The organism is Micavibrio aeruginosavorus EPB (assembly GCF_000348745.1).
GTDB classification, from domain to species: domain Bacteria; phylum Pseudomonadota; class Alphaproteobacteria; order Micavibrionales; family Micavibrionaceae; genus Micavibrio; species Micavibrio aeruginosavorus_A.
In genome coordinates, this window is the sequence record NC_020812.1 from 1,782,943 (window position 1) to 2,013,628 (window position 230,686).

The following is a 230,686-nucleotide window of genomic DNA, read 5'->3' on the forward strand; positions in this document are numbered from 1 at the left end:
CCACCCGGCATTCACCGCGTCATAATTTCCACCGGATAAATCATAAATCGCCGCCCCATCACTCTGCGCCGATAGATTGATAATGGCGGTTTCTTCCGATCCTGCGTCAATCTGCACGTTTGGCACGCCATTATTCGATTCCGTGAACAGGTTGACCAGCAGGGTCTTGTTGCTGCCCGACCCCATGCGCACACACGCCGCCGCAGTGCCCTTCACATTGGCTTCGCAATCGACAAAGCTGTTATTAAACGACCCGTGCTCAACATAAATCCCGCCCCCGGTAATATCCGCCCCCAGCGAATAGACGCGACAGGATTGGAATCGGTTGGCATTCGGCGTATCCCCCGCGCCTGATAAGGTCAGGTGTATGCCATGTGTGGCCATTTGCGCCACCAGAACACGAGTAAAATTGTTCCAGTAACAGGGTTTATTGGTGTCACTGCCCCCATCCAGTTGCAGACCAATGTCGGACAGCCAGATGGTCACATCCGCCACGGCATTTTGAACGCACGGCCCATCCACACCGATTAAACGTAACCCGATGCTTCCCCCTTCAATCCGCAAATGCTGGATATTGGCATACCCAGCGGGACATTCCACGGCGACAAAGCTATTATTGATGGCCTGCATGACCGATTTTTGTCCCGCGCCGATCAGGCTTTTGCGATTTTTCACCTGAACGGTATTGCTGATCAAATATGTCCCCGACGGCACAAACACATAATCATGTGCCGCCAGCGCGTTTTGAAAGGCCAATGTGTCATCATTCAAACCATCGCCCACCGCACCAAAATCCTTCACCGACACCAGATCGCCCAGCTTGTCTGTGCTGGTCCGTGTTTCTGCCCCCGTGCCCGTTGCGGTAAAATCGGGCGCGGCCATTGATCCGTCCAGCGACACCGCAATCGGGTCACCATCCGCGTTAAACCCCAAAGCCCGATTGGCCCGCTGCGCGCGGGATGGCAACGTGATATCCCCCGGTGTTTCGTGGTCGCCATAGCGCAACATTTGCCCCTGCATCCGGTCCACCTGTTGCAAACCGGCCATCAACATGTCCAGCTCTGTATTGATGGCCCGGGCGGAAAAATCGCCGCCTTCGATAAAATCGGTCAGGCGTTCCAACGGCAGGCGGCGTTCCAGTGTCACAACAACACCACTGGCCGGGGCCGTATCAAACACCACCGTTCCACCATCCGTATTGCCCGCGCCATTGACGGTGAAGCCATAGGCCTGTTCCGCCCCGTTCAGCGACACCACCATGTCTTCGGATGCAAACAGGGGGAAGTCATAGGTGAACGTATCCTGTACGCCGTCACCAAGACTGCGAACAATTGGAGCAATCGCGGGAATTCTAATGTGATCGGAGGGCATAGTTCGTCCTTTCTCAAAAATTTGGCACAAAAAAACCCGCCACAACCGGCGGGTTTTTTAAAATCGTTTTTAATGGCTTAGGCGTTGGTCGCCGGCTTCTGCCCCGGAACAACGGGTTGCGTATTTTCGCACATCACGGTAATGGCAACGTTGCCAAGACCATCATGATCCATATCCAGCGCCTTTGCGGCGGCCAGGGACAGATCAATCACGCGTTTGCCCACATACGGGCCACGGTCATTGATGCGAACAATAACGGTTTCACCATTATTTTTGTTGGTCACTTTGACCATTGTATCCATCGGTAACGTGCGATGGGCGGCGGTCAACTCATTCATGTTGTAAATTTCGCCACTGGACGTTTTACGGCCATGGAACCCAGGACCATACCAGGATGCAACGCCGTTCTGTGCGGTACCAACCTGAATTTCAGGACGGCAGAAGCCAGGGGCGTTTTCGGATTTCTGGGCCAGAACATCACCGGCAGCCAGCATACCCAGCATCAGAAAACAAATCGGCAAAACGATTGCAAAACGTTTTTGTACGCAGATTGTTTTCACAGTTTCTAACAGTCGATAAATCATTACTCCGTGCTCGCTGTTGTTAACGATGGCGGTGTTATAGATGATTTATCTCAAATGCCGCAAGTTAACCCGTCAAAAGCATGGTATTCCAAAGCGTTAGCATGCTTCGAAAAGTGTTAATTTCCGGGCTTTTTTGAATATTAAACCCCTATCCACACCCAAAAGGTTACAACAACATCGTGTCCAGTTTTTGCCGTTCCTGCAGCTGCGTGCGCTGTAAAACGTTGATGCGGTTGCGGTCGGCAATATCCAGATCAATCGCCTGATTGCGCAAGCCATCAAGCTTCTCACGCGTTTGCCGCTCCTGATCACTCTCTTCAAACATACCGAGAAGAACGGCTTCGCCCGATCCATCCACCGCGGACAATCCCGATGAACCGTATTGCACTTTCTGCCGTGCCATGGCGCGTTTCAATGCGGCGCGCCGTGTCGTTTCTGCGCTTTGCGCATCGGCAGAAATTTTTTGCCGCTCCAGCCCGGCCTGCTCTTCGGCTTTTTGCAGGCCTGCATTCTGGGCCTCGATCAACTGGCGCATGGCCAGTTCCTGTTCCCGGCGCAGCGCGTCTTTCTGATCGGAATCGCCCAGCAATGTTTTGGCGGCGTTATAGCCGGAGTAAATTGAACTGATGCTGCCGGCCATGTTGCCGAACTGGCCCAGAACCTTAACGGCGGAGGAAAGCGTTCCCATTAGTCATTCACCTTCATTTCAGTTGTTACAGACAAAAGCGTAAACGGCAAAGCCGCTGATTGCTCAATCCGCCACAGCGGATTGGCCCCGGTTGTATTCCACCCGATGGCCCGAACCGATACATCCCGGCTGACCAGTGGCGGCGGACCATCCGGTGGATCAATATCCCCCACATGACGCAGTGGAATATCGCGCAGGCCCCGCCCCACATCCAATCGCAGGGCAGACGTGTCCTGCACCCGGAAAAGGGCCTCGATCAACCGCACCGCCCGCCCCGCCCCGGCCTCCGCCACGGCGGATGGGGGCAAGGGTTCGACAATATGTGTATAGGGCAAACCGATGACGACGGAACTGGCCGGTTCATCCAATGTGATTTCCCCGTCAATCACCGTGCGCGGGTCATGCAAAATACCATCCGCAACGATGGACACTTCACGCCCATCCAGATGATCCAGCCCCGCCCATGTATCGGTCGGGGTTTCGGATTCGCCGTTCAACGCGGCATCCAGAAACAATTCATCATCAAATTCCTCGATATGGATCGCCTCGCCGCGGTTGACCAACGCGTAAACATTTTCGCCCACCACCGCAACGGACAGGACATGCCCATCGGTTTCGAGCAAAGTCCACGCCGCCACGGCTTCGGCCCGATACACGGTCAGGGTCGCGATTTTCCCATCCGCCCGCACCATGAACAGCAAACGGCGATTGGCATCGAAATCCTGGTCAATCGGGTCGTTAATCAAATGCCGGGACAACAGGGCAAGATCGGTCGCCTGATAGGCCTGTTCGATATCGGTGTAGATAAATTCCCGCACCTCTTTCTTGTTCCGGGCAATGAACAACGTCGCCCCATCTACACTGACCGGCGGCACATGACGATCCGTCAATGATCCAATGCGGGTCTGGCGTTTCAACTGCACATTGGTCGGGGTCAGCGGGTCCCCCGTGACCATCCATTCCGCACCCGATGTAAAAACCTGCAAATGCCGTCCGGAAAACAGGCCGCGAATGGCGTTCACCTGATCCGACAAAATGGCAAATTCAATGGATTCGTCATCCAGACCCGTACCGGTATCAAAATTGAACAAATCCCCGGATTTTGAAAACCACAACCGGTTGGGCAAATCGCGGCTGCCGCCCAGGACCAGACGATCCTGGTGGAATGCCACATTGGCCGGGTAACCGCGCACGGCACTGAACGCCTGTTCCATCCAATCAATGGTCGCGTTGGTGTTTGGTAATGTTTCAATCACGGTTACCGTCACCACGGTGGGGGAGTTAAAGGCGGTAATCTCCACCTCTTTCCCGGCCACGCGCAGGCGTGTGTTTTCATGATCTTCGGTAAACACGCTGGCCGACGCGGTCAGGGTGATGGTTCCGGTGGTGGCCGATGGTGTCAACGTGACCGTGACATCGGCATATTTATAATAAGGCTGGAATTTCACCCCGTCATCGTCAACGAAAAACGCCCAGTCATTCAGGCCAAAGACCCCACCCGCCCCGCGCACCAGCTTCATCGGCGTCAGATCGGGATGGACGATCAGCAACGTATCCGCACTCTGCGTCCAGGCAATATTGGCGATCTGGTCTGCATCCCACGGCGCGGCCAGACTTTGTAAAAATCCGCCATCGGCATAAATGTCCAATTGCCCGTCGCTGAGGCAGAGAAGATAGGTTTGTTCCGTGTTGAATTCAAACGCGATCAAACGCCCGGCCCCTGCCGCAACATCAATATGGCGCAAGCCCGCCCGGCGGGTCACACCCCCCGTGGGTTGGATAAAGACGTTGGTCAAGGACAGCGCTCCGTTATCATAGGCGCGCAAATCCCCGCGCCCCAGCAAGCTGCGTGACACTTCACCGGCGGTGAACGTGGTTTTTACGTTGCGAATACGGCTCATGAATTCCTCACATCGATCAGGCTGAAATCTTCAATGCGGTTGGGGGAGTCCTGTTGTGCGTCAATCTGGCGCGCGCGCTGGAATTCTCCGTCGGCCAGACGGAACATCGCCTCGGCCCGGGACGTATTTTCGGTGACCGGGATGCAAAATTCAGCGCTCAGCCGTGCGATCAGCGCCGCGTCAAAGTACGGTGGAAATTCTTCTTCCTCTGGCCGGAAGATATAGGTCAGCAGGACCGAATCCGAATTGGCCTGTAACCGTCCGCGGGCAATGCGGTAATTCAAACCCCGCCCGCGCCCCGCCGTGCCGGCGGATAAAGCGCGCAGATAATCGGACGGCAAATGGAACGCATGGGCGTAATCCGCCGCCGGCGCGGTCGCATTGGGATTCAACGCCACCTGCCCCGTGGCAAAGCTCCAGCCATAGGCGGAGAGCAGCGCATCGCGCACAGGCCCAAACAAGGCCCCGGCAATATCGGATTCAGCGGTGCCGTCCAGAAACGATGTAATGGGTGCCGCGCCCAGGCGGATCAGCGCCCGGCTGCACAGGGCAATATCGGAAAGAGCCATTTGAAAGCCTGCCTTCAATCATAAAATGTGGAATGGTTAAAAAATCGGGGCCGTACCCCGCCGGATTGAATGACACACAAACAATCCGGCGGGGGGCCCGATACCGATGGGCATGGACGTCGCCCGTCACACGCATGAACCGACCAGAGGAACCAAAATGGTCGATTACCATGCGGATCCGCGCAAGCCCGCCATCACGGCAACCGGCAATACAGCCTTAGCTGTACAGCGCGATCGTCACGGCGCCGCCGCTGTTCCCGGTCACGATATAAAATTTCGTCGCCGGGGTGCCATCGGTATCAAGATTGGCAATGATCAGATCATTCACGCGCATCATGTCCGATGCCGTGTTGAAATAACCACCGCCGGTCACAACGCCAGATGCATCCACGGTGGTGTAGTGCCACAACGTGAAATTATTGGCATAGGCCAGAACGCTTAAGTCGCTTGCTTTGAAAGCCATTGTTTTTGTCCTTCTTCTTTAAGGTTGCACAGACGATTACGGAGTTTCGTCACATTCGATGACAACAACGCCGTTGCCATCGATCAGGGATGCACCCTGGCTCATCATGTTGTTGACGAAATGCGCTGCACGGTCGCCGTGCCACGTAATATCCGTCTGAACATCCGAACCCGACGCATGGCCGATGGCCGTTTTGTGGAACCAGAAGCAGGACCGCACACCCGTGCCATCAATCGGCAGGCCGGAATGCGGAATAAACAACGTACCCAGGAAGCGTTTTGCCTGAATCCCACGGAACGGCAATTCATCCGGGCCGACATAATCGGCGCTGGTGAATTCGTCGGTGGCCAGCAATTCGCTCCATTGCTTGTAACCAACAATGGCATAACGCTCGCCATCATCCGGAACGTCGGCTTCGCCCAGCTGTTCAAAAGCCTCCAGAATTTTGGCAATCGACATGCCTGCACCCGCATCAGCCACCACGTTGGTGCTGGCCGTGGCCAGGGCGTTGATGATCAGCTCGTCCGTTTTGCGGCCCAGGGCATAGGCACCGGCATTGGCGATCACCTGACGTTCGTCGATGTTGGTTTTCAGTTCGTCCAGACGGTCGACCCAGTCACCGGCGTAATAATCCTGCAACGCGGTTTCCACCGTGGAATGGGACAGGTTCATCACCGGAACCATGCCGTGGGTGGATTTGGTCGACGCCACGCCCTTGCCGACTTTTTGGAAGACGGTGCTGGAGCCCTGGACGTTGGAGATGGTGCGCACAGTGTTCCGCAGTTTGGAGCCCATACGCTGGTAGGATTCATGCACTTCGCGTTCGAATTGCTTGATAAAGGCTTGGTCAATGGATGTGGCCATGACATTTCCTCGTTCTGTATGTTGTTGATGAAAAACACGTTGTGAAAACCGGGGGCGGTTGTCGTTCGTCACGGCCACGAAAAGAAAACCCGGCAAAAACACCCTGAAAAGCATGGCAACGGGCGGCGCGAAAACCGCGACCGTTGTCCGTCACCACGAAGTTTCAAAGGGAGATCAAAACCGTCATACCCCGCAACCCCGGCCCCACTCTAAGAGCGAAACCAAACCGCGGACGCAATGAGGGCGTCGACAGGAGTTAATTTAGGATTAAATTCCTAAGTTGTCAATTCTTATTTTTAAAACTGGCAATTTATTTTTTGAAAATTATATAAGGGTGTGAAAGACTGAGGTTGGGCATAAAAAACAAATAATCCTTCCCGCCCGTCTTTTTCTTGCATGCGGCAATAGAGGTCTGATATTAACCGCGTTACGGAAATAACTTCCGTACAAAAGGGCTGCGTTCCTGTGTGTTTTCACGCGCCCGATGGAGAGTTAGAGCATGCTGAATATCCTTCTCGCTGGCCTGCGCGCCAATGGCAGCAATGATGCCGCCGAAACACGCCGCCGCTACCCCCGCCGTCACGTCGACCGTTGTGTCGCCAGCGTGAACGGGAGCATTTTCCCTATCGAAAACTGGAGCTTTGGCGGATTGCAGATCATGGCCGATGAACGCCTGTTCGGAATTGGGCAGAGCGTCGACATGGTGTTGAAATTCAAACTGCGCAATACAATCGTTGATATTGATGTGCGCGGCACCGTCATCCGCAAGACCGCCGATCATGTTGGCGTTGAATTCGAACCGCTGAGCCACACGATCCGCCGCGCGTTCCAACAGGTGATTGACGATCACGTTGCGGCCGAATTCGCCAATTCACAGATTTAATTGGATCACAGAACAATAAAAACCCCTCCGCCGAAACGGAGGGGTTTTTGTTTTACTCAGCGCCACCATAAATGCGCTGGAACCCTTGGGTGACCTGCGCAATCGTGGATGGATCGCGGTCGCGCCAGTATTTCGGGTCACGCATCATGGACCGCAGGGCGTTTTCATCCGGAGCCAGACCGGATGCATCCTTGCCCGCCGGGTGATCCAACGCGGATTCCCCACCCTGCATCATGCGATACAGCGCCATGACGCCTTCAAAGCTGGAGGACAGGTTGGTCAGAACATCCGCTGGCAGGTTCTTGCGGCCATAGGCCAACAACTGGCGCGAAATCTCGGCCCAGCGTTCCGGCCCGCCAAAGGCGGAGATCAAACGGTCAACCTCGCGGTCGGCCTTGAACTCCTCGGCAATCTCCAGAATCATCGGCACCATTTTTTCGGCGGCCAGATCGTAAACCATCTGCACCTGATCCGGGGTGAAACCACGTTCGTGCATACGCTTGTTCAAATCCGCATCCGCCGTAAACAGGCCGTGATCGCAACGGACATTATAGGCATCCGGCGTATCCGGCACGCCCAGCGCACGATGGATACGGCTGCGGTCTTCCCCCTCGCCCGGCAGAGCGACCATGGTGGAGAGTTTTTTCTCCAGCGCCAGATAGGATTGCACCAGCGCCTCCACCCGCACAGAACGCTTTTCGGCATCCCAGAATTTATCGGGCAGGCCCGCCGGACGCGCCGGATCAGTAGCCGAAGCATTCATGGCGCCCGCATTATCCGCGGTCATTTTGGATTCATCTTCCGGGGTCAGTAAATTATCAACACTCATCGTCTTTCTCCTTCTTTCATTAAAAATTTCAGTTATCGACTGGAACGGCCACGATCGACCATCCGCATGACCGAGGCGACCAGCGCCCTCTGCCCCTCGGCATAGCGCAGATGCGTGTCGCTGATATCCGGGCCATGGGCGCGGGCGAAGGTCATCACCTGCAAATGGGCCAGAACCTTTTTCCCGTCATCGCTGGAAAAACAGCGGGCGAACAGGCGGTCAATATCCTGCTGCGTCATCGCCGGGGTGTCATCACCCTTAGAAAACAGATGCGGCGGCACGGGCAGATGCTTCGTCATTGGCAAGAAGTTCATCGTTCAAAATCTCCATATCAAGAGTGGGTTGGGCTTGCGACGCGGGTTGGACATCGTTCAGGATCAAATCAGACGGCACGCCCAGCGCATCGCCCAGGAACCGCGCGGCCTGTGGCAGGTTGACGGCGGCCAGGGCCTCCGGCCCCATGGCCTGAACCGCCTGCAGCCAGCTGAGCGTATTCTGGACGTTGCGTTGTCCCTGCGCCCGGGCCAGCGGTGAGCGGTAATCCAGCGTGACCAGACGGCCATCAATGGCGATATCCGGCACCTCGCCCCGGCGGCGCAGGATGGCGAAGGCCCGCATGATCAGCGGCGTCATCAATTCTGTCTGCAACCGGCCATAGGTCGCACCGAGCAACAGCGCCATTTCCCCCGATCGTTCCAAAACTTCCGTCGCGGTCATGCGGCGATCGGAAATCTGTCCCAACCGATCGGTCAGCAGGGCGTGGCGAATGCGCGCGCGCAAATCATCCAGAACCAGCTGCGAAATATCGAACCGCCCCGGCATTTCCAGCGGCTTCAGCCCCTGCGACCCGACCGCCTTTGGAATAATCACACCGGGTTTCAGTTCGATGTTGGCGGGGTTGAGAACGCCGTCATCATCCGCCTGCCAGATCCCGGTTACGGCGATGGAGGCGTTTTTCAAAATCAGCTCCACCACCTTGTTCGCAGTCTTAATATCGGGCAGCGATTTCATCACCGGTGACCGGCCATAAATTTCCCCCGGTGATTTCAGCCAGCGGAAGGCAATCATCGGCGTATCGGCCATGCGTGATTGTTTCAACACTGTGGCATTACTGCCCGCGCTTTGTAATGTGGCCTGCAACACATATCCGCCACGCCCATCGGGCAGGATGGATTCCAGAACCGGGAACCGGGCCTGGGCATCGCGCTCACCGCTGCGGATCACATCGGCGGGCAAATCCGCCAGCGGATAGCGTTCGCGCAATTGCGCCAACGTCATGTTCACTTCGCGGTACAGGCCGTTCAGGTACCCATCGGCCCCCTCCTCCAGCACCAGTTGATGCAAAGGCACCGCCGTAAAACGGAAGGCGGAGAACGATCCCGGCGGCGCTTCCTCAACGAACAAACACGCCGTTCCACCGACGATCAAATCGAGGAAGCATTGATGGATTTCAACGATGAAGTTGGACCGATCCAGATGCGCCTGAATCGTGCGCGCCGCCTTTTCCAGCGCCGGGGCCAGACGTTCGGCATCACTCGCGCTGAGATCCGGCCCGGGTTTCAAACCGAACCATTGCGTCCAGGGCGGGGTCAGGTTACCCAGCAGGCTGGCCGCCAGTTGTTCGACACAATCCAGCGCCGTGGCGTCATACAGACGATCCATGCGCGTATCGCCGGGGCGAATGCCGCCACCAAACCCCTGACGTTGCGGCAAAGCGTAATCATACGCATCCTGCCACAACGATTCCCACTGGGACCGGCGCGATTTTGCCGCGTTAAACCGTTGCATCAACGCATCCCGCGCCGTTGCATCCATCACCGTAGTCGGTTTCGCGGTATCCAGAACAAAATTTGATACCATGATCATTCCCCCAGCAAGGTTTTGCGTTGCGGGGTGTCCCCTTGGGACAATAGCCCACGGAACCCCGTGGTAATCGTGCTGAGCCGTCCGCGCCCGCGCTCCAGCAGGCTGGCCGCACGTTGGGCGGACCGTGTTTCATCATCGGTCGGCGTGGTCGTTCCGGTATCCGTCCCCGTTCCCGTAGATGGTGTGGTGGTCGGGGTCGGCGTATAGACCGGGACATATTGGACAGACGGCGTCTTCGGACGCGAAGCAAAGCTTCCCATCGTGTTCTCCTTCGATAACAATGTTGGTTTAAAAAATCAGGCGGCCGCGATATGGCGATACAATTGCCACGGCGTCATGATCCATCGATCATGCAGGCCGAGAATACGCTTCACCGCCTCGACACAGGTGAACGGCATCGGCGGCGCACAACGGCGCGGCGCTTGCCGTACCGTGGTCGGCACCACGCGTTGCCCCCGCCCCGCCAGCCATGCCGGCAAATCGAAATCGGCCGGAACGTGATGCACGGTGATTTCCGTTTTATTGGCCAGCGGATCACACGACAGCCAATGCCGCCCGTCATTCAGCAGAACGAAACAATGACGGAACCCCGGACGCAGGAAGCGCAGCCACGGCAAATCCGTTTCCCCGGTGAACACCACCCACGCGTTTTGGCGGTTGGACGACGAATTGGAAAATTTGGACATCATGCTCATTCTGCGGCCTCCTGTAATACATGCATGGGAACGACAACGGACCCGCCCCAAAACCGCACCATGTCGGCGCGCGGGCTTAAAATTCCCTTGTCGATAAACGGTTGTTCCATCACCGCCATGGCTTCGGTCCACAGGCGGTGGGCGCGCTGTTCCTGGGCGCGGCGCGGATCGGGCGGCAACATGCGCAGCCCGTAATGACGCAGGACCAGCATGTGATCCATGCTCAAATCCCGATTGCGGTGCAGGCGGTCCAGAACGCGCAGGACGTCAATCGGCTCGCACGGGCGGGCCACCAGCCCGGCCCCCTGCAGGGATTTGGCGCCATCAATGCGCGCCTGTTGCGCCTGTATGAACCAGAACCAGAGCGCGTCCATCGAATCGAAGGCCTGCGCCGCTGCAATCGTGACGGGGGTCGGGATATATCGGTCTCTCGCCATGCCTTTACTCCACACAAAGGTTCGTATAATGTTCTCAAAGAACACACGGCCCCACACCGCTTTGTTCTCATTTTGTTCTTTATGACGGAGAAGTTTCGCCCTGTCAAGCCCAAAATAGGAAAATGTTCCTTTCTTTTTTGGTTTACGGGCGAAAAATATGATGGGATTATTCTCCTATGTTTACCCATGATCAAATCTGGACCGCAATCGACCGCCTGGCCAAAGACCGGGGCTATTCCGCATCAGGATTAGCCCGTCAGGCCGGGCTGGACCCGACATCCTTTAACCGCAGCAAGCGCGTGAGCCCCAGTGGCAAGCCGCGCTGGCCGTCGACCGAATCCATCGCCAAAATCCTGTCCGTTACGGCCTGCGCCGTCGGGGACTTCCTGTCGATGGGGGGGATCGAAACCACGGGCAAGGCCGCAACCGCCGTCCCCTTGCTGGACCTGGCCACGCTGGCGGGCGGGCGTAATCCGGCCGCCGCGCGCGAAAAAAGCAATAAAGACAAGGACAAAACCGCCCCGGCCACCATTGCGGCGGCGGCGGCGCACTATGGCCCGGCCTGCTTTGCAACCCATATTGATGACAAACGGTTTGAACCGCTGTTCCGCAAGGGGGCCGATTTGCTGATTGATACCGATGGTGACATTGGCCCCGGTGACCGTATTTTGGCATTTTCCCGCCGGGATGGGCTGGTCTGTGGCGTTGTGAAAGCCGCGCAGAAAGCTGGATGGGACTTAACCCTGCCCGATGGCACGCACAAAACGATGGCCGCCACCGACACGGCATGGATGGGCCGCATCGTGCTGGCCACCCAATAAGCGTAACCCCCTCTCTATATATAAGAGTGCGCGCGGGCTTGCCCGCCGGAATAAAACCCTTTAAACCATGCGAAACCCGAGAGTGGAGAGCATCGCCATGACCGAAGTCCGGAACAACACACGCCCGGTAAACCAGGAAAGCCGCAGCGATTTGTACGTCCGCACCCTGTTGCGCGATGGTGAAACCCTGACCCTGATGGGCCAGATCCATTACGGCATTTACTGGAAGGCCGCCGCGCTGGGGGGCCTGAGCCTTCTTCTGCTGCTGAGCGTGTTTAATCTGGGCGTTTTCATGCTGATCATCACAGCGCTGGCCTTTGCCTATGCCGCGCTGACCAAACATTACCTTCTGCTGGCCCTGACCAACAAAAACGTCATTATCCGCTTCGGCATCATCAATCTGGACACGGTGCAGGTGCAGATGAACCGGATCGAAAGCGTGCAACTGGCCCGCACCATCATGGGCCGCCTGCTGGGCTATGCCAGCGTTGTCGTTACCGGTACGGGTAACCGCGTGATGATGATCCCCTTTATCGCCAACGCGGACCAATTCCGTGCGGCGCTGGAACACCAATTGAATGCGCGCGATGACGCGCAAATAAAAAATCAGGACGCGTAACACTATGTCGAATACCCCTGCTGCCCTTTGTATCGGCGTTTGCAATGTTGATGTCATCGCGCATGTCGATGATTCATTTCTGGAACGCCACAATCTGGACAAGGGCACGACGACGGTTTTGAGCAGCGACGCCCTCCTCAATCTGATGGGCTATCTGAACCGCCCGTTCTATCTGCCCGGCGGATGCGCGGCGAATACGGCCTGTGGCCTGGGGCTGGAAGATGTCGACACCACCTTCTGTGGCATGATCGGCACCGATTTTTACGGCGATATTTTCCGCAACGGTTTTAAATCGTACAACGTTGCCTATCACCCGGTGACGGATGTGAAAAAACATACGTCGTTGTGCATCACATTGATCACACCGGACAAGGAACGCAGTTTCGTGCTGGCCACCGATATGGCCAGCTGGTTCCTGCCTGAAAACACGCTGCCGGACCGCGACACATCGCGCCCGTTGATCGTCTATATCGAAACCAACATGTTCCGCATGACCGCCGGAACGGATAAGCCGTCGATGGTTCATGCCGTGCTGGATAAATATGCGGCGGATGATACGCGCATCATCCTCAATCTGGTGGATACCGAAGTCACCGGCCACCACCGCGACCTGATCACCGCGCTGATGGGCGATCGCCTGGCCTTTATCGTCGGCAACCATGAAGAGATGAAGGTGCTGTTCAACACCGACAGCATCGAGGCGATGGAAAACGCCGCATTGGCCTCCGGCCAGTCCTGCGTCATCACCATGGGTGATCGCGGCGTGACCCTGATCCATCAGGGAAAAATTTCGCGCATCCCATCCGTCGTCCACCTGAAACCCGCCGACATCGTCGATACGGTCGGCGCGGGCGACCAATTCTCCGCCGGATTTATCGCCGGACTGGTCGAGGGGCTGGATCTGGAAGCCTGCTGTGCCCAGGGCATGCAACACGCCACCGAAATCCTGCGCCAGCCGGGCGCCCGGCCGCTGGCTGCCTGAAACAACGATTCCACTGACGCTTTAGATGCCCGCCTTGACTTTTAGGCGTAGGAATTATATCCTAATTTCATGTTATCACCTGTATCCGACGCCCGCTATGACGGCCCCGTCCCACGGCACCTTCAAACCCGCGCGGCCCCGCCCGCGCTCTATGGCCCTCCCCCATCCCTGTCCGTCGATTTATGGGATTTGTTTTGTGCCCAACGGCGTTTGCGCCGCATGGGGACGATGGATGAATCCCTCGGCCACCGGATCGCCGCCTTGCACGCACGGCTGGTTCGGTTAAAGTCATGGGACGTTTTTTAAAAACACGGATCAGGACATGAACACAGACCGTAAAGAGATCGCCCGCATCGCCGCGCAAATCTTGCTGGATACCAAAAGCGTTTTGTTCAACGTCGAACAGCCCTTCATCTTTACATCCGGCCGCGCCAGCCCGGTCTATACCGATTGCCGCCGTCTGATCGCCTTCCCGGCGGAGCGCACGCAATTGATGGATTTCGGTGCCGACATCATCCGCACGCAATGCCCGAATGTGGACTATATCGCCGGGGGCGAAACGGCGGGCATTCCCTACGCCGCGTTTATCGCCGAACGGTTGAACAAGCCGATGCTGTATGTCCGTAAAAAGCCGAAAGGCTTTGGCCGCATGGCCCAGATCGAGGGATGTATGGACCAAGAAGGCGCGGAAGCCCTTCTGGTCGAAGACATGCAAAGCGATGGTGCCAGCAAGAAAGTCTTTATCGACGCGCTGCGCGCCGCCGGGGCCACGATCAACCATTCCTTCGTCATTTTCCATTACGGCATCTTCCCGTCCAGCGAGGCCAACATGAAGGCCATGGGCGTGACATTGCACGCATTGACCACGTTCTGGGACGTTCTGGCCGTGGCGCGGGATCGCAATTATTTTGACACCGCCACGTTGGATGAAGTTGAAAAATTCCTGCACGCGCCGGAAGACTGGTCCAACGCCCATGGCGGCCATGTGAAAGAAGGAATTTCCCATTGATGCGGATTCATTTTACAGCCAACGACACCGATGAAGCGCAGGATGCCATCCGCACCCTGACCGCCGCCCATGGCCAGACCGGCGTGGCGGATGCCGATGTCATTGTCGTTCTGGGCGGTGATGGCACGTTGCTGGAAACCGTGCATAAAACGCTGAAACACAACAAGCCGGTTTACGGCATGAACCGCGGATCGGTCGGGTTCCTGCTGAACCCTTACCGCCCGGACAATCTGCTGGACCGGTTACAGGGCGCGCGCGCCATCACACTGTATCCGTTGAAAATGATCGCCAAGGACAAAAACGGCCGCACGATTGAAGCGCTGGCGTTTAACGAAGTCTCCCTGCTGCGTCAAAGCCGTCAGGCGGCAAAGATCGGCATTGCGCTGGATGGTGTGGAACGCCTGCCGGAATTGATCTGTGATGGCGTTTTGGTCGCCACCCCGGCGGGATCAACGGCCTATAATTTCTCTGCCCACGGGCCGATTATTCCGATGTCGGCCAACGTGCTGGCCTTAACACCGATCAGCGCGTTCCGCCCACGCCGCTGGCGCGGGGCATTGTTGCCCAGCCATACCACAGTCCGCTTTGAAATTCTGGAAGCCGAAAAACGCCCGGTCAGCGCCACCGCCGATTACACGGAGATGCGCGACGTGGTGCAGGTGGACATTGCCCAGGACAACACCACCCCGTTCACAATCCTGTATGATTCCGACCATATGCTGGACGAACGGATTTTGCGGGAACAATTTGAGCCGTAAGGCCTATAGCGTGGGTTTCGCCTTGGCCGCGCGCGCCGCATGCAACAGGAACAATCCCGTTTCCGACGGGTGGTTCAGGATAATATCCGCTCCACCATCCGTCGCGGTCCGCCGGATATCCGGGGCCCGGCCATTGCGCACCTGAACCACCACGCCTTGCGGGAATTTTTCCGCGTTGCTGACCAGCAACGCCGCCGCACGATCATTGCCACCGGGTGACAGGCTGTCCCCCATAAAAATGGTCAGGGCGTTGCGATCCACATAATCGGCATTATCAATCGCATAGCCCTTGTTGAACACTTCGGACAACACCGTCACGTCATGTTCCGTATCGCTGTGGATCACGAATATTTTTTCACCATTCACCACCGGATGGTGCGGCGATTGCAGGATGACCTCAAACGCGCCACGCGCCTCGGCCAGAATGGCGGCACGCACTTGCGGATTTGTATCAACCATATTGCGCGCATCAATATTCACGCACCCGTGTTTGTAATGCGCGATCAGCCCCGGCGTCAGCGCGCCCAGCGCCCCCGCCACCTTGTTAAACTGTTCAATGATGTAATCGGCCCCGGATGGCAAAGGCAGTTTTTCAATGACAGTCCCTCCGGCTCGCATCAACTCCGTTCCGTGGCTGCCCATAATGTGAAAGGGCGGCTTTGTTTTTGAAACCGGCAACCGGGCCAGCATATTCGTTGCCGACCGCCCGGTAATCATCGTAAAGGACACATTCGTATGATTGATCAGCGACCGGATCCCCACCAGCGCATTGCGATCAATCTTGGCGCGCAACGGGTCATTGCCGGAATGGCACAGCGTATCGTCAAAATCGCTAAAAATCTGGACGCGTTCCCCGGCACGGATGGCGGTGGAAACGCGATCAATCAATGTTTTAATATCCATTTTTATACCCTGTTCAATTCAGTTGGCCAATTAAGCCTTGCGCGGTTTTCCCGGCGTCGGACCTTTGGGGATGGATCGCAATTGGCGTTCCTGCCCCAAATCATTTTCAATCGTGGCCAAGGATGCCGCCAATTGTTCGTTGATGTTGCCGCCATCAATAATGCCCGTCTGTGGCACAAGGCCCAGACGCTTTGCAACATCCTGATACGCTTCGATCACGCCCCCCAGATCATGGCGGAAACGATCCTTGTCCAGCTTCTCGCCCGTTTGCGCATCCCACAGACGGCAATTGTCCGGCGAAATTTCATCGGCCAGGAACAAATATAATTCCCCGAACTCACCGTGCATCCGGCCAAATTCCAATTTGAAATCGACCAGGCGCAAACCAACGCCCGTGAACAGGCCGTTCAAATAATCATTGATCCGCCATGCCATAGCCAGCAATTCATCCAGCTCATACGGGTCGAGCCAGTTGAACGCGATGATGTGGTCTTCGTTCACCAGCGCGTCGCCGCTTTCGGCTTTCTTATAATAAAACTCCACCACCGGACGGGGCAGGATGGTGCCCTCTTTCACACCCAAACGCTGGCACACGGGGCCGGCGGCAATATTGCGCACAACCACCGACAACGGGATCATGTCCAGTTGCCGCACCAATTGTTCGCGCATGTTGATGGATTTCAGGAAATGGGTCGGAATGCCGATCGTTTCCAGACGCGTCATCAGGTGCGCGGAAATGCGGTTGTTCAACACGCCCTTGCCCGCGATCACGGCCTTTTTGGAATTGTTGAATGCGCTGGCGTCATCCTTGAAATACTGGATCACCGTTCCCGGTTCCGGTCCTTCATAGATAATCTTGGCCGCACCTTCATAAATCACGCGACGTCTTGACGTCCGCGGGTCTTTGTTCCACATCATGGGCACAAACTTTACAGAATGAGGTCGATAAGGCCCCTATATAACCATGGATTCAGCGGCTTTCAAATGCTAGATTTGCCCCGAAATTCGCATTTTTAACCCCGATCAAGAGGACCGGACAGTATGTCGAGCTTTAATGACCGCAAGGACGCTTTTGAAAACAAATTCGCCCATGACGAAGGCCTGCGCTTCCGGGTCGAGGCCCGCACCTGCAAGCTGTTCGGCCTGTGGGTCGCGGAACAGCTGGGCCTGACCGGCGCGGACGCAACCACCTATGCCGGCGAAGTCGTGGCCGCCAACCTGGAAGAAGCCGGATTTGACGATGTGAAGCGCAAGGTCCGCCCGGACATTGATGCCAAGGGCCTGGATATTTCCGACCACATGCTGGACACCATGCTGGACCAGTGCGGCCAAACCGCCAAAGAGCAGATCATGGCGGAATAAACCCGGAACCGCAGAACAATTAAAAAAGCCCCGTAAAACGGGGCTTTTTTGTATTCGGTTTTTTACTTTGTGTTCCCTAGTCCAACTCGCGGCTGGGTCTCTTCAGCGGACCCATAACCTTCGAACGTGCGCCTGTGGGAAGTCTCTCTTGCGGACTTTTGCACAGGGCGTGACCACCTCTTCAAATTTGGTATGGGAGAATTGTTAGCCAAGCGGGGCTGGGGATGCAAGCAATAATCCATCCTTTCGTCGCAAAATCACGTAATAAAGTTGCGAATATAAGCATTTTTTCCGAAAATTCGGTCTTTTGCGGCGCATCATGCCATTTTTTCGCCCTTTTTCACCGCCCAAACCACCCCCGCCCCGCCCCCGTTTTTCGCGTTTTGCGAACCGGGATGGTAGGATGAAAGAATAAGCCAGCCAGACAGAGACCTTCGCAAGCCGCTTCCGTCGGACCGATTCCCTTGCTATGGCTTAAATACCCTTTAAAAACAGGCACAAGGCTAGGCGCACAGACATGGCGACATTCTCCCTCCCCACGCTGAAAGGCGGCATCAAGCTGGATATTCCGCTCTCCGTCGCGGCCCTCATGCTGGTCGGAGGTGCCGTGTCCGATTACCCGTTGAACAATGTGTGCCTGATCGGGGCGATGATCGGCATCGTTTTCTTTATGGCGCGGGAGGCCGACCGCCTGTTTACCGGGCGCGGCCGGACCGCCATTCTGGTGTGGTGGATGGCCTGTTTATGCGTGCTGTTCGTGGTCAACATCCCTCTGGCGCTGATTATGACCCTGTTACCGGGCGTGGCCTACGCCCGCCGCCACCGGGCCCAGGCCGCCCTCTCCGACGATTTTCTGGACGCGATGAAGGACCGGGGTTATCGGCTGATCATTCTGGCCCTGCTGTTCATGGTCGCCACGGCGGCCCTGTATGGGTTCAAAGTGGTTCCGAAAATCATGGATAAACAGGCGATAGAGCTGGAAAGCTATTCCAAAGTTTCTATTTAACATCCGGAAAAGGCACGAAAACTTGCGCATTTTCGAGCGCATGAGTATGCTAAACCGATCAGAAGGATGAAAGTAACGCCATGGGCATGACCGCCGCCGCCATTGAAGACTTGATCCGCCAAGGCATCCCCGATGCACAGGTTCAAATTTCCGATTTGCGCGGCGATGGGGACCATTATGCGGCCTATATCGTGTCGGAATCCTTCCGTGGGAAAAGCCGCGTGCAACAGCACCAGATGGTCTATGCCGCGCTTCAGGGGAAAATGGGGGCCGAGCTGCATGCGCTGGCAATCCAGACCGCAGTCCCGCCAGAAGAATAATAGAATCAGAAACACTGCGTAGAGAAAGAGAGTGACGAGGAATGGATAATATTGTTTTTGACCGCATCCGCAGCGAAATTACCGCCAATGATGTTGTTTTGTTTATGAAGGGCACCGCCGTGTTCCCGCAATGTGGTTTCTCCGCGGCGGCCGCACAAATTTTGACCCAACTGAACATCGCCTTCAAGGACATCAATGTTCTGGAAGACAGCGGCATCCGTCAGGGGATCAAAGATTTCGCCCAGTGGCCGACCATTCCGCAATTATACGTCAAGGGTGAGTTCATCGGCGGGTGCGACATCATGCGCGAAATGTTCGCCAGCGGTGAATTGCAGGATTTGTTGCGCGACAAGGGCGTGGCCTTCAGCGACGCGGCATAATCGCACTGTTTCAGATTTTGAATATCAAAAAGGCCGGATTGATCCGGCCTTTTTTGTTTCCATCGCAACCACGTCAGTTTCGTGGCAGTTTGCTGTCACGGTGAATATTGGCCGACATGACCAAACCAAACCCGATCATGGCCGCCAGCATGGATGTTCCACCATAGGACACCAGCGGCAACGGAATCCCCACAACCGGGATCAACCCCATCACCATTGCAATATTGATAAACACATACAGGGAAAAGTTCACCATCAAACCAAAGGCCAGCAAACGCCCATAAACATGACGGCAGCGGAACGAAATCCATCCGCAATAAATGAAGATCAACAACAACAGCCCGAGCAACACCAACCCACCCGTCAGCCCCCATTCCTCGGCCCACAGGGTAAAGATAAAATCCGTTTGCTTTTCCGGCAGGAAGTTCAGGTGGCTCTGGCTGCCATTCAGGAAGCCCTTGCCCTCAATCCCGCCAGACCCCAGCGCGATTTTCGATTGCATGATGTGATAGCCAGACCCCAGCGGATCGGCCTCTGGATCAAGGAAGGTCAGCACCCGCTGTTTCTGGTAATCATGCATGTAGAAATGCCAGACCAGCGGAATCGCCGCCAACCCCGCCGCAATGCCAACGATAAACAGCCAGATCGGCGCCCCACCCAGGAAGAACAACGCCGCCCCGTCCACCACCAGCATCACCGCCGTGCCCAGGTTCGGTTGCAACAACACCAGCCCGACAGGCGCAAGGATGAGTAACGCAGGCGGGATCAGGAAGGTCAGACGCCGCAAATCTTCGGATCGCGCGCCGTTAAAATACCGGGCCAGCGCCATCACCAGAGCCAGCTTCATCAATTCCGATGGCTGGATCTGTATAAAGCCCAGATTGATCCAGCGCTGCGCGCCCATGCCGATCTGTCCCATAAATTCGACGAAGATCAGCATGACAAAACCGGCGGCATAGATCAGGTACGACATGTTGTACCAAAAACGCTGATCAATCAGCGCCACGATTATCATGGCCACCATACAGAAAACGAAGCGAACCGTCTGGCGCGACGCCCACGGATCCATACCATTCCCCGCGGAATAAAGCGCCGCAATCCCAATCAAGGCCACCAGCGAAATCAGGACAATAAGCCCCCAATTCATATTGGTCAGCTTTTGCGACAGGGTCGGGCCGGATTGAAGATCAAAACTGCCGAGCATTATCCCGCCCCCTGCTCTGGTGATGGTTCGGTTTCAGGTGTAACCGGTTCGGATTCTGGTGCGACCTCGTCCTCAAAATCGACATCGGCATCCGCCGGGTCCGCGTTCAATGTCGTGGTGGCGTTCACCTTCATCGGTGCGGGCACCGCCCCATGGCCATCCGGCGAAACAACCCGCGCCGCCGGATTACGCTGTTGCGCCATTAAAATCAGATCCTTGGCAATCGGCGCGGCCACAGCCGATCCCCCGCCGCCATGCTCCACCACCACAGACACGACATAGCGTGGGTCATTATAGGGCGCATATCCGACAAACAGCGCGTGGTGACGATGATTCCATGGCAGGTCTTCGTTCTTGATCCCCAGCGCGCGCTGCTCCTTGGTAATGCGGCGAACCTGTGATGTTCCGGTTTTACCGGCCATCTCCATTCCCTCAACCGTGATACGGGAGCCGTAGGCTGTGCCGCGCGGATACATCACGACATGTTCCATGCCATCACGCACAATCGCCAGGTGCGCCGGGTTGAAACCCATGGACGGCCATTCTTTCTTCTCTACCGGGACATCGCCGATCATGGCCGTCAGTTGCGGCATAACCGCGTGACCGCCATTCACCAGACGCGCCGTCATCACGGCCAGTTGCAACGGTGTGGCCTGCACATAGCCCTGCCCGATCGAGGCCACAACCGTTTCACCCCGGTGCCATGGCTGACCCAAATGGGACCGTTTCCAAGCCTGTGTCGGGATCAAACCTTTGCGTTCCTCGGCCAAACCGGTATCCAGCATCACGCCCAACCCAAAACGGTTGGCCATTTCGCCAATCTTGTCGATGCCGATATCCAGCGCCACCTGATAAAAATACGTGTCGCAGGATTGCGCCAGCGCCGTCACCAGATCAACACTGCCGTGCCCGCCTTGTTTCCAGCAATGGAATCGCGTATCGCCCATATTGAAATGGCCGGGACAAAATACACGGCGACCCGGCGTAATCGCACCGCTTTCCAGACCCGCCATGGCTGTGATCATCTTATAGGTTGATCCCGGTGGGTATTGCCCACCGATCGCCTTGTTGTTCAGCGGCACGCCCGGATCGGCCAGCAACCGGTTCCATGTTTCCGGAGTCAGGCCCCGGCTGAATTCATTCGGATCAAAAGACGGGACGGAGGCCATGGCATACACCGCCCCCGTTTTCGCATCCATAATGACCGCTGATGCCGAACGCTGAGCCGACAGGCGTTCACGCACGTAATCCTGTAATTCCGAATCAATGGTCAAGGTCACATTGCGGCCCGGCTCTCCCGGTTTGCGGCTGAGCTCACGCACTTCGCGTCCGACCACGTTGACTTCAACCTCGGCGGCACCGGCGCGGCCACGCAATTCACCGTCCAGAACTTTCTCCAGCCCGGTCTTGCCGATTTTAAATCCCGGCATTTTCAACAACGGATCATCGGTATTCTGGTCCGCCTTGTCCACCGCACCGACATAACCGATCATATGCGCAACCGCTTCACCCAACGGGTAATAGCGTACTTCGCCCACATCAATCGACACACCGGGCAAATCAGGCAAATTGACTTCAATCGTTGCCACTTCATCCCACGACAAATTGTCGCGAATTTCCAGCGATGCAAAACGTGGGGATTTTTTGGCTGTTTTCAAAACGGTCTGTACCGTCCCCTCTTTCAAAGGGATGAGCCGGGCGACATTGTTCAGAACCTGTTCCAGATTGGTGGTTTGTTCCGGCACGACCAACGCACGGAAATTCTGGCTGTTCTCCGCCAGCGCCACGCCATAGCGATCCAGGATCAAACCGCGCGACGGCGCCAGCAATTTAACGTTAATCCGGTTGTTTTCGGCCAGAGTCTTATAACGATGCCCTTCGACCACCTGCAGCCAGGCCAGACGGCCGGCCAGCACTGTCATCAACCCGCCCTGCATCGCGCCGATCAGCAGCGCGCGGCGGGTAAACGACATAGACCGGTCCTTGTCACGTCTGCGTTTCATGAGGGCAACAGGCGGTGGGTCAAAATCAGGAACAACGTAATCACCGGGAACAGGAAAACCGTCATGGCCGCGGCCACCATGACCGGCATCAACGGTCCCCAGACCATATCAACCAGACCATACAGCCCCCATTGCAACAACGCCACCCCGCCAACGACAAATGAGAAAACAGCCCACGTTGTGATATATGGCTGCGCCATCAGGAAGCGGCGTTGATCGCGCACAACCATCTGGACCAGAACAAACGAGATGGCATTCACGCCCAGCGCCGTACCGGAAATCATGTCCAGCAAAATGCCCACGATGAAACACAACGCCGGCGGCATCAATGTCGGGCGATACACAGCCCAATAATAAACCGGCATCAACACCAAAAACGGTTTCACCACGCCCATGTAAGGCACGGGCAAAGCCGTCACGTTCAACAGGAACAATACAGCCAGAAGGATGTACGGAACCGTCAACCGCAGGGCAGCATCAATGCTGGTGATTGAAATTTGTCGCGAACGGCGTCTTCGCATGATGGATCAAGGCGCAGGCGCGGCAGCAGGAGAGAGAACTGCAGGCGTTTCCGCAAGATTGCCCAGAACGGTGCGTTCCAGTACACGGTCAATGATACGAACGAAGGACAGATTATCGGCCTGCGCCAGCAATTGAACACTCACTTGGCCATTATCACCCAGAACAACATATCCAACCGGAACACCCGGCGGAAACAAGCCACCATGGCCCGATGTCACGATGCGGGCACCAGCCTGTAATTCATGATCGCGCGGCAAATGAATGAGCGCGGGCGTTGAACTGTTCTGCCCGGCAACGATCGCCTTGATGTCAGATCCTTCAATAACCACCGGCACGCGGGAGTTCATGTCCGTCAGCAACAAAATGCGTGCCGCACGGCCACCGGATTCAATCACACGGCCCACCAGCCCCTCGCCCGACAACACGGCCTGCCCCTTGATCACGCCATCATTCTGTCCGGCAAGGATCAACAGGCTGCGGGCAAACGTGTTCCCCGCATCAGCAATCACGCGGGCCGTAATATAAGTATACGGCGGCGGCAATTTCAGGTTCAGCAATTGCTGGAGCGATTCATTTTCGGATTTCAGGCTCAGCGCCGTCTGGTACCATTCGCGCAGACGGGCGTTTTCGGATTTCAGGCGTTCATTCTCCGCCTGCAATTCGGCCAGGCCGGTCACGGCCGTCACATAATCAGCCGCCACACGGAACGGTGTGTTCACCGCGGCCATCAACGGCGCGGCCACATCGGTCGCGGCCAGACGAACCCCCTGCAACGTTGCCGGGTTCATTGCCGATGCCATAAACAGGATCACGCCAGTGGCGAGAAAGACGAGCGACGGAGTCCGCGTTCCCCACAAACGAAGGGACAGTAAACGGGTCATTCCTCTGCTGCGTGTGCGTATTCTCAAAACCCTGACCTTTTAAGCGCCCCTTTCGGACGGACGAAATGATATTCCTGAAGAGAAAATTACACCGAAAGAGGTAAAACAAATATGAAAGCCGTTTCAAGACCTTCCAATGTTTAATCTACCGGAAATTTTAACAATCGTCCACGACCATCGATTCAAATACGGTGCGTATTGATTTCAAATGTATGTAAAATGCCAGCCAATAAAAAACCCGGCCGCCCCTGGGACAGCCGGATTTTCTAAATTCCTTGGCCAACGCGATCAGTAACTGCCGATCAGGACGTTTTTCAGGGCCTTTTCCTCTTCCAGCGCATGGCCGGTGCCCAGCGCCACACAGGACAGCGGGTCGTCGGCAATGGTCACGGCCAACCCGGTGGCATGGCGCAGGACGTGGTCGAGGTTGCCCAGAAGCGCCCCACCCCCGGTCAGGACAATCCCCTTGTCCACGATATCGGCGGCCAGTTCCGGCGGCGTGTGTTCCAGCGCAACCTTCACCGCCTCGACAATCGCACCGACCGGTTCGGCCAGAGCCTCGGCGATCTGGCGTTCGCTGATCATGATTTCTTTCGGCACGCCGTTCATCAAATCGCGGCCCTTGATTTCCATCTGACGGCCTTCGCCATCGGCGGGCGGACATGCCGACCCGATTTCTTTTTTAATCCGCTCGGCCGTGCTTTCACCGATCAGCAAATTATGCACGCGGCGTGTGTAGGCGATGATGGCTTCGTCCATCTTGTCGCCGCCGACGCGCGCGGATTTTGCGTACACGATTCCGCCCAATGAAATAACAGCCACTTCGGTCGTGCCGCCACCAATATCAACAACCATCGAACCCGATGGCTCCGTCACCGGCAGGCCTGCACCAATGGCTGCGGCCATTGGCTCTTCGATCAATCCAACGCGGTTTGCACCAGCGGATTCAGCGGACTCAATAATCGCGCGCTGTTCAACGGCGGTGGAACCCGACGGAACACAGATCACCATTTTCGGTGATACGAATGAACGGCGATTGTGAACCTTGCGAATAAAATGTTTGATCATCGCTTCGGTCACTTCGAAGTCGGCGATCACGCCATCGCGCAACGGGCGAATGGCGACGATGTTACCCGGCGTCCGGCCCAGCATTTGCTTGGCCTCGTTCCCGACGGCCAGAATATCTTTTTTCCCGCCATTGATGGAAATGGCCACAACGGAGGGTTCGTTCAGAACAATGCCCCGCCCACGCACATAAACCAGCGTGTTGGCCGTGCCAAGGTCGATGGCCATATCATTCGACATAAAACCGAAAAGCTTAGAGAACATGGATGATGGTCCGAAAAATCGAGAAAGGAGGGATGGTCTTCTTTATCCTGTATAGCAGAGAAAAAATGGCTTTTCACCTGCTTTTCTTCATTATTGCGGACATGAAAAAAGGCTGGCGGCACCAACAGTGTCCCAGCCTCTGATCCTGTGTCACAAGAGCAATTAGCCCTGACGCACTTTCATGCGCGGGTTTTTCTTGTTGATGATGTATACGCGGCCACGGCGACGCACCATTTTGCAGTTGCGGTCACGGGATTTCAGCGTTTTCAGCGAGTTCACGACTTTCATGGCACAATTCCATATATGTCCAAAATTCTTACAGAGGCCGCACAATAGCCATCGCCCGCCCCCCTGTCAAGCGTTCCTGCCCGACTTTTTTAAGAAAGAAAACGTATGTTTATCAAAGCATTAGGAAGGATCAGGCCGCCACGCTCAGTAAAACAAGCATGATATAAGCGAAATGAGTCAGGTTATGGGCCTCCTGATCCAGCCCAAACGACCACCAGAACCATCGGTCATTCGGGCCCCAGCCATACCGGCGGGTCACCATCCCCTTGGTCCGGTCAATCGTTCCATGCACCACGCAATCCACCAATCCCAGCCACCACAGGCCCGGCGCGAAGACCAACATTATCAAAAATGTCATCGCCCCATGAATAACCGCATGGATCGCCAGAGCCGTATAGCCCGCAAGCCCGGGCGCGCCCTTGTTCATCGCCATCCAGTCGGTTTGCAGCAGGAAATCCCCCGCAAACTGCTTGGCACGGAAGGTGATATAGAGCAGCGGTAAAAGAATAACCCACGATGTCATACATATGTCCCCGTCATCGGCCCCTGCATATAATTATGGAAGCAATCTGCGATGCCGTCCAGCAAAGGATTGATTTCGTACGATTGCACCCGTTTTGTTAACCATCCATTCACCGACCTGCCCCATTATGGTGTGGGGGAAATGCCCGAATACTCTGTTGCGACCATCACTTCAAAACCTGCGGACTTCGACTTTGACAAAATCCGATTCAAACGGCGCCAGCCATTCCAAACGCAGCTTTGACACCGGCGAAATCATCATGCGCCAGGGTGATGCGGGCGATTGCGCCTATATCATCGAAGAAGGCACCGTCGAAATTCTGATCGAAAAACCCGATGGCCGTGTTCAGCACGTGGGCACGCGTGGTCCCGGCGCATTGATCGGCGAAATGGCCATTGTTGACAGCGCACCCCGCACCGCAACCGTGCGCGCATTGAAACCATGCAAGATGCTGGAAATCACGATGGAGGATTTCACCAGCCGCCTGACCGGCACCGATCCGGTCATGCAAATGATTATGCAGGTGATCCTGACCCGGTATCGCGATACGCTGACACGCGCCGATATTTTACACGACAGCGATTCATTCCCGCCCCCAGAAATGCTGGAACAGGATCTGGCGGAAAAAGCCGATGTTGTTGAATCCATCAAAATCGCCAACGAATTTCAAACCGCGCTGGAAAAGGGCGAACTGTCCCTGCACTATCAACCGATCATTGATTTGACGCGCGGCAATGTTGTCGGGTTCGAAGCGTTGATGCGCTGGATCCACCCGGAGAAGGGATTTATTTCCCCCGGCGTCTTTATTCCCATCGCCGAAAAGAATGGATTGATTGTTCAGGCCAGCCGTTGGGCGCTGGGTGAATCATGTCGCGCCCTGCGCCGGATCGAGGCCCGCGTTGGCGCCGATCGCGAAATGTATATGAGCGTCAACTTCTCCTCGACCGATTTCGCGTCGGAGAATTTTATCGACCACCTCTATAACATCATCAGCGAAAGCGATGTCCTGCCGACACAGGTCCGTTTGGAAATCACCGAACGCCTGCTGATTCAGCAACCGGATAACGCCAAAGCGATGTTGCAGATGTGCAAAGATGCCGGCATGGGCATTGCGATTGACGATTTCGGGACGGGATACTCCTCGCTCAGCTATCTCTACTACTTCCCGATTGATACGTTGAAAGTGGACCAAAGCTTCGTTCGCGCGATGCAGCGGGATGAAAAAAGCCTGGAACTGGTTAAATCCATCGTCGGGCTGGGCAAAAACATGAAAATGTCGATTATCGCCGAAGGTGTTGAAACTGTTGAAGAAGCCCGCCTGTTGCAGGATATGGGCTGTGACAAGGTGCAGGGTTACTATTTTGCGAAACCGATGCCGGAAAAAGACGTCATCGAGTTCCTGCGCAATTATCAGCCGGTCAAATTGCGGGCGTAACACGCGCCCTACGCTTTTGAATTCTCATTAAAATCCGCAGGTTTTCTGCGGATTTTTTAATGGATAAAATTTTATCTATATCCGCCTCAAGTCCTTCAAAGATTTCAATAAAATGCAGGACAATAATTACACGAAATTAAACAATGTCCGGGATAATGGGAGAATGCGGCACAGGTGTATGCACCCGTCCGCATCGTGTGCATCGCGGATCAAATGGGGATTTCGCGGGTGAATTTGGGGAATATCAAAGGGGTTTAAAAGATGGCACGGAATATTGATGGCAGTGTCGAAGGCGTTTCCAGTTCCGATCAGGGAACAGTGAAAACAATCGATGCCAGCGGACAGACGAAAATCGATCTGCCGGATTCCAGCTTCATCACGGATGTAACGATGACGCGCGACGGGCAAGACCTGACCCTGCGCAATGATGATGGCCAAACCATCACCATCGAAAATTATTTCAGCGCCGACACCGCCCCCGTGTTGAGCAGCCCGAATGGCGCCATCCTCAGCCCCGCGATGGTCAAATCTTTTGTTCACAGTGAAACCGCAGGACAATACGCGCAAATGGGCTCCGTCGATGACGTCAGCCCTGTTGGCGAAATCACCGAATTGAATGGCAACGCAACCGTTACCCGCGCCGATGGCACAACCGAAACCATCACGCTGGGAACGAAAGTTTTCCAGGGTGACGTGATTGAAACGCAGGGTGATGGTGCGGTCAATATCACCTTCATCGATGAAACCAGCTTCGCCGTATCCGAAAACGCCAAACTGGCGATTGACGAATATATTTTCGACCCGGCCAGTGGATCGGGGAAAACGGATTTCTCGGTTTTGAAAGGCGTGTTCGTGTTTACGTCCGGACTGATCGGACGTGAAGATCCGGATGACGTGACAATCGACACCCCTGTCGGGTCCATCGGTATTCGCGGCACAACCATCATGGGCGATATCGACCCCAGCGGTCAGAGCCAGATCACCGTGGTCGAAGGGGCCATCGTCGTGCGCACCGAAGCGGGTGAACGCACATTGGCCGAACAATTCGAAACCGTCACACTGACCGGACAGGACAGCGAACCCGCCTATCAAGGCACGCTGGATGCCAACCGCGTGACCGATGATTACGGTGCCGTAAAATCCGTATCCGGTACGTTGTTCAGCGCCTTTGGGACGGGTGATGCCCCATCCGCGGACACCGCAGGCGAGGCCCCGGCCGATGCCGCCGCACCGGACGCGTCCGAAACGACCGTTCCCGAGGGTGAAGATGACGGTGCCGCACAGGAAAGCACCCCGGCAGAGACAGCCCCGCAACAAGATGGCGCGTTGAACGTTGCCCCCAAGACAGACACAGCTCTGGTCGGTGATGATAGCATGACCGGCGGACTGGATAGCGGGTTTGACCGCGCCGCCGATACGGGCACCACACTGACCAACGCAACAGGAACAGTCGGCAACACCGTTGGGACGATTGTAAACACAACGGGCGGGATCTTGGGATCCACAACAACCAACACCGCGCCCGCCATCACAACACGACCAACGGACACAACCAGCCCGACCGATCCGTCTGTCCTGCCCAACACGGGCACGGATACGGGAACGGGTTCGGGCGGCGGGAGTGTGACAACACCGCCACCACCGACCTTGGCCCTGAACCTGAACATGCTTGGAAACCTGAGCGATATCAGTCTGTCCGGCGTTGTTGTCGGGACGGTGTCGACAACCGTGGCCTATACTGAAACATTGAACTTTGTTTTGAATTCCCCCTTAAGCGGCGGTGGGGATCCACTGTTCCAGCTGGTATCCACGGGTCCGGATTCAGCCAATATCGTTCTGACCCCCGCGGGGGCCCTGCATCTACTGGCCAACCAGACTTATAATCTGAGCGTGACCGTGACCGAGCCATCCTCTGGACGCACGGCATCCACGGCCAACACCGCCCCGGTTATGGATGAGGCCGATATTTCCCTGAACGATATTCTGGGGGCCGGGTCCACAGCCGATGGACGGTATATCCCGTCCATATCCGCGGGATCACACCACGCCCAAGCGGTGGCCGCCGTCGGCGATACGGATGGAAATGGCACCGCAAATTACATTTTTGCCAGCAACAATACGTTGTTCCTGGACGATAATGGCGGCAACATTTCACAATACAGCCTGTCAACACTGGGATTTGACAACACCGAGGGCCTGTCGATCAACGGGGTCGGTGACGTGGATGGCGACGGACTTTTGGATTATATCGTCGGTGGCCGAAACACATCCAGTGGCGAAGGCCGCGCCGTATTGATCAGCGGAAATGGCACCACATCCGGGGTCGATGGATCGTCAGGCGTAAGCCATTTTGGCCATGAAGCAATTGGTATTGGCGACATTAACGGCGATGGATATGCCGATGTGATGATCACCTCCCCCAGTGCATCCGTCTATGGTAAGGCCGGAATTTATCTGGGTGGCAGTGATTTCAGCAATATTTTGACAACCACGCCGGATTACGTGATCAACGGTCCGTCGACAAACAGCAATCTGGGCCGTGAAGCCGCCAGCCTGGGCGATTTGAATCAGGATGGATTTGACGATTTCGCTGTTACAGTACCGAAAACAGCCGGCGCCATGAACGGTGAAGTCTGGATTTATAACGGCGGCAACACATTAAACACGGCCACCCCGTTCAAAATCACCGGGTTGCAGACCGGATCCGACGGCGGATTGGGCCTGATCAATCTGGGCGACATGAACGGCGGGTATAAAAACGATTTCGCCATTTATGAAAGCGGAACCGACACAATTCACGTGGTCTTTGGTGAAGGAAAAACGTTCACCGCCGGTGGAACAACAACGATCAGTACCGTGTCTGATTTACGCATTACGGCCAGCGACGCCAATTCAAAAATTGAAGGCGGCGGCAGTGTTGGTGATTATAACGGTGATGGGCGCGATGACATGGCGGTTGCCGTTCGCACCGATTCCACGATGGATATTTACGTGGTTTACGGTCGCGCCGGTGTCGCAGGTTCGATTGATCTGGATAATTTGACATTGGAAAAACACCAATACGAACATATTCGCATCAATCTGGCCGACCCGGCTCTGGGACTGGGCAACCCCACGACCGACCCATTTGATGTTGAGATCACCGCGCTCGGCGACTTGAACGGCGACGGATATGATGATTTCGCCATTGGCACACCGGACAGCAATGGTGGTGATGGTGGATTATACCTGATGTACGGACAATCCGATGGCGGTTTGACGTCCACCGGGCAAGCCCTGGTCACCGGAACAAACGCAACGGCCACGGCCGCGGGTCAGGCCGTTGTTGGAACGAACGCCAATGACACGTTGTCGGATGGCGGGACATTTTCGAACGTTGCCATTAATGGCGGTGCCGGGAATGACGTGATCACCCTCTTCTCGGCCAACACGCGTCACGTTGATGGTGGGTCGGGATACGATCAGGTTAAACTGAACAGTTCCGGCTTGATCGACCTGAGCGGTGCCGATGGAGGGGCGAGCAGCAACAGCCTGATGAACGTCGAGGAAATCACCTTGATGCAGGCGTCCAGCACATTAAAGATGGACATGGCCGACATTTTCAAACTGTTGCAACAATCGGCCGATAACCAGCTTTATATCAACACCGAAGGAACATTGAGCGGATCCCTGCAATTATATGAAGGCGGCACGGTTGAATCCCTGACCAATGCCGGGTTCACGCAAACCGGAACATCCAGCGTTGGCGGAACCGATTACAATGTGTTTGAAATGGGTGGGTACCAATTATATGTCGACACAAACGTCGCTGTGACCGTCTAACGCCTATTTCGACGTCGCTTCAAAAACACCGTCCCAGCCATCGCCGGGGCGGTTGTTTTTTAAGGTCCGAATACGGGACAGGAATACATCATAATACCCGTTCATCTGCGCATTCGATGCCGACCGCGCCTGAACCAAGGCCTGTTCCGCACCGTCAAAATCCGCCGCCCGGTACAGATCAAGCATGGATTGATGCGCGACCATCCAAGCCATAAAATCTGGCGTCATGGCATAGGATTCATCACCGACCAACGTAAAGATGCGCACGGGTTCTGTTTTCCCCTTCACGCGCAGCAAGTCCAGTTCGACAAAAGCCAAAGGCCCCGCCGCATTCTTCGTACGCTCCGACACCAGAATTTGCACACCATAAGCCTTGGTCTGCCCTTCCAGCCGCGAGGCCAGGTTCACGGAATCGCCCAAAGCAGAATACGCAAAACGTTGTTTCGATCCCATATTGCCGACGGATGTCATGCCCGTATTGACGCCGATTCCCGCGCTCAAGACCAAGGGCTTTTGTCCATTTTGTGCGGCCCGTTCCGCCAATGCGGCATTGATCGGGGCCAGCGCGTCATTCATCTGCAACGCCGTCAGGCAGGCGCGGCGCGCATGGTCCGGGTCATCCAGCGGCGCGTTCCAGAACGCCATCATGGCGTCCCCCATATATTTGTCGATGGTGCCCCGATTTTCCATGACCAATGACGACATCGGCGTCAGGAAATCATTCATCAGCTGGATCAGCTCTTCCGGGCTCAACCGTTCGGAAATACTGGTGAAGCCGCGAATATCCGTAAACATGATGGACAGTTCACGCACTTCCCCGCCCAAACGCAGCTTGTCCGGGTCGTTGGTCAGCTCCTTCATATAGTCGGGCGAAATATACAGGCCAAACGCCTGACGAATCTGGCGGCGATCGGCCTCCATCCGGATATAGGCCAACAAGGCGGACGCCATAAAAATCACGCCCAGCGCCAGGGACGGATAAAACACATCAATCAACTGGCCATGATTCAGGAAGGCATACCACCCGCCATACACCCCACCCCCGACCAGCAGGGTCACCATCGCCGCCTGACCAAAGGCCCCGATAAACGGTGCCAAGCCGACGATCAATAACCCCGCGACCAGGATGGCCACAGCCTCCAGCCCCTCAACCTCGATTGAGCGGTGCAGGAATTTTTCCTGCAAAATCTGGTCAATAATATTCAGGTGAACCTCAACCCCCGGACGGAATACGTCCAATGGCGTGGCCCGGATATCTTTTAGTCCGATGGCGCTGGTTCCGATCAAAACGATTTTACTGCGGATCAGGGACGGATCGACCGTGCCATCCAGAACGCTGGCCGCCGACACATACCAATCGTCGCGCGACTTGGCGAAATAGGCGAGGAAATTGCCCTGTGCATCCGTGGGAATCAGAACCTTGTTTTTCAGGAAGCGTAGCCCCTCTACCCCGAAGCGGCTGGAATCCAGTTCCGCAAACCGCTCATCCGCCAATTCAATGGACAGGGCCTTTTCACCCAACAGATAACGCACAACCTCCAACGACAAGGACGGATAGAAGAAGGATATATCACCCCCATCCTTGCCCTGATCCTGCATCGCCACGACCATCGGCACGCGACGAATAACGCCATCGGTATCCGCCGTAACGAAGAAGCTGCCTTCGCCATAGGCCCCTTTGCTAATCACGGGTAAATTGACCGTGGCATTGTTCATGATACGGACGTAACGCTCAGCATTTTTCTGGCTGAAAAAGGCTTTTTGCATGGGCCGATTGCCGGTTTCTTCGGTGACGAAGGAAAATCCGGTAATGACATTGCCCGCCTTGGCGATGGCGTCCCCGAAAACCGTGTCGTTATCGGGCAATTTCTCAATCGCTGCGCGCAAATCACCGGCCCCGTCTTCCGTCGGTATATAAGAGAGCAGACGTTGCGGGCTGACCCGATCATGTTCAGGAAAAACGGTATCGAACGCGATGACCAACGCGCCCTGCTCATTCAATTTCTCAACCAACTGCGCCAGCACATCGCGCGGCCAGGGCCATTGCCCCAATTCAGGCCGCGCCATTGATGCTTCGTCAATATCGACAATCACCACATTATTGCCGGGATCGCGTGGCTTCAGAATATTGTAGTAATCAAAGGTAAAATGACGAATTTCCTGCCGCCAGCGGGCGTTGGAAAAACTCAACCCCACAGCCACCGCCACCAAAACCAGCAGCAGGCACAAATGGAACCAGCGATTGATGGCAAGGCGCATCATCAGCGATCAAATCTCTGTAAAGGCTTTATCTTTAGCCATGAGAACAGGCTTGGCCAGATACTCAAGAATGGTACGACGGCCCGTGATGACCTCAATCATCGCCACCATACCCGGCGTGATAGGCAACGGGTTTTCCGCCGTCCCCAGATAGTTTTTATCGGTCTGCACTTCGACTTCGAAAAATGTATTGCCTTCCTCATCGGCAATGCTGTTCGCACCGATCCGGACCAGTTTCCCATGAAGACTGCCATAACGCTGCGCGTTATAGGCGCTGATCTTCACTTTTACATCCTGCCCAACATCCAGAAACGCAATATCATTCGGCGATACGCGGGCGGTGATTTTCAATTCCGGTTCCGCCGGAACAATTTCCACCAATTGCTGGGCGGGCTGGATCACGCCGCCGATGGTTTTAATCGCAATGTTGTTGACCACACCATCAACGGGCGATTTGATTTCTGCGCGCGACACCCGATCGCCAATGGATTTCAAGCTTTCTTGTAAACGGGAAATTTCGGTTTCAACGGCGTTCATCTCGCTCAAGGCCTGGGACCGGAAACGATCCTGCTGGTCTTCGGCTTCTTTCTTTGCCGCGCTTAATTGCGCCTCCAACCCGGTCATTTTTTGACGGTTGGCGTTTAATTGCCCCTGAATATCATTCAATTCACGTTCCAGCCGAATTTGCTCCAACTTCGGCACGGCCTTTTGCTCGACCATTTTGCGGGTAATGGCCAATTCCTGATTCAACAACCCTGCGCTGGAGCTCAGACGATTGATTTGCGCCTTGGTTTCGGCGATCTCGGCATTGGCCTTTTCAATCTTGTCTTTGGTAATAGAAGTCGCATTGGCTAGTTCGCGCTGACGCGATTCATACAGCGCCTTTTCATTGGCCGCGATTTGCGGTGCATCCTTCACAATGTCGGCGGGCAGAGCCAACGCGGCCCCGGTTGATTCCGCTTCCAGCCGTGCGCGTTTGGCACGCAGAGTCAGGCTCTGCGCCTGTGCGCCGCCTTGTTCCGATGAATAAAACACGTCGGACAGACGCATCAGAACCTGATCCTTGGCCACGCGGTCGCCTTCACGGACCAAAAGGTCCTGTAAAATGCCGCCCTCCAGACTTTGCACAATCTGGATTTCGCTGGTCGGAACCACCTGCCCCTGACCGCGCACCAGCATGTCGACCTTGGAAAATCCGGCCCAGAGAAAGAACAGAACAATCAAACCGACAACGCTATACAACATAATGGCCGATGCACGGGCCGGACGCATGCGCGTTGCCGCTTCCAATTCGGACATATAATCAGTTTCGCGGATGGTCATGCCGATGCTCCAGTCTTCGGTGCGGAAACACCCTGCGCCAAGGCCTGGATCACCTTGTCACGCGGCCCGTCGATCAACACACGCCCTTGATCCATAACGATCAAACGATCCACCAGCGTCAGCAAATGTTGGCGGTGCGTGATCAGGATCAGCGTTTTTCCTTCGGATTGTCCGCGGATATGGCGAACGAAAGCTTCTTCGGCCTGCATGTCCATGGCGTTGGTCGGTTCATCACACACCATGATGGCGGGGCTGAGCAACATGGCGCGCGCCAGCGCAATCGCCTGACGCTGGCCACCGGACAGGCCCGCACCCTGTTCACCCACCGGCGCGTCATACCCCATGGGGTGACGTGACACAAATTCATGCACGCCTGATGCCATGGATGCAGCCAGAATTTCTTCCTCGGTCGCCTGCGGGCGGGCGATGGAGATATTTTCACGCACCGACCCGCGGAACAGAACGATGTCCTGCGCGATATAGGCAATGTTCCGGCGCAAATCCGCCGGATCAATCTGGCGGTAATCGGTATCATCGGCAAATAATGTGCCGGCCTTCGGTTCATACAATCCCGTAATCAACCGGGCAACCGTGCTTTTTCCCGACCCCACACGCCCGACAATACCAACCTTTTCGCCGTGTTCGATGGTGAAGGTCACATCGCGCAGAATATCGCGATCGGTATGCGGGTATGCAAAGGTTACGTTTTCAAATTTGATTTTTCCGTTCAACACCGGGCGATGCAGGAAATTTTTATGCGGCGGGCGTTCCACCGGATTGGCCATAAATTCATTCAGCGATTTCAGCGCACGCATCGTCTGGTGATACCGCGACATCAGCCCGGCAATCTGCCCGATCGGGGCGATGGCCCGCCCGCTCAGCAACACACAGGCAATCAGCGCACCCATGGTGATGGACTGGTCACGCACCAGATACATCCCCAGCAACACCGCCGCAATGCTGGCCGATTGTTGCAGGAAGGTGGCAATGTTGACGCCCATGGCGGAATAAAAACGCGATGTTTGTGCGTGTGCCGCGGCATCGGCCGCCATTTCGCCATAGCGGGCACGCAGACGACCATCGGCCCCAATCGCCTTGATGGTTTCCAGACCATGGATGGTTTCAACCAAAAGACCATGTTTGGATTCCGCCGTGTACATGGTTTTGCGCACCGCGGCCTGTAACGGAATTTGCACCATCCAGCCCACCGCCGCCGCCACCGCAATCAACGACCCCAACAACAATGCAATCGGACCACCCAGAACCCAGATGACCGCCAGAAACAGCAACGTAAACGGCAGATCAACCAATGTAGTCAGCGTCGCCGACGTCATAAATTCGCGAACGGAATCAAATTCGCGCAACATGTTGGCAAACGCCCCGCCCGACGGCGGACGGGCGGACAGTTTCATATCCAGCAATTGACCGTAAATGCGGCGCGCCGCCACGACGTCAATTTTACGTCCGGCGAAATCGATAAAATACCCGCGCAAGGTCCGCATCAGGAAATCGAAACCAAAAATGGTCAGTGCCCCAATCCCCAACACCCATCCAGTTTCAACCGCGGCATTCGGAATGACGCGGTCATACACCGTCATGATAAAAATCGGGCTGGTCAGCGCGAACATATTGATCATCACGGCGGCCAAGCCAACCTGCCCGTAAATGGCGCTGTTATTCAGGAACGGGCCCCAGAACCAGTGACGATCCGTATCTTGTAAATGCGGGGCCTGCGGATCATGAAATTCGGCGTTCGGGTGAATATAAATGGCATATCCACCGTAATTTTTGTCCAGCGCATCAATCGCCACATCTTTTTCCGCGCCGGTTTCGGGCAGGAATACGCGCGCCGTGTTTTTATCATTGTCAAGCGCCAGCAAGACACAGGCCCCGCCCCCCTGCATCACCAGAACGACAGGCAAGGCATAGGATGAAATATGCGTCACGGTCTTGCGTTTCACGATACTGGTTTTCAAACCAATACGGCCCGCAGCCTCGCAAAACAAATTCGGCCCCATGCCGCGTTCATCATACGGCATGCCGGCATGAAGAGCCTCGGCAGAACGTGCATGGCCGAAATGTCCGGTCAGAAAGACCAGACAATTCAAAAGCGGATCGACCGATTGCGCCGCGGAAATAACGGAAGATGGGGTTGACGGATCCACGGGTGCGTCATTCATGCGCCGCGCCCGCCGCCATTTTCGCGTCTTCTTTTGCTTCGTTCTGCGCATTTTCATAGGCAGACACGATGCTCATCACATCCTGCAAATGCCCCATATGGGCCAGAACCGCATATTGCGCGGCCAGATGACGGTAATCGGCATTCACAACACCCAGACGGGCATTAAAATTGTTGTTTTCCGCCTGCAACAGATTCAGCAACGTCACCTTTGCCGCTTCAAACTGCTTTTCATAGGTGGTCAACAAATCCTTGGTCACACCAACGCGGTCGCGCCCATTGTCCAGACGGTCTTTGGCGGCCTGCATTTCGGCATAGGATGTACGAATCTGGCGTTCAATGTTGCGGCTGATTTCATCGCGGCGGGCCTGGCTTTCGGCATAGCGGCTGGTCGCCTTGCGAATGCGGGCCAACTCTGCCCCACCGGTTGAAAATGTCCAATCCATCCGCACGACGGCCTTGGCGTCCACCACTTCACCGCCGATGATGTCGGCCTGATCTTTTTTCAGGTAAGACAGCTCACCACTGAAATCGGGGTACAGCGCCCCTTTTTCCGCATCGGCATCACGGGCGAAGGCTTCCTTCGTTTCATCCGCCACGCGCAGCGCCGGATGTTCCTGCAACGCCAGAATGACCGCCTCGTCCACATCCGCCAAAACGGTATCGGACGGCAAATCGGGGCGGATCAGCGGGTCGGTCGGCACCTGTCCCACCACTTCGCGATATTCGGCAACGGCCTTGGCAAATTCGCCTTCGATTTCGGATTGCGTACTGTCCAACTGGATTTGAATATCGTGCGCCTGCACGGCCATGGATTCATCGGCGGCACCCTGCTCCACCATGGAGTCAATGCGGGTGCGGTAATCGGCGATCAATTTATTGTGATCGGTGATCATGGCCACAGCTTCACGAGTTCGCAGCACATCGAGATAGGCGAGCACAACACGCAAGCCCAGATTTTCCCGCACATCGGCCACATTGCTTCCGGCGGACCGCACACGCGCATCGGCGGCACCGACACGATTGACTGTTTCCAATCCATCCCAGAGCGTCTGGCGCACGGCCACGCTGCCTTCATACAGCCATGAATACCCAGCCCCTCGCTCCACGGTCAGGCCGCGGCTGGTGCTGTTGTCGCCATAAATACGCCCCATGGACCCGCTGGCGTTCAATTCAGGGAAGTAACCGGAACGCTGTTCCTGTTTCTCCTCGGCATAATAATCCCGACTTTTCATCGCCGCCTGCACCGTGGGGTGCGCGTTCAGGGCCGATACCATGGCCTCCTGCAACGTCTCGGACTGTGCGGATGTGGCAAACCCAAAGGCCGAAGCCCCTGCAAGCACAGCAAACACCGCCGTGCGCGCCAACAAGGAGGCCCGCAGGGGGAAAGCCGGAAAAAATTTCAATGACATGGACATACAGGGGCGCGTTCGTTTTATAAGAACAAAGAATAGCCCCTTGAATCTAAACAAAAACGACGCAACAGGCAAGGCCGCAGAGCAACAGCAGACCAATTGCACCGCACGCGTGCAGCGCGTCATGAATACCAGCACGCAAACACCGCAATAACAGTGCATTCCATAGGGGCGCAGGCTTCACAAAAAGCACCATATCTGCCATGGTTTTACCGCGTGATGACGCGCAGAGAATCAGAAGAAAAATAAAATACCATAATGATTTTTCAGAACATCGATTCTTTTCAAGCCGATTTCTGGTCCCATGGCCAGATCTAATCACTGAATTTATCAGGGGATCTTACGACCGTGAGTCTGACCATCTTTATTCCCAAAGAAACCGCCCAGGCCGAGCGCCGCGTTGCCGCCACGCCGGACACCATCAAAAAACTGATCGCGCAAGGATGTGCCGTCCGCGTTGAAAAAGGGGCGGGTCTTGAATCCTCCATCCCTGATACGCTGTACACCGATGCGGGCGCGGCAATCATCGACACCGCCGCCGATGGCTTTGCCCAAGCCGATATCGTCCTGAAGGTTCAGGCCCCGACCATCGACGAAGCCGCCAAAATGAAAAAGGGCGCGTTGCTGGCCTGTATTATGGCCCCGTACCAGAACGCCGATCTGATCGCCGCGCTGGCCAAACAGGGCGTTGATGTTTTTTCGATGGAGCTGGTGCCGCGCATCACGCGGGCTCAGGCGATGGACGTTTTGTCGTCCCAATCCAACCTAGCGGGATACAAGGCCGTTTTGGACGCCACCGAACATTTCAACCGCGCCTTCCCCATGATGATGACCGCCGCGGGCACCGTGCCCCCGGCCCGCGTCTTTATTATGGGCGTTGGCGTTGCCGGGTTGCAGGCGATTGCGACCGCCAAACGTCTGGGTGCCATCGTATCCGCCACCGACGTGCGCGCAGCGACGAAGGAACAGGTCCAGTCCTTGGGCGCAACATTCGTGATGGTTGAGGATGAGGAATCCAAAGCCGCCGAAACCGCCGGCGGTTACGCCAAGGAAATGTCCGATGCATACAAGGCAAAACAAGCAGCCCTGATCGCCGAAACAATCGCGAAACAAGATATTGTGATTACCACCGCGCTGATCCCCGGACGCAAGGCCCCGACACTGGTCACCGCCGCCATGGTGAAAACCATGAAACCCGGATCGGTGATTGTTGATCTGGCCGTGGAGCAAGGCGGAAACTGCGAACTGTCGAAGGTCGGCGAAGTGGTTGATGTTGATGGCGTGAAAATTGTTGGTCACCGCAACGTGCCCAGCCGCCTGTCCGCCAACGCATCCGCCCTGTATTCCAAAAACCTGCTGAACCTTCTGGGTCTTGTTTTGAACAAAGACGGCGCGAAGGACATTCCGTGGGATGACGATATTATCAAGGGCGTGGCCCTGACCCGTGACGGTGCCTTGATCCACCCCCAATTTGGTGGCCCGCAAGCCGCACCGAAAGAACAACCGACAGAGAAGGCAGCCGCACAATGACCAGCGAATCCCAAACCGACATCAGCACCAGCGCCGTCGATCTGGCCAACGCCGCCCGTTCGCTGGCCGATCAGGCCGCCACACTGGCCATGCAGGCCGGGCAAACCATATCGGATAGCGGCGCGGCCCATGGCGGCGATGCGTTTCTGGTCACCGGGCTGACCGTGTTCGTTCTGGCCTGCTTCGTCGGGTATTACGTGGTGTGGAAGGTAACACCCGCCCTGCACTCCCCATTGATGGGTATTACGAATGCGATTTCATCGGTCATTATCGTTGGCGCATTGATCGCCGCGGGCCCGGCCGGTTTTTCATTTTCAAAAGTTCTTGGTTTTCTGGCCGTGATGCTGGCCTCCGTCAATATCTTTGGCGGCTTCATCATCACGCGGCGCATGCTGCATATGTTCAAGAAAAAGGGAGCATAAAAAAAATGAACATGAAACCGCACCCATCCAAACCGATGGATATCACAATTAAATATACCGGCCCCATCAATGGCTACGCCCTGTGGGAGAAGAAAAGCTCCCTCAGCAACGCCTTCAACTCCATCTCCGGCATTCTCGCCCGTCATGGCGCGACGATATACAAGGACAGCTGGTCCCTCCACGATCCGACTGCGGATGGATCTGTGCCGACCGCAAATGCTCGCGCCCTGTTGTTCGAACTGCGCCCGCTGGGCTTTATCGTCAAACGCGGCTGATACACAAAAAACATCCAGTTTTAGGAATAGATAAAAATGGCATCGCTTGCCCCCCTCTTCTACCTGATTGCGTCCGTCTGCTTCATCATGGCGCTGCGCGGATTGTCCAGCCCGGAAAGCGCACGCCGCGGCGTCGTTTACGGCATGGTGGGCATGGCGTTGGCCGTGGCCACCACATTGATGATGCCGGGCGTTGTATCCTATTTCTGGATTATCCCAGCCATCGTGATTGGCGGGTCGATCGGGACGGGCATTGCCCTGAAAATCCAGATGACGGCTTTGCCGCAATTGATGGCGGCGTTTCACTCGCTGGTCGGTCTGGCGGCTGTGTTCGTGGCCTCCGCCGCCTTCACAAATCCGGAAGCCTATAATATTGGCCAATCCGGCGCGATCCGCCTGAACAGCCTGATTGAAATGGCGCTGGGCACCGCGATTGGTGCGGTCACATTTACTGGGTCGATCATCGCCTGGGGCAAATTGCAGGGCACGATTTCCGGCAAGCCCCTGACCTTCCCCGGCCAGCATAAACTGAACGCCCTTCTGGGCTGCCTGCTGCTGTTCTTCCTGATCATGCTGTGCGTGACGCAAAGCAGTATCTGGTTCATTGCCATTGTTGCCCTTGCTCTGGCCCTGGGCGTTCTGATGATCGTTCCGATCGGCGGCGCGGATATGCCGGTGATTGTGTCGATGCTCAACTCCTACTCCGGCTGGGCCGCGGCGGGTATTGGCTTTACCCTGCACAATAACTTGCTGATCATCGTCGGCGCGCTGGTCGGGGCATCGGGTGCCATCCTGTCCTATATCATGTGCAAGGGGATGAACCGGTCCTTCCTGAACGTCCTGCTGGGCGGATTTGGCAATGATGCGTCGGCATCCGGCGGGCCGGCGGCTGATGCGGGTGATCGTCCGGTGAAAATCGGGTCCGCTGATGATGCCGCCTACATCATGAAAAACGCATCCAGCGTGATCGTGGTTCCGGGATACGGCATGGCCGTGGCCCAGGCCCAGCACGCTTTGCGCGAAATGGCCGACATTTTGAAGAAAGAAGGCGTCAGCGTTAAATACGCCATTCACCCCGTCGCGGGCCGCATGCCCGGCCACATGAACGTCCTGCTGGCCGAAGCCAACGTGCCGTATGACGAAGTGTTCGAGCTGGAAGACATCAACCGCGACTTCGCACAAACCGATGTCGTCTATGTCATCGGCGCCAACGACATCACCAACCCGGCGGCGAAAACCGACCCGACATCACCAATTTACGGCATGCCCATTCTGGACGTGGCGAAAGCAAAAACGGTTTTGTTCGTCAAACGCTCGTTGGGCTCGGGTTACGCCGGCGTGGACAACCCGATGTTCTATCAGGACAACACCATGATGTTGTTGGGCGATGCCAAAGCCATGACGGAAAGCATTGTCAAAGGCTTAGAACACTAACGCATTATAAAAAATCACAAAAATACACCAAATGGGGCGCAAAAATCACATTTTGCGCCCCATTTTTGCCCCTTTCGACCCCGAGAATGGGAACATAAGGTTTTCAACCGTCGGATCATCAATCGGAGTGGGATCAATGAAAAATATGAAATTATACGTTCTGGGTACTGTTCTGGTCAGCGCGCTGAGCGTGCCTGTTGCTGTGCGCGCCGAAGACGTTGCCGGTAAAGCCGCCAACGACGCGATGAAGCGCCCGCCCGCTGGCGAACGCATGATCGAAGCCCTGGATACGGACAAATCCGGCGATGTGTCGCTGGAAGAGTTTCAGGCCAAACACGCCGAACAATTCAAAACCATGGATGCCAACGCTGATGGCAAATTGACCAAGGATGAAATTGGCCAGGCCCACGAAGCCCACAAAGCCAAGATGAAAGAGCGCATGCAGGAAAAACACGAAAGAATGAAAGACAAGGCTGAAAAAGAAGCCGCCCCTGCGGAAGAGGCCCCGAAAGCCGAATAACGCATACACCGTTCCCCGCACGGACTTGTTTTGGGCCTTGTTCCTCCTCCCCCGTTGGTGGCCCTCTCACAAACAATCCGTGAACCCGAACCCCGGATCAGTGTCCCCCCTGATCCGGGGGTTTTTTATGTGCGCGTTGCAAGACAACGCTTTTTTATCGGCGCGTTGCGGAGCAACGCTGGGGGGCCTGATCCGGGGGGGGTATGCAGACTTCGCACCGCAAAACCCCGAAAACTTGACAATTCTATTGGTTTTCATAACAATGAAACCAAGTTTTAAGGCCTGCCCTGCTACAACAAGGGCATCACAAGAAAAACAGGCCATAAACAGGGATTAACCCGGACATACGCACCGGGTTCTGCGTGGGGAAAGCATATGCCGGCAATCCGGAGCCTAACCGACAGTTTTAATCGCGTCAGCATGCCGCCCACGGGTTGGCACGAGGCCATGTTCGTCAATGCGGACAACCAGCGCATACGGTATGCACAAATCCCGGCCCACACAGCCCCCGGTGAGTCACCACGCGGCACCATTGTTCTGACCCATGGCTATGGTGAATTTGCCGATCTGTATTACGAAGCCATCAAGGAATATCAGGCTCAGGGTTTCAATGTCTGGGCCATGGATTGGCAGGGCTTTGGCGGATCCGACCGTGACAATCCCAAGAAGCCCCATTTGGTCGACGCCCAGGGCATGAACCAACACGTCCGTGATCTGGATCAGTTTGTACGCACCGTCGTTCAGCACGATAAAAATACCCCCCTGATCATGTCGACCCACTCCATGGGTGGGCACCCCGGAATGTTGTATTTGCAACGCCATCCCGGCGTTTTCGATGCCGCGGTGATGAGCGCGCCAATGTTTGACATTCACCGTTTGGGGGCCGGCCCATGGGCGCGACCTTTGGTACACGCCATTTTTAATGCGGCATCCCATATCGGTTTACAAAATCGCCCCGTCCCAGCATTGGAAGGTGTTCTGGCCAAAGTCGGACAATGGCGTGAAGAAGATGGACGCCGCACCGTCGGCATGCACAATGTGCGCGAGGTCTGGAGCAACGCGGTTCGCGCCAGCGCCCCCGAACACAATATCGCCCGCCCCAGTTTTGGATGGATCAATTCCGTTTACGACACCGTGAATGAATTGAACGACCCCACCAATTTGCGCAAGGTCACCATTCCCGTTCTGATTGGCAGCGCCGGGCACGAAACATTGGTCGATAATGGTGCCCATGCCCGCGCGGTGGCGGCCCTGCCCAACGCAAAACACATTACACTGCCCACGGCGGGCCACAGCCTGTGGCTTCAGGATGAACCAAATTATACGCGCTGGGCGTCGGGCGTGAATGGCTTTCTGGAGGCGACGGTGAATGATTTTTACAGCCGCCGCAATGCACCAACGCCCGCCCCGCCACCCGACCCGGCCCAGATCGTGACGCGGAGCCCGCAACACGCCCCGTTTGCCGCATAAAAAGCCATAAAAAGCGGGAGGACACGGCCTTCCTCCTTGCATAAGGTACAGGGCCGATTTACCCTTCTGAGTTGCCACATTTTGGGCCTTAGCATCAGACCATGGACCGTAAAACAGATCATCCCGATCTTAACCCCCGCTTTCTGCAACCCGATGGGTGGCGGTGGCACAATTTTACCAATCCGCAGGGCCGTATCCTGCGTTTTGGTACAATCAGCCCGCGCGATAAGATTCCCGATGCTGTTGTGGTTTGCCTGCCGGGTCTGTCTGAATTTGGTGAAAAATATTTTGAATTGGCCCATGACATGCTGGACCGCAATCTGGCTTTCTGGATTTTGGACTGGCAGGGCCAGGGGAAATCCCACCGCCACCTGAACGACACCCATCGCCGTTATTCCACCGGATTTGATGATGATGTCGCCGATTTGCATTTCTTCCTGAACGAATACGTGAAACACGCCGCGGTTCAACCCGATGTCGGGCGGATTCCACTGGTCATGCTCGCCCATTCCATGGGGGGAAATATTGGCCTGCGTTATTTGTCGCATCATCAGGATATGTTTGCCTGCGCCGCGTTTTCGGCCCCCATGCTGGGTATTCAGGCTTTAAATATTCTGCCACACCGTGTGCGCCTGCTGTTGACCGGGATTTTTAATGAAATCGCCGGAACCCAGTATGTTTTCGGAGGAAAGGGGTGGTCGCCGGCCGAACGTGATGACCCAAAACGCAATATCTTTTCATCCCATCCCGGACGCGCCGCCATTCACAATGCGTGGAGCCGCTTTGACCCCGCTTTACAGGTCGGGAACGTCACGTTCCGCTGGTTGTACGAAGCCGTAAAATCCTGCGCACTTCTCGAACAGAAGCATATCCTGGAAGATATTCACACGCCCTGCTTCATGGCCTGTGCCGGAAATGAAAAATTGGTCGATAACCGCGCCACGCATAATGCAGCCACACGCATGCCCCATGCAAAGGTCATTGACCTGCAGGAATCCCTGCATGAAATCTTGATGGAGCGCGACCCGATCCGGAACGCGTTCTTGAACGGTTTTGATGAATTGTTACAACACAACAAAATACGCACGCAACGCACACCCTTTTAAAAACAAGAAGAACAATAAATGGAGTCAACCATGACCACCCCGATCGATCGAAAAGCCATGCGCGAAGTCCGACTGAGCGATCGCATTCTGTATGCACTGGAACTGGCGCTGGAACAGGAAGATGTGCAGGTGGCCGATATGCTGACCCGTGCATTGGAAATGTCGATGACACGCAACACCGGTGGTGGTGAATTCGTTGAACGCCGCGATTACCCGGCAGAGATCGAAGAAGCCATGCGCAAATTGCACGCATTGAAAGCCCGCAAGGGCGTTGCCGGGCACTAAGACTTACAGCCCCGCGATCAGCGCCGCCCACTCCGCTTCGGTCAAAACATTCACGCCCAATTCCCGGGCCTTGGCCAGTTTTGACCCGGCATCGTCACCCGCTACGACATAATCCGTCTTTTTTGAAACGGACCCGGCCACCTTGGCCCCCAGCGATTCCGCGCGGGCCTTGGCCTCGCCCCGCGTCATGGTGACCAGCGTGCCGGTAAACACAACGGTTTTCCCGGCCACGGGGCTATCCCCCACCTGCGGTGCGACATAGGGTTCGATGGTGAGTTGGGCCAGCAAATCATCAACGATAACGTGATTTTTCTGATCGTTGAAAAAGCGTATGAGATCTTCGGCTACGCTGGGTCCAACATCTTCCACGCGCAACAAATCCGCCACAGCATCAGACTCCGGATCATACGCCGCACGCATTGCGTCATACACCGCATCAAACGTGCCGTAATGTGCCGCCAGACGCTTGGCCGTCGCCTGCCCTATCTGACGAATGCCAAGGGCATAGATAAAACGATCCAGCGGAATGGTTCGACGCGCTTCAATCGCATCGAATAATTTCTTGGCCGATTGATCCCCCCACCCCATGCGGGCGCGGATGGGCGTCAGGCTACCGCGATCGCGGTCCTGCAAGGTGAAAATATCGGCTGGCGCTCGAACCAAACCATCATCCCAGAATTCACGAATGATTTTATCGCCCAGCCCTTCGATATCGAACGCATCGCGGGACACGAAATGTTTCAACCGCTCCACCGCCTGCGCCGGACAGATCATACCGCCCGTACAACGGCGGGCCACTTCCCCCTCAGGCCGCACGGCAGGTGAACCACAGGCCGGACAGATGTGCGGAAATTCATAAGGCGCGGCGTCTTTCGCGCGCTTGTCCATCACCACGCTGACCACTTGCGGAATCACATCGCCCGCGCGCTGGATCACCACATGGTCGCCAATACGCACATCCTTGCGCGCGATTTCGTCTTCGTTGTGCAATGTCGCGTTGGATACGACCACACCGCCAACGGTGACGGGCTCCAGTCGCGCCACGGGTGTTAATGTTCCCGTCCGGCCCACCTGAATATCAATGCCATGCACGATGGTGACGGCCTGTTCCGCCGGGAATTTATGCGCAATGGCCCAGCGCGGCGCGCGCGATACAAACCCAAGGCGGGATTGCAGATCAAGGCGGTCTACCTTGTACACCACCCCGTCAATATCGTAATCCAGGTCCGGGCGTAGGTTCATAACCTTGGTATAATATTCAAGGATCTGTTCGGTTGTTTCACACAATTGCGCGGGTTCGGCCTCGGCAAAGCCCATCTTCACCAGCGCCTTGCGAATGCCCCATTGCGTATCGGCAATTGGCGCAGAGATATCGCCCAGCGCATAGCCAAAGAACCGCAACGGTCGCGACGCGGTAATGGACGAATCCAGTTGCCGCACACTGCCCGCCGCCGCATTGCGCGGGTTGGCGAAGACGGGTTTTCCTTGTTCCTCCTGCCGCGTATTCAGCGCCATGAATTCATCACGGCGCATGTAAATTTCACCGCGCACTTCCAAAATATCGGGAACGGTGCCCTTTAAGTCCTGCGGCACATCGCGAATGGTGCGGACGTTTGCGGTAATGTCCTCGCCCTCGGTCCCATCGCCGCGCGTCGCCGCCTGGACCAAAACACCGTTTTCATAGCGCAGGGAACAGGACAACCCGTCAATTTTCGGCTCGGCCACGACGGCGATTGCATCATTGAAATTCAGGAATCGGCGCACGCGATCAATGAAATCGCTAACGTCCTGGTCTTCGAATGCGTTGCCCAGTGATAACATCGGGACCGTGTGGCGGATTTTTTTAAATCCGGCGGCCACCGGGGCACCGACCTTGTCCAGATCTTTCTTGGATGCAATTTCCGGGTATTGTACGGCAATGTCAAAAAACCGCTTCTTCATCCGGTCATATTCGGCATCGGATATTTCCGGCGTGTCCTTCTGGTGATAGGCAATGTCGTGCCGTTCCAGTTCCTTCACCAGTTTTTTATATTCCGCGACAATTTCGGGCGGGGTGTTGAATAAAGAATCGCCCAAACCCTACCCCGCCTTCGCTTCCAGCAATTTATCCGCCGCCGCGCGGGCTTCGGTGGTGATGGTGGCACCGGACAACATCCGCGCAATTTCCTCGCGGCGTTCGGCCAGTTCATCCAGCGGGATGATTTTCGTGGTCAAATCCGCCCCGCCCGATTTCATCACAATCAAATGATGGTTGGCGCGGGCCGCCACTTGCGGCGAATGGGTGACGACCAGAATTTGTTTTTGCCCCGACAAACGGGCCAGGCGTTCACCCACGGCATCCGCGGTTGAACCACCGATACCGGTATCCACCTCGTCAAAGATCAAGGTGTGGGCCGCACCCGTATCGGCCATCACAACCTTCAGCGCCAGCATAAAGCGTGCCATTTCACCGCCCGAGGCGATTTTGTTCAATGGCCCCGGATCAGCCCCCGGATTGGTGGCGACCAGGAACTGCACCCGGTCCATACCCGTCGGGCCCCACAATTGTTCATCATCCACCGCATCGACACGGGTGAAGAACCGCGCCTTGTCCAATTTCAGCGGCGGCAATTCGGCGGCGACCAGCGTATCCATTTTCTTCGCGGCTTTGGCACGGGCATCGGAAATTTTCTGCGCTGCTGTTTTATATTTGGCGCGCGCGGCATCCACCGCCTTCATCAGGTCGGCCAGAATATCATCGGTGCGATCCGCCAGACGTAATTTTTCGGCCATCTCCGCATGCAGGCGCGGCAGATCATCCGGGCGGCACCCGAACTTACGCGCCGCACCGCGCAGGGCGTAAAGGCGATCTTCCGCCGCTTCCAACGACATGTCGCCGTCGCTTAAAGACGATGTCATGGATTCAATATCGCGCACCGCATCCTGCAACGCGCTGGCGGCGTTATCCAAAGCGGCCAGAACAGGGTCGATCGATGCCGGAGCCTTGTCCCCAATCCGCGTCACAACACGGGCGGCGGCGGCGATGCGCATTTCGGCCCCGTCATCGGAGCTGATTGCCTGCCACGCTTCATCCAGGGCGCTTAAGACATGCGCCTTGTGCTTCATCGTTTCACGAATGGTCAGAAGGGCATCTTCCTCACCCTCTTCCGGGTTGAGTTTGTCCAGTTCGGCCACGGAATGGCGCAGATATTCTTCTTCGGCACGCGCTTTTTCCGCTTCGATCTGCGCGGTTTTCAACGCTGCACGGGCGTCCGACCATATATCCCAGAGTGATTTCAGAACCCGCACATCGTGATGCAACCCGGCATAATCATCCAGCAAATCACGGTGCGTGGTCGGGTCCAACAGGCCGTGCGTATCAAACTGACCATGGATTTCCACCAATTGGTCGCCCACCTGTTTCAACAGGCCGACGCCCACGGGCTGATCATTGATAAAGGCCCGGCTGCGCCCATCGGCGCCCAGCACACGGCGCAGGATCAACGTGTCATCCGCGGCAATGCCCTGTTCGTTCAACAGAGTCAGAACGGCATGCTTGGAATCAATGTGGAATTCGGCGGTGACGCTGGCTTGATCCTGCCCCTTGCGGACCAGACCGGAATCGCTGCGCGCACCCAGAGCCAGACCGAGCGAGTCGAGCAAAATGGATTTCCCCGCGCCCGTTTCACCGGTCAGCGCGCAAAAGCCATGGTCAAACCCGACCGTTAACTGGTCGATCAAAACAATATTGCGGATGGTCAGCGTGACGAGCATTCACCAACCCCAAACCCATCAATTCGGTTTAAACAGGGAATCGACCGTACGATCGACAAATCCGCGCTCGTCCATAATCTTCTGGCGCATCGCGGGGTCGAGCAATTCATACGTATCTTCGTACCATTGGCTGCCCGGATAGTTGTAACCGAGAACAGCGGCCACACGCGTGGCTTCATCCGTCAGGCCCAGCGTGATATAGGCTTCGACCAAGCGGTGCAGCGCCTCGGGCACATGGGTGGTGGTTTGGTAATCCCGCACAACAACACGGAACCGATTGATGGCGGCGTTGATTTCGCCGCGGGTCAGATAATAACGCCCGATTTCCATTTCCTTACCGGCCAAGTGATCCAGCGTCAGATCGCGTTTCAGGATGGCATCACGTGTGTAACGGCTGTCCGGGAAACGGCGGATCAACGTGTCAAAGGCCTTCAATGCCTCATCCGTCATATACTGGTCGCGGGCCACGTCACTGATTTGTTCATAGAAGCACAGGGATTTGAGATACAAGGCGTAATCAATGTCCTTGTGCCCCGGGTGCAGTTCAACGAACCGGTCCAGCGACAGGATGGCTTCGTCATACCGCATGCTTTCATACTGGGCATAAGCCGCCATCAATTCCGCGCGCACGGCCCATTCGGAATACGGGTGCTGGCGCTCAACTTCCTGGAACAGGCGGGTGGCTTCGCGGTAATTCTTGGCATCCATCGCGGCGGCGGCATTGGTGTACAATGTTTCCACCGGCGTATCGACTTCGGTCTTTGTGTCTTCCTTGTTGCCCGTGCTGGAGCACGCAGCCGTAGCCAGCAAAACCGGCACGCACAGAATGGGGAGAATTTTGTTCAAACGCTTCATGACACACCCGGTCAAAATCAACGGAAATCCATTGAAATTCATAGCCCGAAGCCCCCCGGATTGAAAGGGGGAACGGGGCAGAAAAGCCCCCTTGTCAACAGGTCGATTTTCAATAAAACCGGGTCCGGGTCCGGTGCGGCGGTGTGGCCATATAACGCGGGTCTTCAACCGAGCGGTGCCACAGCACATGGTCAATATCCATGACCCGCACACCCTTGATGGCGCAAATGCGCTCCACCGCCTCAACCGCGCAGGCGCGCAGCTCGATTTCCTCATCGCTGCCCGCGGGGATAAACACCCCGGCAGCTATCCGGGCGGCCAGATCGTCGGACAGGGTCAGCACCCCGTCGGTCACCAGCACATGGGGCACGGCATTGTCGGCAAACAGGGTCAGACGGTCCATATCCCCGAACAAGGGGCGGCCATGGCGGACAAAGGCCAGATGCAAATCCGCCGCCGCGATCTGGGCCCGTTTATACAACGGGATGGCTCGGCCATGGTAATTGTGAACATCCTGAAACCCCGGCAATTCGACCATACGGCACACCAGCCGCGCCGCGTGCCCATCGGCATCCTGCACCAGTTTCAGGAACGATCCATCAAAATGATCGCGGACAAAGGTCCCCAATTCGTTCAGGGCGGCGGCAAACAACACCGCCACCTCCGTCCCTACCGTGCGATGGGGGAGGCCGAACATGCGATGACAATCCAAAACACTTAAATTCGCCATGGTGGCCGCATCCATCGGCCCCTGGCTTTCGAAATGATATTTCAGCGCCGTGGACACGGTGTAGTAAATGGAATGGTCGCGCAGACGCCACCCCTCCTCCACCAACGCGGCTTCATACCCCGATCCGAAATTGATCGCCTCCAGCGCCATGATATAGGCGGCCAGAGATTCCAGATCGTTGCTGTCGTAATGGTGATCGAGATCGAGAACATTATTCGGCGCGCGCGGGGATAATGTTTGCGCGTAATCACGCAGGACCCAGTCATTGATTGTGACATGCTGGGCATGATCGGCAACGAAACGGCACCCCTCACGCACGCGGCCAAAAACATCGCAAGGCACACCCGGATTATTCAATACGCTCTGGTTCGTTTTTTTGCGAAAGGGCCACATACAGGTTCTACTTCGTATCGTATTGACGAAAACGCGATAAAAAACACGCCCCAAGCCCACCGTCAAGAGAGTCTTGAAGCATGTCGCATAACATCTTGTTTTTCATGGAAATCAAAGCCCGGCGCGATTGCGAAACGATCCGCACCGGAACATGTTTTTAAGATCAGGCAATCGCCACGGAACCAACACGCGCATCATCCGGAACGGCGGACAACACACCATCATTCATCGCATCATATTCGACGAACAAATCGACCGGAACCCAAGCCCCCGGCGTGGAAAACAGAACGTGCAGGATCTGATTGTTCAGGGCATGACCAGCCTTGAACCCGTCATATTCCCCGATGATCGGGCCACCGGCCAGATACAAATCGCCGATCGCGTCCAACAATTTGTGGCGGATGAATTCATCCACGAACCGCAGGCCACCATCATTCATAACGCCCGCGTCATTCAACACGATTGCGTTATCCAGCGAACCGCCGCGTGCCAAACCTGCTGCGCGCAGGGCCTCGACTTCCTGTACGAAGCCAAAGGTGCGGGCATCGGCAATGTCGTGACGGAAATTGCCGTTGACCAGACGCGTTTGGTACGTCTGGTGCCCGATGGACGGGTGGTTAAAATCAATGGCGCCGCCGAACACGGCCCCGTTGGACGGGCGCAGACGCACGACCTTGTCGCCGTCACGCACTTCGACTTCTTTCAATACGCGGATGGCGCGGCGCGGTGCTTCCTGCGCCTTAGTTCCGACGGAATCAATCAGGGCCACGAACGGTGCGGACGAACCATCCATCACCGGAATTTCCGGGCCGTTCAGTTCGATCAACGCGTTGTCCACGCCGCAACCGCGCAAAGCGGCCATCAAATGTTCGATTGTTCCAACGCTGGCGCCATTTTTATTGGCGACCACAGTGCACATGCGCGTATCGACCACATGATCCCAGCGGGCGGGAATGCGGTTATCACCGTTCGTCACATCGGTCCGAACAAACACAATGCCATGATCGGTCCCAGCCGGGTTGATCACCATGGTGACGTCGACCCCGGAATGAAGGCCCACACCAACGCATTGTACGGATGATTTTAAAGTCTGTTGCATACGCGCATTACACCACCGGAAGGCCCGGCCCATTGGAAAAGAGAGATCTCGTAGAGTGACTATATAAGACTCTGATTTTCCAAAACAAATCACGCTTTATTGCGGTTTGTTACAAACGCTAACGTCTTGATTTTAATGGATTAAACCCCAACCACCCTCCCAGCAAAAAAAGAGGGGGCTGGATAAACCAACCCCCTTGGAAGGAGAGGCCAACGCCCCTGATGAAATCAGGGATTAATTGGCCTGGCGACGCAAGAAAGCCGGAATATCCAGGTCTTCATCATTTTGCAGACCCGGCTTGGTGGCCACAGGCGCATCAATCGCCAGGGCTTGCTGAACCGGAGCATGGTGCCCGGCGCGCAGACCACCCGCATTATTGTGGCTTTCGCCAGCCTGCGGAGCGGCTTGTTCACGAACATCCAGCACGTCCTCTTCTTCGTGGCGGCGTGTAAACCGCTCGAAAATGGACGGCGTGCGTTTTTTCGGCTGGGCCGCCTGTTGCGTGGCCACAGATGGCGGACGCAGGGTCAGACCAGACGGTTGTACCGGGGCCTCGACCGTGCGGTGCATCGGTGCGGGGGCGCCATAGGACACAACATCCGGCTGGCGTTCCGGTTCAACGGCGCGCGGCGGGATAAAGGATTCACCGTAACGGCTACCACGCATCGAGTCTTGGGTCGGACGGGTTACCGGTTGCGGTGCGGCTTGTTGCTCATACTGATGATAGTACGATTGCTGGGCCTGAACTGTTTCTTGGACCTGAACCTGGGTTTGTTCCTGCACATAGGCTTGAACCGGGGCCACTTCGACGGCCTGCTGTTCAAACATATCCATTTCAACGGCCTGATCCATCTTGCGTACAGCGGAACCAACCATCGAACCGGATACCGCGGACGTTGCCGTCGTGCGCGCCGGAGCGGACACAGCCGCATGCGTCGTCGTCGGACGAACCGGCGCAGACGTTTGTGCCGGAGCCGTCAGCTTTGCAGCCGGAGCCACAACAGCATCCGCCGGACGGGCGGTGCGGTCAACGCGACGTTCAGCCTGTTGCGCACTGGTCAGCGCGTTCAGAACCGTGTTGGTTACGTTTTTTGGGCCACGTGATTTGGCAACAGCCTCAACATCGATACCCGTTGCGAAAACGGATACGCGCATCACGCCGTCCAATGTGCCATCGAACGTGGAACCGAAGATGATATTGGCATTCGGGTCAACTTCGTCACGGATGCGGTTACAGGCCTCGTCCACTTCGAACAGGGTCATGTCGTAACCGCCGGTCACGTTGATGATCACGCCATGGGCGCCCTTCATCGATACGTCGTCCAGCAACGGGTTGTTGATGGCGGCTTCGGCAGCTTCGACAGCACGGCGTTCGCCAGTGGCTTCGCCCGTGCCCATCATCGCCTTGCCCATTTCCATCATCGCGGTGCGGATGTCGGCAAAGTCCAGGTTGATCATACCCGGCATAACCATCAAATCGGTTACGCCACGTACACCGGATTGCAAAACACCGTCCGCCATTTTGAAGGCATCGGCAAAGGTGGTTTTTTCGTTCGCAACACGGAACAGATTCTGGTTCGGAATAACGATCAGCGTGTCGACATAATCCTGCATCTCGGCGATACCAGCCTCGGCCATCTTCATGCGCAGGGCGCCTTCGAAATGGAACGGCTTGGTCACAACACCGATGGTCAGAATACCCTTGTCGCGGCAGGCTTTGGCGATAACGGGTGCAGCGCCCGTCCCCGTGCCACCGCCCATACCGGCAGTGATAAAGGCCATGTTCGCACCATCAAGAAAGCGCAGAACATCATCCAGAGATTCTTCAGCAGCCGCGCCGCCGACTTCCGGTCGCGCACCCGCGCCCAGACCGCCGGTCACCGCCATACCCAACTGAACCTTGTTTTCACACAGGGACCCGTCGAGCGCTTGCGCATCTGTATTGCAGACCACGAACTCCACACCTTCCAGACCGGAGGTGATCATATTATTGACGGCATTGCCGCCCGCGCCGCCGACACCGACGACTGTAATTTTCGGAGACAATTTCTTAACCTCTTTATGCTGCATTCTTACATTGATCATTTTGAAAGGACCTCCGTGGACGCGGTGGAGTTGACTACTCGTGATTCTATGGGGGATGATTCGCCATTAAAAGAGCCTTCGCGCCGCAGAAGCGCAGGAAAGCCCTGAAATACGTGCCATTTTACCCGTTTAATTCATTGTTTTTCAGGTGAGGACGAACCGCTAAGTGATTCATCCGACTCAAGACTTCGCCAGTGTGGCAAACCCACATTGATTCGGAAAGAGTCGCGCGGCGTTTTCCTGTGGATAAATATTGATTCTGTGCATGGATTCAATACGATTCGTCCACAGGCATCAGGGGATGAAGCGCGGGATAAAGCTGCGGATGATTCAGAAACACCGCCAAGACAGGCGTTTTAAGCCCCAACCCCATACAGCGCCAGCCACAGATCGGCGCGCGGGCCGTGCTGATGCCGTTCAAATTCACGCCGCCGCTGGGCCGCATCCGCATCGGTGAAAATTTCCGGATCAAACGTCACAACCTGCCCGTTCGGCAAAATGCCGACATTCTGTGGTTCGGCATCATAATCAAACCAGTCACGCGGATAGGCTTTGTTCGTCCCCCACGACAGATCCACAATGGCATTGGTGTAGGCGCGACCACCCTCCGACACCAGACGTTCGGGCAGGCGCGTCAGCGGAACCACTTCGGGCAACATTTCAATGCGCACCTGATCAAAATCATCCAACATATTCTGGTTGCTGGAAAAAGCCTGCAACACGGTCGAATGAAGGGGGCGCGGTTGGCGGCAATGATGATCGCCCTCAACCCGCACCACGCGCATTTCGCCGCTGGCGCTATGCCGGGCCCGCAACGCCACGGCCCGCCCGCCATTGCCCAGATAGGATAAATCGGTATAGCCATGATCAGCGACGAAATCCGTCATGCGCGCCCGCACGACATCGGGCATCGGAGCCCACGCCCGCACCGCCAGATTTCCACCTAGATTAGAGAAGGTCGGCGCCAATTGATTCAAAGCGTTAAACGCATCGCTTAACGTGGCATAGCGGGTTGCGGGCACATCGTTTTTGGGTTGCCAGATCGCATCGTGATTGACCATGCCATCCGCATGAAAACTGGCCCACGCCTGTGCGCGCATCCATTCAATCCGCCCGTTCCATGTCCGTAAATTGGGTTTTGCCATGGGGTTGGTTATAGCGGAGGTTTCAAACCCGAACAAGCAATCCAGCCCCCTATGCGTCATCCCGGCGAAAGCCGGGATCTTCCAGCCATAAGGGACGAAGACCCCGGCTTTCGCCGGGGTGACGACTCAATCGGTAATCACGATTTTACCAGTTTTCCCGCAACCACAAACGCACGCGGTCGAACAGGTTGCCCGGCTCGGCCTGGGCCATGATGGCGGCGGGCATTTCGTCGGCATGTTCGGAGATGAAGGTCAAAAGACCGGCGGTCGTGGCAAAAGCCGGGCCGCTCACCGCTTCGGGTAAGGCCCCGACGCGCAGAGGACGCCCCAAGCGCACCTGTTTATCCAAAACATGCTGCCCCAGATCGCGCAGGCCCGGCAGCTGGCTGGCTCCGCCCGTCAAAACCACACGGCGGCCAATGGCCGAGCCCAAACCGGAATCATCCAGACGGGCCCGCACCAATTCAAAAATTTCTTCCAAACGCGGCTGGATAATCCCGACCAGCAAGGACCGCGGTACATGGTTGGGCGCGACATCCGGGTCTTCACCGATTTGCGGCACGTCGATCAATTCGCTTTCATCCGTCGAGGACGCCATGGCCGAGCCATACAGCGTTTTCAACCGCTCGGCCGCCGCCATGGTGGTGGTCAATCCGCGCGCCACGTCACTGGTGACATGTTGGCCGCCGACGGGAATGGAATCGGCGTAAATCATTGATCCGCCTTGGAATACAGCCAGCGACGTCACGCCCCCGCCCATATCAATGACGGTACAGCCCAGCTCCATCTCATCCTCCACCAGACTGGCCAGACCAGCGGCATAGGAGGACAGGCACATCGCCGTAATATCCAGATGCGAACGTTCAATGCATGTCGCAATATTGCGCAACGCCCCGGTATCCCCCGTCACCAGATGGATATGAGCCTGCATTTTTTGTGTGAACAATCCGCGCGGATCGCGCACGCCACCATGGCCATCAACGGTGAATCCCGTGGCTATGGTGTGGACCAGTTCGTGATCAGTGCTGAGCGCTTGCGTCTGCGCCCGGGCCAGCGCGCGGCGGATATCGTGATCCGTCACCTCGTGTCCCAGAACGTCAATATCAACGCCAAAGGAATGCGATTGCGCATGAATGCCGGGAACGTTGATCACAACTTCGCGCAAGGGATAGCCCTTGATCGTCTGCGCCGCCATGTGTTCGGCCGCATTCACCGCCTGACGGATAGAAGCTTCGGCCGCCTCCAGATCAATAACGGTGCCGCCCTTGATTCCGTTGGAGGCCTGATGACCAATGCCCAAAACTTCAAACCCGCCCTCGTCATCAATAATGCGCGCGATAAAGCATGCAATCTTGCTGCTGCCAATATCCAGTGCGGCAAGGACAGAGCCTTTTGGTTTTGGTTTGTGTTTCATAAGCTTATACGCCGTTCATACCCTTAAATATCATTCTCGCCAGACGTGCTGAAGCTGGCTTTATATTCCTGAACCCGCCCCGGCGCGGTGCGCACGGTGATGCGATTGCTTTCACGCAAATCAACAATCGTAATGTCTTTTTTCAACAAACCATCTTCGGCATCGGCCTTGGCCAGACGGGACAGCGCCAAGGCTACATCCCCCTCCGGCAAACGAACAACCACGCCGTTTTTCATTTTCAAATCCCAACGGCGTTCACCCACCCAGGTGATGGCCTCGACCTGATCACGAATGGTTGGCTCGCCGCCCAGCAGGCCGATCAACGGCGCGGCGTGGAATGGCGCATCTTCGCCCACGATCAAGGGCAGATCACGGAATTTTGCCAGATTGGTTTCGGCCAGAACCGCACCCTTGCCATCCACCAGACGGACTTTCCCCTGATGCTGCCACAGAGCCAACGGCACACGTTCGGTCAAGCGCACGTAAATCGTATCGGGCAACCGGCGTTCCACATGGGCGCTTTCCACCCATGATACGCGTTCAAGTTGGTTTTTCACCTGAACCGGGTCGAACGCCATAATCGGGTCGCCCCGGCGGACATTGATCAACCCCAACAGCACATCCGGATCGGCGTTCACGCGCCCTTCGACCAACACGTTTTGAACGGCATAGCCCGCTTCGGCGGCGGAGGATTGGAACGCCTGTTCGGCATTATCCATCGTGCGCGTCACCGTGCCGGACATCCACAGCCATGCACCACCCCACGCGCTGGTCACGACCAGCGCGGTGATAAAACCAAAACGGCGTAACGCGTTAATTATGCGCGTTTTTTTTGCGTTGCGGCTGCGCCGTCCGAGGACGGAGCTGCGCCGTGCGCCGTTTGATTTGCCTGATCGAGAGCGTGGCATCGGGCATTCTCCACAAGGTGGGCACAAAGTTCGGCAAAGGTTTTGCCGTTGCGAATAACCTGGGACGGACCGATGGATTCAGCCGTGCATCCAGGTTGGGTGTTAATTTCGAGGAAGCACAACCCCGTCGCGCCCGCCTTTGAATCATCATAGCGGAAATCACAACGGGCCAGCCCTTCGCACCCGAGAACATCGTAGACACGCTTCGCATAGTCAAGCGCCGTGTTGTAAACATCATCCGAAACCGGGGCCGGCATGACGTAGGATGTGCGGGTGTCGTGGTATTTGGCTTCGTAATCAAAGAAACGGGTTTGCGATACAATCTCGGTCACGGCCTGGGCCACGCCGTCCAGAACGGCCACGGTCAGTTCGCGCCCCGGGATATAGCGTTCAACCAGAACGGTTTCACCGTAAACCCAGCTTTCAGCATCCAGCGGCGGGTGATTGTCGTTTTCCAGCACGATGCGCACGCCCACGCTGGAGCCTTCGTTCGTCGGTTTCACAACATAGGGCGCATCCATAACCTTGCCGGACAGCACTTCATCCTTCGTCGCGACGCGGCCCTCGGCCACGGGCACGCCAACCGACGCGGCCAGACGGCGGGCAATCGGCTTGTCCATGCCAATCGCGGAGGCCAGAACACCGGAATGGGTGTAGGGAATTTCGAGCATTTCCAAAACGCCCTGGATCACGCCATCTTCACCGCCGCGGCCATGCAGGTTATTGAAAACCGCATCCGGTTTCGGCGTCAGCGCGGCGATCAGGGCCGGAATATCTTTTTTCACATCAATAACGGTCACGTCATAGCCCGCTTCGATCAGGGCTTTCTCGACGGATTTTCCTTTATCCAGAGACACTTGACGTTCGGCAGACCAACCGCCAACCAGCAATGCAACCTTCTTCGCCATGATGAGCCCCTTTCGTTTCCGTGACCTGTTACCATCATTGCAGATGTTGGGGGTCGGGGACAAGCGCCGGATCGGGCAAAACATCACCAATACGGCGAATTTCCCACCGCAACGTCACCCCGGTTTGATCCAGCACGCGGCGGCGGATTTCTTCGCCCAGATTTTCCAGATCAGCGGCCGTGGCCGTTCCGGTATTGATCATGAAATTACAGTGCAAATCCGACATCATCGCCCCACCGATGGTCAGACCCCGCCCCCCGACGCGGTCGATCAATTGCCAAGTCTTCGTGCCGTCGGGCAATCCGGCGGCGGCCAGTTCATCGGCGGATGGGTTGGCAAAGGTCGACCCGCCCGTTTTTTCCCGGATCGGTTGCGTCGTCGCCCGTTTGGTTTTGATATCGGCGATATGTGCGCGAATGGTGTCCGCATCACCCGGCGTGCCGCGGACCACCGCATGGGTAAAAATCCAGTCTTCTGGAACATCGGTATGGCGGTATGTCATGTGCATATCGGCGGGCGTTAATTGACGCACGCATCCAACACGATCCACCGCCGTGGCGTGGACCAGAACATCTTTCGTTTCCGTACCATAGGCCCCGGCATTCATGCGCAATGCGCCACCAATCGTGCCGGGCACGCCGCTTAAAAATTCCAACCCCGCCAGCCCCGCATCGGCGGCGACAGTGGCCACATTGCCATCCAACGCCGCGGCCCCGGCGAATACGTCGTGCCCATCAAAGCGGATATCGGCAAATTCACGCCCCAGACGAATGACCACGCCGCGCAAACCCCCATCACGCACGATGGTGTTGGACAACACGCCCAACGTCGTTACCGGAATATCCGCCGGACATGCCGACAGGAACGCCACCAGATCATCCAGATCCGCCGGCTTGAACAACACATCCGCCGTGCCGCCACACCGGAACCACCCCACGCTACCCAGCGGGGCATTGTCGGTATAACGCCCGCGCACGGACGGCAATTGTGTGGATGCGATTTTAACGGCGGATTTTGTCATGGCGGGTTTTACGCAACGCTTCCCGATTTTTTCGTTTGGCCGCGTAAATTTTCAATCTGCCCCGGCAGGGCGTACGCCCATTTGGTAATGTCCCCGGCGCCCAGGCAGACCACGTAGTCCCCCGGCTTCGCCACAGCATTGATCGCCACCGGCAACCCTTCCGGCCCCGCCAGAACGGCCACGCGATGGTGACCGGATTGTTCAACCCCTTCCGCCAAAATCTGGTGATCAACGCCATTGATCGGCGTTTCACCGGCGGCATAGACGGGCGCGATAAACACGTAATCCGCATCGGCAAAGCAGGCACAGAATTCGTCAAACAACGACGACAGGCGCGAATAACGGTGCGGCTGCATCACGGCCAGAACACGCCCACCCGTTTCGGACACAGCCATCCGGGCCGCCTTTAACACGGCGGTGATTTCAATCGGGTGATGGCCGTAATCATCAATCACGGTAATGCCATCAACCACACCTGTGCGGGTAAAGCGGCGTTTCACCCCGGCGAAATTCGACAAGGCTTCGCGCATGGCGCTTTCGGAAAAGTTCAATTGATGGCCAATGGCCAGCGCCGCCAGGGAATTTTGCACGTTGTGCAAGCCCAGCATTGGCAGGCGCATATCACGCAAAATCAAACCATCATCAAAAATCACATCGAAAACGGACACGCCATTTTCAACGCGCACATTTTCGGCCCGCACATCGGCATCATCCGCGAAGCCATAGGTGATGATTTTGCGGTCGGTGACGGATTCGGCCAGGTCGCGCACTTCCGGATGGTCAAGACACAAAACCGCGAAGCCATAGAACGGAATATTTTGCACATATTGGCGATAGGATTCACGCACGGCATCAAAATCGCCGTAATGGTCCATATGTTCCGGGTCAATGTTGGTGACAACGACATGCGTTGCGGGCAGACGCGTGAATGTTCCATCACTTTCATCCGCCTCGGCCACCATCCAATCCCCAACGCCCATACGGGTGTTGGTGCCATAGGCATTGACGATACCGCCATTGATCACCGTGGGGTCCAGCCCGCCGGATTCCAGCATTGCCCCCACCATGGATGTCGTGGTGGTTTTACCGTGTGTGCCGCCAATGGCAATGGCCCGACGCAGACGCATCAATTCGGCCAGCATATCCGCCCGGCGCACCACCGGCAGGCGCGCATCCCGTGCGGCGACCAATTCCGGGTTTGTGGATTTCACCGCGGATGACACAACGACAACCGCCGCCATATCACCCTTGGGCGTTTGCAAATTTTCCTCTGCATGACCAATCGACACATGAATGCCTTTGTCCCGCAGGCGTTGCACATTGGCGTTTTCGGATTGGTCCGATCCCTGCACGCTGTAGCCCATGCCGTGCAGAATTTCGGCGATCCCGCTCATGCCAATGCCGCCGATACCGACGAAATGCAATGTTCCGGTGTCGCAGGGAATAATACGCATTTTATTTATCCTCGTTACTGGGCGTCGGGCCCTGCGGGCGCATGGCTTCGCCATCCCAACCGGAGGCCACGGCCATCACCAGATTGCCCAAACGCCGCGCCGCATCGGGGCGGCCCACACTGCGCGCCGCTTCCGCCGCGCGGAACAATGTTTGCGGGTTTTGCAGGAAGGTTTCAATGCGGGCCAGCAGTGCTTCCTCGGTAAATCCGTTCTGGGTCATCACCCATGCGCCACCGGCATCGGCCACCATATCGGCGTTGGCTTTTTGTTGTTGGTCGGCGTGGTGCGGGTACGGCACAAAAATCGCCGGGCGGCCCGCCGCGGTAACCTCGGCCACCGTGCTGGCACCGGAACGGCCAATCACCAAATGCGTGTGTGCCAGACGGTCCGGCACATCACGGAAAAATGTTTCCAATTCCGCCTTGATCCCCGCCGCATCATAAATGCGACGCACGTTTTCAATGTCGCTTTCGCGGCATTGCTGTACCACTTCGATCCGCGCGCGGTAATCCGGGGACAGGCGCGACAACGCCGCCGGAACCACATCGGAAAACACATGCGCCCCCAGCGATCCGCCCATCACGAAGATGCGCAGGATGCCATCCGGCTGGATGATGGGATAGGGTTTGTAGCTTAACGACGAAATTTCTTCGCGCACCGGGTTGCCCGTGACAACGGCCCGGGCATTATCCGCCGGCTCCAACCCATGCACATGCGGCATGGACAGGGCAATGCGGCTGGCGCGCCCGGCCAGCATGACATTGGCACGCCCAACAATCGCGTTTTGTTCGTGGATGATTGTATCAATCTTCATTCCCTGCGCCGCGAACACGGCGGGGAACGACGGATACCCACCAAACCCGGCGACAACAGCGGGTTTCAATTTTTTTACCAGCTTGCGCGCCTGTAAAATACCGAAGGCCAATCCGGCCGCGCCACGCACCTTGCCTACCAGCCCACGGCCCAGCGTTCCCGCGCTGATTACATGAACGGGGATGTCTTCGAAAATATTGGCGAACTTGCTGCCGCGTGCATCGGTGACCAGTTCGACGCGATAGCCGCGCGAAATCAGGTCGCGTCCCAACGCCGCCGCTGGAAACACATGGCCGCCGGTCCCACCGGCACTCAAAAGAATCAGTTTGGATGTATCTGTCATAATGACGTTTTACTGCCTGAAAACGGGTCTGTACAGACCTGCATCATGCCACAAACCCGCCTTATCCCAAAGGTTTAGGAGGCATTCATCTGGGTTTTGGGGGCCATGCCGCCTTTGGCAATGGTGGATCGCCCCTGACGCCGGGTTAAAGCCAGCAAAAACCCCATGCCGATTCCCACCGCCACCAGCGACGATCCGCCATAGCTCAAGAAAGGCAGGGTCATGCCCTTGGTCGGGATCAGGGCCAGATTCGACCCCATATGAACCAAACTTTGGCATCCGAACATGGTCAACAGGCCCCCAGTGCCCAGAATAACAAACATGTTATCCGAATCCATCACACGGTTCAGACCACGCAAAATAACCCAGGCAAACAGGCCGATGATGATCAGCAACAGGACCAACCCCATTTCTTCACCCGCGACTGAAAACACGAAATCGGTATGCGCATCGGGAATGGCCAGCTTGACCGTCCCCTGCCCCGGACCGGCGCCAAATGCGCCGCCTTCCTGAAACGCTTGCCGCGCCAAATCGATCTGATACGTATCGCCCGTTTCGGGATTGAGGAAACGGTCAATACGGCTGCGCACGTGGTGCAGGCCGAAATACGCGCCAACGCCGCCCAAGGCCGCGACACCACCCAGCCCAACAACCAGGCGCAACGGCAGCCCCGCCAGAAACACCTGCCCCACGATAATGGCGGTGACCAGCATCGACATCCCGAAATCGGGTTGCAGGATCAGCAGTGAAATCAGCAACGCATACAGCCCCGCCGCCAGACGATCGCCGGGGAACCCCGGCTGGTCTTTCTGCCGTGCCATAAACCAGGCGATGACAACGGCAAAAGCAGGCTTGGCAAATTCACTGGGCTGAATGGACCCGAAGGGTAAGTGAATCCAACGCTGCGCGCCCTTCACTTCCGCCCCGGCGACCAGAACGAACGCCATGCACAAAATGCTGCCCGCCAGAATAACACTGGCAATGCGCCAGATGGTCCGGTGCGAACACATCGACAACCCCACCATGGCCAGAAGCGATGGCACCAAAAACACCATATGGCGTTTAAAGAAATAATATTGATCCAGCCCCAGCCGTTCCGCCACCGGCGGCGACCCGGTCACCACCATCACAATCCCGATTCCGGCCAACGCCAGCATGATGGACAGCAACACGCGATCCACCGTCCACCACCATTGCCCGACAATGGATTGGTCGGTCCGGGAAAACATGCGCCCGGTGCGGTTATGGTTGGCAGATAAACCGATCATGCCTTGTCCCCCTCGGGCAGAGCCATGACCATTTTCGTAAATTCGTCGCCCCGGTGTTCAAAGGACCGGAACTGATCAAACGACGCGCAGGCCGGGGACAGCAGCACAACGCCCGCCCCGCCCGGTTCGCCCCGTGCGGATTGCGCCGTGATGTGAGCATCACTGACCGCGCGATCCAACGTTTCACTGCGCACATAATCAACGCCGTGATTGTCCAGCCACTTGCAAAAATCATCCATCGCCGCGCCGATCACGAAGGCTTTGCGCACGCGGTCCATAAACGGTTCCAGACCGTTCAGGCCGCCATCCTTGGGCTTGCCCCCGACGATCCAGCAGATATTGCGATAGCAGACCAGAGCCTTCGCCGTGGCATCGGCATTGGTGGCCTTGCTGTCATTGACATAGGCGACACCATTGATCACGCGCGTCATAAACTGACGGTGCGGCAGGCCCGGATAGGTTTTCACCGCGTTCATAATCGTATCCGCATCCAGCCCGGACAATCGTGCGGCAATATAGGCCGCGCAAATGTTCTGGTGGTTATGCACGCCGGGCAATGTCGAAAACGCGGAGACAGACCCGATTTCACGCGCATCCCCATCCATGCAGTCAAACAACACGCCGTTTGACACATACGCGCCGCGTTCCACCGGATTGACGACAGAAATCGCGTACACATCGCGCTCGCCCGCCTCCTGCACCTGTTTGAACATGGCGCGGGATGGTTCGTCATCCACACCGATAATGGCGGCCCCGGCCCCGCGGAAAATCCGCATCTTCGCCGCCGCATATCCGGCCATGTCGCCATGGCGGTCCAGATGGTCGGGCGTTAAATTCATATGCACGCCAATCTCGGGGGCAAAGGTCGGGCACAGATCCAGCTGATAGGACGACAATTCCAGAACGATCACGCCGTCCTTCGGTGGCAATTCGATATCCAGTGCCGCGCGGCCAATATTCCCGCCGACGGACGCCGTTATGCCGTTGGCATTCAGAACATGCCCGATCAATGCCGTGGTTGTCGATTTACCATTTGTGCCGGTAATGCCGATGGTTTTGCGGCCATGATGAACCCGGTGCAACAATTCAACATCGCCCAGAATTTCCACGCCAGATTCCTGCGCCCGTGCCACAACCACATGCGGTTCCGGGTGCGTCAGCGGAATACCCGGCGCCACGACCAGCATGGCAAAACCGGACAGGTCCGCAATACTCAGGTTGGTGATGGTTGCACCTTCGGACGCCGCTTGCGTCCGTTTGGTTTCATCATCGTCCCAGGCCGTGACGGACACACCCGCCCGCACAAAAGCCGAAACGGTGGCCAGGCCGGACAACCCCAACCCGAACACCGCAACAGGACGACCACCCAAACCGGCGGCTATAGACGATAAATCAATCATCGCAATTTCAATGTTGAAAGCCCGATCAAAGCCAGAATAACCGCAATGATCCAGAAACGGATCACAACGGTCGGTTCCGACCACCCTTTTTTCTCGTAATGATGGTGCAGCGGTGCCATACGGAACACGCGTTTGCCCGTCAATTTAAACGACGCCACCTGAACGATCACCGATACGGTTTCCAACACAAACAGGCCGCCGATAATGGCCAGCACCAGTTCGTGTTTCGTAATCACCGCCATCGCGCCCAGAACGCCGCCCATGGACAACGATCCCGTGTCACCCATAAACACCATCGCCGGGGGCGCGTTGTACCACAAAAATCCCATCGCCGCGCCAACCAATGCACCGCACAGGATGGCCAGTTCACCCGTACCCGGCACAAACGGAATTTGCAGATAGTTGGAGTAAATGGCGTTACCGACCAGATACGCAATCAACCCGAAACAGGCCGCCGCAATCGCCACCGGAACAATCGCCAGACCATCCAGGCCATCGGTCAGGTTGACCGCATTCGACGCCCCCACCATCACCACAACCGCCCAGGGGATAAAGAACCAGCCCAAATTCAGGAACAGCGATTTAAAAAACGGAATCGCCACATGATGGTTCAGCGTTTCCGGCGCCACGTGCATGATCCACAGCGTGGCGATCAGGCCAATGCTCACCTGCGCCACCAGTTTCAACTTACCGGACAGACCTTTGGAATTTTTCTTGGTCAGTTTCAGATAATCATCACCAAAACCAATCAAGCCAAACCCGACCATAACCATCAGCGCAATCCACACATAATGATTGGACAAATCCGCCCATAACAATGTGGAAATGGTGACGGAAATCAACACCATCAAACCACCCATGGTCGGGGTACCGGCCTTTTTCGCGTGGGCTTCTTCCAGATATTCACGGATATTGCTGGCGCTGCCCTGTTTGGATTTCAACCAGCGGATCATACCGGGACCGATCAGGAAACAGATCACCAGCGCCGTCATAATGGCGCACCCGGTCCGGAAGGTCAGGTACCGAAACAGGTTGAAAAAGATAAAATCATCGCCCAGCGGGGCCAGCAAATTATAAAGCATCTTCAACCTCGCGGCGTGATGTGTTTGCGTTTTTCTTTTGTTTTCGGGTTTGTGGTAGATGGCGCAGTGTTTCCACCACAACATCCATCCGGCTGCCGTGTGATCCCTTGACCATCACGACGTCGCCGGGCACCAGAACTTCGGGCACAATCTCGGCCAGCTCGGTGCTGGTCGCGCGGTGCGCGCCACGTTGTTCCGGCGGCAAAGCATCATGCAGGTTTTTCATCAACGCCCCGCATGTATAAACCAAATTCACATCCGCCGCCTGTAATGGCAAAGCCAGTTCAGCATGCAAACGCGCGCCATCATCACCCAGTTCCAGCATATCGCCCAGCACCGCAATACGGCGACCACCCCGGCCCGGATCAATCAGGGCCAGAACCTTGAACGCCGCCTGCATCGCCACGGGGGATGCGTTATAGCTTTCGTCGATCAATGTGACAGGATTACGGCGATCACCGATATTGATACGCTCGCGCCGGCCACGCCCCACGGGCGGTTCGACTTTTTCCAATGCTTTCGCGGCCTTACGCACATTTCCACCGGCGGCGGATACGGCCAGCAAAACGGCAATCGCATTCATGGCGATATGGCGTCCGGCGATCAACAGGGTGAAGGACACTTCCTCCCCGCAAATAATCGCCTTCACACGCGACCCATTGGATGCCAGCAGGCATTCCACCAACCGCCCATCAACCTGATCCCCGCCGCCAAAAGACAGAATTTTGCCAACACCGCATTGGCGGGCAACCTGAGCCAATTGATCGAAATGCGGGTTATCCGCATTCAAAATGGCCACGCCGCTGGCATCCATACCTTCAAAAATTTCGGCCTTCGCCGCCGCGATGGCTTCGGTCGTGCCAAAATGTTCCAGATGGACCGGCTCAATCGTGGTGATAATCGCAATATCCGGGCGCACCTGTCGCGTCAGGTTCGACAATTCACCGGCATGGTTCATGCCCATTTCAAAAATGCCGTAATCACATCCCGCATGCATGGTCGACAACGATAATGGCACGCCCCAATGGTTGTTATGGCTGGCTTTGCTGTAATGGGTTTGGCCCAATGCGCCGAACGCCACGGCCATCATTTCCTTGGTCCCGGTTTTACCGACCGATCCGGTGACCCCAATAATTTTTGCAGCCGTGCGATTGCGCGCCCCCTGGCCCAACGCCTGCATGCCGGTGAACGTATCATCCACCATCAAAACCGGCGCATGTTCGGGCAATCCGTCAACCGGATGCGAAATCATCACCGCCGCGGCACCCTTGTCCAATGCCATTTTGGCATAGGCATGGCCATCGCTGGCATCGCCCTTGATCGCGATGAACAGGTCACCCGGCTGTAATGTACGGGTGTCAATCGACACACCCGTTGCCGCCCAATCCCGTGCGCCCAGCAACCGTCCGTTCGTGGCGTTCGCCGCGTCGGATGCGCTCCAGATCACGTGCGATGCTGGCTTCTGCCTGTGCTTACAAAATAACATTTTATGCTTCCCCAAGCCCGATATTCAAAATTGCTGTGGTGGCCTCTTCGACGTCGTCGAACGGGTCCACCCGATTCCCAATAATTTGCCCCTGCTCATGCCCCTTGCCGGCAATGACCAGAACATCCCCATCCTTCAACATGCCAACGGCATGCTGGATCGCCACGTGGCGATCACCGATATTTTCGGCGTCATTCTTTGTCACACCCGCCATAATTTCATCGCGGATCACATCGGCCTGCTCAAATCGCGGATTATCATCGGTGACAATCACATGATCGGCCAGATCGGCGGCAATCCCCCCCATCACAGGGCGTTTGCCCTTGTCACGGTTTCCGCCACATCCAAACAGGCACACCAGTCGCCCCGTTGTATGCGGGCGCAGCGATTGCAACACATTCACCAACGCATCCGGCGTGTGCGCATAATCGACATACACGGCCGCATTGTTCGGATGACCGGGAATATTTTGCAACCGCCCCGGTGCGCCCTGCAGACGGGACAAGCCATCCACCAGATCATCAATACGCGACACATCCTCCGCCAGCGCCAACCCGAGCGCACACAGCGCATTCATAGCCTGAAACTGACCAACCAATGGCAAGGCCACCGTATAATCACGCCCCAGAACACTGATCTGTAGATCTTGGCCATCGGGGCGCAGGTTGCGGGATTTTAAAATAATGTCTTGCGCCTTTTGACCGTAGGACCATGTGCGCAGGCCGCGCGACTTACAAATATCGGCCAACGCCACAAAGGCTTCATCATCCGCATTCAACACCGCCGTTCCACCATCGCGCAGGACCGATGAAAACAGGCGTGCTTTTGCCGCCAAATAAGTCTTCATGTCGCCATGATAATCCAGATGATCGCGCGTCAGGTTGGTAAAACCGGCCGCCGACACGCGCACTCCGTCCAAACGGTTTTGGTCCAACCCGTGGCTGGAGGCTTCCATCGCCAGATGGGTGACGCCCGCATCTGCCATTTCGGCCATCAACGCCATCAGAGACACCGGATCCGGCGTCGTCATGGACCCGTCACGATTAAAATGCGTTCCACGCACGCCAATGGTGCCCAAACTGGCCGATGGCAGGTTTAACCCCGCCCATAATTGTTGCGTGAAATGCGCGGTGGATGTTTTACCGTTGGTGCCCGTTACGGCGGTAACGATCTCCGGCTGGCGACCGTAGAAGCGCGCGGCCATCACCGCGGCGACATGACGCGGATTATCATGCGCAATAAGTACAGCCTCGCCCTCAACCGTTGTCCCCACAGGCACAACAATTGCTACCGCACCCGACGCAATCGCATCGGCAATAAAATCGCGCCCATCGACCTTCACGCCCGGAACGGCAATAAAAACATACCCCGGCTTGACCGCACGACTATCCAGCGCGATTCCGGATATTTCAATATCCGGGCCCGTGTAATGATCCAGCAGGGTCGAAAGCATCTTCGCCATCATTCCCCCGCTTTCTTCGGATCGTGGATATAGCGAACCAGCTCGGCGGAAATATCCTTCTCTGCCGGCACATCTTTTGGCGGCAGCGCCAGGACCGACGCCATCGCCGTCACCACCCGCCCAACAGCCGGAGCCCCGACCCACCCGCCTGTGGCATAGCCATAGGTTGATTTGTTCCCCTGCGGCTCATCCACAATCACCAAAACGACATAGTCCGGATCATCCGATGGGAAGACACCCAAAAATGATGACAGCAAGCGTTTGCGATCATAACCACCATGCGCACCCGGTTTTTCCGCCGACCCGGTTTTCCCACCAACCATATAACCGGGAACATCGGCTTTGCCCCCCGTACCATGGCTGACGGTCAACCGCAGCAATTGACGGATGCGGTGTGCGGTTTCCGCCGATACAACGCGGACCGATGCGTTTTCCTTGTCATCGGCAATAGTGTCCAAAACAACATGCGGATTCACGCGCAAACCGCCATTCACGATGGAGGATGCCGCCGCAGCCACATGCAATGGGGATACCGCAATGCCGTGACCATACGATGCCGTCAACGTGCTGGTTTCACGCCACGGCGATGGGATGATGGGCTGACCCACTTCATCAATTTCGATTTTCACCGGGGCCATAAAACCCAGATCAGCATAGAAATTTTTCAACGCATCCGTTCCGACGGCCTGCGCCATCAGGGCCGAACCAATGTTGGACGAATACATGAAAATTTCCGGAATGGTCAGAACACGTTTTTGCGCGTGATAATCTCGAATCGAAAAACGCCCAATGGTCAGGGGTTTTGTCGCATCAAACGTCTGGCCAATCGGCGCATTTTTTAATTCGAGATAGGCCGCGGTCGAAAACAGTTTGAACGTCGACCCCATTTCATACACGCCCAGCGACAGGCGGTTGAACAAATTATCCGGCTTGGCGGCCCCTGCGCTGTGCGGATCGAAATCGGGCAGTGACACCGCCGCCAGAATTTCACCGTCATGCACGTTCATAATCACGCCCATGCCGCCCTTGGCGTTGAACTCTTTCATCGTGCGGGAAATTTCACGGCGCAAGACATGTTGAAGGCGCACATCAATCGTCAATTGCACGGGTTCCTTACCCGCTTTCAGAACGTTGTCGAAACTGCGCTCAACCCCCGCCAGGCCGTTGCCATCCACATTGGTGTACCCCACCAGATGCGCGCCCAAGGCCCCTTGCGGATAGAGGCGGTTGGCTTCAGTTTCAAAGGACAGGCCCGGATGCCCCAGACCCAGAACCGCATATTGATCCTGTGGCGCGAGGTTACGTTTGATCCAGACAAAACGCCCGTCACGTTGCAGCTTCTTTAAAACATCGCCATAGGACAGATCCGGCAAAACCTTGACCAGATCGCGCGCAACCCCTTCCGGGTCCGGAATCAATTTCGGATCGGCGTACAACGATGCCGTCTGTACGGACCGCGCCAGAATAACACCGTTGCGGTCCACAATATCGGCCCGCAAATTTGTTGGAGCCGTCTTTGCCCCTTGCGCATAATCACGCGCGGGCGCTTCTTGTGAAAATCCGCTGGACAATCCCTGACTCAAACGCGGCAATTCACCCTGTAGAATTGTCAGGTCAAACCCGCGCACAGCCACCAGCACGAATGCCGATGCAAAGCACAGCCGCATAAACATGATCCGCCCACGCGCCAGATCCAAGGCGGAGCGCCGCGTTCCGATCAGCTTCATTACTTTTTGCCGGAAAAACGGGGATGGGCTCATGGCGTCCCTCCACTGGGTTCCGTATCAGTCAGGCGATTGATCAGCGTATCGAAATTTTCAGACGAGGGAGAAGATGTTGCCGGAGATGTCACAGAATCGTGAGCAGCAACAGGAGGCGGAGAACCCGCACCAGAGGAAGAGGAATTTAAAACAGCGCGACGCAGCGCCACATCAGGCTTGCGTGCGGGAATAACCGGTTCAACATGATCAGGCAGAGCCCCGCCATCACGCACCAGCAACTTCGGATCAATCGGCCCCATTTTCAAATGCTGGCGCGCCAATTCTTCCAGACGATCGGGGCGATTGAGATAATCCCATTCCGCCTCCAAAACACGCAGGGCTTCGCCCTCTTTGGTCAGTTGCGCATTCAGACCGCGCAATTGATGCTCGGCCTGCTGCACATTCTGGCTGGTCTGGAACAGCATGAATCCCGCCATCCCGGCCAGGCCGAGCGAAACAATCGACGAAAGGCGAATGCGCATTATCCACGCCCCCCTTTCGCAAATTTTTTCGATGATTCTTCATTCCATGCGGGGGCATTGGTACGGATAGCACTCCGCAATTTTGCGGATCTTGAACGGGGATTACGCCGGGTTTCGGCATCGGTGGGATCAATCGCCTTGCGTTGCGTAAGGCGGAAGGTGGGGGCCGGATGATCGCTGTGCGCGGTCATCGGTGCGTGACGGGACGGTGCAGGCACATCGCCCGACCGCGTTTTGAAGAAGTTTTTAACGATACGATCTTCCAGAGAATGGAACGTGACAACAACCAGACGCCCCCCCTCCTCCAGAATATGCTCGGACGCGGCCAGTGCCCGCTCCAGTTCGCCCAGTTCGTCATTCACGGCGATGCGCAGGGCTTGGAATGTCCGCGTGGCGGGGTGAATATCGTTGGGCTTGCGCCGCCCCGGCATCGCTTTTTCAACGATGGACGCCAATGCGGCGGTTGTCTCAATCGGCGCCACAACACGCGCATCAACAATGGCACGCGCGATGCGACGGGAATGGCGTTCTTCGCCGTAATTGTAAATCAGGTTGGCCAGATCGGTTTCATCCATATCGCGCACGATATCGGCGGCGCTTTCACCCGCACTCTGATCCATCCGCATATCCAGCGGGCCATCAAAGCGGAACGAAAAACCGCGATCGGCGTTATCGATCTGCATCGACGATACGCCAATATCCAGCATAAAGCCCTGAACGCGATCAATTCCCGCCTGATCCAACAGGGTTTGCACATTGCCAAACGTACCGTGCAACAAAATCAGTTTATCGCCGTATGTATCTTTCCACGCCGCGGCCCGGTCATGCGCGGTTTGGTCACGATCGATACCGACAATGCGGCATCCCGGTGCGCGGTCCAGCGTTGCGCGGGAATACCCACCCGCACCAAATGTGCCATCGACATAGGTCTCACCCGCAACGGGCGCCAAGGCCGTTAAAACTTCATCCAGCATCACCGGAATATGTGGCGCCGTATCCTGCATCATGATGCCGCCCCCCCGATGATGGAGGGCAACGTCAAACCTTTATCCCGCGCATTGGCGCGCGCATGCACCTGGCGCGCCTTCAACGCGGAGGGTTCCCACAATTGGAATTTTCGACCCAGACCGACAAACGCCACCTGTTCCGTGATCGCGGCATGGGTCAGCAAATCCGGCGTCAACGTAACGCGGCCATCACCATCAAACGCCAACGGCACAGCATCACCAAAAATGGCGGTGGCCAGATCATCCTGTTCGGCGGAAAACAAATCGAATTGATCCAGGCGCGTCGCCAGATCATCCATCTTCGCGCCATCAAATCCTTCGAGACAGGCATGAACGGGCGAACGAAATACAACAATCCCCTGAAACGCCTGTGCGTTCAGGGCGGTGCGAAACGCCGCCGGAACGGATACCCGTCCCTTGCGGTCGACTCGATTGATGTATGTCGAAAGAAACAACGCCATAGGGGACGAATGCGTTCCGTTTACTGCAAAGGGTTCATGTCAAAGAAGGTCAAAGGCCGGCCCCAGCTTCGAAGCCCCGACAAGCGCGAATCACATACGCCCGCCACGGTGAAACATGGTTCTATATGGGATATCATGGGATGGCATGGATTTCAACGGAGCCACCATCCAAAAACCCCGGTTTTCCAAGGGTTTCCGGCCCACCCTTTATCCACAGCCCCCACCCCTAAACGGGCCCGGAATAAATGCAGGGAACGCTTGTAAAACCGCATCAAAATCGCTGTTCGTGGGCTTTGGAGCCGAGGAGAAAGAGGTGCTTATCCCCCCCCAACACACAGAGTTATCCACAGATTCACCCCCATGTTTTTGAAACCCTTGGCTGGCCCCGCAAAAAAACAGGCCCGCACCCCCAAACACCCCCGGCATAACCCGCAGAAATCCACAGTTTTCACCCCCACGCCCTCAAAACGAAATTTTATTATGAAAAAATTGATTGCCCCGCAAGATTCGTTATGGTAAACCATCGATCGTCCTGGCGACAGTGTGTGGAACCAGGGCATGTGTGTGAAAACGAAAAACGGGCGCAATACCGCGCCCACAATTTGTGTGTGGGGAGATTTTCCATGATTGCTATTCTGTTACTTCTGACCTTGGCCATTAATGGCGGCCTGTATGTGGGCACCATTTTGCACACCGCTGTCGAAACCGCGCGGTTCGATCAAGTTCTGGACGTTTACCAAAAACTTTGGGGCTAGGACCCGTTTCAACAACGGGGAAGCATCCAGGAAAAAAGCCGCCCCTTTGACCGGGCGGCTTTTTACAAATCAAATAAAAAAACCAGAGCGTCTGTAAGCCGGGTTCTGTCACCATCCGCCCCCGAAAGGACAGATGATGGATGGCCATTCATCTGGGATGCGTGTTACCACGCACCTCAAGCAACCAACCCGGGCCGCGATGCGGAAACGCACCATATGCGGCCCCTATTCGGTCTTGCGTCCGGTGGGGTTTGCCATGCCGTCCCTGTTACCAGGTCCGCGGTGCGCTCTTACCGCACCGTTTCGCCCTTACCTGTGATCCCGAAGGATCCATCGGCGGTTTGTTTTCTGTTGCACTGTCCGTCGGGTCGCCCCGCCCGGGTGTTACCCGGCACCGTGTTTCCGTGAAGCCCGGACTTTCCTCACCCATCTTGCGACAGGCGCGGCCATCCGACCCTCTGGCGGGCACACCATCGAGGAAATTGAGGGGTTTTGCAAGAAATTATGGCGCGGGGGCCGCGGTGACGGTGTTTTTCATCCGCAACAGCCAATGCAATCGCGCCGCCAGTTCCCGGTCACTGCGCCCACGGCGAGCCGGGTCGATAAAGGCATCGGGTTGAAAATGGCGCTGAAACGCCGGGATCAGCTCATCCAGTTTCAGACGCGGGTCATACCCATATTCCGTCAAGGCCCGGTGCAAATCCGCCGCATTGCCAAGGAAGATATCACCCAGATCGTAATCGCGCTGATCCGGTTGCGGCCACAGGCCAATGCCGCGTGCGGCCAACCATGCCCAATCCAGTTTTTCACCCGGATCGGGTTTACGCGTGGGTGCAATGTCGGAATGCCCCAGAACGTAATGCGCCGGAATCGGATTGCGCGACAGAATACCCCGCACCAGAATGGCCAACGCATCCATCTGCGCCTGGGTGAAATCAACATATCCGTAATTGATGCCGGGGTTGACGATTTCAATCCCGATGGAATGGCTGTTGATATCATCACGCCCATCCCACCATGACGCCCCGGCATGCCAGGCCCGTTTATCTTCGGCCACGAATTGTGTGACGGTTCCATCGTAATCAATCATGTAATGCGGACTGACCGGACCCGGCGATTTTAGTTTCGGCGGGTTCGCGTCCATATACACGTCTTCGGCATCCTGCGCCGTTTTTGTTCCGGTGTAATGCAGGATCAGAACGGTTGGCGCAACACCGCCCGCCCGTTCATTGAAGTTTGGTGAATTTTTTGTCCGCATGGTCATGGTTTATTATGCCGCTTTCTTCAAACCCTTTTGCACACCCCAGTCCGAGATAAAACGCAAAACCAGTTTGGTCAGTTTTTGTCCGGCAATCGCCGCCCATTCAATGGTCTGGTCGTGGCTCAGGGCTTCTTCGCTCATACCCGCGGCCATGTTTGTGATGGCGGAACACCCGACAACCTTCAAACCGCAATGGCGGGCAATGATGCATTCGGATACGGTCGACATACCAACCGAATCCGCGCCCATCGCCTTGACCATGCGGATTTCCGCCGGGGTTTCGAATGTGGGGCCGAGGAAACCGGCATAGGTCCCTTCGATCAGCGGCGTGCCAATCGCGGCCGCCGCATTGAACAAGGTTGCGCGCAATTCGGCATCATACGCATTGTCCATCGGCGGGAAGCGCGGCCCCCACGCATCGTCATTCGGCCCCGCCAGAACGTTCAGGCCCGTGAAATTGATTTGATCGGCAATGGCAATCAATTCGCCCGCCGGTGCTTCGTGACGCAGTGACCCTGCCGCGTTGGTCAGGAACAAAACCTCAACCCCCAGCGTTTTCATCGTGCGGATCATCACCTTCAACGGGGCCGGGCCCACACCTTCGTACAAATGCGCGCGGCCCTTCAGAAAGATGGCCGGAACCCCTTCAATGGTGCCCGCAATCAACGTGCCGGCATGCCCTTCAACACTGGGGCGCGGGAAACCGGGAAGATCGGTGTAGGGAATCGTGGCCACGACATCCGCCGCATCCGCCACCCCGCCCAGACCAGAGCCCAGGATCACGGCGATTTTCGGCTGCATCCCATTCAGATGCTTCAAAATGATATTGGTGGATTCAGCAATCGCGATATCCAGATTCTCATTGTCTTTCTTACGGCCAAAAATGCTCATTCTTCGGGTTCCTCTTCTTCGTCGTGAATTGTAAACAAAAACGCCATTCCGACAATCCAGAACAGCAGAATACTGACCATACCAGCGCGTTGCGTTTCAAAGGTCGCAACGGCCAGCCCATAAACAAACGGCCCCACCATCGCCACGGCCCGCCCGGTAAAGGAATACAGACCATAAGATTGCGCGACCAGTTCCGGCGGCGACAGGCGCGCGACATAGGTCCGGCTGGCCGATTGCACCGGGCCGATAAACAGGCCAAGCGCCAGCGCCAGGAACGTAAACAGCATTTTATCCTGTGCCAGCAAGACAGCAGCCCCGGCCAAGATCAATCCGGTCAGCGACAGGATCAACGTCTGGCGCGATCCGCGATCATCATCCATGCCCGCGAACAACGCCGCCCCGATGCCCGATGATACGTTCAACAAAATGGCAAAGATCAGCAAGTCGGTGAACGACATGGCGAACGTCGCCGCCGCGTACAATCCACCCATGGCAAACAAGGTATTCAAACCATCACGGTAAATGGCGCTGCCGATCAGGAAACGCACCATGTTTTTCTGCCGTCCAACAGTGTGGACGGATTCTTTCAACTGGCGCAAACCGCGGCGCACAGATTCCATGACGGAGATTTGTGACCGTGCCACGTCCCCCGTCCAGATCAGCATCGGGATGGTAAACAACCCAAACCACACGGCCACCAGCGGCGCGACAAGACGCAGATTCTGCCCGCCGTCTTCCGATACGGGAAGGAAGGGCGGAACATCACCAAGCCCCACCAACCCAAACAGGGACAGCGCCAGACAAATCAGCCCGCCCATATATCCCATACCCCACGCCCACCCGGACACACGGCCGATCAAACGGTGCGGCGCGATATGGGGCAACATGGCATTGTTGAACACCAGCGCAATTTCATAGGCCACGTTCGCCATGACAAGCAACGTCAACACAAAGGCGATATTACCCGGCGAGCCATTCGGTTCGCCGAAATACATCAGGGCCGTGCAAATAATGCAAATCGCACTGAAAATTCCGACCCAGGGTTTACGGGCGCCAAAATGGTCGGCAATCGCCCCCAAAACCGGGCTGAGCACCGCGATGATCAAACCGGAAATACCGATCGCCATTCCCCATTGCGCCGTTCCGGACACTTCGTTACCAACAATATTGCGGGCAAAAAAGACGGAGAAAATAAACGTGATAATCACCGTGGCGAAAGCCGAGTTGGCCCAGTCATACAGGCACCACGCCGCAATTGATCGCCGTGTTGTGCGATCAAGCGGTAAAGACGGCGATGGGACCGCTGGCGCGGCCATACCGGAAGACCCAATCATAAGGGGGCCTTTTCTCCTGTTTCCAATGAATTAGATAGTTATAATAGCTAAACGATTGGACCTGAAATGAAAAGCCGGATTTCCCGATTATCCCGTCCCTTTCCGCTGATTTTATTAGCGATTTTGCTCGCTTTTTATGCGTTTGCAGCAAAAGCGACCGATGGGACCATCACGGCCAAACCCAATAACCCTGATTTGGTGAGTACCATGCCCGACAATCTTCCAAAAGCGACCTTTGCCGGTGGATGTTTCTGGTGTCTGGAAAGTGAATTCAGAAAACAGCCCGGCGTTGTCTACACCGTCTCCGGCTATGCCGGGGGCCATGTTGAAAACCCCAGTTATGAACAGGTGAGCCAGGGCCGCACCGGCCATGCCGAAGCGCTGGAAATTTATTACGACCCTGAAAAAACGGATTACCAGACTTTGCTCGACCACTTCCTGCGCCGTGCGCATGACCCGACAACCAAGGATGCGCAATGGGTCGATCATGGATCGCAATATCGCTCAGCGATTTTTTACCATGACGATGCCCAGAAACAGATGGCCGAGGACACCATCGCCCGGATCAATGCCGAGAAAATTTACAAAAACCCCATCGTAACCGAAGTGGTTGCAGCGCCGACATTCTGGCCGGCGGAGGATTACCACCAGCAATATTACGAGAAGTATGAAGATCGCACCGGCCAGGCCCATGTCCGCGTGATCGCGAAAGAGAAAATAAAGTCGGAAAAATATGGCACAAAATAACGCATTGGATGGTGCCATATTGCACATCCGCCTGTCCCCCGGCGCATCATCGGACGGATTTCGCGGGTGGATGGTGGATGAACAAGGGCGCAATATCCTGAAAATCAGCGTGACCGCCATTGCCGAAAACGGCAAAGCCAATGACGCGCTGATCAAGCTCCTGTCCAAAACACTCAAGCACCCCAAAACCGCGATTGAAATTCGTAGCGGCCACACCGACCGGAACAAGGTTTTGTATTTTGATGGATTGGATGAAAGTTTGATTGAGGCCGCATTCCCAAAAACCTAGCCTCTACACTCGTCATCCCGGCACAGGTCAAATAAAAAAGGCACCCGATTGGGTGCCTTCTTATTGAAGAATGTAAGCCCCTATGTCGCGGCTTTCAGCAAGTCGGCCATAACGATATGCGTCACCGCGAACAGGTAATACCCGCCCAATTGATACGCGCTGTCGATGGCCACGGCATTCAACGGATAACCGGTATAAAACGCGCCCATAATTGTCGGCGGCATGGCAAAAGCCACCCACAGCAAACATGCCAGCGAAATCAAACCTGGTGCCGAATGAATATCCATCGCCACAACGAAGAAGGAGAAGAAGAACGCCGCCATCATCCACAGCATAAAGGACACAACAATCGGCAACGGCGTCGGGTGCATTTCACCCAGCCCCTTGCCGCGGGCTTCCACCCATTTCTTGCCCAAAACTTTCGGATGATACCAGAGCAAACCAAGAAGGAAGGCCGCCATACCCGATACAACGGTTTCAACGATCGGAAACGCAAAGCCTGAAAATTCCATTCTGATCCTCCTGATAAATTATTTTTAAAGATGACGCCCCAATTATGCCTGGCGCGCCACCATCAATTTTTTCAATTCGGCAATCGCCTTCGCCGGGTTCAACCCCTTCGGACAGGCGTTGGTGCAGTTCATGATCGTGTGGCAACGATACAGGCGGAACGGATCTTCCAGTTGATCCAGACGCTCGCCTGTGGCTTCGTCGCGGGAATCAATCACCCAGCGATAGGATTGCATCAAAATCGCCGGCCCCATGAAACGGTCACCATTCCACCAATAACTGGGGCACGATGTCGAGCAGCAGAAGCACAGAATGCACGCCGCCGGACCGCGGCCATCACTGCCGTTCAGCAGATCAGCATCTTCGGCGCTTTGCAGACGCTCGCGCGTCGGGGCCGGGGATTCCGTTTTCATCCACGGTTCAATCGATTGGTATTGCGCAACGATGTGCGTCTGGTCCGGGACCAGATCTTTCACCACCGGCATATGCGGCAACGGAGAAATTTTAGCATCGCCGCTGATCTCGCTGATCGGCTTCAAACAGGCGAGCGTGTTTTTGCCGTCAATGTTCATGGCGCAGGACCCGCAAATCCCCTCGCGGCAGGAACGGCGGAAGGTCAGCGTGGAATCGACGTCGTTCTTAATATGGATCAGCGCGTCCAAAACCATCGGGCCGCATTTTTCCAGATCGATTTCATAGCGATCTTCGCGCGGGTTTTCATCCGTCTCCGGATCCCAGCGGTAAATCTTGAAAGTCTTTTTCTTTTTCGCGCCCTCGCCCGCGGCTTTCACCGTGCGGCCGGGTTTGACTTTGGAATGCTGAGGCAGAGACAATTGAACCATGATGGCAGACGTCACATTGAAGTTTGTTGGAAAAACCCGCCCGTCGAATATTCCATAAAACAGTATAAATCGGGAGCGGTTACGCTTCCTTTAAAGTACGCTTTTGCAGGCGCAAAGAAAAGGCGAAAAAACGCCCTTTTCCTGTGAAAAATGTGCGGGTTAGACCGATTTGTCAGGAGGGATTGAACGACCCGGGCTTCAAAGACCGTAATGTGCCCACGGCGACACAGGCCCCCTTGATCCCCCCGTTCACAACGGTGGTGAAACGGCGGCTTAAATCGTTGATCTGCGCTTCATGGTGGGCACGCTGTACGGTGTCCAGCGTCGGCTGAAACTCCGCCTGCAGGCGCTGAATCTCATCGCCAATCGCCTTGCGGGCCTTTAACCGCAGGTCACGGGTCATGTCATTGACTTTATCATTGAAGGCGTCCCACAGGCTCCGGCGCGGGTCCGGCGGCCCACCAGCCCCTCCGCCACGGCGTCGTTCCTCCGCCTCGACATCATGCCAGGTGGCGGCGCGCACTTTGGGAATTTCATTATAATACGCCAAAATCGCATCCTTTCGCGGGACGAATACGACAAGTATCGCAATAAAATACCACGAAAAGTGTTAATGCAGCAATAAAATGCCCCTGCCCTTATGGCGAGGACCGCGTTATTTGGGCTTGTGAATCTGCTGGATTTGCCAGGTCACAAAATCCCGAACCGACACGGCCACGCGCCCATCCGGTCCGGCGGGGGGGAAATAATCGGGCGCGGCCCCTTCCGCCACCTGATTGAATTTCTTCAACGGGGTCAGGATGACATCGGGATTGGGATGCACGAAAAACACAATGGTCTGACGCGGGGAATGGGCTTCGACCCGGTGCCATGATGGTTTCAAATCATTGTTGGTCATCAACCCCAGCATCATGCCGCCATTCAGGATCAGCTCGTCATCGCCCTCCGCAACGACGGCATGCTCGTGACCATCGCGTGCCGTCACGAACAAGCCCGGTTCATCCGCGCGCAACCATGTCAGGAAGTTCAGGTCGAGGTGATTGGCAGCACTGCCCGCTTTCGGGTAATGCAGCAGACGCATCATGCTCAAACTATCCTGCAATTTATCATCAAAGAAATTTTCATCTTCGCCCATATACACAGCCAACGGCTTCACCACGCGGGCGGTCAGATCCTCAAACGCCGCATACAACGTTGTCATTGATGGCTTGAACGACGATTGACGCGGTACGGTCAGGATTTTCTGTTCCTGTCCGGCCAGTGGATGGCCCGATGGCAATCGGGTGCGAATATTCCATTGTTCTTTCATGTCCGGAATATTTTGCCCGCGCGCCGTTTCATGGTTGCGCGAATATCCGATCAATCCTTCGTTGCCATGATGCTGGTGACGATCTTTCGTCGCCGGGCGTTTGCGGAAAAACTGACGCGCATTGTCCTCGGCCTGGGTGATGATGTCTTTTGAAATGCCGTGGCCGCGCACGCGGACAAACCCGAAATCATGGAATGCCTTGCCAAAAGCGGCGGCGAACCCAACCGGGTCGGCATCATAGTCACGCAAATCAAAAACGGGGATCATGCCCGGTTACTCCCTGATAAGTGGTACTTTATTATTTTTCATACTGATTCCACAGGGGCGGCGGGCTGTAAAGCCCTCCCCGCGCGATTCGGGGGTCAATCCCGTACTTTTCAACGCCCACAGAGTCTGGCATCCTCGAACCCAGCCGATAACCCCGTCTTAAACAAAGGATATCCCCATGCCCATCGTCCAGATCCATTTGATCGAAGGCCGCACCGTGGACCAAAAACGCGCGCTGGTCGAAAAAGTCACCGCCGCCGTCTGCGAATCCGTCAACGTCACCCCGGAACACGTCAAAATCATCCTGTCCGACATGGCCAAACATGATTACGCGATTGGCGGGGTATTGAAATTGGATGAGAAGAAGTAATCCGCACGCAAACGAACACAATAAAAAAGCCCCCGTTTACCGGGGGCTTTTGAATTTTTAGTACACACGCGCTTTCGGCGGGACTGGTTCGACTTCGTTGGTCAAGGTGTGCAGGTTGACCGGGCGGTAGCCGATGGAGTGGCTGCCATCCGCACCCACCCATGTCACACTGTGCTTCAACCAGTTTTGGTCATCGCGTTCGGAGAAATCTTCACGCGCGTGGGCGCCACGGCTTTCCTGACGGTTCAGGGCCGATTGGATCGTGGCGACGGATTGATACAACAGGTTATCCAGCTCCAGCGTTTCAACCAGATCGGTGTTGAACACCAGGGATCGATCGCTGACACCAATATCACCGCGTGCGGCAAAGCACTTCGCGATTTTCTCGCACCCTTCGGCCAGAACATCGCCGGTGCGGAAAACGGCGGCGTGGTCCTGCATCGCCTTTTGCATTTCTAGGCGCAGTTTCGCCGTCGGGGTTGAACCCGATGCGTTGCGGTAGCCATCGAAACGCGCCAGCGCGCCATCCAGATGATCGGACGGCAAGGCACGGTGCGGGGCACCGGGGCGAACAATATCCGCCGCACGGATCGCCGCGGCCCGGCCAAACACGACCAGATCGAGCAGAGAGTTCGAGCCCAAACGGTTCGCGCCGTGAACGGATACGCATGCCGCTTCACCAATCGCCATCAGGCCCGGCACAACGCGGTGCGGATCATTGGCGGTCGGGTTCAGCACTTCGGTATTCACGTTGGTCGGAATGCCACCCATGTTGTAGTGAACGGTCGGCAGAACCGGAATCGGTTCCTTCGTCACATCAACACCGGCAAACACGCGGGCGGATTCGGCAATACCCGGCAGACGGGAATGGATGATATCCGGGTCCAAATGTTCAAGGTGCAGGTGAATATGATCCTTGTCCTTGCCAACGCCGCGCCCTTCGCGAATTTCGATGGTCATGGAGCGGGATACAACGTCACGCGACGCCAGGTCCTTCGCGCTCGGCGCGTAACGTTCCATGAAACGCTCGCCCTCGCTGTTGGTCAGGTAACCGCCCTCGCCACGCACACCTTCGGTGATCAGGCAACCGGCACCGTAAATGCCCGTCGGGTGGAATTGAACGAATTCCATGTCCTGCATCGGCAGGCCGGCGCGCAGAACCATACCGCCGCCATCACCCGTGCAGGTGTGTGCCGACGTGCAGGAGAAATACGCACGGCCATATCCGCCCGTGGCCAGAACGGTCTGGTGACCGCGGAAACGGTGCAATGTGCCCGTGTTCAAATCCCACGCCAAAACGCCCGCGCATTCGCCGTCCGGCGTCATGATCAGGTCGAGGGCGAAATATTCAACGAAGAATTCAGCCTTATGCTTCAACGCCTGTTGATACAGCGTGTGCAAAATGGCGTGGCCCGTCCGGTCCGCCGCCGCACACGTCCGCTGGGCCGTGCCCTTGCCGTAGTGCGTGGTCATGCCGCCGAAGGCGCGTTGATAAATTTTTCCTTCCGGTGTGCGGGAAAACGGCACGCCGTAATGCTCCAGTTCGATAATCGCCGGAATGGCTTCGCGGCACATATATTCGATGGCATCCTGGTCGCCCAGCCAGTCCGACCCCTTGATGGTGTCATAGAAGTGGAAGCGCCAGTCATCTTCACCCATGTTACCCAGCGCGGCGGAAATACCGCCCTGTGCCGCAACGGTGTGGGAGCGTGTCGGGAACACTTTGGTGATACAGGCGGTTTTCAAACCCTTTTCCGCCATGCCGAACGTGGCGCGCAGACCCGCCCCGCCGCCACCGACAACGATGACATCATAGAAATGATCGACGATTTGATACGCGTTGGTCATGGTTATGCGCCCTTACGCAAATGCGATTTTGAGGATGGAGAAAATACCGGCAACGCCAGCAGCAATAAACGCCAGACGGATCGCCGCCAGCTTCACGATTTTGAATCCTTCGTTATGCACGTAGTCCTCAACCACCACCTGTGTGCCCAGAACGGCATGGTAGAAGGTCGACAGGATCGTCAGAATCATCAATACCGCATTGACCGGATGCGCCAGCCATACCGTGAACGTGTCATACGTCCACACCGGCATTTGCGTGACCGTCCAGATCAACCAGCCCATCAGGCCCAGGTTGGACACAGCCGTAATGCGCTGGTGCCACCAATGCGTCACACCGGAATGGGCCGCGCCCAGACCACGCGCACGCGCCAACGGGTTTTTATGCGGTGTATCGTTCCATTTCATCGACATGTTCAAAACCCCGATTAAAATTGTTTCAGCGCGATCAGCATGGAGTCCACATCGGACCACGGGCACATATGCCACCACAACGCCGCCGTCGCCGCGAGCGCACCCAGCACAACCAGCCAGCCGCTACTCTTCGCCGTTTTAATTTCAAAACCGCGCCCGATGTCCCAGAACAGGTGACGAATACCGTTCAACCCGTGGAAAATCAGCGCAAAGGTCCAACCGACCAGAAACAGCGTACCCACCGGGTGCGATGCCGCCCGCTGGAAAAAGGCATAAGCCTCTGGCCCGATGGCGGCCGCAACCAGCATCCAGACCAGCACAAAGGCACCAATCGCCAGAGCGATTCCGCTCATCCGATGCAGGATGGACAGCGCCATGGTGATTTCCCAGCGATAAATCTGAATATGGGGGGATAGCGGACGGGGCCGTTTAGACGTGGTGGTCGGTTGCATGGACGCTCCGGCAAAAGACAAAAACAGATTGAATTCAGGCGGTTATAATAATACCGCGCCGCATGAATGCAACCCTCTTTCGGCGGAGAATCCCCAAAATAAAAAGATGATTTTTGTTTTAAATCAAATAGATAGAATTATTCACTGGGCTTAAACGCCAACGCCACGCCGTTCATGCAATAGCGCAAGCCCGTCGGGGCCGGGCCATCTTCGAACACGTGACCCAGATGACCGCCGCAATTGGAACAATGAACCTCGGTCCGCCCCACGCCGATTTTATAATCGGTGGACGTCCCGACCGCATCCGGGGCGATCGGCTGGGTAAAGGATGGCCAACCCGTACCGGAATTGTATTTATCCGACGATTTAAACAGGGCCTGATCACACCCGGCACAATGAAACACACCCGCCCGCTTTTCATCATTCAGTGGCGAGGTAAAAGCCCGTTCCGTTCCGTGATCGCGCAGGACGTGATAGGCCTCGGGGCTCAAGCGTTTTTTCCATTCCGCATCCGACAGAGTGAAGGGAAAGGCTTTCGTATCTTGTGTCGTTTTCTTTTCGCCGAAGAGACCCATGGCCCATGCTCCTTGTGTCAGAATGGTGGCGGCACCCACAGCCCCAATGCCAGATAAAAATGCGCGTCTGCTGATCATGACTGATACCCTTTTCTCCCAATAAGAATAGACCTCTGCCCACAAATAACCAGAGGTCTAAAAATACGCGAAAAATAAGGCGATCTTATGGTTGGGCATCAAACCAGCTGCGCGGCAGGGCGTTGGGGGCCGCATATTTCTTTTCGCTGCTGACACTGCGCTCCAGATTGGCCCAAACGTTGAACACTTCCTGCAGGCTGGTCGGCCCGGCATAGGGTTCACCCCGGTTTTTCAACACGGTAAACCAGGGCAGATATTGCGTCTTTTCGATGGCATGAAAAACATCCACGACAATATCCTGTCCACACGCCGCAACATTATAAAACGCGCGCGCCGTTTTCACCGGCATCAACAACATGTTGTTTTTATACAATCGCACATCATGCGGATCGGGGGACATGGCAATGGCCAAACGCAACGCGTTTGTTTTTTCGCGCATAGATTCAACATCGGGCATCACAAAGCCGTTTTGAATCGCTTCCGCCACAATGGCCTGATGCAATGTGCTGTCCAGCACGGCATCCATGCGATTTAACATCGCACAGCTTTCAAGATACAGGACCAAATAGGCCCGGTAGATCATTGGGTGGACTAAAACGTCCCTGTTTCTTACTGGGGCACTCATTGGCTGGCCTCCTATTTTTTTATATATCCGGGCTCCCTGCACCCGGCCTTCATCAGACGGTTACATATACTCCCGCGCCAGAATTTCTGCAATCTGGACGGCGTTCAGGGCGGCCCCTTTCCGTAAGTTGTCCGCAACACACCAGAAATTCAGGCCATTTTCGACCGTTGCATCCTCGCGCACGCGGCTGACGAACACGTTATCCTCACCCGCGATTTCAGCCGGGGTGACATATTCCATTTCGCTTTCCAGATCGATCAGGGTGATGCCCGGCGCGCCCTGTAACGCCCGTTTGGCCATGGTGGCATCAATATCATTTTCAAATTCTACATTCACCATGGCGGCATGGCCGATAAACACCGGAACACGCACGCAGTTGGCGCAGACCTTGATTTTCGGATCGAGGATTTTCTTCGTCTCCACCACCATCTTCCATTCTTCTTTCGTCATGTGATCATCCATGAACATGTCGATTTGCGGAATGACGTTGAAAGCAATGGTTTTCGTGAAGACTTCCGGGGCGGGCGCATTGTTCATGAACACGCCGCGCGTCTGGTTGAACAATTCATCCATCGCGTCCTTGCCCGCGCCGGATACGGATTGGTATGTCGACACGACAACGCGCTTCGCAATGGCCAGATCATGCAACGGCTTCAACGCGACAACCATTTGAATGGTGGAACAGTTCGGGTTGGCGATGATGCCTTTCTTTTTGTAATCGGCAATCGCATGGGCGTTCACCTCGGGCACCACCAGCGGGACATCCGGGTCCATGCGGAAATGGCTGGTGTTATCAATCACCACCGCGCCGGCCGCCGCCGCGCGGGGGGCGAATTCCGCCGACACCTTTGCGCCGGGGGATGACAGGACAATATCCGTGCCCTTGAAATCATATTTCGCCAGATCCTGGATTTTCAGCGTATCGTCGCCAAAGGATACTTCACGCCCCGCCGACCGCGATGACGCCAAAGCCACAATATCGTCCACCGGGAAATTCCGTTCGGTCAGCGTCGCCAGCATTTCCCGCCCGACATTGCCCGAAGCCCCGACGACCGCCACTTTGTAACCCATAAGAACCCTCATTTTCCGGTAGATGAAATTAACCTTCCTTGTGATAGGATGAACGGGTTTGGAAGACAAGCCCCCCTTAAGACAGGCCCGTACAACCCACCATGTCCCGCCTTACGCAAAATCGGGAATTTTTTGAAAATGTGCCGCTGGGCCTGTGCCTGCTGCGCCGTGGTCCGGCACCGGAAAATGCGGGACCGTTGGATATCCTGTTTGCAAACCATGCCCTGATTTACATGCTCCGCCCGCCCAAGGGGATAGAGGGCCCCGCGATCGCCGGCCCCTTCGACGTCGTTGGCTGGTCGCTGGACGACATCTGGCCCAGCCCGTCCATCTGCGATCTGGTCAAAAAGCTGAAAAGCGGGCAACCGCCACGCGACATCACCCTGCCCATCTATGATGATGATGATGGCCGCCAACGGTGGGCCAAAATCACGGTCAGCGAAACGGAATTCGAAGGGACCCCCTGCTACGCGCTGTGGGTGACGGATATTTCCGCCACCAAAGAAGCCGAAGCAAAATTACAGCAGGCCGTGCAGGAAGCCGACCAGGCCGCCGAAATGAAATCGAATTTCCTGGCCACGATGAGCCATGAAATCCGCACCCCCATGCAATCTGTTTATGGTTTCCTCGAACTCATCTCCGAGGAAAAGCCGCCCGCCGCCATTCAAAATATGGTGGATACCGCCCGCGGGTCCGCCGCCGGATTGCTGGAAATTCTGGATGACATTCTCGATCTGGCCAAGATCGACGCCAATAAAATGGAATTGGATGTATTCGAAGTTCCCGTGCGCACATTGGTGCGCGGGATATTGGAGGCCTTGTCCGTCCGCGTCATTGGCAAGAACGTATCCCTGCTCGACAACATTGAATCCGATGTGCCGTTCGTGATCATTGGCGATCCGAAACGCTTGCGCCAGATCATCATGAACCTGGCGGGCAACGCGCTGAAATTCACGGAAAGCGGGTCCGTCACCGTGCGGGTCAGTACCAAGGCCAAAGTGTTACAGCCCAAGGATAACGGCATCGTTCTGCGCATCGAAGTTGCCGACACCGGCATGGGCATGACACCGGACGTGATGGCCCGTTTGTTCCAGCCGTTTAATCAGGCCGACAATACAACATCGCGCAAATTCGGCGGGACCGGGTTGGGCCTGTCCATTTGCCGCCGTTTGGTTGAATTGATGGGTGGGCAGATCGGCGTTGACAGCACGCCGGGCGAAGGCTCCGTTTTCTGGTTCGAAATTCCGACGGAACAGGTCTCCACCGATTCCCCGACCGTCAACCTGCCCGCGTTGGACGGGCTGAGCATTTTGTCGGTTGAGGATCACCCGCAGGGCGCGCGCGAAATTGTCAAATCCCTGCAATCCATGGGGGCGACGGTTGAAAGTTGCGGCACGGTGGCCGAGGCCATGGATCTGGTGCAACGCCGTCCGTTCGACGTGGCCGTGATTGACCAGGGCTTGCCCGACGGGCTGGGGATCGATTTGATCCGCAATATCATGCAAATCCGCCCCTTTATGGGGTTGATCATGTACACGGTGCGGGATGACATCGGACTGCAACATACGTTGCAGTCTTTGGGCGTCACCTATCTCGCCAAACCGGCCAGCCGTTTGGGCCTGGGCACCGCCGTGATGGATGTGGCCAGCAAGGTCAGCCGCGTCAAAATCGACGGCCCGCGCCGTTTGTTGATTGCCGAAGATACGGCCAGCGTCCGCGCCGTTTTGGAACGCCAATTGCAAAAATTGGGCGTGGATGCCGATTTCGTTGTGAATGGACAGGATGCGCTCAATGCTCTTGAGACCGGGCTCTACGGCATCCTGCTCACCGACCTGCATATGCCGGGTGTGGATGGATATACGGTGGTGGCCACCATTCGCGATTCTGAACGGGACCGCGATGATGAATCGCACATGCCTGTCATCGCCCTGACCGCCGATGTACAGATGGCGCAACGCCAAACCTATCTGGCTTATGGGTTCGATGAATGTTTGTTGAAACCCGTATCGTTGGGGCAGTTTAAACGCCTGCTCATCCGCTGGGGCCTGTTGAACGAAGAGGGCGACGCCCCTGCATCATCCGACACTGCGCAAAACACCGCGGCACCATCCGGCGGCTCCATCGACATCCCCGCCTTGTGCGAACAGATGGGCACGGACCCCGCCGAAGCAATCGACATGATGCGGATGTTTGTCGACATGACCGCCGCGCAAATCGACGCCCTGCAACGTGAAGCCGCCTCCGGATCCTATGCCGACATCCGCGAAACAGCCCACAGTTTGAAAGGCGCCGCACGATCCGCCTGTTGCAACCGATTGGGCGACATCGCCGCGCAGATTCAAAGTGATGCGGAAAATAATGTCATCAACGCCAATTTGATCATCGCCGCCGCCAAGGAATTTGAATCAGTGCGGACGGCTGTTGCAGCGTTGTGATCTGATATTTTGATTTAAAATAAAGCAATATGGCGGGCATTTATCCGATCCCCATCGTTTCTCATTCCCGCGACTTCGTCGCCAGTAGCTTTATGCGAAGGGTGAAAGCGGGAATGACAAAAAGGAGGGAATTGAGAAAGCCCCTAAATCAGTTCGGGCAACCCGCTTCTTGGAACACCGCAGGAGAACCCTTGATCGTCATCCAGACGCGGAAGCAGGTTGAATTGGCTGGGCACTCAACACCGCCATCGGTATCCAGATCCACCGCACTGCCACCCGCGACAACCGTATCCGCCTCGCACTTGCCAAACTTTTCTTCCAGCTTAGCCAGCGCCGTTTGCAGATAGGAATCGCTCTTCGTCGTATGGGTCCAGAAGAAAATTCCGTCATCACCGTTATAATATTCCCATTTTTCAAACAAGGGCGGCGGCGGCGGCAGGAATTTTCCTGTCTCGGCCGTGAAGATGCGCTTGTGGTTATTATCATCACCGGGATTACCGGGGCAGCGCAGATATTCAACAAAATCATCTGTATCTGCGGGCGGTGTCGCACCGGTGAAATGTGTTGATGTTGGCTTGATCGGGAATTTTTTATTTGCGCCCGGGTCACTGCCCGTCGGGCTGTTATCAATCGTGTTATCCCCTTTTTCATGCAGGATCACACATTCCTGAATCGCGGTGCGGATATATTCCGCCTGCGATTCAATTTCCGAGATGGTTTTGAACGTATTCTGGCTCTGCGTCTGTTGTCCCGACGGCTCCATAAAGCTGAGCGTCAGCGCCGCCAGCAACGCAATGGCAATAAGGATGTAGACCAACGCACTGCCCCGCTCGTTCACGCGCGTATCCCGTCTCTGTACCATCATCAAACCGACACCCATTCCAATCACCTTTAAAAAATACCGTTGTTACTATTATACAAAAGAAAAGCTGGCCATCCAACCCTGGACGACCAGCCTTTCAAACTCAAGCGAAACAGGTCAATGCAAGGGGACGAAAACCCGCCCCCCAGCACGCATCTTACCGTTCAACCAGAACGTGGTAGTAGACGTATACGTTGCCACCCGCATCGTAGCAACCAAAAGGCTGACCTTTCAATGTATCACTGGCACCATCGCCAATAACTTCACCGGGCGTAGCTGCCAAAGCAGGGTAGCTATCGTTCATAAAGTCAGATGTTGCCCCTTCTTGTGCACCAGACGGAACATAAGCAGCTTCGCCGGTTGGAATGCTTGAACCGATCCCCAACTCTTCATTCATTTTCCGGCACACTGTTTGTGTAACACCCGGCAAATAGGCAATAAGATCGTTACCAGAGTTGCTTGCGGCATCAGTCAAACCGATATCCTGAATTTGGTTCTTCATGTTAAAATACCAGTTTCCTGCGGTATTTCCTCCACTTGACGCCATCATATCAGCAGGAGCATTCGTGAAAACTGCGCCTCCCCCTTGCGGATGGAATACAGCCGAACGCTCTTCATCTTCTGTTGTAATTTCATCGAAATCCGACGGCGGGTTGAACTTCAATTCATTCACGTCCGTCCCGGCAATAACCATCCGTACAATCGCCGTCCGCACACCGGCCGGGTACTGCGTCAACTGTGCCGAGCTGATCAAGGCAGTTTCACCGGATGCGTCACCAGACCCAGACCGGGTGGATTGCGTCACGGCGTAGGACAAAGCGGCAAACAACGCCACCGCGATCAGGATCAGGAACAACACGTTCCCGCGCTCCCCCGAACGTTTATTTTCAATCATTGTTGTGGTCATTTTCCACTCCTCTTTCGCTCGAAAAAATGTTTCAGTCCGTAGTATGCAATGACATCCGACGACAATCCACCATAATATTGCATTCCAATATTACTTCGGCTTATCGACAGAAACCTTATTCACCTTCAACAGGGCAATCAATTTATCCTTGTCGCATTCGCGGCCGACGCACATGCGATCCACCGTCACGCGCCACCCCGTACCACCATTTTGCATATGGCCGATAGCTTCACGAAATTCGGCAAAGCGCGACGTATCCGTCGACGACACCTGAATGCTGGAGCCCGAGGCTTGAATTTTCAATCCCCGGTAAATTTGCGCCAGATTTTCAGCAAAGCTTTTTACATCGGCCGCAGGGACGGGAACGTCCGTGACCTTTGGCACCATGGGCTTCAGCGCCTCAACCTGTTTCAGTTCGGCGCGCAGCGTAATCATTTTCTGGGTCTGGATGGTGGCATACAGGCCAAGTGCCCCGGCGGCGGCCCACGCGATGCCCGCGGCAATCAATGCATTTTGGCCCGCCGTCTGTGGCAGGTTTTCCAAAAAGCGGTTTAAATCTTCACTGGCCTGCGGCTTCATATATTTTTGAAGCGACCGCCAGTCGAACGACTTGAAGTCCAAAATTATAACCCTTTGACCCGATCAGTCCTGTCGGTTGATCCGACTTTATGAACCTTAATATATTATCTTAAAGACAAAGATTTAAAAGCTCTTTAAAGGCCTTAGGGGCGTTTTTGCATGTTGCAACAGCACCAATCTGAAGCCTTTATTAACAAGAGCGCGCTATCTGGAAAACGCCCCCATTCACAGCATTACGACGTTCCCACCAAACGCACCCGGCCATCGCCCTCGATCCCCGGTTTGATGGTTCCACGAATCGGCCCCACACCCTGGCTGAACGATTTCGGCACCAGCGCTTCCCATTCAACCTTGCCACCCTTCACTTCGTAGCGGACCAGTGTCCCCTCGATCGTGCGCAACGTATCCAACAATTCCTGAATCCGCACCATGTGACGAATGGTATCCGACTGCAATGCGCCATAGGCATTGATCATCAGATCGTTCGATAATTTTTCGCTGTCCGCCTTCACCTTGGCCAGGTCGCGTTTGACAAAGCCCGTCATCAGGAACTGCAGAACAATTACGCCAACGGCCAGAAACGAAACCGCCAATCCGGAATAGAGCAGCACCATGGCCGTTGCGCGCGATAGTTTTTCAGTACGCAGGGCACGATTGCGCCACGGAATAATTGTGGCCACATCCGGGTTGATGGTCACGAAATTGGCATCCATGCTCTGGATACGCGGCAACAATGTCCGGGCCGCGCCAATGTAAACCTGCATCCGCGCCGTTTCCGGATCCCATCGCAGAGCGCTGGCCATACCTTCTTGTTCATACAGGTAAACGGTTTCACGATCCCAATATTCGCTATTGCCCGGCAATGCCGCGGCCAGCGGACACCACGTATCCGGCGCACTGGCCAAGGCCACAGACGGCACAGCCAGATACCAGCAACGCCCATCATCCACCGTGTAACAATAATGCACACGCTCCGTGCCGCACGCCTGTGACGCGGCGTTCCACACCGCCTCCTCTTCCGTTCCGGGAATGTGCGGCAACGATCCGCCAAAAATTTCGGACGGCAGAAACGGCGACAGATCAGTGCGAAAATCTTTCGCTTCGCCGGCGATAATATCAGCCATACCGGGACGCATGCGCGCCGGCCCTTGATCCGCGCCAACGGAGGCACCCGGCGTTGCACCCGCCCGGGTCATTTTTTTCAATGTGTCTTTCGTCGGGAAAGCCATAATCTTACATTGCTCCGCTCATCAGGCCGCCCATCATGCTGTCCATGCTCATGTTCATCACGGTCAGGGCGTAAATGGCGCTACCAAAGGCGATGGTGAGGTAAACACCGGTGAGACCAAACGCGATCCAGACGATCAGGCTATGCTTCGTCTTCGCCGCGGCCGCACGCATTTCTGCGATTGACTCCAATACTGTAGCAACTTGTCCCAGATCGGACAAGCTGGCCAGTTCCATACGTTCACTCCTGCTGAGGGGGGCCCGGTCCAACGCAGACCCCAGCCCGACCCCACGTTCCAGCTCCGTATTCGCCTCGGTCCAATACCGGGCCACTTCCGGCACCGTTGTAGCCTCGGACGATTGTTTCAGCGTATCGGAAATCGGCACCAGCCCGCGCAACATACGCGCCGCCGCCATCATCGAGTCCACAAAGCCCAGATCCCGCAGATATGCGCCAATCAGGGGGATTTTTCGCACCACACGCGCCGTCGGCCAGTCGGTTTTCCCTTTGTTGATCCAGAAGGAAATAACCGCCCAGGCCATAAAGGCCCCGGCCGCAAACGCCGTAAATATCAAAATATCCCAGGTCAGCGCCAATTGCCCAACCACGCGCGTGAATTTTTCCTGCTCCGCCGGGTCGGTCGGTGCGTTGTTTTTAAACCAATCCAGAACCATCCCCCGGCCCCAAAACAGGGATTGCACAATCGACACAACGTCAATCGCCAGCCACGACATCGTGGCCACGATGGCGCGGGTGTTGCGGCGTTTCTGTGTAATCGAGTGAATGGCGTGCGGAATACCATCCTGCAACTTGTTTGCGCGTTCGCTGGCCGCCAGAATGGCGATGGTGCCGTGGTCGAAAATACGCAAGGCTTTCAGCGCATCAATCACACCCAAACCGCGTGCCAGCGCTTCCCGCGCGGGGGCCAGAATGTTCTGGCGCATCGGGTTGGTTTCGGCCTGAATAATCCGCCAGAATGCCACACCCGGCGATGTCGCCGTGGAGCGGAATTGAATCCCGCGCAACAACTGCACCTGCCACCATGTGGATCGCGCCAGCATCCGCTCCATCGGGGAGCGTTCATGCGGACGAATGGACAGGACATATCCGCCCTTCTTCGACACAGCACGGCGCACATCATCCGCCGTCGGCAGATAAAAGGATTCCACAGCGGTTTTTGGTCCGCTGGAGGAATCATACGCAATTTCGGCGACCCATTGCTGCATGGCTTGAATAAATCAGGTTCGGACTCTAGACCAAGGCGGGCACGCTTGCCCTGCCCCTTATTATAACGACAAAAAGCTTAATTTTCCAGATTCGAGAGCGCAAGTTTCGGGTCCACCAACCCGCTTAAGACCAGATCCACCAGCCCCTCGCGTCGCGTGTGAACAATCACGCCCCCGACATGCAGCACCGCGTTCACGTTAGACATCAGCGCTTCGTAAATCTGGTTCCGCTGCGCCGGGCCCATCGGAATCATCACCGCGTCCAGCAGCAATGTCCGGCCCATAATCCCCGTGCGGTTGCAAAGATCACAGCCCGAGCTGTTGTGCGTCCGCACGATGGCATCGGGACTGATACCCAGCATATAAATCTCTTCTTCGCTCATCGCCTCGACTGCGCGCGTTTTGTGGGCGCATCCCTGACACAGCGTTTTCACCAAACGCTGGTTCATGATGGCCTTCACCTGTTGCGCCAGGGTGAAGGTTGATGAACGCTCTCGCTCATGCGGCATCAATGAACGCAAACGTTCAAATGTCTGCAATGCCGTATCGGCGTGAATGGTTGAAATCACCGTGTGACCGGATTCAGCGGCGCGCAAAGCGGTTTCGACCGTATCGCCATCCCGCATCTCCCCGATCACGATATAGTCTGGATCGTGACGCATCGCGGCGCGGATCAAATCGGCAAATTCGCCACCCGGCATGCCCGGGCGCACCTGCCACTGCGTGGCGTAACGCAATTCATATTCAATCGGATCTTCAATCGTCAGAACGTGACGACGGCGACGGTCAATCTGCTGTACGCACGCGTAAAGCGTTGTCGTTTTACCCGAACCCGTCGGACCGGACAGCAAGATCAAACCACCGCCACCCTTAATATCCGGCGACAGCAACTGCGAAAGATAATCCGCCACATCTGTATGGCGGCGGAACAATTCGTCAAACCCCTTCAGCGACGCGCGGTCGAGCAGACGCAGAGTGATTTTTTCACCGTCCTGCGCCTGTGGTCCAGCGGCCACACGAATATCAATGTTCCGGCCCTGCCACATAAAGGCAAAACGTCCATCCTTCGGCGTGGTCCGGTCACCGAAGTTCAAACCCGCATCACGTTTGATCAACGTTGTCAGACGCGCCATGGCATCGGACGGCAGCAAGTGCATGGGAATCATATCACCATCGATACGGTAGCGAATCCAGTTCGGCGTATCGGGGTTGTTATCCTGCAAAATGTGAATATCCGATGCGCGCATCTGCAACGCTTCGGCCAGCATGTCGCGCTGGAACTGGTTCAACAGCAAACCGTTATCCGTATCGGACAACCATTGCGCCAATGTTTTTTCCGTCCGGTCGGCCGACAGATCATGGACGGCGCGCAGTGTTTCCAACAGCTCCGCCCGATCCCAGACCTCGATCTCAATACGATCGACAACCAGACCTGAACGGTTGGCGGTGGACAGCAACGCTTTGATCTGGCGATCATTTAATTCATGCAGGGGCGCAATCCGCATCACCCCGTCCTGCAGGCCGATCAAATGGATCGACAGCGGCAACCAGGATTGCACGGGCAAAATTGACCGCAACTGGTCACCCGACGCGCGGTCACGCAAGCCTTCTTCTTCGGCTTCCGCACCACCGGCCACCGTGGCTCCGGCCATTTCCAGCAATTGTTCCGTGGTGCGTGACACGCCCTGATCCATCAGGATCGCACGTTCCTTCTGCACCATATCCAGATAACGCTCGCGCCCTTCGTTCGCGCGCATACGGCGACGATCCGCCCACATGCGGCGTTCCATTCCACCGGGCGCGCCCTGCTCCGCCTGACGGCGATCAACACGCTCACCCGGCCCTCGACGCTCTTCGCCTTCATAAGAGGGGACGGCGTCAATCGGGTTCTGATCGTCTGGATAATCCTGATCGCTCATCGCTTCAGGCCCTTACTGCGTTGGTGTCGCGGTTGAGGATGAGGACGACGAAGATGAGGACGATGATGATGTGGTCGAAGACGATGAACGGCCCGGACCCACATTCACGGAATTGGACGACAGAGCACGATCGAACAGCAACAAGACTTTTTCATCGCCGCTTTGGAATTCAACACCGCTGGAGCGGATATTGACGTTCCACAGGAAACCGCCGATCACGACCTCTTCCCCATTAAACACAATACGGCTGCCACCCGGACCGGTGATAATGGCCCGCTTCGGCGAGTGCGATGTCACAGCAAAGCCGTCCAGAACCGTTGCCGGATCAATATCATTGTCGCGAACGATAATTTCCTGACGCGATTCACCGGACGCGCTGGTCACAACCGTTTCGGCCAGACGAACAGCCTGATTATCCTTGCTGACGATGCCGGTTGCAGTCCCGCGTACAGGCAGGACCAGAATGCCGCGGGCCCCATCATGCATCACCTGAATATCATCCAGAATGGCCCCTTCACGGACCGGGTTCCAAACGACGGTCAGCGGACAGGCCTGAACAGGTTCCAGCATCATATCCGGGGCACATCCGTTTTTCGAAATCGACAACCCCGTGTCCGTGTTGGACAAACGAATGTCGTTCAGGGTCAAAGCCACATCACCCGCATTCACCAATGATACGGTCATAGCGGACGATGTCGAAACGCCGGTTTCAAAATTGATCTCTTCCTGGGAAGATACCAGCAACCCCTTGCCCGGAATGGCTTCCGGGAACGGCTTGGCCTGCTCCAGATCCTCGGGATCAAACTCACCCAGAATGGGTACGCTGGCCACACTGGTCGGGCCGGAATGTTCAATCACCAGAACGCCCGACACCTGACCACGCAGGATCGGTGACCAGATCACCGACACAATACAGGCCTGACCGGGGCCCAGTTTTGCGCAATCCGTGCGGAAGCTGATCCCGGATTTATCGGCGGCCTCAACATAGATCGCCTCGATATCAATCGCTTCGGACGTAATATTACGGAACACAACCGGTTTGACGACGGGCTGGCTGGTATCCACATCCTCGAAATCCAGCTCGGTAGGAATGGCTTCGATATCGCTGCGGAATACATCGGTATCATCATCATTGGCCTGCACATCACCCACGACGGTCGCGGTGACCAGACGCGTGGTGCCACTGTGGCGCATCAGCATTTCGATACGGAAACGTCCCGCCTGCAACCCCTTCACGGACAGACCAATGGCGCAGACCGCCCCCGGCGGCAACATATCTTCGGGCGAGGAGCCCTGGCATTCATTGATCGCAACCGACGCCGACACGCTGGATGACGGATAGAGATTGATCGCCCCCGTTTGCAACGGACGACCGCTGTCGTTGCGGAACAACACCACGACCTGCGCCGTGGATCCCAACGAAATTTGGCCGGTATCCACGTTCGGCTGCACTGGGGTCAGATCACCGATCACGCCGCCCTTGCCCGTCACGTTCCGGCCCGGATCGTCAAACGCGCTTTGCGCGACCGCTTGCGATGAAAAACCGGTCCACAACAACCCAGCGCCAACAGCGCCGATCAGGCATGCACGCAAACCCCGTGAAATCAGGGTGTGTGCGGACGATGGGGCCATGTTCAATAATGTCATCATCGGATCATTTACCTATCAATATGTTCCGGTCAGCCGGCCGGATTCGAGAAGATCCACCGGAGCCCCGTTATTGGACGTCCCCGTCATACGCGCATCGCGCGCCAGCGTCGCTGGGCGTTGCGTATCCAACGGCGCAACCTCAACCGACGAATCCATCGCCGCGCTGGCCGCAGGCACAACAGGTGCGATCGGCGCAACATTGGACTCCGTCACGGGCGACACAAATGCCTCGCCACCCGTTGATGTCGCCACGGGCGCAGGCGCCACAAACGGCGTTTGGCCCGGCGACGGCACATCCGGATTCACCGGCGCATCAGACGGTGCCGGCATGGCCGACCCACGAATGGCATTGCGCTGGCCTTCTTCCGGGTTGGTGTAGACAACCACGCGGGGGCGGAGCAGGAAAACCAGTTCCTGGTTCGTCGTCACGGTCGAACGGTTGGTCGGCACGATCGGCTCCATCAACCCCAGGCCATTGGTATTAAAGTTGTCCGATTCCTGCACCAGTCCAGCGATCAGGACTGAATCACCCGGACGGACGCGCACCTGCGTGTTCAATTCACGTTCGGTCGTGCGGGGCAACTGAATCGTTGTCGATCCACCACCCGTGGAATCAAAGGCAAAATCCTCAATCTCCAGAACATCGGTCAGGGCGATTTCAATATCGGCATAAACCGTCGCGTTATCCCACGCACTGCCGACCGTCAGAGTAAAGCCCGTATCCACCGAATCCGTGCTGACCGACGTGGTCGACTGGCCGTTATCCAATGTCTCGGAAATTTCTGCGACATAGTTCTGGCGTTCCGCCGCGCGCAGGCGCGCCTCAGACCCGGACAGAACGGTGATTTGCGGCTGGGATACGGTTTTCACCGCGCCAAATTGTGACAGGAAGTTGAAAATCTCACGCGCGCTCAAAGAACCGTCCGCGCCCTCAATCCCCTTCGTCGTCGGCAAACCGATACTGATCGGGTTGGTAAATCCTTCGCCCAGCGTCGCATCATTGATGCTAAAGCCCGTGCCAAACTTGCCCAGATCGGCCAGCATATCCCAACGAATACCCGTAGCGTTACCGGCGTTCAGCGACACTTCCCAGATATAGGTTTCAAACACGATCAACGCGGTCGATGCACGCATGCGCTGGAAATAGCGCAACGCCATATCGGCGGATGTCTGGTTCGCCGTGTAAACCAATGTCCGGGTCGAGCTGTCGATAATCGGAGATGTACCGACAATCGCGGCCAAACCGGCGGCGACGTTCTGCATAAACGATTCATCCTGACTGATCGGCGGAATTTTGACGGTGAAGGTCTGGTTTTCTTTCACAACCAGAACACCATCTTCGAACGAGCAATAAAGCTGGGCCAGACCGCAGACCTTGTGCACGACCGAATTCAACGGTCCGCGCAAATTGGCGACCGTGATCGTGCGGGTCAGGCCTTCGTTGCTTTCAAACGCCAGCGGCACATCGTAATCCGCCAAAATCAACTGCAACGCACCAGCCAGCGTTTCACCACGCAGCTCCAGCGGACCGACCATATCGCTCGGCAGTGGATCATCCATGGAAATTTCCGGGATCAGCACATCGCGCCCCAGCGGCAGATACATCACGCTATCCGGACGTTCGTTGATGGCTTCCTTGCGCTCCTCGGCAAAGGCGGGCGCGGGAATATCCAGATCGCGAGCACCCGGCACGTTGGCCTGCGCGCAACCCAGCAACATCAGCGGCAACACCGCAGCGGACAGCAATTGTCGCGCCATACCTTTACGGTTCTGCATTTTGCATGCGTGTGTTTTCATCATCATGTCCCCCGGGCGACCAACACCCGTTCAATCGCTTTAATCAACCTGTCTTTCACAACCGGCTTGATCAGAACAGCACCGACACCCCACTTGGCCGCCTGTTCCAACAAATCGGTCGTTTGATCGCCCGTCACCAAAATGACCGGCGTTTCCAAATCTCTGCCGCGCACCGCGCGAATAAAATCCAATCCACCCATCGGTTCCATCCGCACATCGACAACGGCGGCCGCAATATCTGCGCTCATCAAACCGAGTGCTTCGTGACCGTCTTTTGCCTCAACCGTTTCATGACCGGCATCTTTCAAAAAACGGACAATTTGCATCCGTACAAAATCATTGTCTTCGACAACTAAAATCTGGGCGGCGGACATGGGACGAGCCGGGAACAAAAGAAGGACTGGGAGGTGGTCTGACGTGATTCGCCAAACCGGATAAATCATAACAAGGGTAAACAAGGAACCCCTTTGATGCAAACGCTTTTGGCGCAAATCCGTGGGTTCCGGCCCCCACCCCCGAAATATTAACGATTGCTTCAGCTTCGAAAAATCGCTGTGAATCACCACACCCTCGCATATTGAGCCCCACCCCGCCCGGGTGTAGGGTCGCCCCATCGCTTTTCCCGATAACCCGATGGAAAGACTGGTATGTTGGACTGGGTGGCGCTGTTATGCCTTGCGGGCGCGATTGGATTGCTGATCGCGCTGGCCATCATTGATCTGAAAACCTGGCTGCTGCCCAATGTTCTGGTTGCGCCCCTTGCCCTGCTCGCCGTCATTTTCCATTTTGTTGCCCCCGCCCAATCCCTGACTTTACCCGACATGATCTTCGGGGCCGTGCTCGGCTTTGGCGTATTATGGATTATTCGCTATTTCGGCAGCCGGTATTATGGTCAGGACGCACTCGGCCTTGGCGATGTCAAACTGATGGGGGCCGCCGGATTATGGCTGGGGGCTGAGGGCATCACACTGGCCCTGACCCTCGGCGCGACCGCCGGATTGTTGCACGGGCTGGGCGTTGCCGCCCTGACCGCCCGGCGCGAAGGCGGGACGATGAAACTCTCCCGCCTGCAAATTCCCGCCGGGCCCGGTTTCGTTGTCGGCATCCTGTGCGTTGGCGCGTACCAATACATGCATTTCCGGATCGGGGGGTAACAGGTCATGACTGGCGCATTGAACAATATCCGCGTTCTCGACCTCTCCCGCGTTCTGGCCGGGCCGGTTTGCACGCAAATTTTGGGCGACCTTGGGGCCGACGTCATCAAGATTGAACGCCCCGGTGAGGGCGATGACACCCGCAAATGGGGCCCACCCTACCTGCAGGATGAAAACGGCGCACCAACCAGCGAGAGCGCCTATTACCTGTCCGCCAACCGCAACAAACGATCCCTCGCCGTCGATATCACAACAACGGAAGGGCAAGAGATTATTCACGCCCTGCTCGAAAAATCCGATGTAATGATCGAAAATTTCAAAGTCGGCGGGCTGGATAAATACGGGCTGGGTTGGGCCGATATTCAAAAACGCCACCCCCACATCATCTGCGCATCCATCACCGGCTTTGGCCACACCGGCCCGTTGGCCAGCGAACCGGGCTATGACCTGATGGTCCAGGCCATGGGCGGCATGATGTCCATTACCGGCGAACCCGGCGGACAACCGATGAAAATCGGCGTCGCGCTCAGCGATGTGATGACCGGGTTATACGCCACCATCGGTATTCTGGCCGCGCTGAACGCGCGCAAGGACACGGGCAAGGGCCAGCATGTCGATGTCGCCCTGCTGGATTGCACGTTGGCGGGCCTGACCAATCTGGCCCAGTATTACCTAACCTCCGGCACCGTCGCCAAACGCCAGGGCAATGCCCACGCCACCATCGTCCCGTATCAGGCCTTTGAAGCATCCGATGGATGGATGGTGATTGCCGTTGGCAACGATACACAATTCAAACGGTTCGCCACCGCGATCGGCCACGCCGAATGGGCGGAGGATGACCGCTTCGCCCGCAATCAATCGCGCGTGAAAAACCGCGACATTCTGGTGCCCATGATCGAAACCGCCATGAAAACGCGCACCGTGGATTCATGGGTATCGTTGTGCCGCGAGATCGACGTGCCCGCCGGCCCGGTCAACAAGATGGATCAGGTGTTCGCCATGGCGCAGGTTGATGCCCGGGGCATGAACATTGAAATGAAACACCCGTTGTCGCCCACACCCATTCATCTGGTGGGCAGCCCGCTGAAACTGTCCGACACATCCGTCGATTACCGTTTGCCGCCACCGATTTGCGGGGAACATACACGGGACATCCTGCACGGTGTTTTGCAGATGGATGAGGCGGACATCCAAACCCTGATCACGCGTAACATTGTGGACCAGCACTGACATGAAACACTGCACCGGCATACAGGCTTTAACCGACGCGGATATTGATGCCATTTTATCCCGCGCCCAAACCTATGCCGACCAAATCAATGCGGGCCAGCCGATCACCACCACCCTGAACGGGCGGATCGTGATGAACTTGTTTTTTGAAAATTCCACCCGCACACGCACATCGTTTGAAACGGCCGCGCTGCGTCTTGGGGCCAATGTCATCAACTGGGACGTTGAATCCAGCTCGGTGAAAAAGAACGAAAGCTTTTCCGACACCATTCAAACGCTGGCCGAATATGATCCGGATGCCATCATCATCCGTCATTCCGACTATGGTGCGCCGGATTATGTGGCCTCCATGGTCAAATGCCCGGTGATCAATGCCGGGGATTCATGGCGCGAACACCCGACGCAGGCCCTGCTCGACGCGCTCACCATCCGTCAGGCCAAGGGCCGGATCGAAGGATTGACCATCGCCATTTGCGGCGACATTGCCCACAGCCGCGTGGCCGCATCCAACATGGCCCTGCTGACCCGGTTGGGTGCGACGGTGCGCGTCATTGCGCCCGACTTCCTGATGCCGGAAAAACCGCTGGCCGCCGGCATTGAAAAATTCACCTCCATGGAATCCGGATTGCCCGGTTGCGACATCGTCATGATGTTGCGCAATCAAAAGGAACGCATGGACCCGTCTCGCATGCCATCCGATATCGCCTTCTTCAACCAATACGGCCTGACCGCCGAACGTCTGGATCTGGCCAAGCCGGATGCATGCGTCATGCACCCCGGCCCGATGAACCGGGGCGTGGAAATTGCCGATGAAGTCGCCGATGATCCGACACGATCCCTGATTTTAAAACAGGTGCGCAACGGCGTTCCCGTTCGCATGGCTGTCCTTGACCTTTTGATCAACCGCTAACGAAACGACGTACCATAAATGACCAGCGTTCTTCTCTTCTCCGTTTTTGGCTATCTGCTTGGCGCGATCCCGTTCGGGTTGGTGCTGGCGCGTCTGGGCGGGTATGGCGATATTCGCAAAATCGGGTCTGGCAATATTGGCGCCACCAATGTTCTGCGCACCGGGAACAAACCGCTGGCATTGCTGACCTTGATTTTGGATGGGGGCAAGGGCGCGCTGGCCGTTGCAATCGCCAACCATTTTGGATCATTCGACGCCGCCATGGCCGCCGGGTTGTTCAGCATTCTGGGCCATTGCTTCCCTGTCTGGTTGAAATTCAAGGGCGGCAAGGGCGTGGCGACCACGCTGGGCATGGTTCTGGCGCTGGCCCCGTTGACGGGTCTGGCCGCCTGTGCCACATGGCTGGTTGTTGCGTTTATCTCCCGCATCTCGTCCCTGTCGGCGCTGATTGCCATGGTCTCGATGCCGATTTCGGCTTTCCTGGTCTATCACGACGCCAAACTGGCCGCCGTTTGCGCGGGCGTCGCCGCCTTTGTCTGGATCCGCCACAAGGCCAACATCCAGCGTATCCTGAAAGGTGAAGAACCGAAAATCGGGAAAAAGAAAAAGGACGCTTAAGGGCGCGGCGTTGGTGCGGGCGCAAGCGGAACCGCGCGCGGTTTTTGCAAGGACGGGTCCGCGGCAACCATCTCCCGCCACACGGCGCGCAGGGCCTTCATCCGATCATCACGCACCGGATGGGTGCCGAATAATTTTTCAAGCGCCGTGAACATTGACGGCTGCGGCGCATCTTCTTCATAAATGCCACCAGGCCCCGTATCATCCAAGCGGTCAATCAGTGACGCCGCCGCATTAAAATCCCGCGTCAGGCGCAGGGCGTTTTCATCAGCGCGATATTCCTGTTCCCGGACGATTTTTGCGGCCAGCGCTTTCTGTGCCATATGATGGGCGTAGAAAAACCCAGACCATGTCGCACCATAAAACGCCGCCACCACCGACCCGCCCGTCGCAATCACAGCCGTTACCATCGCCACACCCGCAACACCGGTCAGGAACAGTGACCCCTGAACAGCGGCCCGCATTGGTATTTGCGTACTTAAATCCGCGGCGCGCATATGCGCCATTTCATGCGCCAGAACAAATTCGCGTTCCGCGCAAGGCATGCGTTTAAAACGCGAAGACACGTAGATGGCGGTGCCGGTTGTCGCCGCCACATCCCCGATCATGTCCAGCCCGTAAAAATCCCAATCACCAATCAAACGCACAGCAGGCGGAGCCAGACCAACACGTTTGGCCAACACGGCCGCCCTATCCTGGATCGCCGGGATCGTGGGCGCGTCGGCATAGGCCCGGTCAAAATCGTGATCGCGCCCGATCTGCACGGCGCGGAAAAACGCGGCGCCATAGGTTGCGCCCGCCAAGGCCAAACCCGCCAGCGGCCCAAACCCGAACATCGTCGATGCCGCCATGGCCAACCCGGCCGGCACACCAAACTGGGCCAGAATCATCCCGGCCCCGCGCACCAGACGGGTGCGGATGGTGGGCAGGCGCAATATTGGCATTTGGGGCTTTTCGGGCATGGAGATCGGTTTACATATACTTGGAACTTTTGTCAAAAACTGTGCATATCCCCCACACCCTCTGGTTTAGATGGGATTTCACACCCAACGGGTGATACATACTTTTGTATGGCTCGCATACATGAACATGCCGCAACGTCGCATTTTGATGACGATATGATCCGCGACTGGCTCCGGCTGGCGCGCACCCCGCATGTTGGGCCGATCACGTTTTACCGCCTTCTGCAAAAATTCGGCACCGCCCGCGCCGCACTGGATGCCCTGCCCGATCTGGCCCAGACCAGCGGCAAGCACAAGAAAATTACACCCGCACCGCTGGCCGATATCGATCACGAGTTAAACGCCCTGCGCAAAATCGGCGGCCAAATCCTGTGCGCCGATGATGTGCGCTACCCCGCCCCCTTGCGCGCGGTTGAGGATGCCCCGCCAATCATCACCGTGCTGGGCAATATCGAACTTTTGAAACGCCGTTGCGTTGGCATTGTCGGCGCGCGGAACGCGTCGATGAACGGGCGGAATTTTGCACGCAAGCTGGCCGCCGATTTATCGGCGACGGGCATCGGCGTTGTATCCGGCCTGGCCCGCGGCATCGACACCGCCGCACACGAGGGGTCACTCTCCGGCGGCACCATTGCCGTGGTCGCGGGCGGCATTGATATTGTCTATCCGCCGGAAAATCAGAAGCTGTACGATTCCATTCGCGCCGAAGGATTGATCGTGGCGGAAAGCCCCCTGGCGCAGGAACCCTTTGCCCAAAGCTTCCCCCGCCGCAACCGCGTGATTTCAGGATTGTCGCAAGGCGTTGTCGTTGTCGAAGCCTCCTTGCGTTCCGGCTCGTTGATCACCGCACGCGTGGCCGCCGAACAGGGGCGCGATGTGTTTGCCGTACCCGGCCACCCCATGGACCCGCGCGCCGAAGGCACCAACAGCCTGATCCGCGATGGCGCCGTGATGGTCCGCAGCGCGCAGGACATTCTGGATGATCTGCGCACCTTGCAACCGGATGAATTCCACACGGCGGCGGGCGTCATTCCCGGCGGATTGTTCGACCGCGCCACCGGGTTCGTCCACGACACAAAAACCAGCAATCCGGACGATGACGTCTTCGCCGACCTGGATGATGACATTCTGGACATGATGCTGGATCTGGGCGTGCGCCCCGTGCCGACGAACCCCGCCGATCTGTGCGAGGCCATTCTGGACCATTTGTCCACCACCGCCGTCGATGTGGACGATTTGATCCGCACGCTGGGCCAGCCGACCGCCGCGGTACAAAGCGCCCTGCTGACCCTTGAACTCTCTGGCCGGGTCCAGCGCCTGCCCGGCAACCGGGTCGTGCGGCTGGCGGCCTGACCCCGGCCCGCCCGCCCAAAAAGCTTGCAAATTTCCATAAATAAACACATGATCCGGCCATGCTGACACCAACCCGGGTGATTTTTAACTATGCCGCGCGGTGCAATATGCCGTGCGCCTTTTGCTACATCCCGTTCAACGGGGTGCGCACGGCGCTGGCCGACCGGCTGGCCGCCATCGACCGCGTGGCCGCAATGGGGACGGAATTAATCACCTTTGGTGGTGGTGACCCGTTGCTGGATCGTGATCTGGACACCGTATTCGCCCACACCGCATCCCATGGCATTAAAATCCAGATGGATACGAACGGATTGCTTTTGAATGCGGACACCCTGCCCCTGCTGCAACGCTATGTCAGTTTTATGAGCCTGCCGCTGGAAGGCGATTCCGACACCCACACAATAATGCGGGGGAATAAAAAACACTTCGCGCATATTCTGGATGTCATACCCCACGTGTTGGATGCAGGCATTCGATTAAAGATCAACACCGTGGCCTGCGCCAAAAACCTGCACGCGTTGCCGGTGCTGGCGGAAACGCTCTCGCCCTTCACCACACGCGCGATCAATCCGCTGGCACGCTGGAGCATTTATGAATTCATCCCCGCCGAACGTGGGGATATGAACCGGATTGATTTTGAACTGGCCCCCGGGCGTTTTAACACTGCGATGGATACGCTGCGGCGCGAATACCCGTCCCTGCCCATCGAACCGGGCGCGCGCAGCACGCGCAAATCCGCCTATTTCTTTATGAATGACAACGGCACTGTGTACGCCACCAACCCATCCAAGGATTGCGACAGCACGGTTTTTCTCGGCCACATCATGGATAATGATATCCAAGAAAAATGGTCCGCCCTGATTGAGGGGACGGACCATGGTGTTCGTTTTAATGATCGCGCAGATTTACGCCTGAAACTGATCTAATTATTTCGGTGCCGGTGCAGATGACGCCGCGGCCTTCTTCTCCGCCATAATTTTCAAACAATCATCTTTGGTCAATTCGAACAAAGCGCCCTTGGCCTCGCCTGTTGCACGGTGGGTGAATTGCGTGTGAAAGGCGCTGGCATCACGGGTCAGACGCTCGCAATATTTATCAACGATCACATCCGGGTTGGCGTTGTCGCGGGCATCCTGTTCCCGTTTGTCTTCGTTCCACAGATGAGCCCCCCAGATGATAGCGAGCATCGTCGCATAGAATAGAGCCGTTTGCCCCAGCGTTACTTTTGATTGCTTCATGACCATGGTTCCTTTTCCCGTTCCAGCCGGGCGAATACGAAATCTGTTCTGGTGCCCCACCCTAACGCCGGACTAAAAGTTATGTCAACAAAATCAACCCCATTAACATTTTCCATAAAAACCACCCTGTTGACGAACGCTCCATCCCGTGTCATTTCCTGAAAGACACTTTATATATAGAGGCAGGATTTTCACTTGAGCGCATCCAATCTCGTCATCGTTGAATCCCCGTCCAAGGCCAAGACCATTAACAAATATCTTGGCCCGGATTATGAGGTTTTGGCCTCTTATGGCCATGTCCGCGACCTGCCGCCCAAAGATGGGTCGGTGGATCCGGAGAACGGGTTCGCCATGCTCTGGGAACTGGGGGACCGCGCCGCCAAGCCGGTCAACGATATTCGCCGCGCGGTGAAAAAGGCCAAAGCCCTCTATCTCGCAACTGACCCTGATCGCGAAGGGGAAGCCATTTCATGGCACGTGCAAGAACTGCTGAACGATGAAAAACTGCTGGAAGGCAAACAGGTCTTCCGCGTTACCTTTAACGAAATCACCAAGAAGGCCGTTCAGGAAGCGTTCAAACACGCCCGCGATCTGGACGCCCCGCTGGTCGAGGCCTACCTCGCCCGCCGTGCACTGGATTATCTGGTCGGCTTTAACCTGTCCCCGGTTCTGTGGCGCAAATTGCCCGGTTCCCGTTCGGCGGGCCGTGTGCAATCGGTTGCCCTGCGTCTGATTTGCGAACGCGAATCTGAAATTGAAAAATTCCGTGCCGATGAATATTGGACGATTGAGGCGCGCCTGCACAACCGCGACGGCGCCCCGTTCACTGCGCGCCTGACCCATCTGTCCGGCAACAAGCTGGACAAGCTGGATATCGGGTCCGAAGCCCAGGCCACCGCCGCCGCCAACCGTATTCGCGGCAAAAATCTGATCGTTCAGAATGTTGAAAAGAAACAGGTCCGCCGTTTCCCGCCGGCCCCGTTCATTACATCAACCCTGCAACAGGAAGCATCCCGCAAGCTCGGCTTTGGTGCATCGCAGACCATGCGCCTCGCCCAGCGTTTGTACGAGGGGACGGAGATTGGCGGCGAAACCGTCGGTTTGATCACCTATATGCGTACCGACGGCACGACCTTGTCCGAAGATGCGGTGACGCAATGCCGTGATGTGATTAAATCCAATTACGGCCCCAAATACCTGCCCGATGCGCCGCGCCTGTATAAATCCAAGGCCAAGAACGCACAGGAAGCCCACGAAGCCATTCGCCCCACCGATTTGTCGCGCACACCGGACGAAGTCCGGATGTATGTCGATGACCAAATGGCACGCCTGTATGAATTGATCTGGAAACGCACCATGGCGTCCCAGATGGAAAACGCTGTGATGGACCAAGTGGGCGCGGATATTTCCGATGGCACCACCGACGTCGTCCTGCGCGCCACCGGGTCCACCGTTGCGTTCGACGGTTTCCTGACCCTGTATCAGGAAGGTCAGGATGACGACGAAACCGATGAAGAAAACCGCCGCCTGCCCGTTCTGGACAAAGGCGATGCAACCAAGTTGATCGACGTCGCCCAAGACCAGCACTTCACCCAGCCGCCCCCGCGTTATTCGGAAGCCTCGCTGGTGAAGAAAATGGAAGAGTTAGGGATCGGCCGCCCGTCCACCTACGCTTCGATCCTGCAGGTGTTGCAGGACCGCGATTATGTGCGGCTGGATAAAAAACGCTTTATTCCGGAAGATCGCGGCCGTCTGGTCACCACCTTCCTGTCCAAATTCTTCACGCGGTATGTCGATTATGATTTCACCGCGACACTGGAAGAAGAGCTGGATGCGATTGCCGCGGGCCAGGCCCATTGGAAAGATGCGCTGGCCCAGTTCTGGAAGGATTTCAGCAAGGCCGTCGGTGACACCAAAAACCTGACCATCACCGAAGTCATCGACAATCTGGATGCCGAGCTTGGCCCCCACTTCTTCCCGGTGGTTGAACATGGCAAGGACCCACGGGTCTGCCCGGCGTGTAACGAAGGGCGCCTGTCCCTGAAGCTCGGAAAATTTGGCGCGTTTATCGGTTGCTCCAACTACCCGGATTGCCGCTACACCCGTCCGCTGGTCGTTCCATCTGCGGATGAAAACGCCGAAGGTGGCGACGCTGGCGGTGAAAGCGGCCTGGCCGCCCAACTGGCCAACGCCCCGAAAATTCTGGGCAATGATCCGGTCACGGGCCGCGCCGTGTCTTTGCGCCGCGGTCCATACGGCCCGTACGTGCAGATTGACCCGCCAGAAGCCCCGCCCGCCCCCGCCGTCGAAGAAAAGGCACCGGAAGTCGAAGACGGCACCGCGAAAAAGGGCAAGGGCAAAGCCAAGAAGAAAAAAGAAACCGCCGAGAAACCAAAGCGCCAGGGCGTTCCCAAGGGCCTGAAGCTGGAAGACATTGATCTGGCTGCCGCCCTGAAATTGCTGGAACTGCCGCGCGAGGTTGGCCTACACCCGGAAACCAAGGAAATGATCAAAGCCGGCATTGGCCGCTTTGGCCCGTTCTTGGTCCATCAAGGATCATACACATCAATCCCGAAGGGCGATGACGTCCTGACCATCGGTATCAACCGCGCCGTCGATCTGATCGCGGCCAAGGCCGAACGCGCCGCCAATGGCGGTGGCCGTCGCGGCGGATGGGGCAAGAAAAAAGCCAAAGCCGAAGATGGCGAAGCCGCACCGAAGAAAACAGCGGCGAAGAAAAAGGCCCCGGCCAAAAAGGCAGCCGCCAAGAAACCTGCGGCAAAAAAGCCAGCCGCGAAAAAGCCTGCTGCAAAGAAAACAGCGACAAAGAAACCCGCCGCAAAAGAATAAGAAAAAGCCCCGATCCAGTCGGGGCTTTCTTTTTTAACACGCCGCCATCTGATCCGCCAAAATCGCCGTCGTTCTCACATTCACATCAAAGCGGGGTTCGTAATGCACCTCCGCCGAATGGATGGTGATGGATTTGACGGGCATGAATTTGCGTTTGAATTTATCCAACGTTTCCGTTTCCGACCCACCGAAATTCATCCATGCGATATGGTCCGCCGCCATGGCACGGCATGTTTCCACCACCTGAAAATCCGCCAGCCCGGAAATCATCGCATCACTGAGGTTCGCCAATAAGTTCGACGTCCCCATATAAGGGCGATCATACACGGTAAACCCCACCGGAAATTCACCACGCAAAAACACCAGCCCGCCAAACAGATGCGGCCATTTTTGAATCACGGAAAACAGCATCGTGTAATAGGTCGATAAATCCATATCGTCCAGATCACGCAGGACCATGGACCCTTCCCAATATTTTTGAGCGGCACGCATGGCTTTTAACGCGCGCGGATCGGACAAGGGCAGCGTTGAAATTTCATCTTCCACCTTGCGGCATTTGTTGCGGATTTTCATGAAGGCCGTGCCCTTCATCTCCGCCACGCGCGCCGTATCCAGCACATGGACCGGATACCGCCAATCCATCACCGTTTCATCAATGCGTTCGATCCGGGCCACGCGGTCATCCCGCCGGGCCCGGAGCGCTTTTTCCAACTGGGCGAGATCCTGGTCCGTAAACCGGGCCAGGCGCACCCCGCCGGGTGGTGGGTCCAACCCGCAGAGAACCGAGGCCGCCAGACGCCCGCGTGCTTCCTGCCCGATTTCGGGAAAGGCCAGCAGGCCCGCCGGGTTATGCGGATCACGGCACACGACCATGGCCGCACCATACCCTTCGTGCAGCCACGCACCGCGCCGCCCGGTCAAAACATAATAAATGGGAGCATTCAGATAGGTGTCGTCCCGGACCGCGCTGGACCGGTGGATCAGGTCATCAAATTTTTCATACGAAAAACCGCTTAGCACAATGAAAACCGTTCCCGTGCCCCGCACCTATATCCCGGATTATACAATCTTTGGTTGCGAAAGCAACTAGCCTGCATCTTTTTGGGAGGATTCGTACGGAGGGATGATGGCGTTGGTCCACAGATATTCGAACCGCTGCTTTTCCGCGTCATGGGCGGACCGGCTATTCACGACGATAATCATCGCTTCCTGCCACAATTGCAGGGCCACCTTGTCGCCATAGATGAACGAGCTCATCCCCGCGCGGAACACATCGCGCGGCAGCCAGCGGTAATATTCAGCCGGTTGCACGAAATAGGCATCACCCTCACACGCCAGCAGGCGTTCGGTGATGTTATGAGCCTTCATCCGGGACAAATGCGCCAGAAGCTTGTCAGGATGTGATTCGTGGGACCGGCGTTCATCCAGGTTGGTAATCAGAACCTCGCCCCCGGCCGCCTTCATCGTTTCAAAAATGTCATCCCACAATAAAGGCAGTGCATCAGCCCCCTTCAGGACCTTGACTGTGTCACGGCGGCGTTGCACACCATAATCACCCACAAATTCGATATCGGACCGTTCAAACGCCAAACGGATTGATTCCAGCGATTCCGCCCGGACATCATTCGTGCCCCGTTCGAAATTGTTGATAGCCGTTTTGGACATCCCCGCCGCATCGGCCAGGTCCTGTTGTGTCCACCCCAGAAGGCCGCGCCCGGCCCGACATTGCTCTTTCGTAATCATAGAATCAGTCTATCACGAACTAAATTCAAAAGAAATTGAACTTTGTACCGATTTTTGTTGCAATCGTATGATTTTCGGAATAATGTTCAAATATCGTTGAATTTTGACACACTGATCAATGGAACACCTTGAAGGGGGGAAGACCATGGATGCCAACACACTGATGTGTGGTCAGCTGGCGCTGGATCGCTGCAAGAATTATGTAAATCATATTCACGCGATTCTGTTCCTCTGCGGCCAAAATGACGCCGCGCTGGATGAAAAGGCCATCAGCCACATCCATCGCATCGCCAGCCTACTTGGGGAGGAGCTGGAAACCGGGTTTCAAATGCTGATGCCTGACACCGCGGACGGAACACTGACGAACATCATCGAGTTTTCTGCGTACACATAAAAACAACACACACCACACACGCACACACAAGCAAGCCGGCCACCGTAAAAAAGCGGTGGCCGGTTTTGTCTGGCCCACACGTTTCCCCGTACAAAAGGGCGCTTTCGTGCTATGGATTTGTATATGAAAAAATTTGATCCTTCCGCTATTACCGACCTCCTGAACGCCAGCCCAGAGCCGCTGACCAAGCGCCAAATTGCCGAAGCCCTGGACATCAAGGGAGAAGAAGCCCGCGTCGATTTAAAACGCGCTCTGCGCGCGCTGGAAGATGATGGCATCATCATCAAACAACCGGGCCAGACCTATGGCATTCCCGAAGCCCTGCCCGCCGTGGCGATTATCGAAGTCACCGACATTGATCTGGATGGCGACACGCTGGCCCGCCCGGTGGATTGGAGCGAGGAATATCAAGGCCCCGCCCCCCGCATTGAAATCACCCCCGACGCGAACAAGGGTCACCCGGCCCTCGCCCCCGGTGACCGCGCGCTGGCCAAGCTGAGCCGCGTTGCGCCGAACATGTACGAAGCCCGCGTGATCCGCCAGCTGGACACCGAACGCGGCCGCGTCATGGGCCTGGTCGTCCGCACGAAAAGTGGTTTTATCCTGCGCCCCGCAAACAAAAAGGCCAAATACGATTTCGACATCGCGCAGAAAGATTTGAACGGCGCGGATGAAAACGATCTGGTCGTCGCCGAAATTCAACCCAGCCGTGGCGTGCGCAACGGCAAGGTGCGCGTGAAAGAAATTATCGGATCACGCAACGACCCGAAAGCGATCAGCCTGCTGGCCCTGAACGAGGCCGGTTTGCGCGAAACGTTCCCCGACGCGGTTTTGCGCGAAACGGAAAAGATGACCGTGCCGACATTGGACAAGCGCGATGATTTGCGTCGCTGGCCATTGGTCACCATCGACGGCATTGACGCCCGCGATTTCGATGACGCGGTCTTTGCCGAAAAAGATACCGAAAATGGCGGATACCATTTGATCGTCGCCATTGCCGACGTGGCCTTCTATGTCCGCCCGGACAGCAATCTGGACCGCGAAGCCTATCGCCGTGGCAACTCCACCTATTTCCCCGACCGCGTCGTGCCGATGCTGCCGGAAGCCTTGTCCAACGACCTCTGCTCCCTGCGCCCGAACGAAGATCGCGCTTGTATGGCCGTGCATATGTGGATTGACGAATCCGGCAACCTGCAGAAATACAAATTCGTGCGCGGGTTGATGCGGTCCAAGGCCCGCCTGATTTACGAACAGGTGCAGGCCGCGCGTGACGGCACGCCCGATGCCACGACCGGCCCGTTGATGGATGACGTCATCAACCCGCTGTATGAGGTGTATGAAATCCTGCAAAAATCGCGCAATGAACGTGGCGCGCTGGATCTGGATATTCCCGAACGTAAAATCGTTTTGAACGATAAGAATGAGATGACGGGCGTGGCCGTGCGGGCGCGGTACGATTCCCACAAACTGATCGAAGAATTTATGATTCTGGCCAACGTGGCCGCGGCCATGGCGCTGGAGGCCCGCAAGGCCCCGTGCATGTACCGCATTCACGATCGCCCCAGCGCGGAAAAAATTGACGCCGCCGCAGATTTTATCGACAGTTTCGGCCTGTCCCTGCCGCGCGGTCAGGTGATCCGACCGGCGCAATTGAACGGCATTTTGCGCCAGGCGGATAAACTGCCCTACGGCCATCTGGTCCACCAGATGATCCTGCGGTCGCAGGCGCAGGCGATTTACCATCCGGACAATATCGGGCACTTTGGCCTGGCGCTGGAAAAATACGCCCACTTCACATCGCCCATCCGCCGTTACGCCGATCTGGTCGTGCATCGCAGTTTGATCCGCGCGTGGAACCTTGGCCCCGGCGGGTTGAGCGATGAAGAAGTCGTGCAGATGGAAGAAATCGCCGATCATATTTCCCAGACCGAGCGCACATCGGCGGAAGCCGAACGCAACGCGGTGGACCGTTTCGCCGCCACCTTCCTGTCCACCCAGATCGGAGCGCAGTTTTCGGGCCGGATCAGCGGCGTGACCCGCTTTGGCCTGTTCGTCACGCTGGATGAAAGCGGCGCGGACGGCATTGTGCCCATCCGCACCCTGCCCAACGATTTTTACGACCATGTCGAGGACCAGCACGCTTTGATCGGGCAGCGTTCAGGCCGGATTTACCGCCTGGGGGCCTCTATTGCGGTGCAGCTGAAAGAAGCCGACCCCCTGACCGGAGGGACAGTTTTCGCGGTTATTGGCACCGAAGGGGCCGATATTCCGGGGCTAACCTTCAAGAAAACTTTGCATAATTCTGGAAAACCCTCTAAGAAGAAACCATTCCATAGAGGCGGCCCGCGCAAGGGGTCCGGCAAGCCAAGCTCTCACAGGGGGCAAGGCGGCGGATTTCGGGGTGCTTCGGATGGTCAGCCCGGCAAAAAGCCAGGCGGGCCAAAACGTGGAGGGAAAAAGCGCCGTTAGCGTATTGAACGACCGCTCCCCTTCGCACCACTCTAAACCCAGTTAGAACAGGGAGCGTATCCATCGTGGCGAAGAAAAAACAAACCAATAATAACCACGCGCAGAACAACGGACGCAAAAACAATAACGGCAATGGCACCGCACCACGGGGCCGGAATATTTCCCCGACCGCACAATCGATCAAGGTCAGCATTGCCGCAACCAACGACCAAACCCCAACCGACCCCGATGCATTCAAGGCATCCACCATCACCACCGCGGTTTTGGGCAGCTTTAAAATCAAGGAACAACATGACGCCGCGGCTGTGGCCGAGGCCACCAATGTTGTCAAAACCGTTGACGCGTCTGCCGTACGCAAAGACCTGACCCACATTCCATTCGTCACGATTGACGGCATTACATCCCGTGATTTCGATGATGCCGTTCATGCCGAACCCGACACCGCCGCCGATAATGTTGGCGGGTATCTGGTCAATGTCGCAATTGCCGACGTGGCCTGGTATGTCCGCCCGGGCAGTGCGCTGGATGATCAGGCATTGTCCCGTGGCTTTTCCGTCTATCCGCCGGATCGTGCCGTGCATATGTTGCCGAATGAGTTGTCTGAACAGGCCTGCTCGCTGAAACCGGATGTTGACCGCTATGCGCTGGTCGCCCATATCCGCGTGAACAAGGACGGCGATGTGCTGGACAGTTCCTACAGCCGCGCCATCATCCGCTCCCGCGCCCGCCTGACGTATGAGGGTGTGGATGAATTTTTGGCGGGTGATCTGAACAGCATTCCGGCCGTGGCCCACACGCTGGTCCCGCCGCTGCATGATGTCTATGAAATCCTGAACCAGAACGCGATGATCCGTGGCAAGCTGAAATTCAGCTTTGGCAAGATGTCCAGCACGATTGGCGCGGATGGTTTCGTCAATGGTTTCGCCAAGGACGACAACCGCGAAGGATCACGCGAGCTGATCGAAGAATTGATGTGCCTGGCCAACTGTGTCGTGGCGCGTGATTTGCTGGCCCACGGCCAATACCCGGTCATGACCCGCGTCCACGAAGAACCCGCCGAAGATCAAGTGACCAAGGCCAGGGCCCTGCTGTCCGCCGCGGGCATTACCAAACGTCACGGCGAAGACTGGACATTGGCCGACATCAACAAGATGCTGGACGATCCGGCCTATGCCGATAAACACGATAAAATCCGATCCGCCGCGATGAAGCTGATCAACCGTGGGGAATATGCGATCAACGAAACGGGCCACTTTGGTCTGGCGTTGAAAACATATTGTCACTTCACCTCGCCAATCCGCCGTTACCCGGATTTGCAGGTGCACCGCGCTTTGATCTCCGCCTTCAATCTGGGCGAAGGCGGCATGGCCAAGGACGTTGATCTGAAATCCATGTTCAATCAGGCCGCGGCGATCAACGCACTGGATAACCAGGCCGACGCCGTGTACCGCATCGCCACCGACCGCTACGCCCTGGCCTTCCTGCATAAAACAGGTCCGGTGCATCAGGCGAAGCTGAAAGACATTAAAAAGGATGGCGCGCTGGTTCTGGCGTTTGAAAACACGCCGCTGAAACTGACCGTCGACAAATCCTTTGTCCCGGCGGATGATTTCCGCATCAATATGAAGAAACGCCAATTGGTGGACGATATGGGCACCGTGATCGGGATCAACGACAATGTGCCGGTGCGCATTTTGTCCTGTAACCCGCTGACCGGGACCTTCTCCATTGCCATGGACGGGTACACCTACCCCAAGGGGGGTACACTCCAGTCGATGGCCCAGAAAGGCCGGAAACGGGAGCCCTGAAACAGTTAACAGGGGGCCGCCAAACGGCCAAAAACCTTAAAACCTTAAGAAATCCGGGACTTTCCCGGATTTTTTATGGGTTTTGCCCCCGAATTCACCCGATATTTTCCATTTCATTTGTTGACTTTCCGGTCGAAATCCGCAATATGACGACCTGATTTCAAATTGTAAGTGTTCTTGAAGGACCGAGAAAATGGCCAGTAAAAAAGGCAACGCCGTTAAAGTGCGCATGGAAAGCTCCGCAGGTACGGGCTTCCGTTACTACACGAAACAAAACGCGAAAGCGCAAGGCAAGAAGCTCGAGCTGAAAAAGTTCGATCCGTGGGCCATTCACCCGGAAACCGGTAAAAAGGGCGCACACGTTCTGTTCGAACAGAAGAAAATGCCCCCCTCAAAGAAATAAGAGTCCAAGAAGTAATTTTTGGATCGAATCTTATGGATTCAAAAAGGGCACCGTTTGGTGCCCTTTTTATTTATTCCATCATCTGCCGCGCTTCCTGGCGGAACTTGTCCGGGTCCAGGGGACCGATATCTTCAAAGATCGTCACATTGCGCCCGCCATTCTTGGCCGCGTACAGGCATTTATCCGCCCGCTCCAGCACGCTTTGCACTGTGTGATCACCAGAGCGGATAATTGCCCCGCCGATGGATGTCGTCACGGTCAGAGCGCCGGCAGGAATGTTCACATTAAACGGCTTGTCCCCGATGGAGCGGCGCAGACGTTCGGCCACAAACTGGGCCATGTCATCCGTCACATCCGGCAGGATCACCACAAATTCTTCGCCACCCATCCGGGCGACAAGGTCGAAGGACCGCAATGAATCCTTCACGCGATAGGCGAAGGTCTTCAAAACCTCATCCCCCACGCCGTGGCCATAGGTGTCATTCACGCCTTTAAATTTATCAATATCCATCATCAGAACGCAGAGCGTCTTCTTCGACTGTTCGTTCTTCTGCAGCAATTTCTGCAAATGGACCTCAAGATAGCGGCGGTTATACAGGCCAGTCAGGGAGTCGGTCAGCGCCATCGACAGGCTGATCTCGTAATTGGCGCGCAGACGATCCTGGAACCGTTTCCGGCGAATTTGCGTACGGGCACGGGCCAGCAATTCATTCCGGTCGATCGGACGCAAAATGTAATCATGCGCACCGATTTCCAGCCCGTGGGCAATACGCTGCATATCCTCGTCCGTGGCCACCATCAAAATTGGGATGGCGCGCGTCCGTTCATTGGACCGCAAATGCGAACACAGACGCAAGCCGTCTTCGGATTTCAAATTCAAGCTGACGATCAACAGGTCGAGATCGGATTTCGACGTTTCTTCAATCGCGGCCATGCCACCGGTGACGGACACGATATGATCCTGATCCACCTGAAACGTTTTGGTGATTTTATCGGTTTCGAAATTCTGGTCTTCAACCAACAGGATGCGGGCGTTTTCGAACGATTCATCCATGACCGTTTTATTGTCGTCGGTCACACCCAATTGCGTCGCGGTGTTTTCACGCACGCGCCACTCATCCACCGTCATCTTCAATCGCACCAGCGACCGCACACGGGCCATCAGGGCAACATCGTTGACGGGTTTGGACAAGAAATCATCGGCCCCCGCCTCCAACCCGCGGATGCGTTCGGCGGCATCGGTCAACGCGGTGACCATGACGACGGGAATATGGGCTGATGCCGGATTGGCCTTGATGCGTTTGCACACTTCGAACCCGTCCATGCCGGGCATCATGACATCCAACAGAACGATATCCGGGCTGTCCTGCGCCACGCGGTTCAATGCCTCTTCCCCGCTGGTTGCGGTCAAGACGTCGTAATACTCACTGGACAGCTTGGCTTCCAGAAGCTTGACGTTTGGCAGAATATCATCAACGACAAGAACGCGTGCAGACATGGTTCAATTCACACTCAATCAAGCTTATTGGGCCAGATACTTCTGGATCGTTTCAATAAAGTGCATCACGGAAATCGGTTTCGAAATGTAATCTTCGCACCCGCCTTCACGAATTTTCTGTTCATCGCCCTTCATGGCGAAGGCCGTTACGGCGATCACGGGAATCACTTTCAATTCCGCATCCGCCTTTAACCAGCGTGTGACATCCAGCCCCGACACTTCCGGCAACTGAATATCCATTAAAATCAAATCGGGTTTTTCACGACGCGCCAGATCCAGAACCTCGTTCCCGTTTTTGGTGTCGACCGTGGCAATGCCATGGGCTTCCAGCAAATCGCGGAACAGCTTCATGTTCAGTTCGTTGTCTTCAACAATCAGGACTTTTTTTGTCATGCGCGCTCGGATCTTTTCAGAAAGGCTTACCGTGAATGGACGAATCGCCCGGATGGTGTCTTTGGAAGGATTCCCCTGCCCAAAGATAGGGCCCAAGTTATTGCCAAACCGTTAAGAAAATGGCGCACTTACCATATTGCCGGCCTTTATTATTTCACGGACTTATTTCACAGACCGGCCGCGCCCGCCGTTGCCATTTGCAACACCACCCTGCCCGCAATCGTCTACAGGCAGTTTTTCCAAGGCCACCAGACTTTGCGTCACAGAAAACTCATCATACGTGACATACATATGGCTGATCATGCCATTGTCATGGAACACCGCGTCCATTTCGTAATCCGACTGCGGTTCCGGGTTGGATTGCGGGAAAAACGCCAAATGCATCCGCCATGCAGGTGTATTGACCAACGTTGGGTCCACCGCCGTGCCGAAACTGCGTTCATCCATGGCGTTTATTTTTTTGCCGATAAAGACGCTGACATCCACCGGCCCTTCTTCATCACTGCCATCAAACATGGGCAGAGTCAGGAATGTCTTGCCATCCCGTGCGGCCTTTAGCGTGGCCAACGTATGTCCCATAGGAAACAATATATCGGGCGACAAACGATAATCCAGACCACCGGGCTTGCTGAACACGGCCTTTCCGCCCTTGGAATCAACGGTGGCACGGCCACGCAATTCCTGGAACACCGTACCATCGCGGCGGCGGCGGGATGTGAAATCAAACGTATCCCCGTCCAATTGCTCATAGGTCGCAAAATCGCTGGTAATGCGCATGGGCGGCGTATCGGCATATTCATAGAGCATGTTAAAGCGATGATCGCTAATCCACGCGTCGCAGGTTTTTTTCAATTCGAAATACATCTGACCGCTGATGTTCAGGACTTGTGATCCGCTGCGGCGCTCGACCATCTCAATATTATAAATCGCTTTGTGTGGCACGATGGCGGCCACTTCATCCTTATAAACCTGCGCCAGATTTTTGCGGGCCTTGGCGGGTTTTGATGGTTTTTCATTACGGGCAGAACCGCCCATCACCGGATCATCCAGCGACACATGTGCGCCCGGCACATCGCGCAGGAAGGTCACGGCGCCATACGCCGCCAGCCCCGCAACGGCCACGCTGCCCAACAAAATAAGTGTCCAAATCCGCATCATCGGCTTATCTATACGCCCTTCATGAAAACGATCACCGCGGCATCATACCCGAAAAAGCGCACGGGGACCAACCGGGCAAAAAACGCCTAGTGCCCATAATCGACCGGGAAAAACGCGCCCCTCCGGCACAATCGCTCCCCCATCAAAAACCATAATCAATTGAAAAAATTGGATTTTTTATCACAAAAAACTGGCACAGCTTTCGCAATATTAAAACCGAACGGGCACACAACCCACACAATGGGACGCCGGTTCGTAATAAGGGGTGTATTCGACGGAAGGGAATGCGTAGAAATGACAACCGACATCACATATCCGACACAACAGGATTTGACCGCCAATAGCGGCACCAATCAAATCTCGACCAACGTGGTCAACCGCATCTATCGCGACAGTGTAACACGGGCGCGGCCCACAGCAGCCGGACACCAAGATCCGGACCACGCCGACCAACAACACAAGGCCATCAAAAATCTGGTCCATAACCACAATATGGAGCGCGAAGGATGGTGGAGAAAGATGAGCGCGACCGTCGCCCTGCTCCGCCATGCCAACAGCATCATCGATCAGGCCGAATCCAAAATCCGTGCCCAACAGGAACGCATTTTCATGCTCGAGGACCTGGCCACCGCCGACGACCTGACCGGTTTGAAAAATCGCCGCGGCTTCTTTGAAGCGTTTGAGCGTGAGTTGGATCTGTGCAATCGCGGCAAGTCCCACGGGGGTTTGCTGGTCATGATTGATCTGGACAATTTCAAAACAACAAACGATACGCATGGCCATCTGGCGGGTGATGCGTGCCTGCGCCTGGTTGGACGCACCTTGCAAAACGAAATTCGCGCCATGGATACCGCCGCCCGCATGGGTGGGGATGAATTTATCCTGTTGCTGTCCAACACGACACGTGATGACGCCACCGCCCGCGCCCAAACCATTGCCGCACGATTGAACAATCTGTCGCTGGCCTGGTATGGCGATCTGATCCCGATCCGCGCCAGTGTCGGTTTGAAAAATTTCGGTGCCGGGGACCAGATTGACATGATCATCCGTGATGCCGATGCGCGCATGTACCAGACCAAGGCCGCGCGCAGCCGTTCCCTTTCAACCCCGGTCCACAGCACATCCGTGCCGGACCCGGCCAACCGATAGGGGGAAAAGAAGGAATGCACAGGGCTTAACCCCTGGGGCTTAACCCCGCCCGCCATTCCATGGTTTTTCCAGTCGCCACCCCGTGTTGCCCCCTGACCCAACCCCAAACCCCAAGGGCAACAGGCGATCCCCCCAGCCCGGCTTGCGTCCCCCATGCAAGCCGGGCTCTTCTTTTGGGGATTTTGATCCATCCAAACGTTAACTTTTTCGGAAAATCTTGCTTTTCTGCGCGCCCGCCCCTAAAACAAAAATATGAAAAACGGGGCGCCTGAGACCCCGGCCCAAAAGCAGGAGCAGGAGCAGAAAACCCGATGTCTGACCGTTTGTCGCTGACAAGCTCTTTCAACACCACCTTGCTTCCCCTGATGGACGAAGACATGGTCTGTGCGGCATGGAACAAGGCCCTCAAGACCCAAGACCACATCGCCATGTGCGGATTGATGCAACAAGGCCTGCCCGCGGACCACCCGATTGACCCGCTGGGCGGCACGGCCTTGCGGTATCTGATTCACCTGGACCCCAAAAGTGACATGCATGCCGGAACGATTGACCGGGCAGCCAAAAACCTGATCCGCTACGGGGCCGATTTGTTATCACCGGATTATTGCGGGTTGCTGCCTGCCGATTATGCGTTGTGCAGCGACAACCAGCCGCTGGCCCACACCGTGACCCTGCTCACCCTGCATCAGCAGATGAGACGTGGCATGCAACTGTTCTATCCCGCAATTGACCGCCTGTTTGCCATCCTGCCGGAGCGGGGGGGACAACGGCTGGATGCCTGGAATAATCTGCGTGAAAATCTGGATATGGTCACCGATTACATCAACGCCGCATTCAGCAGCGAAGATTTTGAACCGTGGCTGTTACAGATGAATGCCAAAGATTACAATTACTGGCAGGACCCGGTGCAGGATAAGAAACTGGCCCAGCTGCCAGCCCCGACCGCACACATGGAAGATTTATTCGAAAAATTTAGCTTTATGCGCAACAATCTCAATTTGCGCGGCACGTTTTCGCAATATACGAAAACCCATGATTTAAATGCAGAATTCAACGCCGCCCTGGCCGCGGAACAGGACCTGCGCCACGCGGAATATGACCGGGCAAAGAAATATCCACGCCCCCGCCCGTAACATCCGCCATATCCTGAACCCCTGTAATTTTTCTGTAAGATTGATCCCGTACAGTCATATCCATGGGACAGCTTGACGTTTCACACCAAGTGCCTAGATGACTCTTATCGGGTGGTGTGCAGGCCAGCCGTGTCGCGTAAAGCGTGTGGGGGTCCGTTGAAAGTGGCGACCCGTTCCAGCCTGCGTAAACAAGTAATGGAAAAAACACACGTAGGAGGCCCACAATGGCGTTCTCAAATCTTGTACCATTTCAACGTAAGACGCTGACATCCGATCATCCGGGCCTGCGCGGATGGGAAGAATTCAGCCGCGAAGTTGACAAATTATTCGACAGTTTTTTCAGCGATGGTTTTGACCGCACGGTATCGCCCACATCCGCCATGACGGGTGGGACGCTGGGCCTGAATATCGACATCAGCGAAACCGACGCTGCCTATATCATTGCCGCCGACCTGCCCGGCGTCGACCGCAAGGATGTGGACATCACGCTGGAAGACGGATTGTTAACCCTGTCCGGACAGAAGGCGATTGAATCGGAAACGGAAGGCAAGACCTTCCACAGGATTGAACGCCGTTACGGCAGTTTCAAACGCCTTCTGCAACTGCCCGACGATGCCGATGAAAATGCGGTCGAAGCCACGATGAAAGATGGCGTGTTGACCGTCAGCATCGGACGCAACAAAGCCGCGCGCCCGGAAACGAAAAAAATCGCCATCAAGGACGTGCAGTAAAGCACCGTTGCAAAAACGACAAATGAATACCCCCGGTGCGTGAATCCACACCGGGGGTCAATTTTTTGTAATGATGGGATGATTAAGCGGTTTTCTTTTCCGCCGTTTCAACCTTCACCGGCATCACGACCTTCAAATGCAGGTCGCGCAATTGTTCCGGGGTCGGATCGGACGGCGCTTGCATCATCTGGTCTTCATACGCACCGTTCATGACGAAGGCATACACTTCGCGCAGGTTCGGTTCGTTGGCCAGCAACATCACAATCCGGTCGATCCCGAAGGCACAACCACCGTGCGGCGGCGCGCCGTAACGGAAGGCGTTCAGCATACCGCCGAATTTCTTCTCCAGCACGTCTTTGCCGTATCCGGCAATGGCGAAGGCCTTTTCCATGATCTCGGCCTTGTGGTTCCGGATACCGCCGGATGCCAATTCAAAACCGTTGCACACGCAATCATACTGGTTCGCCAGAATATCCAGCGGGTTTTTGGTTTCCAGCGAGTCCATTCCACCTTGCGGCATCGAGAACGGGTTGTGCGAGAAATCAACCGTGCCGGATTTTTCGTCCATTTCGTACATCGGGAAATCGACGACCCAGCAGAATTTGTAAACGCCCTTCTCGCGCACACCCATATCATCACAGATACGGTCACGCGCCTTGCCGGCAAATTTCGCGGCCTTTTCCGGCAGATCGCACGCAAAGAAAATCGCATCGCCATCCTGCAGGCCCGCAATGTTTTTCAACACGGCCAAAGCCTCAGCCGGAACGAATTTCGCGATCGGACCTTTGCCCTCGCCACCTTCAATCTGGATATAGCCCAGACCTGCGGCACCTTCGCCACGGGCCCAGTCGTTCAACTTGTCAAAGAAGCTACGCGGCTGTCCGGCAACGCCCGGGGCGCGAATGGCTTTCACCACGCCACCTTTGGCCAGAACACCCTTGAACGCGTTGAACGTCACGTCTTCGCGTGCGAACACTTCGGTCACATCAACGATGATCAGCGGGTTGCGCAGGTCCGGCTTGTCCGAACCATATTTCGACATGGCATCGGCATAGGTCAGGTTCGGCAACCATTCAACGCGATGGTCGGTTCCGGTCCAGTTCGCGAAATCCTTGAACACGCCATCAATCACCGGCGTCATGGTGGCGAAAATTTCTTCCTGGGTCACGAATGCCATTTCAACGTCGAGCTGATAAAACTCGGCCAGGCGGTCGGCGCGGCCATCTTCGTCACGGAAGCACGGTGCGATTTGGAAGTAACGATCAAAGCCGGACACCATCAGCAATTGCTTGAATTGCTGCGGGGCCTGCGGCAGGGCGTAGAATTTGCCCGGGTGCAGACGGGACGGCACCAGATAGTCACGCGCCCCTTCCGGGCTGGATGCAGTCAGGATCGGTGTGTTAAATTCCTGGAACCCCTGATCCCACATGCGGCGACGCATGGATGCGATCACGTTGTTACGCAGGCGGATGCGGCTGTGCATGCCTTCGCGGCGCAGATCGAGGAACCGGTACTTCAAACGGATATCTTCGCCCGCGTTATCTTCGTCCGCGACCTGCAACGGCAGAACATCGGCGGCGGATTGCAGGATGGCGTTGTCGATATACACTTCGATATCACCCGTGGTCATTTTGGCGTTTTCGGTGCCCGGGTGGCGGGCCTTCACCCGGCCCTCGATCGTGATGACGGATTCAGGACGCCATTTTTCGATTTCCTGCAATTGCGGGCTGTCCTGGTCCACCACGCATTGGGTCAGGCCCGTCGTATCGCGCAGATCAATGAACAGCACGCCACCATGGTCGCGTTTGCGATGGATCCAGCCGGACAGTTTCACCGTCTGGCCCTCATCCTTTTTCGTCAGTTGGCCGCATTTGTGGGTGCGATAGGCGTGCATGGTCATAAAACCCCGTCAAAAGTGAAGAAATACAGGGGCGGACAATAGCCCTAAGCCCCCGAAAATTCAAGAAACAATGGGGTTTCCACCCCCGAAAGAGGCAGAAAAAGCGTGACAAACCCTATCCCCTTGGCTAAAAGCACAATTATTCATAATCAATTACAATAAAAGATCAGGGATCGCGTTATGTTGAGTGATAATTTTAAGCAGCTTCTGGACATTCAGGAAGAGCGCCTGGGCGTCATCCGGGCCGATTGCGCCCCGTTCGCCGGGGATCAGGACAATGCCCAGCAAGTCCACCAACGCATCGTGGATGACATCGACCAGATTATCGACCTCACGCGCGCCTTCCGCGCCGCCAACCCGTCGACCACACAGGACAAACAGGCCGCCCTGCAAACCTATGGCCAATCTTCGAAAATCAGCATGGAGCTGTCGGGCTTCATCTTTCAAAACAGCCATTGTTCCGGGGCGTTCCGCCACGCTGCCCTGCAAAAGCATGGGGCGCTGGTGCATGTCATTGCCCGGGAACAGGTCACCACATGCGTCAATATGGGCTGGACCCTGATTGAGGACATTCTGGCCGCGTCACGGAAACGGACATCGGATATCGGCCCGGTTGTTGCCGGAGCCGACACCCCCTATGTCCCCGCCCCGATGGATCAGGCCGCGCTCGACCGCACCAGCCTGTATAGCCAGGACGGGAATATTTACACCCTGCGCCCCCGGAATCAGGACAAGAAGGGTCCAACCCCGGAATAACGGCCCCATCAATCAACGGGTTGGCTCTGGACCATCAGGCGGGCATCTGCCAATATGGTCCGGCCCTTCACATTATTACCATAAAACACATGACCATTATTTCCGCCACCGATGAATTGAAAACGCTGTGCCACGATCTGGCGCACCACCCATTCATCACGGTCGATACGGAATTTCTGCGCGATAAAACATACTTCCCGGTTTTGTGCCTGATTCAGGTGGCGTCACCCGATGGGCAACCCTATGCCATCGACCCGCTGGCCGAGGGCATCGACCTGACACCGCTTTATGAATTGATGATGAACCGCGCCGTGTTGAAAGTGTTCCACGCCGCGCGGCAGGATTTGGAAATTTTCTTCAATATGATGGGGTCCATCCCCACCCCGGTGTTCGACACCCAGGTCGCAGCCATGGTGTGCGGCTTCGGGGACCAGATTGGGTATTTGAATTTGGTGCAGGAAATCTGTCACCAAAAACTGGACAAGGGCGCGCAGTTCACGGACTGGTCCCGCCGCCCGTTGTCGGACAAGCAATTGAAATACGCGCTGGATGACGTGACATGGTTGCGCGATGTATATCGCAAGCTGGATCACGATTTGAAAAAGCGCGATCGCACCAGTTGGGTCAACGAGGAAATGAACATCCTGACCGACCCGGCCACCTATACCAACCCACCGGATACGGCGTGGAAGCGCATTAAACTGCGCACCGAAAAACCAAAAGCCTTGGCCGTATTGAAAGAAGTATCCGCATGGCGCGAACGCGAAGCCCAACGCCGCAACGTTCCGCGGGGCCGCATCCTGCGCGATGAAACGCTGGCCGATCTGGCCGTGCATGCACCGCGCACGCCGGATGAATTGAAACATATCCGCAATATCGGCGAAGATGTCGCACGCGGCAAATTAGGCAAGGCGATTTTGGATGCGGTTGAAGCAGGGCTGGCTCTGCCTAAGGAACTGGTCCCGGTGATTGAGAAGAAAAAGCCGCTGCCCATGTCGATGGTCCCTGTGGTGGAGATGATGAAGCTTCTCCTGCGCATCGTCGCCGCCGAAAACGAAGTGGCGGCACGATTGATTGCCGATCCGGACGAATTGGAAGCCATCGCCCGCGATGACGACGCCGATGTCGCCCCGATGAAGGGCTGGCGGTTTGAAGTGTTTGGGCGCGAGGCCCTCGCCCTGAAACACGGCAAGATCGCCCTGGGCGTTGACGGGCGGCAGGGCATTCGCCGGATTCCCGTGGGCTAACGCCACCCAAACGCCAGCCCCCTTCATTTTTCGCAACGCAACAAGCAATAGTTTTGCCCGCCTCCCGCTGTTTGGAGTACAGTCCCGCATCCTAAAAACATAAAGAATGCAGGGTGAAAATAATGGGACAGTTTCAGGCCGTTTTGGTTGATATTGATGGCACCACAGCCGATTGCGAAAAACGCAACCGCGGTGTGCTGGAAGATGTGGCCGCCGCTCATGGCGGGAAGATCGAGCCGCAGGATTGGCTGATCCTGGCCGGCACCAACGACCATTTCATTCATGGCTGGCTGGCCCAGCAATTCAAACAATTCAACATCGCCGCCGATGATTTCGTCATGGAAGTCAAAAAGGGCTACCTGCAACGCGCGTTCGAAGTTGTGGCCCGCGATGGCATGGTCGATAATTTCAACCACATTATCCGCAACAAAATGCCGATTGCGGCCGTCACCAATTCCCCGACCGATATTGCCATGTCCAACATCACCGCGACCGGATGCCTGCCGTATATGCAGTTCGTCCTGACCGCCGATGATGTGAAGGCCGCGGGCCGCCCGATTAAACCGGCCCCCGACCCGTATTTGATGGGCGCGGAACGTCTGGGCGTGTCACCGTCCGAATGTATCGTTTTCGAAGACAGCAAAACCGGCGTCACCGCCGGGGTCGCCGCCGGATGCACCGTCATTCAAATTGTGGATGACCCGGCTTTTGCCGCGCCGAACGCGCATTATCACGCGTATAATGCACAGCAATTGCGGGCGATCTGCAAAAAACTGATTCCTTAAAACACACGGACGGCATGACCATGCGTATCGGCATCGACCTTGGCGGGACCAAGACGGAAATTATTTGCCTGGACAAAAACAACGGCAAAGAACTCTATCGCCAGCGCGTGCCCACGCAAAAGGGATCATACGAATCCACCATCACCACCATTCGCGGTCTGGTCGAACAGGCGGAATCAACATTGGGCCAGACCGGCACCGTCGGCGTGGGCATTCCGGGTACCGTGTCGCGCGATACGGGTCTGGTGAAAAACGCCAACAGCACATGGCTGATCGGCAAACCACTGGACAAGGATTTGTCCGATGCGTTGGGCCGCCCGATCCGCACCGAAAACGACGCCAATTGTCTGGCCGTATCCGAAGCCACCGACGGCGCGGGCGCGGGAAAATCCGTTGTCTTCGCCGTGATCATTGGCACCGGATGTGGCGCGGGCATTGCGGTGGATGGGCGCGCCGTTCCCGGCATTAACGGCATCGGCGGCGAATGGGGGCACAACCCGTTGCCCTATCCAACCGTTCATAACCCTGATGCGCAATCATTGTTCGGCGCGTTCGAATCCGCACCGGGCGTCACCGATACATTGCACGGTTACTTCACCGATGATGTAAAACTGTCCGAATATCCCGGCCCGCTTTGTTATTGCGGGCGGCGCGGGTGTTTGGAGACATGGATTTCCGGGACCGGATTTAAAAACGATTATCACCGCGTTACAGGCGACGCCCTGTCCACCCACGACATTATCGCCGCATCGAAAGCAAACGAACCCAAGGCCACCGCCGCCCTGCACCGTTATGCCGATCGCGTCGCGCGCGGGCTGGCCGGGGTGATCAATATTCTGGACCCCGATATCGTCGTCCTTGGCGGCGGGATGAGCAATGTCGATGCGTTGTACGATCTGCTGCCCAAAATCTGGGGTCGCTATATCTTTTCGGATCAGGTCAATACAGCCCTCGCCCCGGCCCGTCACGGCGATTCATCGGGCGTGCGCGGTGCGGCATGGTTGTGGTCGCGTGATGAGGCCGCGTAATTCATATGAACGAAAACCAAAACATCGTCACCCCGGAAAGGGCAACGCCCTTATCCGGGGTTTGTGCCGTGGAGCCCTCAATGGCAAAAATCCCGGATAAACGCTGGCGCGTTTTCCGGGATGACGAGAAGACTTTATCGTGAAAACTATTGATCCTTAACCTTATCGGTTTATCCTTATAGGCAAGGATCTTACCCATGCGTCAACTTTACATTCTCCGCCATGCACAGGCTGCCTCCCCGCAAGGGGTGGATGACAAGCATCGCCCCCTGACCCGTCAGGGCTTAGCCGATGCGCGCGCGCTTGGCCAATTGATGGACCGGATGGAATATAAACCGGATTACATCCTCTGCTCCCCCGCACGGCGGACACGCCAGACCTTGGCCAAAATTCAGGAAACGCTGGGACAGGAAACACCCGTTGGATATGCCAACGGCCTCTATTTCGCCACAACCGGGCAGCTTTACGACCACATCAAACGCGTGGATTCGAAATACCGCAATATCATGCTGGTGTCGCACAACCCGTCGGTCCACGGGCTGGCGCGGTTTTTAACCGGCCTGGGGCAACCGGATTTATTGATGCTGCTGGAATTGGATTACCGCGAATGCACGATGGCCGCGCTGGATTGCCCGATTGATTCATGGGCCAGCCTGTTGCCCGCGCAGTGTGATTTGAAAAATCTGCTGATCCCCGGAAAAGATTTCCGCGGCGACGTTATCGACTAAAATTCACCCTGCATCTGTGTCAACACATCACGCACCAGCGGAACGGAAATGGCCCGCTTCTGCGCCAGCGCCAACGCATCCGCCCGCGTGACCAGATCACGCGCCGCCGCAAAGGACCGTTCCATGCGCGGCAGCAAGTAGGTCATCACATCCTGCCCCACCTGCAATTGACGATCGGCAAACATTTTCACCAAAACCGCCCCCAGCAAGGTTTCATCCGGCGCATGAATGGCCACGGCCGGGGCCGCGCGCAAGCGCGACGCCAGATCCGCCACAGCAAAATCCAGCCGTGACGGCGGCACGCGGAAGGTCAGCAACAATGTATGCCCCTGTTCCCGCGCCATGTTGTACAGGTGGAACAAGGTCGTTTCACTGGCACGATCCCCAATCCACGGATCGACACCATCAATCACCAGATGGGCCCCGCGGGCAAACAATTCATCCGCCGGAATTTGGGCCAGATCGGATGGCGCAATGGCCGCCGCATCCGTTTGATCCGCCCACACCGCGGCCAGATGCGATTTACCGCACGCCGCCGGCCCATGCAGAACAAGCGCCGGAGCCGGCCAGTCAGGCCAGCGATCAATCCACGCCACGGCATCTTCGTTGCTGGGCGCGATCAGGAAATCATCCCGCCCCTGGGCCGTACGGTGGCCCAGATCGAATGTCAGTTGTTGTACGCTGGCATTACTCACTGTTGTTGATCCCCGTCCTGGGGCTGATCAACGGGCGTATCATCCGATGATACCGATGGGGACGCGGCTTCCCCGTCTTTGTAATACAGGCTGGCCTTGTACTGGCGCACGGCAAAACGGGTCAGGACGCTGATAATCACCGCCACCGGAACCGCCAGCAACATGCCCACCAGCCCCAGCAAGGTTCCACCGGCCAGCAAGGCAAACAAAATCCACAACGGGTGCAGGCCCACAGCCTGCCCCATAATGCGCGGGGTGATGAAGTTGCCTTCGATAAACTGCCCCGTCAGGAAGATCGCGGCGATGATGCCGATATAGGACCAATCCCCGCCCGTCTGGAACCACGCGATCCCCAAACTGGTGACCAGACCGAAGGTCGAACCCACATACGGGATCACCGACAAAATGCCGGTCACCACACCGATCAAAAATCCGTAATTCAACCCCGCGATGGTCAAGGCCAGCGCATAGGCCATGCCCAGGATGAAGGAGACCGTCAATTGCCCGCGCACAAAGCCGCCCAGTTTGGTGTTCATATCGTGCAGCAAATCTTTAATCACGGTGTAACTCCCCCGCGGGATCATGCCGTCGATCCAGCGTGTAATCGGTTCCCATTGAACCATCATGAAAAACGCGACCAGCGGCGTCAGGGCGCACAGCGCGATCATACCGACCAAGGCCTGCCCGCCGCTCAGAATACCGCCAACCAGATCGCCGCCCACGCTGAACACACGGCCCAGCCATTTTTGCACCATATCCTGATAAGACGACATATCGCCCGCGCCGAAGCGGGTTTGCAATGTTTCGAAATAGGGTTGCAACGCAACGCGCGCCTGTTCCGCATAGCCCGGCAAGGCTTGCGCCAACTGCACCGCTTCGCGATAGGCAAACGGGATGATCAGGGCCAGAACCGTAATAACGATCACGAAGAATGACAGCAGAATAATCAACGCCGCCGCCGCACGCGGCATACCCGTGCGCGACAGACGCTGCATCACCGGGTCCAGAAGATAGGCAATGGCCAGACCGATCACAAACGGCACCAGCACATCACCCAGAGCCCAAACCAGCCCCAGAAACAGGACCGCTCCGCCATGGCGGTCCAGAACAGCATATGCGCGCGCAGAGTCATTAATAGGGGCTCCCGTATTTTTTCAGCATCAGATCATAAGTTTGCGGCATGGCCATATCGCCATAGGCCGGATCATACGTCGCGACGGACGGTTGGGACAAAATTAAATCCGCCTGGGACAATGCCAGGCGCAAGCGGTCTTCGCCACCCTGAAACACAAATTCCACACGCGCCTCGCGCGGCGTCACGGACAGGATACGCATATCAGCAATGCCCTGCACCCGTTTCAGAGCGTTGCGCGTTTCCACCCATTGCTGCATCGTCGTAAACGGCACGCGGGCAGAGAGCACATTTTGCGGATCGGCCGTCACCGCCACGGCGGTTTGCGCCTTCCATTCTTTCTGCAAGGTCTGGCGTACGGCCTGTACCGCCTGATCAAACACGGCATCGGACAACGCATTGCCGTCGGCCCCGGCGGGAATATTCAGCGTTTGCACATATTCCGGTTGGGACCGGTCGGTGCGGTAAATCAAAACATCCAAACCCTGCGCGCCCGTGCTTTGTGACGCCATCACAATAACCGCTTCGTTCGCGCCATAACGATCCAGCATATCGGCCAGACCGGCAGGTTGATAGGTCAGGGCCTCGTTATCACCAATGCTGGCGACATCGCGCACATCGCCCAGCGGCACCGCCACGGGAACCAGACCACCGGTTTGATCCAGACGGTTCCAGGCCTGAAGCCACGGGTTGTTATCGCGCCACAGCACCTGGCTGGCCCCGACTTGAAAGAACGGCAGGACCAAAACCGGCTTGCTGGCGATTTCGGTGTAGCTCACACCCTGCACATTCAAATACTGGCGCACATAATCGGCATTGAACCGGAACGTATAGGTGCCCACATAACGCACCGCGGACAGGCGCTCCTGTGTCACTTCGAAATCATTGATCATGGTTGAAATGGTGGCCGCATCCGGGGCTTTGAATCCGGCGCGCTGGTCTTCGGGCATCAACCGTTCAGCCAGTTGGGTGAAGGCTTTCACCTGCGCTTCGGCGAAGGCTTTTTCGCGGGCTTCAACCGCATTCTTGGCGGTGGCATCCACCTCGACCCCGGCCACGGTGAAGGGATCGGCAACCGCCGCAACGGCCACATCCGCGTTCTGGACCACGGGTTCTGCCACAATTTCACTGTTTTGCGCAAGCGCTGGCTCACCGCTTTGCGCGCCCGCAGGTGCGGCAACCGCCAGCATCCCACAGACCAAAACCAGAGACAAAATAATGTGACGACGATTGAACAATTTCATCATAGTGGTCGTAAGGCCCCTGTAAAATGGATCACACCCAAGGCATCGACTGTACCACGCGATTGAGCCCGGAATATGGCCCCCTTTTATGACATTCCCGGGGGTTTTGATCCACCCCTCTTGATCCAGATGGGCATTTAAGGGTATGGATGAGGCAGTCATTCTTTATGTAGAAGAGCCGAACATGAGCCACCATAACGACCACCACGCCCCCGCCACCGCCGTTGACGTTGATCCGGCAGCCCTGGCCGACGCCCAGAATTTGTGGGCCGCTTTCGTTCATTACTCGAAATATGGAATTATCGCCGTTGTGGTCATTTTGGCTCTGATGGCCCTGTTCCTGCTCTAATCCTCTCATTTTTGGCGGATTTCTGCGATTTCCCCCACGGCCAGCGGGCAGTGGGGGATTTTTGCTGTCCGCGCCATCCCCCGGGCTAAGTCCTTAAAACTTTTCACTCTTCTGTAACTTTTTCCCCGCATGATACGGGAGGATGCGCGCTCGGACCCTGTCCACCGGGCCCATCCGGGGCCCGTCATGAACAAGACACAGATCCATTCCAGCCTGTCCGCCCCCCGCATGTCCATGCGGGCGGTTGTACGCTTGTGGGTTTTAACCCTGATCTGGTTGGTCGGCCTGCCTGCTTTGCCGGTTCTGGCCCAAGGTGCTGGTAATTTGGCGACCCTGCCAGCCCCCATCACGTTGCGCGATGGACAGGATTCATACGACCTGAACAACAATTTGTTCATCACCCCGGACCCGCTGGGGCAGATGAGTTATGCCAGCCTGATCGATCGTCACATGAAAGGCATGCGCGGTGCGTTGCGCGGCCAATCGATTATCACGCTGGGGACCAAGCCGGTCCCGCACTGGATGGTCTTTGCCCTCAACAACCAGAGCAACACATCCCACTGGAGCCTATCACTGGGCCGTCATGGCGATGGGCGTTATGGCGTCGCGCAACAAATTTATCTGTATGATCACCTGAACCAACGTCGCATCCTGACCGCGATTAAAACCGCGACGGCCGACGCACCGTCGCCGAAAGATGTTCCAACGCAAGGCGCATCCATCTCTTTTGATTTGCCCGTCGGGCGACAGGCCTTGATGGTTCTGTATGTTGTGCCCGAGGGCGGCGGGCCAGTAACATTGGCTCCAACATTAAAAACGGATCGCGCTTTCTTTGAATCCCAAAACAACCCATTGCGCACTGGCGCACTGATCCGCACCGGATTGATTGTTTTACTGGGGCTGTTTGCGGGGGCGCTGGTGTTTCGCCGCATGATCATTGCGGCTGGATTTATCACGTATTATGCGGCGAATATGGCCGCCTATATGATCCAGAACGATGTCATATACGACCCCGCGCCACTGGCCAGTGAAACATCGCCATTGCTCTTTGCCGGAACTGTTGTGGCCGGCCTGTTGCTCAGCCGTTTTTTCCTGAACCTGTCACGGGGGCAGACGGTTGAAAAATTGATTCTCTATGGATGCGTTTTGCTGATCGGGATGACGATCACCATCGGCATTATGGCCGTTCCGGATTCATCCATTTTGCGCCCCCTGCTGATCACGGGCGTGCCCGTTGCCGTTCTGGCCTTCCTGTCCCTCTTCTGCTTTGCCCAGGGCCATGCCGGAACACCCGCCGCGAATATCATGGGCACGGGATGGTTGATTGGGTTTGCCGGGGCGCTTACCGCGGGACTCGCCGTTCTTGGTATTTTGCCGCCGACACCGATCATGGTGAATGCCTATTGGGTCGCCCTGTTCGTTCAAGCCCCGGTTTTTATCGCCGGAATTTTCGTTCGCAGCTGGGCCCAAGATGCGGAGAATATCAGCGATGAATCTCTGGCCGAAGATGATCTGGATACGCTGGGGCGTTTGAAACAGACCAAAGAATCGGTTGAAAACGCCCGCCTTTTGAAAGTCATTGAACACGAACGCCAGACGTTGGAAGAATTACGCGAACGCGAATTAAAGCAAACCGAAGAAATGCGCATCGCCAAGGAAACCGCCGACGCCGCCAACCGGTCGAAATCCGCATTCCTGGCCGTGATCAGCCACGAAATCCGCACCCCCATGACGGGGATTATGGGCATGGTCCGCTTGTTGCTGGATTCACATTTGACCCGGGATCAGGTTGATTATGCCCGCACGATTCAGGATTCCGGCGATGCGATGATCGCCCTGCTGAACGACATTCTGGATTTCGAAAAAATCGAAAGCGGCAAGATGGATCTGGAGAATGTCGATTTTGACCTGCACCGCATGATCAACGGTGTGGTCACATTGATGTCGGGCCACGCTACACAGAAATCCATCAGCCTGACCACCGAAATTGGCCCGGATGTTCCTCGTTTTATCAAAGGCGACCCCGTCCGCCTGCGCCAGGTTTTGCTCAATCTTGTCGGGAACTCGATCAAATTCACGGCCGAAGGCGGCGTGACCATTATCGTCCGTCGCGAAGGCGGGGATGCCGATCATCACCGTCTGTATTTCGCCGTACGCGATACAGGGGCCGGTATTTCGGCAGAGGCCCAGAAAAACCTGTTCAACCCCTTTGCCCAAGCGGATTCCAGCATCAGCCGCAAATTCGGCGGCACCGGCCTGGGGCTGGCCATTTGCCAACGTTTGATCACCGCCATGGACGGCACCATCGCGATCAATTCGAAGGAAGGACAAGGGTCAACCTTCTTCTACACCATCACGATGGAGCATGGCCATGCCGCGGGTGTTCAGGAACCGGGCAGCAAATCCCTGTCCGAATCTGGCAGCACGCCGACCAAATCCTTGCGCATCCTGTGCGTGGACGACAACGAAATTAACCAGAAATTGTTGCAGGAGTTCGTATCCCGCATGGGACACAAGCCGACCACGTGCGGCAGTGGCGAAGACGCCTTGAAACTGATCGAGGACAATGATTTCGATATGGTGTTCATGGACATTGAACTGCCGGGCATTTCCGGCATGGGGGCCACCCGTGCCATCCGTGCCATCCGCGCACCACAAAAATCACATTTGCCCGTGATTGCCCTGACCGGGAATGTACGGGACGATGACGTTCGCCAATGTTACGCCGCCAACATGAACGGACATTTGGCCAAACCCATCGACCCGGCACAGATGAAGGCCCAGATTGAAAAAGTCTTGCGCGGAAAATTGGACAACCCCGTGATTGTCGAGGACGATGGAAGCGGCGGAGATACATTTACACCCGTGCACGAAACCATCGTGTCGATTGATGACCCGCAAGACATGATCGAAGATGACGCCCCGATTTTGCCGGGACAAATGGATCAATCTGACACCATGGCTGATACCATGGCCGATATCGACGGCCCGGCTGGCGACATCATGGAAACCCCCATCACAGCCGAACGCGCACCGATCATGCAGGCCGCGTTGCAGGACGACGCCAGCACGATCAGCCTAGCGATCAGCGAAGAGGAGCTGGACGAAGATTCGTTTGTTCAGGCACTGGATGCGTCTACAGAAGCGGGACTGATCGACGATTTCATCGATGATGATTTTGATGACATCATGACCCGGACGGAAGAACTGCCCTCGCCCCCGGCCATGGATGGCACGATTGTTTTTGATTCCACCTTGCTCGACGGGCTGAAGGGCAGCATGGACCAGGCATCGTTGAACGAGATGATGGACGGGCTGATGGAAAAAGTCGATGAAATCATCACCCATACCCATGGCGCAATGCATGCCCATGACATGGACACCCTCCGCGCCCGCATGCACGAATTAAAAGGCATGTGCGGGAATTTTGGACTGCATGAACTCAGCCTGATCGCGGAACATGCGGAAAAAGCCGTCAAAGACGGGCATATCGACACCCTGCCCGATGTGTTAAGCGCCCTGCCCGCCGCAGGTATGCGCGCACACAAGGTGGTTGGTGAGTGGTTACAGAATTAAAAAAACGCCAGCCGATTGCCCGGCTGGCGTTTTTGAATACAGTCAGTGCAATTAGCCGACGATTTCGGAACCGGCGAAGAAATACGCGATTTCGATGGCCGCGTTTTCCAGCGAGTCAGAACCGTGAACAGAGTTCGCTTCAATGCTTTCAGCGAAGTCTTTGCGGATCGTACCGGCATCGGCGTTCGCCGGGTTGGTTGCACCCATGATTTCGCGGTTTTTCAGAACGGCGTTTTCGCCTTCCAGAACCTGAACAACAACCGGACCGGAGGTCATGAATTTCACCAGCTCGCCGTAGAACGGGCGCTCTTTGTGAACTTCATAGAATTTCCCGGCTTGGGTTTCGGTCATGTGGATGCGTTTTTGCGCCACGATGCGCAGGCCCGCTTTTTCGAAACGCTCATTGATCGCGCCGGTCAGGTTGCGGCGGGTTGCATCCGGCTTCAGGATGGAGAAAGTACGTTCAATCGCCATTTGGCTATCCTCTTCTAAACTCTGATAAATTTGCGGGTTTCCCCCGGAAAGTGGACATGGTTATAGAGGGGCCTTTCCCGAATTGCAATGTTTCAAATGGACCCCAAACCAGCCTTGCGCCCGGTGCACGGCTGAATTTCCGCTTTTTTCCAATAAAAATGAAGAAAATTAAGAAATTTCCTGCTAGGATGGGCCCAACAATAAGAAAAATAAGAAGAGTACCCTGTTCAGAGGGAGTTTATAGGGATCAAAATGAGTAGCTCTGTACGCCTTGCATTTTCTGCCGATTCCGCCGCTGTGGCCGCCCCTGCGCCCGCGATCAAACGCCGTTCCCTGACCGAAGCTTTTAATGCCGCCGCTGCGGGTGCCCCGCCGCGCCAACCGCACGCCAATGGCGAATTGCTGATTACCGAAGCTTTTATCGCTCAGGAATCATTGGAAAAAATCGGAAAATTGCTCCGTACGGAAATGAAGGGCCAGTTTGAAATCGGCCCGGCCAAGGATTTGGGCCGCGCCATGGCCAAGACCAAAGAAAAGGGCGACCTGGCCCTGAACTGCGATTTCAGCCGTGCCCGCGTTTTGTTGAAAGATTTGAACCAGATCAAGAAGGCGATCGACATTTTCGGCCGCCCCGGCGAAGCCACCCTGGGCAAGGGGGCCGACGCCATGACGCTGAACATTCTGGATGTCGACAACACCTTCAGCAAACCGAGCGCGAAAAAGCCGGGCCTGTGCAATCTGGATGTGAAGATCGCTCTGCCGATCACGCTGGATACGGGTGAAGAATCCTATCATATCTGCGAAGTCCAGTTCCTGCACAAGGGCACCAAGGCCGTGTACGAGAAATCGCACAAGGTGTACGAGGAAGCCCGTTCCGAATTGATCCGCCGCCAGTATTTTGAAAACGCCATGGATATGGCCGGATGCCCGGAAACGGTTCGCAATCTGGAAAAGAAATGGCACGCATCAGACAAGAAATACAATGACTTGATGCAGAAGCGCGGCGATCTGAACACGGAAATCGCCGCAAAACTGGGCTTGGACACGCTTCGCGGATACCAGCCATGCGAATCCCGCATGCCCAAAAGCTTGCAGTGCAGCATGTAAAGGGTATATGACCTGCGTACATTTTAATGACGCAGACGGCATATACAGATGACCCCGCATATCAAGGAATATTACCGCATTGGCACCGAGCACATCATCCTGGTGATGACGCCGGAGCGCCGTGCTTTGCAGGCCTGGGTCGCCGACGACGAACAGAATACACTCCTGCGCAAAGATGTCCGCATCATCGACATTCAACATGGCGATGGCGAACCGCTGACCCAGGATATGTTTGACGCGTTTTGCACGGAACATAAAATCGACCCGTCCATTCCGGATCGTTCCATCGCCTTGTCCTTCCGCCTGTCATCCGCGTCCACGACCACCATCAATATCGTTCCGACACCGTCTGCCATGTTCGCCCGCACATATTGCCCGTCACCGTTGTGAAACCTTGATGACAATACGCAGGCCATAAAAAAATCCCGCATTGAAGCGGGATTTTTTTATTTTGATTGTTCTCTGTGCTTACGATGCCAATTGCTGCTCAATCGCGTTCACGGCGTCATTCGCGGCGTCGGCGTTCGGGCCACCGCCCTGCGCCATATCCGGACGGCCACCGCCGCCTTTACCGCCCAACACCTCGACCCCGGTTTTCACCAGATCAACGGCACTGACCTTGGCGGTCAGATCATCGGTCACACCGACGACGATGGACGCTTTGCCATCATCGGTCGCGATCAGCGTAATCACGCCGGAACCGATTTTCTTTTTCAGATCATCGACCATGGGCTTCAGATCCTTGGCCGGGAACCCCTCCAGCACGCGGGAGGTGAATTTCACCCCACCAATATCCTTCACATCCGGCCCCGCCAATGCGCCAGCACCACCACCCGTGGCCATCTGACGACGCAGGTTGGACATTTCGTTTTCCATGCGACGACGATCATCCATCAGGGTACGGACACGGTCGAACACATCCGCCGGGCCCGCCTTCAACACATCGGCCACAGCCTTCAACATAGCTTCCTGTGTATTCAGGTACGCCAGCGCACCCGCACCCGTTACGGCCTCGACCCGGCGGACGCCGGCGGAGACCGCGGATTCGGACACGATTTTCAACAGACCAATATCGCCCGTGCGTTTCACGTGCGTCCCGCCGCACAGCTCAACGGAATAGGATTTGTTCGCCCCATCCGCCGTGGTGCCCATGGACACCACGCGCACTTCGTCATCATATTTTTCACCGAACAATGCCATGGCACCGGATTCCATCGCGTCATCAATCGGCATGACCCGGGTAATGACCGGCGTATTGGCACGGATTTCTTCGTTGACCATGCGCTCAACCTCGGCAATCTGCTCCGGCGTGATGGCGGCGTTGTGGGAAATGTCAAAGCGTGTACGGTCCGCCGTTTGCAATGATCCCTTCTGGGCCACGTGCGTGCCCAGAACACGACGCAATGCTTCGTGCAGCAGGTGGGTGGCAGAGTGGTTCGCGCGGATCGCGCTGCGGCGGTCATGGTCCACGACCAATTCCACCACATCATCGGCCTTCAGCGTTCCGGCCTTGACCGTGCCAACGTGAACGAACAATTTGCCCAGCATCTTGCGCGTGTCATTCACGGTGATGTCCGCGCCGCCCGCCGTGCGGATCACGCCCGTATCACCGACCTGACCACCGGATTCGGCGTAGAACGGCGTCTGGTTCACCAGAATGTGAACGGTATCGCCCACGTTTGCGGCGTCGACCACGACCCCATCCTTCACAATGGTACGCACTTGCGCTTCGGCATGTTCGGTTTCATAACCCAAAAATTCCGTCGGGCCCACCTTGTCCAGCAGGTCGAACCACACCGCATCCATTTTCGCATCACCGGACCCAGCCCAGTTTTTGCGCGCCTGGGCGCGTTGTTTTTCCATGGCGGTGTTGAACCCGTCCAGATCCACATCAATGCCACGGGCGCGCAAGGCGTCCTGGGTCAAATCCAGCGGGAAGCCGAACGTGTCATACAGCTTGAAGGCCACAGTGCCATCCAACGCCTGCCCGCTTTGCAGATCGGCAGTTTCTTCGTCCAGCAGCTTCAGGCCGTTATCCAGCGTGCGTTTGAAACGGGTTTCTTCCAGTTTCAGCGTTTCAGAAATCAGCGATTCAGCGCGCTTCAATTCCGGATAGGCTTCACCCATCTTCGCCACCAGAGTCGGCAGCAGACGGAACATCAGCGGATCGCGCGCACCCAGCAAATGGGCATGGCGCATGCCACGGCGCATGATCCGGCGCAGGACGTAACCGCGCCCTTCATTCGACGGCATCACGCCATCGGCAATCAGGAAGGCGCTGGCACGCAAATGGTCCGCAATGACGCGGTGCGACGGTGCCATGGCCCCATCCGGCGATACGCCGGTCAAATCGGCGGAGTGTTCGATAATCGCGCGCAGCAGGTCGATGTCGTAGTTCGTAAACTTCCCCTGAACCAGCGCAGTGGTGCGTTCCAGCCCCATGCCCGTATCAATCGACGGTTTCGGCAAGGGTTTACGGATATATCCGCCATTACCGTCCGGTTCCTGTTCATACTGCATGAAAACAAGGTTCCAGAATTCGAGGAAACGGTCGCCATCCTGATCCGCGGAGCCCGGAGGGCCGCCAGCCAGTTTGTCACCCTGATCATAGAAAATTTCAGAGCATGGACCGCACGGACCCGTGTCACCCATCATCCAGAAGTTATCATTGGTATCAATGCGGATGATGCGGGAATCGGAAAATCCGGCAACCTTGCGCCAGATGCCTGCGGCTTCTTCGTCGCTGGAATGAACCGTCACCAACAGCTTGTCCGTCGGCATGTCCAGACGTTTGGTCACCACTTCCCACGCGAAGGCAATGGCATCTTCCTTGAAATAATCACCGAAGGAGAAGTTCCCCATCATTTCAAAGAAGGTGTGGTGACGCGCCGTATAACCGACATTGTCCAGATCGTTATGCTTGCCCCCGGCGCGGACGCATTTCTGGGCCGTTGTCGCGCGGTTATAGGGACGGGTTTCAACGCCCGTGAAGACGTTTTTGAACTGCACCATGCCCGAGTTCGCGAACATCAGCGTCGGATCATTGTCCGGCACCAGAGACGAGGATTGCACCACCTGGTGCCCCTTGTCCGCGAAGAAATCAAGGAAGGTCGAACGAATATCCTGAACGGTCTTGGTCATAGCCAGCTCATTTATGCATAAAGGGTCAATTGGACCGCTCCGCCGATATTAGGCGGTTACGGCCCAAAAATCCATGGTGAATGCGTGATTTTTACAGGGTTTTAGGCCGTGATTGGCCCCCTAGTGCGCCGCGGTCAGGCGGGTCTGGCGGCCCTTGTCCCCTTCGTGGCCGGTATCCATGGCCAGATAGCGTGCCGGGCGGCCCGCCGTGACGGCATCCAATGACGGGGTTGGCTGCCCCATGCGCAGGCTGTAGATCCAGTAATTGGCCAGCACCCGTTCGACATAGTTCCGGGTTTCCGGGGCCGGGATCGTTTCAATGAACAGCAACGGGTCTTTCACATTCGGGCCCATCTCGTCCTGCCACTTGGCCAGATTGCCGGGCCCGGCGTTATAAGCCATGGCCATGTGCAACAAATCGCCCTTCACCCGGCTGAGGCCCAGCAAGTGATCCACGTAACGCTGACCAATCTGCAGATTGACCTCGGGGTCGCGCAACTGGAACTTCCCATCCTTCTTTTTGAACCGTTCCACACCCGTGATGAAGCTGGCCGTTTTCGGCATCAACTGCATCAACCCCACGGCCCCGCTGGGGCTGAGAGCGAAGGCGTCAAAACGGGATTCCTGACGCGTGATGGCATGGATCAAAGCCCGATCAACGCTGTACCCATCGCGGGGCTGCCACGGCAACAGCGGATAGAGTGCGGCATCATACAACCCGCCTTCCGGATTGGGGAACGACGCGGCCAGCCGCATCGCCAGACCCGGCAATTTCGCGTGCAACGTATAGGCCAGCAACGCCTGACGCAAAAATTCATCATCCCCCGTTTTGATCCGGACCAGTTCCGATTCCGCCAGATGGTTCTGCCCCGCATCGACCAGCGCCATGGCCCGCCATGCACCGGGAATGGCGACCAGCTTTTCAAAATGCGCCTTGGTAAATTCTGGTGACGCCCAATTGAAATCGTAATCCCACCCCAGCGCGCGCGTGGCAATGATGCCGTAGAACGTCCGCGGGTACCGCGCCGCCAATTCCAGCCACCGCGTCATGTCACCGGGACGGCCAGCGCGCAAATGCGCCCGCGACGCCCAATAGGCCGACGCGGATCGCATCCATGAATCGGCGTAGGATGATGTAGCCGCCAATTCGAAATGACGCGCGGCCAGATTGAAATCCTGTTTCTGCCATGCGGCCAGACCGACGACCCACCCGGCCATCGGGGCGCGCGTGCCGGAGCGTGACGCCGCATCACGCGCCAACTGCAACGCTTCATCCGGTTTGCCCAACACCAGATACGCCATGGCGATCTGGGCGCGAATCTGGTCTTTTTCCGTTGAATCCAGACTTTCAGCAACCTTGTCGGTATTCAATTTTTTCAAAGCCCGTGTCGGCGCACCATCGGATAAATCGGCCCCGATCATGCGGGTCAGGCTGCGGATCAATTTATCCTGTCCGGCGCTGCGTTTGCGCGGCGTGACATATGTATCGCCGCGGCCCGAAAGGATTTGCATGACATTCGCCGGCAGGCCCGACACCGCCAACGGACGGTCCGGTGCGGGATCGCCCTTGCCCTGTCGTGCAATCGCCAGCTTGTACATCCGGTCCGCACCGGGATGGTCACCATAAGCCGACAGCCATGCGCGCAATTCTTCGTACCGCGTGCGATAGGAAGGATGCACATAGCGTTGATGCAGGACATGCCCCAGCAAGCGTTTGTCTTTCAACCGCCCCAGCGCTTCATCGGCTTCTGTCCAGTCGCCCTCGCCCTGAGCCCGGAAAATGGTGCGATACAACGCCACATCACCATCGCGCAGCGGGTGCAGCGATTGTTCAGACGATGGGATCAGCACGGGCATAATGGCGGGCAACGGCGGTTCAGCGGCGGCCTCTTGCGTCACCGCGGCCTCTGGTTCTGCCGCCTCCATAATCGCGGGCGCGGGATCAATGGCGTGCGGCACGGCCTCTGCAATCGGCTCCGGTTTATCCGTGGGCAACGGCACAACGGGGGGCGTTTCAGCCGCTTCAACAACAGGAATCTGATCCGGTTTGCGGGCCGGGTATGGCGGGGCGACGGGCTTTTTCACGGGGCGGATAATCGCCGTTTTTTTCGGCTCCGGCGCGGTCGGCTTGGCCTGTGGTGCGGGGGGCAGCGAGGCCGGAATGATGGACGGCGACACAGGCGCGCCCCCATCAACCGCCCGGAGATCCGCCGGGTCAATATCCGGTTCATCCACGATCATCGGAACCGGCAAGGCCACCTGCACATCCCCGTCCCCGGCGTAGATCGTGCCGAGGGTCAGGTTATAGGTGCGCCCCTTGGACCCGGCGATGCGGTCATCATCGGCCCAGGCATGCGAACACACGCCAGCATGCGCCAGCAGCAGTCCCACGCCCAGCGTGATAATCAAAATCCGGTCCAATGTCATGATGGGGTCTATGATAGCCTTTGGCGGGGGGCCTGTCCAGCCAAAGTGGGGTTATAAAAACACTAACCCTTTGTTATTCCACAAATATGCCCCTAGAACACACCCATGGAGCGGGCCTTGGCCCGCAGCATCAAAAGGTCGGCCCAGGCCGCCCGTTTATGCGCCGGGGTGCGGAGCAGATAAGACGGGTGATAGGTGGCAATGGCCGGAATGGGCGCAAAGCCAGCCCGCATTTCGGCGGTTTGCGGCACATAGTCATGCCACGTCCCACGCAGGCGGGAGATGGTGTCGCCGCTGCCCAACAGGGATTTGGCCGCAACCCCACCGGCAAAGACCAGCAGACGCGGGCGGACCAGCGCGATATGGCGTTCAATAAAGGGCAGGCTGACTTCGATCTCCGCCGGGGACGGGGTGCGGTTGCCCGGCGGGCGCCAGTTCAGAATGTTGGAGATATAGGCCGCGTGAGCCAGATCCTCGGCCTCGCGATTCAGGCCGATGGAGGCCAACATGCGGTCCAGCAACTGGCCGCTGACCCCGACGAAGGGCTTGCCCTGGCGGTCTTCATCCGCGCCGGGGGCTTCGCCGATCACCATAATGGGTGCGGATGGATTGCCGTCAGAAAACACCATATTGGTCGCGGTGCGTTTCAGCGACAGGCCATCAAAGGCGGCAATGGCGTCCCGCAATTCATCCAGCGTATTGGCCGCCATGGCCAGTTTCAGGGATTCCGCCCGGGCCTCGCTGGCCCCGATGAAGGCAGATTCAGCGGCTGGGGCCGCGATGGGGGCACGCGCAGGCGCAGCAACGGCGGGCGCATCCTCGACCACCGGCAACGCGGGCATGGCGGTGCGATCGACCGGGTCATCCCCCAATGCGATATCCACCCCGGCATCGAGATACCAGGACAAGGCGGCTTTGTATGTCTGGCGTTGCAGATCGGCCATCGCTCTCTTAAAAACATTATAGATGTGGTAACATCCCCAGTCTTACCGGACCCCGTCCGCAAAAACAACACCGAATACAATACGTAAAATCAAAAATAGCAGGAGCCTTTGAGATGACCGAGCCGCGCACAGACCGCGAATCCATGGAATATGACGTTGTCATCGTCGGGGCCGGACCGTCGGGTCTGTCCTGCGCCATTCGGTTGAAACAACTGGCGGCGGAACGCGGCACGGATATTTCGGTGTGCGTCATTGAAAAAGGGTCCGAGGTCGGCGCGCATTTGATGTCGGGCGCGGTGTTTGAACCGCGCGCGCTGAACGAACTGATCCCCGACTGGAAGGAAAAAGGCGCACCGCTGCACGTGCAGGCGAAGACGGACCGTTTCTTGTTCCTGACGAAAAACAAATCCTTCCGCCTGCCCACCCCACCGCAAATGCACAACCACGGCAATTACATTATTTCGCTGTCCATGCTGGGCCGCTGGCTGGCCACACAGGCCGAAGAATTGGGCGTTGAAATTTACGCAGGCTTCGCCGCCGCCGAAGTGTTGTACAACGATGCAGGCGCGGTGATGGGCGTGGCCACCGGCGATATGGGATTGGATAAAGACGGCAATAAAACCGACCATTTCGAACCCGGCGTTGAATTGCACGCCAAGCAAACCGTATTCGCCGAAGGGTGCCATGGGTCGCTGACCAAAACGCTGATCGCACACTATGACCTGCGCAAAAATTCCGACCCGCAGACCTACGGTCTGGGTATCAAGGAAATCTGGGAAATTCCCGCCGACAAACACAGCGAAGGATTGATCATCCACACCGTTGGCTGGCCGATGGATTCCAAAACCTATGGCGGGTCATGGATGTACCATCTGGACAACAATCAGGTATCGGTCGGCTTCGTCATCGGTCTGGATTACCAAAACCCGTATCTGTCCCCCTTTTCCGAGATGCAGCGGTTTAAAACCCACCCGGATGTGCGCAAATATCTGGAAGGTGGACGCCGCATTGCCTATGGCGCGCGGTCACTGGTCGAGGGCGGGTTCCAGTCCTTGCCGAAACTCACCTTCCCCGGCGGGATTTTGATTGGCGATACGGCGGGATTTTTGAACGTGCCGAAAATCAAGGGCAACCACACCGCGATGAAATCCGGCATGGTGGCGGCGGAGTCGTTATATGACCTGCTCACCGCCGGTGATGCGACCAGTGCGGAGTGCACGGCATATACCGCTGCCATCAAAGCCAGCTGGATCTGGCCGGAGTTGAAGAAGGTGCGCAACATTCGCCCCGGGTTCAATTTCGGTTTGTGGGTCGGCATGATCCATGCCGCATTCCAGACGGTGGGCGGATGGTTATTGCCCTATACCATGAAAAACCATGCGGATTACGCGGCCCTGAAACCCGCGACCGATGATTTGAAAATTGATTATCCGAAACCGGATAACGTGCTGACCTTTGACCGCCTGACATCCGTGCGCCTGTCCAACACGATGCATGAGGATGGGCAACCATCCCACCTGAAGCTGAAAGACCCGTCTATTCCGGTCGCCGTCAACCTGCCCCGCTATGCCGAACCGGCGCAACGTTATTGCCCGGCCGCCGTGTATGAGGTTGTCGAGGACGCAAACGGCCCTAAATTTGTTATCAACGCCCAGAACTGCGTTCACTGCAAAACCTGCGATATCAAGGACCCCTCCCAGAATATCGAATGGACAGTGCCACAGGGCGGCGGCGGGCCGAACTATTCAAACATGTAAGGCCTTGATTTATAACAAACATACACCCGAAATCGCGCGGGAAAACATTAACCTTTGCGACTTATAATAAGGCCATGATCAAGATATCTGCCCCCCGCGCGGTTCTGGCCGTGCTGTTGACCGGAACCATGGCCGCCGCCGGAATTGGCGGTGTGTGGGAGTATATCCATCGGGATAAGGCCGCAACGCCCCCCGCGGAAAGCACCACCAGCGCGGATGCGGATGATGTACTGGAAGAACTGGCCCCGACATTGAATGCCAGCGGCAATCCGGTGAATGTGGTTCCCGCGATTATTCCGACCTTCATTCCCGATATTCCCAAAAACGCCACGGGTGATTACCTGATCGCGCATTTTGCCCAATCGCAAAATGACTGGCGCACCGCCAGCGATTATTTAAGCGGCGTATTGAAACGCGACCCCAACAATATTGAACTGATCCGCCGCGCCATGGTTCTGGCGCTTGGGTCCGGTGATTTCACACTGGCCGCGCAACGCGCCGACATGATCACCAAGGCGCAGGATTCGACAACCAGCGAACAAGATCCGCTCGCTTATCTCATTCTTTCATCCAACGCGATTGTGAATGGGCAATATGATGAGGCCATTGCGGTTCTCGACCATCTGCCCAAGGGCGACATGGCGGAATTTGTTGTACCGCTGCTGGCCAACTGGGCCCGCGTGGGCAACGGCACATATAACCAGGCCGAGCTGGCCGGAACGACCATCCATGCCTATCACGGCGGGTTGATGGCTAAATATCTGAAGAAAGATCAATCGCAGATCGAAACCTTTGCCCGCGTCATCATTCAACCCAGCGGTTTAACCGCCGAAGAATATGAACGCGCCGCCGATTTATTCGCGCTGGCCGGCAATACAAAAGAGGCGATGGAAATTTACACCGCCCTGCGCGATGAAGATATTGGCTCCCCCCTGGTCCATGAAAAGATCGAAGCGTTAAAGGGGAACAAGGACATCAATCCGTTGTTGGCGTCCCACCGCATCACCACCCCGGCCCAAGGCGCGGCACAGGCCGTGTTTGATCTGGCCCGCATTTTGTTCCAGGAAAACAGCGACGCCAGCGCCCGCGTGTTCGCCAATATGGCCTTGGGGCTGGACCCAAATCTGGCCGAAGCCCGTATTATTCTGGCCACATCCAGTGCGCGGTCCCACCAATATCAGGACGCGCTGAAACAATTCGACAAGATTCCGCAGACACATCCGGCCTGGGCCGAGGCGCAATATGCCGCCGCCGATATGCTGGACCAATCGGGACAGACGGATGAAGCGGTCCGCCGCCTGCGCACGATGTATGACATTCACCGTGATGTGGATGCGCTGGCCCGCATTGGCGACATCTATCGCGGCCATGAAATGTATGACAAGGCGCTGGTTGAATATAATGCCGCCATCGACGCATTGGGCGGTGATGTGAGCGATGAATATTGGCACCTGCTCTATGCCCGCGGTATGTGTCTGGAACAGGTTGGCGATTGGCCGGCGGCGGAGAAAGACCTTCTGGCCGCCCTGAAATTCCGACCCGACCAGCCCTACTTGTTAAATTATCTCGGCTATGGCTGGGCGGATCAGGGGAAAAACCTGGACCAGTCGTTGGAGCTGATCGCGCGGGCGCTGGAATTACAGCCCAATGACGGATACATCACCGATTCACTGGGCTGGGTCCACTATAAGTTCGGTCAATATCCGGAGGCCGTCAAATATCTGGAACGTGCCGTCGAATTATTGCCGTACGACCCCACCATCAACGACCATCTGGGCGATGCGTATTGGGCGGTGGGCCGCAAGAACGAAGCCCGTTTCCAGTGGGAACGCGCCCGCAATTTTGCCGATACGGCCGAGGACGCGGACTTGATCATCACGCTGGGGGATAAACTGCAAAGCGGTCTGCCTCCGATCGATCACACCAAACCCGCGATCAAGGCCGCCAGCACCAATCCGGCCAATACGGCACAGGAATAATCATCCCATATTTGATTGAAGGGCCCGGTGTGGTAAAAACCCACATGGGCCCTTTATCATATTTTGCACCGGCAAAGATCAACCTGTACCTGCACATCACCGGACGCCGGGATGACGGATACCATCTGCTCGATTCGCTGGTCGGGTTTGCCGATATTGGCGACGATATCACCATCACGCCATCAAACCATTTTGGCCTCACCATCGACGGGCCGTTTGAACCACAGTTCAGTGATGCAGATACCGATCCTGGCGAGGCGTCATCCAATCTTGTCGTCCGCGCCGCATGGGCGATGGCGCGGGCCACGGGACGGAAGCATCCCAACGCGACCATCCACCTGACCAAAAACCTGCCCGTGGCCTCCGGCATTGGCGGCGCGTCCAGCGATGCGGCGGCCACCATCCGCGGGCTGTGCCAGCTTTGGGATATTCCGCCTGATGCGGATTTCATCGCACCGCTGGCCTTGTCACTGGGGGCGGATGTTCCCGTATGCCTGCACGGCGCGGCGACCTTTATGCGCGGCATTGGCGATGTGGTGACGCGCGCGCCAGCCATTCCGCCGGGCATGGGCATCGTGCTGGTCAACCCGCTGGTCCCTTGTCCGACGCCGGGCGTGTTCCGCGCCTATGCCGCCAGCAAAGCCCCGTTCTCCCCCATAATGCAGAACGATCCGCAATGGCAGAGCCACGATGATTTCATCGCAACCTTACGCACCACGCGCAATGACCTGAGCGCCGCCGCAACCGCCACCGTGCTCGTCATTCAAACCATTCTGGACACACTGAACACCATGGAGGGCTGCGCCCTGTCCCGCCTGTCGGGCAGTGGCGCCACATGCTTTGGACTTTTTCCCGATCTATCCGCCCGTGATGCCGCCTATACAATAATAAAAACCCACCATCCAGGATGGTGGGTTTCAAAAGGGATCATTGCCTGATCCTCTGTAAAGAGACCTTAGTTCTGCTTACCCAGCATATGCGCCAGAATATCCGCATTCACCGCGCCATCAACAGCCAAACCATTGTCGCGCTGATAGGTGCGAATGGCATCCGTGGTCAGCGGGCCGCCAATACCATCGGCCGGACCGGGATACAGGCCACGGCGCATCAACTGCTCCTGCACCTGCGCGGTCAGGCTCTGATCACTTTTCACAACACCTTCACCCGCCAGTGACGCGGCATCCGCCGCCGACAAACGCGGGATCGCCGGGGCGATGTCTTCCGCGCGCGGGCGCGTGCGTTCAGTCGCGGCTGTCTTCACGATATTCGTCACCGGTTTTACGGCATCGCTGCGCTTCTGCGGCATAACTGCGGGCGGCGCGGCATTCTGCACGGCCCCCGCCGGATCGCGATCACGGCTCATTTCTTCATACAGGCTAGCGACCTGTTTCTTGCTCATGTTCAGCGCGGCGCTCAACTGGTCCAACGCGACCTGACCTTCCGGGCTGCCCCGATCGGCGGCATTCTTGTACCAGTAGATCGCGGATTTCGTATCCACCGCACCCAGCAGCCCATTCTCATAAATCAAACCGAGATTATAGGCGGCTTCGGTAATGCCCGCATTGGCGGCCTGTTCAAAGAAGCTGGCGGCCAGACGCGGATCATACGCGGTACCGATCCCTTCGATATGCGCAATGCCCAGATTATATTGCGCTTCCGGATGGCCCAGTTGCGCGGCGGCACGGTACCAGCGAATGGCGGTGGCGACATCCTTGCCCACGCCCAGACCCTGATGATACAGGACGCCCAGATTATAGCGAGCATTGGCAATGCCCTGTGCAGCGGCTTCCTCAAACCAGAGGGCCGCGCGTTTATAATCAACCTTCACCCCCGCATGTCCGGCGGTATAGATGGCGGCCAGATCGTGCTGCGCCTCGGGAATGCCGGCAAAGGCTTTGTCTTCAACATTTTTGATCACGGTAGGCAAAGATGAATCCGGCGTAATCCGCTCGGTCAGCGGTGCCAACCCTTCGCGCTTGGCGCGCAGGAAGGATTCAATGTCTGCACGATCCGCAACAGCGGTCGCATCGCCCTTGTCCTGCACGGTTTGCGGCGGAACCGGATCGACGATCATCACATCTTCGGCGCGTTCAATCGGGGCGGCGTCTGCGTCCGTCTGGTCAATTTTGGTTTGGGCAGCAATGGCGGCAACATCCTGCTCCAGATCGGGAACGACACCGGCCTCTCCCGGCTCAATCGCATTCAGAGCCGTCGCCACGGCATCCGGATTTACATCCATCATGTCGGAAAGATCTTCAACCCTCAGCGCGCCCGCCGCTTCGCTGGCCACATCCGTCACAAGGGACGGGTCCGCCGGGCCAAAGGCGGCCAGATCATTCTCATCCGTGTTCAACGTGGCATCGAGCCCGGCGATAAACGGATCGGATTGGGTATCGGTTTCGGTTGTCGCATTCAGGACCGGCGCAGCATCTTCGGCGTTCAGATCCGCTACAGTCTCAACATCATTCTGGGTCATGGTGAGCGTCGGCATGAATTGCACGCGCCAGCGATCCCACTGGCTGACGCCATATCCGGCCAGAATGGTCAGCGCCAAAACGCCAACCAGCGCCGTTGTGTTGACACGCACCGCGCGTTGCCACCAGAACGCATTCTGGTTGCTGGGCTCGGCCACGAAAATGGACCGCGATTGTTGCCCCGCGGGCACCAGCGCGCCCGTGCGAATGGCTTCGTTTGTGCGCTCCACCGATTGCTCAATCGCTTCGATCTTGCGCAGCATGCGCGCTTTGTCCTGCGCGGCCTGTTCCAGGCGGCGGGCCAAGCGTTCCTGCATCTCAAACGCTTCTTCCATGCGCGTCGCGATGGATTCGGCACGGTTCAGGCGATCCAGCGTTTCTTTCCAGATTTGTTCCAGTTCGGATTGACGGCGCAGGATGCTGATATCGGTTGCGTCCTGCTTGCTCAGCTTGTCCTGCAGGGTCAGGAAGATGCGCTCGCTCTGGTCTGAACGTGTTTCAAGATCGTCGATTGCGGATAGCAGTCGCTGGCGCTCATGTTCGCTTTTGTGCAAACGATCCGCCAATTGATTCAACAAAGACACGACAACCGCGTTACGGTCGTCCGGTGCTTTACGCGCCTGATTGCTCATGCGGTCCCTACTCCCATCACAGGACGACGGTCCAGCCCCCACAAAGGGCCGCGCCGATCCCGGCAATTTTTCAAATTCAAATATGGATTATGCCGGGGACTATAACCGATTTTGGAAAATATGGCCAAGAACGAATGTGTTAACAGGGCCGATTCTGTCCACATGGGCCCGTTCACCATGGTGTTAACGATGACGTTCACCACCCCAATAATTTCCCATAACGTAAATTAAATTTCCCTGATTCACGGGGCTTGCATTTCGCGCGCGGCTTGGGTAGTTTGGCCCCCGTTGATCCAGCCGGGTCATCACACAAATCGGCAAACAAGCCCGGTTTTCCCATGGTTATTGGGGCGTCGCCAAGCGGTAAGGCAGCGGTTTTTGGTACCGCCATTCCTAGGTTCGAATCCTAGCGCCCCAGCCATCTCCATTACCCTCCGCCATAGCCTGAGAAAAACGCCCCTGCCCCGGCGATAAGAACCGTTACATAAAATCCAGCCCGTTGCCGTAGGTTTTTTAATGGCTCTGCGCCAGATACGTATGCAGATGATCGATCAATGTGCGGATCTTGACCGAGAGGTGGCGCGTTTGTTGATAGACCGCATACACGTCAAAATCTTTTTCCTCGTAATCCTCTAAAACGACCTCCAGCTTTTTAGCCGCCAGAGATTCGTCGACGATAAATGTTGGTAACATCGTAATGCCGCATCCCGCCAGGGCCGCCTGGTGCAAGAGATCACCATTGTCGGACAAGAAATTCCCGCTGACGGCCTGCCATATCTTTTTTCCATCTTTTATAAAAGGCCACGACTTACCTTCGGCAAGGTTTATATAGCTCAGGCAGTTATGCGCCTTTAAATCCGCGGGGGATTGGGGGCGGCCATGCGTTTTGAAATAAGCGGGCGTCGCACAAACAACGCGCCGCCCTGCGCACAGCTTCTTCGCCATCAATGTCGGATCGGTCAGCGCGCCAATCCGAATGGCCAGGTCATAGCTTTCCCCCACCAGATCAACGCGGCGATCCGACAGGTATGTTCTAATCGACACATCGGGATATTTATCAAGATACGAGGCCAGCGCCGGGGCCAGAGTTTGCAAGCCAAAGCTTAAAGGTGCCGTGAGCTTAATCGTCCCGACCGGCTTTTGCGTTTGATAGCGCAAGGAGGCCTCGACCTCCTCCATATCCCCCAGCAATTGGCGGACGTGGTCGAGATAATGTTGCCCACTTTCGGTTAATGTCACCTGACGCGTCGTACGCACCAGCAACTGGACGCCGAGGAAATCCTCCAAATCCTTGATGCGTTTGCTGACCACCGAGTTGGCGAGGTTCAGCCTCCGGGCCGCATCGGCGAAGCTGCCGTTTTCGGCAACCGCTTGAAAGGCCTGCATATTTGCGAATTTATCCATTGTTCCATTTATTCGAATAGTGTTGTTCAATTTATCAATATTATCATTTTTTAAAGAACAATCTACACTTAAAGAATGGAGGCACACACAAACCAGCCCCCATCAAAATTCAAACCTTTAGGAGATAGATTATGACCGCCGCTACAGACAAATTGCTGACCCCTGAAAATTCCGTTTTCGTGTTCATCGACCATCAGCCGCAAATGGCTTTTGGCGTGACGAACATCGATCGCCAGCTTTTAAAAAACAACACCATCGCCATGGCGAAGACAGCGAAGCTGTTCAACATTCCAACAATTCTGACCGCTGTCGAAACCGAAAGTTTCTCGGGCTATATCTGGCCGGAGCTGATGGACGTTTTGCAGCAGGACCCGATTGAACGGACCAGCATGAATAGCTGGGAAGACAAAGCCTTCGTTGATGTGGTTAAAAAAACAGGCCGCAAGAAACTGGTTATGGCTGCACTCTGGAGCGAGGCGTGCCTGATTTTCCCGACCATCTGCGCGCTGGATGAAGGATTTGAAGTCATTATGAACGTTGATGCATCCGGCGGCACATCGCAAGTGGCGCATGACGCAGCCATTCGCCGTGCAGAACAACATGGTGCGGAAAGCATCTCAACCGTTCAGTTGCTGTTGGAAATGCAACGCGACTGGAGCCGGAAAGAAACGTATCAGGGCACAACCGATATCGTCCGTGAGCATTTCGGTGCTTATGGCATGGGCATCGATTATGCCGCCAGCATGGTCCACGAATACGGCCAACGCGCAAAATATCCCCACAAAATCAACAAATAGGAGCCATAAAAAGGAGAAGTGTCATGAAAACAGCATCCGGTATTCACCACATCACGGCAATCGCAAGCGATCCAAAAGTGAACTTTGATTTTTACACCAAAGTTTTGGGCCTGCGCTTTGTTAAAAGAACCGTGAACTTTGACGATCCGTCCACCTATCACTTTTACTTCGGCGATAGCATTGGGTCACCGGGCAGTATTCTGACCTTCTTCCCGCATCCCGATCTGGCCAAAGGTCGTCATGGCACAGGGCAAGCGGTGGAGATCGTTTTCGCCGTCCCCAAGGCAGCGTTGTCATTTTGGATGAACCGCTTCCACGAAATGGGTATCACCTATCAGGGGCCTGAAAAGCACTTCGACGAAACCGTTGTGCGTATTCAAGACCCTGACGGGCTGATGCTGGAGTTCGTTGGCGTGGATGATCTGCCCGATGATACGGCGTGGGCCACGGATGACATCCCCACGGATGCAGCCATTCGTGGATTTCACAGCGTGTCTTTGTGGGTCGATGATTACACAAAAACCGCCGATATCCTGACCCGGCATCTGGGCTTTAAGTATGTCGGTAACGATGGAAGCCGCTACCGCTACATTGCGGAAGGAGACGGTGTGGGCAAAATTGTCGACATCCGATCCATCCCCGGAATGTGGCGTGGCGCTCCGGGCGCGGGCACCATTCACCATGTGGCGTTCCGCGTTGGTGACGACGAAGCCGAAACCAAGGTTCGTGACGCCATTATCAAGGATGGCCATAGCCTGACACCGGTGATTGACCGTAACTACTTCCATTCGGTCTACTTCCGGGAACCAAACCATGTGCTTTTCGAACTCGCAACCGACAATCCCGGTTTTGATGTCGATGAGCCACGGGAACAGCTGGGGCAGGAATTGAAACTGCCACAGAAATTCGAAAACTATCGCGATGACATCGTTGCGGTATTGCCTGTACTCTAACGCGTGAACGGAGGTCACCATGAAGACCGATTTTAAACATATCTATCTTCCGGGTGACCCCGCTTTGCCGGTTCTGCTGCTGCTGCACGGCACCGGTGGAGACGAGCAGGATCTGGTGGAGCTGGGGCAAGCGGTCGCCCCGGGCTCTGCCATCCTCTCGGTACGGGGCAAGGTGCTGGAAAACGGCATGCCGCGCTTTTTCCGCCGCCTGTCCGAAGGCGTATTCGATCTGGAAGATCTTGCCTTCCGCACACAGGAGTTGGCAGATTTTATCACCGAAGCCCGCACAGAATATAATTTAACACAGCCCATCTACGCATTGGGCTTTTCCAATGGCGCCAACATCGCAGGCAGCCTTCTGCTGAGCAGACCGGAAATCTTAGACGGTGCGGTTTTGTTGCGCGCCATGGTCCCATTTGAACCAGAAACTTTACCGGACTTGTCGGGCAAGAAGATTTTGCTCTTGTCCGGTCTGATGGACCCGATTATCCCGGTGGACAATGCCAAGCGCCTGTCATGGATTTTGAAAGAATCCGGGGCCGATATAACATTCACAATGAAGCCGGCGGCACACGGGCTGACCCCTTCCGACTTTTCCGATATAAAGAACTGGATAGACAGGGAACATCATGCCAGATAATTTTCTTTCAAAAGACATAAAACGCCGCACCTTCATGCAAAGCGCCGCTGTTCTGGGCGCGGGACTTATGCTCCCTGCTTCATTCCACCTTATGACCAAGGATGTTCATGCCATGTCACCGTTAACGCCCGACACCGTCTTTTATAACGGCAAGATCACAACGCTGGATCAGAAGCAGCCTGAGGTCAGCGCGGTCGCACTGGCAGGCGGTCAAATCGTTGCCGTCGGAAGCGATAAAGACATGCGACAGATCGCAGGCGAACACGCGCGTTATATCGACCTTAAGGGACACCGGGTCATTCCGGGCCTGAACGATTCGCATACGCACCTGATCCGGGGCGGGCTGAACTACAATATGGAGCTCCGCTGGGACGGCGTCACCAGCCTTGCTGACGCCTTGTTAATGCTGAAAATTCAGGCCGATAATACACCCGCGCCGCAATGGGTGCGTGTGGTCGGGGGCTGGAGTGAATTCCAGTTCAAGGAACGCCGCATGCCGACACTGGCGGAAATTAATGCCGCGGCCCCTGATACACCCGTGTTCATCCTGCATCTTTATGACCGTGCGTTATTAAACGGTGCCGCATTAAAGGCCGCAGGCATAACCAGGGATACACCCGACCCTGTCGGTGGCCGTATCGAGCGTGATGCCAACGGCAACCCCACAGGCATGTTGATTGCCGAACCCAATGCGCTGATCCTTTATTCCACGTTGGCCAAGGGGCCGAAATTGCCCCTGTCTGATCAGATCAATTCCACCCGCCATTTTATGCGCGAACTGAACCGGCTGGGCGTGACGTCGGTCATCGATGCGGGTGGCGGATTCCAGAACTATCCCGATGATTACGATGTTATCAATCAGCTTCATAGCCATGGCCAGATGACCGTCCGCATCGCCTATAACCTGTTCACACAGAACAAAGGGAGCGAGCTGGCAGATTTCCAAAAATGGTCTAAAATTGTAACGCCTTACAGCGGGGATGATTACTTGCGCCATAATGGTGCGGGAGAAATGCTGGCGTTCTCGGCCGCAGATTTTGAAGATTTCCTGCAGCCACGCCCTGACATGGCGAAATCCATGGAAAAAGAACTCGGCGATGTCGTGCGTTTTCTGGTGGAGCAAAAATGGCCATTCCGCCTGCATGCAACCTATGACGAAACCATCGACCGCGCCTTGAATGTCTTTGAAGACATTAACAAAGATACGCCGTTTAACAATTTACGCTGGTTCTTCGATCATGCGGAAACAGTCAGCGAGAGGAATCTTGAGCGGATTAAACGCCTGAATGGTGGCGTCGCAATCCAGCATCGCATGGCGTTCCAGGGCGAATATTTCGTTGATCGCTATGGCAAGGAAGCCGCCGAAAACAGCCCGCCGATCCGCAAAATGCTCGATATGGGTGTACCCGTAGGGGGCGGCACTGATGCCACACGCGTGGCCAGCTATAACCCCTGGGTATCGCTTTACTGGATGATAACGGGAAGGACGGTCGGCGGACTGGCTCTCTATGGGGATGCCAATCGCCTGAACCGCGAAGAAGCTTTGCGTCTGTGGACACAGGGCAGCGCCTATAAGTCGAGCGAAGAATCGGTAAAAGGCACCATTAGCCCGGGGCAATATGCCGACTTTGCCGTGCTCTCCAAAGATTTCATGCATATACCTGATGACGAGATCAAAAGCCTGACATCTGTGATGACGATTGTGGGCGGCAAAATTGTATATGCGGCCGACGCATTCAAGTCATTCGATGCACCGCTGCCCCCGATCAGCCCCGACTGGTCACCTGTTAAACGTTTTGGCGGGTACCAGCATGCCAGCCTTGCGGAATCGCCGCAGTTTGAAATGGCCGCAGCCCCATCATGTGCCGTTCATGGTTGCGCCCATCATGGCCATGGCGCTGGCCACGATGGAAAGCTATCAAAATGGCTGGGCCTGGATGACAAGACAAAGAAACCCAATTTTGAAAACCCGTGGTCTATGGGCTGCGGCTGCTTCGCCTATTAACAGGAGACGTCAATGCCCATTCATGTTGCCATCACCCGCAAGGCCCTGCCCGGTAAAGAGCAGGAGTTTCACGATGCCTTGCGCCGTTTCATTGGAAAATCATTCGAGAATGATGCCGTTCACGGCGCCGGAATCATTACGTTTCCACATGAAAGAACACATGAAATCGGCATCCTGCGCACGTTTGCGAACCAGGAAGAACGTGAGGCGTTCTATAACTCCGCCTTCTTTAAGGAGTGGGATGCCTATGCAGCAACACTCACCGAAGGTGAAGCCACATACCGCGACCTGACCGGCCTTGAAGCATGGTTCCGCACGCCCGGCGCACCGGCACGCTGGAAAATGGCGCTGGTGACTTTGGCGGGCGTTTATCCGGTCAGCCTTCTGTTGACCTATACAGTCGCCAAAGCTTTGGAACCGTTGCCTTTGCCTCTTCGATCGTTCATTTTTTCTGCCTGTATGGTCGCAATGCTGACATGGATTGTCATGCCTTTCCTCGTCAAACATTTAAAACCATGGCTACATCGCAGCTAAAACATTCATTTATTGAATGAGTTTTAACGGGATGCGGAACCTAACGAAAAAATAGGAAGATTAGAGCGCATTATCACGCATATCGCGTAAAATTGATTGCGCCTTCTCACGAATGGCCTGCTTCTTTTCCGGGCTGAATTTGTCCCAGGTGGCGTAGACATAGGGTAGACGATGGTTCGGCCTCAGTTTGGCTTCGTTGCGCGCCATGAAGTCCCAGTATAAAGCATTAAACGGGCAGGCCCGCGGCCCCGTCATATCGTTCACATCATACGCGCAACGTGTACAAAAATTGCTCATTTTATTGATGTATTTTCCGCTCGCAGCATAAGGCTTGCTGCCCATGATCCCGCCATCCCCGAACAGAGCCATGCCCAGTGTATTGGGCATTTCAACCCATTCATACGCATCGCTATATACAGCGAGATACCATTCCTGCACCTGCCTGACATCAAGGCCAGCCAACAAGGCAAAATTACCTGTCACCATTAATCGCTGTATATGATGCGAATAGGCGTGATCACGTGTGTGACAAACAGCTTCGCGGACACAGGTCATTTTTGTATCTGCGGTCCAATAGAAATCGGGAAGCGGTTCGCATGCATTGAAATAATTCATTTCGCCGTATTCGGGCATATGCAACCAGTAAACGCCGCGGACATATTCGCGCCAACCCAGAATTTGGCGGATAAACCCCTCCGCCGCGTTCAAGGGCACATGGCCAGACAGATAGGCGGCCTCGGCCTGGCGGCATATCTCCAACGGCAGAAGCAAGCCAGCATTCAGATAGGAGGAAATCAGCGAATGGTAAAGATAGGGCTCGCCCGACACCATGCAATCCTGATAATCACCAAAATGCGGTAATAATTTCGTGATGAAATGATCCAGCTCGATCAAGGCCTGTTCACGGTTGATCGCATAGTGAAAGGGCTCCAGATGCCCGAAATGATTTGAAAAACGTTCTTTAACAAGGGACAGGACATTCCTGGTTATTTCATCCTTTGCATGAGATATGCGCCGTGGTGAAAAAAGACCGCGCGGTGGGGATTTACGGTTTTCTTTGTCAAAATTCCACTGCCCTCCGGTCGGCTCACCGTTTTCATCAATCAGGATGTTATATTTTTTGCGCATAACGCGATAAAAATATTCCATACGTAATTGCTTGCGGCCTTCGGCCCATTGCGAAAACTCGCTTATCCCACACAAAAAACGGGTATCAGGACGAATATCAACGGGAACACCAAGCTCGGTATGCCACGATTCAAAATCCTTTAGCAGCCTGTATTCACCGGGCTCCGTAATGACAATTCTTTTTGCTCGTTCCCTGTGAAGGATCCGCGAGACCTCCCCCTTAAGGCTTCCGGTATTTTCAGGATCATCCAGCGAAACGTAAACAACCCTATACCCCTTTTCCACTAACTCTTGTGCAAAATGGCGCATCGCGGAAAAAAGAAAGGCTATTTTTTTTGGATGGTGGCGAACATACGTCGCCTCCTCCATCACCTCGCACATTAAAATGACATCGCCATCCGCGCAGTCATCAAGGCTGGACAATGTCGTGGAAAGCTGATCCCCCAGAACGAGGCGAAGGGTCGTCATTTCTCTCCAAGCGCCTTCTCAATCGCGGCCTTGACGCGTTTGCTATCCGGTGCCGTTGTGGAATTAAAATAATCGATTAGATTTCCGTTCCGGTCGACAAGGTATTTATGGAAGTTCCATTTAGGCGCCGTTCCAAAACCAAGAGTTTGTCGCGCCCAAAGGTAAAAAGGATGCGCATTATCGCCAGAGACAATTTCCTTGGACGCCATTGGAAATGTAACACCGTAATTTGCCTTGCAGAATGTCGCGATTTCCTGATTTGTGCCCGGCTCTTGCCCACCAAAATCATTGCTTGGCACCCCAATCACAACAAAACCATCGTCCCTGTAGACATTATAAATCTCCTCGAGCGCCTGAAACTGCGATGTGAACCCGCAATACGAAGCCGTATTCACAATCATTATAACTTTTCCTTCAAATTGAGTGAGGGGCAAAGGCGCCTCGCCCATTAACGTCTTGAAGGAAAAATCATACGCATTATGGTTTGTCATATCCTTGCCTTGCGCATATCCGGGAAAAAGAAACAGGGTTGTCGCCATCATTGTACGAATAAAATTTTTCATTTTGATTTTTTCCTTATGTTTTAATCATGCGCATCAGCCTTAAGGACAAGCCATAGGGCAAAGCACGCAGCATTTTCATTGGCACCGTCAATGCCTTTGGAAAATGAATTTCAAAGCGCCGGGACAATAATCCATCGGCAATGGCCGAAGCCGCCTGCTCCGCCTCCATCAAGGCCGGCATGGTGAACTCATTTTTTTCCGTCAGGGGCGTCCGTACGAAACCGGGGCTAATTAGCTTCACATCAATGTGATTGTCGCATTCCGCCCTTAGCGTTTCGGCGAGGTTTATGATGGCCGCCTTTGTCGCGCTATATGGTTGCCCCTTGGGAAGGCCGATATATCCCGCGACACTACCACACAGAGCAATCTGTGAATTTTCCGGCTGTTCCTTGAGGATCGGAAAAACTGCATGCACCAGATTGAACGCTCCCATTAAATTCACGGAAACAATTTCCCCGGAAACGGCAATGTCCAACGAATCCATTTTCATGGGGACATACGCCGCAGCAAGATAAATGACACGGTCGATCCGGCCAAACGCGGCACGAATGGCCTGCGCGGTACGCATCACTGCATCTGCATTCGTAACGTCAAGGGCGAACACACGATGTTGCGGCCCTAATTCGGCGGCGATGCGTTCAAGGTCATCTTTACGCCGGGCAGAAAGCGCGAGAATGGCACCGCGCGCGGACAGGTCCCGCGCAAGGGATAAACCTATCCCGCTGCTGGCCCCAACGATCCATACAACCTGATTTTCGTACCCCCGCTTTGTCATTGCGCTTGCTTCTGCATGAAAATTGTCAGTTCAGACACCGTTACGCCGAACTTTTTCAAGTAGGAACGATTTATCAAAACACCGTCATTCATAACCCACATCCAATCATCGAAACGAATGCGATATACTTTATCACCCACAGGCAAATCCATCACATAATTCCAACGTACAGCGCTACCCTCGGCTACGCCACTGGCTTTGTCTATAATATCGGACGCCGTTCCGGTATAGCTTCCATCCGGCTGTTTCGTAATGGTCCATACGCGCTGCTGCGTCTTTCCATCATAATAATTAAAGTTTTCAATCAGTGTTCCAACATCACCATCCCACGTTCCGACCATATCAACATCGAAACGACGCACGACACGCCCGCGCCAATCCTGCACGATCCCCCATGCTTTGACGGGACCGTTAAAATATTCACGAATATCCGCCTGCGGTGTCGTTCCTTTGTAATAATCAATATTATTTCCGGCACAGCTACTCAGCATGATTAGGGCTCCTATAGTTGCAATAATCTTAAACGGTTTCATTTTTCTCTCCTGAAGACGGGGCGATGAAGAAACAATAGAGCAAAACCGCCGCGATGAATTTCAGCACGCATGGTATCAATGCGTAAGCCAGAGAAAGCGACCATAAAGAATTCGGGGCGTTTATGGCCTGCGGCACAAACCCAGCATAATCGAGATAGGGAAGCGCAATCGCCGAAGCGACAGCGAGGCTTATTTTTCCAATAAAAGCCAAAAGCGCGTAATAGGTTCCAGACAGATTTTGCTTGTTGTCCGCGTGAATTTGGCTGGACAGGATTGATGGCGGCAACGTCAAATCCGCCCCCAAGGCCAAGCCAGAAACCAGGCACACGATGGCGTAAGCCACAATGTCGCCATGTCCAAGAAGGAAGGCCCCCGCGAATCCAGCGATAGCCAGAATATTGGACATCGCCCAGGCCGCGTATTTTCCGCGGGCTTCGCTGATTTTTTTCCAAAGGGGCATCCCCACAATTCCCGACAGAAAATAGAGCAGGAGAAATGGCCCCACCATATGTTCCGCGCCCAGCAAATCGCGCACAAAGAAAATCACAAGAACCGCAGGAACGCTCGATGCAAGCATACTGACTGCATAAATAGCGAAAAAGCGCCCCATCTGACGCGGCGTGGACCGCACCGCAGTGAAGGGGGAAGGCACCCGCAAAGATGGTGTGCGCGATATATTAATGCGAGCCGCTTTTGAGAAAAGAAAGAGAGCAATAGCTCCCAAAATGGTCAGGATAAAACCATACCAAAGATACACACGGCCTTCCGGCACAATGTCCTGCAAGATGGACGGCATCGAAACGGCGAGGATAAGGCCGACAAGTCCGAATGCCTCGCGGACTCCAGCGATTCGTGTCTGATCATTTTTGTCTTCGGTCCACAATGTTGCTTGCGCACCAAGGATAATCGCAATCACGCTGTATGCCGTAACGGCCATAAACATGCAAGCACCGAACCATATAAGCGGTGACAGCATGATCGTATTAAACAGAAGCGTGATTGACAGACATAAAGACAAAAGCGCAACAGTGGTAATCGGCACAAAAAAACGAACCGATTTGTCGACCAACCAGCCGATTAAAGGGTCTTGCACCGCATCCCAAAGCCTGATGAACAACAATATCATGCCCAAAAGCGCAAGCGATATTCCATGGTTCGTGGCATAGAAGTCGGGCGCCAGGACATAAAGTGGGAAACCCGCAAACGCCAGCGGTATGGCAATTGCGCCATACTGAAAAAGCTTATCGCGCGTGACCGGCGTTTGGTTCATTTATCCCCCAACAACGCCTGGCGCAAGCTTGGCTCTGACGTATTCTGGCCAAGCCATATCGCAAAGAAATGTTGGGCAAAAGCATCACCCTTGATGGTGGAAATTCTTTTACCATTACGGTAAAAAATTGTCTCTTTCCCAGGAATATATGCCGCCGAAAGCGTTGTTCCATTTTGAACATCGGGAAAGATCCCCTTCATTTGGGAATGCCAGGCCGCTAGAATGACTTCATCCGAAAAACCCTGGCGCCGGATTTCTTGCACGGATCGGTCAGCAATCGCCGCGCCCTTTATATCGCGATAATATTCGATGGACAGAACAAAGGGCTTTCGGGCATCCCACCGCCCATCCGGGGCGTACAAAGTCGCTTTGTAAACATCCCAGAATGCATAGGTCAAAACACCTTCGCCAACAATTTTGGGGTTCTGCAATTTTGCCAGGATGACATCCGAAGCGGCAACGGCCGGCTGCGGAAGGGACATCACCACCAAAAGAACTGCAATAATATTACGCAGCATGGCGCAACTCCCACTGCATCACATCGGTACGGCCATGGCGAAATGCCGCGATACAGGACGTCAGATAAAAACGCCACAAACGAATAAACTTATCATCAAACCCCATGGCCTTTACATCATCGACGCGGGCATCAAAATTTTCCAACCAGCGCGTCAAAGTCAGGGCATAATCCTGCCCAAAGGCGAATGAATCAGAGACTTGCAAACCGGCCTTCTCACTCTCCACACGAAACCGTTCAGGGGATGGCAACATCCCGCCCGGAAATATGAATGTGCGAATGGCGTCTCCACCCTTGCGATAGCGATCAAAACAAGCATCAGAAATAGTGATCGTCTGGATAAGCGCAGCCCCCTTTTGCGCCAGCAAGGATTTTATTTTTGAAAAGTAAACTGGCCAAAATTTTTCTCCGACAGCTTCGAACATCTCGATTGAAACAATCTGATCATATAGGCCTTTTTGGTGACGGTAATCCTCAAGCGCGATTGTTGCGTTTTTCCCAAGGCGACGCGACGCATAATCATGTTGCTCCTGTGATATCGTCAACCCCTTGATTGCGTAATCCCCCTTTTCCATGGCACGCTCGGCGAAACCTCCCCACCCGCACCCAATTTCCAGCAAACGGCCAGACGGCTTCATTCGCTCAATAATTCGGTCATATTTACGATTTTGCGCCTTGTCCAAGGGTTCATTTTGGTTACTGAACATCGCCGCCGAATAGGTCATGGTCGGGTCGAGCCAAAGCGCATAAAAATCATTGCCGATATCATAGTGCGCATGGATGTTTTTTCGACTGCCACGAATTGTATTGCGGGTAAAAATGTAAGCCATTCTGGCCGCAACCCGGCCGAACGAGGCACCGGCAATATAATCATCGAGAACAGATTGGTTTTGCATGCCAAATTCAAACAAGCTGGCGGGATCAGGTGAATCCCATTTTCCATCGCGATACGTTTCCGCCAGCGCGATATCGCCGCGACACATGGCACCGGCCAGGACATGCCAATCATGAAGAACCAGCTCCGCCGTAGCGCCCGGGAAATTCCCATGGAAAGAGCGAATCTTTCCGTCCGGCGTTGTCACAGACAAGGAACCGTAGCGAATATTATTCAGAGACTCCAGAAAGCGATTTGTTATCAAGCGATCCAGCATGATTTTGCCTTTTAAATTAACCGTTAAAACGATTTGAATTTCATGAAGTTTTTTAGCCCTTACATTTTACCAAGATTGCGCGTTGCGCTGATCTTTTCTGTGCGCTGATCGGGCTTTGAAACATAACGGATTCCCTTGGCGATAAGCCGCAACGCTTGCCAGTGAATCAGAAAAATTGCCTTTAACGTCACACATGGATGCCGCCAGAACGCACTGCTCAAGGTTTTTTTGTTCAATGGAGAGAATTCCCCCAACAGAGATGTGACTAACTGTCGCTGGCCATGCCCGTCGTAATAATCAATAAAAACCCCAAGCCCGTCTTGTCGCAGGTCAAAACGGAATTTGTACGATCCATCGCGTGCAAGGAAAGGAGAGACATGGAATAATTTTTCTGCCTCTAGCCAATCTTCACCCTTAATAGGGGTATGATCGGGATGAGCGCACAGATAGCTATGCTGTTCACCAAAAGTATTGTGAACGTCGCACAGGACCGCTCTCAAAACACCTTTTTCATCAAGGCAGAGATAAAAGCTGACTGGGTTAAAGACATACCCCAAAATCCGCGGCATCGTAATCAGAATGATGTCCTTAACATCATCCTTAAATCCATGGGAAGAAAGAATGGATTGCACCCACGGCAGCGGATCAGTACCGTCACGCTTGCCCAGATCCTTCGGGTAAAAACTGGCAAGGCGGCCAGGGATTTTTTGGGCAGGCAACGGCAACGCCAAATAATATACCCCATAGGAAAAGCTGTTTTCCTTTGGGAAAACCCTTCGATGCATCACTTTTGCGGTATATAGCCGGGGCTCGCTTACCATGGCGGATCAATTCCCATATGCGCCGCAACAACAACCGCACTCGCCAACCCATCTTCATGGAAACCATAGCGCTGATACGCACCACAGAACCAGAATTTGTTCTTTCCCTGTATGGATCCAATCATGGACTGACCACGAATTGCCCCTTCATCAAAAACAGGGTGATCGAACATATAATCATCGTAAACTAAATCCGCTTTTGGATCGCGACCGGGATTAAGCGTTGCAATGATGGTGTCTTTCACCCCAATCGGTTGCAGATTGTTCATCCAATAGCTGAGGGAAACGCACGGATTTGCATCGGCCACATTCTCAGACAGATAAACCCAACTGGCCCAGGCGTCATGCCGATTCGGCATAAATTGCGTGTCGCTGTGCAGGACGGCACGGTTTGGCTGGTATTTGAACGCAGAAAGAATCTTTTTCTCATCCGCGCTGGCATCGGCCATCATGGTTAAGGCCTGATCCGCGTGGCATGCAAAAACAACTTCATCAAAGGCACGAACATCGCCGGATACGTCCTCAACCACAACACCTGACTCTGTACGGCGCACAGACACGACACCCCGATTTGTCAGGATGCGATCCTGAAAATTGGCCGTCAAACGACGCACATATTCACGGCTTCCGCCGCGTACCGTATACCATTGCGGATGGTCATTAACCGTCAATAACCCATGATTTTCAAAGAATCGAATAAATGTACAGGCCGGAAAATCCAACATCCCTCCGACTGGCGTGCTCCATATCGCGCCCCCCATAGCCAAAAGGTAATAATCACGGAACCACCGCCCCATCCCCAGCTCATCCAGGCACGCCCCCAGCGTAAATGCGGGGTCTTTATCAATATAGCGCTTCGCCTGTGCGTTAAATTTTAGAATATCAAGGATCATGCGCCAGAATGCCGGCCGGAAAAGATTGGTCTTTTGCGCGAGCAAACCGGATACCGTGCGGGTACCATATTCAAGCCAACCGCCCCCCACACTCGCCCCGAATGACATATCGCTTTCAACGATAGGCACATCAAGATGTTCAAAAAGACGTGTCAGGAGTGGGTAATTTTTCTTATTAAACACGATAAATCCCGTATCAACGGGAACGACACCATCGGATGTCTTCGCCTCTACAGTACGACTGTGGCCACCAACATAGGCGTTTTTTTCGTATAGCGTTACGTCGTGATGGGGATGCAGCAGAGATGCGATCCCCAAGCCGGAGATTCCCGTTCCGATAACCGCTATATTTTTACGCGCATGTGTGCCCAAGACCGGAATCCTTCATCGTTCTTACTTTATTATTAAAGGACAGGCTTTTGCCTCAAGCTTACACAATTCTGAATTATTGGTAAGGTTAGAACAAAATGCGCACACACAACCCCGGATTTGCATCCTCGAGTATGATTTTTGCCTGATGCTGGTTAACCACAGCCTGAACCAGGCTCAGGCCCAGGCCGTTTCCTGGGGTGCTGCGGCTGCTATCACAGCGGTAAAAATGTTTAAAAACATCGTCCTTCTCATGATCGGGAATGCCTTGGCCGCGGTCTTCGACACGCAACGCTATGCGCTTTCCATCAACCGCCGCCAGAACGCGAACAACTGAATGCGGCGGTGCAAATTTAATCGCGTTATCGAGGATATTCGTGCACATCTGAAAAATTTGATCTCTGTCGCCTTTTATAAACAAGCCAGGCGAAATATGCGTTTCAAGCTTCACCATTTTTTCTTCTGCTACGGGCTCGTATAATTCGGCAACATCAAGCAAAAGACGGGACAGGTCGAAATCACGGAAAAAATCTGCGCGCTTCCCCTTCTCAATATTTGCGATGCGCAGTAGTGCATGAAAAATTCCAAGAATACGGTCTGCATCGGCCAACAGCGTATCGATTTTGCGGGGATCCGCAGGCTGATTTTTCAACGCCTCTATATCACTCCGCAAGCCAGTTAATGGGGTCCGCAAGTCATGCGCAATGTTATTGCTGACCTCACGAATACCACTCATCAAGCTTTCTATTTTCTCCAAGAATTCGTTCAGGACGGTCGCAAGGCTGCTTAGATCATCCCATTCGCTATCAATTGACAAACGTTGTGACAGATCGCCCGTTTCAATAATATTCTGTGCCGTTGCGGCAATACGATTAATTCGGCTCACCACGAAATAACTGATCCCGAAACTGACAATAACGACAGCCAGCATCAAAACCATAACCATCCATGTCATATGTTTCAGGGTTTCATGGCTTGTGATTAATTCATTCACGTTTCGCGCGACGATGACCCTTGATCCATCATCAAACGTATGGATTTTTGCTGCAAAAACCTGCGCGCCATCTGCTGTATTCAGCGTAAAGCGTAAAACGCCTTCCATAAAATTTTCAATATCGTTTGGCATGGGGTCAATGGCCCCGGCGATGAGGGTACCATTTACGGATTCATAACGAAAACGAACAATCGGATCATTGTCTCCACGCCGCTTGATATAGGGGACAAGATTATCGTTCTTTGTTTCGGCAAGAGTGGAAAGCATGGCGATTTCAATATTAATCGCCGCTTCGCTTTCACGGAGAAATTCGCGCTTCCCGAACTCGGTCAGAAAATAGCCTAACATCCCCGCAGACAAAGCCAGCAGGATGGTAAACAATAAAGCCATCCTGAAACTTGAGCTGTCCAGATATCGCCTAGAAACTGTCTTCGATAATGTATCCCGCACCGCGCACCGTCTTGATAAAACTGTTATCCGCATCACCCAGCTTTTTGCGCAGACGGCTGATATGCACGTCGATGACGCTGGTTTGTGGATCAAAATGATAATCCCACACACCCTCCAGTAACATTGTCCGGGTTACAAGCTGGCCTTTAAACTTCAACAGATACTCGAGAAGCTGAAACTCGCGCGCCTGCAATTCAATAAAACGGCCCGCGCGTTTCACCTTGCGACTTAAAAGATCCATTTCAAGGTCACAGGCTGTTAGAATGGCTGATTGCTGCGTTTTATTGGCCACTGCCGATCGTTTGCCCAGTGCCTCAACGCGCGCAAGGAGCTCGATAAACGCGAACGGTTTAACAAGATAATCATCCCCGCCAGAGCGAAGGCCGGATACCCGGTCATCAACATCACCAAGCGCGCTTAAAATCAGGACACCCGTAAGGTTCCCACTGCCACGCAATGTTCGTATGACAGACAGGCCGTCCATCTTTGGCAACATGCGGTCAATCACTAAAACATCATATTTTTCATTTGATGCCAGATGCAATCCCGCCTCGCCATCCGCGGCAAGGTCCACGACATGGCCGGCTTCTTTAAGGCCCTTATGGATGTAATCCCTTATCTTCTGATCATCTTCAACAATAAGAATTTTCATTTAAAACCCGCCTGCCTGACATGAAAACATCAATACCGCGTTTCCCGCAGCTTGCCTATATCCACATGGCGGAAAAGCGGTGGCGATATTGATCCGCGTCATTAGACAGCGCGCCGCCATGGATTTTGTTCTGTTTTTCTCGCAGATGGGGCCGATTTCGCCATTTTTCGTAAGGCTGATACACGATTCTCAGTGCTCGGGTGCGTCGAAAAAAGGTTGTCCATCTTGCGCATATGCAGGGGGTTCACAATAAACATATGCGCCGTTGCCGGATTTTGTTCAGCGACATGATTGTCGACATTCCCGGCTATGGAATCCAGTTTTTCCAAAGCTGAAGCCAACGCCATCGGATCGCCACATATCGCCGCGCCATCCTTATCGGCCGAATATTCGCGTACGCGCGATATGGTCATTTGCACCAAAGAGGCCGCAAGCGGCGCCAAAATCATGACGGCTATCGACGCCAACATACCGCCGGGACGATCACGATCATGGCCAAAAAACATCGCGAAGTTTGCTAGCATTGATACGGCCCCCGCGATTGTCGCGGTAATCGTCATGGTCAATGTGTCACGATTTTTGATATGAGCCAGCTCATGCGCGATCACGCCGCGTAACTCACGCTCATTCAAAATATTCATGATGCCGGTCGTGACCGCCACAGCGCCGTTTTGCGGGTTTCGACCGGTGGCAAAGGCATTGGGCTGGGCATTTTCAATGATATAAACACGAGGCATGGGCATATTGGCCCGCTGCACCAATTCATACGTCATATCATAAATAGGACCGGACTCAATCAGCTTCGCACCATACAGGCGTAAAACCATTTTGTCCGAAAACCACCAGCTCCCGACATTCATCGCCGCTGCAAAAATCAGGGCGATCACCATTCCTTGCTGGCCACCCAGCATCATGCCAATCCCACCGAACAACGCCGTCATCGCGGCCAGCAGGACAAATGTTTTCATGGTACTCATCATTTGCGACCTCCATTCATCTATGTGGGTGTACCATTCATATAAAGCCAGACCGTGTACGCCGTATAAGCGACCAGCATGGCCGCACCGCTGATCCGGCCAATCGTCATACCGCGCAGCAGATAAACAGACAGGAAAGCAGATACCCCCAGCATAATCCACACATCATAGGCGGCGATGTGCGATGAGATAGGGATCGGCGAAATGATGGCCGTAACCCCAAGAATGGACAGAATGTTAAAAATATTACTGCCCAGAATATTGCCGATCACGACATCGCTATGCTTGCGCATCGCCGCAATAAAGGCCGTCGCCAGCTCCGGCAAGGATGTACCAACCGCAACGACCGTCAACCCAATAACGGCTTCTGATATGCCGAAACCTCTGGCGATTGAAACCGCACCTTCAACAAGGATATACGCGCCACCGATCAACAGAACCAAACCGCCTAATGCAAAACCAGCGGCCGTCATTCGGCTTAACCGGGGCTCCCCCTCGACGTCCTCTTCGATGTGATGCGCTACGTCGGAACAAACCTTTTTATCCTGGCAATAAGACCACACAATATAGGCGACGAGAGCCAAAAACATGATCAGTCCAGCGAAAAACGAAACCATACCCATGGTCGCCAAGCCACACAGGGCAAGGCTGGCCCCGAGCATGACAAAAACATCACGCTTGATAGAATTTCCGGCGATCGTGATTGGGTATAAAACAGCCGCCAACCCTACAATCAGAAGGATATTGGCAATGTTGCTTCCAACGACATTACCAATCGCGATATCAGATGCTCCCTTTAGCGCGGCCCCGACCGAAACGGTCATTTCGGGCATAGACGTACCAAAACCAACAATGACCGCACTGACCAAAAGTTTGGAAAGGCCAAAATTCCGTGCCAGAGAAACAGCACCACGAATGAGCCCTTCGCCGCCAAAGAACAGCAGGATCAGGCCACCCACAACCATCAGAATATCAATCATTATTTTTCTTCCCCTTGAAAACAGCCAGGGAAGAGAGTCCCCTTCCCCGGCATACGGCATTAAAAGTCAAACAGATCCATGATCCGAGACATTTTACCTTCTTTTTTGTAATGCTTCCCGGAACCGTAATAGCCTTTTTCTTTATATCGACGATAATCGTCATCATCGCGCTGATATCGCTCACCCCCATCAAAGCTTTTGTTTGATTGATAGGATTGTGCCGTTGCGCGCATTTCGGCCTCCATATCCTCACGCACGAGATGCAAGATTTTTTCGAGTTCACCTTTATCAAGCCATATCCCGCCGGATGTCGGACAAACGTCAAGTTCAATCCCATAACGATGAATCTGACGCATCGGGGAACCATCAATAGGCGATGTCATGAGTGGCATTTGAAACTCCTCTTTCTCTTAAATTTTTACGCTTAATACGTCCATTTGATTTGGAATTCGACTTCTTCTTCACCGTTCCCACGTTCATGCTCGACGCTGAGAACGGCACCTTTTGGAACGTAAATACGCTCACCAGCAACCTGGATATCAAAACGATCACCCTGTTCAAGGCAGTCTGCCAGTCGACGGATTTTTTCGACAAACTGCTCAACGCTGTAGGTTTTTTCAATATCTCGGCTTTGTTTCGACGTTTCTGTACCAGATGTCATGATTTATCCTTTCCTATGAGAATGCTGATGGGATTTATAGGGCGCGCCCGGACCGCCCGCGAACGCGAACACGGACAGGCTGAAGATGCAGATACGTATTGTCATACCTGTACCTTTCCATACGCGCGCGGATCGCCAGACAAATTTTCTTGAGCTTGAGCAGGCGCATCCAGTCCGGCCAACGGCGTGTGCGCTCTCTCTCGATCTCTTGCTGGATCTGAGCCGATTTGAATAACAGTGATTTGAAGTGCTGCACTGACATATCATCCTCCTTATCATCAAAGTTACAGCTTTGATCGGGAGGTTTTCGGTGTCAGGATTTAGAAAAAGTCAGCCGACACCGGAAAACATGTTCCCGATGCGGTCCGACATCACGATAAGATTTGTAAATTAATTTCCTATCGCCAGAGGGGCCCGGCCCGCCACATCGACCAAATATAGTTAGATTTTTATTCTTGGCAAGGGGGTGGCTCAATATGAAAACGGCCATGAAATCAAGCCGTTAAGAGAAAGGGGCCCTATTTGATACAGCGCCCTCCTCAGGCAGCCCCGCACTCTCGTCGGCGAAGGCTGGCAATATTGCGTTTAATTCTTGAAAGAAAATTAGCCGCATACACGCCATTTATAACCCTGTGGTCAAAGGACAGAATCAGATTGCTGATGCGCACCTTGGAACCATCACGATCAAACCCCCAATAGGGCGTCCCAATGAATAAGGTGGCCACAGAGGGCGAAACAACAATTGGTGTCCCCCGAATGGTGTCAAACGCTGACATATCGCTGATTGACACAGAATGATAGGCCGAGCTGGCGTTAGCGTCTGACAGAAGAGCTTTCAGTTTAGACTGCACCTCAAAGTGATTTGGTCCACCCGAGAGCGTAATGACAGGCGTCAGAAGAACATCATCACCGCAGGACTTTGCGATTCCAATATGGGCTGATTCGTTTATCTCAATTCGCGCATCATCAATCAGCCGGGCCCTGAATTTATCAAATGAGCGCATGGCCTCACCACAAGCCCAGGTGAAAAGCCCAAGGCTTGATATTTTATCAGCGCTGGATTTTCTATACGCCTTCTTGAGATCATCGATGTAAGACCAATTAACCTGGCTTTCGATTGAAACCTGGACAATATCACGCTTTGAATGCACCATATTTTTGATAAGTGACACTTGCAATGGCGGAAGGTTTTCCTGTCTCCAAGCTGGGTCGTTTGATACGCGCGGGACGCGTTGCTCACCTTTCCGTTTTTGACCAAAATTATCGCCAAGGACATGAACAGGGTTTTGCCCATCAATCCTAACAATAATTTCACCGACATCAATTGTCGCTCCTGCATCGACCAAAATCTGATTAACCACACCAGAGATCGGCGCAGGAATTTCCATTACAGCTTTGTTCGTTTCGACTTCCAGAAGACTCTCATCCGCGCTGACCCGATCCCCTTCGCTTTTGAGAAGTTTTAGCACCTTGACGCTCCGCGTACTTTCGCCCAATTGAGGAACACGCATTTCAAAAAGATTACTCATGATTATTGCCCCAGCGTCGAAGCGATTGCGGATTTTACTTTATTTACATCAGGGAGAACCTGGCGTTCCAAATTAGGGTGGAAACCTATATGGACATCCCCCCTTGATACAAGTTGCGGAGACGCGTACATATTGCCCCACACATCCTGACGACTACAGACCTCGCTAATAATCGCCTGGCCAAAACCGCAAGTCTTTACGTCTTCCTGAACGACGACAAGACGGCCGGTTTTTTTGACTGACGCGAAAACAGTTTCCCAATCACAGGGAACGATTGAATATAAATCAATAACTTCGCAATAAACGCCGGAAGCGGCATAAGAGCGAGCCGCATCCTCAGCAATGGAAACGCAATTTCCCCACGCGACAATCGTGACATGCTCTCCTCGAATACGAATATGTGCCCCGTTTCGTTGACCAGAATGCGCCTCCGCCATGTCGTATTGAACATGAAACTGTCGCTTCGGCAGGAGGATAATTGTAGGATTCCCAGAATGAAGCGCCGCGTACAGGGCATTTGATGCGTCCTCCGGACGGCTCGGCACAATGACATTCAAACCCGGACAATGCGCGAACAAGGCCTCGTTGCTTTGGCTGTGCCACGGCCCGCCATTCGATATGAATGAGCCGCACGGGGCATAGATGACCAACGGACAGCTATAGTCACCGTTGCTCCGCCATCGCAAGGTCGATATTTGATTGGCGATTTGGTTGAGCGCTGGCCCAACAAAATCAACAAACTGTAACTCAAATATAGGAAAAAACCCCGCTACGGATAAACCAGACGCCAATCCAGCAATTGTCGCTTCGGCAAGAGGCGAATTCACCACCCGCCCCGGATGCTTCGTTGACAACCCTTTTGTCAGACCAAAAACACCGCCTTTGGGGTCTTCAATATCTTCGCCAAACAAAATAACTTTTTTGTTCTCATGAAGAATGGCATCGAGGGTTGATACCCAGGCTCCAGCCATATCCCACGTTTGATGGTCATTACTGAATACATTGCGCTTAAAAAATGAACGATCCAGATTTTCATTCTGCGCGCAAAGGACGTTGGAATCCGCAACGTCCAGATCGGGATCGGCGGCATTTTCAGCACGGATATACGTTTCACGCACGCACTCTTTGGCCCATTTCGCCATTTCATCAAAAAATTCTTGATTATAAGAGCTATCCAATTTGAATAAATCAGACTGAGCCTGATCCAGCGGGTCACGCATCTGCATACGAATAAGCTCTTCAGAACTTCTGTATTTTTCGTGATCATCAGAGCCCGTGTGCGGGGACAATCGGTCTAATTGAGCCCAAATGACAGCGGGTTTTCTATCAGAACGCACATCTTCAACAACAGATCGTGCGCGTAATTCAAATTGAAAAGGCTTTCTTGCGTCGATCTCGTGAAGATAATCTTGTGGCAGCATTCCCAAGGATAATGGCGTCATTTCACCCGTAGGAGTGCTAATTCCATACCCATTATCCTCTACAACAAAGACAACAGGCAGAGATTCCTGTATCGCAAAGGCCAAAGCCTCAAAAAACTCACCCTGTCGCGCACTCGCATCGCCAATAAAGCAAAAAACGACATTATCTTTGCCTTCTTTTTTCAGTCCCCATGCCGTACCCGCAGCCGGCAAGCACTGCAATGCCGTTGGCGTTGCGGCAGATATGATATTTAATTTTTTACAGCTAAAGTGGTTCACAAGCTGCCGACCGCCACTGCTCGATTCCGCCTTGGCGAAATATCCGAGCGCGATGTCATAAAGCGACATCCCCAAAGACAACATCAAGGCCCGATCGCGGTAATGGGCGTATACGTAGTCACCAGGCATAATCGACGTTGAAAGGCCCACGAGCCCCTCATGCCCGGAGCTTGAGACATGAAATTGTCCCCGCCCCTGACGAAATAGAATATTTTCCCTTAAATCAGATTCTCTGGACAGCATCATATGCTTTACCAAAGACAGCCTCTGTTCATTTAAATCAAGGCCAACATCACGTGACAAGTCAGGATTACTAGAATACGCATTAGTTTTCATGGCGACGCCCAGATTCAAAAATTTGTTCCATTTCACCCAGCATAAGCCCACGGACTCGCGAATTATCAATCGCGGCGTAACGCCTTAAAATGCGATGTATGGCCTCAACCTCCTGTTCTTTTATAAAATCTCGACCCAAGCTGGAAAGATCAACGCCACCCTCTGACCTTATCCATGAATAGGAATCATCGATGGCTTTTTGGAATATTCTTGCGACCAGCTCCTGATCAATAATCCGCAGTTGGCCAACCAACCATTCCGCACATAGAAAAATATTATTCAAATCATTCGCAATATTTTTATTATCTGACATTTCACCCTCTTTATGCCGCAATACTTTGTCCAGAGACATCGTAAGCATGGGAATGCGCAAGAACGCTTCCCTGAACATCAAAAGTCTTACGCAAATTGGACAATATAGATTCTGATATATTCATACGCCCGGCGGATATTTGTTCCCGCCCACCAAGATTTTTTGACCCTAGAAAATCAATAGGCCACCCGGAATTGATGAAAACCGCGCGCCATATCAGCGGGGTCATAACCCCCAGCATCCATTCAATTCCATTAAGAGCACCAAACTCTTGCAAGGCACACAGAATTTCACCATGTATCTTTCGCCGAAGCGCAAGCGGCAAATCTTTATCAATGCAGAGGCGCGATGCTTCCCACACATTATCGCATTTTGGCTTGTCGATGGATTGAATAAGATCGGGCCAAAGATCTTCGATCATATATGGCCGGGATGTTGGAAAAAGTCTGGCGCAACCGCGCACAATTTGATTGTCATCACGCCAGGCAAGGTACGTTGTCGCCGGGGTGTCATAGGCATCATATTCCATGCCCTTATATTCAGGCACATCATAATTCTGTCGCTGTTTAAATCCGCGATATCGCAGTCGATAGATTGAGGGTAAAATATCCCCGTATAGATGCGCGTTTTCAATTGATACAGTAATGATCATCGGCCTTATCCCCCTACGAGGGATTAGTGCCTGAATACGAAAGAGGCCTCACTTGGCTGATCGGCCAGATACCGTTTACGTAATATTAAAAGGGCTTAACAAGGCCCATCCGCAACGCTTTGGTCACAGCGAACGTCACTGAATTCGCATCCAGTTTTTGAAAAATCATTTCACAATGCCGCTTGATGGCCGATTCAGAAACCTGCAACAAGTCACCAATCTCTGATTTGGATTTGCCCCGTGCAAGCCAGAGCAAAACCTCCCTCTCCCTGCGCGTCAGGTGAATATTGTCATCTTCTGCGCCGTATCCCTGCAATTCAGAGAAAACGGTAAAAAACTGATTGGCGGCGGCATGTATGATACTGACCGCATCCTTATCGCAACGCGCGTCTTTTTCCGAACCCGCAAAACCCATGCCAATAATGCCGCCCATAGGCTGATGTATTGAAAGGCCGATACCGCTATACAATTTGCATTCTTTGGCCTCCCGCATAACCTGGAGCGCCTGATCGGTAATGTCTCTTTTCTGCTCGACCTCCGCCCATGTGTATGGCCTGCGCGCCGTCAAAGCCGCTTGGTAAACGGGATCATAATCGACGTAATGATTAGCGACGTAATGCTCAAGCCACTCCTCTGGGTAATTCACCAGAATCCCCAGATGCCTCTCTTTTTGGTCGGTCGAATCATGGGACAGCTCGCCCATAATGAAGCGTTCCATGCCAAACGAGTTAATTAGCTTTAAAAAATCCCGTGTCAGATCCTCAACTGTTTCAGAGCGATTTGACCGTAAAATAAAATCTGTTAAATCCATTATTCATTCACTCACGCAACTGAGCCAACAGTGAACGTTTTATTGAAAAAAATACATCCTAGCTGAAAGTATACATGATTTTCTATAATTACCCAGATGCCCAGGCACCCCTCTGAAAAACCCCCGTCACAAGAAAAATGAGCAATAACAATACTTTAATAAAATAACATTCTCAAATCACCCGCACCCTATAGCGAAATGACAGAGATCAATAAATACGACTGAGCAGGACTTTACAATAAAAGTCCAAAAGCCCGCAACAAGGCGGGCTTTTAAAACGCTGGTTTCAACAAAAACTTTTTAAATTTTCGGTTCTGGCTTGGGCTGTTTTTTTACGACGGCCTTTTCCCAGCGTACCGTTGCGGTTTGGGTGTCCTGGGCGTTGGTGCCGATATGGATGATAAAATCACCCAGCTCCCAGCCGAATTTGTTTTCGGTGATGAAGAATTTCAAGTCCTCGGTTGTGATTTCAAACGTCACGTCCTTCTTTTCACCTGGCTGAAGCGAAATTTTCTGGAAGCCTTTCAATTCCTTTACCGGGCGGGTGCGCGTGCAAACCGGATCGGTAATGTAAAGCTGGACCGTTTCTTCGCCGGCATGCGTCCCTGTATTGGTCAGTGTAACAGACGCCTTCAACTTTTGATTCCCTGTCAGCGTGTCCTTGCTCACCTTAACTGGGCTGTAATCAAAATGCGTGTAGCTGAGACCAAAACCGAACGGGAATTCGGGATCGTTGCGGCTATCCAGATAGGCCGAGCGGAATTTTTTCCATTCACCGGCATCATTTCCATCCGCTGTCAGCGGGCGGCCCGTCGTTTTATGCGCATAGTAAATTGGGATTTGCCCCACATTGCGCGGGAATGTGACCGTCAACTTGCCCGACGGATTTCGGTCACCGAACAGAAGATCTGCAACCCCATTCCCCATTTCCGTTCCCCCGTGCCACGCCATCAGCATCGCATCGGAATGATCCCGTTCCCACCCCAAAGTCAGTGGGCGACTACCCATGATAACAAGGACCAACGGCTTGCCTGTTGCTTGCGCAGTTTTATGCAGCGCGTCGATCAAAGTGCGCTGGCTTTGTGGCAGATCAAGGCTGGTCCGGCTGGATGCTTCGCCCGTATGCTCTTTGGATTCTCCAACCACAGCCACGATCACATCAGCCTGCGATGCGACAGCAACGGCCTCGGCCAGCATGTCTGCGGGTGAGCGCGGATCGATCATGGCATTCTTAACGGGGGCATCTTTTTTCTCAAAGATGTTCAGGCGCTCGACTTCATCCAGATCATCCGTGATGTTTGCACCCTTGGCATACAGGATATTCGCCTTGCCACCAGATGATCGCACCAAGCCATCCATAATCGACACGCACGCATCAATATTGGTATTGCCCGCCCACATACCGGGAATATTACGCTTGTCATTCGCCAGAGGGCCAATTAACGCGATCGTACCCGCACGTTTTAATGGCAGAGCGGCATTATCATTTTTCAGCAAGACACAGGATTGCACCACCGCCTCGCGCGCAACGGCGCGGGTTTCCGGTGCCAGATGGATTTTTTCCGGATTGGCCGGGTCCATACCGTAATACGGATTGTCGAACAGGCCCAGCTTGTATTTCGCTTCGAGAATTTTACGGCAAGCACGGTCGACATCGTCCATCGACACGCTGCCATCTTCAATCGATTGCTTCAGGGTGGTCAGATACCCTTCACCGACCATGTCCATGTCCAATCCGGCCTTTACCGCCAATGCGGACACGGCCTTCAAGTCGCCCACACCATGTTTGATCATTTCATTGATGCCGGTAAAATCGGACACAAAGAAACCGTCAAAGCCCCAATCTTCGCGCGCGACATCTGTCATCAGCCATTTATCCGCTGATGCGGGCACACCGTTTAGATCATTAAAGGCATTCATAATGCTGCCCGCCCCGGCTTTCACACCAGCCTTAAACGGCGGCAGAATAACTTCCTGTAGCTTCAGGCGGCTCATATCAACCGTGTTATAATCGCGGCCAGCTTCGGCGGCACCATAGGCAGCAAAGTGTTTCAGGCAGGCCATAACGGAATCCGGCGCAGACAGATCATCGCCCTGATACCCGCGCACCATCGCCTCGGCAATGCGCGATCCCAGATACGGGTCTTCACCCGAGCCTTCAGCGATACGCCCCCACCGCGGATCACGGGCGATGTCCACCATCGGGGAATAAACCTGTTTAATCCCATCGGCCACAGCTTCACGCGCTGCCAATCGGGCCGTTTCCTGAATCAGATCCATATTCCAGCTGGATGACAGGGCCAACGGCGTCGGAAACGCCGTAACATGGCCATGAATAACGTCGAGCGCGAAAATCAGGGGAATTTTCAAACGCGATTCTTCCATCGCAATCTGTTGGTAACGGCGCACAACATGCGGACGACGGGCGTTCAGGATGCTCCCGACAAGACCTTGGCGAATTTTTTCTTCTGTCCCGTTATTCTTGGCTTCGCCCGTCACAATTTCATCTTCGCCATCACCATGCGAAGGCTGCGTCAGGTTCATCTGTCCGATTTTCTCCTCGAGCGTCATGCGGCTCATCAGATCGGTCACAAATGCATTCATGTCGTTCGTGGAAGACATTTTCAACACCCTGCTGGTTTTCGGTTTTTCAATGATAGGGGCATAGCGATAATGGGGAAAAATCGGCTTGTCCAATATAAAAAACGGGTCTTTTCCGCTGCACCGCAACCTATACGCAGCAACCATTTTTGCGCTGCACAATTATTTCCCGGGAGCCCGCCGCCAATTATCTTGTCAGGGCCGGGGAATGCCCTTAGAACCCTCCTATTCAATAAAAAGGTACAAGAAAATCGAAGATCAGGGGCCAGACGACAAGGCGCGACCATGGTTGCGCCGTTTGTTCACGAAAGTGAGCACACCCGACCCAGTATCCGGTAACGGGCTGGGCGCGAAAATCCGCGCCCGTTTGATGGCCAGCACATCCCACACCGACGATATTGCACAGATGAAAACGGCCCGGGGCCTCATCTCGTCCTATTGGAAATCGAACCAGAAATATAAAGCTTTTGGCCTTCTGGCTGCGATGACGGCCCTGACCTTTGCCGATATTTATCTGGGTATGGAAATGTTGAAATGGCCGGGAGCGTTCCTGAACGCCTTGGCATCACCCGACTTTGACGCCATGGCCCTGGGCAAAGAAGTTTTAAAATTTGTTGGGCTTGGCATTGGGTTTGCCGGGGTCTGGAACTATCGCTACTACCTTGAACGCCACTTGATTATTGGTTGGCGCGGATACCTGACTGAACAATTCGGCAATGCCGTCCTGAAAGGGAAATCGTTCTTTCACATCAACAACTCAAAAACCGTTCCCAATATGGATCAGCGCCTGTCCGAGGATCCCGACGTTCTGGCCAGCCAGATTGTCGAACTTTACACCGGCGGGCTGCGGGCTTTTTTGAACCTTGTGGCCGCAACATACACCCTGTACCAAATCACAGGCCCCATCGCGACAAAAGCAGCGGGAATGGCCATTGCGGCACCATCACCGTTCTTCTGGACCAGCGCGGCAACAGCCTTGGTGTGCGCGGCGATTGGCACGGTGATGCTGCGAAAAACCGGGAAGCCCAGCGTTCAATTGGGCGAGCATTATGTGCACGCGCAAGGCGAAATGCGCAGCAACCTGACCAATATGTTTTCGCATTCCAGCGAAATCGCCTCCTATAACGACCAGAATGTCGAACGCAAAAATCTGAAAAGCGATTTTGACGCCGTCAAGGGACGCTGGATCAGCTTTGAAAAAATGCAGGCCCAGATTGGAGCCTTGCTGGGCATCAACAACGACATGTCAAAACTGGTGGCGTGGGGCGTCGGTGCGATAGGATATAAAATTGGTCAAATCGCCACGACCGGCGATGTTTTGACCTATGTCAATTTTCTTGACCGTCTGCGCGACAGCCTGGCATGGCCCATGCAGGTCAGTCAGGCGATCTTCAGAATCCAGACGCGCGTTAATTTGATGACAAATTTCGCCCATGAAATTGAACTGTCCAAGGACCCGCAGGATTTTTACACCACGCATGGCAAGAACGCGAATATCAAGGTGGAAAAAGGGCCTGATCAATCCATCATTCTGCGCGATATAAAATTGCAAAACTCCGTCCACGATGAACCCATTCTGAACATCAACCATCTTCAGATTGGCAAAGGCGAGCGCATCCTTCTGACCGGTCGATCGGGGAGTGGGAAATCCTTGTTACTGCGCTCCATTGTCGGGCTGTGGAAACATGGCGATGGCGCAGTGACTTTGCCTTCGGACCTGTCCCTGATTTTTGCATCACAAACACCGCATATTAAGGGCAATATTACGCTGAAAGAAAACGTGATATACCCCAGCAGCGACGCCGCATCATACGATGACGATGATGTGACGGAGGCTCTGCGCCTTGCAGAGCTGGATTATCTTGTCCCGCACCTGCAGGACAAGGAACGGAATAACACATCGTGGCGGGATCTATCGATTGGTGAAAAACAACGGCTGATCTTTGCGCGTATATTCCTGCACAAGCCCGATATGGTGTTTCTGGATGAAGCCACGTCGGGATTGGATGAGGACCTACAGGAGCTTATGTACCAACGCCTGCGCGAAATTATGCCGGATGCCACGGTCATCAGCATCGCCCACCGCAGCGGCCTGATGCGCTATCACACACGGCATCTGGACATCAAAGACGGTACCGTTCTTCATCGCGAAAATCTGGATAAAACCACGTTATCGGCGACAATTTATCGCCCCTACACGCCGCCACGCCCGCCATTTCAGTACGCGTATTAAGGCGCTGGCCAGCGACAGGTGCTAAGCGCTCCGGCTTTCAGGGTTATGGTCGCCCGCGTCCCGTTATGAAGAATATTAAATCGTTGGATCCGATCACTGTCGTTCAAAATCATCAAACTGATGCGCCCATCGGGGGTGCGGAACGCCACATTGCGTAACGTATCATGGTCATTCGTTTCAATACGCACGGACCCCGGTGGAATCAATTTAGCCGCATGACCGACCAGATAATACGCAACATTACGTGTCACAATCTGCCCATCAATCGTCAGCGCGCCAACGCAATGCGGCTCGCCGCCCGGCGTATGCGGCTTACACGCCGGATCAGACGCCAAATTCCATTCCAAAACCGCGCAGCCACCATGACGCAGAACACCAACAAAAACATTGCGCGCGTGCCAAGCCAGATCATCGGCAAAATCACCGTTGGCACCGACCCACTGCTCCGTCAGATACATTTTCTGATCTGGGTGCAATGCCTGAACCTGTGAAAAAGCTTCCGGCCCACCACCATACAAGTGAAAGGCAACGCCAGTCACATGACGTTTAACCGCCGGATCCGACAAAACAGCGATTGGGTAGTCCGGTTCATCGCAATTGTGATCCCAGCAAAAAATCTGCGTGTCCAATCCGGATGTTTGCAATGCGGGCCCCATATGATTTTTTATAAACGCGGCTTGATCAGACGCGGTCATGACCATGCTGGGGTCGTTTTTGTGATTATGGGGTTCATTTTGCAATGTCATGGCATGAATGCGTATGCCGTGCGCCCGCATCGCTTCGAGATAACGAACCAGATAGCGCGCATAAACATCATAACATTCCGGTTTTAACGATCCCCCGATAAAACCACCATTATCCTTCATCCATGGTGGTGCGGACCAGGGGCTGGCCATAATACGAATATCCGGGTTGATGGATAAAATTTCTTTCAAAACGGGAACAACATGTTCGTCCCCCGCCATAAGATCAAAGCGCGACAGGGCCAAATCCGTCTGGCCGGGAGGCAGGTCGTTATAGGAATAACTTTTGGTACTCAGATCGGATGCCCCAATCGTCAAGCGCAGGAAACTGGCCCCAATCCCCCGCCCGTCGCGGGTAAAGAGTTCGCACAACAAATCCCGCCGCACAGAGGGAGCCAGCCCTGCAATTAGCTGGGCACTGCCCCCTGTCAGGGAGAATCCAAAACCGTCTATAGATTGATAAGTCTGAGCCGGATTGACGCTGATCGTCGGATACGCATTGTCACGAAAGACAGCCGACAGCCTGTGCCGTCGATGCGCCAACAGCGCGGCGCGGTCCCCCGTCGTCGTGAAAACATCCATCAGCATATCCTGCTCCCCGTTCCGGGCCCGTATGCGGGGCCTCTTTTCCGAACGTCCGAAAATTACGTCAAATCACAGGAAATGGCAACGTGAACCCTCACAGAGGCTCTTGCCGAGGGATTTTTTCTGGACAGGCCCAATCGACCCGCCCTATAGTACGCGCAAATATGAAAAATTAATAAAAACAGGGATTTGTAGCAATGACCACACCCCGACCAACCCCCATTTTCCGCGCCCGGGCCGCCCACGCCATGGCGGCCACGATTTTGACCAGCGCTTTGTCCGGATGTGCCGCCTTTACGGAACCGCCGCATCCCCTCACCGAAGGGGAGCAGGATTTGGTGCATACGATTTTCGCCGGGCAGGTCAACACCAATATCGTGAACAAATATCTGGATCAGGATCCCAATACATGTTCCGAAGCCAAAACGATCAGTCCGCGCTCCATCATTTTTTACCATGGCCACCATGCGCACGATTACAGCGACAGGACCAAACCGGAATCCATCAGCCTGTTTGTCCATGAAATGACCCATATCTGGCAGGCGCAGAACTGGTCGCTGTTCAAGCAAGCGTGGAAATTGTGCCAGACATACGACTATGACCTGACACCGAAAAGCCGTTTTGAAGATTTCTGTAATGAACAGCAGGCTTCAATGATCGAGGATTATGTGCGTTATTATATTTCCGCAGAACCGAAATTTCCGGTCCGCCTGCTGAACAATGAGAAGCCGGAAAAACTGGCGCTGATGACGGCGTTGATTGAAAAAACATTCCCCGGCCTGGCCCAGGAACGTGCGCGAACCGAGCACACATATCCGACGACACTGGCCGCGCGGGAAAAAATCGAAACCTATCGCCGTGACAACAAGATCAAGACCGTCACGGTCAATGTGTGCCGTTAAGCCGCATCTGCGGATGCAACCCGCGCACAAATGGGGGGCAATTCCCGGATAATATGGCGCACGGCCTCTTCGGCCTTGACCAGAAAATCGGGATGGCTGTTGATCATGTGGTAACGCGGGTGGCCAGACCAGATTTTGTGAATCTTTTCATCGATCAACGCCGCTTGCGATGCTGTTTCAACACGCAGCGGATTGTCATGGTTATACCCATGCTCTTCCGTCGGGGTACGCAGATGGATCACGCAATGATACCGCGCATATTCCGCCGCCAGGCTGGATTGCGCCGCGGCCCAGAAATCCGCTTCATCCCCCAGCCAATAGGCCAGCCCGTCCAATACACCGCGATCACACAGGCAAACGGGCCATTTCCGCTCACCTTCGACAATGGACTCCAGCTCTTGCTGGATGTGTAAAATGGCGCGTTGCGATGCCCGCACACCCACCGCCGTATTCAGACGCCAAAATCCGCCCCCAAACACAATCGAAGCCGCTTCCGGTAAAATAACGACGTGCTCGCACAAATCTTTGCGAATAATTTCCAGCACAGCCGTTTTCCCCGCCCCGGGACCACCGGTAACCACGATCAGGCGCGGATGCCCGTTGCCCGGAAAAACGCCACCGCTGCACGGCTTGTCACACACAGCGGGCTGGTTGGGTATTTGTGTCATAAATCCTCACTCTGCATATAAGACGGCACAACCGCATTCCAGCCGAACGTCTCTTCAACCTTGTCGCGCATGGCGTTGGCGGCATTGATTTCACCATGGGTAATAAAGACGCGCCGCGGTGCGGATTGAAAATTCCCAAGCCAGCTTAAAATTTCGGAATAATCGGCATGGGCCGACATACTGTCCAACATGGCGATTTCCGCGCGGACGGGCCAGATACTGCCATGAATTTTCAGCTCTTTCTCCCCACGCGCCAGCCGGTCACCCCGCGTTCCTGCGGCCTGAAAACCGGTCAACAAAATGGTGTTTTTCGTATCCCCGATATAGTTTTTCAGGTGATGAAGCACACGCCCACCGGTGGCCATGCCGCTGGCCGAGATAATAATTTTCGGCATGTTGTTATTGCGATTATTTTCGTTAATCGCCTTTGATTCTTCAACCGTGCGCGTATAGCGCGCGACACTGCACAACGCATCGCATTCTTCGGCGGACAGGCGATGGTCGCTCATATGGCGTTTCAGCATATCGGTGGCGTTAATCGCCATGGGGCTGTCCAGAAAAATGGGGACATCCGGAATACGGTTCTCGCTGCGCAGAACATAGAGGTGGTACAGCAAGGCCTGGGCCCGCCCAACGGCAAAGGCCGGAATGACCACGGTTCCGCCACGATTCACGGTCCGGCGAACAACGGCTTCAATCTCGTCCGTGGGATCATCCCTGTCATGCAGACGGTCGCCATAGGTCGATTCCAAAACCAGATAATCCGCATCCTGCATCTTTGCCGGCGGTTTCATCACGGGGTTGTGCAGGCGGCCAATATCGCCAGAGAACAAGACTGATGTATATCCATCCGTGATCCGGATGAACGCAGCCCCCAGAATATGCCCCGCCCGATGGAACGTAAAACTCAACTCATCGCTCAACCCATGGGGCGTTCCAAAAGACAATGGCCGGAAATATTGCAAGCATTCACCCGCATCATCTTCGGTGTAAAGCGGCAAGGCCGGCTGGTGCTTGGTCCATCCGTAACGGTTGGCCTCGGCTGCGTCGTCTTCCTGCAAATGGCCGGAATCGGGCAACAGGATCTTACACAGGTCAAATGTCGCATCGGTGCAATAAATGGGGCCACGAAACCCCGCCTTGACCAGCTTTGGAATGTACCCGCTATGATCGATATGCGCGTGGGTCAGGATGACCGCATCAATCGCATTGGGCGCAACGGGAAGACCATCCCAATTTCGGGATCGCAGTTCTTTTGACCCCTGAAACAAGCCGCAATCAATTAAAAACTTTTTGCCGCCATGTTCCAGAAGATATTTTGACCCGGTTACCGTTTCGGTCGCCCCCAGAAAAGTCAGCTTCATCACACTCTCCCGCTTCTGCCGTTTACAATGACGACATCAAAATACCGAGAGAAATGTAAATAGCCGCCTGCAGGGCTCCAATCGCTATATTTTTCTGATCCAGAACTTCGGATTGGACGTCGGCGCGGAACAGAATGATTTTTTCCGCGATCAGGCACAGAACACGCCACACCGCCACCGCAACAATGGACACGACAAACCATGCGGCCAACAGCGGGACGATATCGTAGACTTCGTAAACAACGATTTGCGCGGCCATGGCAATCGCAAACGCCGTACCGATTTTCTTACCGGCAAAACGCAAGGCCAAGGCCCGGTTATCCTGTTTCAAATAATCCTGCAAACCGATGCCATCGGCGCCGGGACGGAAAATTTTAATGCTGATCCATGTCACAACCGTCAAAATCACCTGGGATACGGCGAACCCACCGAACAGAGCGATGGCCCCTTCGACGGAATCCGGCGTGGTCCACACCATCAATGCCCGAATAATAATGGCCGCCGCCAGAATATTGGACGCATCGGCAATCGCCACAGCCACATTGCCGCCAACAATCTCATCGCGCAACGACACGTCGCGCAATGTAACCCGGTCAAAAATAATCCGGGTCAAAGCCATCAGCCCGATACCCAGAACACCAAACACCGCGACAGCCGCAACCGTGTGGAACACAGTATTATCGGGACGGCCATAAACCAGACCACTTAAAACAATCGTCACCGCCAGCGTTGTGGAGGCCAGAGAAATGCCAAAAGCCGGGTTATCCTTGCGCAACAATTCGTCAGAAGCGTGAATATGCGCAATCACCCCGGAAAACAGGCGCAATGACGTAAACAATCCGATCACGACCAGAAAGTTCAGGGCCAAAATAGTGTTGTAATAATGGTCCCAGTAAATCATATCCATTGCGCGTCATCCCGTTGTCAGTGTTGGGGTAGAATCTGTGGGCACCACTATATACGGATCATCCGCCGGTTTCGCCCCCCTGATCACGGAAAAATGTCGCGCACTGAGCCGGAAATATGAAAATCATACGTATTCCCCTTATCAGAGCAACAAAGATATGGGAGAGATAAAGCCATGGACATGCTTTCACCCGTTACAATCCTGTCATTCATCACCACATGCGTGATTGTTGAATTAACGCCGGGGCCCAATATGGCGTATCTCGCCATTCTCAGCGCCAGCGAAGGCCGCCGATACGGCTTTGCCGCAGTCGCTGGCGTTGCTCTGGGATTATTGGTTGTGGGGTGCGCCGTAGCCATGGGCGTGGCCACACTCATCAGCCAATCGGCCTTGGCCTATCAAGCGCTGCGATGGGGTGGAATTGCCTATTTTTTCTGGCTGGCCTGGGATGGATGGAAATCCAGCGAAACACCGGAACAGCCCCATGGCGACAAAAGGCCCCATAGTGATAAAAAGGCCGTCATCTTCTTCCAGCGTGGATTGATTACTAATCTGCTCAACCCCAAAGCGGCTGTTTTTTATATCGCGATTTTACCGAATTTCATCACGCCATCACCGCATACGGAAGTACAGGCTGTGTTGCTGACAACGCTTTATGTCTGTATTGCAACATGCATTCATACATTGATTGTAACGTTGGCAGGGACGGCGCGTAATTTTTTAGACGATCCCGTGCGCAAGCGCATCGCGCGCCGCCTGCTGTCTTTGTCGCTGGCTCTTGTTGCCCTGTGGTTTTTATGGACCACAGAGCAATCAACGTATTAAAGCCACCTGCTTAAAAACGATACGAAACCCCAGCCCCGATAATAAACGGGTTCAATTCCACATCGTCCGCGGACAGGGCCGTGCCGCCACTGTTCACATCGACGTCCACATCAAGATCGATGTATTTGGCATCAAAATTCAGGCCCCAGTGATCATTGATCCAATAATCAAAACCGGCCTGCAGGGCATAACCAAATCCACCGCTGACATCGAGATCATCAAATCTCGCCCCGTCATCCTCACCATAGAACCAGGAATAGTTCAAACCGGCCCCGATATACGGGCTGAATTTCTGATCCCGCATAAAGTGGTATTGCAGGGTGACCGTCGGCGGCAAAATCCATGTGTTACCCAAGTTCGAAGCATTGGCATAAATTTCGTGTTGCGCCGTTGCCGCAATAATCTCCAGCCCAATAGCATTGGTCAGGAAATAGGTCAGATCAACCTCTGGCGTTACGGCATCACCAACATCGGTTTTCAATGCCGTTCCGCTCACATGACCATCCCCATCGGGGAGCACGCCAACAACGCGACCGCGCAACTGAAAACGCTCTTTCGACAGCCAGTCCGTCCCCTCCTGCGCCAGAGCATCCGGCACCATTAAAAGAACAAGGCATGGAAGCGACAACAGAACAGAAGATTTTTTGATTGGCATGATGTGTTTCCTTATCCGAAACAGGAAAAGACGTTTGTGCGACGCCGAATTCTATCCGTAGAACGGACGAAATCAAGATCGATTACACGCCATACAGCGGAAGGATAATCATTCTCAGGCAGTAAAAAAGGCCCGACGGAACGGGCCTTTTTTACTGCCTGAGAATGCGTCTCACTCATGCCACCTTGCGGATGCGTTTTTTCTGCTTGGCTTTCACCTGCTCCACCCGTACCACCTGATCAAATCCGTTAAACGGGGTTCGGCTGATTTCTCCATAGGCACCAAGTTGATCAATGATGATCCAATCCCCTTCACCGATATCGGCGGGCAACATAAACGGCCCCTTCATCATATCGATGGAGTCACAGGTCGGCCCGGCAAAGCGGAACGGCATCAGGTCGGATGACGCCGTTTGCCCCCCGGCACGCACCATTTCGACCGGGTAGAACAGATCCGCCGTCGGCCCGCCCTCAAACATGCCGCCATAGGTTCCGTCATTCAGGTACAGCAAATCACCCTTGCGCAATTCCACCCGCACGACCAGCGCCCCGCCAGCGGAGACCAGACCGCGCCCCGGTTCGCACAACAAATGCAGATGCGATTGGCTGTTGCGTTCCAGCGTATCATGGACCACGGCCACATAATCGGCAAAAGGCGGCGGCGGATTGTCCGGCGAAAGATTGGCCGGGAACCCGCCCCCAATATCCAGCGCATCCACATGCACGCCACTGGCGGTAATGACATCCAACGCGGCCTGCACCGCGCGGCCATAGGACCCCGTTTGCAGGCAATGTGTGCCAACATGAAACGATACGCCCAATTGCGCGCAATGGGCCCGCGCCCGACGCAACAAATCAATCGCCAAAACCGGTGGCGCGCCGAATTTGGCGGAAAAATCGACCGCGACTTTTTCCTTTGGCACCGCCATGCGGACGAACAGGATTAAATCATCCACATCGCCAAGAACATCGACGATTTTCTGCAATTCATCGAAAGAATCCAGAACAAAGCGGCGCACATTATAATGATGATAGGCTTCATAAATCGATTCCCGCGCCTTGACCGGGTGCATGAAATAAATCGTGGCCGTGGGCATCAGGCGATTGATCAATTTCACTTCGTTGATCGACGCGCAGTCAAAATTGCATACACCGCCCGTGATGAAGGATTGAATAACCCGTTCATCCGGATTGCATTTGACGGCATACAGAACATCACCGGGAAAGGTCGTCGTAAATTCGCGCGCCTTGTCCACCAGAACATCGGGACGCAGTACCGACACGGGGTAGCGCGGTTGCGTATCCCGGATATAACGGGCCAGATCGTTGATTTGCGGGAAGGTAGAATGGTCCTGTGACGGGGCGGTGGCCCCGAATGTGTGATGCATGATCGTCAAACCCAATTAAGAGGGCGCGGGGCCCGGTTAATTTTCAAGTTTTCCGTCGCTGCATAACCTTAACATCTTGGGAGAAGGGCCATAGACGCGTGCGTTACTTCATTTATACCACGAAACGCGCCCCCATCGCAATAAAACCGCCCCGCCTTGGACATGCAAAAAATTACAAAGGAAAAGCAATACTTTAAACACCCGAACGGGCGCGTTACACTGGGGCCCGGATCTTCACCGGACAGGAGCGCACCATGCCGTTTAAATCCTATATCGACACCATCCCCGACTTCCCCGAACCGGGCGTCATGTTCCGCGATATTTCGCCGTTGCTGGCCCAGAAATTTCCGGAGGTTGTCCACGCCTTCGCCGATCTTTTCCCCGCGCATGAATTGGCGGACATTGACGGCTTTGCCGGCGTTGATTCACGTGGGTTTATTTTCGCTTCGGCCCTGGCCGTTCATTGCCGCAAGAATTTCATCATGCCGCGTAAAGCCGGAAAATTGCCGCAGCCTTATGCCGAGGCGGAATACGCGCTGGAATACGGCACGGCGAAACTGCACCTGAAACCCGGCAGCGGCAATGTCATCATTATTGATGACGTACTGGCCACCGGCGGAACATTAAAGGCCACCGCCGGATTGTGTCAGGATGCCGGATATAATGTGAAAGGCTTCGCCGTCCTGATTGACTTGAAATTCCTCAACGATTTTGAATGGAACGGCATGCGCGCCCGGTCTGTGATGACCTACGACGCCCCGTAAACACCCCACTACAAAATATGGAAATATATTTTCGGGGTGAACTGCCTTCGCAAACATCATAGAATGGGGTTATGCGACCGCTTATCATCCTGCTTTCTGCTTTAACGCTGTTATCGGCCTGTACTACTACCCGCTCCGCCCCGCCAGCGGCGAAGTGGACCTATAGGGATGCCACACCGCAAACCGCGGCCAGCACCGCACCAAGCCCTGCACAAGTCCCGATGGCCAGCTACAGCATGCTCCGCAAACCGGAACAATGTGTGCCCTATGCCCGCCGTGTGTCCGGGATTGAAATTTTTGGCGATGCCCACAGCTGGTGGAACCAGGCCGCCGCACAAAACTATCCGCGCGGGCAACGCCCCGCCCCCGGTGCCGTTCTGGTTTTACCGCGCACGAAGAAAATGACCCACGGCCATGTCGCCGTTGTGAAAGACGTTATTGATTCCCGCAACATTAACGTAACCCACACGAATTGGGGGAACACCCGCGAAACACGGCGGGCGATTTACCATTCTATGCGGGTGCAGGATATTTCAGCGAACAATGACTGGTCGCGTGTGCGGTTTTGGAACGCGCATGATGATGTCTTTGGATTCCCTTATGCGGCAAACGGGTTTATTTACAACCCGACCCAACTGGCATCCGGACAGTAAAAAACCTAAATTTTCAATGACGCCGCGCTGCGTTCCAAGCGGAAATCATGGACACGCGTATAAAACGCATGCGTAAACGCCAACCCCGTCGTCTGGGTTAGGTAATTTCCATGACCCGCTTCATCCATTTGCCCCAACCGTGTCACAAGCTCCTCAGCAAAGGCGGGCGTCACCCCACGATGCTGAAATGGCTTACCCGCGGGTGCCGCCGGGTCCAGCAGGTCAAACACGACGTCCAGAACCTGCCCCTTAAACAGGCGGGACAGCATTCCGGGTTTGCGGGTCCGATCCAAGGCACCCAAGGAAAGATTGTTATACGTTTCAGCCAAGGGCGTCAGGCTGATCCAGCGATCAAAAACGTGTCGCATCGTCTGCTTCAGCGCCTCCGCATCCTGGCCCAGACGCATAACTTCGTCTTCGCTATAATGCAAAATCTCCTTGCTCCAGCCTTCCATGGCGCCGAGCATACAGCGTGCATAATTATTCTTCACGCCAGTTGCCGATATGTATTCAACCGCCGTTGCAAATTCAAAGGCCCGCGCGTCCGCTTCAATAAAACGATCACGCATTATCATTTCCTCCGGCGAGCCCACCGGTATCGCCATCAGGCCGTTCAGATGTTGCCACGCATGACGATATTCATGCCCCAAAATCGCTGGCGTCAGAAAACACGCATATTCAACGACACCCGGATGAAGCGTATCTTCACCATGAAGATAATGCGCCAACGTATTATTCGGCATCGACATTGATTGCCGCAGAACAACGCCTGATTTTTCGGCAAATTCGTAAAGAATTTTCCCGTGCGCGGATTTTTTAATCGCGCTTTTCGCATAAACATCGGCATGCGAGTCATAAATGCGGCGATGCGATTGCAACGCCCTGCTTTGATCCAAAGCCCAGTAATCGCCTAGATCTTTTTTATCATCCAAGTCATACAAATCCCCCGTGTGGCCACGTATATAGGCCTCATATTCCCAGTGATCCATATCAACGCCCCTGCATCATCGCGATAGAGACGGGCTTTTTATTTACGGCCGACGATGCCGGGCGGATAATGTCATAGGTTCCATCGTCTTTTTTCTGAAACTGGCATGGCGCAGCGGAACAAGATTCAAAAATCTTCTGCTTTTCAGAACGGAGGTTCCGCTCATTCTCGATCTCGTGATAGAGGCTATCAAACACAATCGGCCCGGTCCCAACGGCGGCGACCAAGGCCCCGGCACAGGAAAACCCGACACTAATTTTAGCGCATTGTTTGAGCGATCGCGTCACATCGGAAACCCGGGCACCGATAAAACCGCCCAGACCGGACACGCCCGCCGCCAGACCAAAATACCATGCCATCATCGTGCCGTGGGACATCGCCCCCATAATCGCGGCACCCGCACCGTATCCGGCCACGGCCGTAACGCCGCATGCCGCGGCAATAAAGGCCGATTTTATGGCATAACGTTTTTTCCATTTTTCAATCTGCGCTTCCAAAGCAGGTTGGGCACACACCCATGTTTCAACACGGGTTTCCAAAGCCGCATTATCCTGGCGCGATTTCTGCAACTCGTCATCCATCTGCAACGCAACCTGACGCAAGGCGACAACCTCGGACTCCAAACGCTGTGCCAGACGCCCGGATTCTGTTTCTGCCGCTTGGCAGAAGACGGCCGCCATTTCCGTGCGGTGAACAGCCTTTAACCCCGCCACCTCGTTTTCATGATCCTGTTTGAGGCGCGCCATATCGCTGCGCAAACGAAGAATTTCACGTTCTTTGGCTTTTAAAGCCAGTTGTTCAGCAGACAGTTGCGGCTCTTCCGCCCGCGCTTGATCGGAATAACCATCACCGTTATCGTTTTGGCGCGACGCCTTTTTACCGGGAACTATGTCCTGCCAAAAATGCCGCCCCGATGTCTCGCGCACCGGGTCCGGTCGCACTTTTTGATCAGCTTTCCCTGTCAATATGTCGCAAGCGCGCTGGACCATGTCATGCTTCAGCTCATGTCGCTGTTCCCGCAAGGAGAATATTTCCGCGTGCAATGAATCCAAGGTCATTTTTAGGGATTTCTGCTGCGCCAGCATATTATCCAGCTTAACCTGCATATCATCAATCGACCCTTGCAGGGTTTCGCGCTGATCCAATGCGGATTCAAGGCGCTCAATATGCTCCAACGCCTCTTGATATTGCGGCGATTGGCGTTCATCATGCCCGGCGTACAACTCAACCAACGCCAGATTTTCACGGACAAGATTGATCTGCTCCTGAACATTCGGCAAAATATTTTCGTTTAGATCCGCCAGCTTACGGTTGGCCTTCAGAACAATCACCAGCAATTGCCGCAAGGCCGAAACATCCTTGTAATCGTAGGCCAGACCAGCTTTTCGGAGCAATGCCCCGGACCATGACAGACGATCCGGTGCCAAGCGCAGAAGATCGGCGCCGATATCCCGATTGCCCGACAGTTCATTTAAAAATTGTTCATCCAGACGCAGACCGGCCCCATCCGATGCCCCATTCTGGCCAGCCATGGATGTGGGCAGCGTCTTTTCCATTCGCACGATCAGCGCGCTGATATCGCTTATCACCGATTTAATATCGGTCCGTAGGTTAAAGGCCCCGTCTTTCCGCCCGATAATTTCGTCCGCCGATTGGCGCTTCATGGCATCCAGACGATAGGTTAAATTCTGGATGGTTTCGGTCAGAAGCTGATTAACCTCAGCAAAGGACGCATTGGCCTCAGCCAGTTCCTGAAGCTGACTGCTCGACCCACCGGACGACGCCAAGGTATAAATACGTTCAAACGACAGGGGCTCGTAATGATCCCCGGGGACCAGAATGGATTCTTCCAGTTCGTTGATCTTGCGCATATAGGATAAAGTATGGCGCAGGGAAACCAGCAATTCCTCGTCCGACGAATCATCACGCAGGCGCGCCATAATTTTTCCCAGACGAGTATATAATTTTTCAATTTTGTCCGGATCGTTCTGCGGACCGGTTTCTTCTTGATCGCTCATGGCCTGTCCCTTGATCTGTACGGTTTATTTGGGTTGTGCCGTCAACAACAACGTCTTGGCCTGCGGATTTTTCAGACGTTGCAATGCCTGGGCCCCACCCACCGATAGGAGGGCAACCCCTTCGCACAAATCTTTCAGCGGCATATTGGCCCCGAACTTTGCAAAGGCCCCACCCGTGATTTGGGATATGGATTGGAATGCTTTTTCAGCAGACGAGTCATTGCCGTCGAGGAAAGTAAAAATTTTAATTTTTTGAGACGCCAGTTTTTTCGCAATTTCTTCAAGGTCACCCAGATTTTCCTCGAATGAATCACCAATGACAATAATGCTGCTGGCGCGCGTCATCTCATTCGCGTCATCAAAGGACCGTAAAGATTCAACGATCTGCGTCGCGCCCCCCATGCAGGACACGCGCTTCATATCAGCGGCAACATCGTCGAGATTGGATTTCCATTCATGCGCGGTCGTCGTGCCACCACCAAAATGCACCAAACGCAATTGCATGGTGCCAACAGCCGACACTTCGCGAAACATCGAGGCCTGAATATCCTGCGCCTCAACCCAGTTTGATCCGCGGCTGGCTGTTGCATCGATAATAAACCCAATACGACCGCGCCCCTTGGTCGCGGTAGAAACATCGCGCACGGCCAGTTTGTTCAACGTTTCCAGCCCCGACGCATTCGGGCGCGCCACCGCGCCATATGCTTTCTTCACGCTCCCATTGGGTGTGACGACCAGACCTTTACCCTTATTGTTATCGCGCAGTGACATGTTCCCCGCCCCCTATTGCCATAAAATAGACCCCATAGTTATTGCCTAACGTCACCCCCGTCAAGAAAAATACCCACCCAAAAAATCGCAGATTTTCGCCATTTTCTTTGAATCCACGCCCCGTTTTTTCGCGGCGCAGCACAACTTTAATGACATAATCAGGCTTCTCATCAGGTTCGTCATGTTAAAATCGGGAAACAGGGACATTTTAGTTGTCACGACTGCGTAACCGATGGAGTGATCCGATGCATGAAAACCTTCAGAAATCTATCACCGAAATGCCGGAATATGCGGAATTGCTCAGACGCCGCAACGCCATCACAACGCCATTGGCGGCGATTGTTCTGATTGCCTATTACACCTTTATTATTCTGGTCGCTTATGCCCCCGACTTTATGGGGCGCCCGATTGTTGAAAACGGGCTGACATCGGTTGGCATTATTTTTGGGTTGGGCTTGATCCTGTTAACGTTTGCCGTAACTGCCTTCTATGTCTGGTACGCCAACACCCTGATTGAACCTTTGCTGCATAAAATTTATCAGAAAGCGACACACGATGAGTGAGTTTCTCGCCAATCTGCATCAGTTGAATGTAACCGCCGTTATTGTTTTCTTCCTGTTTGTGGCGCTCAGTTTGGGCATCACCTACTGGGCGGCCAAGCGCACAAAAACGCGATCGGATTTTTACGCCGCAGGGGGCCGCATCAACGGGTGGCAGAACGGATTGGCCATTTCCGGCGATTATATGTCGGCGGCGTCTTTCCTTGGGATTTCCGGGCTCGTCTTTGCCTCTGGCTTTGACGGGCTTTTATATTCTATCGGTTTTTTGGTGGGCTGGCCCATCATCCTGCTACTGATCGCCGCACCGCTGCGCAATTTGGGGAAATATAATTTTTCCGATGCGGCATCATTACGTTTCAAACAAACCCCCATCCGCATCATGGCCGCATTCGGATCGCTGGCCACTGTTTGCCTTTATTTGATTGCCCAGATGGTGGGCGCGGGCAAGCTGATCGAAGTCTTGTTCCACCTGCCTTACGAATCCGCCGTCATCATTGTGGGCGTTTTGATGGTGTCCTATGTCACCTTTGGCGGCATGCTGGCCACCACATGGGTGCAGTTGATCAAGGCTGTCTTATTGCTGGGCGGCGCGACCATTGTCGCGGTTCTTGTTCTGGCGCATTTCCATTTCAACCTGCCCGCCTTGTTCGCGGCCGCCGTTGAAAAACACACCAGCGGCGCGGCCATCATGGGCCCAGGCACATTGGTTAAAGATCCCATTTCCGCCATTTCCCTGGGCATGGCGCTCATGTTCGGGACCGCCGGCCTGCCCCATATCCTAATGCGGTTTTTTACGGTGAAGGACGCCAAAGCCGCCAACAAATCCGTGGTCGTGGCCACAGGCTTCATCGGTTATTTCTACATTCTCACTTTTATCATCGGGTTTGGTGCGATTGTCTTTTTGACCGGGCAACCATCCTATGTCGATGACAAAGGAGCCTTGATCGGGGGCACCAATATGGCCGCGGTCCAACTGGCCCACGCCGTGGGCGGGGACATTTTGCTGGGCTTTATCTCTGCCGTCGCCTTTGCCACCATTCTGGCGGTTGTGGCGGGCCTGACCCTGGCGGGGGCATCGGCAATTTCGCACGATCTGTACGCCCGCGTATTCAAAGGTGGCGATGTCACCGAACAACAGGAAGTGCGCGTCTCCAAAATCGCCACCATCGGGCTGGGGGTCGTTGCAATCTTCCTTGGCATCGCGTTTGAACAACAAAACGTCGCCTTTATGGTCGGTCTGGCCTTTGCCATCGCGGCCAGCGCCAACTTCCCCATTATCCTGCTGTCCATGTACTGGCGGGGCATGACCACCCGCGGGGCCGTTGTCGGCGGATCGTTGGGATTGGGCGTGGCCGTTGTTCTGATGATCCTCAGCAAAACGGTCTGGGTCAGTGTTTTGGGATATGACGAACCGATTTTCCCGTATGAATACCCCGCCCTGTTTTCGATGACGGCGGCGTTTATCGGGATCTGGCTGTTCTCGGTCACGGATCGTTCGGACCGTGGACAGACCGACCGGGCCGTGTTCCATGCCCTGCATTTACGGGCCCAGACAGGGATCGGGGTCAGCGATTCAGTAGAGCATTAAACAACCTGTCCGGCGCAATGGCCGGACGACCAGGCCCACTGGAAATTGAACCCGCCCAAATGGCCGGTAACATCCAGAACCTCGCCAATAAAATACAGGCCGGGGACGGTCTTTGCCTCGAACGTTTTCGATGAAACGTCATCGGTATCGACGCCGCCCAACGTCACCTCCGCCGTGCGATAGCCTTCGCTGCCCGACGGTTTGACACGCCAATCAGAAATGCGCGTGGCAACCGTCATCAGAATTTTATCGGACAAATCGGCCATGCGCCCATCCACCGCCACATCTTCTGCAATCTTTTGCGCCAGCCGTTTGGATAAAATATCGCCCAGAACGGTGTGCAGCATTGATTTTGGCTGTTTCTTGCGTTGATCCTTTAACCACGCCCAAACATCCGCCTGTGGGTACATGTTAATGGCAATGTCTTCACCCGGATGCCAATAGGATGAAATTTGCAAGACAGCCGGACCACTGATGCCACGGTGGGTGAACAGCATCGCCTCATCAAAAGTCATGCCTGATTGTGATTGCACCCGAACCGGGTCAATCGACACACCACTCAGATCCTTCGTGATATCCAGCACCGCCGGATCGAAGGTCAGGGGCACAAGTCCCGCCCGTGTCGGGATAATGTTCAAGCCAAATTGTTTGGCGATTTCATACCCAAACGGGCTGGCCCCGATTTTCGGGATGGATAACCCGCCGCAGGCCACAACCAGCGACGCACACGTGACAACGCCGCGCGACGTTGTGACCACAAACCGCCCGGAATCATCCCGGTCAACCGTCTGCACGGTCGTGGCGGTTTGAATATCAACCCCGCCTTGGTCACATTCACGCGACAGCATGTCGATAATGTCCCGCGCGGAATCATCACAGAACAACTGCCCCAGCGTTTTTTCGTGGTACGGAATTTTGTGCCGCGACACGAAATCAATGAAATCATACTGGGTATAGCGTTTCAGCGCCGATCGGCAAAAATGCGGATTGTTGGACAGATACCGATCCGGCGCGCAATGAAGGTTGGTAAAATTACACCGCCCACCGCCGGAAATACGGATTTTTTCGGCGATCTTGTCGGTGTGTTCCAGCACACACACACGACGGCCACGCCCACCCGCGGTCAGCGCGCACATCAACCCGGCCGCCCCGGCCCCAATAATGACGACATCCGTGTCCATGGCGTTGGTTTTAATCGGGAACGGATCCAAAAGCCATAAAGAAAAAACCCCGCCATAATGACGGGGTTTTTATAATTATCGTTCAGTGTGGTTAGATGGCACCACCGCACGACGCGGCCTGGCTCAACGATTCCTCCATCGAACCGCCGAAGCTGTAGCTGACAGCACCGCCACCAGCGGCCTGGTTCATCGCATCGCTCCAGCAGGAGACTTCGCCACCGTCACCGCCCGCAGCCGGCTCCAGATCAGCCAATTGACCGGCAATGCTGACCGACTGGCCACGTTGGCCTTGCTGGTCGTCACCACCCGCGGCTGGTGCCAGGTTGGCCAGGAATTCGGCCACGTTGCCCGTGAAGCCCGGCTGGCCCGCAGGACTGTTCGCACCAACACGGTTCGCCCCTGCGCCCGGAACGCTAGGCAGACCCAGAATGGTCATGCGGAAGCGGCCACCGGCCCAGTTCAGGTCACCAAAGCGGTTATAGACATCTTCGTCATCAATACCCGGAACGGCACCGAAGAAGAACAGGCCCAGAGAACCATCATCGTTGAAGTGGTAGATTTTCGATTCAATCGCATCAAACTGTGCTTTGGTCAAAATACCGCCCACCGAATTCGGTACAAACCCGTCATACGACGCATTCAGACCGTTCAGAATGGTCGGCAGACCCGGCGCAAAGAACGCCGCATTTGCCAGCTCGATGTAGTATTGCGACTGGCCATTGAACGCCGTTGTACCGATGGTGTTCCCAACCAGCGTCAGGTCGTTCGGGTTACCCACCGGTGCAAAACGCATCCCGATGTCGCCACCGTTAAAGGTGTTGGTCGCACCGGTCAGGTCGATGACCCCGCTTTCGAACCACGCCCCGATCGGGCTACCGGTGAAGACGTTGTCTTCCAGAATAACAACACCATTATCCGCACCAGCCGCATACAGGCCAGCATTGCCGGAATTGGTGATCAGGTTGGACACGATACGAACGCGGTTGTTGTCATCAATCATGATGCCGTTATTGGCGGCATTGCTGATGTCGTTACGGGCGATGCGAACACGACGGTTGTCGTCAGCCTCAATCCCGTTATCGCCAACATTACTGACCGTGTTGCGACGGATTTTTACAATATCGTTATCAGAGACATCGATACCATCCGCACCAACATTGTCGATAACGTTGCGGCGAATATCAACCATATCGCTGTTTGCGACATCGATACCATCGGACCCAACATTGTTAATCAGGTTACGACGGATCAGAACGTTTTCCGAATCACGCACATTGATCGCATCACCCGAACCATTCTGGATGGTGTTGAAGGCAATGTCGACGAAGGCATTTTCATCATCGACAGCAATACCATGACCACCGAAACCATCAACGATATTGTTCGTGATTTGCGTATCTTCGCTGATTTCAACATTCACACCATTTCCGGCAACATTGGTAATGACGTTACCATCAACGACCACACCGTAGGTGTTGTATGAGTCAACCCCGTTTCCACCGACGAACATAATGGTGTTGTTGCGAACTTTCGAACCATCGCTGAAATCATTGATACCACTGCCCGGCATCAGCGTAACACCGTTACCACCGACTAGAGCAACCAGATTGTTTTCAATCAAGCTGTTTTTGGCACCAGCCACAACGATACCATCGCCACCCAGCAAGCCAACAAGGTTGCCGTGGATATGGGCCTTGTTACCGCCATCAACGGCAATACCATTACCCCAACCAAGACCAACAACGTTGTTTGCGATTTCGATGTTCCCGCTGTTCCGTGCAACGATACCATCGCCACCAAAGAACAACGCGAAGTTACCGTTAACGACAGCATCGCGGCTTCCATTCACTGTAATGGCATCATTGCCCGTGAACGTAACAGTGTTTTCGGACACAACCGCGTCATCGCTATGACGGACAATGATACCGTTATGAGTGCTGTTCGCGACATCGTTCTGGGTGATTTCAACATCATCACTGCCGATCACGCGGATGCCGTTGTTATAACCATCGACATCACTGCCATAGCTGGTCAGGAAACCGACACCACCGACAATCGCACCATCGCTGTTGCGAACATCGATACCAACGCCACGACCATAGCCGGTCAGATCGTTCTGACGAATGCGTAGGTTGCTGACATTATCGGCGTAAATGCCATTGCGGAACCCTTCGGCGCTGTTTACACCAACCGGGAAGATCAGGACCGTGCCACCACCGATGATTACATCATCGCTGTTGGTTACGCTGATCGCCGTGCCGCTATTATAACGACCCGTCAAATCATTCCCCGTCACGCGCAAGCCGTTTGATGCATTCGCAACAATACCGGAACCAACATCGGTCAGATCGTTGCCGGTGATCTCAACATTGTTGCTGCCATTCACAACGATACCTGTATCGAAGTGATCCAGCGTGTTGTTGTCGATCACAGCATTGTGGCTGCCTGCGACAACTTCGATACCAACAACGGAGTTACCCGTCAGGTCATTGCCCAGAACATCCGAATTCGTTGTACCGGACAAACGCACACCATAATCAACGCCAGAAATCGTGTTGCGAACAACATCATTATCGTTTCCACCCGCAACCGTTACACCGTTGTCGAAATTGGTGATGGTGTTGCCGCGATTAGAGAAGAAGGATGCAGCACCAACATCAGTGTTGCTGGACCCCGTTACTTTAACGCCCGTTCCAACACCAGACCCCGTGATCATATTGCGGAAGATGTCGGCGTTATCGCTGCGCTCAACAAAGATACCGTTACCGTCATTATCAAGAATGCGGTTATCGGATACCAGCGTATTATCGCTATCACGCAAGTGAACACCATCAACCTTGCTGTCACGGATTACGTTGTTGGTTAAATCAACCCCGTTGCTCAACTCAACCCAGATGCCGGTCGCATTACCATTGGCTCGGTTATCATCCACAACCGCATCATCACTGCGATTGATGATAATACCCTTATCACCGTTATCGTTTGTAATGTTACCCGAAACAGTCGCGCCATCGGTATTCAGGATGCGGATACCGTCGCCCGTGTTCGCGTTGGAACGGTTGCCCGTTACGCTGACCACCCCGGCGCTGTCTTTTACCAAAATGCCGATGGCGGTTTGGTAACCGCTGGCCACGCGGTCCGCGGCGGATGCGCCGGACACAATGTTGTTTTCAATTTTTGCGCTGGTGGACGCATTTTGAACAACAATCCCGTTTTTACCACCGGAAACGCGGTTATCGGAAACAACAACGTTTTTGCTGCCGTTGGTGTAGATCCCGAACGCCTCCGCTCCGATCACCTTGTTGCCGCCAATAACCACCGCACCCGGCGCACCATTCACGACGATGCCGTGCTGGCGAATATCGTTCAGCACGTTATCCAGAATATTCACGGTGCCTTGGCTGCCGCTGATCTGTACACCGTTGCCGCGCACGTCTTTCAAATTGTTGTCCGAAACGGTAACATTTTTACCGCCTTGAACTTCAACCCCGGACCAGCTGACATTGCGCAGCGTGTTGGCCAGAACGTTCAACGTTTGGACCTGCTCCGTGCGGATGCCTTGGTTACCGATATCGCGCAAAATGTTGTCCGAAACCGTTACATTCGTGCCGCGTACGATGTTCACGCCGGTTTTTGCCGCGCCGACAACCGTATTGCCATCAACCGTTGCATTGTTGGAATCGGCCACATTCACACCGTTTTTCGCGGTGTTTTTAACTGTGTTGCCTTGAATCATCGCGCCGTTGGATGTGGACACAGACACACCGTTTCCACCAATGTTTCCAGCCGCACCCAAGGTGCCGATTGTGTTGTTAGATATCGTCAAACCACCAACGGATACACCCTCAACGCCGTTTTCACCGACATTATCAATGGTGTTTCCGTCAACCAGATTGGTGCCGCCAGCGCCGTTAATTTTCACGCCGGAACCAATATTGCCGTTCACGGTGTTTCCGGTGATGGACAAATTATTGCCGCCATCGGTGGAAATTGCGCCGTAACCAGCCAAGCCAGCGCCCGCATTGTTAATGACGTTGTTGGAAACGGTCAGGCCGTTAAACCCGCCGCCATAAACCGCAACGCGGGTGACATTGGACAATGTGTTGGCATCAACCAAAACATTGGTGCCGCCGGAAATTTTAACGCCGTCCCAATCAATTTGATCCAGCGTGTTACCGGAAATGGTTACATCATTGCTGTTTTTGAAATGGATACCGCTGCCCACATCAAAGGCGGTGGATGCGGTTTCCATGATTTTGTTGTCGGAAACATCTGTGCCGTGTGCGCCGTCGATAACAATGCCATCACCTTTAACATTGTTCGCGCCTTGCGATACGCCCGCCTTACTGCCAATGAAGTTATTTGTGATTGTTGCATAGGTGGACGACAATCCGCCGCCACGAACATCTATACCGTCACCGCCTGTTACAAAAATCGTATTGGCGTTGATCGTGACGTACGAATTACCGCCTACAGCAATACCGTCACTGCCAGTATTGTGCACCGTATTACCTTGGATGGTAGCAAAACTTCCACCTTGAATTTCAATGCCCGTTCCGGTGACGTTACGGACGATGTTGTCCGAAATTTGGGTATAATAGCTACCTGATCCACCGACCTTGACACCAGTGACAGCGCCCGCCCCAATGATTTTATTGTCAATAATTTTGGCATTGCTATTCTGCTGCCCAATCTTAACGACAGAATCCGCGCCTGCAAACCCGCGGAAGGCAATACCCGTACCAACACCACCGACAGTCACATCGTATAAATTGTTAGCAATGCTCAGCGTCGTATCCTGACCCACACCAGAAACGCCGCGAACTTCGGTGAAATCCGCTCCGTTCATAGACTGCAAGGTCAGAGATTTGTTGATGATGACATTTTCGTTATAGGTACCATTACCGACATTCACGGTGCCGCCAGCACGCACGAACTCCATACCTTGAGAGATATAGGCGCTTGGCGACATAACATTCACAACATCCGAGAAGCCCTCAATCTGATTGCCCCCAGCCAAATCACCTGATTTTTTCAAAATCTGCGCATTCAGGTTCACTGTTGCCAGATTGATGTCCGAGGAGGGACGCACCAGACCAAAACCAAAAACACTGTCGGTCGTTAACGCGTCACGCAGGATCAAGGAACCAGTGCCGAGGGTAATATTGTGGTTAATATCAATTGTCTTTGCGCTCAACGTCAGGTCATTTGACGTTGTCGTTCCTAAAGATGTCGATATATTGAAATCGGATGCTGTATAAATCCGATCAGTTGCCCACAGATGGACATTGGAAAAGAGTAACGTCAAAGCCAATTTATCATCATCAATTGCCCAGTCATCACCAATCAAATCATTAAAAATATAATCACCCAACTTGATCGTTTTCGGATCAATCAGGAAAAGGCCCGTTTCGCCAATCTCAGCGGACGTATCAACAAATCCATCAAAACCAACGTTATTCGCCGCCGACAGTTCGATAAAACCGCCATTTCCGCCCAATTTTCCACCACGCGCCGACGCACGGCCACCCATAATGGCGTAATCATTGCCCCAAATGCCAATACGACCGCCATGACCTGTGCTTGTAGCATCAGCACTGACAACCGACGTATCCGTCAGGATAACGGACTCACCGACAACCTTAACTTCACCGCCGCCTGCTGCGCCGGAGGCATCAATCGTGCCGGACACTTTCACTTTGCCTGCGTTACCGCCATCCAGAATGATCTTACCACCCTGTACGCTCACGGATGTGGCCTGGATCACGCCGGACATGTTGATGACCGTGTCCACGACTTCCTTCGCACCATGCGCGGTCATCAGAACGGTTGCGCCGGAGAGGACGCCAGCATTTTCGGCCAGAGCCTTGCCCTTGGCACCGCCAACGGCAATTTCCACCAGACCGTCACCATACAAATCAACCGTTGCGCGTTCACCGCCAGCGGCCAGGGCAATTTTACCCAAGCGGGCTTCGATCACGCCATTGTTGGCGACGTGCGGCGCGACCAGAGCGGCCAGACCGGCACCGGTCACGGAAATCGTGCCATTGTTCACAACGGATGCGTCACCAAAATTGGACAGTTCCAATTTGGTATCACCGCGCATCACGGCGGCGTCATTCACATCACCGGTGGAGGCCACAATGCCACCCACATCAACGCGGGACCCAGCACCGAAAACAACGCCGTTACGGTCCAGAACCATGACGCGGCCATTGGCCTTCAACGTCCCCAGAATTTGGGTCGGGTCGGAATTGCGGCCTGTCACGCGGTTGACAGCCAACGATCCGGAATTCGGTTGGAAAAATTCGGTTTTGGCGTTGGACCCGATGTTGAACGAATCCCAGTTAATGACAACGCGGTCTGTGTTTTGGTTGATGTTCAACGTGCTGGCATCGGGGCGGTCCATCGTCGCGGAACCGGCAACAATCTGTTCCCCTGTCGGCGTGGTGTTCGCATCCATCGCGTTTGCGGTCGCGCTGGCCGATGCGATCAAGCCCAGAGTCAATGCCGAGGTGGAGAGGAATTTGTTTACGGTGCCGCGTTGTGTTGTCATTTTATAAAGTCCCCGTCTTGGTCGCCCAATGGTGAATAATTACGTGTCATGTATTGGCCCGTGACGCGATGCGCCGGGCAAGGTACGCAGAAAGGCAGAATCATTTGAATTTGGATGGGGTTGTATACCCCCAAATCCGCGCGGATGACAAGAAATGATTAAGGAAAATTAACCTTTTACCCCGGCTTGTTCACAGAAATGGCGGAAAGCCTTATGAAAATATTTTACCCGAACGCGGGGGGCCAAAATTGTGCAGAGCAAAAACATCAAAACATAATGCGGGAAACACAATCGGGGGTGTTTTCAAACCCCGGCCAATGCTCTAATAAGAGGGACTTAACAGTTTGATAGATTTCTTAAAAAAGACAGGCACCGTTCCATGATCCGCCACTCCACTTTTCGCGTTTTGATTCTGGCCGCCCTGATGGGTGCAAGCGCATCTGCATACGCGCAGGTGCCCACCGCACAAACGGGCTCCGCCAGCCCGGGCCGTGTACAGGAACAAACGCCGCGCCCGAATTTCAGTGATCGCGCCGTGATGCCCGCCGTCGAAGTTGATCGCCCGCAAGCACAAGCCGCACCCGCAGGCGCAGAAAACATTACATTCACTCTGAACAATCTGCAGCTTGATGGCGTAACGGCATACAAGGAATCCGATCTGCGCAGTGTATATGCCGGATCTGTCGGTCAAACGATTTCGCTGGCCGACCTGTATGGCATTGCTGCAGCGCTGACGAACAAATACCGCAATGATGGTTACATTCTGACTCAGGTTATCGTACCGCCACAAACGATCGAAGGTGGCAATGTCCGCCTGCAAGTTGTTGAAGGTTATCTGTACAGCGTCAATGTCGCGCTGGAAGAAGGCGCTCCGGCGGAAACAGAGGCCGCCATGGCCCTGATCCGCGGCTACGCCAACCGCATTCCGGCAGGGTACGCCCTGAACATTGCCGATCTCGAACGTTATCTGCTGTTCATCAACGACTTGCCGGGCGTATCGGCCCGCGGTGTCTTGTCCCCGAACGCGGCCAATGTGGGCGCGGCGGATTTGAACATTCTGGTCCAACGTGATCCGTTCGAAGCCGTTCTGGGCGTTGATAACTACGGCACGAAATATCTGGGCGCGATCCAGTTTTCTGGCGCGGGCGCTTTGAACTCCATGCTGGGCAACAATGAACGCCTGACGGCGCAGGCCGTTCTGGCACCGGACCCGGGCCAGCCGATGGAACTGGCCTACTTCGCCGCCGGATATTCGCAACCGATCGGCACGCGCGGCCTGCGCTTGGATTTCGACGCGTCCTACACCGCGACCGAACCGGGCTATACGCTGGACGAATTCGACGTGAAGGGCAATGCGCGCTTCCTGGGCATTGAACTGAACTACCCCGTGATCCGCAGCCGGAATACAAACCTGTACACCATGTTCAGCTTTGACATGCGCGATGTCGACACCCGCAACAATATCGAAGACACCCGCACGGATAATATCCGCGCCCTGCGCACCGGGATGCGTCTTGAAAAACTGGACCGCGTTTTTGGCGCTGGTTTGAACGTGTTGGATCTGGAACTGGCCCACGGCCTGGACATTCTGGGCGCCAGCAGCAAGAACGACCCGAACAAATCCCGCCCCGATGGCGACCCGCGCTTCACCAAGCTGAATGTGGAAGTGCAACGTCTGCAACGCCTGGCCAACCAATGGAACCTGTTGCTGGCCGCCCGCGGACAATTGTCCAACGGCCCGCTGCTCAGCTCGGAAGAGTTTGGCGTTGGCGGCATGGGCTATGGCCGCGGTTACGACCCATCCGAAATCATCGGCGACGAAGGTATCGCCGGCAAGATTGAAGTGCAATGGAACCTGCCGGGTGAATTCGGCATCACCAACAGCCACCAGCTGTACGGCTTCTATGACGCTGGCCGCGTCTGGAACGACGACCCGACAAACGCCAAGGACAAGGCCAACACGGCCACCTCCGCCGGCGTCGGCGTCCGCGCAAAAATCGGCAGCAGCACAAACATCGACATGACCGTCGCCGTCCCGCTGGACCGCAGCGTACAGACGATGAAAGACCAGGACCCACGGTTCTTTATGAGTGTGTCGAAAAACTTCTAAATATTCAAACGGCCCCGTTAAAGGGGCCGTTTTTGTATAGTGAGGCGCCATGAAACAATACAAAAAATCCGACTTCCCCGTTGCCGACGTTCGTCGCTTGCTCGAACCCGGACCCATTGTTCTGGTTTCATCGGCGCATAAAGATGTGCGGAATATTATGACGCTGGGGTGGCATACGGTTTTAGAATTTTCGCCCTCACTGATTGGCTGCATGATTACATCAGCGAATGAGAGCTTTGAGATTATTCGCAAGAGCGGCGAATGCGTAATCAATATCCCCACGACGGATATGGTCGATACCGTCGTTAAAATTGGGAATGTGTCGCAAAGCGAATGCGGTGATAAGTTTGAGGCGTTTGGGCTAACCCCGACCAAAGCATCCAAAGTCAACGCCCCGATGATTGCCGAATGCTTCGCCAGCTTTGAATGCCGTATTCACGACAAACGGATGATTAAGGATTATAATTTCTTTATCTTCGAAGTGGTGAAGGCGCATGTGTCATCGACCGCGAGACGGCCAGATACACTGCATTACCACGGACAAGGCGTGTTCAGCACCGACGGTAATTATATGAACAAAGCCCGCTTGTTCACCAAATGGCGCGCGACAGATACGTTTTAATCCTCATCCATTCACCGTCAGCCACAGTTCTTCCTGTTCTTCTAACTGGGAAACGATTGTGGCGTATGATTTTTGAGCATCGGCCGCACGCAGAGCGTCTTTATAAAAATCGGGATCGGCCATTTTTGTTTCCAGTTTGGCCTTCTCTGCGTTCAGACGCTCAATTTCTTTTTCGATTTTTGCGACCTTGTGCGGATTGACGCGGGTGGATTTCGCGTCGTCGACCACGACGGGCTTCACCTCAGCGGCTTTTTCCTTTTTGCCTTCTTTGCGTTCTTCGCGACGGCTTTGAACGATGAACTTGCGGTAATCTTCCAGATCGCCGTCAAAATTCTGGACCGCGCCGTCCTTCACCAACCACAAACGGTCCGCCACACGTTCCACCATATTGGGATCGTGGCTGACGATGACGATGGCCCCTTCATAGGCGTTCAACGCCTGCACCAAAGCTTCGCGCGCATCGATATCCAAGTGGTTGGTCGGTTCGTCCAGCAACAGCAGATGCGGGGCGTCAAAACTCATGAACGCAAACAGCAAGCGGGCTTTTTCACCACCGGACAGCGACCCGATTTTGTTATCGGCCAGATCCTTGGAAAAACCAAACGCACCCAATTTGGCCCGCACCACCGGTTCGCGCACATCGGGTTTATGCTTGGCCATCAAATCGCGCATGGCCTCATACGGGGTTTGGGTGACATCCAGCTCTTCGGTCTGGTGCTGGGAAAAATAGCCGATGCGCAATTTATTCGACCGTGCCACTTCACCGCCCATGATGCCCAGTTTCCCGGCGATCAGCTTCATCAGCGTCGATTTACCGTTCCCGTTGGCCCCCAGCAGCGCAATACGGTCATCCGGATCAATGTTTTCATGAACGCGGCGCAGGATCGGCTTGCCCTCGACATAGCCAATATCCGCCTGACGAATGGAAATCATCGGCGGGGCGATTTTATCGGGGTTGGGGAAATTGAATTTAATCGCCCGGTCGGCAATGACCGCATCGACCAGATCCATGCGCTCCATCGCCTTGACCCGGCTTTGCGCTTGGCGGGCCTTGCTCGCCTGCGCTTTAAACCGGTCGATGAATTGCTGCATATGGGCCCGTTCGGCCTGCTGCTTTTCAAACATTTTCTGTTGCATGCCCAAACGCGCGGCGCGTTCACGTTCGAACGTGTCGTAATTGCCGGTATACAGCATCAATTGTTTTTTATCGACATGGATTACATGGTCGATACATTTGTTCAGCAATTCGCGGTCGTGCGAAATAATCATCAGCGTATGCGGATAAGACATCAAATATGTCTCCAGCCACATGATCGCTTCCAGATCTAGGTGGTTGGTCGGTTCGTCCAGCAGCAGGAAATCCGGCTCCACGAACAAGACAGACGCCAGCATCACCCGCATCTGCCAGCCACCGCTGAACGACGAAAACGGCTCGCTCAATTGATCTTCACGGAAACCAAGGCCGGTCAGCAAGGTCGCGGCACGCGATGGTGCGGCATACGCATCCATGTCACCCAGACGCTGGAAAATTTCGGCAATGCGATCGGGGTCGGTCGCGGTTTCGCTTTCGGCCCACAACTGCGCCATTTCTTCGTTGGCGGACAGCACCATGTCGATCAACGGCATATCCGTTTCGGGAATATCCTGGCGCACCACGCCCAAACGCTGGCGGCTGCTCAGGGAAATCGTGCCGCCATCGGCGTGCAGTTTCCCGGTGATGAGTTTGAACAGGGTCGATTTACCCGCACCGTTGACGCCAACCACGCCCACGCGCCATCCGTCCTGAATATTCAGGGTGGCTTCTTCGATGATGGTCCGGCCACCAATATTATAGGTCAGGTTGGATATATTCAGCATTGTACGCCCTTTCTGTGCGCAAGCCTTATGACACAGACCGGCGACCTTATGCAAACCCGAATAATGGCCATATATATCAAAGCATTATAAAATACATACCGATCGGATCAAAATTTTGTTGACCGACCGGTCAAGTCTTGATATTGTAGGAGTATGAGCCAAGCAGCGACAGACACACGCCAGAAACTGATTGATACAGCCGGACGCCTGATCTGGATGAACAGTTACGGCGCGGTCAGCGTGGATGATATCTGCAAGGCCGCCGATGTGAAGAAGGGAAGCTTTTATCATTTCTTCCCATCGAAGGCGGATTTGGCCATGGCCGCGCTGGACCACGAAGAAGCGGTCCTGCGCCCGGTTTACGATATGATTTTTTCTGCCTCGCGCCCGCCGGTTGAGCGATTGACCATGCTGGCCGACCTGATTGTTGAAAAACAGGCGGACATGCTGCGCGAAGTGGGCCATGTTTGTGGCTGTCCCAGCGGTTCGCTGGGCTGCGAGCTGGCCGGAACTGACAGCATTATCAAGGACAAGATCGACCAGATCTTTACGTTTAAAAAGCGGTATTACGAATCCACAATCCGCGACCTGGTGACGGAGGGACAACTCCCCCAAGATACGGATTGCAAGGCCCGCGCCGACGAAATATTGGACTACATCACCGGCCAAATGCTGGTGGCGCGGGTTCAAAATTCGCTGGACCATCTGGAGCGGAATTTAAAATCCGGATTGCTCCGCCTGTTGGGGCTGAAGGATCCGGGCTCCGCCGCGGATGCCGCATAGAAATACCGGCCACAAAAAAACGCTTAACCCGCGGGAATCCCGCGTTTTTTTGGACCAAGAACTTGACCAATCAGTCAATACATATAGAAGCGACGCAACAAACGGAGAGTTGAGTATGACCACCCCATCCAAACGCACCCTTCTGCTGGCCAGCGCCGTGGCCCTTATCGCTATGGGCAGCGCCGGTGCCTTGTTCTATGCGAACACCGCCGCGCAGGCCAGCACGGTTGAGCTGGCCGCCGCCGCTCCGCAGGCCATGCCCGTTGCCGCCACAAAGGTTGAAAGCGCCCCACTGGCCATCTGGAAAAATTTTTCTGGCCGATTGCAGGCCGTTGATTATGCCGAAATCCGCCCGCAGGTCAGCGGCCGTATCGACGATATCAATTTCGCCGATGGCCAGATTGTCGCCGAGGGTGATGTTCTTTACGTCATTGACCCGCGCCCGTATCAGGCCGCCGTGGATCAGGCCCGTGCCGAAGTCAACGCCGCCCGCGACCGTGCCGATCTGGCACAGAAAGAATTGGCCCGCGCGGAATCACTGGTCAAAACCGATGACATTCCTAAGCGCGTCTACGACGAACGCGTCAGCACCGTACACGTCACCAAGGCCGATGTGAACGCAGCCCTGGCCCGTCTGGAGCAAGCGCAAATCAATCTGGATCACGCCTTTGTGAAAGCACCGATTTCCGGACGGATCAGCCGCGCCGAAATCACCAAGGGCAATCTGGTCGAAGCCGGCCCGAACGCACCGGTTTTGACGTCCATCGTATCCGATAACGGCATCTATGCCGATTTCGAGGTGGACGAACAGACCTACCTCACCCATGTCCGCACCATCGCGGGCGATAATGCATCGGAAAATAAAATTCCGGTTCAATTGATGGCCAGCGACGGTAGCGTTTTGGTTGAAGGCTTTGTTCACAGCTTTGACAATCGTCTGGACACGTCATCGGGAACCATTCGCGCCCGTGCATTGTTCGCAAACGAGGACGGAACATTATTACCCGGCATGTTTGCCACCATCCGTATGGGCAGCCCGTCCGCAGAGAAAAAAATCGCCATTTCCGACCGCGCCATCGGCACGGATCAGGACCGTAAATTCGTTTACGTGATCGGCGATGATGGAAAAACGGCATACCGCGAAGTGGCATTAGGCGACAGCGTATCCGGAAAACGGATCGTTCTGTCCGGCCTGACCGAAGGGGAAACCATCGTATCCGATGGCATTATCCGCGTTCGCCCCGGAATGGATGTAGCGCCGCAATTTGAAAAAGATCTGGCCTCTATTGAAACCAGTGCGGGAACAGACGACAACAAAACTTCTGCTTCTCATAAATAGCGTGTAACGCATAAACCGAATCCCCTAAAAAACAGGTGTGTCCCCCACCTGTTTTTTAGAGGGCCAACTTGACCATAAATTTAAAAAAACAAGGATTTCATCCGATGAACCTTTCCCGTTTCTTTATCGACCGCCCGATTTTTGCGTCGGTTATCTCGATCCTGATTTTTATGGCCGGGTTGGTCGCCATTCCCAATTTGCCGATTTCAGAATACCCGGAAGTGGTCCCGCCCTCCGTCGTGGTCAACGCGCAATTCCCCGGCGCAAACCCCGCCGTCATTGCCGAAACCGTGGCCACCCCGTTGGAAGAACAGATCAACGGCGTGGAAGACATGCTGTATATGAACTCGCTGGCGACCACGGACGGGAATCTCAGCCTGACCGTGACCTTTGCCATCGGCACGGACCCCGATCTGGCCCAGCAATTGGTGCAAAACCGCGTGGCCCAGGCCACACCGCGCCTGCCCGAGGTGACGCGCCAATTGGGTGTAACCGTGGTGAAAAGCTCACCAGACCTGACCATGGTTGTTCACCTGCGCTCCCCCAACAACCAGTATGACATGTTGTATTTGCGCAACTACGCCACGCTGAACGTCAAAGATCAGTTGGCAAAAATTGAAGGCGTGGGCCAGGTTCGCTTGTTCGGATCGGGCGATTACGCCATGCGCATCTGGCTGAACCCGGACAAGGTGGCTGAACGGAACCTGACCGCAACTGAAGTGGTCAACGCCGTGCGCGCCCAGAACGTCCAGGTTGCCGCCGGGATGATTGGTGGCCCCCCGTATGATGACGCCATCGAAGTCCAACTGCCCGTCAACGTTCAGGGCCGCCTGACCTCGGCCGAGGAATTCGAACAAATTATTATCAAACGCGACACCAACGGTGTCATCACCCGCCTGAGCGATGTGGCCCGCGTTGAAATGAATGCGCAAAGCTATGCCCTGCGCTCCCTGCTGGATAACCAGCAGGCCGTTGCCATTCCAATCTTCGCCTCGCCCGGCGCCAATGCGCTGGACATTTCCAAAAATGTCCGCAAAACCATGGCCGAATTGAAGGAATATATGCCCGAAGGCGTGGACTATTCCATCGTTTATGACCCGACCGTCTTCGTGAAAGATTCCATCAAGGCCGTCATCCATACCCTGCTTGAGGCTGTGGCGCTGGTCGTTCTGGTCGTGATTGTCTTCCTCCAGACGTGGCGTGCATCCCTGATCCCCTTGCTGGCCGTACCCGTATCTATTGTGGGAACGTTTGCTGTTATGCATCTGCTTGGGTTTTCCATCAACGTCCTGTCGCTGTTCGGGTTGATCCTGGCCATCGGGATTGTGGTGGATGATGCCATCGTCGTCGTTGAAAACGTCGAACGGAATATTGAAGAAGGAAAATCCCCGCGCGAAGCGACCATGCAAGCGATGAAAGAGGTCACCGGACCGATTTTGGCCACCGCTTTCGTTTTGTGCGCCGTTTTCGTGCCAATTGCGTTCATCAGCGGTTTGACCGGACAGTTTTATAAACAATTCGCCCTGACCATCGCGATTGCCGTGCTGATTTCCACGTTCAACTCCCTGACGCTCAGCCCGGCTTTGTCCGCCCTGCTGCTGAAAAGCCATGATGCGCCGAAAGACGGGTTGACCAAAATCATGGACTTCCTGTTTGGCTGGTTCTTCCGCGCCTTTAACAAAATGTTCCATAAAAGCCAGAATGGATACGCCAAGGGCGTTGGTGTTTTCACCCGCCGAAAAGCAATCATGATGGTCATCTATGGTGCACTGGTCGCCTCCACCGTCTACAGCTTCAACCTTGTCCCGAAAGGCTTCGTTCCGGCACAGGATAAGCAATATCTGGTCAGCTTTGCCCAGCTTCCGGCCGGCGCCACGCTGGAACGGACCGAAGACGTCATTCGCCAGATGGGCGAAATCGCCTTGGCCCACCCCGGTGTAAAAGGTGCGGTGCAGTTCCCCGGCCTGTCCATCAACGGTTTCGTCAATTCCTCCAGCGCGGGCATCGTGTTCGTATCGCTGGAGGATTTTGACAAGCGCAAAGGCCATGACCAGAACGGTTTCGCGATTGCCCAGCAATTGCAAGCCAAGTTCAATGGCATTGATGACGCCTTTATCGCCATCTTTCCACCCCCGCCGGTTCAAGGGCTGGGCAGTGTTGGTGGTTTTAAATTGCAGATTGAAGATCGCGCGGACCAAGGATACCAAGCGTTGAACGATACGGTCCAGGCCGTATTGGGCAAGGCCTATGCCGATCCGGCCCTGCGTGGAATCTTCTCCAGCTATAACGTCAACGTGCCGCAATTGTTTGCGGATGTCGACCGGACGAAGGCGCAACAATTGGGCATCCCAATCGACGATATTTTCCGAACCATGCAGATTTATCTGGGGTCGCTGTATATCAACGATTTCAACCAGTTTGGCCGGACCTATCAGGTGCAAGCCCAGGCTGATCGTGATTTCCGGTCGAACCCGGCGGACATCCTGCGCCTGCAAACCCGGAATATTGAAGGGGAAATGGTTCCGCTCGGCTCGGTCGTGACCGTCACCGAAACATTCGGACCGGAAACGGCCATGCGGTATAACGCCTTCCGCTCCGCCGATTTGAACGGGGATGCCGCGCCGGGATTTTCATCCGGTCAGGCCCAGGCCGCGATTACCAAAATCCTGAACGAAACCCTGCCCCCGGGCATGACGTTTGAATGGACGGAATTGACGTTCCAGCAAATTCTGGCGGGCAATACGGCGGTGTTTATCTTCCCGCTCTGTATCTTCCTCGTCTTCCTGGTGCTGGCCGCGCAATATGAAAGCCTGGCTTTACCGATGGCGGTGATTTTGATCGTACCGATGGCTATTTTGTCGGCCATTCTGGGGATTTATTTCACCGGCGGCGACAACAACATCTTCACCCAGATTGCATTGTTCGTCCTGGCCGGGCTGGCGTGCAAAAACGCGATTTTGATCGTGGAATTTGCCCGTGAACTGGAACACCAAGGGCGAACAATCACCCAGGCCGCCGTGGAGGCATCACGTCTGCGTCTACGCCCGATCCTGATGACATCGTTCGCGTTCATCATGGGCGTTCTGCCGCTGGTCAACAGCCACGGTGCCGGCGCGGAAATGCGTCAGGCCATCGGGATTGCCGTGTTCTACGGGATGTTGGGCGTCACGTTCTTCGGCTTGATCTTTACGCCGGCATTCTATGTCCTGCTGCGCAAGCTGGAGGACTTTATGAAACACGGCAAATCCGCGTAGGACAATCAAATGTCCTGAAGGAAGAACCGCAATTCTTCGTGAAAATGTGTATTGTGGAGAACATGCAGGCGATCAACGGATCGACCTGCATGTTCTTTTTCACCGCGCAGATGGCTTGGCGGCTCGCGTAACAGAACGGTTGGCCCATTGCCACGTGGCAAGGATCGTAATTTTCCAACCCATTGATTGATTTCAACGCAGGAATGTTCGTCATCAAGGACAATCATCTCGGGAATGATCGTTTTGCACGCATCAATCACCTGATCGATTGTGTCAATTTCAATACACAACAGATTATTATCGCGGATAATACGGCTGGTTCGTTCACGGGTTTCCGCGCCACCACCGGCCACAAAACACAGTTTGTAATCCATACGGATCCTCTTCCACCCGCCGAAAACGGCCTTAAACTCTGGACAACGATGTTGCCAATGATGTCGGCTTCGGGGTTGCAGTTACAGGTTCACGCGATACAGCTTCTGCCTTTTGCACGGTATACAGGCCCGGACACGCCGCAACCGGCTTCAGATTTTGGGACAGGCCCAAAACTGTTTCCGAACTGCCCAGAAATATATAGCCATCCGGGGCCAATTGTTGCATCAGCCCATTCAGGACCTTTTTCTTTGTTTCTTCATCGAAGTAAATCAGCACATTGCGGCAGAAGATAATATCAAACTGCCCGACACTGCTCATACGTTCCAATAAGTTGAATTTTTGGAAACGGATCATTTTGCGCAAGTTTTCTTTAACGCGCCAACGATCGCCGTCCTGGCTGAAATATTTCATGATCGTCTGAATCGGCAGACCGCGCTGCACTTCAAAGTGGCTATACAGCCCTTCTTGCGCCTGTTTTAAAACGGAATCGGCGATATCTGTGGCCAAAATATCGAATCTCCATGCCGTCTTTTCAAAAGCAGCCTCTTCAAGCGTCATGGCGATGGAATACGGCTCCTGTCCCGACGAACAAGCCGCGGACCAGATTTTTAAATTGCGTGTATTCGCGCGGCTTTTGATCATTTCCGGCAGAATAACCGTGCGGAAATGTTTGAACGGACGATCATCGCGGAAAAACAACGTTTCGTTTGTGGTCATGGCTTCGACCACATCTTTGATAATGGCTTCATCGCGCTTCATGCGCAGATACTGCGTCATACGATCCAGCGTACCGTGACCCCATTTCTGTACCACCGGGGCCAGACGGGTTTCCAGCAGATAGATTTTCTCCGGCGAAATCGACAAGCCGGATTTATCTTTCAGCAAGACCTTATAAAACTCAAAATCAGATAATTCCATACTACTCTACACCCTTGCTGCGTTATAACCCTGTGACAAGCTTTTTGATCGTCACGTCCAATTGAGATAGCGGTTGGACCGCAGAACATAGCCCGGCCGTTGCCACGGCTCCCGGCATGCCCCATACGATGGATGTCTCTTCGTCCTGCGCGATAACGTTGCCCCCGTTATCGACGACTTTGCGACATCCCTCCAACCCGTCACTGCCCATACCGGTCAGAATGACGGTCAGAATTCGCGATCCATAAATATCAACCAGACTACGCAACATCACATCCACCGACGGGCGGCAGAAATTTTCCGGCGGCCCCGAATCCAGATGAATCGCCGGATATTCACCTGGACCTTTCTGAAAGATCATGTGCAATCCACCGGGTGCCACATAGGCAGATCCAGGCTTCAACACCATTCCTTCAGCCCCTTCAAAACACGGTATCCCGCAGTTTTGTTCGATATGTTGCGCCAGCATCGCCGTGAATGTTTTCGGCATATGCTGGGTAATCACGATGGGAAGGGGGAAGTTTTTCAGCCCCTTCAACATATCCATCAACGCCTTCGGCCCGCCGGTCGAGCTGCCAATCGCCAGAATTTTCGGCGGCAATGGCGTTTTGTGTGGACGCAATGTAATCGTAGCCTGCGGGTAGAGCTTTTTCGCCGTCCCCGCATCCGCACCATTCGTATGATTGGTCGGTGCATATTTTTTGCGCGGGCGGCCCAGAACACGGATCACACGGACCAAATCACGCTGAAAATCAGCCGCACTGGAAATCGATTCACCACCCGGCTTCAAAATACTGTCCGTTGCGCCCAACGCCAGAGCCTTCATCGTAACATCCGCCCCGCGCGCCGACAGGGTGGAGCAAATCAAAACACGAACATCCGGCTTTTCTTTCAGCAACAACGGCAAAGCCGTCAGCCCGTCCATCACCGGCATTTCAATATCCAGTACGACGATGTCGGGCTGCAGCCGCGCAATGGCCTTGACCGCCAGATCACCATTTGGCGCCGTCCCCACAACTTCGATCCCCTGTTCCGGGGTCAAGGTGCGCGTGATAACCGCACGAATAACCGCCGAATCATCGACGATCATGACGCGGATATTCGGCGCCTCCTGCGGGTTATGCGGGCCGGTCGTAATGGCGGTCATTACGCCTCCACATCTTCAAGGATGTCGAGCTGGACCAGCTTTGTCCGCAGAATAATTTGATCGAACGGCTTCATAATATATTCGTTCGCACCGGCTTTCATGGCACTCATAATATGGTCCATACTGCTTTCTGTTGTGCAGAACAGAACTTTCGGCGTATCGCCATTTTCCATCCCGCGCAGTTTTTCGATAAATTCCAGACCATTCATGCGGGGCATATTCCAATCCAACAGGATCATCCCCGGCATTTTTTTCTGGCAAAATTCATAGGCGTAGACGCCATCTTCTGCTTCTTCACAGACCAGGCCGAACTCTTCCAGACTTTTGCGTGCGATTTTTCGGATGGTCGCACTATCATCAACAATCAGGCAAAATGTCATGCGACACCCTCCACAAGGCTGTTTTCGTAAAATTGGGCTGACGCCAGAAGCTTTTTGACATCCAATGTCACCAGCAACTGGTCCGGCAGCTTATAGACACCTGCGGCCACAGCACTCCACGAGGCATCCAAGGTCGGGGGAATTGGCTCTATATTATCTTCGTCAAGCGTTAAAACATCGCCAACAGCATCGATAATCAAACTGAACAATTCACCATTCTGTTCGACAACAACGCTCATGCCACCAGATCCATCACTGGCCGGCGGTTGGTTCAGGCAACGCCGCACATCGATCACCGTCACGATACGACCGCGCAGGTTCATAATTCCGGCGATCGTTGGTGGGGCCAACGGCGTACGCGTGGTTTTTTGGGATCGCAGGACATCATTCACCTGCAAAACCGAAACCCCGAACAATTGCCCGGCCAGTATAAAGGTCAAATATTCGTTTGACGTTACATGTGTCATTCCGCTGCCCCCTGATACATCCCGAATTCATCGGCATCATGACCATTATGATTGATCGTTTGAATGACAGGTGCCACCGCTTTCATGTCCGGCTCATAGGTCAGGTTGATAATATCGGCGGCCTGGCCTTCGATAATCGCGCTGCCCGCCAACGGACCATCCGACTTGATTTGGAATTCACCACGGAAGTTTGTGATGTCCATGATCTTATCAACGATCAAGCCGGCAATACCGTTTTTCGCCGCGAACACAATCACCGGGCGCTTGCCTTCTTTCGGCAGGGTTTCGGCGCGACCCGCGTAGAAGACCGGCATCAACGTATCGTAATACTGGATCACGCGTTGCTCGCCCGCCTGCTCGATCTCGGACAATTCGATTTCTTCCAGCCGTGTGACGTGTTTCAACGGCACAGCCTTCAGGCCCTTGTTGCCAACGCGGAACAGAAGCAGCGGCGTTTCCATGACGTTCTCCTTGGCCTCGGCTTCGGCGTCCTCTTCCGCTTGCTTGGACATATTGTCCAGAATGCCCGCGGTTTTCATGATTCCAGACGGATCCAAAATCATAATCACCTGACCGTCGCCCAGAATGGTGTTGCCAGAGAACACCTGTTGCTGGCGCAGAATGCTGGACAGCGGCTTGACAACAATCTCTTCGGTGTCGAATACGCGTTCGACGATCAAACCGAAATTGAACCCGCCAACCTTGATCACCGCAATGTGGCGCGCCCGTTCGGCAGATCCCTCCTGCTGCGGCAAGCCCATCAATTTGCGCAGGGACACCAGCGGCAGGATGCGATTCCGCAGACGGAACACTTCGGAATCATTGACCTTTTCGATCTTGTTCGGGCCATTGGCATTCACCATGACCAATTCACGCACATCCAATTGCGGAATGGCGAAACGTTCTTCACCCACACCGACAATCAACGCCGAAACAATCGCCAGCGTCAGCGGGATCTTAATGGTAAAGGTAGACCCCTTACCCTCGATCGATTTCATTTCGATCGATCCGCCGATCTGTTCAATGTTGGACCGCACGACGTCCATACCGACGCCACGTCCGGACACAGACGTAATTTTTTCGGCCGTGGAAAATCCGGCATGGAAGATATATTGCTGGATTTGCTGGGTCGACATGTTGGCCAGCTCGGCCTCGGTCGCCAAACCGTTCTGGATAATCTTGTTCTTGATCTTGTCCATCGGCAGACCGCGACCATCATCGGAAATTTCGATGATGATGTGGCCACCTTCGTGATAGGAGTTCAGCTTGACCTTACCGGTTTCGGGCTTGCCCGCCGCGCGGCGCTGCTCCGGGTTTTCAATCCCGTGGTCGGCGGCGTTGCGGACCATGTGGGTCAACGGGTCCTTGATCATCTCCAGAACCTGGCGGTCCAGTTCCGTTTCCTGACCCTGCATATCCAGGTCAATTTTCTTGCCCAATTCCGAAGAAATATCGCGAATAATACGCGGCAATTTGGCCCAGGCATTCCCCACCGGCTGCATCCGCGTCTTCATCACACCTTCCTGCAGTTCGGACACAATGTGATTCAGGCGCTGGAGCGAAGAGGACAGCGAGCTGTCATCCTGCATCCGGGAGATTTGCAAAATCTGGTTCCGGGTGAGAACCAATTCGCTGACCATGGTCATCAGCTCTTCCAAAACATCCACGCTGACGCGCAATGTCTGGGCTGCTGCACCACGGGCCTCACCATGCTCACCCGCCGCCGGCGCAGGCTTCTCACTTGCCTGCGGCTGGACGTTCAGGACATGCGGCACCTCTGCAGGAGCCTCAGGCGCAGGAGTACCCATGGCACTCGCCGGAATTGGGACATAATCATCAATTGATTCCATCCCCGCCGTCGGGTCTTCGACCACGGGTTCTGGCTCCGGCTCGGGCGCAACAACGGCGGCAGGCGCATCATCACCAACAACGGCCGCAGCTTCCAGACGCGCAATCAAGGCGCTATCGTCGCCTTCGGGTTCAGTCCCCGTTTTTTCAATTCCGTCCAGAATATCCTTAATGCGATCCAGGGCTTCCAGGATAAGAGAGATATTTTCCGGCGTGGCTGTCTTTTTGCCTTCACGGAACAAACCCAACAAATCTTCGGCCTTGTGCGCCACTTTTTCCAAACGTGGCAGGCCCAAAAATCCGCACGTCCCCTTAATCGTGTGCATGATCCGGAAGATTTTCGAGAGCAAGTCCATATTGCCCGGATCCTGCTCCAGCAGAACCACATCATTATCCAACGCGCCAATACTTTCGTTGGTTTCGGTCAGGAATTCGTTAATTAAGTCATCCATGACGGGGTCCTCTGCATTGCCCTTTCAGCTGTCAAATTCTGCCAAAAGGCGGTCAATATCATCTTGGCTGACGCCACCCTGATTGGGCAAAGCCGGGCCATTCAAAAGGCTGGGCTTGTCCTTGGACGCATCGCCACCATCTTCATCGCGCAAATGCGCAAAACGCTCACCCAGCGTCTGCAACATATGGCTGACTTTCTGGTCGATGGTTTTCAGGGCCGTTACAACCTTCTTGATCCGCTGGCCGGTGATGTCCTGGAACGTGCATGCCTCATATATGCTGACAATATGGGCCTCGATTTTTTGCACCAATTCCGGGTCACTGCCCTGAATTTCACCCATAATGGCCTCGCATGAATCCATGATGGATCCGGTGGCCTTCTCCGTTGTTTCAACAACGGCGTCCAGCTCATCCGTCGCGGTCGGAATGTGGGTGTTTTGAATGGCGTTTGGCTGGGCCGCCTGTAATTCCGTGCGCATCGTTTCGATGGCATCTTTCAGGCTGTTCAATTCCTTGTTCACGACATCGAACGAAATTCCCTGCGGGCTTTGGATTTTCCCGATGACGGAATTGACGATGGTGACAACCTGGTCGCGGCGATACATGGTATCAGCCCCCCCTTTGATTTCGCTCTCCCCACTCATATCAGAAGCTCCCCAGAACGGCGGCGATTTTGCTCTTCAGGATTTCCGCGCTGAACGGCTTCACGATGTAGTTGTTCACGCCGGCCTGACGTGCGGCAACCACGTTTTCGATCTTGCTTTCCGCCGTCACCATAATGAACGGCAATTTATCATTCCCGTTGGCCCGCACGGTTTTGAGAAGCTCTAAGCCCGTCATCGGTTCCATATTCCAGTCGGAAATGACAAGGTCATAGTTTTTATGTTTCATCATATCCAACGCCATGGTTCCATCAGTGGCTTCGTCAACATTTTTGAAACCAATCTGGGCCAAGAGGTTACGGATCACACGCAACATCGTTTTATAATCATCAACGATCAAAACTTGCATTTGCGCCGGATTAACAGTCATTGGTTACACCTCATTGTTACTTGTATTTATGTAAGTTTACTTAATGGAAAAGCCAGATTACGCCGCCTGAATATCACGCAGGAAAGATTTAACCTCGCCATCCATTTTTTCGGCCTGAACCGACAACATCCGGGCCGCATCCAGAACTTCGCGCGTCGCCGCCGTCGTCGAATCCGTCCCACCTTTGATGGAGAAGATGCCGCCGTTAATCTGTTCAACCCCCTGGGTCGCCGTGTTCATATTGGACACGATTTCCTGGGTGGCCGCGGCCTGTTCCTCAACAGCGGCGGCAATGGTGGCGGATGTTTCATCAACCTTGCCAATGGCTTCACGCACGCTGAGCAGAACGTCGGCCACGTTCACAGCGGTTTTTTGAACACCGTCCAATTGCTGGCGAATTTGCTCGGTTGCCTTGGCCGTTTGCGTGGCCAGGTTTTTCACCTCGTTCGCAACAACAGCAAAGCCCTTGCCTGCCTCGCCGGAACGAGCTGATTCGATGGTGGCATTCAACGCCAGCAGGTTAATCTGCCCCGCAATGTCCTCGATCAGCGTTGCAATCGCACCCACGGCACCGGACATATCCACCAATTCGCGTGAAGACGCATCGGCGGCTTCGGCTTTGGACATGGCGTCCTGTACCATGTTGTTGGAAATGGCGATCTGACGGGAAATTTCCTGCACCGTTGCGGCCATTTCCTCGGCCGCACTGGCCACAGATTGCACGTTGTGTGAGGCCTGTTCCGATGCAGATGCCACCTCGACCGATTGACGGTTGGTTTCATCGGCAATTTTCGACATGCCTTCCGCCGTTTGCGACAATTGTGTCGATGCCGCCGCAACGGTGGACACCGTATGGGTTGCATTGGCATCAAAGGATTGAATCAGTTCCTGAACACGCTGCTGACGCTTTTCTTTCAATACCTGCTCACGCTTTTCGGCTTCAACCATTTCGCGCTGCTTGATCAGGGCAACTTTGAAAAATTGAGCAGCACGAGCCACGTCGCCAATTTCGTCCTTGCGATCGGCACCCTGAACATCAACATCCAGATCATTATCCGCAAGTTTCTTCAGTACATCGACGGACGCATTCAAAGGCTTGGCGATCCCTTTGGATGACAGAACAAATCCAAACAAGAAACCGAGAACAACGATGCTAATCGACAGAACAACAACTGTATGTTCTGACCGAACTGCCATTGCCGCAGTGTTATCACCCAGTTCTTTGACATCTTCGTTCATGTCCGCATTCAGTGCCCAGAGCAGCTCCATCATCTCGCGTCCATTTTTTTCATTTTTGGCCGCTGATTCTTTTAGCGCCGAGTCATCCTCTTTGGTCTTCGTCACATAAATTGCGTTGGCTTCACGCAATGTAATTTCCATCTGCGCCATGAACACATCATATTTCGCCTTGATGTCTTCCAACATCGGAGCCTCTTCCGCATCGGCAACAGATTTCATAAAAGGAAGACCTTCGGTAAAAACCTTCTTGTAGAACTCTGTCCGCTCTTCCGCGTCCTTGACGGATTGCGCTGTGTCTTTTACGGCGATTGACACTTCGGCGTACATCAACGTCGCCTGTGCATCCAGCATATCATTCGATGTCTTCAACAGATCACTGCGCAAAATTGATACCGCAATCGCATCCTGCATCTGATCCACGGACCGATACGACACAAAGGCCAGAATACCCACCAGAGCAACCATTACGGTCACCAGGGACAGGACCTTCGTCATAATTTTTCTGTCGTTGAAGAATTTCATTTCTGACTTCCCATCATTTTTGTTATTTGACGCAATTAAAATGGCGGGCCCATTCTGGACCGCTCTATCAAATGATGGTCGCAAAGACGTGTTACAGAACGATGCCCGGTTTGTTACAGATTTGTTACAAACGCAGAGCCGCCCGCCCCCGAATCAGGGGCACCTGTGGATAAGATTCCGTAAAATATTGAACCCATTGGGAAATCGTAAAGACGCGCAGGCAGGTCTGCGGTTTTACAGAACACCAAAAACATATACCTAAGGCTATATAAACTATCCTTAAGCGCTAAGCCTTTGATTCTAACGTTCATACTTTCTATAAGGTTCATCGGATATGATGGGGGAAGTAGAAAATTGAGTACCCGCGTATTTATTTTTAGTGAGCGTGAGATTCAGAATGAAGACACCGACACACACCATTCTTATTGTCGATGATGACCCGTTGGTCCAACAAATACTTAAAGAACCCCTCCAATATGAAAATTACAATGTTCTGCTTGCCAGCGACATTGCCGAGATGGAGAAAATTCTGCGCGCATGCAGCCCCAGCCTGATTTTGCTGGATCACATGTTGCCCGGCGGGAATGGCATTGATGCCCTGCCCCATATCCGTGATTTGACCGACGCCCGCATCATTATGATCAGCAGCCGCGACGATCTGGCCTCAAAAATCAAGGCGTTGGAATCCGGTGCGGATGATTATTTGTGCAAACCGTTCCAGATCCGCGAATTGTTTGCCCGGATCAAGGTGCAATTGCGCCATCACAGCGAACTGTTCCAGCGCGCAGCCACGGCAACATCGCACAACAGCGACCGCATCCAATTTGGTGATTGGGTTCTGGATCGCAGCCAATTTCAATTGTTTGATCGCAACAGCAAATCCGCCGGATTGACTATCAGGGAATTCCACCTGTTGGAAGCCTTGGTGTCATCCCCGAACCGGGTTCTGACGCGCGAACAGATTTTGGACAAAGTCCATAACGGTAATTTCAACGTCACAGACCGCGCAATTGACACGCAAATCGCGCGTATCCGGAAAAAACTGGGCGACCATTGCCCCGAAGCGCGCATGATTCAGTCCGTGCGCGGGCTCGGATATAAATTCGCCTCGGACGCCATCTATGCCGACCAAAGCAGAAAGATGAGTGCAGCGATTTAGTAATCGCGCGTCCAGAAGATACCGCCGCCGGCCTTTGCATCTTGCCCGACGGAACTTTCGACGGATATGCTCGGCGTGACTTCAACTTCGATACTGGCGGCACTTCCTGTGCCGCCAGTATCGTTTTCAACACGCAAATACACGCGGTCGGTCAAATATTTTCCAACCCCCACAGTGGTTGCACCGTCATCGTCGCTTTCCACACTGATATCATCCAAACCCGTGATATCGCGGACCATCCCCACCGGGTCAAACCCGCCCCCCTTGCCGGAAAAACGTTGCAGCGTCTGTGTTAATTGCACGGCCTGGAACGCACTGATCCGGCTCATGTCTTTACCGAACAAAATACGCGACATCACTTCGTCTTCGGGTAAGGCTGGCACGGAGGCAAAACTGATTTTCGGTTCACTGACGCGCCCGGTCAGCAGGACAGAGGCCTTTACCTCTCCCGTATCATGTGTGGCCTCAACATCCAGATAGGGGGATGGCGGCACAGCCCCCTGAAACCGCAAATTGGCCCGGGCCAGATCAAACCGCTTGCCAAATTCTTCATATCGTCCCCGAATGGATGAAAATGTGCCGTTCACCAGCGGGGCCGCCGCCGTGCCCGTCACATCCAGATTACCGCCAAATTCCGCATCCAAGCCCCAGCCCCGCACGAAAATGCGCTGTGGCGCACGCAATTTCACATCCAGCGCAATTTTTTGCAGCAACGGGTCCTGCCCCGCCGTACGCTCTGGCGTTATGATATTCAACTCAGGAATCTGCGTTTGAAATTTTTCCGGGATCGTGACGTTGAAATCGTTCAACGTCACCATTCCCGTCACATCGTAACCATCCGCGCGTCCGTTCAGAGCCAGAGCGGCATCCGCCGTGCCATCGGCCAGATTGCTTTTGACCAAACGCACGCCATCCAGATCAAGCGTCATCGACGTTGCCGCGGTACTCACAAGATCAAAAACGCCGCCCCCGGAAATATGCCCACCCCGTCCATCCACAGCGGATAATTTTTGTAACTTTATTCTGGTGCGGTCCAGATCCGCCGCAATATCAATATCGCGCAACGTGACATCATATTGGTCGTAATCATATGTCCCGTTTTGGAATGTCACCGTCCCACGCGCATCTGGCGCGGACAGCGTCCCCATAATCGTACCATCAACGCGCAAATCCCCGGACAGACGATGCCCCGGCGGCAAGATCAGGCCGGCCAGAACGGCACTGTCCAAATGCGCATTCACCGCACCCTCTAACGGGGTCTGCCCCGGCAGGTCAAATGCAAATGGATACAGCGACACCGCCAGTGGAACAGACGCCCGCGCGGACAAGGCCTGTATCGCCGGCCCTATACCGTTGACATCAAAACGCGCGATACCGGACTGATACCCCCCTTTGACGGCCAATGTTATGGCCGGAACATCTGGCGCAACCACAAGATCATCGGACTGCGCCGTTACGGCAATCATCGGGCTGGCCAACGGTCCAGTAATATCGACAGTCCCCGTTACCGCCGTGCCCGTCAACGCCACGGGCAGCGTGGCCGGAATATCGGCCATTTTAAAATCTTTGGTCACCATCGAAAGCTTGGCGATCTGATCGACCACATCCCCGGTCAAACGCACGGATGATCCGCCCATCGTCACGGCCATATCAATATTTCGCAGTGATGGAACCGGCTGATCCAACGCTGACAGGTCGGCCTGCCCGTTCACCCGCAAAGCCTGTGGAACGGTGCCCGTCCCATCAATATTCAAGCGATAATCACCCGTATCATTCTGTGTAATTTTTGCGACCATCGTTTTGACGGCGATCGTATCGGATAATTTTGCGCCGTCCAAAACCACATCCATTGTTTGCGGCCAGGGGTTTTGAATATCCGCCAACGCGGCCTTCACCCGCAAATGATCGGCACTATAGGTATCATAGCGCGCGCCCTGAATATCCGCATCCAGCGTCACGGCTTGCGTGGCCGCTGCGGTCGGGGCAAAGCTGGCATTCACCTTCACCCGCCCCGCCAGATCCTTACCAATCAAGGGGGCATAGGTCGCCAGCGCCGCAATATCGGCACGGGCTTCGCCGCTGATCAGCCTGGTGGATGTATTGACCAGACCATCACCGCCCGCCGTCAAATCCGGCCCGGTGAGTGTCAAAGCGGAAATATTTAATTCTGGCGCGTCATACGAAAATTTTAACGCCGCCTGCAAATCAACATCCCGGTAACGCCCGGTCATCTCTACCGTGCCCGCGGGGGTGGATACTATATTTTGTGCGGTGGCCGTCACGTCCAGGCGCGGCAATCCATTTTCAACCAAACGATCCATGACCAGCGAACCGGATAAATTAAGGGCCGGGTCATTGGACACACCATGAATCCGAACCTGCACATCGGCCTGCCCGCCCTCACCCGTCAGGGGACGCAGGTCGGAGCTCTGAACCGCCAAGGTGAAATCAACGTCCCCACCGGTATGCAGGTCGGCACGCCCCGCGCCATCGGCTGTATAAGACGCCGATTCAACCCGGAATGTTTCCAGATTGGCCCGTAAATTTTGCGTATCCACGGCACCCTTTATACGGAGCATCTGCGGCATCCACGCAATCACCGTGTTACCCGGCTGCCCAATGGCTGCACTGATATCAAGCCCCAGACCGGATGACAGATTCACTTTCATCGTAACATCTGGCGCCAGAACCACGGCCGAGCCCACAACACCATCGCGCAAATCCAGCCGTTTAATCCGCAACCGGTCCAGCGACAAACTGCTGAAATACAAATCCGGAAGAGTGAAGCCTGTCGGTTTCTCCGTATCTTCATCCTTTGCGCCAGCGGGCAGACGATGCACCGTCACAGCCCCCGCATCAAAACTGATTGCGGCATGACGCGCCGCCAGGGGCACAATGCCCAACCGCATCGTCATCCGGTCCGCATCCGCGACAATGCCGTCGGAATCGTCAATACGCAGGCCCGTAATGGTCAGTCCGCTGATCGCACTGTAATACACGGCGTGATAATCAACGGCGTATCCGGTACCGTCCAACGCCAGATTGATCTGCTTGCGCAGCATGGCCTGCCCACCGGGGGTTCCCAGCCAGACAAACCCGACCGCAATCAGCACGTGGATCATCATGACAAACAGGAACAGGACGGACAGAACCTCCAGCACCGCATGACCCGTTTTTTGCAAAATGGTTTTTATCCGCATTTAAAACGCCTGCCCGATGCTGATATAAATTTGAAAATTCGATTCCAGATCGTCCTTTTGCGTCAAAGGCACGGCAATATCGAACCGAATGGGGCCAAAGCCGCTGTAATAACGGGCCCCAACGCCCGCACCAACGGCCACATCATTCATTTTTGGCCATGATTCATTCGCCACGGTACCTGCATCGACAAAGGCCACAGCCCCCAATGTCGTTGTAAAACGCTGGCGCATTTCAACGCTGCCCGTCACCATGGACCGGCCACCGACGGGATCATCGTTTGAATCCTTTGGCCCCACCTCTTGATACCCATAGCCGCGAACGGACCCACCACCCCCGGCAAAGAACCGCTCCGTGGGAGGGATATCAAAGGTTCCACTGCCCACAATACTGCCAATATTGGTGCGCAGGGCCAGGACGGACCATTTCTTTTCATCCAGCGCCCAATAAGTGCTGGCCCCAAATTCCAATTTGAGGAAGGGATCGCTGACGCCCAACACATCGAAAAACGGCGTCGCCGTTCCGGCGATCCGCCATCCACGTGTCGGGTCCAACGCATCGTTGCGGTTGTCAAAGGTCAAACTGTTCGGCAAGGACACCAGACCATAAAGATCATCGCCATCCTTGCGATCATTATCTTCTGTAATCTGGGTCAGGCCCAGCTTCACCCCTGTTGATCCGATCAGACGCTTATTAAACGTGCGATTGATGGACGCGCCGACGTCAATCCCTAACTCTTCATACGCATCTGTGTCTTGACGCCGCACTTCCGTATTCAATGACAGGCTTTGATCCTTACGCAGGAAAAAAGGCTTCAACACATTCGCGGACAGGCTTTGCTTCAAAGCAGACAAGCCCAGCGTGGTGGTCAGCTTTTCAGCGGCACCAAGATAATTGCGATGTTCCCACCCAAACGTCGCGCCCAAGCCCTCGTCTGTATAATAACTCAACCCCGCTTTGACGGTACGGTGGGCGCGCTCGGATAGCCGAACCTCAACCGCAACCATCCCGTTTTCATCCGGCGCAGCTGGCAAAATCGTTTCAGCCCGCGAAAACAAACCGGTTTCCATCAAAGCGCTTTTCAAACGTTCGATCCGAGCGTCCCGGTAACAATCCCCCTCTTTCCACGGCACCAGCTTGTCCAGATAAGATGTTTTGACACTGTCCTGCCCGGTGAAGGTCACGCGCCCCAGCGTGGCCTCCGGACCGACTGCGACACGATAGGTCACATCCGCCGTATGCGTATCGGGGTTCAGGAGAACTTCGTTTTTCACATCCAACGTGAAATAGCATTTGTCCTTGGCAATACGGTCTTTCAGCGTTTCCTGCAGAACCAGAACCGCGGCGGCGTCCAGCGGGGTGCCGGGTTTCAGCGCGTCATCACCCATCACCGCGGAAAATTCCGGCGGGTTGGTCGTTAATGTTGCGATGGTGTAAAGTGGCCCCGCCGCAATATCATACGTTCCCACAAACGGTGTTTCTGTATCATCGACATATTTGACCGTGGCATCATAATAACCCTTCGCCCGCATCGCCTTCTGCAGATCCATCAGGATCATCTGCTCGCGATAGGCTTCGCGGCGCTGGTTCTCGGCGACATCGTCCCCCAGTTCAAAATCACCACCCAGGCGATCATCAACAATTTTTTGCAAGAAGGGGACCAATGTCGGATCCGACACCCCCTCCACACCCGACAGGCTGTATGCCGTGCGCACGTCCGCACCGCCCCAGCATCCGGCCAAACCCAGACACAACGGCATCAGCAAAACCAACGGTGTGGAACCGGGCCAGATACGCATAGAAAAGTCCATTTTCAAAGCCGCCGGCCCACCCGGCGGGCTATGGCCCTAACGGCATGATTGTTCATGGTTTTTATGATGGCGACTTTATAATGCGATTCTGGATTTTTGAACATATTGAAGACAGGCGCAAACCACATAAACCGATCAGTTTAATCACCATAACATCAATATTGCACCGCCACATTTTGGCCTTTTTGCAATTTATTTGCATATTGACCGGACGACGGTGTAATTTGCCCCCAATCGTACATGAATGCGAACCACAGGGAGGCACCGCAGGACATAAACTGCGGTCAGTCAAAAATTGAGCGTAGATCATAACAACACCGAAAACGTGACTCCTCCAACAGAGGATCACAATGCGCCAGCCCCTTCGCCAAAAAAGAAATCAGCCCTGCGCAAATGGATGATTGGCACCGTTGCCGGGACCGCCATCGTCGGAACGCCCGCGGCATTGCTGGGCCTTTACGAGGCCAATGAAAGCACGTGGCAATCCCAGTATTTCAACGAAATCGCAACCGGCAAGCGCCACACCACCAAAATCACCGATCCGCTGATCTTCCCGCCGGCCAAGGGGCCGTTTGATGATCGCCGCGGATACAGACATTTCGCCGCGTATGACCAGACCCTGACCGCCCGCGGCAAATGGGAACGATCCTTCGTTGCGCCATGGTATGACCGCAATATTCAAGGCATTCAACTCAACCTGCTGGAAGATGAAAAGCAACAGGCCGGCGCAACGATCACCGATTACACTGGCGATACGATGTATCAGGCCCGGTTCCCGCGGAATGTTTATAAAACATTCGATGACGTTCCGAAAAAATTACTGAACGCTTTGCTGTTCGTTGAAAACGCCGAATTGCTGGCCGATCATCCGGACCGGCAAAACCCCGCCGTTGAGTGGGACCGTTTTGCCAAGGCATCGTTCCACCAGGTTCTGAAAAAACTGGGCGTGGCCAGTGAATATCCGGGCGGGTCCACCGCCGCCGTACAGAAGGAAAAATATAAATATTCCGATGGCGGCCGCACCGAAAGCCCGATCGACAAATTACAACAAATGGCCAGCGCAACCACCCGCGCCTACAAAGACGGCGTGGACACCACCGAAGTCCGCAAGGATATCGCACTCGACTACATCAACTCTATCCCGCTGTCATCCTATCCGGGGCAAGGCGATGTTGAAGGGATTGGCGACGGCATTGCATTGTGGTTTGGCCGCGATTTCGCGGAATTGAACCATCTGCTGACCAAAGACGAATCCATAATGGACGACGCCGAAATGGCCGAAGCGGGTCAAACCTTCCGCGAAGCCTTCTATCTGGCCCTGTCCATCAAGAAGCCGTCGGAATATTTACTGCGCACCCGTGGCCGCGATGAATTGAATGCGCGGGTTGATAACCTGCTGCCCCGTCTGGCACGCGAAGGCATTATTTCCGAACGGATGCGTGATGCCGCACTGAACGCCAAGCTGGAGTTCAGCAAATCTGAAGATATCAAACGCAAAATGGCCGTTCCGCATAACAAAACGGAAATGTCCCTGCGGATTGAGATGATGAACGCGCTCGGCGTTAAAACCGGCCTGTACGGGTTGGACCGCACCGATGCCTCCGCCGTGACAACGGTCAACAAGGACGCGTCCGAAGCCGTTACCCAATTCCTGCACGGGTTGAAAGACGTTGAAAATGTTCGCGCCGCCGGTTTGCTGGGCTATCCCATGCTGAAAGAAGCCGGGCTGGAGGATATTACCTATTCCTTCACCCTGTATGAAGCGGGCGAGAAAGCCAACTATCTGCGCGTTCAAACGGACACCTACCAAGGGGCCCTGAACCTGAACGAAGGATCCAAACTGCAATTGGGTTCGACCGCAAAACTGCGCACACTTGTCACCTATCTGGAATGTATGGCCTATCTGCATGAACAATTGTCCGGCAAGGACGTGTTCGCACTGGAGGAAGCCAAAAACCAGTACAAAGACAATTTAAGCCGCTGGGCCATTGACTATCTGATTGCGGAACACGCCAAGGACGAGCCCAACCTGTCCCTGCGCGCGCTGCTGGACGCCGCGATGGAACGCCGCTATTCCGCCAACCCAGGTGAAACATTCTTCACCGGCGGTGGCATTCACCGCTTCAACAACTTCAAGAACGATGAAAATGGTCGCGTTCCGACCGTCCGCGAAACGTTGCAAAATTCGCACAACCTGCCGTCCGTTCGGATTATGCGCGACATCGTGAATTTCACGATGGAACATAAAATGGACGTTCCGGACGACATTTTCACCAACCCGGACAGCCCGCAACGCGCCCGCTATCTGGAACAATTCATCAACAAGGAAGGCAAGGTCTTCCTGTATCGCGCCTGGAACGCCCAGCGGGATAAATCGCGTGACGATATATTCACCGATCTGGTCAACAAACGCGATCACCGCGCCCAATACCAGATTGCGGCCTTGTACCGCATGATTTTCCCGCAAGGGACAGTCGAAGAGATGGCCGCCCGCCTGCACGAAATCGAATATCGTCAGGACAACCCGGACGCCAGCGATGATGCGGTGATCGAATATATGGTCGCCAAATCCACCGACGAAAAAGTCATGAAGAAGATGCAGGCGATGTACACCATGTACGACCCGGAACGCTTCGTTTACGAACCATGGAAACGCGATCCGCAAAGCAACAAATT

General features: G+C 55.0%; 203 protein-coding genes, 1 tRNA gene and 1 other RNA gene (2 of these 205 running past the window's edge). 72 read left to right on the forward strand and 133 right to left on the reverse strand.

What is annotated here, in order from left to right; translation table 11 throughout:
- The 7 genes from A11S_RS08395 to A11S_RS08425 form a co-directional block, all read right to left on the reverse strand.
- Window positions 1–1,371: the 5' portion of a glycosyl hydrolase family 28-related protein gene (locus tag A11S_RS08395; RefSeq protein ID WP_015468082.1), read on the reverse strand. Its footprint begins 657 nt before the window's first position; only the first 1,371 of its 2,028 coding nucleotides appear in the window; the start codon lies at window positions 1,369–1,371; the stop codon falls past the left edge of the window.
- Window positions 1,372–1,448: 77 nt separating this feature from the next.
- Window positions 1,449–1,874: a septal ring lytic transglycosylase RlpA family protein gene (locus tag A11S_RS12080; RefSeq protein WP_321162783.1), complete on the reverse strand. Its 426-nt coding sequence runs from the start codon at window positions 1,872–1,874 to the stop codon at window positions 1,449–1,451.
- 247 nt (window positions 1,875–2,121) lie between these two features.
- Complete coding sequence (locus A11S_RS08405; RefSeq protein ID WP_015468084.1) at window positions 2,122–2,643, reverse strand: hypothetical protein; 522 nt, start codon at window positions 2,641–2,643, stop codon at window positions 2,122–2,124.
- Window positions 2,643–4,544, reverse strand: coding sequence for a hypothetical protein (locus A11S_RS08410; RefSeq protein WP_015468085.1), 1,902 nt, complete (start codon window positions 4,542–4,544; stop codon window positions 2,643–2,645). The genes A11S_RS08405 and A11S_RS08410 overlap by 1 nt, the downstream gene beginning before the upstream one ends.
- Window positions 4,541–5,113, reverse strand: a complete 573-nt coding sequence (locus tag A11S_RS08415) for a hypothetical protein (protein ID WP_015468086.1) — start codon at window positions 5,111–5,113, stop codon at window positions 4,541–4,543. Before A11S_RS08415 ends, A11S_RS08410 begins: the two co-directional genes overlap by 4 nt.
- Before the next feature lie 217 nt (window positions 5,114–5,330).
- Entirely contained in the window at window positions 5,331–5,576 is a 246-nt protein-coding gene (locus tag A11S_RS08420; RefSeq protein WP_015468087.1) for a hypothetical protein, read from the reverse strand.
- Between the two features lie 36 nt (window positions 5,577–5,612).
- Window positions 5,613–6,440, reverse strand: coding sequence for a phage capsid protein (locus A11S_RS08425; protein ID WP_015468088.1), 828 nt, complete (start codon window positions 6,438–6,440; stop codon window positions 5,613–5,615).
- Window positions 6,441–6,939: 499 nt separating this feature from the next.
- Here A11S_RS08425 and A11S_RS08430 point away from each other — a divergent pair, with 499 nt between their 5' ends.
- Window positions 6,940–7,323 (forward strand): PilZ domain-containing protein, encoded by a 384-nt coding sequence (locus A11S_RS08430; RefSeq protein ID WP_015468090.1) that lies wholly within the window; start codon window positions 6,940–6,942, stop codon window positions 7,321–7,323.
- A 52-nt stretch (window positions 7,324–7,375) separates the two neighbouring features.
- Here A11S_RS08430 and A11S_RS08435 read toward each other — a convergent pair whose 3' ends face one another.
- The 6 genes from A11S_RS08435 to A11S_RS08460 are packed head-to-tail and all read right to left on the reverse strand — an operon-like array spanning window position 7,376 to window position 11,150.
- The gene (locus A11S_RS08435) at window positions 7,376–8,152 is read right to left on the reverse strand and encodes a capsid assembly protein (protein WP_015468091.1); all 777 of its coding nucleotides are present in this window, start codon (window positions 8,150–8,152) and stop codon (window positions 7,376–7,378) included.
- A 32-nt stretch (window positions 8,153–8,184) separates the two neighbouring features.
- A complete protein-coding gene (locus A11S_RS08440; protein ID WP_158497195.1) occupies window positions 8,185–8,451 on the reverse strand; it encodes a Bbp19 family protein in 267 nt (88 codons plus the stop codon).
- Window positions 8,411–10,018, reverse strand: coding sequence for a portal protein (locus A11S_RS08445; protein WP_015468093.1), 1,608 nt, complete (start codon window positions 10,016–10,018; stop codon window positions 8,411–8,413). Before A11S_RS08445 ends, A11S_RS08440 begins: the two co-directional genes overlap by 41 nt.
- Complete coding sequence (locus A11S_RS08450; protein ID WP_015468094.1) at window positions 10,015–10,278, reverse strand: hypothetical protein; 264 nt, start codon at window positions 10,276–10,278, stop codon at window positions 10,015–10,017. Before A11S_RS08450 ends, A11S_RS08445 begins: the two co-directional genes overlap by 4 nt.
- 36 nt (window positions 10,279–10,314) lie before the next feature.
- On the reverse strand, window positions 10,315–10,713 hold the full coding sequence (locus A11S_RS08455; protein WP_015468095.1) for a hypothetical protein: 399 nt from the start codon (window positions 10,711–10,713) through the stop codon (window positions 10,315–10,317).
- Window positions 10,710–11,150, reverse strand: a complete 441-nt coding sequence (locus tag A11S_RS08460) for a hypothetical protein (RefSeq protein WP_235067665.1) — start codon at window positions 11,148–11,150, stop codon at window positions 10,710–10,712. Before A11S_RS08460 ends, A11S_RS08455 begins: the two co-directional genes overlap by 4 nt.
- Window positions 11,151–11,326: 176 nt before the next feature.
- Between A11S_RS08460 and A11S_RS08465 the strand changes: the two genes are divergently transcribed.
- The 6 genes from A11S_RS08465 to A11S_RS08490 all read left to right on the forward strand — a co-directional run bounded on the left by A11S_RS08465 (window position 11,327) and on the right by A11S_RS08490 (window position 15,339).
- Window positions 11,327–11,971 carry a helix-turn-helix domain-containing protein gene (locus tag A11S_RS08465; RefSeq protein ID WP_015468097.1) on the forward strand — a complete coding sequence of 215 codons (645 nt, stop codon included), beginning with the start codon at window positions 11,327–11,329 and terminating at the stop codon, window positions 11,969–11,971.
- 97 nt (window positions 11,972–12,068) lie between these two features.
- Entirely contained in the window at window positions 12,069–12,590 is a 522-nt protein-coding gene (locus tag A11S_RS08470) for a PH domain-containing protein (RefSeq protein WP_015468098.1), read from the forward strand.
- A gap of 4 nt (window positions 12,591–12,594) precedes the next feature.
- Complete coding sequence (locus tag A11S_RS08475) at window positions 12,595–13,572, forward strand: adenosine kinase (RefSeq protein ID WP_015468099.1); 978 nt, start codon at window positions 12,595–12,597, stop codon at window positions 13,570–13,572.
- 69 nt (window positions 13,573–13,641) lie between these two features.
- A complete protein-coding gene (locus A11S_RS08480) occupies window positions 13,642–13,878 on the forward strand; it encodes a hypothetical protein (RefSeq protein ID WP_041802621.1) in 237 nt (78 codons plus the stop codon).
- A 16-nt stretch (window positions 13,879–13,894) separates the two neighbouring features.
- Window positions 13,895–14,581, forward strand: a complete 687-nt coding sequence (locus A11S_RS08485) for an orotate phosphoribosyltransferase (RefSeq protein ID WP_015468101.1) — start codon at window positions 13,895–13,897, stop codon at window positions 14,579–14,581.
- Entirely contained in the window at window positions 14,581–15,339 is a 759-nt protein-coding gene (locus A11S_RS08490) for an NAD kinase (RefSeq protein ID WP_015468102.1), read from the forward strand. The genes A11S_RS08485 and A11S_RS08490 overlap by 1 nt, the downstream gene beginning before the upstream one ends.
- A gap of 3 nt (window positions 15,340–15,342) precedes the next feature.
- Here the strand turns inward: A11S_RS08490 and A11S_RS08495 are convergent, their stop codons facing one another.
- Window positions 15,343–16,242, reverse strand: coding sequence for an HAD family hydrolase (locus A11S_RS08495; protein ID WP_015468103.1), 900 nt, complete (start codon window positions 16,240–16,242; stop codon window positions 15,343–15,345).
- Between the two features lie 30 nt (window positions 16,243–16,272).
- Window positions 16,273–17,160: a phosphoribosylaminoimidazolesuccinocarboxamide synthase gene (purC, locus tag A11S_RS08500; protein WP_041802623.1), complete on the reverse strand. Its 888-nt coding sequence runs from the start codon at window positions 17,158–17,160 to the stop codon at window positions 16,273–16,275.
- A 123-nt stretch (window positions 17,161–17,283) separates the two neighbouring features.
- Here purC and A11S_RS08505 point away from each other — a divergent pair, with 123 nt between their 5' ends.
- From A11S_RS08505 to grxD, 4 genes are all read left to right on the forward strand, one after another.
- On the forward strand, window positions 17,284–17,604 hold the full coding sequence (locus A11S_RS08505; RefSeq protein ID WP_015468105.1) for a DUF1476 domain-containing protein: 321 nt from the start codon (window positions 17,284–17,286) through the stop codon (window positions 17,602–17,604).
- Between the two features lie 517 nt (window positions 17,605–18,121).
- Entirely contained in the window at window positions 18,122–18,610 is a 489-nt protein-coding gene (locus tag A11S_RS08510) for a hypothetical protein (protein ID WP_015468106.1), read from the forward strand.
- An 80-nt stretch (window positions 18,611–18,690) separates the two neighbouring features.
- Window positions 18,691–18,930: a BolA family protein gene (locus A11S_RS08515; RefSeq protein ID WP_014103393.1), complete on the forward strand. Its 240-nt coding sequence runs from the start codon at window positions 18,691–18,693 to the stop codon at window positions 18,928–18,930.
- Between the two features lie 41 nt (window positions 18,931–18,971).
- Window positions 18,972–19,310, forward strand: a complete 339-nt coding sequence (gene grxD / locus A11S_RS08520) for a Grx4 family monothiol glutaredoxin (protein WP_015468107.1) — start codon at window positions 18,972–18,974, stop codon at window positions 19,308–19,310.
- A 73-nt stretch (window positions 19,311–19,383) separates the two neighbouring features.
- Here grxD and rodA read toward each other — a convergent pair whose 3' ends face one another.
- From rodA to A11S_RS08555, 7 genes are all read right to left on the reverse strand, one after another.
- Entirely contained in the window at window positions 19,384–20,514 is a 1,131-nt protein-coding gene (gene rodA / locus A11S_RS08525; RefSeq protein WP_015468108.1) for a rod shape-determining protein RodA, read from the reverse strand.
- On the reverse strand, window positions 20,514–22,487 hold the full coding sequence (gene mrdA / locus A11S_RS08530) for a penicillin-binding protein 2 (protein ID WP_015468109.1): 1,974 nt from the start codon (window positions 22,485–22,487) through the stop codon (window positions 20,514–20,516). The genes rodA and mrdA overlap by 1 nt, the downstream gene beginning before the upstream one ends.
- Before the next feature lie 26 nt (window positions 22,488–22,513).
- The gene (gene mreD / locus A11S_RS08535) at window positions 22,514–23,038 is read right to left on the reverse strand and encodes a rod shape-determining protein MreD (RefSeq protein ID WP_235067675.1); all 525 of its coding nucleotides are present in this window, start codon (window positions 23,036–23,038) and stop codon (window positions 22,514–22,516) included.
- 6 nt (window positions 23,039–23,044) lie between these two features.
- Window positions 23,045–23,920: a rod shape-determining protein MreC gene (mreC, locus tag A11S_RS08540; RefSeq protein WP_235067685.1), complete on the reverse strand. Its 876-nt coding sequence runs from the start codon at window positions 23,918–23,920 to the stop codon at window positions 23,045–23,047.
- Window positions 23,921–24,208: 288 nt separating this feature from the next.
- A complete protein-coding gene (locus tag A11S_RS08545; protein ID WP_014103401.1) occupies window positions 24,209–25,249 on the reverse strand; it encodes a rod shape-determining protein in 1,041 nt (346 codons plus the stop codon).
- Window positions 25,250–25,411: 162 nt separating this feature from the next.
- Entirely contained in the window at window positions 25,412–25,537 is a 126-nt protein-coding gene (gene ykgO / locus A11S_RS08550; RefSeq protein ID WP_014103402.1) for a type B 50S ribosomal protein L36, read from the reverse strand.
- Between the two features lie 130 nt (window positions 25,538–25,667).
- Window positions 25,668–26,060 (reverse strand): DUF3307 domain-containing protein, encoded by a 393-nt coding sequence (locus A11S_RS08555; protein WP_015468112.1) that lies wholly within the window; start codon window positions 26,058–26,060, stop codon window positions 25,668–25,670.
- A 193-nt stretch (window positions 26,061–26,253) separates the two neighbouring features.
- Here A11S_RS08555 and A11S_RS08560 point away from each other — a divergent pair, with 193 nt between their 5' ends.
- Both A11S_RS08560 and A11S_RS08565 read left to right on the forward strand, forming a co-directional pair.
- On the forward strand, window positions 26,254–27,495 hold the full coding sequence (locus tag A11S_RS08560; RefSeq protein WP_015468114.1) for an EAL domain-containing protein: 1,242 nt from the start codon (window positions 26,254–26,256) through the stop codon (window positions 27,493–27,495).
- A gap of 261 nt (window positions 27,496–27,756) precedes the next feature.
- Window positions 27,757–31,317: an FG-GAP-like repeat-containing protein gene (locus tag A11S_RS08565; RefSeq protein ID WP_015468115.1), complete on the forward strand. Its 3,561-nt coding sequence runs from the start codon at window positions 27,757–27,759 to the stop codon at window positions 31,315–31,317.
- Between the two features lie 3 nt (window positions 31,318–31,320).
- Here A11S_RS08565 and A11S_RS08570 read toward each other — a convergent pair whose 3' ends face one another.
- Genes A11S_RS08570 through A11S_RS08585 form a run of 4 tightly spaced genes read right to left on the reverse strand, consistent with a single transcriptional unit; the run spans window position 31,321 to window position 38,496 of the window.
- Complete coding sequence (locus A11S_RS08570) at window positions 31,321–33,579, reverse strand: CHASE2 domain-containing protein (protein ID WP_015468116.1); 2,259 nt, start codon at window positions 33,577–33,579, stop codon at window positions 31,321–31,323.
- Window positions 33,580–33,585: 6 nt separating this feature from the next.
- Window positions 33,586–34,899 (reverse strand): HlyD family type I secretion periplasmic adaptor subunit, encoded by a 1,314-nt coding sequence (locus A11S_RS08575; protein ID WP_015468117.1) that lies wholly within the window; start codon window positions 34,897–34,899, stop codon window positions 33,586–33,588.
- Window positions 34,896–37,079 carry a type I secretion system permease/ATPase gene (locus A11S_RS08580; RefSeq protein ID WP_041802627.1) on the reverse strand — a complete coding sequence of 728 codons (2,184 nt, stop codon included), beginning with the start codon at window positions 37,077–37,079 and terminating at the stop codon, window positions 34,896–34,898. The genes A11S_RS08575 and A11S_RS08580 overlap by 4 nt, the downstream gene beginning before the upstream one ends.
- Window positions 37,072–38,496, reverse strand: a complete 1,425-nt coding sequence (locus A11S_RS08585; RefSeq protein ID WP_015468119.1) for a TolC family protein — start codon at window positions 38,494–38,496, stop codon at window positions 37,072–37,074. Before A11S_RS08585 ends, A11S_RS08580 begins: the two co-directional genes overlap by 8 nt.
- A 351-nt stretch (window positions 38,497–38,847) precedes the next feature.
- Here A11S_RS08585 and A11S_RS08590 point away from each other — a divergent pair, with 351 nt between their 5' ends.
- The 8 genes from A11S_RS08590 to A11S_RS08625 all read left to right on the forward strand — a co-directional run bounded on the left by A11S_RS08590 (window position 38,848) and on the right by A11S_RS08625 (window position 45,535).
- Window positions 38,848–40,023 (forward strand): Re/Si-specific NAD(P)(+) transhydrogenase subunit alpha, encoded by a 1,176-nt coding sequence (locus A11S_RS08590; RefSeq protein ID WP_407716442.1) that lies wholly within the window; start codon window positions 38,848–38,850, stop codon window positions 40,021–40,023.
- On the forward strand, window positions 40,020–40,445 hold the full coding sequence (locus A11S_RS08595; protein WP_015468121.1) for an NAD(P) transhydrogenase subunit alpha: 426 nt from the start codon (window positions 40,020–40,022) through the stop codon (window positions 40,443–40,445). Before A11S_RS08590 ends, A11S_RS08595 begins: the two co-directional genes overlap by 4 nt.
- A gap of 5 nt (window positions 40,446–40,450) precedes the next feature.
- Window positions 40,451–40,720, forward strand: coding sequence for a hypothetical protein (locus A11S_RS08600; RefSeq protein ID WP_015468122.1), 270 nt, complete (start codon window positions 40,451–40,453; stop codon window positions 40,718–40,720).
- Between the two features lie 36 nt (window positions 40,721–40,756).
- Window positions 40,757–42,154 carry an NAD(P)(+) transhydrogenase (Re/Si-specific) subunit beta gene (locus A11S_RS08605; protein ID WP_015468123.1) on the forward strand — a complete coding sequence of 466 codons (1,398 nt, stop codon included), beginning with the start codon at window positions 40,757–40,759 and terminating at the stop codon, window positions 42,152–42,154.
- A gap of 136 nt (window positions 42,155–42,290) precedes the next feature.
- Window positions 42,291–42,674, forward strand: coding sequence for a penta-EF hand family protein (locus A11S_RS08610; RefSeq protein WP_015468124.1), 384 nt, complete (start codon window positions 42,291–42,293; stop codon window positions 42,672–42,674).
- A 375-nt stretch (window positions 42,675–43,049) separates the two neighbouring features.
- Window positions 43,050–44,144 (forward strand): alpha/beta fold hydrolase, encoded by a 1,095-nt coding sequence (locus A11S_RS08615; protein WP_041802630.1) that lies wholly within the window; start codon window positions 43,050–43,052, stop codon window positions 44,142–44,144.
- A 101-nt stretch (window positions 44,145–44,245) separates the two neighbouring features.
- Entirely contained in the window at window positions 44,246–45,250 is a 1,005-nt protein-coding gene (locus tag A11S_RS08620) for an alpha/beta fold hydrolase (protein ID WP_015468126.1), read from the forward strand.
- Between the two features lie 30 nt (window positions 45,251–45,280).
- Window positions 45,281–45,535 (forward strand): hypothetical protein, encoded by a 255-nt coding sequence (locus A11S_RS08625; RefSeq protein WP_015468127.1) that lies wholly within the window; start codon window positions 45,281–45,283, stop codon window positions 45,533–45,535.
- Between the two features lie 3 nt (window positions 45,536–45,538).
- Here the strand turns inward: A11S_RS08625 and ligA are convergent, their stop codons facing one another.
- The 22 genes from ligA to mraZ all read right to left on the reverse strand — a co-directional run bounded on the left by ligA (window position 45,539) and on the right by mraZ (window position 72,864).
- A complete protein-coding gene (gene ligA, locus A11S_RS08630; protein ID WP_015468128.1) occupies window positions 45,539–47,611 on the reverse strand; it encodes an NAD-dependent DNA ligase LigA in 2,073 nt (690 codons plus the stop codon).
- A 3-nt stretch (window positions 47,612–47,614) separates the two neighbouring features.
- Entirely contained in the window at window positions 47,615–49,288 is a 1,674-nt protein-coding gene (recN, locus tag A11S_RS08635; RefSeq protein ID WP_015468129.1) for a DNA repair protein RecN, read from the reverse strand.
- Window positions 49,289–49,306: 18 nt separating this feature from the next.
- On the reverse strand, window positions 49,307–50,185 hold the full coding sequence (locus A11S_RS08640) for an outer membrane protein assembly factor BamD (protein WP_015468130.1): 879 nt from the start codon (window positions 50,183–50,185) through the stop codon (window positions 49,307–49,309).
- A 67-nt stretch (window positions 50,186–50,252) separates the two neighbouring features.
- Complete coding sequence (locus A11S_RS08645) at window positions 50,253–51,266, reverse strand: queuosine salvage family protein (RefSeq protein WP_015468131.1); 1,014 nt, start codon at window positions 51,264–51,266, stop codon at window positions 50,253–50,255.
- A gap of 163 nt (window positions 51,267–51,429) precedes the next feature.
- On the reverse strand, window positions 51,430–52,365 hold the full coding sequence (lpxC, locus tag A11S_RS08650; RefSeq protein WP_015468132.1) for a UDP-3-O-acyl-N-acetylglucosamine deacetylase: 936 nt from the start codon (window positions 52,363–52,365) through the stop codon (window positions 51,430–51,432).
- A 234-nt stretch (window positions 52,366–52,599) separates the two neighbouring features.
- Window positions 52,600–54,435, reverse strand: coding sequence for a cell division protein FtsZ (gene ftsZ / locus A11S_RS08655; RefSeq protein WP_015468133.1), 1,836 nt, complete (start codon window positions 54,433–54,435; stop codon window positions 52,600–52,602).
- Window positions 54,436–54,806: 371 nt separating this feature from the next.
- Window positions 54,807–55,595 (reverse strand): hypothetical protein, encoded by a 789-nt coding sequence (locus tag A11S_RS08660; RefSeq protein WP_051054920.1) that lies wholly within the window; start codon window positions 55,593–55,595, stop codon window positions 54,807–54,809.
- Window positions 55,596–55,740: 145 nt separating this feature from the next.
- Entirely contained in the window at window positions 55,741–57,009 is a 1,269-nt protein-coding gene (gene ftsA, locus A11S_RS08665; protein WP_015468136.1) for a cell division protein FtsA, read from the reverse strand.
- Between the two features lie 23 nt (window positions 57,010–57,032).
- Window positions 57,033–57,917, reverse strand: a complete 885-nt coding sequence (locus tag A11S_RS08670) for a cell division protein FtsQ/DivIB (RefSeq protein WP_235067701.1) — start codon at window positions 57,915–57,917, stop codon at window positions 57,033–57,035.
- Entirely contained in the window at window positions 57,827–58,825 is a 999-nt protein-coding gene (locus tag A11S_RS08675; RefSeq protein WP_015468138.1) for a D-alanine--D-alanine ligase, read from the reverse strand. The genes A11S_RS08670 and A11S_RS08675 overlap by 91 nt, the downstream gene beginning before the upstream one ends.
- A gap of 34 nt (window positions 58,826–58,859) precedes the next feature.
- Window positions 58,860–59,846: a UDP-N-acetylmuramate dehydrogenase gene (gene murB / locus A11S_RS08680; protein ID WP_015468139.1), complete on the reverse strand. Its 987-nt coding sequence runs from the start codon at window positions 59,844–59,846 to the stop codon at window positions 58,860–58,862.
- Between the two features lie 8 nt (window positions 59,847–59,854).
- Complete coding sequence (gene murC, locus A11S_RS08685) at window positions 59,855–61,300, reverse strand: UDP-N-acetylmuramate--L-alanine ligase (protein ID WP_015468140.1); 1,446 nt, start codon at window positions 61,298–61,300, stop codon at window positions 59,855–59,857.
- Window position 61,301: 1 nt separating this feature from the next.
- Window positions 61,302–62,456 carry an undecaprenyldiphospho-muramoylpentapeptide beta-N-acetylglucosaminyltransferase gene (gene murG / locus A11S_RS08690; protein ID WP_015468141.1) on the reverse strand — a complete coding sequence of 385 codons (1,155 nt, stop codon included), beginning with the start codon at window positions 62,454–62,456 and terminating at the stop codon, window positions 61,302–61,304.
- 74 nt (window positions 62,457–62,530) lie between these two features.
- Complete coding sequence (locus tag A11S_RS08695) at window positions 62,531–63,724, reverse strand: FtsW/RodA/SpoVE family cell cycle protein (RefSeq protein ID WP_015468142.1); 1,194 nt, start codon at window positions 63,722–63,724, stop codon at window positions 62,531–62,533.
- Entirely contained in the window at window positions 63,721–65,208 is a 1,488-nt protein-coding gene (murD, locus tag A11S_RS08700; RefSeq protein ID WP_235067709.1) for a UDP-N-acetylmuramoyl-L-alanine--D-glutamate ligase, read from the reverse strand. Before murD ends, A11S_RS08695 begins: the two co-directional genes overlap by 4 nt.
- The gene (mraY, locus tag A11S_RS08705; protein WP_015468144.1) at window positions 65,121–66,206 is read right to left on the reverse strand and encodes a phospho-N-acetylmuramoyl-pentapeptide-transferase; all 1,086 of its coding nucleotides are present in this window, start codon (window positions 66,204–66,206) and stop codon (window positions 65,121–65,123) included. Before mraY ends, murD begins: the two co-directional genes overlap by 88 nt.
- On the reverse strand, window positions 66,196–67,692 hold the full coding sequence (locus tag A11S_RS08710; protein ID WP_051054895.1) for a UDP-N-acetylmuramoylalanyl-D-glutamyl-2,6-diaminopimelate--D-alanyl-D-alanine ligase: 1,497 nt from the start codon (window positions 67,690–67,692) through the stop codon (window positions 66,196–66,198). The genes mraY and A11S_RS08710 overlap by 11 nt, the downstream gene beginning before the upstream one ends.
- A 1-nt stretch (window position 67,693) precedes the next feature.
- Entirely contained in the window at window positions 67,694–69,157 is a 1,464-nt protein-coding gene (locus A11S_RS08715; RefSeq protein ID WP_015468146.1) for a UDP-N-acetylmuramoyl-L-alanyl-D-glutamate--2,6-diaminopimelate ligase, read from the reverse strand.
- Window positions 69,154–70,914 carry a peptidoglycan D,D-transpeptidase FtsI family protein gene (locus A11S_RS08720; protein WP_015468147.1) on the reverse strand — a complete coding sequence of 587 codons (1,761 nt, stop codon included), beginning with the start codon at window positions 70,912–70,914 and terminating at the stop codon, window positions 69,154–69,156. Before A11S_RS08720 ends, A11S_RS08715 begins: the two co-directional genes overlap by 4 nt.
- Window positions 70,911–71,396: a cell division protein FtsL gene (gene ftsL / locus A11S_RS08725; protein ID WP_015468148.1), complete on the reverse strand. Its 486-nt coding sequence runs from the start codon at window positions 71,394–71,396 to the stop codon at window positions 70,911–70,913. The genes A11S_RS08720 and ftsL overlap by 4 nt, the downstream gene beginning before the upstream one ends.
- Window positions 71,396–72,403, reverse strand: a complete 1,008-nt coding sequence (gene rsmH / locus A11S_RS08730) for a 16S rRNA (cytosine(1402)-N(4))-methyltransferase RsmH (protein ID WP_015468149.1) — start codon at window positions 72,401–72,403, stop codon at window positions 71,396–71,398. The genes ftsL and rsmH overlap by 1 nt, the downstream gene beginning before the upstream one ends.
- Window positions 72,400–72,864: a division/cell wall cluster transcriptional repressor MraZ gene (mraZ, locus tag A11S_RS08735; RefSeq protein WP_015468150.1), complete on the reverse strand. Its 465-nt coding sequence runs from the start codon at window positions 72,862–72,864 to the stop codon at window positions 72,400–72,402. The genes rsmH and mraZ overlap by 4 nt, the downstream gene beginning before the upstream one ends.
- A 623-nt stretch (window positions 72,865–73,487) precedes the next feature.
- On the opposite strand from mraZ, the gene A11S_RS12160 reads away from it, so the two are divergent.
- A complete protein-coding gene (locus tag A11S_RS12160) occupies window positions 73,488–73,619 on the forward strand; it encodes a hypothetical protein (RefSeq protein WP_268744263.1) in 132 nt (43 codons plus the stop codon).
- 78 nt (window positions 73,620–73,697) lie between these two features.
- On the opposite strand, the gene rnpB is transcribed toward A11S_RS12160, so the two are convergent.
- From rnpB to A11S_RS08755, 4 genes are all read right to left on the reverse strand, one after another.
- Window positions 73,698–74,081, reverse strand: an RNA gene (gene rnpB / locus A11S_RS11740) — RNase P RNA component class A.
- A 40-nt stretch (window positions 74,082–74,121) separates the two neighbouring features.
- Entirely contained in the window at window positions 74,122–74,883 is a 762-nt protein-coding gene (locus A11S_RS08745; protein ID WP_015468153.1) for an N-acetylmuramoyl-L-alanine amidase, read from the reverse strand.
- 6 nt (window positions 74,884–74,889) lie between these two features.
- The gene (locus A11S_RS08750) at window positions 74,890–75,771 is read right to left on the reverse strand and encodes a purine-nucleoside phosphorylase (protein ID WP_015468154.1); all 882 of its coding nucleotides are present in this window, start codon (window positions 75,769–75,771) and stop codon (window positions 74,890–74,892) included.
- A complete protein-coding gene (locus A11S_RS08755) occupies window positions 75,768–77,105 on the reverse strand; it encodes an MFS transporter (RefSeq protein ID WP_015468155.1) in 1,338 nt (445 codons plus the stop codon). Before A11S_RS08755 ends, A11S_RS08750 begins: the two co-directional genes overlap by 4 nt.
- 207 nt (window positions 77,106–77,312) lie before the next feature.
- Between A11S_RS08755 and msrA the strand changes: the two genes are divergently transcribed.
- Window positions 77,313–77,852, forward strand: coding sequence for a peptide-methionine (S)-S-oxide reductase MsrA (gene msrA / locus A11S_RS08760; RefSeq protein ID WP_235067724.1), 540 nt, complete (start codon window positions 77,313–77,315; stop codon window positions 77,850–77,852).
- Window positions 77,839–78,141 carry a DUF167 domain-containing protein gene (locus A11S_RS08765; RefSeq protein WP_015468157.1) on the forward strand — a complete coding sequence of 101 codons (303 nt, stop codon included), beginning with the start codon at window positions 77,839–77,841 and terminating at the stop codon, window positions 78,139–78,141. Before msrA ends, A11S_RS08765 begins: the two co-directional genes overlap by 14 nt.
- A gap of 80 nt (window positions 78,142–78,221) precedes the next feature.
- Here A11S_RS08765 and A11S_RS08770 read toward each other — a convergent pair whose 3' ends face one another.
- From A11S_RS08770 to A11S_RS08785, 4 genes are all read right to left on the reverse strand, one after another.
- Entirely contained in the window at window positions 78,222–78,653 is a 432-nt protein-coding gene (locus A11S_RS08770) for a DUF1761 domain-containing protein (RefSeq protein ID WP_015468158.1), read from the reverse strand.
- Window positions 78,654–78,695: 42 nt separating this feature from the next.
- Complete coding sequence (locus A11S_RS08775; protein WP_015468159.1) at window positions 78,696–79,493, reverse strand: succinate dehydrogenase iron-sulfur subunit; 798 nt, start codon at window positions 79,491–79,493, stop codon at window positions 78,696–78,698.
- A 172-nt stretch (window positions 79,494–79,665) separates the two neighbouring features.
- Window positions 79,666–80,043, reverse strand: coding sequence for a hypothetical protein (locus A11S_RS08780; protein ID WP_015468161.1), 378 nt, complete (start codon window positions 80,041–80,043; stop codon window positions 79,666–79,668).
- Between the two features lie 105 nt (window positions 80,044–80,148).
- On the reverse strand, window positions 80,149–81,069 hold the full coding sequence (locus A11S_RS08785; RefSeq protein ID WP_015468162.1) for a 2-oxoglutarate and iron-dependent oxygenase domain-containing protein: 921 nt from the start codon (window positions 81,067–81,069) through the stop codon (window positions 80,149–80,151).
- A gap of 178 nt (window positions 81,070–81,247) precedes the next feature.
- Between A11S_RS08785 and A11S_RS08790 the strand changes: the two genes are divergently transcribed.
- A complete protein-coding gene (locus A11S_RS08790; protein WP_015468163.1) occupies window positions 81,248–81,439 on the forward strand; it encodes a 4-oxalocrotonate tautomerase in 192 nt (63 codons plus the stop codon).
- A gap of 57 nt (window positions 81,440–81,496) precedes the next feature.
- Here A11S_RS08790 and sdhA read toward each other — a convergent pair whose 3' ends face one another.
- The 6 genes from sdhA to A11S_RS08820 all read right to left on the reverse strand — a co-directional run bounded on the left by sdhA (window position 81,497) and on the right by A11S_RS08820 (window position 86,499).
- Complete coding sequence (gene sdhA / locus A11S_RS08795; RefSeq protein ID WP_015468164.1) at window positions 81,497–83,287, reverse strand: succinate dehydrogenase flavoprotein subunit; 1,791 nt, start codon at window positions 83,285–83,287, stop codon at window positions 81,497–81,499.
- Between the two features lie 12 nt (window positions 83,288–83,299).
- Window positions 83,300–83,698 carry a succinate dehydrogenase, hydrophobic membrane anchor protein gene (gene sdhD, locus A11S_RS08800; protein ID WP_015468165.1) on the reverse strand — a complete coding sequence of 133 codons (399 nt, stop codon included), beginning with the start codon at window positions 83,696–83,698 and terminating at the stop codon, window positions 83,300–83,302.
- Window positions 83,699–83,712: 14 nt separating this feature from the next.
- Window positions 83,713–84,150: a succinate dehydrogenase, cytochrome b556 subunit gene (gene sdhC, locus A11S_RS08805; protein ID WP_041802637.1), complete on the reverse strand. Its 438-nt coding sequence runs from the start codon at window positions 84,148–84,150 to the stop codon at window positions 83,713–83,715.
- Window positions 84,151–84,287: 137 nt separating this feature from the next.
- Window positions 84,288–84,803 (reverse strand): peptide-methionine (R)-S-oxide reductase MsrB, encoded by a 516-nt coding sequence (gene msrB, locus A11S_RS08810; protein ID WP_015468167.1) that lies wholly within the window; start codon window positions 84,801–84,803, stop codon window positions 84,288–84,290.
- Window positions 84,804–84,888: 85 nt separating this feature from the next.
- The gene (locus A11S_RS08815; RefSeq protein WP_015468168.1) at window positions 84,889–85,341 is read right to left on the reverse strand and encodes a hypothetical protein; all 453 of its coding nucleotides are present in this window, start codon (window positions 85,339–85,341) and stop codon (window positions 84,889–84,891) included.
- A gap of 147 nt (window positions 85,342–85,488) precedes the next feature.
- On the reverse strand, window positions 85,489–86,499 hold the full coding sequence (locus tag A11S_RS08820; protein ID WP_015468169.1) for an aspartate-semialdehyde dehydrogenase: 1,011 nt from the start codon (window positions 86,497–86,499) through the stop codon (window positions 85,489–85,491).
- Window positions 86,500–86,600: 101 nt separating this feature from the next.
- Between A11S_RS08820 and A11S_RS08825 the strand changes: the two genes are divergently transcribed.
- Window positions 86,601–88,934: a response regulator gene (locus A11S_RS08825; protein ID WP_015468170.1), complete on the forward strand. Its 2,334-nt coding sequence runs from the start codon at window positions 86,601–86,603 to the stop codon at window positions 88,932–88,934.
- Window positions 88,935–89,082: 148 nt separating this feature from the next.
- Here A11S_RS08825 and A11S_RS08830 read toward each other — a convergent pair whose 3' ends face one another.
- The 9 genes from A11S_RS08830 to A11S_RS11940 all read right to left on the reverse strand — a co-directional run bounded on the left by A11S_RS08830 (window position 89,083) and on the right by A11S_RS11940 (window position 99,476).
- Entirely contained in the window at window positions 89,083–89,799 is a 717-nt protein-coding gene (locus A11S_RS08830; RefSeq protein WP_148285127.1) for a hypothetical protein, read from the reverse strand.
- Between the two features lie 154 nt (window positions 89,800–89,953).
- Window positions 89,954–90,703 carry a hypothetical protein gene (locus tag A11S_RS08835; RefSeq protein WP_015468172.1) on the reverse strand — a complete coding sequence of 250 codons (750 nt, stop codon included), beginning with the start codon at window positions 90,701–90,703 and terminating at the stop codon, window positions 89,954–89,956.
- Window positions 90,704–90,793: 90 nt separating this feature from the next.
- Window positions 90,794–91,324, reverse strand: a complete 531-nt coding sequence (locus A11S_RS08840) for a hypothetical protein (RefSeq protein ID WP_015468173.1) — start codon at window positions 91,322–91,324, stop codon at window positions 90,794–90,796.
- A gap of 191 nt (window positions 91,325–91,515) precedes the next feature.
- On the reverse strand, window positions 91,516–92,511 hold the full coding sequence (locus tag A11S_RS08845; RefSeq protein ID WP_014103465.1) for a hypothetical protein: 996 nt from the start codon (window positions 92,509–92,511) through the stop codon (window positions 91,516–91,518).
- Window positions 92,512–92,515: 4 nt separating this feature from the next.
- On the reverse strand, window positions 92,516–93,736 hold the full coding sequence (locus tag A11S_RS08850; RefSeq protein WP_015468174.1) for a type II secretion system F family protein: 1,221 nt from the start codon (window positions 93,734–93,736) through the stop codon (window positions 92,516–92,518).
- Window positions 93,737–93,813: 77 nt separating this feature from the next.
- Complete coding sequence (locus A11S_RS08855; protein ID WP_015468175.1) at window positions 93,814–95,655, reverse strand: GspE/PulE family protein; 1,842 nt, start codon at window positions 95,653–95,655, stop codon at window positions 93,814–93,816.
- Between the two features lie 12 nt (window positions 95,656–95,667).
- Complete coding sequence (locus A11S_RS08860; RefSeq protein ID WP_015468176.1) at window positions 95,668–97,305, reverse strand: hypothetical protein; 1,638 nt, start codon at window positions 97,303–97,305, stop codon at window positions 95,668–95,670.
- Between the two features lie 15 nt (window positions 97,306–97,320).
- Window positions 97,321–99,108, reverse strand: a complete 1,788-nt coding sequence (locus A11S_RS08865; protein ID WP_015468177.1) for a type II secretion system protein GspD — start codon at window positions 99,106–99,108, stop codon at window positions 97,321–97,323.
- Entirely contained in the window at window positions 99,105–99,476 is a 372-nt protein-coding gene (locus tag A11S_RS11940; RefSeq protein WP_015468178.1) for a response regulator, read from the reverse strand. Before A11S_RS11940 ends, A11S_RS08865 begins: the two co-directional genes overlap by 4 nt.
- 273 nt (window positions 99,477–99,749) lie before the next feature.
- Here A11S_RS11940 and A11S_RS08875 point away from each other — a divergent pair, with 273 nt between their 5' ends.
- From A11S_RS08875 to plsY, 4 genes are read left to right on the forward strand one after another with little or no spacing between them, the layout of a single operon-like run.
- The gene (locus A11S_RS08875) at window positions 99,750–100,256 is read left to right on the forward strand and encodes a prepilin peptidase (RefSeq protein ID WP_015468179.1); all 507 of its coding nucleotides are present in this window, start codon (window positions 99,750–99,752) and stop codon (window positions 100,254–100,256) included.
- A gap of 6 nt (window positions 100,257–100,262) precedes the next feature.
- The gene (locus A11S_RS08880) at window positions 100,263–101,486 is read left to right on the forward strand and encodes a CaiB/BaiF CoA transferase family protein (RefSeq protein WP_015468180.1); all 1,224 of its coding nucleotides are present in this window, start codon (window positions 100,263–100,265) and stop codon (window positions 101,484–101,486) included.
- A 1-nt stretch (window position 101,487) separates the two neighbouring features.
- The gene (locus tag A11S_RS08885) at window positions 101,488–102,396 is read left to right on the forward strand and encodes an aspartate carbamoyltransferase catalytic subunit (RefSeq protein WP_015468181.1); all 909 of its coding nucleotides are present in this window, start codon (window positions 101,488–101,490) and stop codon (window positions 102,394–102,396) included.
- Window positions 102,397–102,414: 18 nt separating this feature from the next.
- Window positions 102,415–103,014, forward strand: a complete 600-nt coding sequence (gene plsY / locus A11S_RS08890) for a glycerol-3-phosphate 1-O-acyltransferase PlsY (RefSeq protein WP_015468182.1) — start codon at window positions 102,415–102,417, stop codon at window positions 103,012–103,014.
- Here plsY and A11S_RS08895 read toward each other — a convergent pair.
- Window positions 103,011–103,976 carry a M48 family metalloprotease gene (locus tag A11S_RS08895; RefSeq protein ID WP_148285128.1) on the reverse strand — a complete coding sequence of 322 codons (966 nt, stop codon included), beginning with the start codon at window positions 103,974–103,976 and terminating at the stop codon, window positions 103,011–103,013. The genes plsY and A11S_RS08895 overlap by 4 nt on opposite strands.
- Window positions 103,977–104,084: 108 nt before the next feature.
- Here A11S_RS08895 and dprA point away from each other — a divergent pair, with 108 nt between their 5' ends.
- Window positions 104,085–105,329 (forward strand): DNA-processing protein DprA, encoded by a 1,245-nt coding sequence (gene dprA / locus A11S_RS08900; protein WP_015468184.1) that lies wholly within the window; start codon window positions 104,085–104,087, stop codon window positions 105,327–105,329.
- Between the two features lie 59 nt (window positions 105,330–105,388).
- Window positions 105,389–106,255, forward strand: a complete 867-nt coding sequence (locus A11S_RS08905) for a radical SAM protein (protein ID WP_015468185.1) — start codon at window positions 105,389–105,391, stop codon at window positions 106,253–106,255.
- On the opposite strand, the gene A11S_RS08910 is transcribed toward A11S_RS08905, so the two are convergent.
- On the reverse strand, window positions 106,256–106,567 hold the full coding sequence (locus A11S_RS08910; protein ID WP_015468186.1) for a hypothetical protein: 312 nt from the start codon (window positions 106,565–106,567) through the stop codon (window positions 106,256–106,258).
- A 195-nt stretch (window positions 106,568–106,762) separates the two neighbouring features.
- Between A11S_RS08910 and topA the strand changes: the two genes are divergently transcribed.
- Window positions 106,763–109,417, forward strand: a complete 2,655-nt coding sequence (gene topA / locus A11S_RS08915) for a type I DNA topoisomerase (protein ID WP_015468187.1) — start codon at window positions 106,763–106,765, stop codon at window positions 109,415–109,417.
- Window positions 109,418–109,450: 33 nt separating this feature from the next.
- Here topA and A11S_RS08920 read toward each other — a convergent pair whose 3' ends face one another.
- Entirely contained in the window at window positions 109,451–110,437 is a 987-nt protein-coding gene (locus A11S_RS08920) for a hypothetical protein (protein ID WP_015468188.1), read from the reverse strand.
- A gap of 66 nt (window positions 110,438–110,503) precedes the next feature.
- Window positions 110,504–111,160 carry a helix-turn-helix domain-containing protein gene (locus A11S_RS08925; protein WP_015468189.1) on the reverse strand — a complete coding sequence of 219 codons (657 nt, stop codon included), beginning with the start codon at window positions 111,158–111,160 and terminating at the stop codon, window positions 110,504–110,506.
- Window positions 111,161–111,305: 145 nt separating this feature from the next.
- Between A11S_RS08925 and A11S_RS08930 the strand changes: the two genes are divergently transcribed.
- The 4 genes from A11S_RS08930 to rpmG all read left to right on the forward strand — a co-directional run bounded on the left by A11S_RS08930 (window position 111,306) and on the right by rpmG (window position 116,234).
- Window positions 111,306–111,554, forward strand: coding sequence for a hypothetical protein (locus A11S_RS08930; protein WP_015468190.1), 249 nt, complete (start codon window positions 111,306–111,308; stop codon window positions 111,552–111,554).
- Between the two features lie 123 nt (window positions 111,555–111,677).
- The gene (gene rnr, locus A11S_RS08935; RefSeq protein ID WP_041803126.1) at window positions 111,678–114,023 is read left to right on the forward strand and encodes a ribonuclease R; all 2,346 of its coding nucleotides are present in this window, start codon (window positions 111,678–111,680) and stop codon (window positions 114,021–114,023) included.
- A gap of 65 nt (window positions 114,024–114,088) precedes the next feature.
- Window positions 114,089–115,831 (forward strand): RNB domain-containing ribonuclease, encoded by a 1,743-nt coding sequence (locus A11S_RS08940; protein WP_015468192.1) that lies wholly within the window; start codon window positions 114,089–114,091, stop codon window positions 115,829–115,831.
- Between the two features lie 193 nt (window positions 115,832–116,024).
- Entirely contained in the window at window positions 116,025–116,234 is a 210-nt protein-coding gene (gene rpmG, locus A11S_RS08945) for a 50S ribosomal protein L33 (protein ID WP_015468193.1), read from the forward strand.
- Window positions 116,235–116,304: 70 nt separating this feature from the next.
- Here rpmG and A11S_RS08950 read toward each other — a convergent pair whose 3' ends face one another.
- The 3 genes from A11S_RS08950 to A11S_RS08960 form a co-directional block, all read right to left on the reverse strand.
- The gene (locus tag A11S_RS08950; protein WP_015468194.1) at window positions 116,305–117,732 is read right to left on the reverse strand and encodes a PleD family two-component system response regulator; all 1,428 of its coding nucleotides are present in this window, start codon (window positions 117,730–117,732) and stop codon (window positions 116,305–116,307) included.
- A 24-nt stretch (window positions 117,733–117,756) separates the two neighbouring features.
- Window positions 117,757–118,125 carry a response regulator gene (locus A11S_RS08955; RefSeq protein ID WP_015468195.1) on the reverse strand — a complete coding sequence of 123 codons (369 nt, stop codon included), beginning with the start codon at window positions 118,123–118,125 and terminating at the stop codon, window positions 117,757–117,759.
- A 162-nt stretch (window positions 118,126–118,287) separates the two neighbouring features.
- Window positions 118,288–119,283 carry a cell envelope integrity EipB family protein gene (locus A11S_RS08960; RefSeq protein ID WP_041802644.1) on the reverse strand — a complete coding sequence of 332 codons (996 nt, stop codon included), beginning with the start codon at window positions 119,281–119,283 and terminating at the stop codon, window positions 118,288–118,290.
- 294 nt (window positions 119,284–119,577) lie between these two features.
- Here A11S_RS08960 and A11S_RS08965 point away from each other — a divergent pair, with 294 nt between their 5' ends.
- The 3 genes from A11S_RS08965 (at window position 119,578) to A11S_RS08975 (ending at window position 122,296) form a co-directional block, all read left to right on the forward strand.
- The gene (locus A11S_RS08965) at window positions 119,578–120,432 is read left to right on the forward strand and encodes a GGDEF domain-containing protein (RefSeq protein ID WP_015468197.1); all 855 of its coding nucleotides are present in this window, start codon (window positions 119,578–119,580) and stop codon (window positions 120,430–120,432) included.
- 311 nt (window positions 120,433–120,743) lie between these two features.
- Window positions 120,744–121,565, forward strand: coding sequence for a hypothetical protein (locus tag A11S_RS08970; protein WP_015468199.1), 822 nt, complete (start codon window positions 120,744–120,746; stop codon window positions 121,563–121,565).
- Between the two features lie 224 nt (window positions 121,566–121,789).
- Window positions 121,790–122,296, forward strand: coding sequence for an Hsp20/alpha crystallin family protein (locus tag A11S_RS08975; protein ID WP_015468200.1), 507 nt, complete (start codon window positions 121,790–121,792; stop codon window positions 122,294–122,296).
- An 82-nt stretch (window positions 122,297–122,378) separates the two neighbouring features.
- On the opposite strand, the gene aspS is transcribed toward A11S_RS08975, so the two are convergent.
- Entirely contained in the window at window positions 122,379–124,190 is a 1,812-nt protein-coding gene (gene aspS, locus A11S_RS08980; RefSeq protein WP_041803128.1) for an aspartate--tRNA ligase, read from the reverse strand.
- Between the two features lie 186 nt (window positions 124,191–124,376).
- Here aspS and A11S_RS08985 point away from each other — a divergent pair, with 186 nt between their 5' ends.
- From A11S_RS08985 to A11S_RS09010, 5 genes are all read left to right on the forward strand, one after another.
- Entirely contained in the window at window positions 124,377–124,952 is a 576-nt protein-coding gene (locus tag A11S_RS08985; RefSeq protein WP_015468202.1) for a hypothetical protein, read from the forward strand.
- 89 nt (window positions 124,953–125,041) lie between these two features.
- A complete protein-coding gene (rnd, locus tag A11S_RS08990) occupies window positions 125,042–126,199 on the forward strand; it encodes a ribonuclease D (protein ID WP_015468203.1) in 1,158 nt (385 codons plus the stop codon).
- A 122-nt stretch (window positions 126,200–126,321) separates the two neighbouring features.
- Window positions 126,322–126,984, forward strand: coding sequence for an HAD family hydrolase (locus A11S_RS08995; protein ID WP_015468204.1), 663 nt, complete (start codon window positions 126,322–126,324; stop codon window positions 126,982–126,984).
- Between the two features lie 14 nt (window positions 126,985–126,998).
- Entirely contained in the window at window positions 126,999–128,012 is a 1,014-nt protein-coding gene (locus A11S_RS09000; RefSeq protein WP_015468205.1) for an ROK family protein, read from the forward strand.
- A 197-nt stretch (window positions 128,013–128,209) separates the two neighbouring features.
- Window positions 128,210–128,740: a SixA phosphatase family protein gene (locus A11S_RS09010; protein ID WP_015468206.1), complete on the forward strand. Its 531-nt coding sequence runs from the start codon at window positions 128,210–128,212 to the stop codon at window positions 128,738–128,740.
- Here A11S_RS09010 and A11S_RS09015 read toward each other — a convergent pair.
- The 3 genes from A11S_RS09015 to A11S_RS09025 all read right to left on the reverse strand — a co-directional run bounded on the left by A11S_RS09015 (window position 128,737) and on the right by A11S_RS09025 (window position 131,814).
- Window positions 128,737–129,435: an HdaA/DnaA family protein gene (locus tag A11S_RS09015; protein ID WP_015468207.1), complete on the reverse strand. Its 699-nt coding sequence runs from the start codon at window positions 129,433–129,435 to the stop codon at window positions 128,737–128,739. The two genes, A11S_RS09010 and A11S_RS09015, sit on opposite strands and share 4 nt — an antisense overlap.
- Window positions 129,432–130,484: an AI-2E family transporter gene (locus A11S_RS09020; RefSeq protein ID WP_015468208.1), complete on the reverse strand. Its 1,053-nt coding sequence runs from the start codon at window positions 130,482–130,484 to the stop codon at window positions 129,432–129,434. Before A11S_RS09020 ends, A11S_RS09015 begins: the two co-directional genes overlap by 4 nt.
- A gap of 82 nt (window positions 130,485–130,566) precedes the next feature.
- Window positions 130,567–131,814 (reverse strand): DUF2066 domain-containing protein, encoded by a 1,248-nt coding sequence (locus tag A11S_RS09025; protein ID WP_015468209.1) that lies wholly within the window; start codon window positions 131,812–131,814, stop codon window positions 130,567–130,569.
- 142 nt (window positions 131,815–131,956) lie between these two features.
- Here A11S_RS09025 and A11S_RS09030 point away from each other — a divergent pair, with 142 nt between their 5' ends.
- Window positions 131,957–132,160 (forward strand): aa3-type cytochrome c oxidase subunit IV, encoded by a 204-nt coding sequence (locus A11S_RS09030; protein WP_041802649.1) that lies wholly within the window; start codon window positions 131,957–131,959, stop codon window positions 132,158–132,160.
- A 186-nt stretch (window positions 132,161–132,346) separates the two neighbouring features.
- Entirely contained in the window at window positions 132,347–135,736 is a 3,390-nt protein-coding gene (locus A11S_RS09035; protein WP_015468211.1) for an ATP-binding protein, read from the forward strand.
- Between the two features lie 51 nt (window positions 135,737–135,787).
- Here the strand turns inward: A11S_RS09035 and ndk are convergent, their stop codons facing one another.
- Entirely contained in the window at window positions 135,788–136,210 is a 423-nt protein-coding gene (gene ndk / locus A11S_RS09040) for a nucleoside-diphosphate kinase (protein WP_015468212.1), read from the reverse strand.
- Between the two features lie 252 nt (window positions 136,211–136,462).
- Here ndk and A11S_RS09045 point away from each other — a divergent pair, with 252 nt between their 5' ends.
- Together A11S_RS09045 and A11S_RS09050 are read left to right on the forward strand one after the other, a co-directional pair.
- On the forward strand, window positions 136,463–137,317 hold the full coding sequence (locus tag A11S_RS09045) for a hypothetical protein (RefSeq protein ID WP_015468213.1): 855 nt from the start codon (window positions 136,463–136,465) through the stop codon (window positions 137,315–137,317).
- A 48-nt stretch (window positions 137,318–137,365) separates the two neighbouring features.
- Window positions 137,366–137,707 carry a hypothetical protein gene (locus A11S_RS09050; RefSeq protein ID WP_015468214.1) on the forward strand — a complete coding sequence of 114 codons (342 nt, stop codon included), beginning with the start codon at window positions 137,366–137,368 and terminating at the stop codon, window positions 137,705–137,707.
- Between the two features lie 78 nt (window positions 137,708–137,785).
- Here A11S_RS09050 and alaS read toward each other — a convergent pair whose 3' ends face one another.
- The 3 genes from alaS to A11S_RS09065 all read right to left on the reverse strand — a co-directional run bounded on the left by alaS (window position 137,786) and on the right by A11S_RS09065 (window position 143,829).
- Window positions 137,786–140,458 (reverse strand): alanine--tRNA ligase, encoded by a 2,673-nt coding sequence (alaS, locus tag A11S_RS09055; protein WP_015468215.1) that lies wholly within the window; start codon window positions 140,456–140,458, stop codon window positions 137,786–137,788.
- A gap of 120 nt (window positions 140,459–140,578) precedes the next feature.
- A complete protein-coding gene (locus A11S_RS12200) occupies window positions 140,579–142,885 on the reverse strand; it encodes a lytic transglycosylase domain-containing protein (protein ID WP_015468216.1) in 2,307 nt (768 codons plus the stop codon).
- A gap of 92 nt (window positions 142,886–142,977) precedes the next feature.
- Window positions 142,978–143,829 (reverse strand): uracil-DNA glycosylase, encoded by an 852-nt coding sequence (locus tag A11S_RS09065; protein WP_015468217.1) that lies wholly within the window; start codon window positions 143,827–143,829, stop codon window positions 142,978–142,980.
- Window positions 143,830–143,942: 113 nt separating this feature from the next.
- Between A11S_RS09065 and A11S_RS09070 the strand changes: the two genes are divergently transcribed.
- From A11S_RS09070 to A11S_RS09080, 3 genes are all read left to right on the forward strand, one after another.
- Window positions 143,943–145,586 (forward strand): electron transfer flavoprotein-ubiquinone oxidoreductase, encoded by a 1,644-nt coding sequence (locus tag A11S_RS09070; protein ID WP_015468218.1) that lies wholly within the window; start codon window positions 143,943–143,945, stop codon window positions 145,584–145,586.
- A 74-nt stretch (window positions 145,587–145,660) separates the two neighbouring features.
- Window positions 145,661–147,565, forward strand: coding sequence for a tetratricopeptide repeat protein (locus A11S_RS09075; protein WP_015468219.1), 1,905 nt, complete (start codon window positions 145,661–145,663; stop codon window positions 147,563–147,565).
- A gap of 44 nt (window positions 147,566–147,609) precedes the next feature.
- Window positions 147,610–148,503 (forward strand): 4-(cytidine 5'-diphospho)-2-C-methyl-D-erythritol kinase, encoded by an 894-nt coding sequence (locus A11S_RS09080; RefSeq protein ID WP_041803132.1) that lies wholly within the window; start codon window positions 147,610–147,612, stop codon window positions 148,501–148,503.
- Between the two features lie 17 nt (window positions 148,504–148,520).
- Here the strand turns inward: A11S_RS09080 and A11S_RS09085 are convergent, their stop codons facing one another.
- Window positions 148,521–150,671 (reverse strand): peptidoglycan-binding protein, encoded by a 2,151-nt coding sequence (locus A11S_RS09085; RefSeq protein ID WP_015468221.1) that lies wholly within the window; start codon window positions 150,669–150,671, stop codon window positions 148,521–148,523.
- 346 nt (window positions 150,672–151,017) lie between these two features.
- Between A11S_RS09085 and A11S_RS09090 the strand changes: the two genes are divergently transcribed.
- Window positions 151,018–151,092: transfer RNA gene (locus tag A11S_RS09090), tRNA-Gln, on the forward strand.
- Window positions 151,093–151,184: 92 nt separating this feature from the next.
- Here A11S_RS09090 and A11S_RS09095 read toward each other — a convergent pair.
- Window positions 151,185–152,075 (reverse strand): LysR family transcriptional regulator, encoded by an 891-nt coding sequence (locus tag A11S_RS09095; RefSeq protein ID WP_015468223.1) that lies wholly within the window; start codon window positions 152,073–152,075, stop codon window positions 151,185–151,187.
- Window positions 152,076–152,206: 131 nt separating this feature from the next.
- Here A11S_RS09095 and A11S_RS09100 point away from each other — a divergent pair, with 131 nt between their 5' ends.
- From A11S_RS09100 to A11S_RS09120, 5 genes are all read left to right on the forward strand, one after another.
- The gene (locus A11S_RS09100) at window positions 152,207–152,872 is read left to right on the forward strand and encodes a hydrolase (protein ID WP_015468224.1); all 666 of its coding nucleotides are present in this window, start codon (window positions 152,207–152,209) and stop codon (window positions 152,870–152,872) included.
- A gap of 23 nt (window positions 152,873–152,895) precedes the next feature.
- Entirely contained in the window at window positions 152,896–153,825 is a 930-nt protein-coding gene (locus A11S_RS09105; protein WP_015468225.1) for a ring-cleaving dioxygenase, read from the forward strand.
- Between the two features lie 19 nt (window positions 153,826–153,844).
- The gene (locus tag A11S_RS09110; RefSeq protein ID WP_015468226.1) at window positions 153,845–154,465 is read left to right on the forward strand and encodes an alpha/beta hydrolase; all 621 of its coding nucleotides are present in this window, start codon (window positions 153,845–153,847) and stop codon (window positions 154,463–154,465) included.
- 67 nt (window positions 154,466–154,532) lie between these two features.
- Window positions 154,533–156,470, forward strand: coding sequence for an amidohydrolase (locus A11S_RS09115; RefSeq protein WP_407716443.1), 1,938 nt, complete (start codon window positions 154,533–154,535; stop codon window positions 156,468–156,470).
- Window positions 156,471–156,482: 12 nt separating this feature from the next.
- The gene (locus tag A11S_RS09120) at window positions 156,483–157,004 is read left to right on the forward strand and encodes a hypothetical protein (RefSeq protein ID WP_015468228.1); all 522 of its coding nucleotides are present in this window, start codon (window positions 156,483–156,485) and stop codon (window positions 157,002–157,004) included.
- A 60-nt stretch (window positions 157,005–157,064) separates the two neighbouring features.
- On the opposite strand, the gene A11S_RS09125 is transcribed toward A11S_RS09120, so the two are convergent.
- The 22 genes from A11S_RS09125 to bglX form a co-directional block, all read right to left on the reverse strand.
- Window positions 157,065–158,600 carry a cryptochrome/photolyase family protein gene (locus A11S_RS09125; protein WP_015468229.1) on the reverse strand — a complete coding sequence of 512 codons (1,536 nt, stop codon included), beginning with the start codon at window positions 158,598–158,600 and terminating at the stop codon, window positions 157,065–157,067.
- On the reverse strand, window positions 158,597–159,163 hold the full coding sequence (locus A11S_RS09130) for a glutathione peroxidase (RefSeq protein ID WP_015468230.1): 567 nt from the start codon (window positions 159,161–159,163) through the stop codon (window positions 158,597–158,599). Before A11S_RS09130 ends, A11S_RS09125 begins: the two co-directional genes overlap by 4 nt.
- A 13-nt stretch (window positions 159,164–159,176) precedes the next feature.
- On the reverse strand, window positions 159,177–159,938 hold the full coding sequence (locus A11S_RS09135; RefSeq protein WP_015468231.1) for an SDR family NAD(P)-dependent oxidoreductase: 762 nt from the start codon (window positions 159,936–159,938) through the stop codon (window positions 159,177–159,179).
- Window positions 159,935–160,429 carry a DUF3833 domain-containing protein gene (locus A11S_RS09140; protein WP_015468232.1) on the reverse strand — a complete coding sequence of 165 codons (495 nt, stop codon included), beginning with the start codon at window positions 160,427–160,429 and terminating at the stop codon, window positions 159,935–159,937. Before A11S_RS09140 ends, A11S_RS09135 begins: the two co-directional genes overlap by 4 nt.
- Window positions 160,430–160,457: 28 nt before the next feature.
- Window positions 160,458–161,741: an MFS transporter gene (locus tag A11S_RS09145; RefSeq protein ID WP_041802654.1), complete on the reverse strand. Its 1,284-nt coding sequence runs from the start codon at window positions 161,739–161,741 to the stop codon at window positions 160,458–160,460.
- Window positions 161,738–162,259, reverse strand: coding sequence for a chalcone isomerase family protein (locus A11S_RS09150; protein WP_015468235.1), 522 nt, complete (start codon window positions 162,257–162,259; stop codon window positions 161,738–161,740). Before A11S_RS09150 ends, A11S_RS09145 begins: the two co-directional genes overlap by 4 nt.
- Window positions 162,249–163,409 carry an SAM-dependent methyltransferase gene (locus A11S_RS09155; protein ID WP_015468236.1) on the reverse strand — a complete coding sequence of 387 codons (1,161 nt, stop codon included), beginning with the start codon at window positions 163,407–163,409 and terminating at the stop codon, window positions 162,249–162,251. The genes A11S_RS09150 and A11S_RS09155 overlap by 11 nt, the downstream gene beginning before the upstream one ends.
- Window positions 163,410–163,468: 59 nt before the next feature.
- A complete protein-coding gene (locus A11S_RS09160) occupies window positions 163,469–164,230 on the reverse strand; it encodes a DUF1365 domain-containing protein (RefSeq protein ID WP_041802657.1) in 762 nt (253 codons plus the stop codon).
- Window positions 164,224–165,495 (reverse strand): NAD(P)/FAD-dependent oxidoreductase, encoded by a 1,272-nt coding sequence (locus tag A11S_RS09165; protein WP_015468238.1) that lies wholly within the window; start codon window positions 165,493–165,495, stop codon window positions 164,224–164,226. Before A11S_RS09165 ends, A11S_RS09160 begins: the two co-directional genes overlap by 7 nt.
- 85 nt (window positions 165,496–165,580) lie before the next feature.
- Window positions 165,581–166,867: a sensor histidine kinase gene (locus A11S_RS09170; RefSeq protein ID WP_015468239.1), complete on the reverse strand. Its 1,287-nt coding sequence runs from the start codon at window positions 166,865–166,867 to the stop codon at window positions 165,581–165,583.
- Between the two features lie 37 nt (window positions 166,868–166,904).
- Window positions 166,905–167,588: a response regulator transcription factor gene (locus A11S_RS09175; RefSeq protein ID WP_015468240.1), complete on the reverse strand. Its 684-nt coding sequence runs from the start codon at window positions 167,586–167,588 to the stop codon at window positions 166,905–166,907.
- A gap of 101 nt (window positions 167,589–167,689) precedes the next feature.
- Complete coding sequence (htpX, locus tag A11S_RS09180) at window positions 167,690–168,565, reverse strand: zinc metalloprotease HtpX (RefSeq protein WP_041803137.1); 876 nt, start codon at window positions 168,563–168,565, stop codon at window positions 167,690–167,692.
- Between the two features lie 20 nt (window positions 168,566–168,585).
- Entirely contained in the window at window positions 168,586–169,545 is a 960-nt protein-coding gene (locus A11S_RS09185; RefSeq protein ID WP_015468242.1) for a calcium/sodium antiporter, read from the reverse strand.
- Window positions 169,546–169,604: 59 nt separating this feature from the next.
- Window positions 169,605–169,937, reverse strand: coding sequence for a TFIIB-type zinc ribbon-containing protein (locus A11S_RS09190; protein WP_041802661.1), 333 nt, complete (start codon window positions 169,935–169,937; stop codon window positions 169,605–169,607).
- 32 nt (window positions 169,938–169,969) lie between these two features.
- Window positions 169,970–170,206, reverse strand: a complete 237-nt coding sequence (locus tag A11S_RS09195) for an amphi-Trp domain-containing protein (RefSeq protein WP_015468244.1) — start codon at window positions 170,204–170,206, stop codon at window positions 169,970–169,972.
- Between the two features lie 34 nt (window positions 170,207–170,240).
- Window positions 170,241–170,468 (reverse strand): hypothetical protein, encoded by a 228-nt coding sequence (locus A11S_RS09200; protein ID WP_041802664.1) that lies wholly within the window; start codon window positions 170,466–170,468, stop codon window positions 170,241–170,243.
- 277 nt (window positions 170,469–170,745) lie between these two features.
- Entirely contained in the window at window positions 170,746–171,735 is a 990-nt protein-coding gene (locus tag A11S_RS11705) for a 2-oxo acid dehydrogenase subunit E2 (protein ID WP_015468245.1), read from the reverse strand.
- A gap of 2 nt (window positions 171,736–171,737) precedes the next feature.
- A complete protein-coding gene (locus A11S_RS09210; RefSeq protein ID WP_158497196.1) occupies window positions 171,738–173,789 on the reverse strand; it encodes an alpha-ketoacid dehydrogenase subunit alpha/beta in 2,052 nt (683 codons plus the stop codon).
- The gene (locus A11S_RS09215) at window positions 173,761–174,084 is read right to left on the reverse strand and encodes a hypothetical protein (RefSeq protein ID WP_041802666.1); all 324 of its coding nucleotides are present in this window, start codon (window positions 174,082–174,084) and stop codon (window positions 173,761–173,763) included. Before A11S_RS09215 ends, A11S_RS09210 begins: the two co-directional genes overlap by 29 nt.
- Window positions 174,085–174,094: 10 nt before the next feature.
- Window positions 174,095–174,736 carry an acyl-homoserine-lactone synthase gene (locus A11S_RS09220; RefSeq protein WP_081604779.1) on the reverse strand — a complete coding sequence of 214 codons (642 nt, stop codon included), beginning with the start codon at window positions 174,734–174,736 and terminating at the stop codon, window positions 174,095–174,097.
- 85 nt (window positions 174,737–174,821) lie between these two features.
- A complete protein-coding gene (locus A11S_RS09225; RefSeq protein WP_081604780.1) occupies window positions 174,822–175,547 on the reverse strand; it encodes a helix-turn-helix transcriptional regulator in 726 nt (241 codons plus the stop codon).
- Between the two features lie 300 nt (window positions 175,548–175,847).
- A complete protein-coding gene (gene bglX / locus A11S_RS09230; RefSeq protein WP_148285130.1) occupies window positions 175,848–178,169 on the reverse strand; it encodes a beta-glucosidase BglX in 2,322 nt (773 codons plus the stop codon).
- A gap of 187 nt (window positions 178,170–178,356) precedes the next feature.
- On the opposite strand from bglX, the gene A11S_RS09235 reads away from it, so the two are divergent.
- Window positions 178,357–180,381, forward strand: coding sequence for an ABC transporter ATP-binding protein/permease (locus tag A11S_RS09235; protein ID WP_235067742.1), 2,025 nt, complete (start codon window positions 178,357–178,359; stop codon window positions 180,379–180,381).
- Here the strand turns inward: A11S_RS09235 and A11S_RS09240 are convergent.
- On the reverse strand, window positions 180,378–181,712 hold the full coding sequence (locus tag A11S_RS09240; protein WP_041802670.1) for a glycoside hydrolase family 30 protein: 1,335 nt from the start codon (window positions 181,710–181,712) through the stop codon (window positions 180,378–180,380). The genes A11S_RS09235 and A11S_RS09240 overlap by 4 nt on opposite strands.
- Window positions 181,713–181,906: 194 nt before the next feature.
- On the opposite strand from A11S_RS09240, the gene A11S_RS09245 reads away from it, so the two are divergent.
- Window positions 181,907–182,611 carry a hypothetical protein gene (locus tag A11S_RS09245; protein ID WP_015468254.1) on the forward strand — a complete coding sequence of 235 codons (705 nt, stop codon included), beginning with the start codon at window positions 181,907–181,909 and terminating at the stop codon, window positions 182,609–182,611.
- On the opposite strand, the gene A11S_RS09250 is transcribed toward A11S_RS09245, so the two are convergent.
- Genes A11S_RS09250 through A11S_RS09260 form a run of 3 tightly spaced genes read right to left on the reverse strand, consistent with a single transcriptional unit; the run spans window position 182,608 to window position 185,550 of the window.
- Window positions 182,608–183,279: an ATP/GTP-binding protein gene (locus A11S_RS09250; protein WP_015468255.1), complete on the reverse strand. Its 672-nt coding sequence runs from the start codon at window positions 183,277–183,279 to the stop codon at window positions 182,608–182,610. The two genes, A11S_RS09245 and A11S_RS09250, sit on opposite strands and share 4 nt — an antisense overlap.
- Window positions 183,276–184,643, reverse strand: a complete 1,368-nt coding sequence (locus A11S_RS09255) for an MBL fold metallo-hydrolase RNA specificity domain-containing protein (protein WP_015468256.1) — start codon at window positions 184,641–184,643, stop codon at window positions 183,276–183,278. Before A11S_RS09255 ends, A11S_RS09250 begins: the two co-directional genes overlap by 4 nt.
- Window positions 184,644–184,665: 22 nt before the next feature.
- Window positions 184,666–185,550, reverse strand: a complete 885-nt coding sequence (locus A11S_RS09260; RefSeq protein ID WP_015468257.1) for a DUF350 domain-containing protein — start codon at window positions 185,548–185,550, stop codon at window positions 184,666–184,668.
- A 174-nt stretch (window positions 185,551–185,724) separates the two neighbouring features.
- Here A11S_RS09260 and A11S_RS09265 point away from each other — a divergent pair, with 174 nt between their 5' ends.
- Window positions 185,725–186,375, forward strand: a complete 651-nt coding sequence (locus A11S_RS09265) for a LysE family translocator (protein WP_015468258.1) — start codon at window positions 185,725–185,727, stop codon at window positions 186,373–186,375.
- A gap of 10 nt (window positions 186,376–186,385) precedes the next feature.
- On the opposite strand, the gene A11S_RS09270 is transcribed toward A11S_RS09265, so the two are convergent.
- A complete protein-coding gene (locus tag A11S_RS09270) occupies window positions 186,386–187,030 on the reverse strand; it encodes an OmpW/AlkL family protein (protein ID WP_015468259.1) in 645 nt (214 codons plus the stop codon).
- Window positions 187,031–187,205: 175 nt separating this feature from the next.
- Entirely contained in the window at window positions 187,206–188,417 is a 1,212-nt protein-coding gene (locus A11S_RS09275; RefSeq protein WP_015468260.1) for a type III PLP-dependent enzyme domain-containing protein, read from the reverse strand.
- 254 nt (window positions 188,418–188,671) lie between these two features.
- On the opposite strand from A11S_RS09275, the gene A11S_RS09280 reads away from it, so the two are divergent.
- Window positions 188,672–189,181: an adenine phosphoribosyltransferase gene (locus A11S_RS09280; protein WP_015468261.1), complete on the forward strand. Its 510-nt coding sequence runs from the start codon at window positions 188,672–188,674 to the stop codon at window positions 189,179–189,181.
- Between the two features lie 71 nt (window positions 189,182–189,252).
- A complete protein-coding gene (locus A11S_RS09285; protein ID WP_041802672.1) occupies window positions 189,253–189,834 on the forward strand; it encodes a CHAP domain-containing protein in 582 nt (193 codons plus the stop codon).
- A gap of 5 nt (window positions 189,835–189,839) precedes the next feature.
- Here the strand turns inward: A11S_RS09285 and A11S_RS09290 are convergent, their stop codons facing one another.
- From A11S_RS09290 to A11S_RS09300, 3 genes are read right to left on the reverse strand one after another with little or no spacing between them, the layout of a single operon-like run.
- Window positions 189,840–190,823, reverse strand: coding sequence for a DUF6782 family putative metallopeptidase (locus A11S_RS09290; protein ID WP_015468263.1), 984 nt, complete (start codon window positions 190,821–190,823; stop codon window positions 189,840–189,842).
- A gap of 1 nt (window position 190,824) precedes the next feature.
- A complete protein-coding gene (locus A11S_RS09295; protein ID WP_015468264.1) occupies window positions 190,825–192,840 on the reverse strand; it encodes a hypothetical protein in 2,016 nt (671 codons plus the stop codon).
- 24 nt (window positions 192,841–192,864) lie between these two features.
- Window positions 192,865–193,611: a VWA domain-containing protein gene (locus tag A11S_RS09300; protein WP_015468265.1), complete on the reverse strand. Its 747-nt coding sequence runs from the start codon at window positions 193,609–193,611 to the stop codon at window positions 192,865–192,867.
- Between the two features lie 245 nt (window positions 193,612–193,856).
- On the opposite strand from A11S_RS09300, the gene A11S_RS09305 reads away from it, so the two are divergent.
- Together A11S_RS09305 and A11S_RS09310 are read left to right on the forward strand one after the other, a co-directional pair.
- Window positions 193,857–194,174, forward strand: a complete 318-nt coding sequence (locus A11S_RS09305; protein ID WP_015468267.1) for a DUF485 domain-containing protein — start codon at window positions 193,857–193,859, stop codon at window positions 194,172–194,174.
- Window positions 194,167–195,759: a cation acetate symporter gene (locus A11S_RS09310; protein ID WP_015468268.1), complete on the forward strand. Its 1,593-nt coding sequence runs from the start codon at window positions 194,167–194,169 to the stop codon at window positions 195,757–195,759. Before A11S_RS09305 ends, A11S_RS09310 begins: the two co-directional genes overlap by 8 nt.
- Here A11S_RS09310 and A11S_RS09315 read toward each other — a convergent pair.
- On the reverse strand, window positions 195,756–196,940 hold the full coding sequence (locus A11S_RS09315) for a BaiN/RdsA family NAD(P)/FAD-dependent oxidoreductase (RefSeq protein ID WP_041803147.1): 1,185 nt from the start codon (window positions 196,938–196,940) through the stop codon (window positions 195,756–195,758). The genes A11S_RS09310 and A11S_RS09315 overlap by 4 nt on opposite strands.
- A gap of 91 nt (window positions 196,941–197,031) precedes the next feature.
- Window positions 197,032–203,496 (reverse strand): right-handed parallel beta-helix repeat-containing protein, encoded by a 6,465-nt coding sequence (locus A11S_RS09320; protein WP_015468270.1) that lies wholly within the window; start codon window positions 203,494–203,496, stop codon window positions 197,032–197,034.
- Between the two features lie 379 nt (window positions 203,497–203,875).
- Here A11S_RS09320 and A11S_RS09325 point away from each other — a divergent pair, with 379 nt between their 5' ends.
- Together A11S_RS09325 and A11S_RS09330 are read left to right on the forward strand one after the other, a co-directional pair.
- Window positions 203,876–205,606, forward strand: coding sequence for a ShlB/FhaC/HecB family hemolysin secretion/activation protein (locus A11S_RS09325; RefSeq protein ID WP_015468271.1), 1,731 nt, complete (start codon window positions 203,876–203,878; stop codon window positions 205,604–205,606).
- A gap of 49 nt (window positions 205,607–205,655) precedes the next feature.
- Window positions 205,656–206,228, forward strand: coding sequence for a flavin reductase family protein (locus A11S_RS09330; protein ID WP_015468272.1), 573 nt, complete (start codon window positions 205,656–205,658; stop codon window positions 206,226–206,228).
- Window positions 206,229–206,231: 3 nt separating this feature from the next.
- Here the strand turns inward: A11S_RS09330 and A11S_RS09335 are convergent, their stop codons facing one another.
- The gene (locus tag A11S_RS09335) at window positions 206,232–208,085 is read right to left on the reverse strand and encodes an ABC-F family ATP-binding cassette domain-containing protein (protein WP_015468273.1); all 1,854 of its coding nucleotides are present in this window, start codon (window positions 208,083–208,085) and stop codon (window positions 206,232–206,234) included.
- A 153-nt stretch (window positions 208,086–208,238) separates the two neighbouring features.
- On the opposite strand from A11S_RS09335, the gene A11S_RS09340 reads away from it, so the two are divergent.
- From A11S_RS09340 to A11S_RS09350, 3 genes are all read left to right on the forward strand, one after another.
- A complete protein-coding gene (locus tag A11S_RS09340) occupies window positions 208,239–208,868 on the forward strand; it encodes a TetR/AcrR family transcriptional regulator (RefSeq protein ID WP_015468274.1) in 630 nt (209 codons plus the stop codon).
- A 115-nt stretch (window positions 208,869–208,983) separates the two neighbouring features.
- On the forward strand, window positions 208,984–210,207 hold the full coding sequence (locus A11S_RS09345) for an efflux RND transporter periplasmic adaptor subunit (RefSeq protein WP_015468275.1): 1,224 nt from the start codon (window positions 208,984–208,986) through the stop codon (window positions 210,205–210,207).
- A 104-nt stretch (window positions 210,208–210,311) separates the two neighbouring features.
- Window positions 210,312–213,461 carry an efflux RND transporter permease subunit gene (locus A11S_RS09350; RefSeq protein WP_015468276.1) on the forward strand — a complete coding sequence of 1,050 codons (3,150 nt, stop codon included), beginning with the start codon at window positions 210,312–210,314 and terminating at the stop codon, window positions 213,459–213,461.
- Window positions 213,462–213,466: 5 nt separating this feature from the next.
- Here A11S_RS09350 and A11S_RS09355 read toward each other — a convergent pair whose 3' ends face one another.
- Genes A11S_RS09355 through A11S_RS09395 form a run of 9 tightly spaced genes read right to left on the reverse strand, consistent with a single transcriptional unit; the run spans window position 213,467 to window position 221,815 of the window.
- The gene (locus A11S_RS09355; protein WP_015468277.1) at window positions 213,467–213,835 is read right to left on the reverse strand and encodes a hypothetical protein; all 369 of its coding nucleotides are present in this window, start codon (window positions 213,833–213,835) and stop codon (window positions 213,467–213,469) included.
- Window positions 213,836–213,866: 31 nt separating this feature from the next.
- Window positions 213,867–214,754 (reverse strand): CheR family methyltransferase, encoded by an 888-nt coding sequence (locus A11S_RS09360; protein WP_015468278.1) that lies wholly within the window; start codon window positions 214,752–214,754, stop codon window positions 213,867–213,869.
- A 22-nt stretch (window positions 214,755–214,776) separates the two neighbouring features.
- Window positions 214,777–215,901 (reverse strand): protein-glutamate methylesterase/protein-glutamine glutaminase, encoded by a 1,125-nt coding sequence (locus A11S_RS09365; RefSeq protein WP_015468279.1) that lies wholly within the window; start codon window positions 215,899–215,901, stop codon window positions 214,777–214,779.
- On the reverse strand, window positions 215,901–216,281 hold the full coding sequence (locus A11S_RS09370) for a response regulator (RefSeq protein ID WP_015468280.1): 381 nt from the start codon (window positions 216,279–216,281) through the stop codon (window positions 215,901–215,903). The genes A11S_RS09365 and A11S_RS09370 overlap by 1 nt, the downstream gene beginning before the upstream one ends.
- Window positions 216,278–216,748, reverse strand: a complete 471-nt coding sequence (locus A11S_RS09375) for a chemotaxis protein CheW (RefSeq protein WP_015468281.1) — start codon at window positions 216,746–216,748, stop codon at window positions 216,278–216,280. The genes A11S_RS09370 and A11S_RS09375 overlap by 4 nt, the downstream gene beginning before the upstream one ends.
- Window positions 216,745–219,048, reverse strand: coding sequence for a chemotaxis protein CheA (locus tag A11S_RS09380; protein ID WP_015468282.1), 2,304 nt, complete (start codon window positions 219,046–219,048; stop codon window positions 216,745–216,747). Before A11S_RS09380 ends, A11S_RS09375 begins: the two co-directional genes overlap by 4 nt.
- 24 nt (window positions 219,049–219,072) lie before the next feature.
- Complete coding sequence (locus A11S_RS09385; RefSeq protein WP_235067745.1) at window positions 219,073–219,693, reverse strand: protein phosphatase CheZ; 621 nt, start codon at window positions 219,691–219,693, stop codon at window positions 219,073–219,075.
- A gap of 1 nt (window position 219,694) precedes the next feature.
- The gene (locus A11S_RS09390) at window positions 219,695–220,081 is read right to left on the reverse strand and encodes a response regulator (protein ID WP_015468284.1); all 387 of its coding nucleotides are present in this window, start codon (window positions 220,079–220,081) and stop codon (window positions 219,695–219,697) included.
- A 57-nt stretch (window positions 220,082–220,138) separates the two neighbouring features.
- A complete protein-coding gene (locus A11S_RS09395; protein ID WP_235067747.1) occupies window positions 220,139–221,815 on the reverse strand; it encodes a methyl-accepting chemotaxis protein in 1,677 nt (558 codons plus the stop codon).
- A gap of 424 nt (window positions 221,816–222,239) precedes the next feature.
- Here A11S_RS09395 and A11S_RS09400 point away from each other — a divergent pair, with 424 nt between their 5' ends.
- The gene (locus A11S_RS09400; protein ID WP_015468286.1) at window positions 222,240–223,001 is read left to right on the forward strand and encodes a response regulator transcription factor; all 762 of its coding nucleotides are present in this window, start codon (window positions 222,240–222,242) and stop codon (window positions 222,999–223,001) included.
- Here the strand turns inward: A11S_RS09400 and A11S_RS09405 are convergent.
- Both A11S_RS09405 and A11S_RS09410 read right to left on the reverse strand, forming a co-directional pair.
- Window positions 222,998–226,201 carry a translocation/assembly module TamB domain-containing protein gene (locus tag A11S_RS09405; RefSeq protein WP_015468287.1) on the reverse strand — a complete coding sequence of 1,068 codons (3,204 nt, stop codon included), beginning with the start codon at window positions 226,199–226,201 and terminating at the stop codon, window positions 222,998–223,000. The two genes, A11S_RS09400 and A11S_RS09405, sit on opposite strands and share 4 nt — an antisense overlap.
- Window positions 226,202–227,998, reverse strand: coding sequence for an autotransporter assembly complex protein TamA (locus A11S_RS09410; RefSeq protein ID WP_015468288.1), 1,797 nt, complete (start codon window positions 227,996–227,998; stop codon window positions 226,202–226,204). It lies immediately after the preceding gene.
- A 307-nt stretch (window positions 227,999–228,305) separates the two neighbouring features.
- Between A11S_RS09410 and A11S_RS09415 the strand changes: the two genes are divergently transcribed.
- A protein-coding gene (locus A11S_RS09415; RefSeq protein WP_041802674.1) for a transglycosylase domain-containing protein crosses the window boundary here: on the forward strand, window positions 228,306–230,686 show its 5' portion. Its footprint extends 922 nt past the window's final position; 2,381 of the gene's 3,303 nt are visible here — the first part of the coding sequence; it begins with the start codon at window positions 228,306–228,308; the stop codon falls past the right edge of the window.

Bases quoted from the DNA above. Each gene is read 5' to 3' on its own strand.
- A11S_RS09245 (WP_015468254.1), top strand. From the start codon at position 181,907: ATGACCACACCCCGACCAACCCCCATTTTCCGCGCCCGGGCCGCCCAC.
- A11S_RS08570 (WP_015468116.1), bottom strand. From the start codon at position 33,579: ATGATGCGCCTTGCCATCAATCGCTGGTTCCATTTGTGCCTGCTGCTG.
- A11S_RS08615 (WP_041802630.1), top strand. From the start codon at position 43,050: ATGCCGGCAATCCGGAGCCTAACCGACAGTTTTAATCGCGTCAGCATG.
- A11S_RS09075 (WP_015468219.1), top strand. From the start codon at position 145,661: ATGATCAAGATATCTGCCCCCCGCGCGGTTCTGGCCGTGCTGTTGACC.
- A11S_RS08785 (WP_015468162.1), bottom strand. From the start codon at position 81,069: ATGATCCCCGTTTTTGATTTGCGTGACTATGATGCCGACCCGGTTGGG.
- A11S_RS08580 (WP_041802627.1), bottom strand. From the start codon at position 37,079: ATGAATGACGCACCCGTGGATCCGTCAACCCCATCTTCCGTTATTTCC.
- A11S_RS08695 (WP_015468142.1), bottom strand. From the start codon at position 63,724: ATGATCGGTTTATCTGCCAACCATAACCGCACCGGGCGCATGTTTTCC.
- A11S_RS09300 (WP_015468265.1), bottom strand. From the start codon at position 193,611: ATGTCACTGCGCGATAACAATAAGGGTAAAGGTCTGGTCGTCACACCC.
- A11S_RS08555 (WP_015468112.1), bottom strand. From the start codon at position 26,060: ATGACATCGTGGGTTATTCTTTTACCGCTGCTCTATATCACCTTCCGT.
- A11S_RS09140 (WP_015468232.1), bottom strand. From the start codon at position 160,429: ATGCTGAGTAGCTGTGCCGGAAATAATATTGATTATTACAAAGGAACG.
- A11S_RS08950 (WP_015468194.1), bottom strand. From the start codon at position 117,732: ATGTCTGCACGCGTTCTTGTCGTTGATGATATTCTGCCAAACGTCAAG.
- A11S_RS09400 (WP_015468286.1), top strand. From the start codon at position 222,240: ATGAAGACACCGACACACACCATTCTTATTGTCGATGATGACCCGTTG.
- mreD (WP_235067675.1), bottom strand. From the start codon at position 23,038: ATGCGAAGACGCCGTTCGCGACAAATTTCAATCACCAGCATTGATGCT.
- A11S_RS09270 (WP_015468259.1), bottom strand. From the start codon at position 187,030: ATGCCAATCAAAAAATCTTCTGTTCTGTTGTCGCTTCCATGCCTTGTT.
- A11S_RS08875 (WP_015468179.1), top strand. From the start codon at position 99,750: ATGTTGGACTGGGTGGCGCTGTTATGCCTTGCGGGCGCGATTGGATTG.
- A11S_RS09355 (WP_015468277.1), bottom strand. From the start codon at position 213,835: ATGGATTACAAACTGTGTTTTGTGGCCGGTGGTGGCGCGGAAACCCGT.
- A11S_RS09315 (WP_041803147.1), bottom strand. From the start codon at position 196,940: ATGGACACGGATGTCGTCATTATTGGGGCCGGGGCGGCCGGGTTGATG.
- alaS (WP_015468215.1), bottom strand. From the start codon at position 140,458: ATGACCAAGACCGTTCAGGATATTCGTTCGACCTTCCTTGATTTCTTC.
- A11S_RS09215 (WP_041802666.1), bottom strand. From the start codon at position 174,084: ATGTCAGATAATAAAAATATTGCGAATGATTTGAATAATATTTTTCTA.
- A11S_RS09130 (WP_015468230.1), bottom strand. From the start codon at position 159,163: ATGAAAAATTTTATTCGTACAATGATGGCGACAACCCTGTTTCTTTTT.
- A11S_RS08430 (WP_015468090.1), top strand. From the start codon at position 6,940: ATGCTGAATATCCTTCTCGCTGGCCTGCGCGCCAATGGCAGCAATGAT.
- purC (WP_041802623.1), bottom strand. From the start codon at position 17,160: ATGATGTGGAACAAAGACCCGCGGACGTCAAGACGTCGCGTGATTTAT.
- A11S_RS08775 (WP_015468159.1), bottom strand. From the start codon at position 79,493: ATGGTTCAATTGTCTCTGCCTCAGCATTCCAAAGTCAAACCCGGCCGC.
- A11S_RS09320 (WP_015468270.1), bottom strand. From the start codon at position 203,496: ATGACAACACAACGCGGCACCGTAAACAAATTCCTCTCCACCTCGGCA.
- A11S_RS12080 (WP_321162783.1), bottom strand. From the start codon at position 1,874: ATGCTGGGTATGCTGGCTGCCGGTGATGTTCTGGCCCAGAAATCCGAA.
- A11S_RS09030 (WP_041802649.1), top strand. From the start codon at position 131,957: ATGGATGAGGCAGTCATTCTTTATGTAGAAGAGCCGAACATGAGCCAC.
- A11S_RS09010 (WP_015468206.1), top strand. From the start codon at position 128,210: ATGCGTCAACTTTACATTCTCCGCCATGCACAGGCTGCCTCCCCGCAA.
- A11S_RS09265 (WP_015468258.1), top strand. From the start codon at position 185,725: ATGGACATGCTTTCACCCGTTACAATCCTGTCATTCATCACCACATGC.
- A11S_RS09280 (WP_015468261.1), top strand. From the start codon at position 188,672: ATGCCGTTTAAATCCTATATCGACACCATCCCCGACTTCCCCGAACCG.
- A11S_RS08910 (WP_015468186.1), bottom strand. From the start codon at position 106,567: ATGAAGCAATCAAAAGTAACGCTGGGGCAAACGGCTCTATTCTATGCG.
- A11S_RS08605 (WP_015468123.1), top strand. From the start codon at position 40,757: ATGGCATCGCTTGCCCCCCTCTTCTACCTGATTGCGTCCGTCTGCTTC.
- A11S_RS08930 (WP_015468190.1), top strand. From the start codon at position 111,306: ATGGATGCCAACACACTGATGTGTGGTCAGCTGGCGCTGGATCGCTGC.
- A11S_RS08770 (WP_015468158.1), bottom strand. From the start codon at position 78,653: ATGGAATTTTCAGGCTTTGCGTTTCCGATCGTTGAAACCGTTGTATCG.
- A11S_RS09110 (WP_015468226.1), top strand. From the start codon at position 153,845: ATGAAGACCGATTTTAAACATATCTATCTTCCGGGTGACCCCGCTTTG.
- A11S_RS09345 (WP_015468275.1), top strand. From the start codon at position 208,984: ATGACCACCCCATCCAAACGCACCCTTCTGCTGGCCAGCGCCGTGGCC.
- A11S_RS08610 (WP_015468124.1), top strand. From the start codon at position 42,291: ATGAAAAATATGAAATTATACGTTCTGGGTACTGTTCTGGTCAGCGCG.
- A11S_RS08420 (WP_015468087.1), bottom strand. From the start codon at position 5,576: ATGGCTTTCAAAGCAAGCGACTTAAGCGTTCTGGCCTATGCCAATAAT.
- A11S_RS09080 (WP_041803132.1), top strand. From the start codon at position 147,610: ATGGGCCCTTTATCATATTTTGCACCGGCAAAGATCAACCTGTACCTG.
- A11S_RS09225 (WP_081604780.1), bottom strand. From the start codon at position 175,547: ATGGATTTAACAGATTTTATTTTACGGTCAAATCGCTCTGAAACAGTT.
- A11S_RS08480 (WP_041802621.1), top strand. From the start codon at position 13,642: ATGTTATCACCTGTATCCGACGCCCGCTATGACGGCCCCGTCCCACGG.
- A11S_RS09095 (WP_015468223.1), bottom strand. From the start codon at position 152,075: ATGGATAAATTCGCAAATATGCAGGCCTTTCAAGCGGTTGCCGAAAAC.
- A11S_RS11940 (WP_015468178.1), bottom strand. From the start codon at position 99,476: ATGTCCGCCGCCCAGATTTTAGTTGTCGAAGACAATGATTTTGTACGG.
- A11S_RS09360 (WP_015468278.1), bottom strand. From the start codon at position 214,754: ATGGAATTATCTGATTTTGAGTTTTATAAGGTCTTGCTGAAAGATAAA.
- A11S_RS08495 (WP_015468103.1), bottom strand. From the start codon at position 16,242: ATGGATATTAAAACATTGATTGATCGCGTTTCCACCGCCATCCGTGCC.
- rsmH (WP_015468149.1), bottom strand. From the start codon at position 72,403: ATGATGCAGGATACGGCGCCACATATTCCGGTGATGCTGGATGAAGTT.
- A11S_RS09240 (WP_041802670.1), bottom strand. From the start codon at position 181,712: ATGCTGATGGATGTTTTCACGACGACGGGGGACCGCGCCGCGCTGTTG.
- A11S_RS08750 (WP_015468154.1), bottom strand. From the start codon at position 75,771: ATGAGCATTTTTGGCCGTAAGAAAGACAATGAGAATCTGGATATCGCG.
- A11S_RS08830 (WP_148285127.1), bottom strand. From the start codon at position 89,799: ATGATGGTACAGAGACGGGATACGCGCGTGAACGAGCGGGGCAGTGCG.
- A11S_RS08845 (WP_014103465.1), bottom strand. From the start codon at position 92,511: ATGGCTTTCCCGACGAAAGACACATTGAAAAAAATGACCCGGGCGGGT.
- A11S_RS09370 (WP_015468280.1), bottom strand. From the start codon at position 216,281: ATGACATTTTGCCTGATTGTTGATGATAGTGCGACCATCCGAAAAATC.
- A11S_RS08880 (WP_015468180.1), top strand. From the start codon at position 100,263: ATGACTGGCGCATTGAACAATATCCGCGTTCTCGACCTCTCCCGCGTT.
- A11S_RS09045 (WP_015468213.1), top strand. From the start codon at position 136,463: ATGAGTAGCTCTGTACGCCTTGCATTTTCTGCCGATTCCGCCGCTGTG.
- A11S_RS09160 (WP_041802657.1), bottom strand. From the start codon at position 164,230: ATGGTAAGCGAGCCCCGGCTATATACCGCAAAAGTGATGCATCGAAGG.
- dprA (WP_015468184.1), top strand. From the start codon at position 104,085: ATGGCTCGCATACATGAACATGCCGCAACGTCGCATTTTGATGACGAT.
- A11S_RS08860 (WP_015468176.1), bottom strand. From the start codon at position 97,305: ATGATGACATTATTGAACATGGCCCCATCGTCCGCACACACCCTGATT.
- A11S_RS08565 (WP_015468115.1), top strand. From the start codon at position 27,757: ATGGCACGGAATATTGATGGCAGTGTCGAAGGCGTTTCCAGTTCCGAT.
- A11S_RS08855 (WP_015468175.1), bottom strand. From the start codon at position 95,655: ATGAGCGATCAGGATTATCCAGACGATCAGAACCCGATTGACGCCGTC.
- A11S_RS08455 (WP_015468095.1), bottom strand. From the start codon at position 10,713: ATGAGCATGATGTCCAAATTTTCCAATTCGTCGTCCAACCGCCAAAAC.
- A11S_RS09260 (WP_015468257.1), bottom strand. From the start codon at position 185,550: ATGGATATGATTTACTGGGACCATTATTACAACACTATTTTGGCCCTG.
- A11S_RS11705 (WP_015468245.1), bottom strand. From the start codon at position 171,735: ATGAGTAATCTTTTTGAAATGCGTGTTCCTCAATTGGGCGAAAGTACG.
- A11S_RS08965 (WP_015468197.1), top strand. From the start codon at position 119,578: ATGACAACCGACATCACATATCCGACACAACAGGATTTGACCGCCAAT.
- rnr (WP_041803126.1), top strand. From the start codon at position 111,678: ATGAAAAAATTTGATCCTTCCGCTATTACCGACCTCCTGAACGCCAGC.
- mraY (WP_015468144.1), bottom strand. From the start codon at position 66,206: ATGCTTTATAATTTGCTGGCCCCGCTGGGCGATGATTTTATCTTTTTC.
- sdhD (WP_015468165.1), bottom strand. From the start codon at position 83,698: ATGTCGATGAAATGGAACGATACACCGCATAAAAACCCGTTGGCGCGT.
- A11S_RS09290 (WP_015468263.1), bottom strand. From the start codon at position 190,823: ATGGATCACTGGGAATATGAGGCCTATATACGTGGCCACACGGGGGAT.
- A11S_RS08415 (WP_015468086.1), bottom strand. From the start codon at position 5,113: ATGGCTCTTTCCGATATTGCCCTGTGCAGCCGGGCGCTGATCCGCCTG.
- A11S_RS09395 (WP_235067747.1), bottom strand. From the start codon at position 221,815: ATGACGAAGGTCCTGTCCCTGGTGACCGTAATGGTTGCTCTGGTGGGT.
- rnd (WP_015468203.1), top strand. From the start codon at position 125,042: ATGACCATTATTTCCGCCACCGATGAATTGAAAACGCTGTGCCACGAT.
- bglX (WP_148285130.1), bottom strand. From the start codon at position 178,169: ATGTCTTCCACGAACGACATGAATGCATTTGTGACCGATCTGATGAGC.
- A11S_RS09235 (WP_235067742.1), top strand. From the start codon at position 178,357: ATGCCCTTAGAACCCTCCTATTCAATAAAAAGGTACAAGAAAATCGAA.
- A11S_RS08425 (WP_015468088.1), bottom strand. From the start codon at position 6,440: ATGGCCACATCCATTGACCAAGCCTTTATCAAGCAATTCGAACGCGAA.
- A11S_RS08490 (WP_015468102.1), top strand. From the start codon at position 14,581: ATGCGGATTCATTTTACAGCCAACGACACCGATGAAGCGCAGGATGCC.
- A11S_RS09340 (WP_015468274.1), top strand. From the start codon at position 208,239: ATGAGCCAAGCAGCGACAGACACACGCCAGAAACTGATTGATACAGCC.
- ftsZ (WP_015468133.1), bottom strand. From the start codon at position 54,435: ATGCAGCATAAAGAGGTTAAGAAATTGTCTCCGAAAATTACAGTCGTC.
- A11S_RS08675 (WP_015468138.1), bottom strand. From the start codon at position 58,825: ATGGCGAAGAAGGTTGCATTGCTGGTTGGCGGTTGGTCTGCCGAACGT.
- A11S_RS09350 (WP_015468276.1), top strand. From the start codon at position 210,312: ATGAACCTTTCCCGTTTCTTTATCGACCGCCCGATTTTTGCGTCGGTT.
- A11S_RS09295 (WP_015468264.1), bottom strand. From the start codon at position 192,840: ATGAGCGATCAAGAAGAAACCGGTCCGCAGAACGATCCGGACAAAATT.
- A11S_RS09120 (WP_015468228.1), top strand. From the start codon at position 156,483: ATGCCCATTCATGTTGCCATCACCCGCAAGGCCCTGCCCGGTAAAGAG.
- A11S_RS08850 (WP_015468174.1), bottom strand. From the start codon at position 93,736: ATGCAGCAATGGGTCGCCGAAATTGCGTATGATTCCTCCAGCGGACCA.
- A11S_RS08825 (WP_015468170.1), top strand. From the start codon at position 86,601: ATGTCCCGCCTTACGCAAAATCGGGAATTTTTTGAAAATGTGCCGCTG.
- sdhC (WP_041802637.1), bottom strand. From the start codon at position 84,150: ATGCAACCGACCACCACGTCTAAACGGCCCCGTCCGCTATCCCCCCAT.
- A11S_RS09025 (WP_015468209.1), bottom strand. From the start codon at position 131,814: ATGATGAAATTGTTCAATCGTCGTCACATTATTTTGTCTCTGGTTTTG.
- A11S_RS08960 (WP_041802644.1), bottom strand. From the start codon at position 119,283: ATGATGCGGATTTGGACACTTATTTTGTTGGGCAGCGTGGCCGTTGCG.
- A11S_RS08975 (WP_015468200.1), top strand. From the start codon at position 121,790: ATGGCGTTCTCAAATCTTGTACCATTTCAACGTAAGACGCTGACATCC.
- msrA (WP_235067724.1), top strand. From the start codon at position 77,313: ATGCCCGACAATCTTCCAAAAGCGACCTTTGCCGGTGGATGTTTCTGG.
- A11S_RS08435 (WP_015468091.1), bottom strand. From the start codon at position 8,152: ATGAGTGTTGATAATTTACTGACCCCGGAAGATGAATCCAAAATGACC.
- A11S_RS09065 (WP_015468217.1), bottom strand. From the start codon at position 143,829: ATGGCCGATCTGCAACGCCAGACATACAAAGCCGCCTTGTCCTGGTAT.
- A11S_RS09035 (WP_015468211.1), top strand. From the start codon at position 132,347: ATGAACAAGACACAGATCCATTCCAGCCTGTCCGCCCCCCGCATGTCC.
- A11S_RS08755 (WP_015468155.1), bottom strand. From the start codon at position 77,105: ATGATTGGGTCTTCCGGTATGGCCGCGCCAGCGGTCCCATCGCCGTCT.
- A11S_RS09100 (WP_015468224.1), top strand. From the start codon at position 152,207: ATGACCGCCGCTACAGACAAATTGCTGACCCCTGAAAATTCCGTTTTC.
- A11S_RS08595 (WP_015468121.1), top strand. From the start codon at position 40,020: ATGACCAGCGAATCCCAAACCGACATCAGCACCAGCGCCGTCGATCTG.
- A11S_RS09135 (WP_015468231.1), bottom strand. From the start codon at position 159,938: ATGACAAAGCGGGGGTACGAAAATCAGGTTGTATGGATCGTTGGGGCC.
- A11S_RS09325 (WP_015468271.1), top strand. From the start codon at position 203,876: ATGATCCGCCACTCCACTTTTCGCGTTTTGATTCTGGCCGCCCTGATG.
- A11S_RS08585 (WP_015468119.1), bottom strand. From the start codon at position 38,496: ATGTCCATGTCATTGAAATTTTTTCCGGCTTTCCCCCTGCGGGCCTCC.
- A11S_RS08470 (WP_015468098.1), top strand. From the start codon at position 12,069: ATGACCGAAGTCCGGAACAACACACGCCCGGTAAACCAGGAAAGCCGC.
- mreC (WP_235067685.1), bottom strand. From the start codon at position 23,920: ATGACCCGTTTACTGTCCCTTCGTTTGTGGGGAACGCGGACTCCGTCG.
- A11S_RS08955 (WP_015468195.1), bottom strand. From the start codon at position 118,125: ATGACAAAAAAAGTCCTGATTGTTGAAGACAACGAACTGAACATGAAG.
- A11S_RS12160 (WP_268744263.1), top strand. From the start codon at position 73,488: ATGATTGCTATTCTGTTACTTCTGACCTTGGCCATTAATGGCGGCCTG.
- A11S_RS08465 (WP_015468097.1), top strand. From the start codon at position 11,327: ATGTTTACCCATGATCAAATCTGGACCGCAATCGACCGCCTGGCCAAA.
- A11S_RS08985 (WP_015468202.1), top strand. From the start codon at position 124,377: ATGTTGAGTGATAATTTTAAGCAGCTTCTGGACATTCAGGAAGAGCGC.
- A11S_RS08895 (WP_148285128.1), bottom strand. From the start codon at position 103,976: ATGCCCGAAAAGCCCCAAATGCCAATATTGCGCCTGCCCACCATCCGC.
- htpX (WP_041803137.1), bottom strand. From the start codon at position 168,565: ATGAGTACCATGAAAACATTTGTCCTGCTGGCCGCGATGACGGCGTTG.
- A11S_RS08815 (WP_015468168.1), bottom strand. From the start codon at position 85,341: ATGTTAAATCGCATGGATGCCGTGCTGGACAGCACATTGCATCAGGCC.
- A11S_RS09155 (WP_015468236.1), bottom strand. From the start codon at position 163,409: ATGCTGGATCGCTTGATAACAAATCGCTTTCTGGAGTCTCTGAATAAT.
- A11S_RS08645 (WP_015468131.1), bottom strand. From the start codon at position 51,266: ATGTGGCCCTTTCGCAAAAAAACGAACCAGAGCGTATTGAATAATCCG.
- A11S_RS08625 (WP_015468127.1), top strand. From the start codon at position 45,281: ATGACCACCCCGATCGATCGAAAAGCCATGCGCGAAGTCCGACTGAGC.
- A11S_RS09105 (WP_015468225.1), top strand. From the start codon at position 152,896: ATGAAAACAGCATCCGGTATTCACCACATCACGGCAATCGCAAGCGAT.
- A11S_RS08925 (WP_015468189.1), bottom strand. From the start codon at position 111,160: ATGATTACGAAAGAGCAATGTCGGGCCGGGCGCGGCCTTCTGGGGTGG.
- A11S_RS09085 (WP_015468221.1), bottom strand. From the start codon at position 150,671: ATGAGCAATCAGGCGCGTAAAGCACCGGACGACCGTAACGCGGTTGTC.
- A11S_RS08865 (WP_015468177.1), bottom strand. From the start codon at position 99,108: ATGATGATGAAAACACACGCATGCAAAATGCAGAACCGTAAAGGTATG.
- A11S_RS08485 (WP_015468101.1), top strand. From the start codon at position 13,895: ATGAACACAGACCGTAAAGAGATCGCCCGCATCGCCGCGCAAATCTTG.
- A11S_RS09050 (WP_015468214.1), top strand. From the start codon at position 137,366: ATGACCCCGCATATCAAGGAATATTACCGCATTGGCACCGAGCACATC.
- A11S_RS08510 (WP_015468106.1), top strand. From the start codon at position 18,122: ATGGCGACATTCTCCCTCCCCACGCTGAAAGGCGGCATCAAGCTGGAT.
- A11S_RS09195 (WP_015468244.1), bottom strand. From the start codon at position 170,206: ATGACATCTGGTACAGAAACGTCGAAACAAAGCCGAGATATTGAAAAA.
- A11S_RS08450 (WP_015468094.1), bottom strand. From the start codon at position 10,278: ATGGGAAGCTTTGCTTCGCGTCCGAAGACGCCGTCTGTCCAATATGTC.
- rpmG (WP_015468193.1), top strand. From the start codon at position 116,025: ATGGCCAGTAAAAAAGGCAACGCCGTTAAAGTGCGCATGGAAAGCTCC.
- A11S_RS08970 (WP_015468199.1), top strand. From the start codon at position 120,744: ATGTCTGACCGTTTGTCGCTGACAAGCTCTTTCAACACCACCTTGCTT.
- grxD (WP_015468107.1), top strand. From the start codon at position 18,972: ATGGATAATATTGTTTTTGACCGCATCCGCAGCGAAATTACCGCCAAT.
- A11S_RS09305 (WP_015468267.1), top strand. From the start codon at position 193,857: ATGCATGAAAACCTTCAGAAATCTATCACCGAAATGCCGGAATATGCG.
- A11S_RS09365 (WP_015468279.1), bottom strand. From the start codon at position 215,901: ATGACCGCCATTACGACCGGCCCGCATAACCCGCAGGAGGCGCCGAAT.
- A11S_RS08640 (WP_015468130.1), bottom strand. From the start codon at position 50,185: ATGAATTTCAATGGATTTCCGTTGATTTTGACCGGGTGTGTCATGAAG.
- A11S_RS09125 (WP_015468229.1), bottom strand. From the start codon at position 158,600: ATGACGACCCTTCGCCTCGTTCTGGGGGATCAGCTTTCCACGACATTG.
- mraZ (WP_015468150.1), bottom strand. From the start codon at position 72,864: ATGGCGTTGTTTCTTTCGACATACATCAATCGAGTCGACCGCAAGGGA.
- A11S_RS09385 (WP_235067745.1), bottom strand. From the start codon at position 219,693: ATGAGTGGGGAGAGCGAAATCAAAGGGGGGGCTGATACCATGTATCGC.
- A11S_RS09335 (WP_015468273.1), bottom strand. From the start codon at position 208,085: ATGCTGAATATATCCAACCTGACCTATAATATTGGTGGCCGGACCATC.
- A11S_RS08885 (WP_015468181.1), top strand. From the start codon at position 101,488: ATGAAACACTGCACCGGCATACAGGCTTTAACCGACGCGGATATTGAT.
- murB (WP_015468139.1), bottom strand. From the start codon at position 59,846: ATGACAAAATCCGCCGTTAAAATCGCATCCACACAATTGCCGTCCGTG.
- recN (WP_015468129.1), bottom strand. From the start codon at position 49,288: ATGCTCGTCACGCTGACCATCCGCAATATTGTTTTGATCGACCAGTTA.
- A11S_RS08440 (WP_158497195.1), bottom strand. From the start codon at position 8,451: ATGACGAAGCATCTGCCCGTGCCGCCGCATCTGTTTTCTAAGGGTGAT.
- A11S_RS09285 (WP_041802672.1), top strand. From the start codon at position 189,253: ATGCGACCGCTTATCATCCTGCTTTCTGCTTTAACGCTGTTATCGGCC.
- A11S_RS09000 (WP_015468205.1), top strand. From the start codon at position 126,999: ATGACCATGCGTATCGGCATCGACCTTGGCGGGACCAAGACGGAAATT.
- A11S_RS09145 (WP_041802654.1), bottom strand. From the start codon at position 161,741: ATGAACCAAACGCCGGTCACGCGCGATAAGCTTTTTCAGTATGGCGCA.
- A11S_RS08405 (WP_015468084.1), bottom strand. From the start codon at position 2,643: ATGGGAACGCTTTCCTCCGCCGTTAAGGTTCTGGGCCAGTTCGGCAAC.
- A11S_RS08745 (WP_015468153.1), bottom strand. From the start codon at position 74,883: ATGACCATGCGGACAAAAAATTCACCAAACTTCAATGAACGGGCGGGC.
- A11S_RS09150 (WP_015468235.1), bottom strand. From the start codon at position 162,259: ATGCTGCGTAATATTATTGCAGTTCTTTTGGTGGTGATGTCCCTTCCG.
- A11S_RS09405 (WP_015468287.1), bottom strand. From the start codon at position 226,201: ATGCGGATAAAAACCATTTTGCAAAAAACGGGTCATGCGGTGCTGGAG.
- aspS (WP_041803128.1), bottom strand. From the start codon at position 124,190: ATGCACGCCTATCGCACCCACAAATGCGGCCAACTGACGAAAAAGGAT.
- sdhA (WP_015468164.1), bottom strand. From the start codon at position 83,287: ATGACCAACGCGTATCAAATCGTCGATCATTTCTATGATGTCATCGTT.
- A11S_RS08715 (WP_015468146.1), bottom strand. From the start codon at position 69,157: ATGATGGCGAAGATGCTTTCGACCCTGCTGGATCATTACACGGGCCCG.
- A11S_RS09310 (WP_015468268.1), top strand. From the start codon at position 194,167: ATGAGTGAGTTTCTCGCCAATCTGCATCAGTTGAATGTAACCGCCGTT.
- plsY (WP_015468182.1), top strand. From the start codon at position 102,415: ATGACCAGCGTTCTTCTCTTCTCCGTTTTTGGCTATCTGCTTGGCGCG.
- A11S_RS08620 (WP_015468126.1), top strand. From the start codon at position 44,246: ATGGACCGTAAAACAGATCATCCCGATCTTAACCCCCGCTTTCTGCAA.
- A11S_RS09275 (WP_015468260.1), bottom strand. From the start codon at position 188,417: ATGCATCACACATTCGGGGCCACCGCCCCGTCACAGGACCATTCTACC.
- A11S_RS08905 (WP_015468185.1), top strand. From the start codon at position 105,389: ATGCTGACACCAACCCGGGTGATTTTTAACTATGCCGCGCGGTGCAAT.
- A11S_RS09220 (WP_081604779.1), bottom strand. From the start codon at position 174,736: ATGATCATTACTGTATCAATTGAAAACGCGCATCTATACGGGGATATT.
- A11S_RS09375 (WP_015468281.1), bottom strand. From the start codon at position 216,748: ATGACACATGTAACGTCAAACGAATATTTGACCTTTATACTGGCCGGG.
- A11S_RS08575 (WP_015468117.1), bottom strand. From the start codon at position 34,899: ATGACCATCCGCGAAACTGATTATATGTCCGAATTGGAAGCGGCAACG.
- A11S_RS09410 (WP_015468288.1), bottom strand. From the start codon at position 227,998: ATGCGTATCTGGCCCGGTTCCACACCGTTGGTTTTGCTGATGCCGTTG.
- ndk (WP_015468212.1), bottom strand. From the start codon at position 136,210: ATGGCGATTGAACGTACTTTCTCCATCCTGAAGCCGGATGCAACCCGC.
- A11S_RS08460 (WP_235067665.1), bottom strand. From the start codon at position 11,150: ATGGCGAGAGACCGATATATCCCGACCCCCGTCACGATTGCAGCGGCG.
- A11S_RS08505 (WP_015468105.1), top strand. From the start codon at position 17,284: ATGTCGAGCTTTAATGACCGCAAGGACGCTTTTGAAAACAAATTCGCC.
- A11S_RS09190 (WP_041802661.1), bottom strand. From the start codon at position 169,937: ATGCCACTCATGACATCGCCTATTGATGGTTCCCCGATGCGTCAGATT.
- A11S_RS08820 (WP_015468169.1), bottom strand. From the start codon at position 86,499: ATGGGTTACAAAGTGGCGGTCGTCGGGGCTTCGGGCAATGTCGGGCGG.
- A11S_RS08660 (WP_051054920.1), bottom strand. From the start codon at position 55,595: ATGGCAAAACCCAATTTACGGACATGGAACGGGCGGATTGAATGGATG.
- murG (WP_015468141.1), bottom strand. From the start codon at position 62,456: ATGACAGATACATCCAAACTGATTCTTTTGAGTGCCGGTGGGACCGGC.
- ykgO (WP_014103402.1), bottom strand. From the start codon at position 25,537: ATGAAAGTCGTGAACTCGCTGAAAACGCTGAAATCCCGTGACCGCAAC.
- A11S_RS08445 (WP_015468093.1), bottom strand. From the start codon at position 10,018: ATGATCATGGTATCAAATTTTGTTCTGGATACCGCGAAACCGACTACG.
- A11S_RS08410 (WP_015468085.1), bottom strand. From the start codon at position 4,544: ATGAGCCGTATTCGCAACGTAAAAACCACGTTCACCGCCGGTGAAGTG.
- rodA (WP_015468108.1), bottom strand. From the start codon at position 20,514: ATGCTCGGCAGTTTTGATCTTCAATCCGGCCCGACCCTGTCGCAAAAG.
- A11S_RS08545 (WP_014103401.1), bottom strand. From the start codon at position 25,249: ATGTTCTCTAAGCTTTTCGGTTTTATGTCGAATGATATGGCCATCGAC.
- A11S_RS08475 (WP_015468099.1), top strand. From the start codon at position 12,595: ATGTCGAATACCCCTGCTGCCCTTTGTATCGGCGTTTGCAATGTTGAT.
- A11S_RS08710 (WP_051054895.1), bottom strand. From the start codon at position 67,692: ATGTTATTTTGTAAGCACAGGCAGAAGCCAGCATCGCACGTGATCTGG.
- A11S_RS09115 (WP_407716443.1), top strand. From the start codon at position 154,533: ATGCTCCCTGCTTCATTCCACCTTATGACCAAGGATGTTCATGCCATG.
- A11S_RS09175 (WP_015468240.1), bottom strand. From the start codon at position 167,588: ATGAAAATTCTTATTGTTGAAGATGATCAGAAGATAAGGGATTACATC.
- A11S_RS08670 (WP_235067701.1), bottom strand. From the start codon at position 57,917: ATGCCACGCTCTCGATCAGGCAAATCAAACGGCGCACGGCGCAGCTCC.
- mrdA (WP_015468109.1), bottom strand. From the start codon at position 22,487: ATGTCGTTTACCCGCCGCGCGCTGCTGATCGGCGCGATGCAGGGCGGG.
- A11S_RS09330 (WP_015468272.1), top strand. From the start codon at position 205,656: ATGAAACAATACAAAAAATCCGACTTCCCCGTTGCCGACGTTCGTCGC.
- A11S_RS08765 (WP_015468157.1), top strand. From the start codon at position 77,839: ATGGCACAAAATAACGCATTGGATGGTGCCATATTGCACATCCGCCTG.
- murC (WP_015468140.1), bottom strand. From the start codon at position 61,300: ATGCGTATTATTCCCTGCGACACCGGAACATTGCATTTCGTCGGTATC.
- lpxC (WP_015468132.1), bottom strand. From the start codon at position 52,365: ATGCAACAGACTTTAAAATCATCCGTACAATGCGTTGGTGTGGGCCTT.
- A11S_RS08515 (WP_014103393.1), top strand. From the start codon at position 18,691: ATGGGCATGACCGCCGCCGCCATTGAAGACTTGATCCGCCAAGGCATC.
- A11S_RS12200 (WP_015468216.1), bottom strand. From the start codon at position 142,885: ATGACATTGGACCGGATTTTGATTATCACGCTGGGCGTGGGACTGCTG.
- A11S_RS09200 (WP_041802664.1), bottom strand. From the start codon at position 170,468: ATGTCAGTGCAGCACTTCAAATCACTGTTATTCAAATCGGCTCAGATC.
- msrB (WP_015468167.1), bottom strand. From the start codon at position 84,803: ATGATCAGCAGACGCGCATTTTTATCTGGCATTGGGGCTGTGGGTGCC.
- A11S_RS09070 (WP_015468218.1), top strand. From the start codon at position 143,943: ATGACCGAGCCGCGCACAGACCGCGAATCCATGGAATATGACGTTGTC.
- A11S_RS09255 (WP_015468256.1), bottom strand. From the start codon at position 184,643: ATGAAGCTGACTTTTCTGGGGGCGACCGAAACGGTAACCGGGTCAAAA.
- ftsA (WP_015468136.1), bottom strand. From the start codon at position 57,009: ATGAAACACAAACCAAAACCAAAAGGCTCTGTCCTTGCCGCACTGGAT.
- A11S_RS08600 (WP_015468122.1), top strand. From the start codon at position 40,451: ATGAACATGAAACCGCACCCATCCAAACCGATGGATATCACAATTAAA.
- A11S_RS08995 (WP_015468204.1), top strand. From the start codon at position 126,322: ATGGGACAGTTTCAGGCCGTTTTGGTTGATATTGATGGCACCACAGCC.
- A11S_RS09390 (WP_015468284.1), bottom strand. From the start codon at position 220,081: ATGACTGTTAATCCGGCGCAAATGCAAGTTTTGATCGTTGATGATTAT.
- A11S_RS08720 (WP_015468147.1), bottom strand. From the start codon at position 70,914: ATGAGCCCATCCCCGTTTTTCCGGCAAAAAGTAATGAAGCTGATCGGA.
- ftsL (WP_015468148.1), bottom strand. From the start codon at position 71,396: ATGCGCATTCGCCTTTCGTCGATTGTTTCGCTCGGCCTGGCCGGGATG.
- A11S_RS09250 (WP_015468255.1), bottom strand. From the start codon at position 183,279: ATGACACAAATACCCAACCAGCCCGCTGTGTGTGACAAGCCGTGCAGC.
- A11S_RS08835 (WP_015468172.1), bottom strand. From the start codon at position 90,703: ATGACCACAACAATGATTGAAAATAAACGTTCGGGGGAGCGCGGGAAC.
- A11S_RS09185 (WP_015468242.1), bottom strand. From the start codon at position 169,545: ATGATTGATATTCTGATGGTTGTGGGTGGCCTGATCCTGCTGTTCTTT.
- A11S_RS09380 (WP_015468282.1), bottom strand. From the start codon at position 219,048: ATGGATGACTTAATTAACGAATTCCTGACCGAAACCAACGAAAGTATT.
- A11S_RS08790 (WP_015468163.1), top strand. From the start codon at position 81,248: ATGCCCATCGTCCAGATCCATTTGATCGAAGGCCGCACCGTGGACCAA.